The organism is Endozoicomonas sp. SCSIO W0465 (assembly GCF_023716865.1).
Lineage (GTDB): Bacteria > Pseudomonadota > Gammaproteobacteria > Pseudomonadales > Endozoicomonadaceae > Endozoicomonas.
Genome location: NZ_CP092417.1, coordinates 5,797,545 through 6,028,230, shown reverse-complemented (window position 1 = coordinate 6,028,230; position 230,686 = coordinate 5,797,545). Strand labels below are relative to the sequence as shown.

Sequence of the window (230,686 nt, the reverse complement as noted above, 5' to 3'; positions counted from 1 at the left end):
TGCATTCCCACGCAGAGCATGGGAACGAGATGTCCAGAGTGTCCGGAGAGTTTTGCGACAGCCTCCAGAGTATGGGAACGAGGGGTCTGGCTATATGAGTATTAGCGCTTTTCTGCACTGGCAGCAACGATATCCGTGTATGGCAGGAGGCGACTACCTCCCCAACTTCTGTTTTTTATGGATGATCTATGGCCGACATACACATTGACGAGTTTTATCAGGACTGCCTGAAAACACTGGTTCAGCTTTACAATAGCTTCCCCCGCTTGACCACACTGTACGTTGACGATCTGATAACGAACGCCGGCACCGATGAGTACGGCATCCCCAACCGGCGCCACAAAGCCTGTTTTGATGCTATGCTCTGGCTGGCCTCGGAAGGCTATATTCGCTATCAGGATACTATCCGGCATGACGCTCTGGATCAGGTGGTACTCACAGAAAAAAGTTTTTTACGTTTAAGCCTGCCCGCCATTTCCCCGGATAACCCGGATAATAAAAAGAACGACCTTCCAACGTCGATTGCCCGTAAGCAGGCAACAATGGCATGGTATTGTAAACAGGCACTTAATGATAAAGGCAGTGAAGCCATTGCACAGGCTGCCCTGAAATTTTTCACCCGGCACTGAGCAGAACAGGGTCAGCTATTATCAGGTGTTCAGCCCTTTTTCTGTCAATGCCATGTAAAAATAAAGCTCATTTGTTCGACATTCTTGAAAGAATAGGAGTCAGCCTTCATAGAGCTACTTAATGATAATGATGAAGATGAGGTCACTTTCATTCATGAAAAGAATCCTGTTGTTTCTGGCCACAAACATGGCAGTCCTTTTGCTGGCCAGTGTCACACTGAACATTCTTGGCGTCGGCAGTTACCTGAGCCATCAGGGACTGAACATGGGATCCCTGCTGGCTTTTTGTGCCGTATTCGGTTTTGCCGGCTCTTTTGTCTCCCTGCTGCTTTCGAAGACCATGGCCAAAATGAGCACAGGAACACAGATTATTGAGCAACCACAAACTGCCCGGGAGCAGTGGCTGGTTGAGACGGTCAGGGAACTCTCTGAAAAGGCTGGCATCGGCATGCCCGACGTGGGTATTTTCCACTCTCCGGAAGCCAATGCATTTGCCACCGGATGGAACAAAAATTCGGCTTTGGTAGCCGTCAGCCAGGGACTGCTGGATCGATTCAGCCCGAACGAAGCCCGCGCGGTTATTGGTCACGAAATCGGCCACGTTGCTAACGGCGATATGGTCACCCTGAGTCTGATCCAGGGGGTTGTAAACACCTTTGTCATGTTCTTTGCCCGGATTATCGGTTATGCCGTGGACTCCTTCCTGCGTCGTGATGACGAAGGGGAAGGTGGTGTTGGTATGGGCTTCTACATAACCAGCTTTATCGCCGAGATTATTCTTGGCTTTCTGGCCAGCGCCATCGTCATGTGGTTCTCCCGCCAACGTGAATTCAGGGCAGATGAAGCCGGTGCTGAACTGGTGAGCCGCAGAGACATGATTGCCGCACTGGAACGCCTGCGTGGTGAATATGACGCGCCCAGCGCCATGCCAGCGACCATGACAGCCTTTGGCATCCGCAGCGGTGTGCGCAGCGGTCTGGCAGCCCTGTTTACCAGTCACCCACCACTGGACCAACGCATCGAGGCCTTACGCGCTCACGGTTAAGCAATTGTCTTTTAATAAGTTCCCGATTTCCGTTCACCCTGAGCTTGTCGAAGGGTCGTGCCACCGAACTTCGACAAGCTCAGTCCGAACGGAGTCAGGCAATGAAAATAGGGAAGTTATTTCCAGACAACTCCTAAGTCTCCCCTGAGGCCGGTAATATCCGGCCTTTTTTTACCTGCCTCAGGCAGGTGAAAAGAGCGGTTTGCTATCCCCTTGGTCTATCAAGAGTTGCTATTGACTGTTTATAATGGAGTTTTTCATTAGAACCATTAGATATGCATTTTTTGTCACCCGGGCCGCTGCCACCGGAGCCAGTCTGGATCAACAACAATCAGTTACTTGAAGACTATTGCCAACGGTGGTCCCGCCTTGATGCCATCGCTCTGGATACTGAGTTCATCCGCACCGACACGTTTTATCCGCAACCGGGGCTTATTCAGGTGGGTACAGGCACAGATATTTTCCTGATTGATCCACTTGAGATCGACCAGTGGCAACCACTGGCCAGATTGTTTCAAGACAGCTCAGTGGTTAAGGTGCTTCATGCCTGCAGTGAAGACCTGGAAGTATTCAAACAGTTAACGGATACCGTCCCAAGACCACTGTTTGATACTCAGCTTGCTGCTGCATTTGCCAACCTGGGCTTTTCCCTTGGTTATCAGGCGTTGCTGAAACACATACTGAACATCGACCTGCCCAAGGATGAGACAAGATCCAACTGGCATCAGCGACCATTAACCGAGGCGCAAGTCCGTTATGCCAGTCTGGATGTAGCCCATTTACTTGAGGTTTATCAGTATCTGGATCAATTGCTGACACCATCGCCAAAAAAAGCATGGCTGGAAGATGAGTGTCTGGCCCTGACACAGAATGTACTGCCTTTTGACCCGGAAAATGCCTGGCAAGAGGTCAAAAGAAGCTGGCAGCTGCGCCCCCAGCAACTGGCGGTACTAAAAGCACTTTGCCACTTCCGGGAAGTGGCTTCCCGTCGTCAGGATGTGCCCCGAAACCGGATTATCCCCAAAGGCAGCCTCTGGTCATTAGCAAGGTTCCAGCCTAAAACGATCAATGCTTTGCGGGAAACACCAGAGATGCGTTCCAGCATTATTCGTCATCATGGCGAACAGATACTGGATATCATCCGGTCTTCCAGCCAGGTTCCGGAAGCACAACGACCTGAAAAACTGCCACCGCCACTGCCGAAAAATGCCAGGGACCAGGGTAAGCAGATCAAGACACTCCTATCTCAACGGGCCGTTGAACTGCAGTTACCAATAGAACTGCTAATGCCGGGCAAACTGACCACGCCACTGCTGCGCAGTTGGTTGGACAATGGCCAATTTATACTCCCGGATACCCTGACGGGCTGGCGCCGTGATATCATCGGCACTCCGCTGACTCAGCAATTGAATCAATTACATCAACAGGAAAAGGGCCATTGAATGAAGTCTCTGGTTTCCATCTATAAAAGCCCCAAACGGGAAGGGATGTACCTTTACCTGAACAAGGGAGCCACGCTGGAAAAGACGCTGCCAGAGGCATTATTAACAGCCTTTGGCAAGCCGGTGCATGTTTTTGACCTGTTACTGACTCCGGAGAAAAAACTGGCTCGTGTTGAAACCGCCACTGTACTTCAGCAGCTTGCTGACATTGGCTACTATCTGCAAATGCCTCCCAAAGAGCAGGATGATTACCTGATCAAACTGCCGGATGAGTTTCTTTCCTTTAACGACCCGACATGACAGTAAAACCTTTCTGGGAAACCAAAACCCTGGCAGAAATGACTTCTGATGAATGGGAAAGTCTTTGTGATCGCTGTGGTCGCTGCTGCCTGCACAAACTGGAAGATGAGGATACGGATGAAGTCTATTACACCTCAGTAGCCTGTAAACTGCTGGACACCAGCAGCTGCCAGTGCAAAGACTATACCAATCGTAAAGACATTGTTCCGGAATGTACGGTGCTGACACTGAAAGAGGTAAAGCTGTTTCACTGGCTACCCGCAACCTGCGCCTATCGGCTGCTCAGTGAAAAGAAACCGTTGTTTGACTGGCATCCCCTGGTATCCGGATCCTGTGAATCTATCCATCAAGCCGGAATCTCGGTTAAAGGATGGGTATATTCAGAAAATGATATTGCCGAAGATGACCTGGAGGACTATATCATTCCCCACACGATGATTAGTTGAGAGATTAACATGACGATTCGCTGAAAAAGGGCCGAAAAAGTTTGCAGCCAAAGTATCAGGTACCGTGGACACTATCACTCATCATTATTATTCATCATCGCTGTACTCCTCCTTAAACAGGGACTTATCCAACCCGGCTTCGATTTGCTCTCTGGTTACCCGGATGTCTGAAGTTTTATCCAGAAACTTCATAATCTGATAAGAGACAACCATTGAATAGACCCCCACAAAGCTGGCTCCAAACAGCTGAACCAGAAACTGCCCGAGTCCGGCATTGACTTTATTGACCATTTCATTGGCCAGAAGACCAATCAGAACGGTGCCTAAAAAACCACCAGCGCCGTGTACACCCCAGACGTCCAGTACATCATCCCACCCCGCCTTTCTGGGAATTTTGATGGCATAAAAGCAGAAAATACCCGCCAGAGCCCCGATCGTAACTATTCAGCACTGAGCAAAGGCATATTACAGTAATTCCGAACAGCTCTATGAAGTGATTGATATATGTCCATTCCCTGTTTTCTGGCAGACGACAAATAGCTGCGAATCCGTGCAAACATAGAACCACCGTCTGCACTCCTGAAGCAGCCTGAGATTTTCTGCTTTAACTTGGCCATTCGAACATCCCGCTCACTGCCATTGTTATCGAAGGGAATGGTAAAATCTGACATGAAGCGCAGTGTCTCAGCCTTGAACTCAGTGAGTCGTTTGAAGAGATTGTAAGCTTTAGTATTCTTGACTTTCTTGCGCTTAAGCTCCTCTCGTTGCTTCTCCATATAGACGACTTCTTTCATTAGAGCCCGCTGAAGCAACCGGTCATAAATCTTCTCGATTCGTTCACAGACAACACTTGGCATCTGTAGCATACCTATGGTCTTAAAGCCCTTGCAGTAATGCCAGGAAAGCCTCAGTAGCTTCATCAATCGCAACGCCAGTTGATTGCTGTCCCTATCAACAACACCCAAAAGCTCCCTCAGGTGATGGGCATTGCAAAGTACGTGAGTTGCCGCATATGCAAAATAGGATTTCCAATGATCATGAACCAGAACGCCTGCAAATGTTAGCAGTATGCCCATCGTGTCCATGGCCTCACGACCTCGCTTTTCAGACAAGTAGTAGAGCGTCCATTGTTCATCCCGCATAACGTGTAGCCAGTGCAAAGAGCCCTCGGCCCGCATACCCGTTTCATCGGCTCCGGCAACAGACGATTCCCGCAAGGCGTCACGAATAACCTCTTCAGTAGAAGCCAGATTTTCATAGGTTCTGGCCACAAAATTGGCGACAGTGCCTGCACTTACACTCATTTTATAGAGAGTATTAAAATACTCTGACACGCGCTTAAAAGGCAGGAAATGGTATTGGTTAAGATAGACGGCCATAGCCTGTGTGGCTGAGCCATATTGTGCGGCAGCGGTAACACCTTCCGGGAATTCAGCCTGATTCCGACAACCACAAGTGCAGATTTTTACTTCAGCTCTATGGGCCGTTACTTCAAATTCACCCGGTCTCCCTGGTTCAAACACCTGTCGTTCAATATATTTGACCGGCTCACTATCAAGAAGAGACGCCTGACATTTATTGCATTCTTTAACCGGAAGGTACTCAATATAGTCAGGGATATCGACCTGTTTAAGACAAGTGCCCTGATGCCCTTTCTTTCCACCGGCTTTATTACCAGAAGACTGTCTCAGACTTTTAGGATTGGGTTTTTCATCCGATGGATCGGTACCTTTATCTGCGGAAAGGTCGTCAGAATGATCTGGAGAATTACTGTTTTTACAAGGTTTTTGATAACCATCAGACGATGGCGGCTTGCTGCTGTTTTGACTGTTCTTGCCAACCTTTTCTTCCAATTCTCGACATCGCTCTTCCAGACAGGCAACTCTCATCCGCAGCTCTGCATTCTCTTTCAAGAGAATCTCAGCCGACATAGTTGCGGGTAGTTCTGGAATCATGCTGGCGAATATTGTGGAAAAATGGTGCTTAAGAGGATGGTATAAAAATCAGAAAATTCCAGATTTATGTGGGGGTGCTGAACAGTTACCCCCGATCAACAATGCCGACATTGGGGTAACGTAACCCGATGCCGGAGTAATGGTGGCAAGCCCGGCCACCGCTCCCACCAGGGGGTCGAAAAAGGTAAAGTAGCCATTCTCCCGGTAGGCCATCACGGACCAGGCAATCATGCCACTGGCACTGGCCATTCCCGTATTGGTAAACACAATGGCGGTAGTACCGGCTGCCGCCAGGGTGCCGCCGGCATTAAAACCAAACCAGCCAAACAACAGGATGCCAGCACCAATGGCCACCAACCCCATGTTAAAAGGGCCTTTATCGGTGATCACCTTCCGGCGCCCTAACACCCATAAGGCAGCAAGGCCTGAAAAGGCGGACGCTACGTGAATAACGGTGCCACCGGCAAAATCCACAAACCCCATTTTTGCCAGAAAGCCGTTCCCCCATACCCAATGGGCCACCGGGAAATAGACCAGAATCATCCAGATCACCAGAAACTTCAGCCAGGCCCCCATGGTGATTCGATTGACAATAGACCCGGTCATCAAAGGCAGTGTGATCCAATGGGCCACCGGGAAATAGACCAGAATCATCCAGATCACCAGAAACTTCAGCCAGGCCCCCATGGTGATTCGATTGACAATAGACCCGGTCATCAAAGGCAGTGTGATGATGGCAAACATCAGTTGATACATAAAGAACATGAGAAACGGAATGGTGAGTCCATATCGGCTATTCACATCAAACACAATATTTCTGAAGCCAATGTATTGAAACGGATTCCCGATCACGCCCAGAAGATCATTACCGAATACCAGGCTGAACCCGCCAAAAACCCACAGTAACGTGACGATGCCAATGGCAATAAAGACTTGCAGCATGATGGTCAGGGAGTGTTTCTTTTCCACTAAGCCACCATAAAAAAATGCCAGCCCCGGAGTCATAAAAAACACAAGAACAGTGGCAATGACCATGAAAGCAACATTGCCATGCACTACACCTTCAAACATGGTTTCCACCCTGATACTGAAAGACGTTGACGAATTGATTGCCAATCCATGCAGAGGAGGATTCGAAAAGCCTTATGAAATAATAGACGACATCTAATATTGTTCGAGCAAATGACACTGTTTGATATTGCCTTTTGATATTGCCGCAAATTGCAAGGCCATAAATTGCAAGATCATAAATTGCAAGACCACAGCAGTAGACTACGATTCACCCTTATAAACGACGTTTATTATTTACCTGTTGAGGTGGCTAAGTTACCGTTAATGGTTGGAAGCACCAATGTTCAGTAATTCTGCTGATCAACCGGCCAACAGTTAATTTTTTTGCTGCCGTCAGTTCTCGCCTCCAGGCCAGATAATGGGGAAGGTAACGAGTTGCAACCCCTTGGAATACGCCGCCAATCCAGCGTTTTAAATGACTGTGATAAGAATTTACAGTCTGGATGTGGTAGATGCCTTCAACAACATGTTTAGGACTTACGCATTGACAACAGGCTCTAAAATTTGATAATGCCAAAAAACAGATGTCTTCAGGGATGAAAGTGAGAACTACCACTCGACCGACCACTGCACGATGCACTCTTGCAAAATACATTGGCTTTTTGATTAGTGAGCCAAAATCATCAACATGCACAAGACTGGCCGAGGTTACCGACTTTTCTCACGATAGCGCAAACCGCTTTCTTAAGCGTGAAAACTATCAGCCCAAAGATATGTACGATGAAGCAGTCAAAAGTTTAAACCCTATTGGCGGCACCCTGAGCGTTGATGACAGCGTGCTCGACAAACCTTATAGCTACTCCGTGGCACTGGTTGGCCACTTTTGGTCGGGTAAACATCACCGAGTGGTTAAGGGAGTTAACCTCATCACCCTTTATTACACCGACGTATCCGGGCGCCATATGCCGGTGAATTACAGGATATACGACAAATCGGAAGACAAGACAAAAAACGACTACTTCCGTGAAATGTTGATTGAAGTGCTGGTATGGGGGCTGAAGCCAGCGTTCGTTACCGGTGACTCCTGGTACAGCTGCACGACTAACCTGAAGACGATTAAAAACCATCAGACTGGGTTTATGTTTGCCGTTGAGAAAAACAGGACAATATCACTGGAAAAAGGTAAATGGCAGCAGGTTCAACACCTCGACATCCCCGACAATGGTCTGGATGTATGGCTCAAAGACTTCGGTAAGATCCGGTTGTTCAGGACGATGCTAAAAGACCAGCGTCGCCACTACGTGGTTTACTTGCCAGAGGAAGTCCCTTTTGAACGCAATGACTTCAAGCAGATCCATGACCAGCACTGGCAGATCGAACAGTTTCACAGGGCGATCAAGCAGGTTTGCCATATTGAGCACTTTCAGGTTCGCAGCGAACGACCCGTCAGAAACCATATATTTGCTGCAATTTTAGCTTTTGTTTATCTCCAGAAAATGCAGATAGAGCAGGAGTTTACGAATATTTATCAGCACCAACGGGGGCTGTTTAAAGAGACAATAGGCGCTTTCATTGAGAGTTTTGCAAAGGGGAAGGATCACCTCCTACCAAAATTTATCGGTGTCATCAATGCGTAAGTCCTAATGTTGACCTGCTGATGTCACCAGCTCCTTGAAGACAAATCCAAGCTTGTCAGCAAGTTTTTCGTGAGCGAGGTGTGCATCCGCACAGACCGTGGCCTGTATCGATATGCGGCCATTTAAATGCCTGCACAATTCATTAGCACTTTCGTTTTCTAATACACCGTCAACGGTATTTCGATTACGGTCCCGAGCCACCATTACCGGGACTTTTCGGGCTTTGTTGGGATCATTACCCCGCTTTCGGGTTGGCCGTGGAAGGCCTTCTCTTTGCCCTTTGAAGGATTCACGGAAAAATGTTTCATCAAGCTCAGTAATGCCACAAAGCTCTTCTGCTTGATCATTATTAATCACTTCAAGAAAGCGGTGACGCCAGCGGAACGCAGTTTTCAAGTCAATGGCATTCTCAGCAGCAGCTGGTCGCAAGACCATAGAGTGAGTCATACCTGCGAGGTACTTGTTCCATTTTTCAGGGTGCCTGAGCCTTGCCAAAGGCGTTCCACTAAAGGCGTTAAACGTTGAGTCGCAAGTCTTGCAGTGGTAGCGCTGTTGGCCATTTCGTATGCCCCAGCGACCAACGCTATGGCTTTTGCATTTGGGGCACCTGGGGTTTTCGGCAAATTGGGCAAGTATGCTCTTTTCTACGTCAGGTGTTGCATTATCGTTATTGGGTATAGATTCACTGTAAACAGGTTCAGAGTCAGTGGTTTCTACTACCTCGGTAACCTCTATTTGAGTACTAAGGAGCGAGTTGTTAAGAATGTCTCGCTGTTCACTGGTTAATGTTGAAATGGAATCAATAAAATTCTGGAAGAGTTCAGATTGCATATCACTCCCCTACAACGTAGATTTTATGGGAGTTTAGCTGATTCAACCATTAACGGTAACTTAGCCTGTTGAGGTCATGTCTATGAGCACCAAAAAGGGAGTAAGAGGCAGTATTCTTACGTTTGTTGCAGATCCCTTTGTTGTGGATAGTGATAAGTCTTACCGCTACTACGAAGACGGTCTGGTTCTATTGGCAGACGGCAAGATCGATAAAGTCGGCCCTTACCAGGACCTGGACAGACTGTTGAATGATGACTTTGAAGTACTCGATTATTCAGGCTACCTGATCACCGCCGGTTGCATAGACACTCACGTTCACTACCCGCAAACACCCATGATCGCTGGTTATGGTGAACACTTGCTGGAATGGCTGAACGAATACACGTTCCCCACTGAACTGAAATTGAAAGATAAAGCCTTTGCTACCTCAGTGGCTAAAATGTTCCTTAAAACCACATTGAAGGCCGGAACAACAACCAGCGTTGTATACGGCACCGTTTTTAAAGACTCTGTCGATGCCTTCTTTGAAGAAAGTGAGCGCCTTGGAACCCGTATGCTCTGTGGTAAGGTGTGGATGGACAGAAACGCTCCTGATGGTCTGCTGGACACCCCACAATCCGCCTATGACGACAGCAAGGAACTGATCGAACGCTGGCACAATAACGGTCGGCAAAAATACGTCGTCACGCCCCGTTTTGCCCCTTCCTGTACCGGAGAGCAACTGCAAAAAGCCGGCGAGCTGTACCGTGAGTACCCCGATGTTTATATCCAGACTCACCTGTGTGAAAACACCGGCGAAATTGACTGGGTAAAAGAGCTGTTTCCCGAGCAGAAATCCTATACCGATGTATACGACCACTATGGACTTGTGGGTGAACGGGCGGTGTTTGGTCACTGCGTTCATTTCAATGACGACGATTTTAAAACCCTTTCAGAAAAGAAAGCGGCCATCTCCCACTGCCCGACCTCTAACCTGTTTCTGGGCTCTGGCCTGTTTGACCTGGAAAGATCAAAAACCGGTAAATACCCCTGCCTGGTGGGACTGGGCACAGATATTGGTGCCGGAACCAGTTTCTGCCAACTGCAAACCCTGAATGAAGCGTATAAAGTGTCCGAATTGCTGGATCATAAGATGACCGCCATTAAAGGCTACTATCTGGCCACCCTGGGAGGTGCCGAGTCCATTTATCTTGACGATAAAATTGGCTCCATTACTGAAGGGAAAGAAGCCGATATGGTCGCCTGGGATCTTCACTCCACCGAGTTGATCAAGTACCGCATGTCGTTCTCAAAATCATTGGAAGAAAACCTGTTTACCCAACTGGTCATGGGGGATGATCGCTCCGTTCGCGCCACGATGGTCAATGGCGAAGTGGTTTATGACCGGGACAGTGGTTTCTATAAAGAATTATAAGGAGTACAGGTCATGACTTCTGATGCTACAACGCTTGGCGGTGGCCGCGCCTGGTTCTACTGGATCATTGCCACCACCTTTGTGCTGTTTCTGTTCAATCTGCAGACCGGTTACAACATCATCAACCCCGACCTTGAAAGCAGCCTCTCGCTGACCGTTGCCCGGGTTGGCCTGGTGGCCAGTACCTATACAGTGGTGTTTGCCATCTGTCAGCTGTTTTCAGGCCCTTTGCTGGATCGTTTTGGTATCCGCTTTATCATCCCGTGCGCCATCTTAACGGTGGCGATCGGCGCTACTATTCTGGCCAGGGCAGAAAACTTTGGCATGCTGTTGACGGCCGAAGTCGTTATGGCACTGGGTTCAGTTTTCGGTTTTGTCGGTGCCGGGTTTGTCGGTGGTGAGTGGTTCGGACCGGCAAAATTTGGCCTGATGTTTGGCTTTGTACAGACCGCTTCCTGTCTGGGGTCGCTGTTTGGTGGCAACATACTCAATGCACTGCTGGCGGATTTCAGCTGGCGCGAGATCATCCAGTATTTTGCCTATTTTGGTTTCTGCCTGGCCATTATTGCCTTTATTTTTCTCAGGGATAGCCGTCCAATGACCGGTGAGTTCTCGGTCATGTCCGTTCTTTCCAAGTTGATTGATACCGCTAAAGTTGGTCAGATCTGGATCATTATGCTGATGGGGGCAGCGTTGTTTGGTACTTTGCTCTCCATGGCGGTGGTCTGGGCCAGTAAAATTGTGCAAAGTCACGGTATTGCGGTCAGCGATGCCAATACCGCATCGTTGCTGGTCTGGCTTGGAGCTGTCTCTTGATCACAAATAGCTACCTTGTTCTATCATTTCTCACTGATAAAACAGGTCATGCTTCCACTTTCTCCTAAACCATGGTCAGAACTAACTTTTGGATGTGCTGATTTGGGCGATACTCGACGTACAAAACGACTTGTCAAAGTTGCTGCCGAGCTTTCAGCTCATACCGGTAATTCTTTGTCATCTTCATGCGAAGGTTATACCGCACTGGTAACTGGAGCTTACCGGCTGATTGAGAATGAGGCCGTAAAGCCTGAAGCAATAGCTGAGGCAGGCTTTCAGGCAACTGCCAAAATAGCGAGACAGTCTCGCCTACTTCTGGCTCTCGAATACAACAACCCTGGTTATAAACATGCTGTCAGATCCGAGCTTGGTGATCTTGGAGGTCCTGAAGGCTCTAAAACCAGAGGATTCCACGTCCACTCTGTCTTCTTGGTTGATGCGGATACAGAGCGAAGCATTGGGCTTATTGATCAAGAACGATGGGTTAGAGAGGACGTTCAGCGGGGGAAAAAGAACCAACGTCGTCAGCTACCTTACGAGGGAAAGGAAAGCTTTAAGTGGCAAAGAGCCTCTGAAAACACAGAACAAAGGATGGGGGGTAAAATGCCTGACATCATCAGTGTTTTGCGACCGGGAGGCGGATATATACGAATATATGCACTACAAACTGGATAACCGACAGCGGTTTGTTGTAAGAGCTACACAAAACAGAATCCTGGTGGATGGCGAACTCTTATTATTTGATTCCTTAGCTCAGGCTGAAGTGTTGGGGAAATATACGATAGTGGTTCCTCAAAAAGGAGGTAGAAAGAAGCGAAAGGCAACGCTGCAGGTCAAAAGAAAGAAGATGACAATACAGGCGCCGCAAAGGCCAGGCGGCAGGCCGGAACCGGTAACTATGAATATTGTGTCGGCTGAAGAGATTGGCAATGACTCCGAAGACCGTTTGCACTGGGTACTATTGACAACTGAAGATATTGAAACATTCGAAGACTGTCGCTCTATCATTCGATTTTACGAGCTCCGATGGCGAATAGAAGAGTTCCATAAGGCTTGGAAATCGGGAGCAGGAGTAGAAAGGCTTCGTCTGCAATCTCCGGATAACATTGAACGACTTGCGGTCATATTAATGTTTGTCGCTGTCAGACTAATGCAAATCCGTGAAGCATTAATGTTACCGAATGACAGGCAGCACAAAGACAGAAAGCTTTGGAGTGAAAAAACACTCGCGAATGAGGTGGTCAGTGATGATGAATGGCAGGTTCTCTGGCTAACCTATGAAAAAAAAGCGTTGCCCGATAAGCCGCCAACAGTCACTTGGCTGCTTCAAACGATTGCTCGGCTTGGTGGTTGGGGTGATTCAAAGCATACAGGGCAGCCCGGCTGGTTAGTGGTATGGGAAGGCTGGGCGAAATTGCAGGATCGGGTAAAAACCTGGCAGATAGCCCGGCAGTTCAGCGCTGGAGAGATGTGATCAAGAGTCAGGGCTTGGAGCAGGTATTGCCGCAGGTTTGATGGACAAATTTTCACGGATGGCAGAGAGCAGGAAGAAGGTCATTGTTGTTTGCTCCATCATCTACATCATCAGCCTTCTGGCTCTGCTCTACCTGCCCATGGATTTTTATTTGGCCTGTTTTATTATCCTGGTTTTTGGTTTTGTCAGCTCCGCACAGATGCTGACATTTACCATGGCATCGGAAGTTGTACCGGTTGAGCTTGAAGGAACCTCTGCAGCGTTTGTCAACAGCGGTATGTTCATCACCGGTACCGTATTGATATCCCTGCCCGGCTACCTGTTACCGAATACCAGTGGCCATTTAACAACCGGGGACTTTCAGGAAGCCATGATGCCAATCTGGATCATTAATCTTGTCGTTCTTGTTCTGTGCATTCTGTTGATGAAAGATACTTATAAAAAGGCCTGAAAGTGCCCGCACCTGACGCTGATGAAGCCTTAAAGAGCGGTGGGGCAAGGGCGTGGTGGATGTGGATTATTGCCACCACCTTTTTGCTCTTCCTGTTTAATCTGCAGACAGGCTATAACATTATCAATCCTGCCCTGGCAAAGGACCTGTCACTGACCGTTTCCCAAGTCAGTATGGCGGCCAGCGTTTATACTGTGGTATTTGCTGTCTTGCAAATATTCTCAGGCCCGATTCTGGATCGCTTCGGTATCCGCTATGTCATTCCCTGCGCCATCCTGACCGTCACCCTGGGTGCCTATTTATTAGCATTGGCCCATAGCTATCCGCAGCTGATTGTGGCACAGGTCGTTATGGCGATCGGGGCTATTTTTGGCTTTGTCGGTGCCGGCTTTGCCGGTGGCGAGTGGTTTGGCAGTATTAAATTCGGATACATGTTCGGGTTGGTTCAGGCCTCTGCCGCGTTTGGGTCCTTCTTTGGTGGCAACCTGATCAATGAATTACTGGACTGGTACCACTGGCGTACGGTTATTAACGGGTTTGGCTGCTTCGGTTTGCTACTGACATTGGTTGCCCTTCTGTTTCTCCGTGACACCCGAGATGTCCATAGATATTCCCTGTCGTTTCGCACGGGTATCGTAAAAGAACTTTTTTCGGTACTTAAAATTCCTCAAATATGGTTATCGACACTAATGGGGGCAACACTTTTTGGTGGCTTGCTCTCGCTGGCCGTGGTTTGGGCCAGCAAGATTATTCAGAGTTATGGCATGGAACCGACCGAAGCCAATCGTGCATCGCTGGTGATATGGCTCGGCTGCGGTATTGGTTCAGGAACCATGGACTTTATATCCAAAAAATTACGGAGTCGTAAGACAACGTTATTATTCAACGGGGTCGGTTTTGTTATTGCCCTGTTACTGTTGCTCTATAAGCCCGGCAGCTTTTATTTCACAAGTCTTTTGACGTTTATTATTGGTTTTACCAGTGCGGCTCACATGCTGGCATTCACTATGGCCGCAGAGATGGTACCAGAAGCACTGGAAGGCACATCAGCAGCGGTGACCAATAGCGGCCTGTATCTGATCAGCGCGGTGATGATCACCCTGCCAGGCTACCTGCTACCACACGCCGAAAAGCTGAGGCCGGAAGATTTTCAGCTGGCAATAATGCCGGTAGAAATCATCACGGTCATCAGCATGATTCTATGCTTTCTCTTTTTGCAAGATACCTTTAAACCGGAAAAACAGTAAATCACTTCCATTCAGCAACAAATTGATTAACCTCCAATACCGGCACTTTCTTTTTAGTACCCGTCGGCTTACCAAGGTAGATAAAACCCATCAGCTGTTCATTGTCGGCAAGACCCAGGCCTTTGGCCATTAGCGGATGGTAACAAAGTGCTCCGGTTCGCCAAATCGCCCCTACTCCCTGTGCATAAGCAGCCAACAATAAAGACTGAACTGCCGCCGCCAGTGACATCTTCTGCTCAATCTCCGGCACCTTTGGATGCTGCTTAACCGGGCAAATAGCCAATACCAGCATCGGGGCCCTGAGCGGCATTCCCCTGAAACGTGCCAATGCATCTTCTGAAAGGTCCGGCTGGTCTTCCAGGGCTACTTTCGCCATCAGCTCCCCAAGAGCCTCTCTTGCTTCATCACGGACCGCCAAAAAGCGCCAGGGGCGCAAGCGGGCATGATCCGGCGCTCTGAGGGCTGCCTGAAACATCACGTCCAACTGCTGATCCGTTGGCGCTGGAGCCTCCAGCATCGGTGACGATACTCTTTCCAGTAAAAGCTCTATACCATCCATCAATCACTCCCCCCAATGACCCATTTTTGAAACCATAATGTGATTAGCGCAAAAAGCAAGAGACTTCCCTGGCAGACTAGTGAGCATGGCTCTTTTTGAGTTCCATACTGCCTATGTCACCAGCCAACTGACCAAGGGCTGAAGCAGGCATTCGCCTCTTCGACCAACCTTTGTCGAACTGGCGAGCTCACTTTTACAATAAGTGGTTCTCAGACAGCAAGACAAAAAAAACCGCCCCATCGTCACAATAATTGGTTTTCAGGACAGTAAGATGAAAAAAACCGCCCCATCGTTGGGCGGTTTTTATTAGCCAGGGATTTGATCAGCCCCGGAGCAGTGTCCAGTTGAACGTTATGTGTATTGTATCAGGGCAGTAAAGATGGAAAGCCCTTTTGTCCTTATGATCAGAATGCTCACATTGTCGTCAACTCAACTCCTGCATTTACTCGTAAGGTGAGCGGGAAATATACCAACAGAAGTAAAACTTATTTCAAGAGTAATTGGCACCGGGTAACCTGGCAATACGATCAACCTTGATAACAAAATAACAAATTCTTTTCTCTGCAATAGTTCTGAGCATATAGGCTGCAAAACCGTGCAAATCCATTGAGATGCCTTTATGAGCCCTATCTTTTCCTAACAGGTACCCAGGACTTCTGTGCCCCCCATATGCAGCTGAAACGGTGCATAAACAAAACATATGATTTCTTTGGCCATGTACTTACTGTCGAATAAATCGCAACAATTCAGGTTTCATGTTCACTGTACTGCGCCATGGATTAATATCCAGCCCGCCACGGCGAAGATACTGGGCATAGACCGTCAACGTTTCCAACCGGTAATGTTTTTGCAAATCAACAAACGCACGCTCAACACACTGTTCATGGAATTCCTGATGAGTCCTGAATGAACAGATATATTTCAGTAGCGAGGCATGATCAACCGGCTCTCCACGATAACTGACCACCAGCGTTCCCCAGTCCGGTTGGCCGGTAACCGGGCAGTTGGATTTTAACAGATGGGTATGCAACGTCTCACTGATCGCATTGCCAGAAGGGACTGTTTTGCTTCCAGCCGGGGACTTTGCCAGATGGGAGGAATCATATTGATAACAATCGATCGCCACATCTAACTCATCAATATTGATTCCCGGCGCACGATCAAAAGCACGGGTTTCAAATTCATTGATGGTATATAGCCGCACCACCACTGGCGCTTTAGCTGCTGCAGAAAGATCCTCAGTCAGGCGGTCTGCAACCTGTTCAGCACATTCAAAACGGGATTGATTAAATGAGTTGAGATAAAGCTTAAAAGACTTGGACTCAATCAGACAAGGCGAATGACAGGGCAGCTCAATCTGAGCCACTCGAACCACCGGTTTTCCTGATCGGTTTAACCAGGAAAGTTCATAGCCATACCAGAGATCACGACCGTAAAATGGCAAATGATCCGGGTCAATACCCAGCGCTTCACGCTTGTCTTTACGCTCAACAGGAAACAGCAGTGAAGGATTGTATTCCGCTTGGTACACGCTGTTTTTACCCAGCGGTGAAGCGTGAAGAACATCACTCATTGCCAACCACCATCAGCTTTCTATCAACTTTCTATCAACTTACCAACAACTTCCCATCAACTTCTCAGACCACGGCCAGTTTTCAGCAGGTGCAAGCTGAAGGCCCCCAATAACAGGATGGCCAGAAACATGACCACAAATGAAAATCCGGTATCAACACCACCCGCCGCGCCCAATAGTCCATAACGAAAGGTATTCACCTGATAGAGAATCGGATTCAGCATGGAGACTTTCTGCCAGAATTCGGGCAGGATGTCGATCGAGTAAAAGACACCACCAAGATAGGTCATGGGTGTCAGAACAAAGGTTGGAATAATAGACACATCATCAAACTTTCTGGCGAAGATACCGTTAATAAAGCCACCCAGCGCGAACAACGTCGCCGTCATCACCACAGCCAGCAGCGTAGCAAAAACATCATGGACTTCCAGCTCATTTTCCATGCCAAGAAAGAATAATCCCAATCCCATCACGATGGCGCCGGTAATCACCCCCCGTGCCACACCGCCCAGCACATAGCCCGCCAGAATGATCCAGTCGGGAACCGGTGATATCAGGACCTCTTCAATGCTTCGTTGAAATTTATTGCTGAAAAAGCTTGAGGCTACGTTACTGAAACTGTTGGTAATAACCGACATCATCACCAGTCCCGGTAGTACGTAAGTCATGTAACTGAAGCCCCCCATGGTACCAATACGGGAACCAATGACTGCACCAAAAATTACAAAATAAAGCACCATCGAGATCGCCGGGGGTAACAGCGTTTGTGGCCAGATTCGCATAAAGCGCCGCACTTCCTTGGCAAAGATCGTCACAAAGGCCACCCAGTGATAACGGTATTCACTGTGCTGCGGCTTTTCTGGCAAATCATGCCCTCTGGTATTTTCCAGACCTGACATCACGCTCTGCCTCCCTCTGCAGCAACACCACTCAAGCCACTCTTGGTCATATTGACGAACAGCTCTTCCAGTCGGTTGTTTTTATTTCTCATACTGGCCACGTCAATCCTAAGCTCGCTCAGCTGCCGGAACAGGTCGTTGACTCCCGTATTCTTATCCACCTCTACTTCCAGCGAATGGTTGTCAATTTTGTTCACCTTATACCCTGAAAACACCGGTATCTGCTCGATGGGATGGCGTAAATCCAGTACAAAGCTTTCCTTCTGTAACAGGCTTAACAGCCGCTTCATACTGGTATTTTCAACGATTTCCCCCTGATCGATGATGGCAATATGACGACAGAGCTGTTCTGCCTCTTCCAGATAATGGGTCGTCAGTATGATCGTGGTGCCCCGGTCATTGATCTCCTTAATAAACGCCCAGAGACTTCTGCGAAGCTCTATGTCCACGCCTGCGGTGGGTTCATCAAGAATCAGTAGCTCCGGCTCATGAACCAGAGCCCTGGCAATCATCAGGCGCCGCTTCATGCCCCCGGAGAGCATTCGGGACTGGGTAAACCGCTTATCCCATAAACCCAGCTTTTTCAGATAATGCTCAATGCGGGGCCTGGCCTGCCGGGCAGAAAGCCCATAATAGCCCGCCTGGCTGACCAGAATATCCTCTACTTTTTCAAACTGATTGAAGTTGAATTCCTGGGGCACCACTCCCAGCGCGCGCTTGGCTCTGACCAGATCACGCTCAATATCGTGGCCGAAGACAGAAACACGCCCTTCCGACTTTCGAACCAGTGATGAAATCACGCCAATGGTGGTTGATTTTCCGGCACCATTGGGACCGAGCAAGGCAAAAAAATCACCTTTGGCCACCTCCAGATCAACCCCTTTCAGAGCAACAAATCCGTCGTCGTATACTTTTTTTAAATTCTTGATGGCCAATGCCTGAGTCATGGTTCTCAGCCTTGAGATGCTTATCATCGATTAAGACATCTTATAATAAAGAAATCTTTGATATTGTTCGTTTATTTGCAACTGCCTGAAATGGCCCCGATAAGAAACGCCGCCCACCGGGTGAGAAGGGTTTATCGCAGATAAGCAAGCAGTGATGCCAACGCTTTTCTGGCATTGGGGTAGGCGAAGGTAAAGCCCGCCTCCTCAAGTCGCCTGGGTATAACAGCCTGCCCCTCCGTTAACAACTTCGCAGACTCACCGAGCATCACCGCAAGCACACTTTCAGGCGTTGTCAGGATAGCAGGTCGGCGAACGGCGCGCCCAAGCTCTTTGGCAAATGCTTTGTTGGTCAGAATCTCCGGGGAAACAGCATTATAAACACCGTTTGCTTCCGGGTGGTTTACCAGATAAACCAATGCATTGAGCATATCATCCATATGGATCCAGGACATGATCTGCCGACCGTTACCAATGGGCCCACCCAACCCCAGACGGAAAACCGGCAACATCTTCTGCAACGCTCCACCACTTGGGTGCAATACCACACCGATTCTGACAATACAGGTGCGAACCCCCAACGTCTCAACGCGCCTGGCCACCTGCTCCCAGCGATCACAGAGGGTTGCAGCGAAGTCACTACCCACTTCCGCAGACTCATCCAACTGTTGTCCGGGATTAGAGAAACCATAAAACCCGACCGCCGAAGCGCTGATGAAGCAGCCGGGTTTATTTTCCATCCGCTCAATCAGGTCGACCAGCTCTGACGTTACCCCAATACGGCTATCCAACAGGATCTTTTTGCGAGCCTGGGTCCATCTTTTATCGAGGATACCTTCACCGGCCAGATTAATCACCGCATCAAAATAAGTTGATGGATTAACAGCAGACAGGGAGGAAACCGGCTTAACCCGGTGAGACAGTAGCAGACGAACGTCTTTCGCCGGTTGGCGGCTCAACACGACAACCTGATGCCCTTCATTAAGCAGACGATGAACCAGCCGGCGCCCAATAAACCCGGTACCACCGGTAATCAGATATTGCATGAATCCATCAGCTCCATTGCTCAACCCCAATTATGCCTCTTATTGCCAACCAGGGCAGGGAAACTACGATTTATTAATAATACTCACATCCGTTAATAATCGTAACATTTTCTGAAAAGATAAAAAAAAGCCCAGGTCCCCTCAAACCTGAGCTTTATTCCCTGTCACGCTGGTGCTCCCGCTTGTTCTTATATCTCCATAAAAAAATGAACCCTGCTCTCATTGATCCTTTGCACCTTCAAATGCTACGTAAAATCCACAACAGATTAATTGATCTGCATCAATTTATTTCGGCATATACTTACAGTGCTGTTTATAACTTCTCTGACTAACCAACAGAATCTGGCAATAGCTCCTTAGCAAAGCATCCAGTTGGTCTATTATTGTGAATTATCGTTTTTCTCTTCCAATGCACTGACCGAGATTGACTCAACCGGATAGCAGCGGGATGTCTGTTACTTCAAAGCCATTCATGGCGGGCAGCAGTTCCAGTTAACCGGCTACTATCTGACCTGTTATTCCCTTTCCGGAGCCACCCTCATGATCAAAAGTACGTTCGGTACGCTGCAAAAAATTGGCAGAGCGTTAATGCTGCCAGTTGCCGTACTGCCTGTCGCCGGGATTCTTCTGGGCGTGGGCAGTGCGGGATTTTCGTTTATACCGGATCTGATCTCCAGCATTATGGCCCAGGCCGGCGGTGCGGTATTCAGCAATCTGCCGTTAATTTTTGCCATTGGTACCGCCATAGGCCTAACGGAAAACGACGGCGTGTCTTCAGTGGCTGCTGTCGTTGGCTTTGTCATCATGCTCGGCACCATGGGCATTATGGCCAGCCAACTGGGCTTTGAACCCGCCTCCGTCATGGGCATTGACACCATTGATACCGGAGTCTTTGGCGGCATTATTGTTGGTATGCTGGCGTCAGTGATGTTTAACCGCTACTACAAAATTCAGTTGCCGGAATATCTTGGTTTCTTTGCTGGCAAGCGGTTTGTCCCCATCGCTACCGGCATTGGTGCCATTTTCCTGGGCATTCTGCTCAGTTTTATCTGGCCGCCAATCCAGTCCGTGATCAATGATTTCTCCCAATGGTCAGTGAATGAAAACCCGGAAGCGGCGGGGTTTGTTTATGGCTTTGTGGAAAGATTGCTTATCCCCTTTGGCCTGCACCATATCTGGAACGTGCCGTTTCAAATGGAGATGGGTGAGTTTATTGATGAGTCTGGTACGGTATTCAATGGCGATATTGCCCGCTTCTTTGCCGGTGATCCAACAGCAGGCTTTCTGGCCGGTGGCTACCTGTTCAAAATGTTTGGCTTACCCGCTGCCGCCATTGCCATGTGGCATTGTGCAAAACCGGAGAACAGAGCAAAGGCTGGCGGTATCATGCTCTCTGCAGCACTGACCTCAGTGCTGACGGGTATCACCGAGCCGATAGAATTTTCTTTCCTGTTTGTTGCCCCCCTGCTCTATGGTATTCACGCGCTGCTCGCTGGTATGGCTTACGCCATCACCAACTATCTGGACATCAAGATGGCCATGTCCTTCTCTAATGGCATGATTGACTATGTGCTCTATTTCGGCATTGCCACCAAACCGGTCTGGATTATTATTCTCGGGGCACTCTATGCCGTTCTTTACTACGTTATTTTCCGGGTGCTGATCCTGGCACTCAACCTGAAAACGCCCGGACGCGAAGATGACATTGAGGGTGAAGCCAGTGTCGGGGAATCCAGCGATCTGGCCGTGAATCTGATTCATGCGTTCGGGGGAAAAGCCAATATTAAAAACCTGGATGCCTGTATTACCCGCCTCAGAGTCACGGTTAACAATACAGAAACCGTTGATGTTGACCGGATCAAACAGCTCGGAGTGACAGCTGTAGTGGTGGTTGGCCAGAATATGCAAGCGATCTTCGGGCCACGCTCAGACAATATTCGTACAGAGATGCAGGAAGCGATGAAAGCAATGTGATGAAGCAATGTGATGAGGCAATGTAAAGCCTCCATTACTCCCATGCACCAGAAGATATAGCGCTTCCTATCTTCTGGTTTATACTCATCAATTACCTATATGGGCCGACATTTCTTGTTACATAAATCTTGAAAGGGGGGAGACAGTAATGAACGGAGTCGGCGGCCACCAACCCATCAACCTGGCGCCAATAGCCAACAACGACAAAACTCAGGGTACCAATAAATCAGAGGGGAGCTTTGGCGGGTTTAAAGTCACGATTCCTAAAACCATAAAGGCATTCCTGTCATCCATTTTTTCTACCAGGCCCAGCAGCCCAAGTATTCAGACCCGACAGATACAGCTTCATACTCCATCGCAACCATCACAACAACACAGCTCAAACATTGAAAATAACGGCAGCAATAAACCAGCCGAAGGGAATTTAGGAGAAGCATTAGCGCTTGCCCGTGAGAATTCGAACATTAAAAGTCTATTTACCCAGCTTCACGACAAACTGGAAGAAATGCAAACCAGTAAACATATTTTACAAGGCATGAGACATCGTGATGATTCGTTCATAGCTTGCACTGTTGATGTGCAACAGTCTAAGGCCAGCTTTATAGAGGCCGTTAAAAGCTTCAATCAAAACGTAAGTGCCGATCTGCAAATTGATGCTGATGACCTTGAGATGGCAATGGCAAATAAAGACGCGCCGGAGAGTGCTAAAGACTTAGCTAAACTTGAGGTAATGAAAAAAGCTCTTTATAAAGCGTGACCAGACAACGACTAATTAACGGTTCCTGGTTTTTGCACAACACTTTCCAGGACAAACCTTGAATAAACCTGACACAAATGGCCAAACCGGCCCGGCTGGCCAATATGCAAAGCGACTCACTTCATATAGACCGTTAACAGCGTATCAGCCCCAGCCTGCACACTGCCGCTCGATTTATCCAAATGGCTGACATCATCCATATTGGAGATGACAATAGGGGTGACAACACTCCTTGCTTTCTCTTTGAGTAAGGTGAGATCCACCTCAACGACAGGGTCGCCCGTTTTAATCTGTTGTCCTTCTTTTGCTATTCGTTTAAAACCCTCCCCTTTCAGCTCCACAGTATCAATGCCAAAATGGACAAACAGCTCAACACCTGAAGGGGTTTCCATACTGAACGCGTGATTGGTTTCAAAAATCTTGCCAATAACGCCATCACAGGGCGCAACCATGACATTTCCGGTTGGATCAATGGCCAGACCATCGCCCACCACCTTATCGGCAAACACCGGATCCGGAACGTCCTCTATGGGAATAATCTTGCCCGTCAAAGGTGCCTTCAGGATCGTTCCCTCATCTGAGTTAAGACCGAGACTTTTTTTGAGAGAATCAAAGATACCCATAATTTTTACCTGCGGCTGTTACAACAATCTTCCATGAAGCCTGCTCAAAACTGAATTGAGGCAACTTCACAGATGCGGGACCGGTCGGAAAGCAATACCGGCAGGGAGGAAAGCAAAAAGCCTCATGTTCAGAGGCTTTTCCGTCTTAAAGAACTTTAGTCATCGGCTGGTCAGCATTCAACCATTAAGGGCCAGAGAATCAAACTGAAACGATTTGAGCCACTTTCATCAGGTGACTGTCAATCTGGTTGTGCTTACTGATTGCTCTTTCCAGTGGGGTTTTCACCACCTGCTGGTCACGAACGCCCACCATGATACCACTGTCGCCGTTGCGCAACGCTTCTACTGCGGCGACACCCAGGCGGCTGGCCAGAACACGGTCAAAACAGGTAGGCTTACCACCACGCTGGATATGACCCAGTACGGTTACCTTCACCTCGTATTCGGGAAACTTCTCTTCCACAGCACGGGACAGTTCAAAAACACCACCGCTGCGATCACCTTCAGCAACCACTATAATGCTGGAGGTTTTGCCCGCACGACCACTCTTTTGCAGAGACTCCATGAACAGTTCAACCGTTTTTTCCTGCTCAGGAATCAGGATATCCTCTGCACCAGAAGCAATCCCTGTGTTCAGCGCAATAAAGCCGGCATCACGGCCCATGACTTCAATGAAGAACAGGCGATTATGAGAAGTGGCGGTATCACGAATCTTATCGATGGCTTCGACAACGGTATTCAGCGCGGTGTCATAACCAATGGTAAAGTCAGTACCGTAGATATCGTTGTCGATCGTACCGGGAACACCGATACAGGGCAGGCCATGCTCCTCTTCCAGCAGCATGGCACCGGTGAATGAGCCGTCACCACCGATCACCACAAGACCATCAAGTTCCGCAGCCCGGGCATTTTCGTAGGCCTTGATACGACCCTCCTTGCTCCGAAACTCCTGACAGCGTGCAGATTTCAGGAAGGTACCACCCTGATTAATGATATTGGCAACCGTACGGGCATCCGCCACTTCCATACGATTTTCTATCAGTCCTTTGTAACCTTCCTGAATCACTACCGGCACAATACCGTAGTAAATACAGGCACGAACAGTCGCACGGATAGCCGCATTCATACCGGGAGCATCGCCCCCGGAAGTCAAAACTCCGACTCTCTTTAATTCGGTCATGCCAGGCTATTCTCCTTCCAAATGCCTAAATGCTTGGTAAAGCAATGAGAAATAATTAGTTAGGTTCTGTTGACACAATTCAGACCCTGAACACATTGCACTGTCAACAGCGTCTGAAACAGGGCTCAGCTTACGCTGATAATCTGCATGGTGTTGGTGCCGCCTTCGATTTCCTGACTTTCGCCTTTAGTCAAAATAATCTTGTCACCCACTTCCAGAAGGCCACGCTCTTTAAGGACATTAATTGCACGCCCATTGACTTCCGGGCCGTACTCGGTACCACTGTCAAAAGCCACGGCCTCCACACCGCGATACAGGGCAACCCGGCGTTCAGTGGTCTCGTAACGAGTCAGGGCAAAAATAGGAAGACGGGTATTGATCCTGGACATCCACAGCGGTGTGGCGCCACTTTTGGTCAGGCAGACAATCGCCTTAATGTCATCCTGATGGTTGGCGGCAAACATGGTCGCCTGAGCGATGGCCTCATCGACATTCACAAACTTGCCAACGCGACGCTCCGTCATATACTCAACAGTCTGCTTTTCTGCACCAAGGCAAATGCGGCTCATGGCCTTGACCACTTCATCCGGACGCTTGCCAGTGGCCGTCTCACCGGATAGCATCACCGCGTCAGTACCATCCAGCACCGCATTAGCGACGTCAAAAACTTCTGCCCGGGTAGGCTGAGTGTTGTGAATCATGGACTCCATCATCTGAGTGGCCGTAATCACCGGCTTATTCAAACGACGGGCTTCATTAATCATGTGCTTCTGGGCACCAATCAGTTCAGGGTCACCAATTTCTACGCCCAGATCGCCTCGAGCCACCATCACGGCATCCGATGCAGAAATAACTTCAGCCAGCAGTTGGTGGTCATTCACCACCTCCGCCCGCTCGATCTTCGACAGTATAGCGGCAGTTCCACCCGCTTCCCGGAGCAGACGACGGGCTTCTTCAACATCACTGGCATGACGAACGAAAGATACCGCCAGGTAGTCAACTTCCAGCTCAGCGGCCAGAAGAATGTCCTGCTTATCTTTTTCCGTTAATGCTGCAGCAGAAAGACCACCACCCTGAAGGTTAATACCCTTGTTATTGGAAAGCTCTCCACCATTGATCGCTTTGGTTTTAATGCAGGGACCATCAATAGCCATGACTTCCAGACTGATTCGTCCGTCATCAAGCAGCAGTATGTCACCCACCGTGCAGTCGTTTGGCAGATCTTTATAACCGAGCCCCACCTGCGTTTCATCGCCATCGTCAATGGGAAGACTGGCATCCAGGTTAAAGGTAGCCCCATCTGGAAGGTGAATCTTGCCATTCTGGAACCGGCCAATACGGATCTTTGGCCCCTGCAAGTCGCCCAGAATGGCAACCGAACGGTTCAGCCGCGCAGCAATTTCACGAATGGTTTTGGCACGGGCTTTGTGATCTTCCGGATCACCATGGGAGAAGTTGAGGCGAACAACGTTAACTCCCGCTTCAATCAGCTTTTGCAGTTTTTCTTCAGATTCAGTAGCGGGCCCCAGGGTTGCCACAATTTTTGTGCGTCTGAGCATGATAATCCTCTCGCTTGTGAACCCGCCGCTCTCGCAGGAGCCTTCGCCTGTTACCTGTCAGGTGTAGCCTTCAGCCTGTTCAAGGCTTATGCCATCCCACAGGGGTCATTACTGCAAGCGACTGGTCTTAATGGATTAAGGATGTGCACGACAGCCGTTCACAACCTGTACACCTCTGTTCTGCAGGACAAATGTATTGAACGGAGCGCAAACAAAAGAAGAAAGTGTCGTTTAAAGTATAGGAGTCATCTTACCCCGTAACACGGTCTTCTCTTTGTTCACCTATTGCTCAGCTATTGCTCACACAGCCTGACACCCAGTTATCAGATTTGCTTGTCTCATTTATCGTAACCAACACAGGCCCGTTAAACGAGCCTGTGTTGAGATCACCTTTCAGAATGCCTTAGGCGTTCATCAGGGCCTTGGCAGTATCCAGCATACGGTTGGAGAAGCCCCACTCGTTATCGTACCAGGACATAACCTTAACCAGGTTGCCCAGAACACGAGTCTGAGTAGCATCGAAGTTGGAAGAGAACGGACTGTGATTGAAGTCCATGGAAACCAGTTCTTCGTAATTAACAGACAGAACCGTTGCCATTGCAGGGCTGGACTTGGCAGCAGTTGCAATGATTTCGTTCACTTCTTCAACAGTGGTTTCACGGGCAGCAACGAAGCTCAGGTCAACCAGAGAAACGTTGATGGTTGGTACGCGAACCGCCATGCCATCGAACTTGCCTTTCAGCTCAGGAACCACTTCACCGACTGCAGCAGCACCGGTAGCGGTTGGAATCATGTTCATGGCAGCTGCACGGGCACGGTACAGGTCAGAGTGGTATACATCGCTCAGACGCTGGTCGTTAGTGTAAGCATGGATAGTGGTCATCAGACCCTTATCAATACCCAGAGCATCATTCAATGGCTTGGCAATAGGAGCCAGACAGTTAGTGGTGCAGGAAGCGTTAGAAATAACGGTCATGTCTGCCGTCAGAGCGTCGTGGTTCACACCGTAAACGATGGTTGCGTCAACGTTTGAACCAGGAGCAGAAATGATGACTTTCTTGGCACCCGCATCCAGATGTGGCTTGCAGGAATCCTTGGAACGGAAAACACCAGTACATTCAAAGACAACGTCAACACCCAGCTCAGCCCATGGCAGCCTGGAAGGGTCACGCTCAGAGAAAGTCTTGATTTCGTCACCGTTTACAAACAGCGCACCTTCGCCTTCTTCAACCTGCGCATTGAAACGGCCATGAACCGTGTCGTACTTGGTCAGGTGAGTATTGATTTTGGTGTCACCCAGATCATTAATGGCAACAATCTGGTATTCATCGCGACGGCCAGCTTCGTAGAGTGCACGCAGTACGTTGCGACCGATACGGCCGTAGCCATTAATAGCAATCTTGATCATGATGTCTCCAATACCGTTAATCAAAGCGGAATGTCCGCCCTGGCTCCAGGACTTGTATTCCTGAAGCACAATAACTTACAGACAAAGGTTGACTTCCCGGTGGCGTGGAGTTACATATATGCAAAAGAGAACAACATATAGCAAACAATCACACACCAAATACCATCCAGGAACAACTGATTGTCTGATCCACTGGTCAGCTTTATACGTCACCAGTGTGATATAGAGTGTGATCGAAAAACCGGAATTCAGCAAAACCGCCCTGCTTTTCAAAGAGTGTTCGGGTTAATTCCGGGTTTTGTATGTACTCTCAACGAAGCACTATATGACGCTATCCTGGCCAGCCAGTGACTTCCATTGGGAATCGCACGTTTGATCAGCACCTTTACCTACACGGATAATGCGGACTGTAAGCCCGCTAGTCAAGCCTGTTACAGGCTCGCTCCTCTCATCTTTATGCAAAATATCATGTTGCGAAATTATCAAATATGAACAACCATAAATGACCACAAAACGTTAATTACAAAACTCTCGGAAACTATTCAACAATACAAAAACGACACTAATAGCATAAAAACCGTAAGAGATAAGAGCAAAACATCTCAAAGCCATTGTAATTCAAAGGTTGATAGCAAAAAAATCAAAAATCAAACAGGATGGTATTTTAATAAGTACACAAGTACGTCAATAGAGACTGAGGTTCCGTCCCATCAAAAAACAACACCTAAGCAAACTTATTGACAGGACAGGAAGCAAGAAACGGGTAAATCCTGATGCTTTTACCACCAAAAAAATATGTAAATTTTTTGTAATTATCGCTCCGCCTTCCCCAGCCACTCAATCTGGTTATTATTATATTTGTTAGATACTTCATTATTTATAAATAAAGATTCTATTCATACGAACAGACCAAAGAACATACCCATAGTAATTCCCTCATTCTCAACATCGGGTAAACTGATAAGATCATTGTTCTCACCACTTATTAACATTGGTCTCTTTATGAAACAGCTATTGGTTGTCGCTATTCTGATTTTTTCTTCCGTGATAAGTGCCGACATTCTGAATTGCGAGCAAAGCCAAACGGTTTGCGAAGCCAAATGCAAAGCATCAAGTCTGATCAGTGAGCAGGATATCTCTACCTGTAAAGCCCAGTGTCTGGGTGAGCGAACAGCCTGCGAGCTCGAACAAGGCAAGGATTCAGCGGGTAAACTTGCCGGGCAGGCAAAAGATGCAGGCCAGTCTTTCATGGATAAAATGAAAGCCTTCTGGGAAGGATTTACAAACAGCCTGTAAAAGCTGCACTTTACCCTTTAAACGCCTGACCCGTGTCACGCACTGCAAAAGTGACAGGTACAAAAAAATGCCTCCAACCAAAGACTGATTAGAGGCATACGACATATTTCAGCCGAAAGTTATTTACCGTAATACGCTTTAGTAAGCAGTTCTTCCAGCTCAGAAATCAATGGCAGACGAGGATTGGCCGTTGTGGTCTGATCTTCAAACGCATGGTTAGCCAGCATGCTGATTTTACTCTTGAACAGAGACTCATCAATACCAATCTCTTGCAGAGAAGCAGGCATATCCAGTCGCTTCATCAAATCACGAACCGCATTGGCCAGTGATTTAACACCCTCTTCCGGAGTCTTGGCTGGCAGACCCAACATTTTGGCAATTTCAGCGTACTTCTCATGGGCAATGTAATACTGATATTTCGGGAATGATGCCACCTTGGTTGGGTTAGGGCAGCCATTATACTCAATCACATGAGGCAACAGCACAGCGTTGGCCTGTCCGTGAGAAATATGCAGTTCATTACCCAGCTTATGGGCAATGGCATGGTTTACCCCCAGGAAGGCGTTGGCAAATGCCATGCCAGCCATACAGGACGCGTTGTGCATTTTCTCCCGGGCTTTTCGGTCTGCGGTATCATAAGACTGCGGCAGATAATCAAAGACCAGCTGAATCGCTTTCATGGCCAGAGCGTCAGTGTAGTCGGAAGCCATGATGGACACATAAGCTTCTATGGCGTGAGTGAGCACATCCAGGCCAGTATCCGCTGCCACTTTCTTCGGCACCGTCAGTACCAGGTTAGGATCAATAATTGCCACATCCGGAGTCAGCTCATAGTCAGCCAGTGGATATTTGGCACCTTTTTCCTTATCAGTAATAACGGCGAACGATGTCACCTCTGAACCGGTACCGGATGTAGTAGGAATTGCAACCAGCTTGGCCTTCTTACCCAGATGCGGGAATTTATAGACACGCTTGCGAATATCCAGGAATTTCTGAGCCATACCAGCAAAGTCAGCATCCGGCTGTTCATAGAAAAGCCACATCCCCTTGGCAGCATCAATCGGTGAACCACCACCCAGGGCAATGATCACATCCGGATTAAACCGCGCCATTTCACGGGCGCCATTGCGAACAGTTTCCAGACTTGGATCAGGCTCAACCTGATTGAAAATTTCAACCTGAACCGGTGTGGCACGCTTTCTCAGATGGTAGAGGATTTTATCGACATAGCCCAGGGACTGAATAATCTCGTCAGTAACGATAAATACACGAGAAATGTCCTGCATCTTTTCGAGGTACTGAAGCGAGTTGGCCTCAAAGTAAATCTTTCTGGGAAGTTTAAACCACTGCATATTGACCCGACGCTTGGCAACACGCTTGACATTGATCAGGTTTACCGCCGATACGTTGGAAGTGGTACTGTTACCGCCATAGGTACCGCACCCCAGTGTCAGGGAAGGCATATTGGTATTGTAAATATCACCAATGGCGCCATGGGTGCTTGGTGAGTTAATGATGATACGACCGGCTTTCATGGCCAGGGAGAATTCATCAATCACCTGGTTATCCTGGGCATGCAGTACCGCAGAGTGTCCAAGGCCACCAAAGTTCAGCATCTGGTCTGCCAGCTCAATGGCATGATGGGCATCTTTAGCCTTAAGCACACCCAAAACCGGAGACAACTTCTCACGGGACAGAGGAAACTCAGGACCTACCCCCTCAATTTCTGCTGCCAGTATGCGCGTATTCTCAGGCACTTTGATACCGGCCAGTTCGGCAATGTAAAAAGGCTTCATGCCAACAATTTTACTGTTCACATGACCGTCATGAATGACCACTTCAGCCAGTCGCTGTGTTTCCGCTGGCGTAGTGAAGTAAACATTCTGAGACTTCAGCTCTTTAACAACTTCTTTATAGATCGCTTGATGAACAATCGCGGCCTGCTCAGAGGCACAGATCATGCCATTATCGAAGCTCTTGGACATTACCAGATCATTACAGGCCTGCTTGATATCTGCAGACTGGTCAATAATGCAAGGTACGTTACCTGAACCCACGCCCAGCGCAGGCTTACCGGAGGAGTAAGCGGCCCGAACCATGCCGGAGCCACCAGTCGCCAGAATGACGGCAACTTCAGGATGCGTCATCAACTTCTGAGTAGCTTCAATGGAGGGGTGCTCAACCCACAGCACACAGTCGTCAGGCGCACCGGCCGCAACCGCCGCGTCACGAACAATCCGGGCTGCCTCACTGGAACATTTCTGCGCAGAAGGATGGAAGGCAAAAATAATCGGGTTACGGGTTTTGGTGGAAATGATGGACTTGAACATGGTGGTGGATGTCGGGTTGGTCACCGGAGTAACCCCACAAACAATGCCTACAGGCTCAGCAACCAGCATGAAGTCTTCTTCAGCGTTATCTTCAATAACACCTACGGTCTTGTCGTATTTGATGGAGTGGTAAACGTACTCGGTCGCAAAGATGTTTTTGGTCACCTTATCTTCCAGGATGCCACGGCCAGTCTCCTCGACAGCCATCCGGGCCAACTCCATATGAGCTGCCTGACCTGCCAGAGCCATGGCTTTGGTAACCCTGTCGACATCTTCCTGAGTCAGGTTGAGAAACTTCTCCCTGGCAACCATTGCCCGCTCAATCAACGCATTAATCTGAGCGTCAACATCCTGAACAACCGCCTCTTTGTTTACGGTTTTTTCAGCCTGCTTCTTTCCGGCCATGACTATCGTCCTCTAGTAGTTAACCAAGATAACCTTTAAAAAACTGTCTATAATTCCGAGGCTATTCGTTTTAAAACGTCACTCGAAATAGAAATGCTGTTTAATAAGCTGGCAACCATCAGATGTCTGTCTTCTATTTCACCATTCTCAAGATAGTGCATCCTGAGTATTAATGCCTGACCATTGCCATTTATTGGGAAACTCTCCTGTTCAATAAAAATGCATGCATGAGCCGTTGCAGATTTATCGAGCATCACAAAAAAATTATTCCACAAAATTATTTAAACATATTTTTTTATTTGAATTTAGTCATATATCGCTTGCTCTTACGCATTACAACACAAGAAAACCTCAAAAAAACTGACTCAAATCAAAAAAACACTATTGATTTTTTTTACAAAAAGAGCATCAAAACTTATCAACAGCATTCATACATTGACACATTATTTTCTACAAAATAATCTTCGAAAAAGCTTATAAAAACGATACTCACAATAAAAACCAATAAATTAAAAAAACATTTTCAAAATCATGTCGTTGAAAAAATGCAAAGCAATCGAACGCAATCGAGTAACAACAGGAATAAACACCAATAAACAAGAGTTATAAGCCCCCTACGCCATCGTTTTTTATTCATTAGGAAAAAGGCTTTACCTGTTGTAACCTTTGCGTATCATTTCAAACTGAAACTCACTGTAACCCTTGATCGAGAAAGGATCAGTCACATGTCGCAAAAAATCCTGGACCTGGTAAAGCCAGGCGTAGTTACCGGTGATGACGTTCAGAAAATCTTTGCAGCTGCCAAGGCCGGTGAATTTGCACTGCCAGCAGTGAACGTTGTCGGTACCGATTCAATCAATGCCGTTCTGGAAGCAGCAGCCAAGGTCAAGTCCCCAGTCATCATTCAATTCTCGAATGGCGGCGCGAGCTTTTTCTCAGGCAAAGGTCTTAAGACTGATCCGGCCGGCGCCCTGGGCGCTATTGCTGGTGCCAAATATGTCCACGCGGTGGCAGAGGCTTATGGCATTCCCGTTCTGCTCCACACTGACCATGCTGCGCGCAAGCTGCTGCCATGGATTGATGCCCTGCTGACGGCGGGCGAAGAGTTCTATGAGCAACATGGCAAGTCACTGTTTTCATCTCATATGATCGACCTGTCCGAAGAGTCTCTGGAAGAAAACATCGCTACCTGTGCCGAATACATGAAGCGCATGGCCAAGATGGACATGACACTGGAATTCGAACTGGGCTGTACTGGCGGTGAAGAAGACGGTGTGGACAACTCGCACATGGACAGCTCCATGCTGTACACCCAGCCAGAAGACGTTGCCTACGCCTACGAAATTCTGAGCAAGATCAGCCACCGTTTCACCATTGCCGCTTCTTTCGGTAACGTTCACGGCGTATACAAGCCGGGCAACGTTCAGCTGACCCCAAAGATTCTGGACAACTCCCAGAAATACTGTTCTGAGAAATTCGGCATTCCAGCCAAGTCCCTTAACTTCGTATTCCACGGTGGTTCCGGCTCAACTCTGGAAGAGATCCGCGAGTCTGTATCCTACGGCGTAGTGAAGATGAACATCGACACCGATACTCAGTGGGCATGCTGGGAAGGCGTTCTGAACTACTACAAGAAAAACGAAGCTTACCTACAGGGCCAGCTAGGCAACCCTGAAGGTGCCGACAAGCCAAACAAGAAGTTCTATGACCCTCGCGTTTGGCTGCGCGCCGGCCAGGAGTCCATGATCTCCCGTCTCGAACAGGCTCATCGCGACCTGAACAGTATCGACGTACTGTAATGCAGACCTGACACCGGTGCTCGCCGGTGTCCTCTCACCCCGGCAACCCATCGCCTGTCACGTCACGTACCTGTCAACTGACTACTTTTCTGTTGTTGCTTCCCCTGACTAAAAGCCAAAAGCCTGGCATTATTGTCAATGGCATTCTCAAGCTCGCTGGTCTTACCACCCAGCTCCTGAGCCAACCACTGGTAAAGCAGCCCCTCTTCATTCAACTGCCCCATGTGCCGATAGAGAAGACCAAGGGCCAATCCATGCTTTAACTTGTCACACTCATGACGACTCTCGTTATAAAACAAATTCTCTAACACCGGTTTTGCCGACTCGAACATCCCCAGATGCTGGAAAGCCAGACCAAGGCACATTTGAATATTTCTATCTTCCCGCAACCAGAGAGGCAATGAAGATATAAACTGACAACTATCCCTAAAGTGGTTGAGATTATAATAGGCACGCGCTTTCAACAAACACGCATCACGCATAATTTTGGCACTCCCCCCACTCTCTCTCTGCAGCACTGATTCCGCATGTAACAAGGCTTGCTTAGGTTGTTTATGTTTCAGCGCAGTAAAACCATCGTTAATATGCTCTTGTAGCGCCAGAACCGGATCAACACCGACTTTTCGCTTTGCACCCGCACCAGAACACAATAAAGACCTGTCACTCCCCTCCCCGGAGCCTAACTGACAATTGATAAACGATGTTTTTGCCACTTGCCTCGTCCCTCGAAAGCCAGCTGTCGAGCCATCACTTTGCTTATCGCAACCAGCGCTTCCTCTTTGGTCAACAGCGTCCGGGCATCGTCCCGGGCCAGATAAACAAAAATCATAAGGCACTTTATTATTCATATGAGGCTCTTTTCCAATTCCAGACTGCTATGTAACCAGCAAGTTGACTAAGGGCTGAAGAAGACTTTTGCCTCTTCGGCCAATATTATGCAAAAACTCAAAAAAGCCAAGGTAAAGGGGTAAAGCCTCTTGGGATATTCCCCTGTGAGGCCTTAGCCACGAGCGTAGAAGTGACCAAAACCCCTCCATAGTATTAACATGCACCTCGTAAATACCGTCTTTGTCATCATCACGAGCATACTCACCTTTGCCGTGACAGACCGTTTTATGTCTGAAGCCCCAGCTTTCAAGGTCATCATAGATGTTGTATTCATCGGTATAAATCTGGCTCTGTGGGGCTACGTGTTTCTTGATAAATGGTTCAATTGTCGCCTTCTTAACGTTCGACAGCATGTTGATAATGACCTGACCTCCCCTTTGAATCATTCCCAATACCGGCGGTTTGTCTTTTTCAAGAGTCCCACGGCCCGGAGCGCCTTTAAGCCTTCTTTTTCTCGGTGGACGATCCAGATTTTTTTAATGCTTCAGGGTGTCCCTTGTGACCAGCTACAATGTAGACCTCGTCGAATTCAACTTCGCCATCAAGAATCACTTCAGGCTTTCGGTCAACAACACCATTTCGTAAGACTGTGGTCATATGGTGTGCATCACTGACACACAGATCAAGTTCCTGAGCTATCTGGCTGTTGGAGACGTTCAGCCCCATTAAATAGAGACAGGCAATCCAGACTTTGAGTGGTCGGTGGTGTCCTGCGAAAACCGTATTTGTCAGGTCATCGAAGTAGCGCTTACAGGACTTACAGTAATAGTGCTGGCACTCTACCTGCACATTGTCGTGTCCATTCTTTTTGACATTCTCAGAATCACAGTGCGGACAGAGAACAGTGCCATCTGGCCAGCGGTTCTCACGGATCATCTCAAAGCAGGTGTCATTACTGATGATATCTGAGATTCGGCCTATATTCATGGTCAATGCTGGCGATGGCTAATTATATCCACCAAGGATAGTTCAGCAGTTCGGAATTCGAAAAGAGCCTTCACTGAATGTAACGGGTGACGGCCCTGATTAACCTTTGCGAGATGCTGGATCATGATGCATGAGAATAGCCATGGTATCCCGGCATTTAAAGTCAATAACCTTGAACATGGGAGCGCCATCATGGCAGCCGCGCATAAAATGGTCTAGCCTGACCACTGATAAAATTGACTGGCTGGCTGATTATCCGGCTCATGGCCCTGCCTGCCAAGGCATCTCAAAGTCTTTAGACATGGAGTTTTATTAAATTAACCATCGATATGACGCACCTTCTGACATAACTCGTGCCATAAATTATATCTGTTCAATCAGACAAATTACTTCGTATGGCAGTACCTGACAGTGGAGTGCATAACTTCAGTTAACAGTTAACTAGTAGAGGAGCATAAGTGATGTCAGACCCTCTGGGTGCCCGTATTTCTGCTTTGAATCTTAATGATGCTCAACCGATACCCGCAACTCTATCAGATTCCAGCTCGGCAGCATTTGCCAACCACTGTGTCAGCAATACCGGTACTGAGAAAGCCGAATCGCTGGCAGGATCGAGGGATTGTCATGATGATCTGCCAAGCGCGGTTGGTAACAAAACCCTTAATGACTTACAGATTGCTACCGCCTCAGAGCCAGAAGCAACTGCACCGAATCATGATAGATGCGGTTTCAGGCACTCTGATGCCTGCTGGAATGATCACCGATGGATTGCACTTAACCAGCAGCAGCGAGCCATAAAAGAACAACGCATGCACACTGGCACCTATGAATACATCCCCTGTAAAACGGTAAAATTTCTGGATGAAAAATATCAATTGGAATCAGGTCGTTACATCAATAGCGATTGGAGCTACAGCCACGTCAAAATAACAAAATGCACTGACGGCAAAGTTCTGGTCAATCTATTGCGGGATTTCCTCGACCCATTACACCGCCACTTCCGATGCCGGGATCAGGACTGGATTTTGACCGGACACACATATTTGTCGCCAGTTCTGGTCAATCTGACCACTGGCAACACCTACGAACAAGGAGGCGACCATTACTTTTCGTGGAACTTTCTCTGGCAAGCCGCCCGGGCGAGTCTGGACGGAAATACGCTGGCCGTCCTTGGCTTGTTCTGGGGAGGCTACCCGGAAGAGATACGGTTTTATGATTTCTCCAACCCTGACCAGGGTTTCAGGCCGATTCAATCAAAGCGATACCTATGGCCAACCCGTGATGGCTATCACGGATGGCCAACCTGGCAAGCCACTGAAATCGGCGATAGCGTCGGTACCTTTTATATGCAAAAAGATAATTCAGAGGATGCCCCTGTCTACTCAGTCACAGTGCGTCGGGCAGGTGATCGTATGATCGAAGCACGTCGGGAAATGATCCTGGAAGCCGGACCGGGCTATAGAAGTGATTCAGACGATTCAGATTCCAATTATTCTGATGATGGGTACAGTTCGTCCCTGCCTGTTGATGCAGTCGCACCTGAATAAATCATGGCTCTTGTAGGATTTCAGACTGCTACTGGGTTGAACATTGCTGAAGCCCTTTATCTACAAAGGTTGTCAGCATATTGTCCGGTAATGTTGCTCAATCCTTGTTTTTCGTGACCTACAGTCAGTTTTCACTGTAGAGCAGTTCGTAATCAAAATAGAGCCTAAATCATTTGTCGACCGGCGTGACGCCAGAGAGGGGCACCGACTGATTCATAACGCACACCGCTTCCCTTTGAAGGGTGACACACTGCCCCCCAAAGATTGTGCCTGCTTAATCGGGCAAAATTCACGGAAGGACACGACGGTCAAATGTACAACATCAGTAAATCAGTAGAGGAGATTAAGTGATGTCAGACCCTCTGGGTGCCCGTATTTCTGCCTTGAACCATAATGATGCTCAACCGATACCTGCAACTCTATCAGATTCCAGCTCGGCAGCATTTGCCAGCCGCCGTGTCAGCAATACCGGTACTGAGAAAGCCAGATCGCTGGATTGTTGTGATGATCTGTCGAGTGAAGCTGGCAACAAAATCCTGAATGACTTGCAGATTAATACCATCCCTGAGTCTGCTGGTTGCAGTCAACAAGTGTACCCGCCACAATCACCGTCCCTGACCGTTGATGCACATACTCTGTTCGATACGACAGAGGTTGTTCCTTCTGTAACTCTCCCCAAAGATCAAGACCAGCCTATCCAACCGGAACCAGATACTGATAGTACCGGAAATACTGACAGTAAGGCCGAAGCATGTGCCGCATCATCGGATTCAGAATCAAAAACAAATGTTCCGAATCATGATCAATGTGATTACCGGCACACCGACGCCTGCTGGAATGATCAGCGATGGATAGCTTGGAACCAGAAGAAGCGCGCCACCTATGCACAAATTCTGCGCTCTGACACGTATGAGTACAACCCCAATAAACCGATAAAATTTTTCAATGAGAAATATCAACTGGAGACTGGTGTTTACTCAAAACGGGGCCAGTGGGGTTTGAGCAATATAAAAATAACAAGATGCTCGGATGGCGAAGTTCTGGTGGATCTATTGCGGAATTTCCTTGACCCACTGCACTTTCCCTTCCGGTGCCGGGATCAGGACTGGATTTTGACAGGACATTCGTACATGTCGCCCGTTCTGGTCAATCTGTCCACCGGAAATACCTACGAACAAAAAGGTGATCAATACTTTTCGTGGAACTTTATCTGGCAGGCCGTCAGGGCGAGCCCGGAAGGGAATACGCTGACTGTCCTTGGATTACTCTGGGGAGGCTTCCCACAAGAGATACGATTTTTTGATTTCTCTAATCCTGACCAGGGTTTCAGGGAGCTTCGATCAGCGCATTACGTAGTTCCAACCCGTGGTGAGCAGGGCGTATGGCCAACTTGGGAAACCACAGAAAACAACGACAGCATTGCTAATTTGTGCATGCAAGAACACGAATCAGATACTGCACCTGTCTACTCAGTCACAGTACGTCGTGAAGGTGATCGTATGGTCGAAATACGTCGAGAAGTGATCCCGGAAGCTGAACTGGACAATAGCGGTGAATCAGAGGATTCAGATTCCTATTTTTCTGATGATGGGTACAGCTCCTCCCTGCCTGGTGATGCAGTCGCACCTGAATAAATCATTTGTCGTCCGGCGCGCCGCCAGAAACGGGTACCGACTGATTCATAACACACACCGCTTCTCTTTGAAGGGTGACTCACTGCGCAATTAACAAGCAAAAAAGGTGCGCCATCATGGAAGCCATGCATGAAATAGTCTAGCTTCTCAATTGCCAAACCTGACTGGGTGGTAATTCGGCACAGGGTTCTGCCTGTCCGGGTACCCTGAAGCTTTTAAGAAAGATTGTTTATTTAATTAATCGCTGATGTGACGCACTGCCCGCCAAAGATTGTGCCTGTTTAACCGGACAAAATTCACAGTATGGAAGTACACGACGGTTAAATGTGCAACATCAGTAAATCAGTAAATCAGTAAATCAGTAAAGGAGATTAAGTAATGTCAGACCCTCTGGGTGTCCGTATTTCTGCTTTGAACCTTAATGATGCTCAACCGATACCTGCAACCCTATCAGATTCCAGCTCTGCGGCATTTGCCAGCCACTGTGTCAGCATTACAGCCGCTGAGAAAGCCGGATCGCTGGATTGTCGGGATAGTCTGTCACATGATGCTGGCAATAAAACCCTGGATAACTTGCAGATTGCATCCGTTTCTGAGTCGGGTTGCAGCCAACCCGTGAACCTGCCACATTCCCGGTCCGTTGGCATACAAACCCTGTTTAATACGACAGATGTTGATCCCTCCGTCGCCCTCTCTGACGATCAAGGCGAACCTCCGCAACCGATACCGGACGCTGATAGCATGGCCGGAGCATGTGCTGCAGCATCGGATGCAGAATCAGAAGCAACTGAACCGAATCACGATGAATGCAGTACCAGTCATACCGACGCCTGCAGGAATGATCACCGATGGATCGCACTGAACCAGAAAGAGCGGGCCAGTAAAGAACAGCGCCTTCGCTCTGCCAATTACGAATACTGGCCCCTTATATCGAAAAAATTTCCGGGTGGGACATATCAGGTGGAGTCAGGTGTTTACAACTTCGAACCGAGTGCATGGAATTACAGCCATGTCAAAATAACAAGATGCGATGACGGCAAAGATGTAGTGAACCTGGTGCGGGATTTCGTTCAGCCATTACACCACCACTTCCTGCGCCTGGGTCAGGAGTGGGTTTTGACCGGCCATTCATACACATCACCACTTCTGGTTAATCTGTCCACTGGCAAAGCCTATGAGGATCGGGGTGATCATTACTATGCCGGGAACTTTCTCTGGCATAAGGCCGAAGCGAGTACGGACGGGAATACACTGGTCGTCAAGGGATTGATCTGGGGGGGCTTCCCGGAAGAGATCCGGTTTTATGACTTCTCCAATCCTGACCAGGGTTTCAAACACCTGCATTCAGAGTACTACCTTTGGCCAGGCCGTGAAGAGTATGATGGATGGCCGACCTGGCAAGCCACTGAAGACAGCGGTAGCGTCGCTACTTTTTACATGCAAGACAAACCCAAGGCAGCCGCCCCTGTCTACTCAGTCACTGTACGCCGGGAAGGTGACCGAATGATCGAAGAACGCCGGGAAATAATCCAGTAAGCAAGACCGGACTACGGACTGTTAAGGTGATTCAGACGATTCGCATCATTCTGATGATGAAGACATTGCCAGTCCCTGCGGCTCATAGCATCTGCATTCACTGGAACAGCACAAGTATTGACGACTATATCAACGGATAGCAGAAAATGGAGGATAAAAATTCGGTTTTGTGAGGAGAATAGTGCGCTATTTGACGAACAAAAGTGGATTTTTAGACCAATTTTCTGCCACCGCACGACTGCATGGATGCAGGAGCTAGTGCAGCCAAGCGTTGTTATACATACACAAGCACCTCGTTCCCACGGTCCCGAGGTTGTCGCAAAACCCTGCGGACACTCCGGACATCTCGTTCCCACGCTCTGCGTGGGAATGCATACCGATCCCGCCACAAATACCAAACTGTAACTGTTCAGCACCCCCACATAAATCTGGAATTTTCTGATTTTTATACCATCCTCTTAAGCACCATTTTTCCACAATATTCGCCAGCATGATTCCAGAACTACCCGCAACTATGTCGGCTGAGATTCTCTTGAAAGAGAATGCAGAGCTGCGGATGAGAGTTGCCTGTCTGGAAGAGCGATGTCGAGAATTGGAAGAAAAGGTTGGCAAGAACAGTCAAAACAGCAGCAAGCCGCCATCGTCTGATGGTTATCAAAAACCTTGTAAAAACAGTAATTCTCCAGATCATTCTGACGACCTTTCCGCAGATAAAGGTACCGATCCATCGGATGAAAAACCCAATCCTAAAAGTCTGAGACAGTCTTCTGGTAATAAAGCCGGTGGAAAGAAAGGGCATCAGGGCACTTGTCTTAAACAGGTCGATATCCCTGACTATATTGAGTACCTTCCGGTTAAAGAATGCAATAAATGTCAGGCGTCTCTTCTTGATAGTGAGCCGGTCAAATATATTGAACGACAGGTGTTTGAACCAGGGAGACCGGGTGAATTTGAAGAAGTAACGGCCCATAGAGCTGAAGTAAAAATCTGCACTTGTGGTTGTCGGAATCAGGCTGAATTCCCGGAAGGTGTTACCGCTGCCGCACAATATGGCTCAGCCACACAGGCTATGGCCGTCTATCTTAACCAATACCATTTCCTGCCTTTTAAGCGCGTGTCAGAGTATTTTAATACTCTCTATAAAATGAGTGTAAGTGCAGGCACTGTCGCCAATTTTGTGGCCAGAACCTATGAAAATCTGGCTTCTACTGAAGAGGTTATTCGTGACGCCTTGCGGGAATCGTCTGTTGCCGGAGCCGATGAAACGGGTATGCGGGCCGAGGGCTCTTTGCACTGGCTACACGTTATGCGGGATGAACAATGGACGCTCTACTTGTCTGGTAACTATTCAGCACTGAGCAAAGGCATATTACAGTAATTCCGAACAGCTCTATGAAGTGATTGATATATGTCCATTCCCTGTTTTCTGGCAGACGACAAATAGCTGCGAATCCGTGCAAACATAGAACCACCGTCTGCACTCCTGAAGCAGCCTGAGATTTTCTGCTTTAACTTGGCCATTCGAACATCCCGCTCACTGCCATTGTTATCGAAGGGAATGGTAAAATCTGACATGAAGCGCAGTGTCTCAGCCTTGAACTCAGTGAGTCGTTTGAAGAGATTGTAAGCTTTAGTATTCTTGACTTTCTTGCGCTTAAGCTCCTCTCGTTGCTTCTCCATATAGACGACTTCTTTCATTAGAGCCCGCTGAAGCAACCGGTCATAAATCTTCTCGATTCGTTCACAGACAACACTTGGCATCTGTAGCATACCTATGGTCTTAAAGCCCTTGCAGTAATGCCAGGAAAGCCTCAGTAGCTTCATCAATCGCAACGCCAGTTGATTGCTGTCCCTATCAACAACACCCAAAAGCTCCCTCAGGTGATGGGCATTGCAAAGTACGTGAGTTGCCGCATATGCAAAATAGGATTTCCAATGATCATGAACCAGAACGCCTGCAAATGTTAGCAGTATGCCCATCGTGTCCATGGCCTCACGACCTCGCTTTTCAGACAAGTAGTAGAGCGTCCATTGTTCATCCCGCATAACGTGTAGCCAGTGCAAAGAGCCCTCGGCCCGCATACCCGTTTCATCGGCTCCGGCAACAGACGATTCCCGCAAGGCGTCACGAATAACCTCTTCAGTAGAAGCCAGATTTTCATAGGTTCTGGCCACAAAATTGGCGACAGTGCCTGCACTTACACTCATTTTATAGAGAGTATTAAAATACTCTGACACGCGCTTAAAAGGCAGGAAATGGTATTGGTTAAGATAGACGGCCATAGCCTGTGTGGCTGAGCCATATTGTGCGGCAGCGGTAACACCTTCCGGGAATTCAGCCTGATTCCGACAACCACAAGTGCAGATTTTTACTTCAGCTCTATGGGCCGTTACTTCAAATTCACCCGGTCTCCCTGGTTCAAACACCTGTCGTTCAATATATTTGACCGGCTCACTATCAAGAAGAGACGCCTGACATTTATTGCATTCTTTAACCGGAAGGTACTCAATATAGTCAGGGATATCGACCTGTTTAAGACAAGTGCCCTGATGCCCTTTCTTTCCACCGGCTTTATTACCAGAAGACTGTCTCAGACTTTTAGGATTGGGTTTTTCATCCGATGGATCGGTACCTTTATCTGCGGAAAGGTCGTCAGAATGATCTGGAGAATTACTGTTTTTACAAGGTTTTTGATAACCATCAGACGATGGCGGCTTGCTGCTGTTTTGACTGTTCTTGCCAACCTTTTCTTCCAATTCTCGACATCGCTCTTCCAGACAGGCAACTCTCATCCGCAGCTCTGCATTCTCTTTCAAGAGAATCTCAGCCGACATAGTTGCGGGTAGTTCTGGAATCATGCTGGCGAATATTGTGGAAAAATGGTGCTTAAGAGGATGGTATAAAAATCAGAAAATTCCAGATTTATGTGGGGGTGCTGAACAGTTACACCAAACGTAACTATTCAGCACTGAGCAAAGGCATATTACAGTAATTCCGAACAGCTCTATGAAGTGATTGATATATGTCCATTCCCTGTTTTCTGGCAGACGACAAATAGCTGCGAATCCGTGCAAACATAGAACCACCGTCTGCACTCCTGAAGCAGCCTGAGATTTTCTGCTTTAACTTGGCCATTCGAACATCCCGCTCACTGCCATTGTTATCGAAGGGAATGGTAAAATCTGACATGAAGCGCAGTGTCTCAGCCTTGAACTCAGTGAGTCGTTTGAAGAGATTGTAAGCTTTAGTATTCTTGACTTTCTTGCGCTTAAGCTCCTCTCGTTGCTTCTCCATATAGACGACTTCTTTCATTAGAGCCCGCTGAAGCAACCGGTCATAAATCTTCTCGATTCGTTCACAGACAACACTTGGCATCTGTAGCATACCTATGGTCTTAAAGCCCTTGCAGTAATGCCAGGAAAGCCTCAGTAGCTTCATCAATCGCAACGCCAGTTGATTGCTGTCCCTATCAACAACACCCAAAAGCTCCCTCAGGTGATGGGCATTGCAAAGTACGTGAGTTGCCGCATATGCAAAATAGGATTTCCAATGATCATGAACCAGAACGCCTGCAAATGTTAGCAGTATGCCCATCGTGTCCATGGCCTCACGACCTCGCTTTTCAGACAAGTAGTAGAGCGTCCATTGTTCATCCCGCATAACGTGTAGCCAGTGCAAAGAGCCCTCGGCCCGCATACCCGTTTCATCGGCTCCGGCAACAGACGATTCCCGCAAGGCGTCACGAATAACCTCTTCAGTAGAAGCCAGATTTTCATAGGTTCTGGCCACAAAATTGGCGACAGTGCCTGCACTTACACTCATTTTATAGAGAGTATTAAAATACTCTGACACGCGCTTAAAAGGCAGGAAATGGTATTGGTTAAGATAGACGGCCATAGCCTGTGTGGCTGAGCCATATTGTGCGGCAGCGGTAACACCTTCCGGGAATTCAGCCTGATTCCGACAACCACAAGTGCAGATTTTTACTTCAGCTCTATGGGCCGTTACTTCAAATTCACCCGGTCTCCCTGGTTCAAACACCTGTCGTTCAATATATTTGACCGGCTCACTATCAAGAAGAGACGCCTGACATTTATTGCATTCTTTAACCGGAAGGTACTCAATATAGTCAGGGATATCGACCTGTTTAAGACCTGACTCTTGATCACATCTCTCCAGCGCTGAACTGCCGGGCTATCTGCCAGGTTTTTACCCGATCCTGCAATTTCGCCCAGCCTTCCCATACCACTAACCAGCCGGGCTGCCCTGTATGCTTTGAATCACCCCAACCACCAAGCCGAGCAATCGTTTGAAGCAGCCAAGTGACTGTTGGCGGCTTATCGGGCAACGCTTTTTTTTCATAGGTTAGCCAGAGAACCTGCCATTCATCATCACTGACCACCTCATTCGCGAGTGTTTTTTCACTCCAAAGCTTTCTGTCTTTGTGCTGCCTGTCATTCGGTAACATTAATGCTTCACGGATTTGCATTAGTCTGACAGCGACAAACATTAATATGACCGCAAGTCGTTCAATGTTATCCGGAGATTGCAGACGAAGCCTTTCTACTCCTGCTCCCGATTTCCAAGCCTTATGGAACTCTTCTATTCGCCATCGGAGCTCGTAAAATCGAATGATAGAGCGACAGTCTTCGAATGTTTCAATATCTTCAGTTGTCAATAGTACCCAGTGCAAACGGTCTTCGGAGTCATTGCCAATCTCTTCAGCCGACACAATATTCATAGTTACCGGTTCCGGCCTGCCGCCTGGCCTTTGCGGCGCCTGTATTGTCATCTTCTTTCTTTTGACCTGCAGCGTTGCCTTTCGCTTCTTTCTACCTCCTTTTTGAGGAACCACTATCGTATATTTCCCCAACACTTCAGTCTGAGCTAAGGAATCAAATAATAAGAGTTCGCCATCCAGGATTCTGTTTTGTGTAGCTCTTACAACAAACCGCTGTCGGTTATCCAGTTTGTAGTGCATATATTCGTATATATCCGCCTCCCGGTCGCAAACACTGATGATGTCAGGCATTTTACCCCCCATCCTTTGTTCTGTGTTTTCAGAGGCTCTTTGCCACTTAAAGCTTTCCTTTCCCTCGTAAGGTAGCTGACGACGTTGGTTCTTTTTCCCCCGCTGAACGTCCTCTCTAACCCATCGTTCTTGATCAATAAGCCCAATGCTTCGCTCTGTATCCGCATCAACCAAGAAGACAGAGTGGACGTGGAATCCTCTGGTTTTAGAGCCTTCAGGACCTCCAAGATCACCAAGCTCGGATCTGACAGCATGTTTATAACCCAGGGTTGTTGTATCTTCGAGAGCCAGAAGTAGGCGAGACTGTCTCGCTATTTTGGCAGTTGCCTGAAAGCCTGCCTCAGCTATTGCTTCAGGCTTTACGGCCTCATTCTCAATCAGCCGGTAAGCTCCAGTTACCAGTGCGGTATAACCTTCGCATGAAGATGACAAAGAATTACCGGTATGAGCTGAAAGCTCGGCAGCAACTTTGACAAGTCGTTTTGTACGTCGAGTATCGCCCAAATCAGCACATCCAAAAGTTAGTTCTGACCATGGTTTAGGAGAAAGTGGAAGCATGACCTGTTTTATCAGTGAGAAATGATAGAACAAGGTAGCTATTTGTGATCAAGAGACAGGTTTAAGACAAGTGCCCTGATGCCCTTTCTTCCACGGCTTTATTACCAGAAGACTGTCTCAGACTTTTAGGATTGGGTTTTTCATCCGATGGATCGGTACCTTTATCTGCGGAAAGGTCGTCAGAATGATCTGGAGAATTACTGTTTTTACAAGGTTTTTGATAACCATCAGACGATGGCGGCTTGCTGCTGTTTTGACTGTTCTTGCCAACCTTTTCTTCCAATTCTCGACATCGCTCTTCCAGACAGGCAACTCTCATCCGCAGCTCTGCATTCTCTTTCAAGAGAATCTCAGCCGACATAGTTGCGGGTAGTTCTGGAATCATGCTGGCGAATATTGTGGAAAAATGGTGCTTAAGAGGATGGTATAAAAATCAGAAAATTCCAGATTTATGTGGGGGTGCTGAACAGTTACCACCAAACTTACATGGAGTCCCCGAAAACCCTACCAGGCAGCGGCTCTTTATCATGCTGCCAGATCCGTATGCATTCCCACGCGGAGCGTGGGAACGAGGGGTCTGGCTGTAAGGGTATTAGCGCTTTTCTGCACTAGGAGGCTGACCGAGAATAGCGCCCATAGCGAGAATGGCAGAAAATTGAGGATAAAATTCAGAAATTTTTGGTTAATAGTGGTTTTATTTGCTAAAAATTTTCGGATTTTTAGACCAATTTGCCGCCACCACGGTAGGGCAGACTATTCTCGGTCAGCCTCCTGGACTTCAGGAACAGCAATTCCCTCGTCGCATCTAAACTGTTTTGCCCCGCTAACGATATATCATATAACCCTAACAACAAGGATGCGGGAAAATCATGCCCAGACAGAAAGCAAAACCCAAGAGTACCGCCTCAAAAAAAGATAAGCAGCAACCCAAGTCACCAAAGGATGACTGGGTTGGACTTAGCTTCAGAGTCTCCCCCGAGTTTTCCAGGGAATTTAAGGTGTATGCAGCCAAGAATGATTACAAATTGGTTGATTTACTGAAAGAAGGCTTTAAGGCACTGAAAAAGCAGCGCTTGCGTTAGCTCCCGCCCCATCAAAGCCAAAAACAACCAAGAACTGCTCCAAATACAGAGCAGCACACACGGTTGGCGAGCAAGAGTGCATAAGAAAATTCAAGTTAAAAAAAATCAGCCTAATGGCTGATTTATTGAATTGTAACGGAAGACCGGATTCATTCTTGTCATAATTAACCGTGTCATTAACACCGGAAAATTTCACCCTAGCAACTGGGCTATTCCCACAATAAAAAATGGTGGAGCTAAGCGGGATCGAACCGCTGACCTCAACACTGCCAGTGTTGCGCTCTCCCAGCTGAGCTATAGCCCCATATTATCCTGACGCAGAATAATTGGCGTCCCCTAGGGGACTCGAACCCCTGTTACCGCCGTGAAAGGGCGGTGTCCTAGGAGGCTGTCCGAGAATAGCCTGATTAAGTATAATCAGGCATCTTCTGCCCACTTTGTTGTTGCCGAAACGGATGTCATCAATCAAATTCAAAGATAACCCTGCTGATTTTGACCAGCACCTGATGTTCCCATCGAACATCTTCGACCTGCTGCCACCAGATCATGATTGCTTCGTTTTTGAAGAGGCTCTTTTCGAATTCCGAACTGCTGAACTATCCTTGGTGGATATAATTAGCCATCGCCAGCATTGACCATGAATATAGGCCGAATCTCAGATCTCATCAGTAATGACACCTGCTTTGAGATGATCCGTGAGAACCGCTGGCCAGATGGCACTGTTCTCTGTCCGCACTGTGATTCTGAGAATGTCAAAAAGAATGGACACGACAATGTGCAGGTAGAGTGCCAGCACTATTACTGTAAGTCCTGTAAGCGCTACTTCGATGACCTGACAAATACGGTTTTCGCAGGACACCACCGACCACTCAAAGTCTGGATTGCCTGTCTCTATTTAATGGGGCTGAACGTCTCCAACAGCCAGATAGCTCAGGAACTTGATCTGTGTGTCAGTGATGCACACCATATGACCACAGTCTTACGAAATGGTGTTGTTGACCGAAAGCCTGAAGTGATTCTTGATGGCGAAGTTGAATTCGACGAGGTCTACATTGTAGCTGGTCACAAGGGACACCCTGAAGCATTAAAAAAATCTGGATCGTCCACCGAGAAAAAGAAGGCTTAAAGGCGCTCCGGGCCGTGGGACTCTTGAAAAAGACAAACCGCCGGTATTGGGAATGATTCAAAGGGGAGGTCAGGTCATTATCAACATGCTGTCGAACGTTAAGAAGGCGACAATCGAACCATTTATCAAGAAACACGTAGCCCCACAGAGCCAGATTTATACCGATGAATACAACATCTATGATGACCTTGAAAGCTGGGGCTTCAGACATAAAACGGTCTGTCACGGCAAAGGTGAGTATGCTCGTGATGATGACAAAGACGGTATTTACGAGGTGCATGTTAATACTATGGAGGGGTTTTGGTCACTTCTACGCTCGTGGCTAAGGCCTCACAGGGGAATATCCCAAGAGGCTTTACCCCTTTACCTTGGCTTTTTTGAGTTTTTGCATAATATTGGCCGAAGAGGCAAAAGTCTTCTTCAGCCCTTAGTCAACTTGCTGGTTACATAGCAGTCTGGAATTGGAAAAGAGCCTTTGAAGATATCTTCAAGCATATCGACACCTCTGAAGTGGAAAAGCAGTATCACCATCTTGGCCAGAATGCCTACCACCCACGACTGATTATATCGATCCTGATCTATGCCTATAGCCATGGTGTGTTCAGCTCCAGGGAGATTGAACGGCGCTGCAATCAGGACTTGGCTTTCATGTATATCGCCAAACAGCACTGCCCAAATTTCCGGGTGCTCAGTGACTTTCGTAAAAACCAGGCCACCTTTTTTAAAAGCAGTTTCAAACAGAGCGTGCTGCTCGCCCGGGAACTACAGATGGCCTCGCTGGGCCACATCGCTCTTGATGGTTCCAAATTCAAAGCCGACTCATCAAAGCATAAGGCCATGAGCTACGCACGACTTAAGGCCAAAGAAGCTGAATTAATGGCTGAAGTTGAGGCCCTGATTAAAAAAGCCGAAACCAGTGACAGTGAAGAGGACGATGCTTATCAGCAGGAGACTGGCTACAGCATTCCTGAAGACTTGCAATTCAAGCAGGAACGGTTAGAGAAAATCCAGGAGGCCAAAAAAGCGCTTGAAGAACGGGAACAGGCCCTGAATCCCGATAAGCCGATAGACGACAAAAAGCAAATCAGCTTTGCTGATCATGATGCCAGGATCATGGGTAAAAAAGGCAGTGGCTATCAGTACAGTTATAACGCCCAGATCAGCGTCGACAGCGATAATGGTATCATTGTTGGCCAGCACATCAGCCAGCATGCCAATGACAAGCAGGAAGTAAAGCCTGCACTTGAAGCCATTGCAGAAGCAACAGATAACGCGTCCATTGGCAAAATGAGTGAGGATAATGGCTATTACTCAGGGCCCAACCTGCAAGCGTTTGATGATGCGAACATTGACGCTTACATGGCTACGGATCGACAGGAGAAGCCTGCAACAGAGGGACTGGAAGACTCTGACAGAAAGTTTGTCAAAGCGGATTTTATTTACCATGAAGCAGACGACAGCTTTACCTGCCCTGCCGGTGAGAAGCTGATTTATAACACGGCTAGCAAAGCAAAACACAAAAGCTACCGCGTCAGTAAAGATATCTGCCGGGATTGCCCGTTACGTAAAAGGTGCAGTGGTGACAACAAAGACCCGGGGAAAGTGATTCGCACAGACCGCCACGAAGCCATACGCCAGGCGATGAACCGCAAAATGGAAACCAAAGAGGCCAAAGCGGTTTATGAGCGTCGCAAGGTGATTGCGGAACCGCCTTTTGGCCAAATCAAGAACTCAGGATTCAGAGGGTTCAGTGTCCGGGGTAAGGAAAAAGTGGCTGGAGAATTTTCACTGGTCTGCAGTGCTTATAATTTCAAAAAAATTGTCAAATCGGTTTCAACGGGATCAATCCGTCTTGAAGAAGCAAAAAGGCTTAAAATGGCAGCATAAAGGCAAGCAAAAGGGTAAAAAACGCAATTTTTACCCCAAAACAGGCTAAATTTAGGTCAATATTTGATCAGCCAAGAAAATGCTGAAGCTTTCGTTTTTTCAATAGCTAGTTCTCGGACAGCCTCCTAGGCCACTAGACGAAGGGGACATAAGACCTTCTGACCTAAACGATACAGTTATCACTTATATCATCCAAGTTCTAGATTTGGAGCGGGAAACGAGGTTCGAACTCGCGACCTCAACCTTGGCAAGGTTGCGCTCTACCAACTGAGCTATTCCCGCTATAAAAGTAATTTCAGGACTCTTCAAGCCCTGCTCTCTATCAAAGAGAATGAGTGGCGTCCCCTAGGGGACTCGAACCCCTGTTACCGCCGTGAAAGGGCGGTGTCCTAGGCCACTAGACGAAGGGGACGCAAACCTTCTGACTTAAATAATACAGTTATCACTGGTATCACTTAAGCTCTAGATTTGGAGCGGGAAACGAGGTTCGAACTCGCGACCTCAACCTTGGCAAGGTTGCGCTCTACCAACTGAGCTATTCCCGCAATAAAGCAATTTCAGGATTCTTCAGGCCCTGATCTCTCTCAAAGAGAATAATTGGCGTCCCCTAGGGGACTCGAACCCCTGTTACCGCCGTGAAAGGGCGGTGTCCTAGGCCACTAGACGAAGGGGACGCAATACCTTCTGACTTAAACGATACAGTTATCACTGATATCACTTAAGTTCTAGATTTGGAGCGGGAAACGAGGTTCGAACTCGCGACCTCAACCTTGGCAAGGTTGCGCTCTACCAACTGAGCTATTCCCGCAATGAAAACAATCTTAAGAGCTCTATATTTCTTAAGCTCTTACTCTCCACAAAGAGAAGAGAATAATGGCGTCCCCTAGGGGACTCGAACCCCTGTTACCGCCGTGAAAGGGCGGTGTCCTAGGCCACTAGACGAAGGGGACGCAAACATCAAACGATGTTTGGTGGAGCTAAGCGGGATCGAACCGCTGACCTCAACACTGCCAGTGTTGCGCTCTCCCAGCTGAGCTATAGCCCCAAAACCTCCGCAGCAACAATACATATTGTATTCAATATGCATGCAAAAACTGCTTTGCCTTGCACCTTCCGAGAAACGCTTTGTATTGCTCCCCGAAACGCAGGGCGAATGATATGGATGCCCCCCCGGTCCTGTCAAGCGTCGCTTATAAAAATTATGTTCAAATAATGGTGCTGTTATGTATGTATTGATGAGAAAGGCCGATAAGCACACGGCCTCAGGGCAAAGCAGGGGATTTATAGCGCTAAAAACTCTTTTTCCAGGCGCTTCGCCTCTTTTTTAGAAACACCACCCAACACCTCAACGGCATGACGAAGACGCGCACGGGTCATATCCGGACCAAGGATCTCCATGGACTCCATAACCGACCAGGAGTTTGGCGTACCAGCAATAGCAACAAAGATGGGATGATTAAAATCACCCAGCTTAATGTCCATAGCTTTGGAAAGTCCTTTAATTTCAGAGAAAATCTGATCACGCTGCCACTGGCGCAGCTGCTCAAGCTTCCAGAGAGTGAACTGCAGCACCTTCTTAACATCACCCGCTTCCAGCTTTTTATGAGCAAAATCTTCAGACGACAGATCCAGCATGCCGGAGAACATAAAGGCAGCGATGGGGGCGAAATCACTCAGGCGCTCAACACGTTCTTTTGCCATTGGCAGAAACTTCATCAGATAGTCACGATTCAGTAACCAGTGATGCAAGCGATCAGCAAACTGTTCCGTGGTCAGATTTTCACGAATCCAGCTGGCATTCAACCAGGACAGCTTATCCTGGTCAAAAATTGGGCCGCCCAGAGAAACCCGTTTGAGATCAAAATCCGCCAGCATTTCTTCCAGAGAGAATTTCTCCCGCTCGTCTGGCATCGACCACCCCATACGACCAAGGTAGTTCAACAGCGCCTCCGGCAAATAACCCATATCTCGATAGTAAGTAATACAGGTCGGGTTCTTCCGCTTGGACAACTTGCTTTTATCAGGGTTTCTCAACAACGGCATATGACAGAGCACAGGCATCTGCCAACCAAAGTACTCATACAACAACTGATGCTTGGGCGCAGAGTTAATCCACTCCTCACCACGAATAACATGGGTGATTTCCATCAGGTGATCATCAACAACATTGGCCAGGTGATAGGTTGGCATACCATCGGCTTTCACCAGCACCTGCATATCCACCTGGGACCAGTCAATCTCGATGGTGCCACGCAACATATCATCCACTTTGCAGACACCACCCTCGGGTACCTTCATTCGAACAACGTGAGGCGCACCCGCATTCAGTCTGGCCTGAACGTCGTCTTCAGAAAGGTGCAGGCAGTGGCCATCGTATCCGGGCGTCTGCTTGTTAGCCATTTGCTCTGCACGCAGGGCATCAAGCCGCTCAGGTGTACAAAAGCAACGGAAAGCATGTCCTTTATTCAACAGTATTTGGGCGTGCTCAGCGTAGATTTCCCGGCGCTCACTTTGCCGATAAGGGCCGTGGGGTCCGCCAACATCAGGACCTTCATCCCAATTCAACCCAAGCCAGCGCAGAGAATCGAGAATCTGCTGCTCAGACTCAGGGGTACTTCTGGTTTGGTCGGTATCTTCTATGCGGAGCAGAAACTGGCCGCCCTGACTCTTGGCAAACGCCAGATTAAACAGGGCAATATAAGCAGTGCCAACATGGGGATCACCGGTAGGGGACGGTGCAATACGGGTGCGTACAGTCATGGGATCGTTTTCTCAATAAAACCTGAACACAACAGGAGCAGGCTGACAGAATGCCAAAACGAGTATTATAAGGCTGGGATCCGGTAGCACCCAAATATTGATTTAATTCCGTGAAATCACACTTCCCTTTTTATCCCCAGACGGGACATCAACCAGCCAATGGTAGTGCCCTGAATCAGCAGTGAGAAGAGAATAACGGCAAGCGTCATTTCTATGATTATTCGCTTTTCCGGCATGGAGTCCGGGATCGACAGCATCAGGGCAACCGGCACAACCCCTCTTAGCCCTCCCCAGAACATCACCTTCATGGAATTGCCGTCCACTTTACCACTCAATGGAATCAAATTACTGAGTGGTAACAACAGGTACACCACCAGGAAGCGCGCCAATAGCACTGCCAAAATGGCAATAATCAAAGTGGGGTAGAAACTGCTGAGCTGCTCTAAATTGCGCAACAGGAAGTCCTCACTTAACCCTAACAGCAGGAAAATAAAGCTATTGGCAACAAATGCCATAAACTCCCAGTAAGGATCAAGGTGACGCAACGTCATAAAGTCCGCCATGGCCCGACGACCATAACTGCGGGTGATAATCCCGGCAGCAATAACTGACATAACGCCCGAAGTTTCAAATACATGATCAGCAATAATAAAGCTGGAAAATGCAAGAATGGTTGTCAACGCAATATGCACATAGGGCATACCCCGGGATAACCTGAGGAGTAACAGCATTCCACCCCCCATGGCTGTACCAATAAAAATCCCGCCAAAGAAAACCCTGAAGAACTCAATACAGGCCGAAAAAAATGTACTGCCAGACAACCCTGTTCCCGACTGAATAATCGAGAGCACAATACCAAACATGACTATGGCGGTTGCATCATTCAACAAACTCTCTGCATCCATCAGCAGAGACATACGCTCAGGTGCTTTAACCTCTTTAAAGAGTGCAATAACGGCAACCGGGTCCGTTGCTGAAATCAGCGCACCAAAGAGCAGCGCACCGGCCAGAGTCAAAGGCGTCAGCTCGCCCAGAATCGCCCCCACAACCAGAGTAGACAGAACCACGCCAAGAATTGCCAGCATCAACACGGGTACCAACTCTTTCATCAGTGCTGATAGCTTTATATTGATGGCTGCCTCAAACACAAGCACCGGTAGCAGAACATACATGATCAGGTCATGAGTCAGGAAAAGACGGCGAATAGGCGCCAGTATTTCACAATATTCAGCCACTATCCCCAGTGCCATGCCGATCACAACCAGCCCAATGGTGTAGGGAAAACGCAGCTTTTTAAGCAGAATCGCCGAGGCCGCTGCCAATAAGAAGAGGCCGCAGAAGATCAGCATGGGGATGGCGAGACCAGCGCCAGAATGTGTTACCGACATTTCGTGTTCCGTTTATCAATAAATGCCGAAAAAAAAGTGGGATCGTAAGTTCGACATTCCAAGCCATGGGTTCAGATTACCCATGGCCATATTGACCGGTCAGTCCATGTCTCGGCATACCTCAGGAATGGCGAGGAGAGAAATAGAACCAGAGATAGCGGAGGGCAACATAAGTTACGATCACCGTCGCCACCAAAAGTTCAAAACCGGCCAGATTATTAATGACATCACAAACTTTTTGATAACCCTGCTGATTAAGTATATCCGCCAGCTTGAACAACGCTGTAGCCCCAATCACCATTGGAAAGGTGAAAGCAGCATATCCCGGTGAAAACGGCAGACGCAGTAAACGGACAAACGCAACATAGACCAGACTCGTCATAAAAATAGCCAGTGGCAGCAGGACTGCGACCAGTAAGTAATTCGGCTGGTTAGTGATGGACAGGTAACCTGCCAGAGAAAGGCTCGCCGGAGCCGCCATAATGGCAAACGTAGGCAGTGCCGCATCAGGAATAGTTTCTCTGAAAATCAGGCGATACAGCATCACTGGCAATTTTATGAAGTAGCAACACAGCCCGAAAACGAACAGCATAAAGACCAGATTTTCATGCCCCATACCTGCGCTGGTCACAGCGGCAACAATAATGCCCACGGGCGGCACAAACCAGCTTGGCACCATATGATGCAACTGGAAGTCAATAAGCCTGTGAACCGTAAAACCGATAAACAACAGGAGATGAGCAATAACTGCCAACAGCCAGAGTCCTTTGGCAAAAACAGGCATCACCGACAACAATGATTGTGCAATCACCATACTCGCCATCGCACAGGTTGGCATTACACTGCTAGCTACCGGGTGAGCCAGATCCTCCCGAAACAGTTCAGGGTTACTGATAAATTTGGCAACAATTGCCAAAACCAGCAGGCTGGCCAGCAGCGCCGAGGACAACTTGAACCACTCGGCATAGCCGGGCAGTGCCAATGCCCAGACGGCTCCAAGACTGGCAATACCCAGTGCCAGACCACCCAGTGGAGTAGGCACATTCCTGAGACGGACACTCAAACCGGTTTTACGCATCGGTAAGCCATCTTCTAACTGACTGACAACGGTCACTTGTACTCATCTCCAGAAAATAGTTGGAATAACGATATAACCCAACAGAAAATAAGAAAAATCAAATTTATGGATAGTCAGATTCAATTTTACTTATACTCAATAAAATTCAACAAGATAGTCAGTGACCCCGGACGACATTAACGTGCATGTAACACTAAGACAACTGCAGGTCTTCAGAGCCATAGCCACTCTTGGTCAGGTTCAGCTGGCTGCACGTCAACTTTATATGTCCCAGCCAGCAACCAGCATGGCCCTGTCTGAACTGGAAAAGCACCTGAGCTGCCAGCTGTTTGACCGCACTGGCAACCGACTGGTCCTGAATGCAGAAGGAAATAAGTTACTCCCCTTTGCCTGTGAACTACTGGACCGTAGTGCAGAAATATCACGACTGTTCGATCACAGCGACCACCACAGAGGCAAAGTGACGATTGGAGCCAGCACCACCATTGGCAACTACCTTTTACCAGAAGTGCTTGCCCGATTTGAACAGGCAAAGCCGGACATCACCGTAGAGCTGGATATCCATAACACCACAACCATCATAAATAAACTGGCGACACTGGAAATTGATCTTGCCTGTGTCGAAGGTCTCTGCCAACACCCCGACATTGAAACAATCCCCTGGAGAGAGGACCACCTGGCTCTCTTTTGCAGTAGCAAACACCCTTTGGCAAAAAGCAAAACGGTAACCCTTGAAAACCTTGAGCAGACAGAGTGGATATTACGGGAGTCCGGGTCAGGCACCCGTATGCTTTTTGAGCTCCATATTGGTCAGCATTTACGACAAAGGTGCCTGAAAATGGAGCTTAATCAAACAGAAGCGATTAAAAACATGGTGCGCTCTGGCATCGGTATCAGCTGCCTTTCTGAACTTTGCATTGCTAACGAGCTGGCTCAGGGTGAGTTGGTACGACTCCCCTTCCCCAAAAAAAACATGAAACGGCAGTTATGGTTCTCGACTTTAGAGTCTGTATAAAACGATAATTCGGTCAGCTTTTTATAGTGAAGCAAGCCGAAATCAGTGAACTGTTTTTCCAAGTTCGTTATTACTTCCGTTTTTTGCCTAAAAGCCTTTAGTTATGCTGCTTCTGAATTATCCGGTATTAACTGGTCGATCAGATCGCGAAAATTGAACTCATATTTTTGCTTATATCTGTTCCAGCCCTTGCGAATAGAGAACCTCGGAATAATTCCTGAAAGAGCAATTTTCATCATGCCTGCAGTGGTTGTATCCGGGCTTCTCCAGGGTATCCGAGAAATATTCAGACATGCCTGATTTTTACAAACGGTTAATAACTGCAATAATGCATAGCCTGCCATTTTCAAATGCATCCATCGAAGCAGTGTTCGCAATTTCTGCTGCCATAAATGGCAACAGCCAAAAGCATGTTTGAGTTGGTGAAACATTGGCTCTACCGGCCATCTCCGGGAATAGGCACGAAGCACCTCCAGTCCCTCAAGTTCCGGATTGGTCGAGATGAATATTCTGCTTTCGGTCAGACCTTTGTCATTTTCAAAGCGACTCCAGACGACGCGTACTTCACGACCTTTAAGGAATCTGGCGCGACAGATCAGGGTACGATAACGTATTTTGCGAAATTTGCCGTACATCCATACTGTTGCTTTTTCTTCCGGCAGTTTCTTAACCTGTTCTGTCGTCATCTTGATGCCGTACTTTTTTGGGCGCCCTCGCTTCTTTACGGTGGGTGCTGGCGGCAAAGCATAGAGGGCCCGATTTGAAGGTATCTGACCAACAACTTCTATGTTCATTTCCAGAGCTGGCTTTATCAGTGTCCAGTTCATATACCAGCAATCGGTTAGCAGGCGTAGCACTCGATCCTTCACTTCATTGCGTACCACCCTGAGCATGGCCACGGCAATTTTCAGTTTGCTGGTGTTACCTGAAGCTGGTGTCGGAAATGAGATCACCGGTATGGCGGTAAATACTTCATCTGCAGCCCGCTCAAATATGATGGCCAGGGAAACCCAACACTGCCCCCAGATGTACGTCGGCCGATTGCGTTTCTTGCTGTGTTGATGATGTGTACGACAAGCAGGGGCTTTGTCGGAAAACCGTTCGATTACCCAGTCATCAAGCCCCAGGACCACAGGTTGATTCTCAGGAGCTTTGGAGCAGACCAGACGGATCAAGTGGCGTGCCAAGTTCTTCCATTGCCACTTGCCCTGAGATAGCCAGTGGTGGTAGCTGCTCCACACACAATGAAAATCAATTGTTAACAACGCCTGTGTAACAAAGCCGTCGGCTGAAAGCATGCAACCGAACAGCAGTTCGCAGAACGTTGGTACTGCAGTTGATGATAGCGCTCCAGCAAGAAAGGTTGTATATGAAGCGAGCTCCCTGAGGATTACTTGATGATCTGAAGTGAGCATGGCAACCATCTCGAATTTCGTCATTGGGGATGGTTGCTTTTAGCAGATTATGCGCCGGAACTATTGTGCTCTTAAAACTCTAAAGTCGAGTTATGGTTATTGCTGAATAAAAAGAAATATCGGAGTGGATTGGTCAACAGCCTGTCAGAAAGCCTTATGGATTTCAGACAATCCTGTTAAAGCTCACATCTTTACTGATTCCCTTAGAGCCCGGGGACATACCGATGCATTCTCAGCACATCAGGTGCATTATTCCCGGCTGAAAGCACCCTGGCATTTCGATTAAGGCTCTTTTCGGGTTACAGACTGCTCTGCAATGAAAATTGGCCAAAGGCCTTGATATACAATGCCTTCAGGAAACTGCTGGCTAAATATTGCCAAGCCCTGCCACAGGAGGATTCCAGCCTGATTTATGAAATCAGCAGTCTGCAATACGAAAAGAGCCTCGATTAAAAATTACCCAAACAGCTAGTCAAAGATTGAAATGTCCAAAGCCTGTTCTATTTTTACCTTTCTAACTCAACAAAAATCAGTCTGTACGACAAAAACAGGGAACCTTCCAATGCAAACTGCTGCAAAAAAAGCATTGTTCTGTAGTGCTCTGGTATTTTTTTTGTCAGGCTGCACTCACGGTGAGAGGTATAAAACAGTGGCGCTTCCCCTTCAGGCCAGCCTGCAATCCAGCATCAGCAGACAACTTGACAGTTATCAACCCGGCTCCCATTCAGCTGAGACCAACAAGAAGCTAAAACAGGCAATATCAGGCTGCTTTCAAAAGTTTTCAACTGTTGGGACTTTGAAGCTGTCTGGCGATGACAAAAAAGTACGTCCCATTGGAGTTGGTATACAAACTATTTTCGAACAGTCACTTTATGAATTACTGGAGAATAAAACCATCTCGAAGGCGGTGGCAATAATTCACACGAAAACCCCTGCAACACCGCTGGTTACCCCTGAGAAGACAGCGCCCCATGAAGCCATGTCTGCTCAAATGCAAGGTGACAGCACTCGGGAGAAAACCATCAGCGACAGAACGATCACTGTCAGGAATCTGGCCAAATCAGACCCTGAAAGAATGACACTGTACATAGCCTATCCAGAAGAAGGTCTGCACGTTCGCACCCCCGAACAACTGGAAACTTATAGAGCCGAACTGGCAAAGCCAGAAAATAAATCCCTGAAAGATCTCCCATTATCATTGACAATAATGCCCAACAATTTAGTGGGTGCTTCTTATATCTTGACCGGCGCAGATGCTAGTAAGGAGAGCGAGAGCCAACCGCTTTATTTTGGCCTCAATGCTGTCCAGGCCGTTCATGCCGGCGAAACAAAAATGGACTGGACATTCTGGCTGGGAGCACTGGACAATGCAGAGGTTGAGCCCCATTATCAAGAGGTGAAATCGTACCTTGAAAAGGGTTCACCAACCGACCTGAATTTACCTTAATCCAGAGTAAAAGATTCTCCAATCCACTGGGACTTTAGCTTCTAATACTATATTCCCAGTGTTTATCAACAAGAGATACTGCAGAATATTCAGCCCCCAACCTCTGCACTCCACTACTTTCTTACTTTCTATCCAGACAATTTTTTCACACCCTTAAGTATTTGTACCAAAATAAACCCAATCACTGACTTTGGTCTGATGACAAATACGCTCCATATCTCTACAATTTCGCCCTTTTCACCCAACAATCTGGCTTCATCATCATGGAAAAAGTGATCGAAACTCCTGACGCTCCTCCTGCTATCGGCCCATACTCTCAGGGCATGCGTTTTGGTAACCTGGTATTCACATCTGGCCAGCTGCCAATTGATCCGGAAACCGGAGAAGTTTCTGAAGACACCAAGCAGCAGGCTCATCAGTGTCTGAAAAACCTGAAAGCTGTATTGGAAGCTGCAGGCAGCGGTATGAACCGGGTTAAAAAAGTCACCGTATTTGTTCGCGATATGGATGAGTTCAGCAATATTAACGAAGTCTACAAACAATACTTCAAAGTACCTTTTCCCGCACGCAGCCTGGTTGAAGTTTCTCGTCTGCCAAAAGATGTGAAAGTAGAAATTGAAGCCCTGGCAACTGTTGGCTAAATCGTCAGGCAAAGCAGCCAAAAAAATGGTTCTCCTGCATTAAGTAACATCACGAGAACACATTGTTGAACGGGGGGTTAGCCCCCGTTACCACATCAGGTCATCAGGAATCTGATAATCCGCATACCAGTCCTCTTCTTCCTCGGTCAGATCACCAGACTTATCATTCTGCATAACAATCGCTTCAGGCTTACGCTCGGCAATCTTGCTTGCCACCGGAGCAGGGATGACCAGAAAATCGTCACCCAGTATAGCCAGAGCCAGCAAGCCCCTTTCCAACTTGGTCAACTGCTCATCTATAACATAAATTTTCTTGATTTTGTTGTCATAGACAAACTTATACTCTGCTTCACCCCCATCACGGGACAACACATTTGTCTCAATCAGTTGACGAACCTGGGCTTCCAACGCCTTACGCTGACGCTCATCCTCAAGCTGTCGATTCAGCTCGCGATCTTTCTCTGCCTGAGCCTGCCTTTCTTTTTCCAGCTCAATACGGCGTTTTTCCTGGTCGGTCATATCACCAGACTTGGCAGCCTGCTTTTTCTTTTTCTTGTTACTGCTTTTTGCCTGCAATGCCTGCTGCTTGGTCGCAAGACCGGCCTTCATCAGCTGATCACGAAGTGATTTACTCATAATCTTAAATACCAGAGGGGGATACAAAAAAATGGAATCTTAGCAATCCCTTCTGCTGACAGCCAGAGATGAAAGCGGCCATTACTTGCTTTTACCGGCTTTAAGAAACCACAAGGAGCATAAAACCCACTAAGAAAATTTTTTCCATAGTGGGTTTTATGATTCAGACCACTGATAACGGCAGAACCTGATTAGTGGACATCTTTCCAGAATTCGCGCTTCAACAGATAGGCAAACACCAGGAACAGAGCCAGGAACAGATACACATAAATACCCATCAGCTTACGCTGTTCTTGCATCGGCTCCGCAGAGTAAGCCAGAAAGTTGGTCAAATCATAGGCCATTTGATCGTATTCAACGGGCGTCATACTTCCCTTGCGCTCAGGATCAACCGTCAGGCCACAGATCTTGTCTCCAGTCAACGGGTCGCGTGCCGCTGGATCTGCATCACCACAATTATCGATTTGCACCCCCTGAAGCTCCAGAAGCACATGCGGCATACCAACATCCGGAAAGACCTTGTTATTGACCCCATAAGGCCGACTCGGGTCTTCATAGAAGGTTCTGAGGTAAGTAAACAGCCAATCCGGCCCGCCTCTAACACGGGACACCAAGGTCAAGTCTGGAGGTGCAGCACCAAACCAGACTTTTGCCTCTTCAGGATCCATGTTGTTGTGCATCAGATCACCGATCTTGGCAGACTTATCGAACACCAGGTTTTCCATCATCAAGTCATGTGGGATGCCCAGATCATCGGCTACCCGCTCATAGCGCTGATACTGGGTCGCATGACAACCTGCGCAATAGTTCTGAAAGTACTTCGCACCACGCTGCAGCGAAGCCTTGTCAGAAGGATCCACATTGGCCTCATCCAGCGGATATCCCCCACCGGCAGCCGCCGCCAACGATGAAAACAGCACCGAAACCAGAAACAGCATCGCCGGTGCTATCTTATTGGTCAGTATTATTCTTTTCATTAGCCGGTCACCCTTTCCGGTACAGGTTTGGTTTGCTCCCATCGAGTGTAGAAAGGCATCAACAGGAAGAACGCAAAGTAAATCAGCGTACAAATCTGGGCAATGAGCGTGTAGGTCTCAGTAGCCGGCTGCGTTCCAAGCCAGGTCAGCAAAATAAAGACAAAGGCAAAAACCACAATACTGGTTCTGCTGATAATACCCTTGTAACGCCATGACCTGACCGGACTGCGATCCAGCCAGGGCAGCACAAAAAGAATGGCAATCGCGCCACCCATGGCAATAACCCCCCCCAGCTTGGAGTCGATTGGCCCAATATCAAAGGTAATCGCCCTGAGGATGGAGTAGAACGCCCCAAAATACCATACCGGTGCAATATGCTCGGGCGTCTTCAAGCCGTTTGCCGGTTCAAAGTTGGCATGCTCAAGGAAGAACCCGCCCATCTCCGGGAAGAAGAAAATAATGCCACAGAACACAAACAGGAAGACCACAACACCGACAATATCCTTAACGGTGTAGTAGGGGTGGAAAGCGATACCATCCAGGGGTACACCATCGGGTCCTTTGTTCTTCTTGATATCTATACCGTCCGGATTGTTTGAACCCACTTCATGCAGCGCCAGGATGTGCAGAACCACCAGACCAAGAATAACGATCGGCAATGCAATGACATGCAGTGCAAAGAAACGGTTCAGCGTGATGCCGGAGATCAGGAAGTCACCACGAATCCACTGCTGAAGATCCGGCCCAATCACCGGAATAGCACCAAACAGGGAAATAATTACCTGCGCCCCCCAGTAGGACATCTGCCCCCAGGGCAACAGATACCCCATAAAGGCCTCACCCATCAGTGCCAGGTAGATGGCCATACCGAAGATCCAGATCAACTCCCGTGGGGCTTTGTATGACCCGTAGAGAAGACCACGAAACATGTGGCAATAAATCACTACAAAAAACATGGATGCACCGGTGGAGTGCATGTAGCGAATCAACCAGCCATATTCCACATCCCGCATGATGTACTCAACAGAAGCAAAAGCAGCTTCCGCACTGGGTACATAACTCATGGTCAGCCAGATGCCGGTCAGGAGCTGGTTAACCAGAACCAGCAGGGCCAAAGAACCAAAGAAATACCAGAAGTTGAAATTCTTGGGTGCATAGTATTTGCTGAGATGCTTCTCCCACGCCTGGGTGACGGGAAGTCGGGCATCAACCCAGGCCATTATTTTATTTCCCATCACGCATTCTCCTCATCTTTACCGATAATCAGAATATCATCGCCTTCAAAGGAGTAAGGTGGCACGACCAGATTCGTTGGGGCAGGAACTCCTTTGTAAACACGACCGGCCAGATCGAATCGGGAACCATGGCAGGGGCAGAAGTATCCACCCTTCCAGCTGGCATCAAACTCCATGGGTTTGACTTCCGGCAGATATTTTGGAGAACACCCGAGGTGAGTACATAAACCGACCAGCACAAGAACATCTTCCGTCCGCGAGCGGTACGGATTGGTGGCATACTCAGGTTGCTCTGAGTTTTCTGATTTCGGGTCGCGCAAACGCCCATCCTGTGACGGCAATTCATTCAACATATCTTTGGTACGGCGCAGCACAAAGACTGGTTTACCCCGCCATTCATAGACAACCTGCTGACCCGGTTCCAGCTTACTTAAATTGACTTTGACAGGAGCACCGGCAGCCTTTGCTTTGGCACTCGGATTCCACGACTTCAGAAAAGGCGTTGCAACCCCTACAACCCCGGCAGCCCCCACCACCGAAGTCGCTGCCACGAGAAAGCGGCGTCGGCCTTTGTTTACGCCGTTGTCACTCATTAACCTACTCTCCCCATCCGGGCTGAATGCCCAATGACTTCTTTTTGTTCATGGGTGTGATAACCGGAGTTTCCTCAGCCCCCAGCCAGGAGCTCAGTAAAACGCCCGATCAATTAGCAAATGGGCTTTCCGTTTTTGAACCCCGAACTTTATTATTGGCAGGATGCAGTCTATCACAGCCTATCCATCACAAGACCAAACAAAAGACACCAGACAGGATAACAGATTTACTTCTGAAACAGGCCTTTTGTTAAACAGCCTCGCAAAGCGAAGACTCAAAAGCTCTTTCGCAAAGCCATCTGTACCCCCAAAACCACCGGGCAGCTGTCATCATCCCCCAACAACAAAACTATATCGCATTAGGCTCTTTTCGTATTGCAGACTGCTGATTTCATAAATCAGGCTGGAATCCTCCTGTGGCAGGGCTTGGCAATATTTAGCCAGCAGTTTCCTGAAGGCATTGTATATCAAGGCCTTTGGCCAATTTTCATTGCAGAGCAGTCTGTAACCCGAAAAGAGCCTCGCATTATACCTACCTGTATAAGCAGCAGTACGCAATGATACTGGTTTTAGCGCATAAAAAAAATGCCCATACCGAAAACAGGGCATACGTTTGTTAACAAAAATTTCAGGCATAAAAAAACTTCCCGATACACTCTCCCGAAAGAGGCACAAAGGGAAGTTTCCAGTAATCCAGACCACCGGCCGGTGGTCTGGGCACAATATCAGCGCTTGGAGAACTGTGGACGCTTACGAGCTTTACGCAGACCCACTTTCTTACGCTCAACTTCACGAGCGTCACGGGTAACGTAGCCAGCCTTACGCAGCGGAGAGCGCAGAGTCTCATCGTACTGCATCAGCGCGCGGGTGATACCATGACGGATAGCACCAGCCTGACCAGAACCGCCGCCACCAGATACAGTGATCTTGATGTCAAACTTTTCAGTCAGCTCAGTCAGTTCCAGAGGCTGACGGACTACCATTCGAGCAGTTTCACGGCCGAAGTATTCATCCAGAGAACGGCCATTGACAGTGATACTGCCAGAACCAGCTCTCAGGAAAACACGTGCGGTTGAGGACTTACGACGTCCAGTTCCGTAGTATTGAGTTACAGACATAACCACCCCTGATTAAATTTCCAGTTGCTGAGGCTGCTGAGCAGCATGTGGATGCTCACTTCCGGCATAGACCTTCAGCTTGCTGTACATGGCACGACCCAAGGCATTCTTGGGCAGCATTCCCTTAACAGCCGTCTCGATTACCAGCTCAGGCTTGTGGTCGATCAGCTTGTCAAAGCTGATGGACTTCAGGCCGCCGATGTAACCGGTGTGGCGGTGGTACATCTTGTCAGTAGACTTACGTCCGGTAACACGTACTTTCTCGGCGTTTACTACAACGATGTAGTCGCCAGTGTCCACATGAGGAGTGTACTCTGGCTTATGCTTGCCGCGCAGACGCAGAGCGATTTCTGTTGCCAGACGACCCAGCGTTTTGCCTTCGGCATCAACTACGAACCAGTCACGTTTTACGGTTTCTGGCTTAGCACTAAAAGTTTTCATTAAATTCGCCTCTATGATACCGCTGACGCGATGACGCGATACCTGTTCCTACATGGCCGTTCCCTGCTGGACATAGAGCCAGGCTAATAGCCCCAGATCAGCAATACCGGCCTGTTCAAAACATTGGGCGCTCAATCGGGAAACGGGAGCGGTATTATACCCTTTGGCAAGAGGAAATAAAGCCCCCTGCAAGCCAGATCCCACTTAAAAGCTCAGAATCACACCACTGCCTTCTGTGACAGCATGTTGCGGGGGAATGGCTGGCAAAGTATTTCTGCCAGCACATTTTTTTGACAGCACATATTTTGACAGCACATAGTTCTACCTGAATCATTTACCTGCATTCGTCGTTATCGTTTCGGGAAGCCATCACTAATGAAGGACCGCCAAATCACGATCAGAAGCCCTGAGGACTTTTAAAATACGACGCCCCTGAAAGTCCTGATTAAACTGAAGACCTTCCGGAAACACCCTTCTGGCAAGCACCTCAAGTTCTGAGGAAGCGGCACGGGTTCGGATTTCAGCAGCCAGTAGAAGGGAGCTCACCAGGAAGCCTACAATGCTTCGACTCCATAAACTCACGCCATAACCACCGGCAACGGCAACGTAAGTGACAACCAAAGATATTCTATTTACAAATCCGTTATTCTGATCGCCATGATACCCGGTCACCATTCTCATGGGTGGCTGCGTCCTGTCATTATCCGCAAAACTGAACCCGACACCTTCTGAGAGGCTATTGATACTGAAAGGACCGCCAAGATCCAGAAAAAGCTCATTATCTTTCGGGAAATGGTAATATCGATAGCCATACAGACCACCACGCCCGGCCCCACTGATATAAAGCGGCTGAAGATTCAGCCACTCCAGGCTGATGATATAAAGATTTCTTTCAGGGGACAGCATCAAATCAAGTGCTGACTGATGCGTTGCCAGAATTAAAAAAATCAACAGCGGGTTTTTCTGCAAAGTGGCAGGCATTGTCCTTGAATCAATTCTTTTTACCAATCGCTGGATCTTGCTTTCCGTGGTAAATAACACCTTGTAACCAGCAACCGCTGAAGCGGATTCCGTCAATATCTCTTCAAAATCCACCAATAACGACTGTCCGGTCCTTTTAAGATAGGAAAGGTAATTGACATAACCCAAAGAATCGTCCTCTACATCCTCCATTGCATCAATTTCTTCAGCCTCTGATGGGGCTGAAATCATTATTTGACAGGACTCAGCAGCTCCCAGCAGGCAACCCGCTGTATATTTCAAACTCCCTTTAACACCGTATATATCTCTCAATTCCACAGTACCCGCATGGTCTGAGTCTGAAGTCACAACCTCGCCAGACAAACACTGATAACCTGCCACTGTCTGACCGGTGATAACAAGTGCAATACAACCACAAAAGCACCGCCCCATAGCCCACGCCAAAGCTCTGGAATACAACAAAAATATCAACTTGATCTTTACCACAAGCCCCACCAGCCAAAAAGAATGCTGCCCGTCACATGACAAGCAATAACCGGAATCCAGCCCTTGATTATAGACACGCACAAAACTTCAAACTCACCAGCAGGCATTAAAAAAACATTCAAAAAACCACACGTAAATCTGAACGATCAAGCAATCAACCTGCACTATCAATACCGTTTGCTTTTAGCCTGAAACAGCCAGTTCATCTCCGTTCGCTGTCATGACGCCAGTTGCACCTGACAGGGCCCTGACAACCCGTTACAATCGCCAGCAATCTTACTTTGGCAGATCAGAAAATCATGCGCGACTATATTATTGCCCCGAGTATCCTCTCCGCAGATTTTGCCCGTCTGGGCGATGAGGTCGACAATGTTCTGGCCGCCGGAGCGGACTGGATTCACTTTGATGTTATGGACAACCATTACGTCCCGAACCTCACCCTGGGCCCTATGGTATGCAAGGCACTGAGAAAGTTTGGCGTCACCGCGCCCATCGACGTTCACCTGATGGTGAGCCCTGTCGACCGTATCATCGGTGATTTTATTGATGCCGGTGCCAGTATGATTACCTTCCATCCCGAAGCTTCTGAACATATCGATCGTAGCTTACAACTTATTCGCGAAGGTGGTTGCCAGGCCGGGCTGGTACTCAATCCGGCAACGTCGCCCGAGGTGCTCGAGTATGTGATGGATAAACTGGATATGATTCTGTTGATGTCGGTCAACCCCGGCTTTGGCGGTCAGAAGTTTATCCCCTCGACACTGAAAAAACTGTGCCGGGTACGCAAACTGATTGACGATAGCGGGCTGAATATCCGCCTCCAGGTCGATGGGGGGGTTTCTGCCAGCAATATCCGCCAGATTGCCGAAGCCGGTGCTGATACCTTTGTTGCCGGTTCAGCCATTTTTGGTGCTGAAAACTACCAGGATGTCGTGACGCAAATGCGTTCCGAACTGGCTGCCGTAGTGGCTTTATAACCTATGAAAACATCACTCACGAACGGCCATCCGTTTCTGAACAACCTGTCTTTGGTTATGTACGACCTGGATGGCACACTGGTTGAAAGTGTGCCTGACCTTGCCGCTGCGCTGGATAAAATGCTGCTCGATCTGGGAATGCCTGCTGCAGGTGAGTCCAAAACCCGCTTATGGGTTGGCAACGGTATTCCTTCTCTGGTTAAACGGGCGCTGGCTGATGATCTGCGTGGCGATCTGCCCGGCCAGGTAGATTCCTCATTATTCCAGACAGCCCATGAGCTGTTCAAGTCTCACTATAACGAAGAGCTGGGTCATCACAGCTACCTGTACCCGGGTGTTTCTGACTTTCTGGGGACGATGAAGGATCGTGGGATCAAACAGGTCGTCATTACCAACAAGAGTGAGCAGTTCACTGACCGGCTGCTGCAGTTGATGGGTATTGATCACTGCTTTGAACTGACCATAGGTGGCGACAGCCTGACTGAAAAAAAAACCCACCCCATGCCTTTGCTGTACGCCATGCAGCGGTTTGATATTCCCTCAGAGCAGTCTCTGATGATCGGCGACTCGGTTAATGATATTCGTGCCGCCAGGGCGGCTGGTGTTCGGGTGGTTGGGTTACCTTATGGATACAATCATGGCGAACCTATCGAGCAGGCTAAACCTGACCTGGTGGTTGCATCATTAACCACTCTTCTTTAGGTGATCAGCGACTCCCGACGAAGGCTTAACCCGGTTTGGCAATAATGTCATGCAGTTACTGCCATTCCACTTTCCCAATCAGCGGCCTGCGAAGTTACCTGACACAGCGGGTTAATCGCTGCATTGCTGCCCCCTGATAGCCCCCAATACCGTTCATTTTTTCCACAAATCAATACACACCCAATACTTCGCTATGTTGAATCTGTGCCTTGGGCAGTAAATGATCAGAATGAATAACAAAAACTGCGGCAGTGTGGTCTCATTATCAGGGTAGTGGATACAAAGTCAGGAACCTTTGCAAAGGCCGGGAGTCAAATGGCAAAATTTTTATTGTTCGGATGACCATGCTATGGATACCAATACAGCAATATCGAACGGATCTCTTGCCACTGATACTCTCAGCTATTTGGCTAAGGTGATTGAATCACAACAAGGTTTGTCGTCTTCAGTATCCGCCTTTAAAAGGCACGTTCAGCAATTAACCGGGGAGCAACGCCATAACCTGTGCAAAAAGATTAAGTCATATCAGCCCCCGGGCTGGTCTGTTGAGGTAAAACCCGGTGATCGACAGTTACAAATTCATTCAATGCTTTTGAAACCCGGCATATCAAGTCTTAGTGAAATAGGTAACGTCAAGATTGATGGTTATCAGGAGTTGTCCAAATTTCTTAATAAACATGTGGTCACCCCTTATAAATACCAGGAGTCATATCAACACTTTAATCCAGCAGACCAGCCAGAAGGACTGTTACTTTTAGGCACAGATAAAAATTCTTGCCAGATGGTAATCAAGGAACTGCAGGAAACACTTGGAAGCCCTGTATACCAGCTGCCCGAAATGCATGAAAGTTCTGAAGTCAGACCGGCTATTGAACAGATGACCATGAAGATAAAAGAAGACAGTTCAAACTATGCTGTTGTCGCTATCGACACAGACCGTGTCAGGCAAAGATCGATAAAAGCATTACTGGATCAACTCCGTTGTCAGCTCAAAAAGGACAATATCAAAGAGATAGTCCTGGTCATGGCCTCCGGTGAAGAGAAAATACCTGAACTTTTACTGAATAATAAATACCGGGTTTACTCGTTTTATCCACGGAAGGACCTGAGTCATCAAGAGAAGGTTACTTTACAACTATTGATCAGTATTAATCAGTACATTAATCAACATAATTATTCTGTGGATGATGATATTAACTGGAAAAAAATTGCCGGCCAACTGAGCAACCGAATCCCTGAAGCAATGAGTGATAAAGACAGAGAAGATAAATGCACGAAAGTCGTGAATGAGTTCTTCAGGAAAGTGGGCAAAAACTGCGCCAAGGCGGGCTTGCTTAAGATAGATCAAATGATCGTTGATAAATGCGACGAACAAGCGCTCAATCAGGAGTTTGAACCGCTTGATAAAAAGCTTGAGGATTTTATCCTGCACGGTCAACCGGAGCTGACCCGGTTTTTCAGGCATCATGTCATCCAACAGCTCTTAAAGCCGGAATTATTTAAACTTTATAACCTCTACTTTCCACAATCATTTTTGCTTTATGGAGCCCCGGGAACAGGCAAGACACATGCGCTGAAAGCACTGGCAATGTTTTTGGATCTGACTTGTTATGAGATAAATCCTGAGACGGTTGGCAGTAAATGGGTAGATCAGTGCGAACAAAACATTGCCGAGGTGTTTGAACAAGCCGGTAAAGCAAAAGGGGCCATTATTATCATTGATGAAATCGATAGCATGCTGCCAAACCGGAACAACACATTGGAAATTTTTGTTAAGCGAACTAACGAATTGTTAAGGCATATTGAGAAAGCAAATGAGAGTCATATTATCGTGGCGGGAACCACTAACCGGCTGGAAGCCCTTGACCCTGCAGCTCTCAGGGAAGGGCGATTAGGCACACTGTTTGAAGTCAGCGGGTTGGACCGGGATGGAGTACAGGCGTTACTGGTTCATCAGTTGCAGAGATTTATGGATAAGGACAATGCGCTCAGTTTGGCTCCTGCTGTTGACTACCTGGGCAATGGTTGTCCGGTTGCCAATGTTTATGGTTTTTGCCGGGGTTTATGTTCTTATGCTGCAACACAGCAGGTTCACCCCCTTAATCAACAGCTTTTGGAACAGTATGTCAGTCAAGAATCCGGTAAACTGAAAGGTAAGGCTAAAAATCCTGCCACCATTCCTCCCCCCCTCCCCCCGAAACCGGGAAAACGTTACCAGGAATTAAGTGCGAATTTGCACTGGCATCCGTAACTTGCTTATATCGCAAGGAGTAAGGGAATGCTCTCAGGTCAGACATTAAGCTTCGGAAGAGAGTATTCCATGGGATAAACTCATGTTGGGCAGTCCTCCAAAGCAGATTTCAGGCACACATCAATGTCAAATCTGGTCGTAACTCATGCTCAAATCCAGATAAGCGGATAGCAATTCGGGGATGTGTTCCCATCTCCGGGAGTATCAACCCGTGCCTCACACCCACTGATTTGCAATAGCCCCTGTAGTCATATACCCTTGGCGCAGACGATAATGACACAATGCAGTACTGAAGAGCTTGGAGAAATCCTGCCCAAGTGTGCGGAGTTTTCAGTGAAACCCTGTCAAAGCCCAGATCCTCATCACCAACATAACTTTTGCCCAGGATACAGTGACCATTACGACTGTTCTGGTGCCTGCTTGCCTTCAATTTCCCTCATTTCTGCTGCCTGGCGCTGGCAAAGTTGGCCTCTGGCCTGACCCTTACTCTTAAACCGACGGCAACAGGATTGTTGCCGGACACAGTAATTTAAATCAATAACATCACTTTGCTTATTCGAGAGATCCGTTATGACGCCCGAAGTCTTTGCGCGTCTGACCAGAGAAGGATACAACCGCATCCCCGTTGTACGAGAGATTCTGGCAGACCTTGATACACCATTAACCACCTATCTCAAGCTCGCCAATGGCCGTTACTCTTACCTGCTGGAGTCTGTAGAGGGCGGTGAAAAGTGGGGCCGTTACTCGATGATTGGCTTGCCCTGCCGCACCTTGCTCCGGGTCAACGGCGATCACATCTGTATTGAAACCGATGGCCAGATTGTGGAAGAACATACCACCTGCGACCCGCTGGCGTTTATCAAGGCATTCCAGCAACGTTATCAAGTACCAGAGATAGCCGAGCTACCCAGATTCACTGGCGGCCTGGTCGGTTATTTTGGTTACGATACCATTCGCTATATTGAACCGAAACTCTCAGCAAGTGCCCCAAAGGATGAGCTGCATACACCAGATATCCTCTTAATGGTTTCTGATGAGCTGGTGGTATTCGACAACCTCAGTGGCAAACTGATATTGATAACCCATGCCAATCCCGAAGAACCAGCGGCACTGGAAAAAGCACAGTTCCGACTGGACAACCTGATCCGCCAGCTGCAAACCAGCAATATTCTGCCACCGGTCCAGGCATCTCTGAACCCTGCCAGGGAAGATGACTTCCAATCAGGGTTTGGCGAAGCGGCCTTCAAAGCATCCGTTGGTGCCATCCGGGACTACATTCTTGCTGGCGACACCATGCAAGTCGTGCTTTCACAGAGAATGTCCATCCCTTATGACAGCTCTCCCCTGAACCTTTATCGTGCGCTTCGCAGTACCAACCCATCTCCCTATATGTATTACATGGATCTGGGGGATTTTTATGTCGTCGGCTCTTCTCCGGAAATTCTGGCCCGCCTGGAAGAGGGCGAAGTGACCGTAAGGCCGATCGCAGGTACTCGCAAGCGAGGGGATACTGAAGAGAAGGACAAGGCACTTGAGCAGGAGCTGCTCAATGACCCCAAAGAGCTGGCAGAGCATCTCATGCTGATCGACCTTGGAAGAAACGACGTTGGGCGTATAGCAACAACAGGCTCGGTAAACCTTACCGACAAAATGGTCATCGAACGATACTCCCATGTCATGCACATGGTTTCCAATGTGACAGGAGCACTGAAAAGTGGACTGGACGCACTGGATGTACTCAAGGCTACGCTACCGGCCGGGACACTCAGCGGCGCTCCCAAAGTGCGGGCCATGGAAATCATTGACGAAATGGAGCCTGTAAAGCGGGGAGTATACGGTGGCGCTGTAGGGTATCTGGCATGGAATGGCAATATGGACACCGCCATCGCTATTCGGACCGCAGTCATCAAGGATCGCCAACTGCACATTCAGGCAGGCGCAGGCATCGTCGCCGATTCCAGTCCTGATCTGGAATGGCAGGAAACCATGAATAAGGGGCGCGCCATATTCCGTGCGGTAGCCATGGCCCAAACCGGGTTTATCGGTGGCGGCCACCTCACAGCTTCCTGCGAACAAAACACAAACAAGCGCTCTTCAGAGGTGAAACACTGATGCTGTTAATGATCGATAACTACGACTCGTTCACCTTTAATCTGGTTCAGTATTTTGGGGAACTGGGCGCCGATGTCGAAGTCCACAGGAACGATCACATTACCATTGAGGAGATCGGGCAACGCAAGCCAGACCATATTGTTATCTCTCCGGGACCGTGTACTCCAAACGAAGCCGGCATATCAATGGATGTGATACGACATTTTCAGGGCAAGGTTCCTATCCTGGGTGTATGCCTTGGGCATCAAAGCATTGGACAGGTTTATGGCGGTCAGATTGTTCGTGCCAGACAGGTTATGCATGGTAAGGTTTCTCCGGTTTTTCATAAAGATTTCGGCGTTTTCCGGGGCCTGAGCAACCCGGTAAATACCACTCGCTACCACTCACTGATCATTGAACGAGAGAGTCTGCCTGATTGCCTTGAAGTCACTGCATGGACCCGGTTTGCCGATGGCCGTGATGATGAAATTATGGGGGTCCGCCACAAGGCATTGCCAGTTGAGGGGGTGCAGTTTCATCCTGAATCGATCATGACCGAGCAAGGGCATGACCTTCTGGCCAACTTCCTCAAACAGTCCACATAACCATTACTCTAAAGATGCCAGGGAACGAAGCTATGCAGATAAAAACCATGCAAATAAAAGAAGCCATAAACCGGATCGTACAACACCTTGATCTGAGCAGGAATGAAATGATGGAGGTCATGCAGCAGATCATGACCGGCCAGTGCAGTGACAGCCAGATTGCCGCCTTTCTGGTTGGCATGCGCATGAAAAGCGAGAGCATTGAAGAAATCACCGGGGCCGCCCTGGTCATGCGACAGCTGGCGACCCGGGTTCAGGTCAATGCTGACCACCTGGTGGATATTGTCGGTACGGGGGGAGACGGAGCCCATTTATTCAACGTTTCTACAGCGTCGGCATTTGTCTGTGCCGCTGCCGGTGCCAATGTCGCAAAGCATGGTAATCGGGGAGTTTCCAGCTCAAGTGGCAGTGCCGATCTGCTGGAGCATGCCGGCGTCAATCTGGATATCAGTCCCAATCAGGTTGCCCGCTGTATTGAAGCGGTGGGTGTGGGCTTTATGTTTGCGCCAGCTCACCACTCAGCCATGAAAAATGTGGTCGGTGTGCGTCGGGAGCTGGGCATTCGTACGCTGTTTAACATTCTTGGACCAATGTCCAATCCGGCTAACGTGAAAAACCTGCTGATTGGTGTATTTACCCGGGAACTATGCCGCCCCATGGCCGAAGTACTCCGAGAGCTCGGTAATGAGCATGTCATGGTGGTTCACTCTGTCGATGGGCTGGATGAAATCAGTATTGCCAGTGAAACTCACGTTGCGGAGCTGAAGAGTGGCAACATCCGTGAATACACTCTGAAGCCCGAAGACTTCAATGTTGACTCGCAGAGTCTGATTGGACTGGATGTGCAAGACAGCAATGAATCACTGGCGTTGATCAAAGATGCCCTCGGTAAACAGCAGGGAAAATACGCCGAAAAAGCAGCCAGCATGATCGCCCTTAATGCCGGTGCCGCTATTTATCTTTCCGGTGTTGCCGGTCACCTTGAGGAAGGTATTCTGATGGCCCGGGACGCCATTGATAGTGGTCTGGCGCTGGAGAAAATGAAAGCGCTTGCCAGCTTCACTCGCGTTTTTTCTGAATAAGCGGTCACGCTTTAAGTATCAGGGTCACATTCATGTCACTACCGACCATTCTGAATAAAATTATCGCACGGAAGCATGAAGAAGTTGCCGTGCGCAGTCATTCAAGGCCGCTTGATCAAGTGAAAACGCTGGCCGGGCAGAATACACCAACACGTGGCTTTGCCCATAGCCTGCGTTTACGGGTTGAACAGCAACAGGCGGCCATCATTGCAGAAATCAAAAAAGCCTCTCCCAGTCAGGGCATTATTCGAGCACACTTCAAGCCCGCTGAAATCGCCAAGCGCTACGAAGCCTCAGGAGCCTGCTGCCTGTCCGTGTTGACGGATCATGATTTCTTCCAGGGTAGTGAACACTATTTACAGGCCGCCAGAGATGCCTGCTCTCTTCCGGTGTTGCGTAAAGACTTCATGGTCGATCCGTATCAGATCTATGAGGCACGGATGATCGGTGCTGATTGTATCTTACTGATTGTCTCCGCACTGTCGGACCAACAGCTCAGTGAGTTTAATGAGCTGGCACAATCACTTGGAATGGATGTTCTGGTGGAGGTACACGGAGCCGATGAGCTGGCAAGGGCGCTCCCATTACCGGGTGCCATTCTCGGCATTAACAACCGCAATCTGCATACGTTTGAAGTCAGTCTGGATAATACGTTTCAACTGCTGAACTCGATTCCTGACGATCGGCTGGTGGTAACGGAAAGTGGTATACACACCCGTGATGATGTGCAGGCCATGGTCCGGCACAATGTGAAGAGCTTCCTGGTGGGTGAGGCGTTTATGCGTCAGAAGGATCCGGGAGCAGCGCTCAGTACGTTGTTTGGCCGTTATTTATGATGAAAGGCCGCTTCGCGGCCAGTATTTATAACGTCAGCTATTGAATTATCCCACAGGCTATTCTGGCGCCACCCCCACCCAGGGGAGGGTTGTCAGAATAGTTGTCAGCACCATCATGAATCACCAGCGAGCGCCCTTTCAGTTCAGAGAGCGACAGTCGGGGGGCTTCAACAGGGCTCACCGCCTTGCCATTTTCGTCGACCTCCAATACGGGCAAATCCCCTAAATGCCCATCACCTTCAGGCCCCTCGTGATGACCGGTGCTGTTCGGGTCATAGTGACCACCTGCTGCCAGGGCAGCAACGCTCTGGCCACCTTTTTCCCCTGGCTCACAGGAGGGGTTTTCATGAACATGAAAACCATGCTTCCCGGGCGACAAGTCATGCAGAGCCGGTTGCAGTCTAACCCCTTTAGTAACCTCGTCATCGCCAGCAGGTTGGATAAACACTTTGCCGATGGTTGGCCCGGTACCGGCCGGAGTCACCTGAAACATCACAACTTCCAGTTGTTCCTCTCCCCTGTTCGCGCTCTCAACCTGACTCGCGTTATCTGAGCACCCGGATATCAAAGCAGATAGAACGATCGGCAGAGTCAGAAACCTGATGCCTCTATTAACCATGTTATTTCACCTCTTTATGTTACCTCTGAGAAAACTGCTCAGTCTCAGTATAGGTTCCAATGATTGAATGGCTGTTTTTACGCAAAGGCTTTAGAATTGCCCCTGGTAGAGGCTGGAACAGGAATTTCAAATGAAGGCACAAGTTAAGTGGGTAGATAACCAGCGTTTCCTGGGACTGACCGCCAGTGGCAATTCCATCGTAATGGATGCTGATAAAAACCAGAAAAGCGCACCAGGCCCCATGGAGATGGTATTAATGGGTTTAGGTGGATGCGCTTCGGTTGACGTGGTTAATATCCTGGAAAAAACGCGTCAAAACGTTACCGGCTGCCATGTAGATATTGAATCTGAACGGGCTGATGCCATTCCCGCCGTTTTTACCAGAATACACCTGACTTTTGTGGTTCAAGGCCGCAATATCAAGGAATCTCAGGTGGAACGTGCCGTTAATTTATCCGCCGAAAAATACTGTTCTGTTGCCCGTATGCTGGGCAAGGGCGGTGTTGAGATTACCCACAGCTATGAGATTATCGAAACCGAATAGATGATGTAAACCACACAGACACGAAGCAAAAAGGGAAGCCATTTTTGTTTGCAAAGTCCGGAAGAACTTTGCGTCTTTGTGGTTCCCTTCTTTTAATGCTGTTCACAACCCCAGCGGCTCACAATCAGCCTGGCGGCCACTGCATTTGACGGCCCGCCAGCAAATGAAGGTGTATATGGTATACCGACTGCCCCCCGTGGCTGTTGGTATTCAGGGCAAAGCGAAAACCATCCTCGCTCACCCCTTCCCTGGCAGCGATGTCTTTTGCCACCAGCATCATCTTGCCAAGCAGTAACTGGTCTTCTGCCACAGCATCATTCATGGTGGCAATATGCTTCTTGGGAATGACCAGAATATGGGTTGGGGCTGCCGGGTTAATATCCCGGAATGCCACCACCTCATCATCTTCAAACACTTTGTCTGCGGGAATATCTCCCTGCGTAATTTTGCAGAAAAGACAACTCATTGAATCCACTCCTTGCCTTTATAAAAGATCTTGTCACCCTGCCGTAACCGGCGGCTCCATTTCCCGCTCCCACAACAGGGATGCGCCAACAACAGCCGCAGGAATAATCAATAAATTGACCAACGGTATCAACATGGCCAGGTTAACAACCGCACCAAAAGGCCAGGACTTTGATAGTTGCGGCTTTAGTCGTGATAACATTTCAGAAAAAGATACACCCCGGTTATCCGCTGCATAGTCGCAATATTGGATCGCCATCATCCAGCCATTGAACAAAAACCACAACACAAACCCCAATACCGGAACAAAGGACAGTATCAGCAGCACTATTGCCCGGGGCAGGTAATATAATAACTTGCGTAGCTCTCTGCCAATACTCCTCGGCACAATCGTCACCCAATCCGACAATTTAAGATCAGGCAGCTCGGCACCTTCCATTTGCTGCACTTTTTCGGCCAACAGTGCATTAAACGGAGCAGCGATAAAATTCCCGATAATAGTAAAGGTAAAAAACATCACCGCAGCCAGTGCCAGAAAAAACAGCGGCCATAGCAGATACTTCAGAAACGCCAGCCACTCAGGCATCCAACCTGTGAGTTGAGCCATCCAGAGCGAAAAATACCCCGATACCCAATAAATAATCCCACCAAAGACCAGAATATTAATGACCAGAGGAATCAAAACAAACCATCTCAACTGTGGCAGTAAAATCATCTTCAGCCCCAGAATAAAATAACCGGGGCCTGACAGGGGGGTGTTATATGTCATCACGCTATTTTTAATGCTGGTCAGAAGCTGGAATATTACACCAGCACAAGCTATTTCTCTTGTTTTCTTCGCTTTTGCTCTTTCCTGATGCAATAGCAACAGACAATAAAACCAATAATTTTTGCCAATTGCCATGGTGGAAAGGCAATAGCTATTATAGGGCCATTTATTCATTGCCCCTACCTCAATGGAGTACATAATGAGCACAATCAGACACTCCCGCCTGCTGATTCTTGGTTCCGGGCCTGCGGGGTATACCGCCGCTGTCTATGCAGCAAGAGCCAACCTTAATCCTGTGATGATTACAGGTATACAACAGGGGGGCCAGCTGACCACCACAACGGATGTTGATAACTGGCCAGGTGGACAGGAAGGTCTTCAGGGCCCCGGGCTGATGATGGATATGGAAGCCCATGCCAAACGCTTTGGCACTGAAATTATTTTTGACCACATCGAAGCGGTAGATTTCAGTAGCAAGCCATACACCCTGAAAGGCAACCACACGTATACCTGCGACGCCCTGATTATCGCCACCGGAGCCAGCGCGCGTTATCTGGGTCTGGACAGTGAAGAAGCCTTCAAGGGCAAAGGGGTTTCCGCCTGCGCAACCTGTGATGGATTTTTTTACAAAAATAAAGATGTCGTCGTCGTCGGTGGCGGTAACACGGCGGTTGAAGAAGCGCTCTATCTCTCTAACATCGCCAGAACCGTTACGGTGATTCATCGACGCCAGGAATTTCGCTCAGAAAAAATCCTGCAGGATAAATTGATGGATCGCGTAGAAAACGGCAATATCAGACTGGTTCTTGACTCCGTTCTGGATGAAGTGCTGGGTGATGATATGGGGGTAACCGGCGTCCGCGTTAAAAACGTACTCGACGGTGCATCTGAAGAAATATCTGCAATGGGCTGTTTCATCGCCATCGGCCATACGCCAAACACTGATATTTTTGCCGGTCAACTGGACATGAAGGATGGCTATATCCGGGTGAATAGCGGTCTTACAGGCAATGCCACTCTGACATCAAAAGAAGGGGTATTTGCCGCAGGGGATGTCATGGATCATGTTTATCGCCAGGCCATTACCTCCGCCGGCACTGGCTGCATGGCCGCCCTGGATGCTGAGAAGTACCTGGATGCTCTGGACGCTTAAATAGATAGCCTTTACAGGCTTCTTGGTCAAGAAGCCTGTAAGTCACCGTTTATTTATCAGTGGTCGTTGCTTCTTTCGCTGACTCACCGAAACCGTACTCTTCGGCCAATGCGCCCTGTTCATCCGGTCTGGATTTAGGTGCGTAGTCCTTAGGCTGCTCCAATGGCGGCGTACGCTCATTACGACGTTTATGGACCTTCCCTGACAGCAGCGCATTACTGCTTAACAGGGAGTCTCCAAGCCGGTTACGGACTTCTTCATCCTTACAGAGATCTTCTGCACCATTGGCGAGGTGCTCATGGACATCCCGGTAGGTATCGGTGAGTTTATTGATCAGGTGAGCGGATGTGGTGAAGTGATCTCCCACGCGCTCCTGGTATTCTTTGAATTCCTGCTGAAGTTCATCCAGCTGACTTTCCAGCCTGCCGCTACGGGATTTTGAACCTGACAGTAAATGGTAAACGAGTGCACCACACAGAATCCCCGCCAGAAACGCCAGACTACCGACAAACCAAAGTACGTTCATGTTTTCCACAGTATCGCCTCACTCAGTGGGGCCCGCGCCCTTGTCATTTAATCACAAAGCCATGTCCTTAGGCGTTTATTGTATAGATTCCATTGAAGTTGGCCTAGTCCATAAAAGCACAAGTCAGATTCGGTCATTGCCGGGCATGCACTCAGGCACTATCCTGAAGCTGTCCATCAAGATCTATATTGACCGGACTTGGCATAAAAAGCTTTACTGCACCTGTTGATGTGGCCGAAAGAGATCACCAATACTGTTCAACAGGCAACCCTTGTCACCCACCCGCTGTCCGGTTACATTGGCAACGTTACAGGGCAAAACAAACAATTCTGCCCCCATGAAAACAATAAGCAGCAACCGTTTATCCACCAGTATATTATTATGACCCCGCAAGCTTGTTATCACAGGGATATAACCCAAAAAGGTTTTAGCAGGGATCCCGCTCAGGCTGAAGCGGTAAAACACTTGCAGAACCTCTATGAAAAGCTGATCCAGCCCTCCGGAGGATCTCTCCTCCAGAAGATAAAGGTTGCACTGGGCAAACCCCGGGAACCGGTACGTGGCCTCTATTTCTGGGGTGGCGTTGGCCGCGGGAAAACCTGGTTGATGGATACCTTTTACAATTGTCTGCCCTTTCAGGACAAGCTCCGCATGCATTTCCATCACTTTATGCGACGGGTGCATACAGAACTTAAGACACTTGAGGGGCAGAAAAACCCACTGGCAATCGTCGCTGACCGTCTTTCCGGGGAAGCCAGAGTTATCTGTTTTGACGAGTTTTTTGTGTCCGATATCACGGACGCCATGATTCTGGCCGGTTTGATGGACCAGCTGTTTCAACGGGGCGTTACGCTGGTTGCCACATCGAATGAGGAGCCTGACCTTCTCTATCAGGATGGACTGCAACGAGCCCGGTTTCTGCCTGCCATCGACCTGATTAAAAAGCATACCCTTGTCGTGAATGTGGATGGCGGTATCGACTATCGTCTGCGCCTTCTGGAGAAAGCGGAAACCTACTATTGGCCTCTCAATGATACCAGCCACGAAAAGCTGGAACAGATATTTTCCGACCTGGCTCCGGACCCGGATCATATTGAGATCGGCCGGAGCATTGAAATATCAGGACGCCCCATTAACAGCGTGAAGTTAAGCAAAGATGTGGCGTGGTTTACCTTTACCGATCTGTGTGATGGCCCCCGCAGCCAGAACGACTATATTGAACTCGCTTGCCTGTACCATTCAGTGATTCTTCAGGCTGTCCCGCAGTTGAATGCCAACCGGAATGATCAGGCTCGCCGCTTCATCAACCTGGTTGATGAGTTCTATGACCGGGGCGTAAAACTCATTTTATCCAGTGAAGTCCACCTTGAAGCGCTCTACGTCAGTGGTACGCTGTCGTTTGAGTTCAAGAGAACGCTGAGTCGCCTGCAGGAGATGCAGTCAACAGAGTACCTTGCCCGGCCTCACAAGCCATAAAAGCTTCCCAGAAACCTGGCAAAAATAGATATTGCCAACACAGAGCAATAAGCACAAAGGAGTTTCATCTTATGGATCTTGGTGTTCACAATAAAGTGTTCATGGTAGCTGGCGCCAGCTCAGGACTCGGCTATGCCGTTGCCAAGAAGCTGGCTGAAGAAGGTGCAAAAGTTTCCATCGCCAGTCGCAGCCAGGAAAGCATCGCCACAGCAGCCGCAAATATCAGCGAAGAAACGGCCGCTGAAATCCGGGGCTATGTATTTGATGCCCGTGATGGGGAGTCGATAACCCAGTGGGTGGAAGATACCCAGAATGACTTTGGCCATATTGATGGACTGGTCATCAATGCCGGAGGCCCACCACCGGGGTTCTTTGAGGAATTTGATGACCAAGCCTGGCAGGCTGCGTTCGAATTGACGCTCATGAGCGCTATACGACTGATCAGGGCTACACTGCCTGCGCTTAAAGTAAACGGCGGTAGCATTCTTACCCTGACATCCTCTGCGGTAAAGGAACCCATCGATATCCTGGTAATGAGCAATGTCATGCGTTCAGGCGTCAACAGCCTGGTAAAAACACTGGCAAGCGATCTGGCACAATACAATATCCGCATCAACAACCTGATTCCGGGTTCCATCAATACGGATCGGATCAAAGCCCTGAATATGTTTCTAGCGCAACGGTCCGACACCAGCCCGAGGAACGTTCGCAGAGCTGCCGAGTCTGCTATTCCCATGGGGCGCTACGGCCAACCTGAGGAGTTTGCCAATGCTGCCGCATTCCTGCTTTCCGATGCCGCCAGTTACATCACCGGAACCAATACGGTGGTGGATGGCGGAAAAATGAAGAGCGTCTGACTCAGGTTCTGTTGGCATAAACTTTCAAACTCACAGGCCCCAACCCGGTTTAAGGTTGAGGCCGCCTTGCCAGAAGCTGTTCATACCCTCCAGCGTTCAGTGCACGTTGATAACCAACGTTTACCAGTGCCTTTTGGGCTTTACCACTGCGGCTACCACTACGACAATACAGGACAATATCGGTCTCCCGTGGGATATTTCTCTGGGCAAGCCCCTCAACAATATCCTGGAAGGGGATATTGATTGCTCCGGTCAAATGCCCCGCTGAATATTCTGCCGGTGTCCGAACGTCTACCAGCAACGCACCATTTTGAACCCTTTCCCAGGCTTTATCATAACTATCTGCGGCTTTGGCAGAACTGATAACACCGAAGGCAACCAGAATACCCACGCAATACCGGCTAAGCAGGCTCCACATGTTAAAAGGCCCCTTTCAACTTTTTGAAACTAACTAACATTAGCACTCAGCGGTCAAGCTTACCGGCAGCCTGAATATAAAGCATATCCAATGCCACCGTGGCGGCAGCCAGTGCGGTAATGCCTGCACTGTCATAAGCTGGAGCCACCTCAACCACATCCATTCCGACGATATCAAGTCCTTGCAATCCACGAACCAGCTGCAAGGCGCGGTCTGACGTCAGGCCACCACAAACCGGCGTCCCTGTTCCCGGTGCATAGGCGGGATCCAGACAGTCGATATCAAATGTCAGGTAGACAGAACGGTGTGCTACCGTCATATGCACCCTGTCAATGATCTCAGTGACCGGCGCCTCATTGACGTAGCCTGCATCAAAGACCTGAAATGGCGTATTCTCCTGATCATAATGGGTGCGTATACCAATCTGAACCGAAGATTCAGGATAGATTAGCCCCTCTTTCACGGCATGGTAAAACATTGTGCCATGATCAAATACCCCCCCTTCATCATAATCATCCGTATGAGCATCGAAGTGAATAAGCGACAATGGACCAAACTGCCTTGCATGGGCTCGTAACAACGGCAAAGTGATGAAATGATCGCCTCCCAGAGTAAGCATCCTTTTACCCTCTGCCAGGATCACCTCAGCATGCAGCTGTAGCGACTCACATAGATCGCTGGCATTACCGGCTTCAAATACCAGATCACCACAGTCGGCTATGGACAGATAGTCTTTTAACCTGAACCCCCAAGGCCAGCGCGGGGACTCCCACGCAAGGTTAATAGATGCCTTGCGTATAGCTTCCGGGCCGAAACGGCTCCCACTCCTGCCAGTTGTTGCCAGATCGAAAGGCACACCCGTTACGATCCATTCGGCATCACTATTGATCGGGTCAAAATCCAGTGGCTGCCTTAAGAAACCAAAAGCATTGGAATAGAGGGAAAAGTCTGGTTTTTTTTCCAGGGTGGTCATTGCCTTGCTCCGTATTGTTCTTAACACATTGATTGTCAACCTACCTGAACACCTGCCAGGCAGATATAGCGTTGAAGTGATGACCTCAATTCAGCAGATGCAGCGATGCCTTGAGTCCATCGAAACCATATAAAACCTGAAAATGTCAGGGCCTCGAACCAGCATATCGATGATTTTCCTTATGGATTTTAGTGGTCTCTAAACATCCATTGCCTGTGATTTGCGCTGAATCCGGGACAATACCATTAAACGGGTAAAATAATTCACTCAGAGAATATCCGGGAATAGACAACCAAACGTGTTTCATTCAGAGACAGAATAAGCTATGCAAGACTTGGAGGAATGTCTCGAAAAGACATAACTGCTTATTCGCCTATGCTTTTTCAGAGTTCGTGAGAATTTACGGGTAATAAGGACTGATCCGTCAGGACTGAGCAGAAGGGTGGATTGCCCTCTCAACAATTGAAGTAGAGAACCCATTAATTTCTTTAAAAATGAGATATTTCTTTTTTCGCTTCAGTGCGCCTTTTACTTTCCTGCGAAGCTCTGAAAAGCAATAAACCACACGGTAGTTTGACTCAAGGCTCACCCTGGTCGCCGCTGGAACATACCAGTACATAAACTGCTTGCGCTTCGAATAGATCACAGCTCTGGCCTCCAGATGGTTAAGTGAGAGAATGCACCTGTTGATTATTTAGTCAACAAAATACCGGAAAAGTTCCCCGAATACGGTCAGAGAGCAGCCCGTATCCGGAAATATAAATGAGGATTACCGCGTATTCTCAACGACCCTAACGCCCTGAAGCCTTTCTGGCTGCCCGAACCTGATCATAAGCCCCCTGAATTTCCTGAGTCTTTTGCTTGGCAACTTCCATCATCTCCTCGGGTAACCCCTTGGCCACCAGCTTATCCGGGTGGTGTTCACTCATCAGTTTACGATAGGCCTTCTTGACTTCAGCATCTGAAGCACTTTCTGACACTCCCAGAACATCATAAGCCCGTTTCAGATCCATGGCCGATGATGGCCGACCGCCCCCCGTTCCAGAGTGATACTCTCCCTGCTGGTAGTACTCTCTCTGGGCAATGAACCGTTTGTGTATCTGATCAAACGCAAAACTGCCCACCCCGAGGATATTGCAAACCTGCCTGAATACCGCTTGTTCGGCAGAGCTCAAGCCACCATCGGCATAAGCGGCCGACAACTGAATTTCCAGAAACATGGGAATCAGCGTACTGGCTCCGGCAACCTCTCGAAATGCCCGAAGCGCACCGGCAATATCGGAAGAAGGCTTCTTGCCCTGATTAAAAAGCTCTATTGCCATCCTGCGCTGCTCTTCAGAGAGGCGCATGGTATGCATAATGGCTCGTGCAGTCTCTATCTCGTACTCACTTACCCGACCATCCGCTTTTGCTACCCGGCCCATCACCAGAAAGGTTGCCCTGAAAAAGGCAGTCTGTGCTTTTTGCCGATGCGCCGCAGAAGAGCCAAAGCCTGCGGCTCCCTGTCCGCCCAAATAGGTCCGGTTAATCCAGGAACCAACAAACGCTCCCAAAATAGCGCCAAAAGGTCCACCGGTCATGAACCCAACCAATGCGCCAATGATTATTGCGGTCATGAAGTCCTGCTCTGATTTTGTAGATTGTTTTGGTATTGAAACCGGTTCTGATCCCGAAGCTGATGGTCAATATAGTACTCAAGTGCCTTTAGCCGCTCGACAGAACCCACATCAGTCCAGAAACCGTTGTGGTACTGTCCGCTGACCCGGCCCTGTTTCATGGCGTCAATCAATAAAGGCGCCAGAGCAAAAGCACGTCCATGCTGACATCCATCGAACAACTGTGGGGACAATACGCTAACACCACTGAACGTCAGCCCGGCCTTGTCAGGCATTGTCGCTTTGTCAAAAAGCAGTCCCTCTGCGAGACAAAAATCCCCTTGTGGATGAAAGTCCGGATTATCAACCATTACCAGGTGTGCCAGCATACCATCGGGAAGTCTGAGATTTGCCAGGCAGACATCCGTATATACATCCCCGTTCACCACAATAAACGGAACTTGATTGTCACCAGCCTGATCACCGGCCAGCAAAGGTAACGCCTTGCAAATCCCGCCACCGGTTTCCAGAGGCTCTCCTTCCGCGGAGTACTGAATGTTAACCCCCCAGCCAGAACCTGAACCAAGCGCCGCCTCAATCTTTTCGCCCAACCAGCCATGATTGATGACCAGCTCCCTGAAACCCGCCTGCGCCAGACGCTCAATATGATAGGTAATCAGGGGTTTTCCTGCCACTGGGACCAGAGGTTTGGGAATTGACAGGGTAATGGGCCTGAGTCTTTTGCCATAACCGGCGGCAAGTATCATGGCCTTCATACGCTGACTTCCTCCATTACCTGTTTTATCCGGGCATTCACAAAAGGCTCCACGTTTTCCTGCAGCCACCCGGCATGATCCCGGAACTGAGGATAGCGCTGGCATACCGACACCACATAGTTCAGCGTTCTTGGTATATCGTTTAGATAACCGGATTTGCCATCACGCAGCCATAACCTGGAAAAGATACCCAGACATTTCAAATGACGCTGTAAACCCGTCAGGTCAAACCAGATTTTCAGCCGCTCCGGATCATAACCTGCCAACACGGGATGACGAGCTATGAAAGAGGAAAACCAGCGGTCAATCTTTTCTTCAGGCCAGGATACATAGCAGTCCCTCAATAAAGAGACGACATCATAAAGCAATGGCCCATAAAGCGCCCCCTGAAAATCAATAACCCCGATACGACCATCCGGTGTAAGCATCAGGTTCCGGGAGTGATAATCACGATGAACAGTACCCTTTGGCTGCTCAAGAACCGTCGGCACCAGCGCAGCGAACAGCTCCGTCAGCTGATTGAGAGTATTCGGTGCTTTTGTATCAAATCCCATAAACTCCCCAAGAAACCACTGAGGATATAGAGAGAGCTCAAACCGTATCAGCGTTTCATCATAGGGTGGCAGGTTATCAGGCAACTGTTTCTGCACGATCAACAACGTGTCAAGCAGCTCAGGATAGTACTGGTCGGCCACAGAGTTCTGCAGCAAAACCTGCATGGGAGTGTCCCCCAGATCCTCCAGAAGCATAAAACCCTGTTCATAATCGACAGCAAACACCTCCGGGACGTAAACACCGCCTGCTCGCCAACGAGTAGCTATATCAACAAAGGTTCGTGTATCTTCTGTGGCCGGAGGGGCATCCACTGCTACCAGTGTTCTGTGAGGGGTCTGAACCCGGTAATATTTGCGAAAACCTGCATCGCTGCCAATGGCCTGCATGGGCATTGAAGCATTTTCACCAAGGTTGCCATGATCATAGTCATCTGAATAATCACATGAATGGTCGCTTTCGCCCGATAAAACTGAGACAACCCATTGTGCCAGTTGTTCCCGGCGGCAAGATACTTCAGACCGGGCTTCAGGAACATTCTGAAGCTCTGAAATTGTTGAGACCAACGCTTTTGATTCCTGTTAAGCACTGTCAGATCAATCCTCAAGATTATCACAGTGCATTATTCTGGCCTATGGGTGCCCGGCCAGAGATAATGCAACATCTTCGGGTATTTGACATTTCAGGCTGTCGTGTTCAAAGTTTCCAGTGGATTAACACTGCATTTCCGGTGCAAATGGATATAGAATATTGCGATTCTGATGCAGTTTCCACGCGATGAGGATTGAACCTTCCTTCTGCATTAACGCCTACTGTGTGGCAAAATTCCGGCTTACTCCGATTTTTGATACCGGTAGTTAATTTGGCCCGCAAACGGTTTGTAGGTCGACAAACATCTGCAGGGCCTGTTTATTTTCATGAAAAGCCACCTCATTCGTTATGCTGAACCTGACCCGACTCGCCAAATAAGAATGTTGCCCCAGGATTGCTGAGCTTATGGACATGCATCTGCGCCCACTGCCGTTTAACCCAAGAACACTGACACTGGCCATTGCAACCAGTATTTTTGCCAGCCAGCCGGTTTCCGGAGTCATGGCCGCTGAACCCCAGGGCAGCCAACAGCCCGAAGGGCAATGCCAGACACTGACTAATGGCCAGTGGAGTTGTGACCCTGCTACAGCCCAATCCATAACGGCACAGCCAGTACACGAGGCTAAACGGCAGGTCAGAGAACTGAAAAAATCAGCGTCTCAGGTAAAGTCTGTGCCTACCGGGCAAAACGCCACCCTGAAACAACGTCTGGACTGGCAACCTATCCAGAACCTGTCGGCACAACGAATCGCTCAGGAACCTTTCTATAGCTGCGGTGCTTATATTGAGCCAGCCAGACCCGGCAGGGACTATCGCGGGGATAGCAATAAGGCATCTATTGTCGCTGAGTCCAATGAGTCCAGTTATGACCAGGATTCTGTTGCCACCTTCACAGGTGATGTGACTGTCCGTCAGGGCAGCCGGCAGTTTGAAAGTGACAACGCTACTTTGGACAGGCGCCGCAACTATGGCCAGTTCGAAGGCAACGTTCGCTTTCGGGAAAGCGGTGTCCTGCTGGTCGGTGACAAGGGTGATCTGCAACTCGACAGTGGCCGCGCAACCCTTGAGAACACCGCTTATGTGATGCATGAGCAGAAAGCCCGCGGCAGTGCTGAACGCATCGTCCGCAATGAAAACGCAACCCTTGAGTTGTCTGACGCCACCTACACCACCTGTCCGCCGGGTGATAAAGGCTGGCAGCTGTCCGGGCAAAACGTGACCCTGAATATGGGCAGCGGCCAGGGTCTGGCCAGAAATGCAGTAGTCCGTGTTCAAGGCCTGCCAATCCTCTACACGCCGTATCTCTCTTTCCCTATCGATGATCGCAGAAAGTCCGGTTTCCTTTACCCTACGCTATCTCAAAGCAGTGATAACGGTTTCGACTTTTCGATCCCTTACTACCTGAATATTGCACCAAACTATGATGCAACCCTGACGCCCAGATATATGAGCAAACGGGGAGTGATGGTGGAGAACGAATTCCGCTATCTCACCGGTAACACTCAGGGTGAACTGGGACTGTCAGGATTGCTGGACAAAGATCAGCTGAAAAAAGAGAACCCTTACTACAACGACCACCGCTGGTTGATCAACTATCGTCAGCAAACAGACCTGACCAGCCGCTGGAGTGCAGAAGTAGATTACGCCAAGGCCAGTGACAAAAACTATCTGGATGATTTCAGCACCAGCCTCAACCTGTCGGCCAATGCCCCGCTGAACCAGCGGATAGGTACCCGCTACCTGGGCGGCGATACCAACCACAGCTGGCAGCTGAGCCTGGATGCTCACCAATACCAGAATATGAACCAGACGGCAGATGACCCCTATAACAAATTGCCACAAATCAAACTGTCGGGTAACTGGCTGGCCAGTAGTAATCTGAGTCTCACTTATGTGGCTAACTACACGAAATTTACCCGTGATGATAACTGGCATTACGTGAATGAAACGCTGGTAAATCCCTCCGACAATGTGTACCAGAGTAATTATGACTCAGGTTATGGCATTCAAAGAGCCAATGGTGAACGTCTCTACCTGGAAACCGGGGCAGGTTACTCTTTTGACTGGAGCTATGCATTTATCCGTCCGGCGGTGAAGGTGCAGCATGTTGAATATCGGCTGACTGATCTGAATGCAACCGAGGTAGAGAAAGACCTGAATGCTGCATACGGTAACTTCACCGCTGCAGATTATACCGAGTCACCCAAAACAACAGTGCCTACTTTCAGTATTGACAGCGGACTTTATTTTGACCGCTTCACCTCTATCGGTGGCACTGAATTCACCCATACCCTTGAACCCAGAATGAAGTATCTCTACTCCCCCTATAAAGAGGGGCAGGAGATGAACCCGGTGTTTGATACGGCGTTGATGAACTTCAATTATCACTCACTCTGGCGTGACAGCCGTTTCTCCGGTCACGACCGGTTAGGCGATGCCAACCAGCTCTCCCTGGGTCTGACTACCCGGTTGATAGAAGACGATGGCTTTGAGCGGGTTCGCTTTGGCATTGGTCAGATCATCTATTTTGAAGATCGTCAGCTATGGATCAACCCCCTGGCCGGAAGCAAAACCATCTACCCGGAAAATCAGGAAGACTGGGATACCAATCTCAGCGATGATGCAAGACGCCTTTACGAAGACATGCATGAATCTGTTTCTCCACTGGCATCCGAATTCATCTATAACATCAGCAGAACCATGAACATTCGTCAGGATCTGATGTGGAATACCAGCGAGAACGAGCTGGACAGTTACAACTTATACTACCAGTATCTACCGGATAACCGTCGGGTCATCAATGCTGGTTATCGTTATCTTACCCAGGCAGACCGGTACGTAAAAAATGCTGAAAACGGGTTGATTGAAGATCCTTCCAACCCCACCGGCTACCAGACCACTGACAACAATTTAAGCCAGACTGACCTCTCCATCGCATGGCCGGTTACCAATAACTGGTCAGCCATGGGGCGCTGGCAATACGATTTAACCAACAAGCGGAACCTTGAGATCTTGTCCGGAGTCGAATATAACAGTTGCTGTTATCAGGTTCGTGTGCTGTGGCGAAAGTGGGTTGATGATGACGACAACATCGATCACCCCGACAGCAAAAGCGGTGTATTTCTCCAGTTTGTCCTGAGAGGACTCGGGGATTTGACCAGCGGTTCGACGAAAGAGTATCTCACAGGTATTAAAGGTTACGCAGCGGATGAGAAGTAAATGATGAAGGGATTGAAACGCATTGCACTGGCTTCCCTGTGCCTGCTGTCTTTCAGCAGCAGTGCAGTTTGTGCGCAGTCAAATGACGCGGCCCAAACCGCCCAGAAACGCCCTCCCCTGAGCCAGGTTGAACTGGATCGGATCGTTGCCAAAATTGATCAGGACGTGGTTATGCAGAGTGAGTTGAATGCACGTCTTGAAGCCGTGCATCGCCAGCTCTCGTCCAGAAATATCAACCTGCCTCCGGAAGATGTGTTGAAAAAGCAGGTACTGGAACAGCTAATCCTGGAAAACATCCAGATCCAGATGGGCAAGCGCGGAGGCATCCGTATTGATGACTGGGCACTCAATGATGCCATTGCCCGTATCGCCCAGCGCAACCAGATGACGCTGGACGAGTTCAAACAAAACCTGGAAGCGGATGGTCTGTCGTTCAGCCAGGCCCGGGAAGAAATTCGCCGGGAGATGATTCTTAACCGGGTTCGCCAGCGTCAGGTTGCCCAGCGTGTACAAGTCAGCGAACAGGAAATTGATAATTTCCTGAGCTCTCCTGAAGGGCTGGCTCAAATGCAGACCGAATATCGTCTGGCCCATATTCTGATTGCCACACCCGATAATGCGACACCGGACCAGATCCAGAGTGCGGAACGTCACGCTAACGACCTGGCCGGACAGCTTCGCCAGGGGGCAGACTTTCAGGCCATGGCCATTGCCAACTCCAAGGGGCAGAACGCCCTGGAAGGTGGCGACCTTGGCTGGCGAAAAGCGGATCAGCTCCCCACCCTGTTTGCTGAACAGGCGATTAAAATGTCCAAAGGACAAACCTCGGCGCCTATCCGCAGCCCTGCCGGTTTTCATCTCTTCAAATTGATGGATACCCGGGGTAATGAAAAAGTGGTTCAGAACCAGGTTCATGTCCGACATATTCTGATCAAGCCAAATGAAATTCGCAGTAACCTTGAGTCCCAGATGCAGGCGGAGAAACTGTATGAACGGGTTCAGGCGGGTGAAGCATTCAGTGAGCTTGCCAAAGCTTATTCTGACGATACCGCCTCTGCGCTCAATGGCGGTGATATGGGATGGATTTCGCCAGAGGTTCTGGTTCCTGAATTCCAGACCGTGATGAACATTATTCCGGAAAAAGTCGTCAGTGAGCCATTTCGAACCACCTACGGCTGGCATATTCTTGAAGTGCTGGGCAAACGACAGTCTGACATCAGCACCCAGGTTCGCCGCAACCAGGTAAGAGAACTGCTCAGTAACCGCAAGTTTGAAGAAGAACTGCAAGTCTGGCTGCGGGAAATCCGCGATCAGGCCTACGTTGAGATTCAGCTCTGACATGACAGGTACAACGACCTTAACCCAACCTGTTTCCCGGCTGGTGGTCACCGCCGGGGAGCCTGCCGGTATCGGCCCCGACCTTTGCCTGATGCTGGCGACTCAGGGCCATGTTTTTTCAAAACCGGTACAACTGGTGATAGCGGCTGATCCGGAGCTACTGGCACATCGCGCCAAACAGCTCGGCCTTGCCGTTGACCTGCAACGCTTTAACCCGGACATCAGAGAACCTTCCAAAGCAAACACCCTGTTGGTTGCCCCGGTCTCCATGGCTACCACCGCAACGGCCGGATCTGTTAATCCCGCTAACAGTCAATATGTTCTCAATACACTGAAGCTGGCATTGCGTGGATGCCTGGAAGGCCTTTTTGATGGGATGGTGACAGGCCCGGTTCATAAAGAAGTCATCAATAACGCCGGTATTCCCTTCAGTGGTCACACGGAGTTTCTTGCTGAACAGACCCACACTGAGAAAGTGGTGATGATGCTGGCTACCGAGGGCTTGAGAGTGGCCCTGGCAACCACCCATCTACCCCTCTCGCAGGTTTCTTCTGCCATTACCGAACACTCCCTGACTCAGGTTATTGACATTCTTCACCGTGAGTTACGGGATAAGTTTGCCATCAGCACGCCTCATATTCTGGTCTGTGGACTGAATCCTCATGCTGGTGAAGGTGGCCACCTGGGGATGGAAGAGATTGAAACCATTATTCCCGTTCTGCACCATTGCAGAGCGCAGGGGATGAACCTGACCGGCCCCTTACCCGCTGACACACTATTCAATCCAAAGCTACTGCAACAAGCTGATGCTGTGCTGGCGATGTATCATGACCAGGGATTACCGGTACTCAAATACAAAGGCTTTGGACAGGCTGTCAATATCACCCTGGGACTGCCTGTTGTCCGCACCTCTGTCGATCATGGAACCGCCCTTGATCTTGCGGCCACAGGAAACATTGACTCAGGCAGTTTATACACCGCCATTGAAACAGCGTTGGATATGGTTTCAATGAGTGTGACGGGTTGTCGTGCCTCCGCACTCCGTTCGTCCTGAGCTTGTCTCCGAGTAGAAGAGGCCGTTACCGACCTCAACCCTCTCAGACCCGGACGAGCCCAATTAAGGCATCCGGTTCCTCACAGCTATTGGTTCACTAACCGATGCCCATGGTAGTACTGATGCTGGATTCTTAGCGGTGTCAGGGGTAACCGTTTCAGGAACTGGGAGAATTGCTCCCACGGAATATAGCTTGTCCGTGATCGCCGGCCCAGCCACTTATGCCAGATTCTCTGCACACGGTGATGTACTGCTTTCAGGGCTTTGTAGTTTCCCGTTATGCCGAAGTACGCAAAGTGACCCCGTAATTTCTGGTTCAACTCGTCGTACTGTTCCTTCAATGAGTCATGTCTATATTTACGACAGTAGTCATTGAATGACTTCAGCGCTTTGGCTACTCGCCCTTTGCCAGTTTTCCGGAATATTGCAAACCCACCTTTCCGGGTTTTACCCCAGTAATGTGTGAACCCAAGGAAATCAAAGCTGACCGGAAGTCCACGACGCTTATTTTCTTTTCGGCATTGAACCCGAAAGTCGATTCTCTGCGTCTTTTCCGGGTGCAGTGTTAAACCATATACGCCAAAACGCTCAGGCAATACCCTCTCTACTCGTCGACAGTCGTCGGCATTTTGAAACACCATGACAAAGTCATCGGCATAGCGGGTTAGACTACACCTTCCCTGCATTCTTGGCTGTACGGTTTGAATAAACCAGTCATCCAGTACATAGTGCAGGTAGATATTGGCTAACAGTGGTGAAATAACACCACCCTGAGGGGTTCCCATTGTCGGGTAGCAGAGCTGCCCTGACTCAAGTATACCGGCCTTCAGCCATTTATCGATCAGTTTTCGTACCACGCCATCAGACACTCTTCTGGCAAGAAGCAGTCGTAGCTGGCTGTGGTTAATCGTATCGAAATACTTTTGTATATCCACATCCAGCACCCATTGGCCTCCACCCCGCATTATGTGACTACGTAGACTTTGCAAGGCATGGTGCGCTGACCTGCCCTTGCGAAACCCGAACGAGCAGTTATAAAAGTCCTGCTCGTAAATGGGTTCCAATAACATCGCTACCGCTCTCTGGGCAATCTTGTCCTCAGAGGTCGGAATACCCAAAGAACGTTGCTGACCTTTCCCTTTGGGAATATAAACGCGTCGTAAGGCAGGAGCCCGGTAACGACCTGATTTCATACGATCCAGCAGATTGAGGAGGTTAGCCTCCAGCTAGCCATTCATTTAATTAGTGCAAAAATGGCAAAAAGTTGATTATTCTAATGGTCAGTAGACTTCTATCATAACATTTTGTTTTGATTGATAAATTTAGCCACTTTGGAAATGATAAGAAAACCCAGCCCTTTCGATGGCGTACAAAATACAGCTTTTCAATGAAAAAACAGGCTAATTTGTACGTATTTGTACAGAATTACTTTATCTCTATGCACTACCTTATTAAGTCTGAGTCCATTATATCGCTGTAACCGCGGGTGTTTTTATCCAAGTGAAAACTGTTCCTGATTACCACTGATCGTACGTCATGACACAGGGAAAGATAATTTAAGAATATACGTGCAGCTTTTCATTCTTTATGTCTATAACCCGGTAAAGAAATAATAGAACCTCTCCAGTATTACCGGTGGAGCAGGCATCATGACGGCTTGTTCTCCAGATTATCAACTAAATTCGGTTTCATAACCGCTCCGAACAAGCAAAGACCCACATCATCATTCGAAATAATGATATTAATACGTCAACTGACTTTCAATTATCGGTTGATGGCTAACCCGGTTTCCACTGGACGTCTGGCAGTTTGAGAAGTCGATCCGGCATCGGTGCTGTATTGACTGCAGCCCGACCTAGCCTTGAGATCATTGAAGGCATATCAAAACGCCGGTTAAACCGATAGTTGAACTCTGATAGATAACGGCCCAGATGCTTGGGGTCGAGCTTATGGTAAGTACCGGTAATCGCTGTTTTCACGTTTCCCAGCATGGTATTTACCCAGGTGAACAACTCATTCTCCATGGATGCATGCCCACCACCGGTAATGATGGCTGTGTGCTGGCATCCGGCATCTTCAATACCCCGGAAACAGGACAAGCCATCGCTGACGGCCCGGACACCCTTTTTCAGGGCATGTTCTGCCCACTCCTGAATGGTTTTTCGCCGGAAGTTATCAACGGCATTGAACTTCATGTAGATAGGGTGGTTATCAGCATCTGTCTGAACTGCGGCCACGAAGGGGGCTTTGTTCTCTGAGCCTCTGCCCCGGCGGCCTCCGTGGCGCTCTCCGCCCCAATAGGCGTCATCAATCTGAACAAAACCACTCAACTGCCAGCTGTTATCTCTTTCCATCATGACCTGCATGAGTTTGTGTTTCATGCGCAATGCGGCATTGTAGGAAATGCCAAGTTGTCGATGAAGCGTCAGGCAAGAAATCCCCGCTTTATTCTGGGTGACGAGATAGATACCCAGAAACCAGGTAGCTAGAGGCAGCTTTGTTGAGTCAAAGATAGTGTTACTGGTAAGCGAGGTTTGGCAACGGCAGCAATTGCACTGGAATTCAGCTTTCCGGTGAAGCTTGCAGAAACTGCGGGAGCCACACTTCGGGCATTGGAAGCCATCTGGCCAGCGCCAAGAGGACAGCGCGTTCTCACACTGCTCTTCACTGCCGTAATTAGCCAGAAATTGCATAATGCCAAGGCCTTTTTGGAACTGAATGGTGTTTTTACACATCAGTTTTACCTCCAAAACACATGACTATCGACGTTTATTATAGCAGCTGGCTCACGACGTAGGGTCGGTGGTAATCAGGTTATTTTTTGCGTGATTCGATGCTCTTATGTGGGCAATCGCTTGCTTACCAGCGATTTTTGCTTGTTCTCGATCACCGGTATTCTTGAAAGTATCACTGTAAGCCCTATGGTAAGCTCTCCCTTTCTCGGACTGCGGCCAGACTTGCCTGGCAGCTTTTCCTTTATCGGACTGTAAGTAAGCCCTCCATTTCTCAGACTTAGTATAATTCCTATGGTAAGTCTTCAGGTAAGCCTTCCGTTTTTCGGTTTGTGCGTAAGCTTTCTGGTAAGCCTTCCGTTTCTTAGAGTGTGCATAAACTTTCTGGTAAGCCTTCTGATAAGCCTTTCGTCTCCTGGACTGCTCGGGAGTTATTGCGAGCGTGAGGGGTAGAGGTTCGTCAGAACCGGACGATTCAGGTGCAGCAGTTTCTGCAGCTGTAACTTGCGACGGTACGTCATTATTAAACGGGGTAATTATAGCAACAGGACGGTCAACGGGACGTGATGATGGCTGAGAAAAACCAACTAATGAATTAACCGGTGGTAATTTTTGGGCTGTTTGTTGGGGGGTTGTTAAGGTTGAATGACTGAATGTCAAGTCATTATCAACAGGTCCGTTGGAAAAATCACAAGATAAAATTTCATCACTGCCTTCTAGTGAATAAAAATCAGGCATAATCAATTCATCTGTAGTGGTTGGTAAATGAGAAACTGAAAAATCACTAAGCGTTCGTGGAGGATATGATGTTCCCTGATTCATTACTTCCTGATTTAAATATCCACAATGGAGTGAATTAAGCGTTTGCGCAGAATAACCAGCGATACTTGGCTGTGAACAGGAAGTGCCAGTTGGTGCTGCGTATTCTTCTGCAAAGGCCTGCAAACAGGGGTTAGCAGAAACAAAGTCTAAGTTGAGTGTGTCCATTGAACTATTGAATTATTGAACTGTTGAATTACAGCTTAAGACTGCGCCTACATTATAAAAGTTCCTTTCAGAATCAATTTTCTGACAATTTATGTCAACCAATTATGCCAACCAAGCATAAAACTCTCTGTTCCAGAGACACAGCAGGTTGTAACGTTTCCCTATCCAGAGGACAGTAATCAATACCTTTTTAGTAACTGTTCAGCACCCCCACATAAATCTGGAATTTTCTGATTTTTATACCATCCTCTTAAGCACCCCGACTCGCTTTAGAGTTTTAAGAGCACAATAGTTCCGGCGCATAATCTGCTAAAAGCAACCATCCCCAATGACGAAATTCGAGATGGTTGCCATGCTCACTTCAGATCATCAAGTAATCCTCAGGGAGCTCGCTTCATATACAACCTTTCTTGCTGGAGCGCTATCATCAACTGCAGTACCAACGTTCTGCGAACTGCTGTTCGGTTGCATGCTTTCAGCCGACGGCTTTGTTACACAGGCGTTGTTAACAATTGATTTTCATTGTGTGTGGAGCAGCTACCACCACTGGCTATCTCAGGGCAAGTGGCAATGGAAGAACTTGGCACGCCACTTGATCCGTCTGGTCTGCTCCAAAGCTCCTGAGAATCAACCTGTGGTCCTGGGGCTTGATGACTGGGTAATCGAACGGTTTTCCGACAAAGCCCCTGCTTGTCGTACACATCATCAACACAGCAAGAAACGCAATCGGCCGACGTACATCTGGGGGCAGTGTTGGGTTTCCCTGGCCATCATATTTGAGCGGGCTGCAGATGAAGTATTTACCGCCATACCGGTGATCTCATTTCCGACACCAGCTTCAGGTAACACCAGCAAACTGAAAATTGCCGTGGCCATGCTCAGGGTGGTACGCAATGAAGTGAAGGATCGAGTGCTACGCCTGCTAACCGATTGCTGGTATATGAACTGGACACTGATAAAGCCAGCTCTGGAAATGAACATAGAAGTTGTTGGTCAGATACCTTCAAATCGGGCCCTCTATGCTTTGCCGCCAGCACCCACCGTAAAGAAGCGAGGGCGCCCAAAAAAGTACGGCATCAAGATGACGACAGAACAGGTTAAGAAACTGCCGGAAGAAAAAGCAACAGTATGGATGTACGGCAAATTTCGCAAAATACGTTATCGTACCCTGATCTGTCGCGCCAGATTCCTTAAAGGTCGTGAAGTACGCGTCGTCTGGAGTCGCTTTGAAAATGACAAAGGTCTGACCGAAAGCAGAATATTCATCTCGACCAATCCGGAACTTGAGGGACTGGAGGTGCTTCGTGCCTATTCCCGGAGATGGCCGGTAGAGCCAATGTTTCACCAACTCAAACATGCTTTTGGCTGTTGCCATTTATGGCAGCAGAAATTGCGAACACTGCTTCGATGGATGCATTTGAAAATGGCAGGCTATGCATTATTGCAGTTATTAACCGTTTGTAAAAATCAGGCATGTCTGAATATTTCTCGGATACCCTGGAGAAGCCCGGATACAACCACTGCAGGCATGATGAAAATTGCTCTTTCAGGAATTATTCCGAGGTTCTCTATTCGCAAGGGCTGGAACAGATATAAGCAAAAATATGAGTTCAATTTTCGCGATCTGATCGACCAGTTAATACCGGATAATTCAGAAGCAGCATAACTAAAGGCTTTTAGGCAAAAAACGGAAGTAATAACGAACTTGGAAAAACAGTTCACTGATTTAGGCTTGCTTCACTATAAAAAGCTGACCGAATTATCGTTTTATACAGACTCTAAAGTCGAGTTAAGCACCATTTTTCCACAATATTCGCCAGCATGATTCCAGAACTACCCGCAACTATGTCGGCTGAGATTCTCTTGAAAGAGAATGCAGAGCTGCGGATGAGAGTTGCCTGTCTGGAAGAGCGATGTCGAGAATTGGAAGAAAAGGTTGGCAAGAACAGTCAAAACAGTAGCAAGCCGCCATCGTCTGATGGTTATCAAAAACCTTGTAAAAACAGTAATTCTCCAGATCATTCTGACGACCTTTCCGCAGATAAAGGTACCGATCCATCGGATGAAAAACCCAATCCTAAAAGTCTGAGACAGTCTTCTGGTAATAAAGCCGGTGGAAAGAAAGGGCATCAGGGCACTTGTCTTAAACAGGTCGATATCCCTGACTATATTGAGTACCTTCCGGTTAAAGAATGCAATAAATGTCAGGCGTCTCTTCTTGATAGTGAGCCGGTCAAATATATTGAACGACAGGTGTTTGAACCAGGGAGACCGGGTGAATTTGAAGTAACGGCCCATAGAGCTGAAGTAAAAATCTGCACTTGTGGTTGTCGGAATCAGGCTGAATTCCCGGAAGGTGTTACCGCTGCCGCACAATATGGCTCAGCCACACAGGCTATGGCCGTCTATCTTAACCAATACCATTTCCTGCCTTTTAAGCGCGTGTCAGAGTATTTTAATACTCTCTATAAAATGAGTGTAAGTGCAGGCACTGTCGCCAATTTTGTGGCCAGAACCTATGAAAATCTGGCTTCTACTGAAGAGGTTATTCGTGACGCCTTGCGGGAATCGTCTGTTGCCGGAGCCGATGAAACGGGTATGCGGGCCGAGGGCTCTTTGCACTGGCTACACGTTATGCGGGATGAACAATGGACGCTCTACTACTTGTCTGAAAAGCGAGGTCGTGAGGCCATGGACACGATGGGCATACTGCTAACATTTGCAGGCGTTCTGGTTCATGATCATTGGAAATCCTATTTTGCATATGCGGCAACTCACGTACTTTGCAATGCCCATCACCTGAGGGAGCTTTTGGGTGTTGTTGATAGGGACAGCAATCAACTGGCGTTGCGATTGATGAAGCTACTGAGGCTTTCCTGGCATTACTGCAAGGGCTTTAAGACCATAGGTATGCTACAGATGCCAAGTGTTGTCTGTGAACGAATCGAGAAGATTTATGACCGGTTGCTTCAGCGGGCTCTAATGAAAGAAGTCGTCTATATGGAGAAGCAACGAGAGGAGCTTAAGCGCAAGAAAGTCAAGAATACTAAAGCTTACAATCTCTTCAAACGACTCACTGAGTTCAAGGCTGAGACACTGCGCTTCATGTCAGATTTTACCATTCCCTTCGATAACAATGGCAGTGAGCGGGATGTTCGAATGGCCAAGTTAAAGCAGAAAATCTCAGGCTGCTTCAGGAGTGCAGACGGTGGTTCTATGTTTGCACGGATTCGCAGCTATTTGTCGTCTGCCAGAAAACAGGGAATGGACATATATCAATCACTTCATAGAGCTGTTCGGAATTACTGTAATATGCCTTTGCTCAGTGCTGAATAGTTACCCTTTTTATACAGTCTTACCCTCTGATTGCAGATCGTTCAGTCAGGATTAGATAGGTTCAACCGAGATGGGAAAAATCACTCCAGTTTGGCGACTGAGAAGCGGTGGGTGATACTAATGATAATTCTGCTCTTCTTGCATTTGCTGCTGATTCTCCTTTTTTTCTCGCTACTTCTTCAGAAAAGCCTTTTTGTAAGGCTGCTCGATAGGCATTTGATCTTGCATTAATTATGGTTCTGGCATTTTTGCCTTTATCGGATGCTTCGTATTTGGCTTTGGCCTTCTTGCGCTTATTGGATGCTTCGTATTTGGTTCTGGTCTCCTTGCCTTTATCGGATGCTTCGTATTTGGCTTTGGCCTTCTTGCGTTTTTCGGATGCTTCGTATTTGGATCTGGCCTCTTTGCGTTTATCAGATGCTTCGTATTTGGCTCTGGCCTCCTTGTTATTTTGGTCGGCTTGTTGGTATGCCTCGGGGTCCAGTGATAAATCTAATGGCTCGTTTTGATCAGGTTCTTGAGAATATATAACACTGACAGATGCGTTCTTCAAACAGGGGCCGAAGCATGGGTTATAAAAGCTTTCATCAATAAATGATAAGGTATTAACATAATTGCTTGGTACAACAGCTTCAATTGGTAGCCCGAATGCTAAACCATCTGACTGCGGCCTGTTATTTAAATTTGATCTATTACTCGAAATAAGAGCTTCCGGGGAAAGTTGAAATCTTGAATGTGGAGAGAAAATATATGGATCAGACATTGAATTATCGAATTATTGAACCCTGACTTGAGACCACTATCTTTTATGAAAGTTCCTCTCTTCAAGATGACCAATAAAACCATGACATTGATGCTTCCTAATAAAAGGCAGTTTTCTATTATTTTTGATCAGTCTAATGGAGCTTTTGTGGCGACACAGGCGATTTTAGTATTTGCCGTTTTAGAGTATTATGATCCGTAATACCTTCTTACCTTCGTTTTCTGTCTAACCAGTCAGTTTGAAAAGTGTACAGTTGGGACAATGGAGGTTGATTTAAGCTCATTATTTTTTGCTTTATTCGATTCTCTTATAAAAGCGGCAGCTTGTTTACCAGCGCTCCTTGCTTGTTCTCTATCGCCGGTACTCTTTAAAACTTCTTTGTAAGCTTTCTGGTAAGCCTTCTGGTAGGCTTTTCCTTTCTCGGACTGCGCGTAAGACTTCTGGCAAGCCTTCCCTTTTTCAGACTGTGCGTAAGCCTTCTGATAAGCCTTCACCTTCTCAGACTGAGCATAAACCTTCTGGTATGCCTTCTGGTAAGCCTTCCGTTTCTCGGACTGTGCATAAGCCTTCTGATAAGCCTTCCGTTTCTCAGACTTTAGGTAAGTCTTCCGGTATGCCTTCTGGTAAGCCTTCCGTTTCTCAGACTGTTCGTAGGCCTTTCGGGAAGCCTTCCCTTTCTCGGATTGTGCGTAAGCTTTCTGGCAAGCCTTCCCTTTCTCGGACTGCGCCCAGGCTCGTGCGGAAATCTTCCGATTCTCGGATCGAACGTAAGCCTTCCGTTGCCCGGATTGTGCCCCGGCTTGTCCGGAAGCTTTCCGTTTCGCGGGTTGAGCGTAAACCTTATCATGTGGAATGGTCAGGGATTCAACGGGGCCGGAAGCAGATGTTTTATAATCCAGTTCTTTTCCTACAGGAAGTGTATTTCGTTGAAGCAATTTATTATTTAGTTGAGGGGCAATAATAGCAGTCGGCAATGTCGGCTGCTGAAGGAAGTTTTTAGTGGTTTGATGCGTGCGCATAGCACACAGAACATTAGCTACTTCTATAACATCACGGGAGAAGGCCTGACATGATGTGCCAGGTTCTGAAAAAGTGGTATCTTGAAAATAAGAAAGGTGATTGGTATTTGCATCAAAATAAGCAGGATAGATGGATTTATCCATTGAAATATTGAAATATCGAAATATTGAATTCTAGCCTATGACCGTCCTTTCTTATAAAAGTTCCTCTCTGACACAACCCATCCACTATTTATGTCAACCGAACATAAATTTTTGCCGTTTGCCTATCCAGAGGCTAACGAGTAATCTTAAGGTAGACATTAAGCTCCACCCACTGCACAGAAGCCTAATCTTGTACGCCCTGAACAACCATCCCGTGCAGGGTGTTCTCGTTTCGCATTATTTCCCCAGAAGTCCAGTAGCTTTTTAATGCATGAGACCAATGACTTTCCTGCATTCATCAACGATGAAATCACATTACCAAACAGGTGAGTCCCACTTTTCATCACCTTGTGCGTCGAGATTTCCTCAATGCTCCCACTTTCACAGAGGTTCGCCTGTGCAGCATGGGCAAGGTACCTTTTCAACGTCACAACCACAAAGGACATCAGAATCAGGCTAAACACCAGTGTCGCTGATTTGGTGTTAAAACGATGCCACCCTGAATAGGATTTGATCTCTTTGAAAATCAGCTCTATCTGCCACCGTAGACGATAGGCCTGGAGCACATCACTCAAGGTGAACTCCACCCGGTTCAGGTTGGTCACAACGAAAACCCACTTCTGTTTTTTGTCATTCCAGCGGACAACCAAGCGGAATGGCCAGGCTTTGAATCCCGGCCATTCTACATCCAGGTCGAGGCACTGGTCTTTGGGGAAGCCAGACAGTACATCCTTCAGTTTTTGTCCTTTGTAGCGATTGAGATTCTTGCCATCCTCCCGTACCGCGCTGAGTATCGTCGGGTTGATACTCTGAGGTGCCTTGCAGATAAAAGAACCCTCCCTGTCATCAATAGCGGCAAAGAGTTCCAGCTCAAAATAACCGGCATCCATTAGCATCAGGATATAGGCCATGGATGTTGGCAGTGGTGGCAGACAGTCTCTTTCTGAACGGGTATCTTCAGTCAGCTGCACCCGCACCAGGTTGTTGGTGAGAAGATCCATTGTCGTATGAAGCTCGACGGCAGCAGGACTGACCGTTGAGAACCTGCCGGGAAATGCTTCTTTCAGGGCATCATAGACAGCTTGTGACGAACCGTCCTGAATCAGAATGTGCTCAAACTCTGAAAATGGACTGTCTTCATCAAACGCCATGACTTTGCGGGAAAATATTTCCAGACACTGCACCCATAGCCACAGGATAAGAGTAGGCAGCGCGTCCTTTTTAGCTTGATTTGCCCAAGAACGATAAGAGACATTCAGCCCCGTCAACTCGTTAAATTTACGGTGTAGATCCGCCTGGGTATCGCAGTTTCCATCACCAGCGAGGGCATCGATCAGTGAGAGGATAAAATCCAAAGGACGGATATCTCGCTGTCGTATAGTAAAACCAAGCTGTTCCGCCATACTTAGGAGTTCTGACCGGTCGAAACAGGTCAACAGTTTTTTTCAACTAATCTACTATTTGCAGTACTCATCTTGTTCAGCCATTGATAATGGTTTCGAAGCTTTATTGTGGCTGTTCAAGGTGGGTTCTGCCGCCGGAAACGAACCTTTTTTGAGCTTAATGTCTACCCTAAGAACGAGTAATACCTTATTACCCTTTTATTGCTGACTGATAAGTCAGTTTGAAAATGAACAAAACTTGCCAAGGCAGCATAAATAAGCGACCGGAAAAGTCTTGCCATATCAGGAAAAATGAAACAACAAAAAACGGAGGTAGTTGGGAGAGTTCTCTTGTATTTCGGGGCTTTATGCCCCGATTTTAAGATATTGAAACGATATAAGGGCGATCAGGAGGTTCTTTAAACAACCGAGCCCAGCTGGAAGATTGGCAAGTACATTGCAACAATCAGGCCACCAACCAGTACACCCAACACTGACATGATGATGGGCTCCATAAGGCTGGTCAGGCCATCAACCATATTATCCACTTCTTCTTCATAGAAAGTGGCGACTTTATCAAGCATCTCATCCAGAGAGCCTGATTCCTCACCGATCGATACCATCTGTACAGCCATAGCCGGGAATATCCCTGAACTTTTCATGGCAAACTGTAGTTGCTGACCGGTAGATACATCTTCTTTGATCTTCCTGGCAGCATTGGCATAAACTACATTACCGGCAGCACCGGCTACTGAGTCGAGAGCATCCACCAGAGGAACCCCTGCAGCAAAGGTTGTTGACAGGGTCCGGCCAAAGCGGGCAACGGCTGATTTATCCAGTATTTCACCAATAATTGGCAGTTTCAGTACCAGGCGATCCAGAGAGTCTCTGGCTGATTTGGATGTCTTCAGCGTCCGTTTTATCAGGAAGCCGCCAATAACCAAGGTTCCCAGGACGATGTGCCAATAATTCTGGACAATCTCTGATATGTTGATGACGATCTGTGTAAACGCGGGGAGCTCAGCACCAAAGCCCTGAAAAACCTCTTCAAATTGAGGTACTACCTTTACCAGAAGAATGACGGTAACAATGATCGCAATACAGACTACAGCAATTGGGTAGTTCATCGCTTTCTTGATTTTTGCCTTGAGGGCTTCGGTTTTTTCTTTATAGGTAGCGATTCGGTCCAGCAGTGTCTCAAGTGCTCCAGACTGCTCACCGGAGGCAACGAGATTGCAGTACAGGTCGTCAAAATAATCCGGGTGATGTCTAAGGGAATCGGCAAACGTACTGCCTGAGGCTACTTCATTCTTGATCTTGCCAACCAGATCCCTCATGCTCTCTTTTTCAATACCACCGGCCGTGATATCAAAGGCCTGAAGCAGTGGTACCCCTGCCCTCATCATGGTTGCCAACTGGCGGGTGAAAAGGGCTATGTCCATGGGCTTGATCTTGCCGCCGCCGCCAAGCCCGAGGGAAGGGCCTTTTTTGGCAACTTTGGTCGCCAGGATACCCTGTTTTCTGAGTTCAGCCTTGACCAGCGCAGCACTGGAACTCTGCATTTCCCCTTTCGTCTTTTTGCCGGCTTTATCTTTACCCTGCCAGACAAATGTGACTATTTTGGTTGGTTTTGCGGCCATTGTTTGCGCGATCCATAGCTGTTCTGCCTGATGGGCAGATTATAAGTTTACGTTGACCAAGTTTATATCACGGAGATCACAAAAACAGATAATCCCCTGAAATTGAGAACTGATTACTGTTTGTTTCGGTCAAACGCGGTTGGTCATTAATCGACGGTGTGCTTTTAATTGCAGACTTCGGTTCGTTCAAGACTGTCCACATTGATAGCTGTCAGGCTTTTGCCCCAGACGCAGCCAGTGTCAATGGCGTGTATATTGTCATGACCACTGATCCCATCAAGTGCTGCCCAGTGGCCAAAAATGATCTGCTCTTGATAGCATGGGCTTCCTGAAAAACTGAACCAGGGGGCATAGCCTTCTTTGGGAGTAGACCCTTTGCTCTCCAGATCCAGCAAGCCATGGGCATTACAGAAACGCATTTGAGTAAAGTAGGATGCGGTGAGTCTTAGCTTTTTCTTCAGCTTCAGTTCATCATCCCATGGCTGGGGTCTGGTGCTTTTGAAAATCTTTTTTAGCCATTTCACATAGTCATCAGACCGCAGAGCCTGCTCCAGCTCCTGAGCTTGCTTAATGGCCTGTGCAATGGTCCAGACAGGAGGAATGCCGGCATGAACCAGAGTGATCTTGCGCTGGGCGTCATGGTGTAGCATGGGACGAAAGCGAAGCCAGTGCAGCAACTCATCAGCATCAGGCGCTTTCAGCAGTTCAGTCAGGGTATCTTTGTCTTTCTGCTTGCGAATGCCACAGGCCACGGCCAGAAGGTGGAGATCGTGATTCCCGAGAACGGCTATACAGCCATTGCCGAGGCTTTTCAGGTAGCGCACCGTTGCCAGTGATTTTGGGCCGCGATTGACCATATCTCCGGCAACCCAGAGGATATCCTGGTTCGGGTCAAACTTGAGTTGGTCCAACAGGTGACGCAGAGTGTCATAGCAACCCTGAATGTCCCCAACTGCATAAGTGGCCATTGGCTTTTCCTGAGCGGTCCCCGGGAGGCTGTCCGAGAATAGTCTCCTGGTCATGTGGTTGTTAACTTATCTATCGATCAAATAGTCGGCAATTCGGACATAATCGGCAAGGGTCAGTATTTCTGGCCGAGCCGCAGGGTCAATGGCAAGCATTGCCAGCTCTTCTGCCTTGAGGTGCTGCTTGAGCGTATTGCGAATGGTTTTACGACGTTGACTGAAAGCGTCCCGTACCACCTGTTCCAGCTTCCGGATATCTTTGCAGGGGTGGGGCAGCTCATGATACGGGGTCATTCGCACAATGGCGGAGTCGACCTTGGGTGCAGGTTTAAAGGCGCTGGGGCCTACCGTAAACAGGTAATCTACCTTGCAGTAATACTGAGCCATGATACCCAGACGGCCATAATGTTTTTCGCCCGGTGCGCCAGCCAGACGCTGAACCACTTCTTTCTGCAGCATGAAATGCATATCCTGAATCATGCTTGCAAAGCTCAACAGGTGAAATATTAGTGGGGTTGAAATGTTGTAAGGCAGGTTGCCAATGATTCGCAGCGGTCGCTCATCGGTTTTCAGGCTGGCAAAATCAAACGTCAGGGCATCGGCTTCGTGAATATGAAAGTTAGGGTTCAGGCCAAAGCGCAGGAGCAGAGTAGGAATCAGATCCCTGTCCAGCTCGACAACATCCAGCCCACCGGCACGTTCAAGAACGTCGGCGGTCAGGGCTCCCTGGCCGGGTCCAATCTCAACCAGATGCTCACCCTGTTTTGGGTTGATCGACGCCACGATCTCACCGATGACACCATGATCGTGAAGAAAGTTCTGGCCGAAACGTTTGCGGGCCTTATGGTAAGGAACGTCAGTCTGGGGCATGAAGAGTATTGCTCATCCGGGGAGAAACGGTTGATGACCATCAGCCATGATAAATCGATCACATGGATACCGGTCAAACCCGCAATAATAACCCCCGGCTGCCGTTTTTTCCAGAAGCCTAGTACCTGGTTTCAATGAGTTTGACTTGTACAATCTCCGTTCACCCTGAGCGGAGTCGAAGGGTGCTTGGCACGATCTATCAGAGTCCGGAGTTTCCGCCCTTCTCGCGACAGGCTAAGCCTGAGAATGTGGGAGATTCTCTGAACTGAAATCATTCGTTGAAATCCAGTGGGTTCGACTCCCACCCGGTAGAGACTAACCATCAGCCGGAAGTGAGTTTTTGCATAGTCAGGGGTAATCCTGGTTGTGAAGCGTAAACAGCGGGTACTAAAGCCGCGGGATTGAGCTCCGAAATTGACACTTTGTTGGAGGCTTCATTTTGAAGGGTATGGGGTCAGCACTGAAATGTCGAATTGGTGAGACATAATCAGTCCGGCCGGAGTCCGAGTCCGAGTCCGGGGCAAAGGTACAGGATGGATTTCTCAGGAACCTGCGAGATCCAGTGCTGACCTGAGTTAACTGGCCATTGGTTCTATGGCTGAACAGGACCCAGTGTCGTTAGGCTTCGCTTCAGGCCTGATGAGACAAAACATGAAGCAACACTCAGGAGTTCGGAAGCGAATCCATAAGTGACCGGATAGTAGGTACTGGAAGTCTTAGTGTCCCATAGTACTGATGACTACGGGGAACTCCGCTCGGGAGGACCCGGACGAGGAAAGGGGGCACCATAGTTATTGACTCGTTTATGGGAAACACAAGAGGTACATTGAAACCTTATGTTTGTGTCAACGAAACAGAAACGGATAGCCACTCTGGCTAGGAGGCTGTCCGAGAACTAGCTAGTTCTCGTCCAAAAACTCTGCAGCCTATGCGTGCCAAGGCTTAGAGGGAAAAAATCAAGTTTTGTTTTGACGCCTTTTTCAACCAGTTTTCGGGGGCTACAGCGGAGTTGATGTGATTTTCCTGTAAATTCAGAGCACGTCAAATCTCTGTAGGCTACGTGGCCCAAGGGCTATAGTTTTTGGATGGGAACTAGCTAGTTCTCGTCCAAAAACACAACCAATTGAAAACTGTAGATTTTATCCTGAAAAATTAAGTGGAGCCCTACTGCTATCTGGCGACTAAACTTCCCAAGAGCAAGAAACATAAGGGATTGCCAAAAACAGAGGACTCCAAATGCGCAAAAAACGCAACCCGCAGTGTAGTATGGAACTCCATTACGTACCTCATGAAATCTGCTCCCAGCTTTCCGGTATCTCGCAATGGCTTGACGCCCATCCACAGTTCAATGACTGGATTTATGAGGACTTAAGTTCTGGTGATAAACAGAACACTGGGCGGAACGGACTATCAGCAGAATCCGTTCTTCGTGCGGCACTCCTGAAACAGTATTTGAATTGTGATTATGACTACTTGTCGTTTGTTTTGATGGACTCCATGCTCTTTCGAGACTTTTGTCGCCTCGAACCAAACCAGCGCCCCAGTCGCTCCAGTTTGCATGGGCTCATCAGCCTTCTTACTGCATCTACATGGGAACGGATTAATAACTGTCAGCTAATGACCGCTAAAGATCAGGGTATTGAAAAAGGGCGCACTGTGGCTATTGACAGCACAGTCACCGAATCGGATATCAAACCTCCTTGCGACAGTGATCTTTTAGCCAGTTCCGTTAAAGAAATTTGTCGGCTGCTGGAACGGGGACAAACACTGACAGCGACACCGCTTTATGAATATACCCATCACAACCGAGCCGTAAAAGATGCGGCCAGAAAATGCATCTACGCTGGCAAAGAAGAGCGGCATCAGCATTATAAAAAACTGCTGCAGTTGACCCGAAAATCCCGGAAGGTACTTATCGAAGCTACTGTCACGCTAGCAAACGCCCGTCAGCAGGGGCAGTGTCTCCTGGCTGATGATGCCGACAAGTGGCAGGCCGATGTGGATCACCTGTTACCCCTGGTGGATGCAATAGTCTCCCAGACAGAGCGCAGGGTCTTTAAGGGTGAAAAGGTGCCAGCCCAGGAAAAAGTGGTTAGCCTGTATGAACCCCATACGGATATCATCGTAAAAGACAGGCGGCAAGTACAGTATGGCCATAAACTGAACCTGGTTCAGGGAAAAAGTCGATTGATCCTGGACCTGGTTATTGAGGAAGGTAACCCAGCGGATTCGGACCAATTCATTCCGATGATGGAAAGACAAAAAGAAATTTATGGTCGTGTACCTCGCCAGACAAGCGGTGACGGCGGATACGCGTGTCGCGCTAATTTGGAAAAAGCCAAGGCCATGGGAATCAGCGATGTAGCTTTTAATAAGAAGCGCGGACTTGAAGTCGAAGAGATGACTAAAAGTCAGTATGTGTATAAAACGCTCTTTCGCTTCCGGGCAGGTATTGAAGCGGGAATTTCGTGGCTAAAGAGATGTTTTGGGCTATCACGTTGCCACTGCAAGGGTTCTGAGCGTTTTGATTCTCATTGCTGGTTATCGGTGGTCTGTTACAACCTGGTGATTCTGGCCAGACACCCGGCACCATCCTGATAGCCACCTCCACGCTACATGAAAGTACCTTTCCAGCATGGTGGGAGGATGTTTTCTGCCTGCTTTTCGCGTTTTTCTCCAATATCCGTCCCAGATTAGAGAAAAAAAGGGAAGAGTTTTTGCGGCTCTCTGGAATTTCAGGAAATATCAAAACGCACGTACAATCTAATTATGATTGCCTGATGCGTTTTTGGACGAGAACTAGCTATTGAAAAAACGAAAGCTTCAGCATTTTCTTGGCTGATCAAATATTGACCTAAATTTAGCCTGTTTTGGGGTAAAAATTGCGTTTTTTACCCTTTTGCTTGCCTTTATGCTGCCATTTTAAGCCTTTTTGCTTCTTCAAGACGGATTGATCCCGTTGAAACCGATTTGACAATTTTTTTGAAATTATAAGCACTGCAGACCAGTGAAAATTCTCCAGCCACTTTTTCCTTACCCCGGACACTGAACCCTCTGAATCCTGAGTTCTTGATTTGGCCAAAAGGCGGTTCCGCAATCACCTTGCGACGCTCATAAACCGCTTTGGCCTCTTTGGTTTCCATTTTGCGGTTCATCGCCTGGCGTATGGCTTCGTGGCGGTCTGTGCGAATCACTTTCCCCGGGTCTTTGTTGTCACCACTGCACCTTTTACGTAACGGGCAATCCCGGCAGATATCTTTACTGACGCGGTAGCTTTTGTGTTTTGCTTTGCTAGCCGTGTTATAAATCAGCTTCTCACCGGCAGGGCAGGTAAAGCTGTCGTCTGCTTCATGGTAAATAAAATCCGCTTTGACAAACTTTCTGTCAGAGTCTTCCAGTCCCTCTGTTGCAGGCTTCTCCTGTCGATCCGTAGCCATGTAAGCGTCAATGTTCGCATCATCAAACGCTTGCAGGTTGGGCCCTGAGTAATAGCCATTATCCTCACTCATTTTGCCAATGGACGCGTTATCTGTTGCTTCTGCAATGGCTTCAAGTGCAGGCTTTACTTCCTGCTTGTCATTGGCATGCTGGCTGATGTGCTGGCCAACAATGATACCATTATCGCTGTCGACGCTGATCTGGGCGTTATAACTGTACTGATAGCCACTGCCTTTTTTACCCATGATCCTGGCATCATGATCAGCAAAGCTGATTTGCTTTTTGTCGTCTATCGGCTTATCGGGATTCAGGGCCTGTTCCCGTTCTTCAAGCGCTTTTTTGGCCTCCTGGATTTTCTCTAACCGTTCCTGCTTGAATTGCAAGTCTTCAGGAATGCTGTAGCCAGTCTCCTGCTGATAAGCATCGTCCTCTTCACTGTCACTGGTTTCGGCTTTTTAATCAGGGCCTCAACTTCAGCCATTAATTCAGCTTCTTTGGCCTTAAGTCGTGCGTAGCTCATGGCCTTATGCTTTGATGAGTCGGCTTTGAATTTGGAACCATCAAGAGCGATGTGGCCCAGCGAGGCCATCTGTAGTTCCCGGGCGAGCAGCACGCTCTGTTTGAAACTGCTTTTAAAAAAGGTGGCCTGGTTTTTACGAAAGTCACTGAGCACCCGGAAATTTGGGCAGTGCTGTTTGGCGATATACATGAAAGCCAAGTCCTGATTGCAGCGCCGTTCAATCTCCCTGGAGCTGAACACACCATGGCTATAGGCATAGATCAGGATCGATATAATCAGTCGTGGGTGGTAGGCATTCTGGCCAAGATGGTGATACTGCTTTTCCACTTCAGAGGTGTCGATATGCTTGAAGATATCTTCAAAAACGAAGCAATCATGATCTGGTGGCAGCAGGTCGAAGATGTTCGATGGGAACATCAGGTGCTGGTCAAAATCAGCAGGGTTATCTTTGAATTTGATTGATGACATCCGTTTCGGCAACAACAAAGTGGGCAGAAGATGCCTGATTATACTTAATCAGGCTATTCTCGGACAGCCTCCTAGGGACAATCCAGCCATGGCGTTTACTTCGCTCAATCATTACATGGACTACAACTGGCTTTTACAGGCTTATCAACTGACCCGTAAGGACGGTGCTACAGGTATTGACGGTCAAACGGCCAAGATGTATGAGAGACAGCTGGAGGCTCTAGCCATTCATTTAATTAGTGCAAAAGCAAAATCTAATATACCCTGCAAGACTGAAATCAAAGGGATTTCCAGTCAGACAGGGTGTTGTTCAGTGCCTAAGAATTCTTTTGCGTATAATTTACCAAGGGTTGCGCTCCCGGAATCAGACCTACAAGTCAACTGTTGTACTAATCCGGTTTGCTCTAATTTTCTTCAGCCTACAGTAATCCCCGATCCAGAAAAAAGCAGACGTAACACCTCAGATAGCTATCGAATATCCGGGCCGCAGAAAAATCGGGTGCTTACTTGCAAAGTATGCGGCACGAGCACCACTGTGGTGTCTAACCTTGCTGCTTGGGGAGAATATCGACGAATCAAAGACGAACTGGACAGGCCGGGAAGAACTTTCTGCCCAATAGAAGCATGTGAAAACCACCATTTTGCATTTCAAACGAACCCCGAAAGATATTATCGTCGGGGAGCATCTGAACAGGGGCGCCAGCGGTTAAGTTGCAAAATCTGCGGGAAGTCCATCACTGTATCGGACCACAGTCGCAGGGAGTCCCGAACCAATACATACAAAGATTTGGGGATCTTCAGACTTCTCATTAATCAATCTCATATTCAGGCCATTGCCCGTATTAATGACATTACTCCACAAGGCGTGTACCACGCTATTGACCGGATTTATGAGCAGTGTCGGATGTTCACCGCACATCGCGAGAGACAATTAAAAAACGCCATTAGAGGGAAAAAACTCAATGTGGCGGCTGACCAGCAGCTGTACACAGTAAATTGGTCAAATCGAAAAGACCGACGTTTGACGATTATTCCAGCAACCACATCCGTGGACAACAGAAGCAGGTACTGCTTCGCGATGAATCTAAGCTTTGACAGTCGGGTGAAACAGGAAGAAATTGAACAGCTGGCTACAGAATGCGGCGATCAAGAAAAACCAAAGTGGGCTCGTGAGTATGCCCAGTACTGGCTACAAATAGATTATGACGAGGCCAGATTAGCAGCCGTTCGCCGTAGCGCAGCAAAACATCAAAGGCATTCCGGACAAGAAGCGGATGAGCCTTTTGCTGGTGAGGATATGACTTCTGATCAAAAACTGCCTGATAATGGCGTGCAGGTGCATAACCAGTATACGTTAATTGGCCATTTTCTTTACTTGAAGGATCTGTTTAAAGAGGCCAAGTTTATTCAATTTAGCCTGGATCGAGATGTCGGCATCAAACGAGCATTGGTTTCAGCCTTTGGCGACCGAATGCTGAAAGGCGATGTAATTGGATTTTTTGTGAAAATAAAGAAGGGTCTGGGTAATGATACGCGGCTTAATCTTGTGGCCGAAGCCGCACAGTTGCTCTACGATCTGGCTGGCTCTGACGATCCTCTTGGGCCGGAAGCAGCCTACAAAATTAAAGCGGCACACTTGGAAACTCTAATGGCTGATGACCTGACAATGTGGCTCGACAGTCCTTTTCATGAGATAACTCAGCCCTTTAAGTCCTCCCGGCTTATTGAAATACCCAAACCGCCCAGCAGAAAAAAATTGGCATGGCTGCACCTTTTTAGCTCTCTGCTGGCTGTAGATAGTTTGTTCAATGCTACGCGTCGCTCAGTGTCGTATTTAGAGAGGCCTATCTCAAAAGAGACCAATGAGGGCCGGGCATGGACTGGTAAAGCACCATACAATAGTGGCATGATCGAAAAACTGCTCGTCATCCACCGCACCTATTACAACTTTATCAAGCGTGGCAATGATAAAAAAAACCAGCCATGCGAATTGGTATTGCAAATGCGCCTTTGAAGGTAGAAGACGTCATGTATTTTAAACCTTTCGGCAGGTGATCTGCTTTTTCTCAGGCGTGACTATTTGCAGTACTCGCTATGTAGAAACTCAATTAGTCGGGCAGCTTCAGGACTGGCCAGCGAGTAATAAATGGTCTGAGAATCCCTGCGGGTATGCACCAATCCATCCTTCCGTAATTTGGCCAAATGCTGGGACAGTGCAGACTGGCTCAAGTCAAAACGCTCCCAGAGTTCGGTAACTGATAATTCACCCTGCCCAAGGTGACAGAGGATCAATAGGCGACTTTCGTTGCTGATGGCTTTTAGCAGGGGCATGACGTTGTGCATTTTCTTACGCATGGTTTTTATATCAACGCCAACAGGGGCAAGCTTTTTTTTAGCCATCCAACTCTCCACAAACATTTCTTATTTTAAGGTGCTCAAGCTATGACTTCTGACGTTTATTGTCCAGTTATGTCATATTTTCATCAACTATATAAGAATGTTGTAAATAAATAAAATCTAATATAGCATCTGCTCAATTATAATAACCTTATATAAGAATCATGATAAAAAACGCTGCCCTACGGTTTGCTCTTGAGCATCCTCGAAAAGTCTACGGCTTGATGCTGACATTAGTTTTAATGTGCACAGCCATGATCCCATTTCTCACCATTGATACTGATCCGGAAAATATGCTGGTGTCAGATGACCCAGCCCGCGTATTCCACAACGAAGTAAAACAACAATTCGCCATGCGGGACATGATTGTGGTAGGTGCGGTGAGTGAAACCAGCATCTATACACCATCGTCGCTAAAGGCATTAAACCAGCTATCTGAGCAGATTCTTGCACTTGATGGTGTTGTACGTCAGGACCTGATGAGTCTGAATACCGTTGATAATATCTTTCAGGAATCACCGGGCACCATCCGGTTTGAATGGTTAATGAAAGAAGCCCCTGGCACTCAGCAGGCTGCAGAGGGTATTCGTCTGGCGATTGAGCGGTTGCCGATGCTCAATAACACGGTTGTATCCGGCGACGGTAAAGCGGCGGCTATTTATGTTCCTCTGACATCCAAGGACATCAGCTATTCAACGGCAGAAGCTATTCGAGCCATTGCAGATGGGCTTGAAAGTAATGACCGCTCTTAAGGTAGACATTAAGCTCCACCCACTGCACAGAAGCCTAATCTTGTACGCCCTGAACAACCATCCCGTGCAGGGTGTTCTCGTTTCGCATTATTTCCCCAGAAGTCCAGTAGCTTTTTAATGCATGAGACCAATGACTTTCCTGCATTCATCAACGATGAAATCACATTACCAAACAGGTGAGTCCCACTTTTCATCACCTTGTGCGTCGAGATTTCCTCAATGCTCCCACTTTCACAGAGGTTCGCCTGTGCAGCATGGGCAAGGTACCTTTTCAACGTCACAACCACAAAGGACATCAGAATCAGGCTAAACACCAGTGTCGCTGATTTGGTGTTAAAACGATGCCACCCTGAATAGGATTTGATCTCTTTGAAAATCAGCTCTATCTGCCACCGTAGACGATAGGCCTGGAGCACATCACTCAAGGTGAACTCCACCCGGTTCAGGTTGGTCACAACGAAAACCCACTTCTGTTTTTTGTCATTCCAGCGGACAACCAAGCGGAATGGCCAGGCTTTGAATCCCGGCCATTCTACATCCAGGTCGAGGCACTGGTCTTTGGGGAAGCCAGACAGTACATCCTTCAGTTTTTGTCCTTTGTAGCGATTGAGATTCTTGCCATCCTCCCGTACCGCGCTGAGTATCGTCGGGTTGATACTCTGAGGTGCCTTGCAGATAAAAGAACCCTCCCTGTCATCAATAGCGGCAAAGAGTTCCAGCTCAAAATAACCGGCATCCATTAGCATCAGGATATAGGCCATGGATGTTGGCAGTGGTGGCAGACAGTCTCTTTCTGAACGGGTATCTTCAGTCAGCTGCACCCGCACCAGGTTGTTGGTGAGAAGATCCATTGTCGTATGAAGCTCGACGGCAGCAGGACTGACCGTTGAGAACCTGCCGGGAAATGCTTCTTTCAGGGCATCATAGACAGCTTGTGACGAACCGTCCTGAATCAGAATGTGCTCAAACTCTGAAAATGGACTGTCTTCATCAAACGCCATGACTTTGCGGGAAAATATTTCCAGACACTGCACCCATAGCCACAGGATAAGAGTAGGCAGCGCGTCCTTTTTAGCTTGATTTGCCCAAGAACGATAAGAGACATTCAGCCCCGTCAACTCGTTAAATTTACGGTGTAGATCCGCCTGGGTATCGCAGTTTCCATCACCAGCGAGGGCATCGATCAGTGAGAGGATAAAATCCAAAGGACGGATATCTCGCTGTCGTATAGTAAAACCAAGCTGTTCCGCCATACTTAGGAGTTCTGACCGGTCGAAACAGGTCAACAGTTTTTTTCAACTAATCTACTATTTGCAGTACTCATCTTGTTCAGCCATTGATAATGGTTTCGAAGCTTTATTGTGGCTGTTCAAGGTGGGTTCTGCCGCCGGAAACGAACCTTTTTTGAGCTTAATGTCTACCCTAAGAATGACCGCTATCTGATTACCGGCCTGCCAGTGGCGGAAGATCAGTTTGGCATCGAGATGTTTATTCAGATGGGCATTTCTGCACCACTGGCGGGATTGGCCATATTCCTGCTTATGTGGTGGTTTTTCCGTAGTATTCCCCTGGTCATTGCTCCCATGATCGTTGCCATGTCGACGGTTCTGATCGTTATGGGATTACTGATCGGGATGGGTTTTACCGTGCATATCATGTCGTCCATGATCGCTATTTTCCTGATGCCTATTGCGGTGGTGGACTCCACTCATATTTTGTCGGAATTCGCCGATCGCTTTCGTCCTGGAGAAAAGCCAAAGGCGGTAATTAAGCAGGTGGTAGGTCATCTGTTTACACCGATGTTATACACCTCCATCACATCTGCCGTTGGCTTTCTGTCGTTAATGTTAACTCCAATCCCACCCGTTCAGATTTTTGGAGCTTTCATTGGTTTTGGTATTTTTCTGGCATTCCTGCTGACCATCCTGTTTATTCCAGCCTATGTCTCCAGAATGAAACCGGATGCACTGGCTTCCATGCAAGCGGCCCTGCACCGCTCAGAGGACGGTGGGCGTATACAGCGTTGGCTACCGAAGTTGGGCAATCTGGCCGTTGGGCGATCCCGTTGGGTGCTGATCTCATTTCTGGTTCTGTTTGCAGTGAGCGTACAGGGCATTACCAAAATTCAGATCAACGACAACCCGGTTAACTGGTTCAAAGCCAATCATGAGATCCGTGTTGCCGACCGGATACTCAATGACCACTTTGCTGGCACGTACGACGCATGGCTTGTGTTGGAACCCAGTGAAGATCAGGCACCTCAGACGCAATTCGCTACTTCTTTCAACCAGATCGCTCAAGAAGCCAAAGCCGATGGTATTGAGTTACCCGCTTTTATAATGTCTGAAAGTAATGATTTTTCAGCAGCGCTTTCCGACTTGTTGATTGATCTTGATGACCGCCTCTTTGAAGCGAGTGCTCGGGAAGCTCTCTGGCTTGAACGACAGCTTTCCTTAACGGAGCAGACGCAACTATCACTGAAGTCCTTTCAGTCACCGGCTGTGTTGAATTGGATGACAGGTCTACAGAACGCACTGGTCGACAGCGGCCTGGTTGGCAAGGTTAATGGCTTACCCGACATCGTTAAAACCGTTAACCGGGAACTGCAAAGTGGCGAACCTGATGATTTTGTCATCCCTGATACATCAGCGGGCGTTGCCCAGACATTGCTACAGTACCAATCCTCTCATCGTCCACAAGACCTCTGGCATTTTGTCACCCCGGACTATCGCCGCAGTCTGATGTGGCTGCAGCTGACCAGTGGTGATAATCAGCATATGTCGCAGGTTGTGGACTTTGTGCAGCAGTACATTGCTAACAATCCGCTACCAGACGGGTTGAATTATGGCTGGGCAGGCAAAGCCTATCTGAACATTGTCTGGCAGGAAGCCATGGTGAACGGAATGCTGGACAGTCTGTTGTCGTCCTTTGCTGTGGTCTTTGTCATGATGGTCGTGCTTTTCCGATCTATTAAATACGGCATTCTGGCCATACTTCCGTTGACGTTTACTATCACCTTTATTTACGGGCTGATTGGTTGGCTGGGCAAAGATTATGACATGCCTATTGCGGTACTCTCCGCTCTGACCCTGGGGCTGTCCGTAGACTTTGCAATTCACTTCCTGGAGCGCTGCCGGGAGATTTATAAAGAGACCGGCTCTGTCACAGAAACACTGTCCGAAATGTTTCAGGAGCCCGGCCGAGCCATTACGCGCAACGCCATTGTGATTGCCGCCGGTTTCACACCGCTGCTGTTTGCACCGCTGGTGCCGTACATTACGGTGGGCGTATTCCTCGCCAGTATTATGGCGGCATCGGCACTGGTAACACTCCTGCTGTTACCCGCCTTGCTAAAAACCGGTCATGTTTTTCTATTCAATAAACCGGTAAAAGGAACTCCGAACAACGCTGAGAAACGCGAGGTTCTCTCATGAAAAATGCGATCAATAACATCAAGAAAGCACTGATTGGAGCCACCTGTGCAGCAATATTGGCTATGAGTGCATTCCCCGTCATGGCTTCAACTGCTTTAACTGATGCTAACGAGATTGTACGGCAGGCGAACCTGGTTTCGTTTTATGCCGGTAACGACGGCCGGGCTGAAGCACGAATGAAAATTACGGACAATCAGGGCAGGCAACAGCTGCGTCAGTTCACCATTTTGCGACTGAATCAGGAGCGTGGCGGTCGCCAGGATATGATGGTGTTTTTCAGTCGCCCCAGTGATGTCAGTGGCACGGTATTTCGTGTGGTGCGCCAGCCGGGAGCCGACGATGATCGCTGGCTTTACCTTCCAGCCCTTGATCTGGTGAAACGTATTTCATCCGGTGATCAGCGAACTTCCTTTGTTGGTTCTGATTTTTTCTATGAGGATGTTTCCGGTCGTGACCCTCAGGCAGATATCCATCAGTTAAAAGAGACGACAGCAAACCAGTACGTTTTGCACAGCCAGCCAAAAGATGCTGGTGCCGTTGAGTTTGCTCATTACATTAGCTGGATCGACCGAAGTACATTGTTGCCCATGAAAGTGGAGTACACCAATCAGCAGGGTAGCGTCTATCGTCGCATGGAAGTGGACAAGATAGAGGACATGCAGGGCTTTCCGACTGTGCTGCAGGCGACCATCAGCGATCTGGAACGTGGCAGCACCACTGTTATGCAAATGCGAGGCATACGATATGACCTTGGACTGCCCGCAACTATTTTCAGCGAACGCAGCCTGCGCACACCGCCAACCCGCTGGCTAAGGGGTAAATAATCATGAGGCGCCACTGGTCCGGATTATATATTCCCTTGTTGGCTGCAATATTGGCAATCTCGCCTGTGCAGGCGACGGATGAATGGTCTGACGATGGTTGGGATGATGATAGCTGGGGAGGCGAGTGGCAAGAAGCACCACCTTCTCCATGGGTATTCAGAGGCTTTGCAGAAGCCGGTTATGGTCGTCGAACCGGGGACGACCCAGCGACTAATCAATCATCAACCTTAAGTGAAATACGCGGTCGACTGTCGTTAGATTACGTCGCCGATAATTGGCGACTGGATATGCAGACTGAAACACTTTTCGATGACGTGGCGAATGATACAGAGTGGACCATTCGGGAAATGGCGCTGTCCTTTAGCCCTTTGGATCAGCTGGATATTAAAGCCGGTCGGCAGGTTGTTACCTGGGGCATCGGGGATTACTTGTTCTTGAATGATCTTTTTCCAAAAGATTGGCAATCATTTTTTTCAGGTCGTGATGATGAGTATCTCAAAGCCCCCTCTGACAGTCTCAAGGCCAGTTTGTTTGCCGAGTATTTTAGCTTTGACCTGGTGTGGACACCTGAGTTTGAGCCAGACAACAGCCTGACCGGAGAGCGTTTCTCTTTCTTCTCGCCCGGTGCAGGAACGACTGTAGCTCCTGATCCGATACTCAATCCTGATGAGCCAACAGGCAGCACACTCTCAACCCGACTGGCAACCAACCATAAAGGGGTAGAGTATGCGCTCTACGGTTACTCAGGTTACTGGCCAACACCACAGGGAATAAGCAATCAGGGGCAAATGTTTTATCCCGGATTGAACGGCTGGGGAGGCAGCGTTCGGATGCCTGTCTCCAGCGGGCTGTTTAATGCCGAATTCTCCTGGTATGACAGTGAAGATGATCGTGATGGTACCGATCCCAATATTCCGAATTCGCAGCTGCGAGGGCTGTTGGGATATGAACGGGAAATGGCTAACAACTTAACGGCAGCGGTTCAGTATTATCTGGAGTGGACTGCCGATTATGACTCACAACAGTTAAATGCCGCCTCTCCTGAGTATTCTCAGGATGAATACCGCCAACTGCTCACCCTTAGACTGACGTGGTTGACGATGCAACAGAAGCTGAACTGGTCACTGTTTTCATTCTGGTCGCCCAGTGATGAGGATGCTTATATACGACCCAGTGTGACATACCGGGTTAACGACCAATGGACCGTAGCCACCGGAGCTAATCTTTTTTGTGGCAACCGTGAATACAGTTTTTTTGGTCAGCATGAAAACAACAGTAATGCCTGGGTCAGAGCCCTGTCTCTTGATCACAAATAGCTACCTTGTTCTATCATTTCTCACTGATAAAACAGGTCATGCTTCCACTTTCTCCTAAACCATGGTCAGAACTAACTTTTGGATGTGCTGATTTGGGCGATACTCGACGTACAAAACGACTTGTCAAAGTTGCTGCCGAGCTTTCAGCTCATACCGGTAATTCTTTGTCATCTTCATGCGAAGGTTATACCGCACTGGTAACTGGAGCTTACCGGCTGATTGAGAATGAGGCCGTAAAGCCTGAAGCAATAGCTGAGGCAGGCTTTCAGGCAACTGCCAAAATAGCGAGACAGTCTCGCCTACTTCTGGCTCTCGAAGATACAACAACCCTGGGTTATAAACATGCTGTCAGATCCGAGCTTGGTGATCTTGGAGGTCCTGAAGGCTCTAAAACCAGAGGATTCCACGTCCACTCTGTCTTCTTGGTTGATGCGGATACAGAGCGAAGCATTGGGCTTATTGATCAAGAACGATGGGTTAGAGAGGACGTTCAGCGGGGGAAAAAGAACCAACGTCGTCAGCTACCTTACGAGGGAAAGGAAAGCTTTAAGTGGCAAAGAGCCTCTGAAAACACAGAACAAAGGATGGGGGGTAAAATGCCTGACATCATCAGTGTTTGCGACCGGGAGGCGGATATATACGAATATATGCACTACAAACTGGATAACCGACAGCGGTTTGTTGTAAGAGCTACACAAAACAGAATCCTGGTGGATGGCGAACTCTTATTATTTGATTCCTTAGCTCAGACTGAAGTGTTGGGGAAATATACGATAGTGGTTCCTCAAAAAGGAGGTAGAAAGAAGCGAAAGGCAACGCTGCAGGTCAAAAAAAGAAGATGACAATACAGGCGCCGCAAAGGCCAGGCGGCAGGCCGGAACCGGTAACTATGAATATTGTGTCGGCTGAAGAGATTGGCAATGACTCCGAAGACCGTTTGCACTGGGTACTATTGACAACTGAAGATATTGAAACATTCGAAGACTGTCGCTCTATCATTCGATTTTACGAGCTCCGATGACGAATAGAAGAGTTCCATAAGGCTTGGAAATCGGGAGCAGGAGTAGAAAGGCTTCGTCTGCAATCTCCGGATAACATTGAACGACTTGCGGTCATATTAATGTTTGTCGCTGTCAGACTAATGCAAATCCGTGAAGCATTAATGTTACCGAATGACAGGCAGCACAAAGACAGAAAGCTTTGGAGTGAAAAAACACTCGCGAATGAGGTGGTCAGTGATGATGAATGGCAGGTTCTCTGGCTAACCTATGAAAAAAAAGCGTTGCCCGATAAGCCGCCAACAGTCACTTGGCTGCTTCAAACGATTGCTCGGCTTGGTGGTTGGGGTGATTCAAAGCATACAGGGCAGCCCGGCTGGTTAGTGGTATGGGAAGGCTGGGCGAAATTGCAGGATCGGGTAAAAACCTGGCAGATAGCCCGGCAGTTCAGCGCTGGAGAGATGTGATCAAGAGTCAGGTCAGAGCCAGGTTCAGTTTTTGATATCAATAGTCAACAAAAATAACACAACAGGAGAACAACAATGACGGTCGAAAGAGCGGTTTATTCCTTTGCCGGATTTATGGTGCTGCTATCTCTGGCACTGACACACTGGGTGCATCCGGGTTTTGTCTGGTTCACCGTATTTATCGGTGCTAACTTGTTCCAGTTTGGTTTCAGCGGCTTTTGTCCTGCAGCCATGGTATTCAAAAAACTTGGGCTGAAAACCGAACGCCAATGTGCCGGACAAGTCTGATTCATGCCCGCTGCCTTGCAGATCTGTGTGGGGCATCTCTATGCTTTCAATCTCTGTTTCCAAATAAAATGTGAGCTGCCGCCTAACCGTTATTCTATCTGGGTAGCTATCAGTTTATTGTTCATGCCCCCGCGCTACCGATCCAGCATAACTGTTTTCGAAAAGTATAATCCCCGTAGAAGTAGGCTATGTGATGAGTCAAACAGTTTCCTGATTACCACCGACCCTACGTCGTGAGCCAGCTGCTATAATAAACGTCGATAGTCATGTGTTTTGGAGGTAAAACTGATGTGTAAAAACACCATTCAGTTCCAAAAAGGCCTTGGCATTATGCAATTTCTGGCTAATTACGGCAGTGAAGAGCAGTGTGAGAACGCGCTGTCCTCTTGGCGCTGGCCAGATGGCTTCCAATGCCCGAAGTGTGGCTCCCGCAGTTTCTGCAAGCTTCACCGGAAAGCTGAATTCCAGTGCAATTGCTGCCGTTGCCAAACCTCGCTTACCAGTAACACTATCTTTGACTCAACAAAGCTGCCTCTAGCTACCTGGTTTCTGGGTATCTATCTCGTCACCCAGAATAAAGCGGGGATTTCTTGCCTGACGCTTCATCGACAACTTGGCATTTCCTACAATGCCGCATTGCGCATGAAACACAAACTCATGCAGGTCATGATGGAAAGAGATAACAGCTGGCAGTTGAGTGGTTTTGTTCAGATTGATGACGCCTATTGGGGCGGAGAGCGCCACAGAGGCCGCCGGGGCAGAGGCTCAGAGAACAAAGCCCCCTTCGTGGCCGCAGTTCAGACAGATGCTGATAACCACCCTATCTACATGAAGTTCAATGCCGTTGATAACTTCCGGCGAAAAACCATTCAGGAGTGGGCAGAACATGCCCTGAAAAAGGGTGTCCGGGCCGTCAGCGATGGCTTGTCCTGTTTCCGGGGTATTGAAGATGCCGGATGCCAGCACACAGCCATCATTACCGGTGGTGGGCATGCATCCATGGAGAATGAGTTGTTCACCTGGGTAAATACCATGCTGGGAAACGTGAAAACAGCGATTACCGGTACTTACCATAAGCTCGACCCCAAGCATCTGGGCCGTTATCTATCAGAGTTCAACTATCGGTTTAACCGGCGTTTTGATATGCCTTCAATGATCTCAAGGCTAGGTCGGGCTGCAGTCAATACAGCACCGATGCCGGATCGACTTCTCAAACTGCCAGACGTCCAGTGGAAACCGGGTTAGCCATCAACCGATAATTGAAAGTCAGTTGACGTATTAATATCATTATTTCGAATGATGATGTGGGTCTTTGCTTGTTCGGAGCGGTTATGAAACCGAATTTAGTTGATAATCTGGAGAACAAGCCGTCATGATGCCTGCTCCACCGGTAATACTGGAGAGGTTCTATTATTTCTTTACCGGGTTATAGACATAAAGAATGAAAAGCTGCACGTATATTCTTAAATTATCTTTCCCTGTGTCATGACGTACGATCAGTGGTAATCAGGTTTACTTTTGATGCTCTGTATATTATTGCCAGCAGTGAATAGTCCGGCGAGCTGACCACCATGCTGGCCAGGGTCGCCGATAATCAGGACCGCTGATTGTTTTGATGGCCGGTGCGGTGCTGATTATCGTGATGGCGATTCTGACACTGATGCTGGATCTGAATTCGTTGATGGGAGGCGGTGCTGTTGGCTGAGATCCTTCTCTTGCCAGATGGTGTAAGATGGCTGTAAGGGCAACCTCACCGGTTACCCGGTTTTCACAAATAGAATGATGGTTATTGAGTCAGAGAGTTTGACAGCTCTTTCCAGTACCAGCCTGGTGTTAAGTCATTCTGAGCACAACCGCTGTTTCCACCATTATTTTGATTCCCCCTGGTGGCCACGGTTCCGTCCTTTCTGAGGGCTGCAAAAGCACTGGCGATAATAAAAATTGTCATGGCCGGTTTATTCAGGATTACTTAACTCAAGCTACGCTGCAGACAATCTTTTCAGTTGCCGTAAACGTAACTATTCAGCACTGAGCAAAGGCATATTACAGTAATTCCGAACAGCTCTATGAAGTGATTGATATATGTCCATTCCCTGTTTTCTGGCAGACGACAAATAGCTGCGAATCCGTGCAAACATAGAACCACCGTCTGCACTCCTGAAGCAGCCTGAGATTTTCTGCTTTAACTTGGCCATTCGAACATCCCGCTCACTGCCATTGTTATCGAAGGGAATGGTAAAATCTGACATGAAGCGCAGTGTCTCAGCCTTGAACTCAGTGAGTCGTTTGAAGAGATTGTAAGCTTTAGTATTCTTGTAACTATTCAGCACTGAGCAAAGGCATATTACAGTAATTCCGAACAGCTCTATGAAGTGATTGATATATGTCCATTCCCTGTTTTCTGGCAGACGACAAATAGCTGCGAATCCGTGCAAACATAGAACCACCGTCTGCACTCCTGAAGCAGCCTGAGATTTTCTGCTTTAACTTGGCCATTCGAACATCCCGCTCACTGCCATTGTTATCGAAGGGAATGGTAAAATCTGACATGAAGCGCAGTGTCTCAGCCTTGAACTCAGTGAGTCGTTTGAAGAGATTGTAAGCTTTAGTATTCTTGACTTTCTTGCGCTTAAGCTCCTCTCGTTGCTTCTCCATATAGACGACTTCTTTCATTAGAGCCCGCTGAAGCAACCGGTCATAAATCTTCTCGATTCGTTCACAGACAACACTTGGCATCTGTAGCATACCTATGGTCTTAAAGCCCTTGCAGTAATGCCAGGAAAGCCTCAGTAGCTTCATCAATCGCAACGCCAGTTGATTGCTGTCCCTATCAACAACACCCAAAAGCTCCCTCAGGTGATGGGCATTGCAAAGTACGTGAGTTGCCGCATATGCAAAATAGGATTTCCAATGATCATGAACCAGAACGCCTGCAAATGTTAGCAGTATGCCCATCGTGTCCATGGCCTCACGACCTCGCTTTTCAGACAAGTAGTAGAGCGTCCATTGTTCATCCCGCATAACGTGTAGCCAGTGCAAAGAGCCCTCGGCCCGCATACCCGTTTCATCGGCTCCGGCAACAGACGATTCCCGCAAGGCGTCACGAATAACCTCTTCAGTAGAAGCCAGATTTTCATAGGTTCTGGCCACAAAATTGGCGACAGTGCCTGCACTTACACTCATTTTATAGAGAGTATTAAAATACTCTGACACGCGCTTAAAAGGCAGGAAATGGTATTGGTTAAGATAGACGGCCATAGCCTGTGTGGCTGAGCCATATTGTGCGGCAGCGGTAACACCTTCCGGGAATTCAGCCTGATTCCGACAACCACAAGTGCAGATTTTTACTTCAGCTCTATGGGCCGTTACTTCAAATTCACCCGGTCTCCCTGGTTCAAACACCTGTCGTTCAATATATTTGACCGGCTCACTATCAAGAAGAGACGCCTGACATTTATTGCATTCTTTAACTGGAAGGTACTCAATATAGTCAGGGATATCGACCTGTTTAAGACAAGTGCCCTGATGCCCTTTCTTTCCACCGGCTTTATTACCAGAAGACTGTCTCAGACTTTTAGGATTGGGTTTTTCATCCGATGGATCGGTACCTTTATCTGCGGAAAGGTCGTCAGAATGATCTGGAGAATTACTGTTTTTACAAGGTTTTTGATAACCATCAGACGATGGCGGCTTGCTGCTGTTTTGACTGTTCTTGCCAACCTTTTCTTCCAATTCTCGACATCGCTCTTCCAGACAGGCAACTCTCATCCGCAGCTCTGCATTCTCTTTCAAGAGAATCTCAGCCGACATAGTTGCGGGTAGTTCTGGAATCATGCTGGCGAATATTGTGGAAAAATGGTGCTTAAGAGGATGGTATAAAAATCAGAAAATTCCAGATTTATGTGGGGGTGCTGAACAGTTACCCGTAAACACAGGGACACCTGCCTCATTTTTGGTCATTAGCTGCAACACAACCTGATTCAGGTCAGAATGGTGGTCACCGCTGTAGCCACAGTAAATATGGATGCTGCTTAAACAGGGTTTTCATTACTGTTAGAGACACCGACTGTATGAAGGCAATTTAGGTTTTTCCATTTACAATATTCTTAACCAAATCTAACTGATAAGATTGTTTAGCAAGCTCTGATTTAACATCTGAGTTTTCTTTGGTAAGACGGGAAACCTTATTTTGTGCTTCTAATAATTCATATTTTCGATCTTTTAATTCCTTCTTCATAAGATCATATTTTGCAGAGAGAACATCCAACTGATGTTTAAGTCTGCTTTTTTCCAACTTCAGCGTTTTACATTGATTAATCCATTCACTATCGGTATCGGGTTTATTTTTATAGTTTTCACTAAATCCTCTGGCAAAATTATTGGATGTATCTTGATTGAGTCTTGGATCACATGGCCCCAAAGAAGCAATCTGTTTGCCAGTCAATGTTTGTTTTGCAAAAGCCGTGTGGAAATGAGGCCGCTTAATATTATCTTCAACTACTACTATGTCTGCACGCTCTGGAATAAACGGTCTTTTAACACCGATTCTTGTTTGTTGTTTGGCATGATCGGGTATAAAACCCAAGGTGTTTCCCGGGTATCCAAGAGATTGATTACAGTTCATATATTACCCAAAATACTTTCAGTTTCGTTATATTGAGACAAAAAGTTATACAATAAGTTCAATATCGAATCATTTAGATAGTGATGAGTGATGGCAAGCCTAACGCCAAATTCAGCAATGTTCAGCAATGTTCAGCAATGAGTGTGCCGCAGGCGCAGTTCGACACTTTTCTGGAGTTTACTTTTCAGCTTTGTAATTGAACTATAGCGGGTTTATCCGGTCGATTAACATACCATGAAGACATGAACTGGCTGATGAAATAAGTATTGTCATACCTCCTATGTCGACTCCCGTATCAAACCACCCTGCTATTATCACTTCCCCAACGACCGTTGGTACTGAGCCATTACCGGACAGCAACAACAGAAAGCGCTATTTCTCCGGGCACAGGGTTCAAACCGTTGACAGGAAAAACAGGCAAATTCAAGAGGATTTTACAGAGCAGTCGTGTGAATCGAAACGGTCTCCAAAAAAACGCCGTTGTTGGCAACGTGTGAATACCCGAGTGAATGGCACGTCAGCATCGACTGGGCGGGATTCAGCTTTACCCATGATGGGGCATGAAGTCAGCGCCTCACGACCTTCTGTGGTGAATACCCATCCACAGGCAATGGTGATTGGCCCGGGTGATGATCCCTCTTCCTTTTTTTCTGTTGAACACCTGACAGAACCCCTGACAGAGCCACCTGAATCGTCAAGTGTTGATCAGGAGCCGGACCACAGCGAAATCATTGCCAGGTTTACCGCCACTCAGCAACATCAAATAACGTCATGCCTGAGTCACCCGGGCGTCAAAACGGTACTTTCCAAGGCCTGCACTCTCCTGCAAACACTTGAACAGAGAGGTATTCAGTTATCCATGGATAGAAGCGTCCCTCCCCTGCCTACTCTCTTTGCAAAACTGAAGCGATTCAATATTGTTACCGAACATCAGGATTGTTCCAGGTATTTTCAAAAAGCCAATGTATTTTTTTCGGCAGTGAGCAAAACCGTTAACAACACTGCCAGTTTAACCAGCATGCTGAAGAGTAAGAGCAGTGTAACCCAGCTTGCGGGCATGGACGATGGGGATTTGGCAGCAATTGCTGCCATTCCGTTTTTAAAGCAGATTGCCTCCATGTGTAATGGCAAAGGCTTACCGGAAAAGGCGAAAGTGGACGACTTACTGACGCTGGGCTGCCTGAAAATGCAATGGCGGGGTGATGACGAGGTAGTCATGGATAAGCCCCTCGACCCGGGACTGGTCTCCAACATTTCCTCGATGTGTAATAGCAGAGGCTTGCCGGAAAAGTCGAAAGTGGAAGCCTTCCTGAAGCTGGATTGCCTGAAAGAGGGATGGCCGGGCATGGGTGAGGCGGTTAAGGACAAGCCGCTCGACCGGCCACTGGTTACCAACATTTCTTCCATGTCTTCTGGCAAAGGCATACCGGAAAAGTCGAAAGTGGAAGCCTTTCTGCAGCTGGACTGTCTGAAAATGGGATGGCTGGGCAATGATGAGGCCGTTAAGGACAAGCCCCTCGACCGGGCTCTGATCACTAACATTTCCTCCATGTGTAATAGCAGAGGCTTACCGGAAAAGGCGAAAGTGGAAGCCTTCCTGAAACTGGGCTGCCTGAAAATGGGATGGCAGGGCAATGATGAGGCCGTTAAGGACAAGCCCCTCGACCGGGCTCTGGTCACTAACATTTCCTCCATGTGTAATGGCAAAGGCTTACCGGAAAAGGCGAAAGTGGAAGCTTTTCTGAAGCTGGATTGCCTGAAAGAGGGATGGCAGGGCATTGATGAGGCCGTCAAGGACAAGCCCCCCGACCGGGCGCTGATCACTCATATTTCCTCCATGTGTAATGGCAAAGGCTTACCGGAACAGGCGAAAGTGGAAGCTTTCCTGAAGCTGGGCTGCCTGAAACAGGGGTGGCAGGGTATTGATGAGGCCGTTAGGGACATGCCGATCGACCGGACACTGGTCACCCATATTTCTTCCATGTGTTCTGGCAAAGGCTTACCGGAAAAGGCGGACGTGGAAGCCTTCCTGAAGCTGAGCTGCCTGAAACGGGGATGGCAGGGCATTGATGAGGCCGTTAAGGATAGCCCCCTCGATCGGTCGATGGTCACCCACATTTCCTCCATGTGCTCTGGCAGAGGCTTGCCGGAACAGGCGAAAGTGGAAGCCTTCCTGAAGTTGGGCTGCCTGAAAAAGGGATGGCAGGGCATTGATGAAGCCGTTAAGGACCAGCCGCTCGACCGGGCACTGGTTACCAATATCTCCTCCATATGCCATCGCAAAGGCTTACCGGGAAAGGCGAAACTGGAAGCCTTCCTGAAGCAGGGCTGCCTGAAACAGGGATGGCAGGGCATTGATAAGGCTGTTAAGGACCAGCCGTTCGACCGGGCGCTGGTCACCCATATTTCCTCCATGTTTAATAGCAGGGGCTTACCGGAAAAGGCGGAAGTGGATGCCTTCCTGAAGCAGAGATCCGAAAAAAAACGGGATGATGAGGTGATTTTTATAAAAGAAGGGATAACCGGGTTAATTGCATTACCTCATCGTATCAACGACCAGGCTCCGTTATGGATGGCAGAAAAGTCCGTCAAAATGGAAGTCGATGAACACAGGCAAAGACAAACAACGTTCTTCAGTCAGATCGACATACCAAACGATAGATCAATCAGAAAAAGCATTAATGAGTCTATAGCAAAGTATCAGGCTCTGGATGGCGAGCAAAGAGAGCAGTATTTAAAAGAGCGAATGTCCGCTCAAAAACACGATGGATCGATTTTTAGTGAATTAAAAGGTCAGGAAGAGGTCATCGCCAGGCGGGATATTTCGCAATGGGAGCTGCTGGGGCATTATGCAGGTAAGCAATACCATAATAATACATACCAACAGGGGGCGCGTGTCATGGGCGCTACCTTGGCAAATATTGACCGCTATAGCTTCACGCCTGCCAATGATGTTTTCATCTCAGCGTACAGGGAAGGAAATATAACATCGTTGATCAATGCTTACAGCACTTACGCCAGTAAGGAAAAAAATCCCCCGGAGCAAAATGTATCATTTCTAAGGCATAGGAATCAGCAAGGACAATGGGTGGTGTTTATTATTGCGATAAAGCCCATACCTGCGAATGAAATCCTTTGGATTGATTATGGTGAGCAATACTGGCAGGCAGCACGAAAGCCTATAGAAATTTCTGACGATAACTTTTAAGGAATTGTCCCGAAATAATTGCCACATTTTGCACTCGATCCCCGTTCATCCTGAGCTTGTCGAAGGGTGATTGGCACAATACATGAGGCCGGAGTTCACGACCTTCGACAGGCTCAGGACGAACGTTGTTTTGATATTCAGAAATGTGAAAATTATTTCAGGACTGCTTCTAAGCGCTTTGATCTGTTGTGTTGGTCGTGATTTTTATCGAATATTGATTTCTGGTATGGGTGCTGAAAGACGGTTGATATTCGGTTCAGCTGTCAATTGCCCGGTTATTGCAGTATCAATAATGGTCAGGAATTCGATGATAACATTTCCTTTGATGCATCGATTAGCTTTTAATGCTGCTTCAATCGTTGATCTTTGTTTCTGTAATTCTACTGCTTCTGAATACGTTAAATGAGACAGAGTAAGACGCAAGGATGCTTGAGTAAGGCTATAAGGATAAGCGGTTTTAGCTAATACAAGACAAGCATCAGCAGGTAGTAATGTTGAGCTTGATGACGAAAACCTTTCAGCTAATTGAGCTATAACAGCATCAGAGTTCTTTCGGGCTAATGAATACAACTCTTTTTGATAGTTTTTTTTACAGCAAACACTGGTGAATAAAGGCGTAACCCTTAACGAACTGAAAGCACATAGCGTCGATTTACTCAACGGCAGGTTTCTAACGTGATAGCTCGGATCAAACCCGGTAACGATTCCGCAAAATGGGTTTTCAGTATAAAATGCTTGAAAATACTCCATAACATTGGAAAGATTAATAAAAACCACTTCAATATTGTTTTTATTAATGATTTTTGCTAACTCAAGCATATCTTTTTTGGCAAAAAAGTCTGCATGAACAGGGATTATCTTGCATAAAGAGCAGGCTTTTTGGGTTTCTTTCAATCGTTGTTCAGAAGAAAAACAGTGATATCGCCCCATACCATTCCTGTTGTCAGAGTATTGGGTATGTATTTCTTCCCCTCTTGCGGGATAAAACTCAATTACTTCATGTCCAATTTTTTTAATTGCCTGGTCTAACCAAATCGTTTCCTCACGTATACTAACTGTGGGCAGGCTGACAATTAGTTGTTGTGATAGATGCAAAAGCCTTGGGTCATGGTCAACCTGAAAAACCATACGACAAACTTGAGATAACTCTGGTAAACAAGACAGTAAACATCCCTCTCCGGTAATAATGGATACCCCCCTTGATCTTAGGTTGGTAGACAGTTTAGATAAATTGTTGATTGTGTTTTTAAAGTCAAGTGTCTCAGGGGTAGGAAATTCATTACTAAACCAGAAAGATCCTGAGTCATCGTGTATTTTTTTTAATTCCGGAAGAGGAAATTTGTCATTAATCTGTTTTTCTATATTTGAAACACTAAAATTTAAGAATACCGGTTTCTTTTCTGACCTGTCATGCAAGCAATAGGGTTGTTTAAGTGCAGATCGCACAGCGTCAGCGTATGAGTAACTTTCCAAATTATTTATCCCATTTTTCTTTACTTTTTGTTAGACAGTAAATCTTACAGCAAGTTTCAATGCATGCATTGCTGCTAACATTCGGGACAGTCAGCACAGTCCGCCAGGTTAAACCGTTGATCATAGCCGCAAATAAGTAGCTAACCATAATGAAATCATATATTTCTGACAGCCAGAAATATTCGCTTCCATATGGCCAGCTACTTATTGAGTCGGGTATTGATCAGAGATCATCAGGAATTACTCTCCCCCGGGAGTGGTATTACTTTCTGAAATTAAAAAGTGATAGAAATGAAACTTTTTAGCCAAACAAAGATCCAATCAGTAAAGCAACGTTTTATAACCAGTCAAAGCGCTACCGGAATAGTGCAGACAATCATTGATAGGAAGGCTATCAGGAAAGCATTAACATCACCAAAGGATCAGGTATATGTACTCTATCATTCAAAATAACCCCCCCGCCATGATTCACCCTTTGCCAGATCAATCGAATACCCCGGATAAAAATGAGGGCTCAGCGCTCTTGATTCCCAGAGATCAACTCAGGGAGCATCAGCGCAAGGAAATACTACTGGCAGCAAGGCAGGGAAAGTTGTGTATTCGAGTCATTAATTTAAGGGAAGAACAAGCCTATCTGAATCAGGTAAACAAAGCACCACGACCAGCCTGCCTGCTCCAGTACGGTTTACCTATTCAAACGAGATGTTTAGATACTTATCTTAAGGTAGGCATTACCAACCCGGAGATGCTTGCTGTTTATAAGAAGAATGCGGCAACCTGTCAACTGATTGATTCCAGGAAAGCAGTTCATGAACTTGGTGTGAAATGCCTGTCAGATTACGCTGAAATAGAGAAAAAAATGAGGGAGCTGGCGGAACGTCGATGGGATGTTTATCCCGGTTTTACCTCGGGGCATTTACAACCCGATGGAACATTTTCCCCCCCTAAATTAAAGCCATACGGTAAAAGACGTGATACGGGACTGATACCTTATCCTGAACTGCTCACCACGGGTTACGACAAAGCACAGATCAAGTGCTATTGCATCACAAAGCAAGAAGCCACCAGAGATATTTCCGATATCCTTCAAGAAAAACAGAGGTTGGAAAATACTTTGGGGATCGGTTCATTGCCATTGGCAGTGTATTGCCAGTCCAGTGGCTCTCTTGAGATCTATTTTGATGAGGATTTTGATGAGGATTTTGATGAGGATTTTGATGAGGAATTGAAGGGTAATCAACTGGCACATAACAATGATGCCTTTCTGGATAAATTTGCTGAATTTTATAGCATAGAGCCGGGGTTATTCAAAGAGGTGCTTAATATACTCCCAATGACGTTAAAGTTAGAGTCGTTAAAAAAAGTAGAAACATTAACATCATCTGCCAAAATCAGTATGTTGAACAAGCTGGTAAGAATGCTAAAAAAACCGGCCTGTTACAACCCTGAAGTGCTCCAGAAGATAATTGACAACAAATTTCCATTTAACGAGTATTTTTACATCGAGGGTGAGCATGTAACCCTTATGGATTTTTTTATTAGAAAACAACAAAAAAAATTTGTATATGAAAATTTCCTCACCCGAAGCCAGAGTAGATCGGCTGATGTTGCATTGGATTCAAAATCGAAAGATGAATTATTGTTTCATCACTTGATCAAGGGAGGAGCAACTAAAATCGAGAGCAAATCTTTACAAATATCGAACACTCCCCCTTATCTGTGTAATTATCTGGTAACAGTATTGACCACTTCGGAGACTTGCGGATTTTGGGATCTTATGAGTCAACCTGTTAATTTTCCCGCCATTAAGGTGGAAATTGATCGGATTTGTCAAAAATCTCATAATGCGCTGGGTCGTCTTTTAAAACAAGTACTGTGTGGACCGTTTAGTTTTGAAAAAGACATTACTTTTTTCAAGAATCATTTGTTGACTTTGTTTTATTATGGCGCTGTCCCAAATGAGGCGTTATTTGAAGATATAAGGTGCCGTCTACGTTTTGGATCAAGCCAGAAAATTCAAGAATCTTTGGGCAATAATTCCCTGGATGACTACTTCGAATGGGTTCAAAAAATATACCGGCAACGGGAGCAAGACCCTTTTTATCAATCCTGGCCAGCACAGGTTGAGGAGGCAAAACAGGCGATAGCGGAGCTGAGCGCATCCCTGGATTTGCAGACTGAGCAAGTACCTTCCCCATCGCCAGAAGTTGCGAACGAAACATCAGAGCTACAGTTTGTGGTGGACGCATTCAGTCAACCACCGGTGATTGCCAATGCGCAGGACAACGAAGAAACCATTCTGAAGATATTACAGCATTATTACCGTCGCCCCGGCCCGGAGCGGGTAATCAGCAGCCTTGGCCTTAATTCATTGCCGTCGGTATGGAAGCCTCTGCACGCCTGCAGTCATGTGTTGCGGGCCAGGAATAACGCACTCTGGTATATGGAGTTGCTGGAAAAATTCGGGTCATTGCATTGCACCAGCGATGAGAAAACCCTCCTGGCGCTGGCGGTTATATACCATGATGCGGCAGCCGAAGATGTTGGCAAAAATCGTGAAGAAACGAGGTCAGCGGAGTACTTCAAACGGGATCTGGCCGGACAATACCCACAGACTTTACTGGACGATATTGCCCTGGCCCTTGAAAGCAAGGAAAACGATGTTCATGGCAAGGATGATGACTCCCTGTCGGCAACGGTTCGTGGTTACCTGCGCGTATTGCGTTTTGCCGATCGCATGGACATTATTCGCTGCACGGGTGTCGGGGAAAATTTCCCGGGACTCACTGCCCCTGACGCCGACCTGTCGGAATTTAACGCGAGCCTGCTGGACCTCCCGCCGGAATTGAGCAAGTTCACCGCCGATCCGGAAAGAAAATCCCTGTTCCAGCGCAATCTTGAAGCCGCCATGCACGGAGCCGCCGACCTGGCAGGGGTCACCGGCCACCTGAGCCATGACCTGCGGGCTAACCCCTATGCTCACTCCTACCAGTTAACACCTGAAACCAGAGAACTCACTGCACAATTCGAGCGCACCCCGATGCCAGTGGGGAAAATGGAGGATTTCATCAACGACAACGCTCGTCGAAAAATTGCCCGTCTCGCTGGTATTCACACCTGCTCCGACCCGGATCACAAAACCTGTGGGACCGATAGCCAGCGGGGTCTCACCCGGGGCATCCATAATAGCTGGTATGACCTTCAACAGATCAAGCTTCCGGCCTGTATGACCCGTTTGGAAAAAATGCAGTGTGAATATGGTGATATGGATGTGCTGAGTGAAGAAACAGGACAGGCGATAGCAGTAGAAGTGCAACGGCTGAAATCCCGGGGAATACCCATGAATCTAGGCACATTGACTCAGAAAACGCTGGGGTCAGAGCGTGCCAAAAGGATACTGGAAGACGATAGAGGCTGTACAGTAACGACAGTGAAACGCCTCAGGGGGCATGATCAAGAGGGTAATCCACGGCTTGAGACAATGTTGGTGCCAAGTTTCAGTGTACAGCCCGAGAAGCCTCGCTAACGCCCTGGCTAATCGGACCGACCGGTTTTGCTGAGTCTGGATCAATGACCGCTGTTAAGGAATTACTTACTGAAAATAAAATTGATAGAACGGAAACTTTTAAGCCAAACAAAAGTCCAAATATGGAGTAGTTTTATAACCAGTTAAAGCGTTATCGAAATGGCGCGGACAATCATTGATAGGAAGGCTATCAGGAAAACATTAACATCACCAAAGGATCAGGTATATGGACCCTATTACTCAAAACACCCCCGCCATGATGAACCCTTTGCCAAGTCAATCGAATAATCAGGATCGTTCCGCCCAATGCTCTGAGGGCTCAGTGCCCTTGATTCCCAGAGATCAACTCAGGGAGGATCAGCGTAAGGAAATACTACTGGCGGCAAGGCAGGGAAAGTTGGGTATTCGAGCCATTTGTTCAGAGAAAGAACTAGGCTATCTGAATCAGGTAAACAAAGTACCACGACCAGTCTGCTGGGTCTGGCCCGGTGTACCTATTCAAACGAGACCATCAGGCACTGAATCCAAGGTAGGCATTACCAACCCGGAGATGCTTGCTGTTTATAAGAAAAATGCGGTAACCAGAGAATTGGTCGATTCCGAAAAAGCAGTTCATGAACTCTGTGTGAAATGCCTTTCAGATGACTCTGAATTAAAGAAAAAAATGGGGGAGCTGGCGGAACGTCGATGGGATGTTTATCCCGGTTTTACCTCAGGGCATTTACAACCCGATGGAACATTTTCCCCCCCTAAATTAACGCCGTATGGTAAAACAGGACTGATACCCTATCCTGAACTTCTCACCACGGGTTATGACAAAGCACAGATCAAATGCTATTGCATCACAAAGGAAGAGGCTACCAGAAATATTTCCGATATTCTTCAAGAAAAACACAGGTTGGAAGATGCTCTGGGGATCGGTTCATTGCCTTTGGCAGTGTATTGCCAGTCCAGCGGTTCTCTGGAGGTCTATTTTGAAGAGGAGCTTGTGGGGAATCAACTCAGGCAAAATGAGGCCTGTCTGGATAATCTTGCTCTATCCCATGGCATGGATCCGCAAATATTCAGAGGGATACTTAATATACTTCCAATGAGTTTAAAATCAGATTCGTTGAATAAAGTAGAATTAAAAGTATTTCTCAGAGCTATTGCTTTGAACAAGCTTGCAGGGATAATATCAAATCCAGCCTGCTACAACGATGAAAACCTACAGCTAATAAAAGATAATAAATCGTTATTTAACGAGCCTATTTACTTTAAAGGTCAACCTACAACACTTATTGAATTATTTATAAGAATACATCAAGAAAGATTTGAATCTGAAAGTGAACGATTATTTGTCCAGAATAGATCAGTTGACGTTGTATTGGATTCAAAAGGGATGGACGAATTAGTTTTTCATCACTTGATCAATGGAGGTACAACTAAAATCAACAAACAAGCTTTATATATATATTGTACTCCGCCTTATCTGTGTAATTATTTAGTAGCTGTTTTGGCACCTTCGGAAAGGTACGATTTTTGCGAGTTTCTGCCTCACTCTATTGATTTTCCCGCCGTTAAGGTGGAAATTGATCGGATTTGTCAAAAATCGCATAATGAGCAGCTGGGTAGATTTTTAGAACTCACACTGATGGAAGGACCGTTTAGTGAGGAGAAAAATTTTGTTTTTTTCAAGCATCATTTCCTGACTTTGTTTTATTATGGGGCTGCCCCCAATCAGACGCTATTAGAAGAAGTCAGGGAATTTATAAGTCATAAACCAAACCATGTACTACAAAAAGCTTTGGGTAAATCTTCGATAGATGATTACATCGAATGGGTTCAAAAAATATATCGCCAACGGGAGCAAGACCCTTTTTATCAATCCTGGCCAGCACAGGTTGAGGAGGCAAAACAGGCGATAGCGGAGCTGAGAGCATCCCTGGATTTGCAGAATGAGCAAGTACCTTCCCCATCGCCAGAAGTTGCGAACGAGACATCAGAGCTACAATTTGTGGTGGACGCATTCAGTCAACCACCGGTGATTGCCAATGCGCAGGACAACGAAGAAACCATTCTGAAGATATTACAGCATTATTACCGTCGCCCCGGCCCGGAGCGGGTAATCAGCAGCCTTGACCTTAATTCATTGCCGACGGTATGGAAGCCTCTGCACGCCTGCAGTCATGTGTTGCGGGCCAGGAATAACGCACTCTGGTATATGGAGTTGCTGGAAAAATTCGGGTCATTGCATTGCACCAGCGATGAGAAAACCCTCCTGGCGCTGGCGGTTATATACCATGATGCGGCAGCAGAAGATGTTGGCAAAGATCGTGAAGAAACGAGGTCAGCGGAGTACTTCAAACGGGATCTGGCCGGACAATACCCACAGACTTTACTGGACGATATTGCCCTGGCCCTTGAAAGCAAGGAAAACGATGTTCATGGCTGGGATGATGACTCCTTGTCGGCAACGGTTCGTGGTTACCTGCGCGTATTGCGTTTTGCCGACCGCATGGACATTATCCGCTGCACGGGTGTCGGGGAAAATTTCCCGGGACTCACTGCCCCTGACGCCGACCTGTCGGAATTTAACGCGAGCCTGCTGGACCTCCCGCCGGAATTGAGCAAGTTCACCGCCGACCCGGCAAGAAAATCCCTGTTCCAGCGCAATCTTGAAGCCGCCATGCACGGAGCCGCCGACCTGGCGGGGGTTACCGGCCACCTGAGCCATGACCTGCGGGCTAACCCCTATGCTCACTCCTACCAGTTAACACCTGAAACCAGAGAGCTCACTGCACAATTTGAGCGCACCCCGATGCCAGTGGGGAAAATGGAGGATTTCATCAACGACAACGCTCGTCGAAAAATTGCCCGTCTCGCCGGCATTCACACCTGCTCCGACCCGGATCACAAAACCTGTGGGACCGATAGCCAGCGGGGTGTCACCCGGGGCATCCATAATAGCTGGTATGACCTTCAACAGATCAAGCTTCCGGCCTGTATGACCCGTTTGGAAAAAATGCAGTGTGAATATGGTGATATGGATGTGCTGAGTGAAGAAACACGACAGGCGATAGCAGTAGAAGTGCAACGGCTGAAATCCCGGGGAATACCCATGAATCTGGGCACATTGACTCAGAAAACGTTGGGGTCAGAGCCTGCAAAAAGGATACTGAAAGACGATAGAGGCTGTACAGTAACGACAGTGAAACGCCTCAGGGGGCATGATCAAGAGGGTAATCCACGGCACGAGACAATGTTGGTGCCAAGTTTCAGCATACAGTCCGAGAAGCCTCGCTACCGCCTTGGCTAATTGGACCGACCGGTTTTGCTGAGTCTGGATCAATGACCGCTGTTAAGGAATTGTCCCGAAATAATTTCCACATTTTGAACTCGATTTCCGTTCATCCTGAGCTTGTCGAAGGGTGATTGGCACAATACATGAGGCCGGAGTTCACGCCCTTCGACAGGCTCAGGACGAACGTAGTTTTGATATTCAGAAATGTGGATATTATTTCAGGATAGCTCCTAAGGCCTAGTACATGGTTTCAATGAGTTTGACGTGTACAATCTCCGTTCACCCTGAGCGCCCTTCGGCTTGGCTCAGGATGCACGGACGAAGGGTGCTTGGCACAATCTATCAGAGTCCGGAGTTTCCGCCCTTCGACAGGCTCAGGACGAACGGAGCGCGGAGGCACGTCAACCCGTCAAACTCATTGAAACCATGTACTAGTGATTCGGGCATTGATCAGTGATCATCAAGAATGACTCACACCCAGGGTGTCGGTATTACTTACTGAAAATAAAATTGATAGAACGGAAACTTTTAAGCCAAACAAAAGTCCAAATATGGAGTAGTTTTATAACCAGTTAAAGCGTTATCGAAATGGCGCGGACAATCATTGATAGGAAGGCTATCAGGAAAACATTAACATCACCAAAGGATCAGGTATATGGACCCTATTACTCAAAACACCCCCGCCATGATGCACCCTTTGCCAGGTCAATCGAATAATCAGGATCGTTCCGCCCGATGCTCTGAGCGCTCAGTGCCCTTGATTCCCAGAGATCAACTCAGGGAGCATCAGCGTAATGAAATACTACTGGCGGCAAGGCAGGGAAAGTTGGGTATTCGAGCCATTTGTGCAGAGCAAGAACTAGGCTATCTGAATCAGGTAAACAAAGTACCACGACCAGTCTGCTGGGTCTGGCCCGGTGTACCTATTCAAACGAGACCATCAGGCACTGAATCCAAGGTAGGCATTACCAACCCGGAGATGCTTGCTGTTTATAAGAAAAATGCGGAAACCTGGCAACTGATTAATTCCGGAAAAGCAGTTCATGAACTCAGTGTGAAATGCCTTTCAGATGACTCTGAAATAAAGAAAAAAATGGGGGAGCTGGCGGAACGTCGATGGGATGTTTATCCCGGTTTTACCTCAGGGCATTTACAACCCGATGGAACATTTTCCCCCCCTAAATTAACGCCGTATGGTAAAACAGGACTGATACCCTATCCTGAACTTCTCACCACGGGTTATGACAAAGCACAGATCAAATGCTATTTCATCACAAAGGAAGAGGCTACCAGAAATATTTCCGATATTCTTCAAGAAAAACACAGGTTGGAAGATACTCTGGGGATCGGTTCATTGCCTTTGGCAGTGTATTGCCAGTCCAGCGGTTCTCTGGAGGTCTATTTTGAAGAGGAGCTTGTGGGGAATCAACTCAGGCAAAATGAGGCATGTCTGGATAATCTTGCTCTATCCCATGGCATGGATCCGCAAATATTCAGAGGGATACTTAATATACTTCCAATGAGTTTAAAATCAGAATCGTTGAATAAAGTAGAATTAAAAGTATTTCTCAGAGCTATTGCTTTGAACAAGCTTACAGGGATAATATTAAATTCAGCCTGCTACAACGATGAAAACCTACAGCTAATAAAAGATAATAAATCGGCTAAGTTACCGTTAATGGTTGAATCAGCTAAACTCCCATAAAATCTACGTTGTAGGGGAGTGATATGCAATCTGAACTCTTCCAGAATTTTATTGATTCCATTTCAACATTAACCAGTGAACAGCGAGACATTCTTAACAACTCGCTCCTTAGTACTCAAATAGAGGTTACCGAGGTAGTAGAAACCACTGACTCTGAACCTGTTTACAGTGAATCTATACCCAATAACGATTGTTTACAGTGAATCTATACCCAATAACGATAATGCAACACCTGACGTAGAAAAGAGCATACTTGCCCAATTTGCCGAAAACCCCAGGTGCCCCAAATGCAAAAGCCATAGCGTTGGTCGCTGGGGCATACGAAATGGCCGACAGCGCTACCACTGCAAGACTTGCGACTCAACGTTTAACGCCTTTAGTGGAACGCCTTTGGCAAGGCTCAGGCACCCTGAAAAATGGAACAAGTACCTCGCAGGTATGACTCACTCTATGGTCTTGCGACCAGCTGCTGCTGAGAATGCCATTGACTTGAAAACTGCGTTCCGCTGGCGTCACCGCTTTCTTGAAGTGATTAATAATGATCAAGCAGAAGAGCTTTGTGGCATTACTGAGCTTGATGAAACATTTTTCCGTGAATCCTTCAAAGGGCAAAGAGAAGGCCTTCCACGGCCAACCCGAAAGCGGGGTAATGATCCCAACAAAGCCCGAAAAGTCCCGGTAATGGTGGCTCGGGACCGTAATCGAAATACCGTTGACGGTGTATTAGAAAACGAAAGTGCTAATGAATTGTGCAGGCATTTAAATGGCCGCATATCGATACAGGCCACGGTCTGTGCGGATGCACACCTCGCTCACGAAAAACTTGCTGACAAGCTTGGATTTGTCTTCAAGGAGCTGGTGACATCAGCAGGTCAACATGTTGTTGAAGGCATCTACCACATCCAGACTGTAAATTCTTATCACAGTCATTTAAAACGCTGGATTGGCGGCGTATTCCAAGGGGTTGCAACTCGTTACCTTCCCCATTATCTGGCCTGGAGGCGAGAACTGACGGCAGCAAAAAAATTAACTGTTGGCCGGTTGATCAGCAGAATTACTGAACATTGGTGCTTCCAACCATTAACGGTAACTTAGCCTAATAAATCGTTATTTAACGAGCCTATTTACTTCAGAGGTGTGCGTACAACGTTTATTGAAATATTTATAAGAAGACAAAAATATGTCTTTAGCCATAGTAGATCGGCTGACGTTGTATTGGATTCAAAAGGGATGGACGAATTAGTTTTTCATCACTTGATCAATGGAGGTACAACTAAAATCAACAAACAAGCTTTAGATATATATTGTACTCCGCCTTATCTGTGTAATTATTTAGTAGCTGTTTTGGCACCTTCGGAAAGGTACGATTTTTGGGAGTTTCTGCCTCACTCTATTGATTTTCCCGCCATTAAGGTGGAAATTGATCGGATTTGTCAAAAATCACATAATGAGGAGCTGGGTAGATTTTTAGAACTCGCACTGATGGAAGGACCGTTTAGTCGGGAAAAAAAAATTTGTTTTTTTCAAGCATCATTTCCTGACTTTGTTTTATTATGGGGCTGCCCCCAATCAGACGCTATTAGAAGGAGTCAGGAAATTTATAAGTCATAAACCAAACCATGTACTACAAAAAGCTCTGGGTAAATCTTCGATAGATGATTACATCGAATGGGTTCAAAAAATATACCGCCAACGGGAGCAAGACCCTTTTTATCAATCCTGGCCAGCACAGGTTGAGGAGGCAAAACAAGCGATAGCGGAGCTGAGAGCATCCCTGGATTTGCAGACTGAGCAAGTACCTTCCCCATCGCCAGAAGTTGTGAACGAAACATCAGAGCTACAGTTTGTGGTGGACGCATTCAGTCAACCACCGGTGATTGCCAATGCGCAGGACAACGAAGAAACCATTCTGAAGATATTACAGCATTATTACCGTCGCCCCGGCCCGGAGCGGGTAATCAGCAGCCTTGACCTTAATTCATTGCCGACGGTATGGAAGCCTCTGCACGCCTGCAGTCATGTGTTGCGGGCCAGGAATAACGCACTCTGGTATATGGAGTTGCTGGAAAAATTCGGGTCATTGCATTGCACCAGCGATGAGAAAACCCTCCTGGCGCTGGCGGTTATATACCATGATGCGGCAGCCGAAGATGTTGGCAAGGATCGTGAAGAAACGAGGTCAGCCGAGTACTTCAAACGGGATCTGGCCGGACAATACCCACAGACTTTACTGGACGATATAGCCCTGGCCCTTGAAATCAAGGAAAACGATGTTCATGGCTGGGATGATGACTCCTTGTCGGCAACGGTTCGTGGTTACCTGCGCGTATTGCGTTTTGCCGACCGCATGGACATTATCCGCTGCACGGGTGTCGGGGAAAATTTCCCGGGACTCACTGCTCCTGACGTCGGCCTGTCGGAATTTAACGCGAGCCTGCTGGACCTCCCACCGGAATTGAGCAAGTTCACCGCCGATCCGGAAAGAAAATCCCTGTTCCAGCGCAATCTTGAAGCCGCCATGCACGGAGCCGCTGACCTGGCGGGGGTCACCGGCCACCTGAGCAATGACCTGCGGGGTAACCCCTATGGTAACTATTCAGCACTGAGCAAAGGCATATTACAGTAATTCCGAACAGCTCTATGAAGTGATTGATATATGTCCATTCCCTGTTTTCTGGCAGACGACAAATAGCTGCGAATCCGTGCAAACATAGAACCACCGTCTGCACTCCTGAAGCAGCCTGAGATTTTCTGCTTTAACTTGGCCATTCGAACATCCCGCTCACTGCCATTGTTATCGAAGGGAATGGTAAAATCTGACATGAAGCGCAGTGTCTCAGCCTTGAACTCAGTGAGTCGTTTGAAGAGATTGTAAGCTTTAGTATTCTTGACTTTCTTGCGCTTAAGCTCCTCTCGTTGCTTCTCCATATAGACGACTTCTTTCATTAGAGCCCGCTGAAGCAACCGGTCATAAATCTTCTCGATTCGTTCACAGACAACACTTGGCATCTGTAGCATACCTATGGTCTTAAAGCCCTTGCAGTAATGCCAGGAAAGCCTCAGTAGCTTCATCAATCGCAACGCCAGTTGATTGCTGTCCCTATCAACAACACCCAAAAGCTCCCTCAGGTGATGGGCATTGCAAAGTACGTGAGTTGCCGCATATGCAAAATAGGATTTCCAATGATCATGAACCAGAACGCCTGCAAATGTTAGCAGTATGCCCATCGTGTCCATGGCCTCACGACCTCGCTTTTCAGACAAGTAGTAGAGCGTCCATTGTTCATCCCGCATAACGTGTAGCCAGTGCAAAGAGCCCTCGGCCCGCATACCCGTTTCATCGGCTCCGGCAACAGACGATTCCCGCAAGGCGTCACGAATAACCTCTTCAGTAGAAGCCAGATTTTCATAGGTTCTGGCCACAAAATTGGCGACAGTGCCTGCACTTACACTCATTTTATAGAGAGTATTAAAATACTCTGACACGCGCTTAAAAGGCAGGAAATGGTATTGGTTAAGATAGACGGCCATAGCCTGTGTGGCTGAGCCATATTGTGCGGCAGCGGTAACACCTTCCGGGAATTCAGCCTGATTCCGACAACCACAAGTGCAGATTTTTACTTCAGCTCTATGGGCCGTTACTTCAAATTCACCCGGTCTCCCTGGTTCAAACACCTGTCGTTCAATATATTTGACCGGCTCACTATCAAGAAGAGACGCCTGACATTTATTGCATTCTTTAACCGGAAGGTACTCAATATAGTCCTGACTCTTGATCACATCTCTCCAGCGCTGAACTGCCGGGCTATCTGCCAGGTTTTTACCCGATCCTGCAATTTCGCCCAGCCTTCCCATACCACTAACCAGCCGGGCTGCCCTGTATGCTTTGAATCACCCCAACCACCAAGCCGAGCAATCGTTTGAAGCAGCCAAGTGACTGTTGGCGGCTTATCGGGCAACGCTTTTTTTTCATAGGTTAGCCAGAGAACCTGCCATTCATCATCACTGACCACCTCATTCGCGAGTGTTTTTTCACTCCAAAGCTTTCTGTCTTTGTGCTGCCTGTCATTCGGTAACATTAATGCTTCACGGATTTGCATTAGTCTGACAGCGACAAACATTAATATGACCGCAAGTCGTTCAATGTTATCCGGAGATTGCAGACGAAGCCTTTCTACTCCTGCTCCCGATTTCCAAGCCTTATGGAACTCTTCTATTCGCCATCGGAGCTCGTAAAATCGAATGATAGAGCGACAGTCTTCGAATGTTTCAATATCTTCAGTTGTCAATAGTACCCAGTGCAAACGGTCTTCGGAGTCATTGCCAATCTCTTCAGCCGACACAATATTCATAGTTACCGGTTCCGGCCTGCCGCCTGGCCTTTGCGGCGCCTGTATTGTCATCTTCTTTCTTTTGACCTGCAGCGTTGCCTTTCGCTTCTTTCTACCTCCTTTTTGAGGAACCACTATCGTATATTTCCCCAACACTTCAGTCTGAGCTAAGGAATCAAATAATAAGAGTTCGCCATCCACCAGGATTCTGTTTTGTGTAGCTCTTACAACAAACCGCTGTCGGTTATCCAGTTTGTAGTGCATATATTCGTATATATCCGCCTCCCGGTCGCAAACACTGATGATGTCAGGCATTTTACCCCCCATCCTTTGTTCTGTGTTTTCAGAGGCTCTTTGCCACTTAAAGCTTTCCTTTCCCTCGTAAGGTAGCTGACGACGTTGGTTCTTTTTCCCCCGAACGTCCTCTCTAACCCATTGTTCTTGATCAATAAGCCCAATGCTTCGCTCTGTATCCGCATCAACCAAGAAGACAGAGTGGACGTGGAATCCTCTGGTTTTAGAGCCTTCAGGACCTCCAAGATCACCAAGCTCGGATCTGACAGCATGTTTATAACCCAGGGTTGTTGTATCTTCGAGAGCCAGAAGTAGGCGAGACTGTCTCGCTATTTTGGCAGTTGCCTGAAAGCCTGCCTCAGCTATTGCTTCAGGCTTTACGGCCTCATTCTCAATCAGCCGGTAAGCTCCAGTTACCAGTGCGGTATAACCTTCGCATGAAGATGACAAAGAATTACCGGTATGAGCTGAAAGCTCGGCAGCAACTTTGACAAGTCGTTTTGTACGTCGAGTATCACCCAAATCAGCACATCCAAAAGTTAGTTCTGACCATGGTTTAGGAGAAAGTGGAAGCATGACCTGTTTTATCAGTGAGAAATGATAGAACAAGGTAGCTATTTGTGATCAAGAGACAGAATATAGTCAGGGATATCGACCTGTTTAAGACAAGTGCCCTGATGCCCTTTCTTTCCACCGGCTTTATTACCAGAAGACTGTCTCAGACTTTTAGGATTGGGTTTTTCATCCGATGGATCGGTACCTTTATCTGCGGAAAGGTCGTCAGAATGATCTGGAGAATTACTGTTTTTACAAGGTTTTTGATAACCATCAGACGATGGCGGCTTGCTGCTGTTTTGACTGTTCTTGCCAACCTTTTCTTCCAATTCTCGACATCGCTCTTCCAGACAGGCAACTCTCATCCGCAGCTCTGCATTCTCTTTCAAGAGAATCTCAGCCGACATAGTTGCGGGTAGTTCTGGAATCATGCTGGCGAATATTGTGGAAAAATGGTGCTTAAGAGGATGGTATAAAAATCAGAAAATTCCAGATTTATGTGGGGGTGCTGAACAGTTACCCCCTATGCTCACTCCTACCAGTTAACACCTGAAACCAGAGAACTCACTGAACAATTTGAGCGCACCTCGATGCCAGTGGGGAAAATGGAGGATTTCATCAACGACAACGCTCGTCGAAAAATTGCCCGTCTCGCCGGCATTCACACCTGCTCCGACCCGGATCACAAAACCTGTGGGACCGATAGCCAGCGGGGTGTCACCCGGGGCATCCATAATAGCTGGTATGACCTTCAACAGATCAAGCTTCCGGCCTGTATGACCCGTTTGGAAAAAATGCAGTGTGAATATGGTGATATGGATGTGCTGAGTGAAGAAACACGACAGGCGATAGCAGTAGAAGTGCAACGGCTGAAATCCCGGGGAATACCCATGAATCTGGGCACATTGACTCAGAAAACGTTGGGGTCAGAGCCTGCAAAAAGGATACTGAAAGACGATAGAGGCTGTACAGTAACGACAGTGAAACGCCTCAGGGGGCATGATCAAAAAGGTAATCCACGGCACGAGACAATGTTGGTGCCAAGTTTCAGCATACAGCCCGAGAAGCCTCGCTAACGCCCTGGCTAATCGGACTGACCGGTTTTGCTGAGTCTGGATCAATGACCGCTGTTAAGGAATTGCCCCGAAATAATTTCCACATTTTGAACTCGATTTCCGTTCATCCTGAGGCTGTCGAAGGGTGATTGGCACAATACATGAGGCCGGAGTTCACGCCCTTCGACAGGCTCAGGACGAACGTAGTTTTGATATTCAGAAATGTGGATATTATTTCAGGATAGCTCCTAAGGCCTAGTGATTCGGGCATTGATCGGTGATCATCAAAAATTACTCACACCCAGGTGTCGGAATTACTTACTGAAAATAAAATTGATAGAACGGAAACTTTTAAGCAAAACGAAAGTCCAAATATCAGGCAGTTATATAACCAGTCAAAGCGTTATCGAAATAGCGTGGACAATCATTGATAGGAACGCTATCAGGAAAGCATTAACATCACAAAGGATCAGGTATATGGACTCTATTACTCAAAACACCCCCGCCATGATGCACCCTTTGCCAGGTCAATCGAATAATCAGGATCGTTCGGGCCAATGCTCTGAGTACTCAGTGCCCTTGATTCCCAGAGATCAACTCAGGGAGCGTCAGCGTAATGAAATACTACTGGCAGCAGGGCAGGGAGAGTTGGGTATTCGAGTCATTAGTTTATGGGAAGAAAAAATCTATCTGAATAAGGTAAAAAAAGCACCACGACCAGTCTGCTGGGTCCAGCACGGTTGTCCTATTCAAACGAGACGATCATACACTGAGCATAAGGTGGGCATTACGAACCCGGAGATGCTTGCTGTTTATAAGAAAAATGCGGTAACCAGAGAATTGGTCGATTCCGAAAAAGCAGTTCATGAACTCTGTGTGAAATGCCTTTCAGATGACTCTGAATTAAAGAAAAAAATGGGGGAGCTGGCGGAACGTCGATGGGATGTTTATCCCGGTTTTACTTCGGGGCATTTACAACCCGATGGAACATTTTCCCCCCCTAAATTAAGGCCATATTGTAATAGACGTGATACAGGACTGATACCTTATCCTGAACTGCTCACCACGGGTTACGACAAAGCACAGATCAAATGCTATTGCATTACAAAGCAAGAGGCCAGCAGAGATATTTCCGATATCCTTCAAGAAAAACACAGGTTGGAAGATACTCTGGGGATCGGTTCATTGCCTTTGGCAGTATATTGCCAGTCCAGCGGTTCTCTGGAGATCTATTTTGAAGAGGAGCTTGTGGGGGATCAACTCAGGCAGAATGAGGCCTGTCTGGATAAATTTGCTCTATCCCATGGCATGGATCCGCAAATATTCAGAGAGATAATTAATATACTTCCAATGAGTTTAAAATCAGAATCGTTGAATAAAGTTGAATTAACTGCTTTGAAGAAGCTTGCAGGAATAATATCAAACCCAGCCTGCTACACCGCTGAAAACCTTCAGCTAGTAAAAGATAATAAGTCATTACTTAATGAGCCTGTTTACTTTAAAGGTCAACCTACAACACTTATTGAATTATTTATAAGAATACATCAAGAAAGATTTGAATCTGAAAGTGAACGATTATGTGTCCAAAATAGATCAGTTGACGTTGTATTGGATTCAAAATGGATGGATGAATTATTTTTCCATCACTTGATCATGGGTAGTACAGCTAAAATCAAGACGCTATATTTAGATATATCGTGTACTCCGCCTTTTCTGTGTAATTATTTGGAAGCATTATTGGTACCTTCTAATACTTATCAATTTTGGGATTTTCTGGATCACTCTATTGATTTTCCCGCCATTAAGGTACATATTGATCGGTTTTGTCGAAAATCTAATAATGAGCTGTTGGGTAGATCTTTAGAACTTACACTGCAGGATGGACCGACTCATCGGAAAAGACATTTTACTTTTTTCAAGCATCATTTCCTGACTTTGTTTTATTATGGGGCTTCCCCCAATGAGGCGCTATTAGAAAAAGCCAGGCAATTTATAAGTATTAAATCAAAGGATGTAATTCAAAAAGCTTTGGGTAATTCTTCGATAGATGATTACATCGAATGGTTTCAAAAAATATACCGGCAACGGGAGCAAGACCCTTTTTATCAATCCTGGCCAGCACAGGTTGAGGAGGCAAAACAGGCGATAGCGGAGCTGAGAGCATCCCTGGATTTGCAGACTGAGCAAGTACCTTCCCCTTCGCCAGAAGTTGCGAACGAAACATCAAAGCTACAGTTTGTGGTGGACGCATTCAGTCAACCACCGGTGATTACCAATGCGCAGGACAACGAAGAAACCATTCTGAAGATATTACAGCATTATTACCGTCGCCCCGGCCCGGAGCGGGTAATCAGCAGCCTTGGCCTTAATTCATTGCCGACGGTATGGAAGCCTCTGCACGCCTGCAGTCATGTGTTGCGGGCCAGGAATAACGCACTCTGGTATATGGAGTTGCTGGAAAAATTCGGGTCATTGCATTGCACCAGCGATGAGAAAACCCTCCTGTCGCTGGCGGTTATATACCATGATGCGGCAGCAGAAGATGTTGGCAAGGATCGTGAAGAAACGAGGTCAGCGGAGTACTTCAAACGGGATCTGGCCGGACAATACCCACAGACTTTACTGGACGATATAGCCCTGGCCCTTGAAAGCAAGGAAAACGATGTTCATGGCTGGGATGATGACTCCTTGTCGGCAACGGTTCGTGGTTACCTGCGCGTATTGCGTTTTGCCGACCGCATGGACATTATCCGCTGCACGGGTGTCGGGGAAAATTTCCCGGGACTCACTGCCCCTGACGTCGGCCTGTCGGAATTTAACGCGAGCCTGCTGGACCTCCCACCGGAATTGAGCAAGTTTACCGCCGACCCGGAAAGAAAATCCCTGTTCCAACGCAATCTTGAAGCCGCCATGCACGGAGCCGCCGACCTGGCAGGGGTCACCGGCCACCTGAGGCATGACCTGCGGGCTGACCCCTATGCTCACTCCTACCAGTTAACACCTGAAACCAGAGAACTCACTGAACAATTTGAGCGCACCTCGATGCCAGTGGGGAAAATGGAGGATTTCATCAACGACAACGCTCGTCGAAAAATTGCCCGTCTCGCCGGCATTCACACCTGCTCCGACCCGGATCACAAAACCTGTGGGACCGATAGCCAGCGGGGTGTCACCCGGGGCATCCATAATAGCTGGTATGACCTTCAACAGATCAAGCTTCCGGCCTGTATGACCCGTTTGGAAAAAATGCAGTGTGAATATGGTGATATGGATGTGCTGAGTGAAGAAACACGACAGGCGATAGCAGTAGAAGTGCAACGGCTGAAATCCCGGGGAATACCCATGAATCTGGGCACATTGACTCAGAAAACGTTGGGGTCAGAGCCTGCAAAAAGGATACTGAAAGACGATAGAGGCTGTACAGTAACGACAGTGAAACGCCTCAGGGGGCATGATCAAGAGGGTAATCCACGGCACGAGACAATGTTGGTGCCAAGTTTCAGCATACAGTCCGAGAAGCCTCGCTACCGCCTTGGCTAATTGGACCGACCGGTTTTGCTGAGTCTGGATCAATGACCGCTGTTAAGGAATTGTCCCGAAATAATTTCCACATTTTGAACTCGATTTCCGTTCATCCTGAGCTTGTCGAAGGGTGATTGGCACAATACATGAGGCCGGAGTTCACGCCCTTCGACAGGCTCAGGACGAACGTAGTTTTGATATTCAGAAATGTGGATATTATTTCAGGATAGCTCCTAAGGCCTAGTACATGGTTTCAATGAGTTTGACGTGTACAATCTCCGTTCACCCTGAGCGCCCTTCGGCTTGGCTCAGGATGCACGGACGAAGGGTGCTTGGCACAATCTATCAGAGTCCGGAGTTTCCGCCCTTCGACAGGCTCAGGACGAACGGAGCGCGGAGGCACGTCAACCCGTCAAACTCATTGAAACCATGTACTAGTGATTCGGGCATTGATCAGTGATCATCAAGAATGACTCACACCCAGGGTGTCGGTATTACTTACTGAAAATAAAATTGATAGAACGGAAACTTTTAAGCCAAACAAAAGTCCAAATATGGAGTAGTTTTATAACCAGTTAAAGCGTTATCGAAATGGCGCGGACAATCATTGATAGGAAGGCTATCAGGAAAACATTAACATCACCAAAGGATCAGGTATATGGACCCTATTACTCAAAACACCCCCGCCATGATGCACCCTTTGCCAGGTCAATCGAATAATCAGGATCGTTCCGCCCGATGCTCTGAGCGCTCAGTGCCCTTGATTCCCAGAGATCAACTCAGGGAGCATCAGCGTAATGAAATACTACTGGCGGCAAGGCAGGGAAAGTTGGGTATTCGAGCCATTTGTGCAGAGCAAGAACTAGGCTATCTGAATCAGGTAAACAAAGTACCACGACCAGTCTGCTGGGTCTGGCCCGGTGTACCTATTCAAACGAGACCATCAGGCACTGAATCCAAGGTAGGCATTACCAACCCGGAGATGCTTGCTGTTTATAAGAAAAATGCGGAAACCTGGCAACTGATTAATTCCGGAAAAGCAGTTCATGAACTCAGTGTGAAATGCCTTTCAGATGACTCTGAAATAAAGAAAAAAATGGGGGAGCTGGCGGAACGTCGATGGGATGTTTATCCCGGTTTTACCTCAGGGCATTTACAACCCGATGGAACATTTTCCCCCCCTAAATTAACGCCGTATGGTAAAACAGGACTGATACCCTATCCTGAACTTCTCACCACGGGTTATGACAAAGCACAGATCAAATGCTATTTCATCACAAAGGAAGAGGCTACCAGAAATATTTCCGATATTCTTCAAGAAAAACACAGGTTGGAAGATACTCTGGGGATCGGTTCATTGCCTTTGGCAGTGTATTGCCAGTCCAGCGGTTCTCTGGAGGTCTATTTTGAAGAGGAGCTTGTGGGGAATCAACTCAGGCAAAATGAGGCATGTCTGGATAATCTTGCTCTATCCCATGGCATGGATCCGCAAATATTCAGAGGGATACTTAATATACTTCCAATGAGTTTAAAATCAGAATCGTTGAATAAAGTAGAATTAAAAGTATTTCTCAGAGCTATTGCTTTGAACAAGCTTACAGGGATAATATTAAATTCAGCCTGCTACAACGATGAAAACCTACAGCTAATAAAAGATAATAAATCGTTATTTAACGAGCCTATTTACTTCAGAGGTGTGCGTACAACGTTTATTGAAATATTTATAAGAAGACAAAAATATGTCTTTAGCCATAGTAGATCGGCTGACGTTGTATTGGATTCAAAAGGGATGGACGAATTAGTTTTTCATCACTTGATCAATGGAGGTACAACTAAAATCAACAAACAAGCTTTAGATATATATTGTACTCCGCCTTATCTGTGTAATTATTTAGTAGCTGTTTTGGCACCTTCGGAAAGGTACGATTTTTGGGAGTTTCTGCCTCACTCTATTGATTTTCCCGCCATTAAGGTGGAAATTGATCGGATTTGTCAAAAATCACATAATGAGGAGCTGGGTAGATTTTTAGAACTCGCACTGATGGAAGGACCGTTTAGTCGGGAAAAAAAATTTGTTTTTTTCAAGCATCATTTCCTGACTTTGTTTTATTATGGGGCTGCCCCCAATCAGACGCTATTAGAAGGAGTCAGGAAATTTATAAGTCATAAACCAAACCATGTACTACAAAAAGCTCTGGGTAAATCTTCGATAGATGATTACATCGAATGGGTTCAAAAAATATACCGCCAACGGGAGCAAGACCCTTTTTATCAATCCTGGCCAGCACAGGTTGAGGAGGCAAAACAAGCGATAGCGGAGCTGAGAGCATCCCTGGATTTGCAGACTGAGCAAGTACCTTCCCCATCGCCAGAAGTTGTGAACGAAACATCAGAGCTACAGTTTGTGGTGGACGCATTCAGTCAACCACCGGTGATTGCCAATGCGCAGGACAACGAAGAAACCATTCTGAAGATATTACAGCATTATTACCGTCGCCCCGGCCCGGAGCGGGTAATCAGCAGCCTTGACCTTAATTCATTGCCGACGGTATGGAAGCCTCTGCACGCCTGCAGTCATGTGTTGCGGGCCAGGAATAACGCACTCTGGTATATGGAGTTGCTGGAAAAATTCGGGTCATTGCATTGCACCAGCGATGAGAAAACCCTCCTGGCGCTGGCGGTTATATACCATGATGCGGCAGCCGAAGATGTTGGCAAGGATCGTGAAGAAACGAGGTCAGCCGAGTACTTCAAACGGGATCTGGCCGGACAATACCCACAGACTTTACTGGACGATATAGCCCTGGCCCTTGAAATCAAGGAAAACGATGTTCATGGCTGGGATGATGACTCCTTGTCGGCAACGGTTCGTGGTTACCTGCGCGTATTGCGTTTTGCCGACCGCATGGACATTATCCGCTGCACGGGTGTCGGGGAAAATTTCCCGGGACTCACTGCTCCTGACGTCGGCCTGTCGGAATTTAACGCGAGCCTGCTGGACCTCCCACCGGAATTGAGCAAGTTCACCGCCGATCCGGAAAGAAAATCCCTGTTCCAACGCAATCTTGAAGCCGCCATGCACGGAGCCGCCGACCTGGCGGGGGTCACCGGCCACCTGAGCCATGACCTGCGGGCTAACCCCTATGCTCACTCCTACCAGTTAACACCTGAAACCAGAGAACTCACTGAACAATTTGAGCGCACCTCGATGCCAGTGGGGAAAATGGAGGATTTTATTAACGACAACGCTCGTCGAAAAATTGCCCGTCTCGCCGGTATTCACACCTGCTCCGACCCGGATCACAAAACCTGCGGGACCGATAGCCAGAAGGGTATTACCCGGGGCATCCATAATAGCTGGTATGACCTTCAACAGATCAAGCTTCCGGCCTGTATGACCCGTTTGGAAAAAATGCAGTGTGAATATGGTGATATGGATGTGCTGAGTGAAGAAACACGACAGGCGATAGCAGTAGAAGTGCAACGGCTGAAATCCCGGGGAATACCCATGAATCTGGGCACATTGACTCAGGAAACGTTGGGGTCAGAGCGTGCAAAAAGGATACTGAAAGACGATAGAGGCTGTACAGTAACGACAGTGAAACGCCTCAGGGGGCATGATCAAGAAGGTAATCCACGGCTTGAGACAATGTTGGTGCCAAGTTTCAGCGTACAGCCCGAGAAGCCTCGCTAACGCCCTGGCTAATCGGACTGACCGGTTTTGCTGAGTCTGGATCAATGACCGCTGTTAAGGAGTTGCCCCGAAATAATTTCCACATTTTGAACTCGATTTCCGTTCATCCTGAGGAATTGTCCCGAAATAATTTCCACATTTTGAACTCGATTTCCGTTCATCCTGAGCTTGTCGAAGGGTGATTGGCACAATACATGAGGCCGGAGTTCACGCCCTTCGACAGGCTCAGGACGAACGTAGTTTTGATATTCAGAAATGTGGATATTATTTCAGGATAGCTCCTAAGGCCTAGTACATGGTTTCAATGAGTTTGACGTGTACAATCTCCGTTCACCCTGAGCGCCCTTCGGCTTGGCTCAGGATGCACGGACGAAGGGTGCTTGGCACAATCTATCAGAGTTGGGAGTTTCCGCCCTTCGACAGGCTCAGGACGAACGGAGCGCGGAGGCACGTCAACCCGTCAAATTCATTGAAACCATGTACTAGTGATTCGTGCATTGATCGGTGATCATCAAGAATTACTCACACCCAGGGTGTCGGTATTACTTACTGAAAATAAAATTGATAGAACGGAAACTTTTAATCAAAACTAAAGTCCAAATTTCAGGCAGTTATATAACCAGTCAAAGCGTTATCGAAATAGCGTGGACAATCATTGATAGGAACGCTATCAGGAAAGCATTAACATCACAAGGGATCAGATATATGAACTCTATTACTCAAAACACCCCCGCCATGATGCACCCTTTGCCAGGTCAATCGAATAATCAGGAGCGTTCCGCCCAATGCTCTGAGGGCTCAGTGTCCTTGATTCCCAGAGATCAACTCAGGGAGCATCAGCGTAATGAAATACTACTGGCAGCATGGCAGGGAGAGTTGGGTATTCGAGTCATTAGTTTAGAGGAAGAAAACGCCTATCTGAAACAGGACAACAAAGAACCACGACCAGTCTGCTGGGTCCAGCACGGTTATCCTATTGAAACGAGAGAATCATACACTGGGCCTAAGGTGGGCATTACCAACCCGGAGATGCTTGCTGTTTATAAGAAAAATGCAGCAACCAGTCAACTGGTCGATTCCGTAAAAGCAGTTCATGAACTCAGTGTGAAATGCCTTTCAGATGACTCTGAAATAAAGAAAAAAATGAGGGAGCTGGCGGAACGTCGATGGGATGTTTATCCCGGTTTTACCTCTGGGCATTTACAACCCGATGGAACATTTTCCCCCCCTAAATTAAGGCCATATTGTAATAGACGTGATACAGGACTGATACCTTATCCTGAACTTCTCACCACGGGTTACGACAAAGCACAGATCAAATGCTATTGCATCACAAAGGAAGAAGCCACCAGAAATATTACCGATATCCTTCAAGAGAAACACATGGTGGAAAAAACTTTGGGGACCGATTCATTGCCATTGGTAGTGTATTGCCAGCGCAGCGGCTCTTTTGAGGTCTATTTTGATGAGGAGTTGAAGAGTGATCAACTGACGCATATTAATCAAGCCGATCTGAATAACTTTGCTGTATTCCATGGCATAAAACTGAGTTTATTCAGAGACATACTTAATATACTTCCAATGACATTAAAGTTAGAACTGATAAATAAAATAGACCTAAAAGAAATGTCTGCCAAGGTCAGTACTTTGAACGTGCTTGTAAGAATGGTAGAAAATCCTGACAGTTACAACCCTGAAGTGTTACAGAAAGTAATAGACAATAAATTTCCATTTAATGGTTGTTTTTACATCAATGGTGAGTATATAACGATTATGGAATTATTTATTAAAAAACAAAAAGATAAATTTGTAACTGAAGATTACCGTAACGGAAGCCGGAGTAGATCGGCTGACTTTGAATTAGATTCAGGATGGAAAGATAAATTATTATTTCATCACTTGATCAAGGGAGGTGCAACAAAAATCAAGAAAAAATACGTGAAAAAACACGTGCAAATTTCACACTTCCCCCCTTATCTGTGTAATTATTTGGTAGCAGTATTAACTCCTTCCCATGATTACGGTTTTTCCTATTTTATGAATCACTCAATTAATTTTCCTGCCATTAAGGTGGAAATTGATCGGATTTGTCGAAAAGCTCATGATGCGCTGAGTCATCTTTTAACAGATGCACTGAGTGAGCCATTTAAATTTAACAAAGACTTTACTTTTTTCAAAAATCATTTTTTGACTTTGTTTTATTATGGAGCTGTCCCAAATGAGGAAATATTCGAAGAAGTAAGGTTTTTTCTACGTTTTGGATCAAGCGAAAGAATCCAGAAAGTTTTGGGTAATAATTCCTTAAATGACTACTTCGAATGGGTTCAAAAAATATACCGCCAACGGGAGCAAGACCCTTTTTATCAATCCTGGCCAGCACAGGTTGAGGAGGCAAAACAGGCGATAGCAGAGCTGAGAGCGTCCCTGGATTTGCAGACTGAGCAAGTACCTTCCCCATCGCCAGAAGGTACGAACGAAACATCAGAGCTACAGTTTGTGGTGAACGCATTCAGTCAACCACCGGTGATTGCCAATGCGCAGGACAACGAAGAAACCATTCTGAAGATATTACAGCATTATTACCGTCGCCCCGGCCCGGAGCGGGTAATCAGCAGCCTTGGCCTTAATTCATTGCCGACGGTATGGAAGCCTCTGCACGCCTGCAGTCATGTGTTGCGGGCCAGGAATAACGCACTCTGGTATATGGAGTTGCTGGAAAAATTCGGGTCATTGCATTGCACCAACGATGAGAAAACCCTCCTGGCGCTGGCGGTTATATACCATGATGCGGCAGCAGAAGATGTTGGCAAGGATCGTGAAGAAACGAGGTCAGCGGAGTACTTCAAACGGGATCTGGCCGGACAATACCCACAGACTTTACTGGACGATATTGCCCTGGCCCTTGAAAGCAAGGAAAACGATGTTCATGGCAAGGATGATGACTCCCTGTCGGCAACGGTTCGTGGTTACCTGCGCGTATTGCGTTTTGCCGACCGCATGGACATTATCCGCTGCACGGGTGTCGGGGAAAATTTCCCGGGACTCACTGCCACTGACGCCGGCCTGTCGGCATTTAACGCGAGCCTGCTGGACCTCCCACCGGAATTGAGCAAGTTCACCGCCGACCCGGAAAGAAAATCCCTGTTCCAGCGCAGTCTTGAAGCCGCCATGCACGGAGCCGCCGACCTGGCAGGGGTCACCGGCCACCTGAGGCATGACATGCGGGCTGACCCCTATGCTCACTCCTACCAGTTAACACCTGAAACCAGAGAACTCACTGCACAATTTGAGCGCACCCCGATGCCAGTGGGGAAAATGGAGGATTTCATCAACGACAACGCTCGTCGAAAAATTGCCCGTCTCGCCGGCATTCACACCTGCTCCGACCCGGATCACAAAACCTGTGGGACCGATAGCCAGCGGGGTGTCACCCGGGGTATTCATAATAGCTGGTATGACCTTCAACAGATCAAGCTTCCGGCCTGTATGACCCGTTTGGAAAAAATGCAGTGTGAATATGGTGATATGGATGTGCTGAGTGAAGAAACACGACAGGCGATAGCAGTAGAAGTACAACGTCTGAAATCCCGGGGAATACCCATGAATCTGGGCACATTGACTCAGGAAACGTTGGGGTCAGAGCCTGCAAAAAGGGTACTGAAAGACGATAGAGGTTGTACAGTAACGACAGTGAAACGCCTCAGGGGGCATGATCAAGAAGGTAATCCACGGCTTGAGACAATGTTGGTGCCAAGTTTCAGCGTACAGCCGGAGGAGCATCGCTACCGCCCTGGCTAATCGGACCGACTGGTTTTGCTGAGTCTGGATCAATGACCGCTGTTAAGGAATTACTTACTGAAAACAAAATTGATAGAACGGAAACTTTTAAGAAAAACGAAAGTCCAAATATCAGTCAGTTGTATAACCAGTCAAAGCGTTATGGAAATGGCGCAGACAATCATTGATAGGATCGCTATCAGGAAGGCATTAACATCACCAAAGGATCAGGTATATGCACTCCATTTCTCAAAACACCTCCACCATAATGCCCCCTTCGTCAAATCAATCGGATACCCCGGATTGTTCCGGCCAATGCGCTGAAAACGAGAGCTCAGCGCCCTTTATTCCCAGAGTTCCCAGAGATCAACTCATGGAGCATCAGAGTGATGACATACTACAGTTGGCAAGGCGGGGACAGTTGGGTATTCGAGCCATTCATTTAAGGAGTGAAGAAGCCTATCTGAATCAGGACAACAGAGCACCACGACCAGTCTGCTGGGTTCAGTACGGTGTACCTATTAAAACGAGAGGTTCAGTCACAGATGGTCATAAGGTAGGCATTACGAACCCGGAGATGCTTGCTTTTTATAAGAAAAATGCGGAAACCAGTCACCTGGTCCATCCCGAGATAGCAGTTCATGAACTCGAAGAAAAATGCCTGTCAGATTACTCTGGAATAGAGAAAAAAATAAGGGAGCTGGCGGAACGTCGATGGGATGTTTATCCTGGTTTTACCTCGGGGCATTTGCAAGCCGATGGAACATTTTCCCCCCCTAAATCAAGGCCATATTGTAAAGGAAGTGATACAGGACCAATACCTTATCCTGAGCTTCTCACCACGGGTTACGACAAAGCACAGATCAAATGCTATTGCATCACAAAGGAAGAAGCCACCAGAAATATTAACGACATCCTTCAAGAGAAACACAGGTTGGAAAATACCTTGGGGACCGGTTCATTGCCATTGGTAGTGTACTGCCAGCGCAGCGGCTCTTTTGAGGTCTATTTTGATGAGGAGTTGAAGGGTAACCAACTGTCACATAATAATGATATCTATCTGAATAACTTTGCGAAATTTCATGGCATGAAACCGGAGTTGTTCAAAGAGGTACTTAATATACTTCCAATGACGTTAAAATTCGAACCGTTAAAAAATGTAGAAACAATAGCAGCATCTGCCAAAATCAGTACCTTGATTAAGGTTGTAAGAATGCTAAAAGATCCAGCTTGTTACAACCCTGAAGTGCTACAGGAGATAATAGACAGCAAATTTCCATTTAACGAGTATTTTTACATTGAGGGTGTGCGTGTAACACTGATGGAGTTTTTTATTAGAGAACAACAAGATAAATTTTTTTATGAAAATTACATGACCCTTATCCAGGGCAGATCGGCTGATGTTGCATTGGATGCAAAATGGAAAGATGAATTATTATTTCATCACTTGATCAAGGGAGGTGCAACTAACATCGAGACTAAATCTTTACAAATAACGCGTACTCCCCCTTATCTGTGGAATTATTTGGCAGCAGTATTGACACCTACGGAGACTTACAGACTTTGGGAGCTTATGATTCATCCTATTAATTTTCCCGCCATTAAGGTGGAAATTGATCGGTTTTTTCAAAAATCACATAATGCGTTGGGTGATCTTTTAAGACAAGCACTGGATGGAATGTTTCAGCTTAAGAAAGACTTTACCTATTTCAAGGACCATTTGTTGACTTTGTTTTATTATGGCGCTGTCCCGAATGCGGAAATATTCGAAGAAGTACGGGACAGTCTAAGTCGTGGAGCAAGGAAGAGAGTTCAAGCCGTTTTGGGTAATAATTCCCTGGATGACTACTTTGAATGGGTCCTAAAAATTTACCGGCAACGGGAGCAAGACCCTTTTTATCAATCCTGGCCAGCACAGGTTGAAGCGGCAAAACAGGCGATAGCGAAGTTGAGAGATACCCTGAATTTGCAGACTGAGCAAGTATCGTCTCCACCTACAGAAGTTGCAAATGGCAGGTCAGAGCTACAGTTTGTGGTGGACGCATTCAGTCAACCACCGGTGATTACCAATGCGCAGGACAACGAAGAAACCATTCTGAAGATATTACAGCATTATTACCGTCGCCCCGGGCCGGAGCGGGTAATCAGCAGCCTTCGTTTTAGTTCATTACCAACGGTATGGAAGCCTCTGCACGCCTGCAGTCATGTGCTGCGGGCCCGGAATAATGCACTCTGGTATATGGAGTTGCTGGAAAAATTCGGGTCATTGCATTGCACCAACGATGAGAAAACCCTCCTGGCGCTGGCGGTTATATACCATGATGCGGCAGCCGAAGATGTTGGCAAAAATCGTGAAGAAACGAGGTCAGCGGAGTACTTCAAACGGGATCTGGCCGGACAATACCCACAGACTTTACTGGACGATATTGCCCTGGCCCTTGAAAGCAAGGAAAACGATGTTCATGGCAAGGATGATGACTCCCTGTCGGCAACGGTTCGTGGTTACCTGCGCGTATTGCGTTTTGCCGATCGCATGGACATTATTCGCTGCACTGGTGTCGGGGAAAATTTCCCGGGACTCACTGCCCCTGACGCCGACCTGTCGGAATTTAACGCGAGCCTGCTGGACCTCCCGCCGGAATTGAGCAAGTTCACCGCCGACCCGGCAAGAAAATCCCTGTTCCAGCGCAATCTTGAAGCCGCCATGCACGGAGCCGCCGACCTGGCGGGGGTTACCGGCCACCTGAGCCATGACCTGCGGGCTAACCCCTATGCTCACTCCTACCAGTTAACACCTGAAACCAGAGAGCTCACTGCACAATTTGAGCGCACCCCGATGCCAGTGGGGAAAATGGAGGATTTCATCAACGACAACGCTCGTCGAAAAATTGCCCGTCTCGCCGGTATTCACACCTGCTCCGACCCGGATCACAAAACCTGTGAGACCGATAGCCAGCGGGGTATTACCCGGGGCATCCATAATAGCTGGTATGACCTTCAACAGATCAAGCTTCCGGCCTGTATGACCCGTTTGGAAAAAATGCAGTGTGAATATGGTGATATGGATGTGCTGAGTGAAGAAACACGACAGGCGATAGCAGTAGAAGTGCAACGGCTGAAATCCCGGGGAATACCCATGAATCTGGGCACATTGACTCAGGAAACGTTGGGGTCAGAGCCTGCAAAAAGGATACTGAAAGACGATAGAGGCTGTACAGTAACGACAGTGAAACGCCTCAGGGGGCATGGTCCAGAGGGTAATCCACTGCTTGAGACAATGTTGGTGCCAAGTTTCAGCGTACAGCCCGAGAAGCCTCGCTAACGCTTTGGCTAATCAACAAAACCGGGGGCGGGTTTTGATGGTGACAGGTTAAGCCTGAGAATTTGGGCGGCTTTATGGGTTGAAACCATTCGTTGAAATCCAGTGGGTTCGGCTCCCACCAGAGACCTCAATACCGTTCGACCTTTATACCAAACTAATGTTCCGTTGCGCTTTGAAACCAAGCTAACAGACTACGAGCAGTTGCCAGGGAGTTCAGAAGCTATTGATAATTTACCTGAGTTTCTTACTGAATTGACTGACTGGAGAAACTGGGCTTTTGCGATTTTAGCTCCCCTTGAAGCGACTTCTTTGTTGCAGGTTTCTTTTTTGATTCGATAGTAGGCATTTGCATAGGTTCTTTGTGCCTGTGCCAAGACAGGATCGGAATGGTAGCGCTCCCGTCGGCGTTTCCTTTGGCACTTTTGGCGCTTTGCGTAAGCGGGATCTTTGCGAAGCTCTCTTTGGCGCTCTATATAGGCAGGATCTTTGCGAAGCTCCCTCAAGCGCTCTCTTTCGCGCTCTGCAAAAGCGGGATCTGTCCGGTAGCGCTTCCTTCGGCGTTCCCTTCGTTGTATCTTTTGGTACTCCCTATTGCGCTTGATTTGTGAGCTGCTACTTTCAGTAGTTTCTTCTACTCTTCCCTTGGTCAGATCACCTGATAAATCACTTCCATATTCTGCAGGAATATTGTGTTGTTGAAATTCCTGAATAGTTGGTTGAGGCTTCATAATCGCAACAGGCACTGCTGTCTTGGAAGAAACATTAATACAATCTTGAATAGAATCTCCTATGGAATGAAGGTTATTATCAGCAACTGATGCGCTTTGTGAGGTTGTTTGCCCTATACCTAAAATAGACTGGATCGAAAAAGGCTTATTACTATGAAGATAAGTAGTTCGATAATGACTCATAGCACAAAGAATCCGGGCAGCTTCTACAACGTCACGGGAAAAAAAGTGTACTGACGTACTAGATTTAGCAAAAGGCGTATATTGAAGGTTAGAAAAGCTATTGGAAGCAGTATTGAATTGTGCAGAAGAAGTAGAACTATCCATTGAGAAATTGAACAAATAAATAATTAAACATCCATCTAAGACCGAGCCTTTTTATAAAAGTTCCTCCCTTTCACAACTCATTCTCTATTAGAACATTATATTTTCTTCCCCTTTGATTATTAACTTTCCAGTCAACTTGAGGAGCCGAGGAGAGGGAGAGGATGAATGGACATTGATTCAAACTCACTATTCTTGGCTTTATGCAATTCTCTTATAAAAGCGGTCGCTTGCTTACCAGCCATTTTTGCTTGTTCTCTATCACCGGTATTCTTGAAAACTTTATAAAAAGCCTTGCGGTAAGCCTTCTGGTAAGCCTTCAGGTAAGCTTTTCCTTTCTCGGATTCACGGTAAGCTTTCTGATAAGACTTCTGATAAGCCTTTGCTTTCTCGGATTCACGGTAACGCTTGTGATAAGCCTTCCGTTTCTCGGACTGTTCGTAAGCCTTCATGTAAGCCTTCCCTTTATCGGATTCAAAGTAAGCCTTGCGGGTAGCCTTCCATTTCTCGGACTTTTTGTAAGTCTTCTGGTAAGTCTTCTGATAAGCCTTATGGTAAGCTTTTCCTTTTTCGGATGCGCGGTAAGCCTTCTGATAAGCCTTCTGATAAGCCTTTGCTTTCTCGGATTCACGGTAACGCTTGCGGTAAGCTTTCTGTTTCTCGTACTGTGTGTGAGCCTTCTCTTTATCGGATTCAAGGTAAACCTTTTGGGAGGCCTTATCAGGAGAGATAGTCGGAGATTCGCCAGAAACGGAAACAGAGGCAGAAGCATTAACATCAAACTCATTTTTAGAATATGCATTTTGTTGAAGCTGTTCACTATTGAGTGGTGGAGTAATCATTGCAATCGGTGCTTCAGGCTTCGAAAATGTATCAATGTAATCCTGATCAGGAATAGGTACAGGTTGATGAAGGCTGTTATCAACAACTGATGAGATTTGCGGGATGGATTGCCCCATACCTGAAAAACCATTTCCAGCAGTGTCTTTTAATGTTGAATCAAGCGGAGGATGATTAGCATTAATAGAGTGTGACTGAGCATCCGCTTTAACGGCCATACTCCAAACGCGATCGATTCTTAAACCTGATTGACTGGTATAAAGAATATTTCCGTCGCTTTGTTGTTGTGCCTTGGTTTTATCTGATAAGTCTAACGGCTCACTTTGCTCAGGCTCTTGATGATAAACAACCCTCACTAGCACTTTTGGAAAACGATAATCGCTGAATGGGTCATGGAAGCTTATACCATAGGGACTTACGATGTTTAAATGATTATTTGGTGCAACTTGCTGAACTTCCAGCCCAAATGCCACGCTATTCCCCTGCGGACAGTCATTCAAAACTGAACCACTGCTCGACATAACTGGTTCGTATGCTCTCTGGACATCCAAATACGAAGAGTGTGGGTTAAAATACGGATTAGCCATTGAATTATTGAATTATTGAATTATTGAATTATTGAATTATTGAATTATTGAATTACGGTTTAAAAGACTACACATTTTTATAAAAGTTCCTCCCTGAAATGGTTATAGTTTTCCGGACACGCAGACTTGAGTAGTATCAAAGCCCCTTAAGGTGTGTCCAGATGTCAGAAAAGAAAGTCAAAATCTATACGGCAGAGTTCAAGGAATCTGCTGTGAAAATGGCTGTAGAATCCGATCAGCCAGTCACTGAAACAGCCAGAGATCTCGGTGTTAATGTAAATACCGCATACCTGGATTGGTAAGTATCACCGGGCTAAGGCATCTGGCAAGGCTGTAAAGCAAGATTAACATTTATACGATGAACTGAAACGTTTGCGTAAAGAGAATGCCCGACTGAAAGAGGAGCATGCCATTTTAAAAAAGGCGGCAGCCCTTGTGTCCTGTGGGTATTCTTTGCGAGAGAAAGTCTCTGAGATTCCAGTTCATCAGGGACCATCAGGAAAGCTTCAGCATAAGAGCCATGTGCCGGGTTATGTCGGTATCCAGCACGGGCTATTATGATTGGCTTTCCCGCCCTGAATCAAAACGATCTCAGGAAGACCTCGCATTGAAGGCTGATATTAAGGCAATACATGAAAAGAGTCGCCGAACTTATGGTGAACGTCGTATTAAAGATGATCTGGCCCTATTTTATGATGAGAGCGGGGAAACACATCAGTCGGCAGCGGATCAGCCGCTTGATGAAAGATGAAGGCATTGTATGTAAAACCAGGCGGAGGTTTAAAGCAACCACCAACTCCCACCATAACAAACCGGTGGCTGACAATACATTAGACCGCGATTTTCAAAGGGCACAGCCGAACCAGGCATACGTTGGCGACATTACCTACGTTCCTGCTCGTGAGGGTTGGCTGTACCTGTCTGTTTTCATCGACGTTTGCTCAAGAGCCGTTGTGGGCTGGTCTATGAGCGATAGAATGACAGCAACTTTGGTTACGGACTCGCTGGAAATGGCGCTGTGGAAGCGTAGACCGCTGGCAGGCTTGTTGGTTCATAGCGACCCGGGGAGCCAATATGTCTTGGATCGTTATCAACTGCTGCTCAGGGACAATGGTTTTATATATAGCATTAGCCGTAAAGGGAATTGCTGGGATAATGCAGTGGCCGAAAGCTTCTTCCATACTCTCAAGACAGAACTCATTCATCATGAGGACTTCCAGACACGGGAAGAGGCGCATCAGGCAATTTTTGAGTATATCGAAGTGTTTTTATTCCAGAAGGCTTTGGTGATGCGTATATAAATCAGCATACATGCCTGCTTAGATACATGCCGGATTGCCAAAGCCTATTCTTTCCTGCAATGATGCGAAGCCCATTGGCTCGATGGCAATATGATGCGCCCAGAGAGGAATTAAGAACAGTTTCAGACTGGGGGATATCGGGAAATGCTCTGCCCTGTGCTACCATCCGCAGAGCAATACCGCATCGTCACCAAAGTCGACCAACTAATGTCCCTCTGCGACCAAATCAAAACCCACCTGCAACACCAGCAGCAAACCCGCCTGCACCTGGCCGATGCCATGGTGGACCAAGCACTGAACCCCACTAACCCGAATTCACCTACCCAACCAAAGGCAGCCAACCCGTGACCATTGACGAGATTCTGGAACAGCTTTCCAGCAACCCCGAAGGCTCCTTCCCACACGCTGCCATTAACGCCGCCGTTGAACAGCAAGAGGCCATCACGCCCCATCTGCTGGCCCACCTTCAGGAGCTTATAGACCTTGGCGAAGACATTGACGACGACTTCTACGACGGCCTGACCCTGTTTGCCATTTTCCTGCTGGGCCAGTTCCGGGAAGCCAGGGCGTATCCGCTGATCATCCACCTGCTGACCTGCCGGGAAGACAGTGCCGAGTTTTACTTTGGTGATGCCATTGCCAGTGGCATGACCCGTATTCTGGCTTCCATCTGCCACGGTGACATTGCCCCGCTCAAAGCACTGGTGGAAAACGAAGCATTGGATGAGTTTGTCCGTACCGCCACCCTGGAAAGCCTGGCTACCCTGTTTACCGAACAGGCATTAAGCCGGGAAGACCTGCTGTCGTATTTTACCTGGCTGTTCCGGGAGTACCCGGTACGCAAGGACAGCTTTCTGTGGGACAGCCTGATCATCTGCTGTGCCGCTTTCCGCTTTGCTGAACTGCTGCCCGATATCCGCAAGGCCTATGAGGACGGGCTGGCCGACACAAGCGTGGTATCCCTGAAAAGCATTGAAGACGAGATCGTGTCAGAGTACGACAATCTGGACGAACTCTGGCACCTCAAACACTACATCACCGACACCACAGTCGATTTGTCCAGCTGGGCGTCGTTCCAGCCGTTAAGCAACAGCGAACCATTCCAGAACCCAAGGGGCCTGTTACTCCAGACAGAACTCTAAAGGGTACCGTATTACACGATAGTGGTACCTTCTTGAGAGCCGACCCCAAAACAGGCCGCAATGACCCATGCCCCTGCGGCAGTGGTCAAAAGTTCAAGAAGTGTTGTGGTCGTTAGCATTAATCAACAGGAATCGATGTCATGACCCTGTGGACAGAACAGGCAATCTTCTTTGGCAAGGCCATTATCTTTCAGTTTCATCAGCGCAACGAGGAAGAATCGCAGGATGATGGCGAGTACATTGCTAACTTGAAAATGGTGATCCATGGTGCGATTGCCACAGCGCCAGATCCACTGAGCAAACGACAGGTTCAACAGACCCTGCAGACTATGCCCGGGATCTTTACGTCCAGTTCTGGTGTCATGACGATAAGGCTGATGACCACGCCGGGCTGGAAGAAGCCTTGGACACTTTCGATATGCTCTACGAACACGAAGGCTGGCCAGAATAACGCCCTTATTTCTTAAAACTCTTTCCATTAAAACAGCAAGGCAGTATATCTGTGACCATTGACGAGATTTTAAGCGAGTTTTCCCAACGCCGTGGCTATTTCCCCAAAGCTGCGGTAGAAGAAGCCATTGTGCAGCAAGAAGTCATTACCCCTTATTTGCTGGCATCGCTGAAAAACGCAGCAGGTCCCCTTAAGGACGACGATGCCAACGAAGCGCTTACCCTTTTTGCACTGTACCTGCTGGCCCAGTTCCGGGAACAGAAAGCATACCCGCTGATCATCCGGATGGTATCCATTTCGGCCATGGAGTCTGAATACCGTTTTGGGAACATTGTTACCGAAGGCCTGCACCGAATTCTCGCCACCGTTTATAACGGCGACCTGACACTGTTGCAGGCGCTGATTGAGAACGACAGTGATGATATTGATGAGTTTGTCCGCGGTGCAGCGCTACGAACCATTGCCACGCTCTGTTTCACCGGACAGGTGGATCGTGATTCAGTGCGACAATATCTGACCCGGTTGTTCCGGGGCCGACTCCGACGCCGGGAAAATCATGTATGGAACGTGCTGGTGGATGTCTCAGCTGAACTGGGATTCAGGGAACTGCTGGCCGATATTCAACTGGCCTACAAACATGGACTGGCTGATAGCTTCTATCGCAAGCCCGCCAGTATTGAAAGTACACTTGAATCAGCGACTGACCAGCCCCGACGAGCCAGAGATGGCCTGCTGATTGATGATACTATTGCCGAGTTGCAGGACTGGGCAACATTTCTGCCAAAACGGGAGCCCGCAAAGCACCAACCCCCGACTCCGCAGCCTCAATTTCTTCACACCGGTGAAACCCTCAAACGGGAGATACCAAAAACAGGCCGCAATGACCCTTGCCCCTGCGACAGCGGTAAAAAGTTCAAGAAGTGCTGTGGACGATAGGCAGTAAACACCTGCCATTAACCGGAATCTGCAACAGGCATACACCATAGCCGATGTTTTTTCCGGTTTTCCCATACCCCCACACATTCAATGGCTGTGGAGCCAATGTCGGTTTCTCTGTCGGCCCTGATCGGTAAACTCAGGGCCTATGGGTTTAGCTGGTAACCAGCACGCTACGTTGCAACCAACATTGAAGGCATCTATCTGGGACAGGATCAGGGAGAATGGCTGAAGCAAAGAGCCAAGTTGGTCAGGAGCGATTTCACTCAAACTATTGGCGAGCACTGGACCAGAAAAGGCATTATTCCCAATGGGGTTTTCGGCCAGAGATAGCGATAGTCTGTCGCTCGATTCCCGGTGATTTTTGCCGCTGGAACAGCTCAAGCTACACCACTAAAAAAAAGGAGGAACTTCAGTTCATTTTTACCAGCAGAAAGTAATGAGCAAATGGCTGATTTCGACAGTGGTGGCGTTCAAGGTACACCACTAAAAAAAGGGGGCGCGTGTTATTAAACCCCAACCATCTTGAAAACCGGAGCTTTATTCCAGCTTCGGTTGTTTTCTGACTCTTAAAATTTCTTCTTCGTCAACAAGGGAATTTTTTACCCACAATCGGTCTGCAATGATCGTTGGGTTCCGATTGATTCGGGCAGTAAATTCATTAACTGCCTGCAAAAGCTCTTCTGCTGTTGCATAGCAGTGATGATAGGTTACGTCTTCACGCAACCAGCGCCAAAGAGCCTCTACCGGCATAAAGTCCGGACTGTATGAAGGCATTTGGATAATATTAATGTTCAGTCGTTTACCCGTCATTCAGCACCCGTATCAGGAATAAATTTCCTGATACGGTCGCCCAAGAATTGAAATAATAGTCAACTGCCTTTCTTGTAATCCAACCACATGCTTTTCATGTCCATCGACCAATAGCACGTTGATACCCTGAAAGCAGAAAAACACCCAACGCGCTGTCGGGTTTTGGCAGGGTTTCCGCTTCATGTCCGGGAAAAACCGACTCTGTCGTTTTAGCTCATGCCTAATTCGATGCTGAATCGCCGCATACACTAACAGACACAGCGTCATCACCATCAGCAAGGCTTCTATTCGTTCCGGTTTCTTTAAAAACAGCGAAGAAACCAGAAACTCCGGGCTCTTCAAAAACCGAAAGCCACGCTCTACTGACTGTTGTGATTTGTAAGTACTTAGCACTTCTGCTGTACTCAGCCGACTGTCGTCCAGATCATTCGTCGCCAGCACAAAGCAACCCAGAGAACACTCTGCATCTTTGCGACAGTCAACGGATACCCAAGGATATCCGCTCACATAATATTCAATACTGTCCGGTTTAGAGCCTTTCTCCGGACGACCTACCTTGGTATAGCAGGGTTTCTCAGTAATGACAGGTTCCGCCTGACAATAAATAGTTTTTGACTGCCATTCATCGAACGCACGCAATGCGTCGGTTTCACACTTGAAGGCTTTTTTGGCCAGTTTACTGGTCAGCGCTTCTGCTTCTTTCTCAGACTTCTTTAGCATTTTTTTCAGCAGTGTTTTTTGTTCGCTCTTTCGAGCCTGCTCGCTGCGGACCAGAATCCAGCGCTGGGAGACACCCGCATGATCTGACAGCATTTCATGACTCTCATAGCCCTCAGCACCCTCCACTGGTGTCATTTCACAAGAAGCGACACTGTCAATCAGTTCTCTGGCTTCTTTGATTTTTGACGGAACCCGGGTGATAAATTGCTGGCCCTGCTGATGAAGTATCTGTACGTTATCTGTTGTATAAAGTGCTGCATCACCAATCAGGTAGCGATTATTCAGGGCTTCCCGGTAGGATTTCAAATGGCTGCTGATGACTTTTTTAAAGTTTTTATTGTCGTTTACGTTGCCACTGGACGCTTTCATAAAAACGGGAATACCGGCCTGATTTTCCGTCATCATCAGCAGTATTGCCTGGTTGAGCTCGGGTCGATGATCCCTGCTGTATCCACGACAGAGTTTGATACAGTGCATATCTTCTTCGTCGACGTCAGATTCGCTGTTATAAACGCCGTCCACATGCAAGCTTGTTGAGTCAAGGTTCAGAGCCTTGCACGGCAGTTTTAAGACATTCACTGCCTTGACAGCCAGCGATAAATAGACCTCACTTACATCCAGTTCAAAAAGCTGATCCAGGGCTCTGCCGAGTACACTGTCGTTAATGTGTTCGGGTTTAATACCGGGCCTGATGAGTTTATCCAGCGGTTTATCAGCATGAAACTCCGGGAACATATGAAGCGTGCGGGCAGTGAACCCAAGGCCGTTAAGCAGCATTGATACTACGGTTTCGCCAAAGGAAATATTCCGGTGTTCAGATTGGTTAGGAACCAGGGAATCCAGATGATTAGAGATACCGAGTTCTTTGCACATACCGGCAACCAAACCCATATGATCGATACGTTGAATGTGGAACTGATGAGGATGCATTGGACATGTTCATTCTGAGAATTTTTTACATTTTAGCCGGTGTAGGGAAATTCTCAGATTGAGTGCTGAATGACGGGTTTACCCGCTTCCTGTACTAATTTGGCCGTATGCCAGGAGGCTCCGTCCCAGATAACGTCAATCTCCCCATCCGGCTTTTCCTGGCGAATACGCTCAAGAACATTCACGGTATGCTCTTTCCGGCCACTCGGATAAGGCCATATCCTGACCTGACCATCATTAAAGTAGTAAACGCCATAAAAGCTGATCTTGGCAGAAAGTCCCGGTGAGTCGGAACTTACCCAGAAGCGCTTACCTTTACGAGACCAGCCATAACCTATATCAGTATCCTGATGGATATGAGCCTCATCAATATAAACCAGAAGACGTTCCTGCCGGGTCACTTTCTCCAGCAGAGGTTTCAGCTGCTCAAGAAATGTGGATCGCAGGGCCGAGTCGGCTTTGTTCAGTAATTTTTTAGCTTTTTTCCATGAGTAACCCTGGCGTTTCAAGCCCTGTCGAAGAGTCTCACGACTGAAACGAACAGCAAACGTTTTGTAACACCAGTCTGCAAGTGTTTTCAGTGTCCATCTGACAAAGTGCTGAGGGCGATCCTGTGAAGCTGCCTGTTCAAGAGCCCGGTCTATAATCCCTGCAACTGCTCCACCAATTACTCGACAAAAGGGGGGTGCCCACCTGTGCGCCGATACACCATAGAGTCCGGGCCACTGAGGTTGTATTTGTTAATCCATCCGGTCACCGTATCATGACGACGACCCAGTTTTTTGGCGACTGCAACGGGGGAGCTGCCTGTGACTACCTGGTACAACGCAGAGAAACGTTCCCGGGTTCTGGTATGGGAGGCCTGAATAGATTGCGCCAGAAGGCATTCTGGAGTTTGGTCCCACACCGCACAATGGACTTTCAGCAAAACTTAATACCGGCAACAAAATACGTCATTCTACCGATGGATTTTTATCTGTCAGTTAGGATATGGCGAACTGAAATCAGTGAGAACCGGAAACATACGGTTTTCAAGCTGGTTGGGGTTTAAGTAGAAGATGATCGTTTAGCCCCCATTACATCCCAAACGAAAGTGGGCACAATAATGGGCACAAACAGGCAGATACAAAAAAGCCCGTAGTGCTTACTAACGCTACGGGCTTTGCTGTATATGGTGCCGGCACCAAGAGTCGAACTCGGGACCCACTGATTACAAGTTGAAAGTACGATCGTTTCATATCATCCCACCAGATTCCACTATACTGCTCACAGCCCTTGAATAACAAGGGGTTGGTAGTGGTAGACTGTTTTTTTAAATCCCATTAAATTCCGCACAAGCCCAGTAGAAAGTGGGGGCAAAAGTGGGGGCAAATTTCAGAGCAGTCAGAACAATAAAAACAGGTGGAGTTCATGGCAAAGCTGTCCGTGCTGGCGCTGAAAAGCATTAAGAAAAGGCTAACTGAAAAAGTGAGTGGTCGCGGTGATGGGGCGCTGCTGTTTGAAAAGCGCAAAAGCGGAACTATTGAGGTGTACTACCGCTATAAATATCAAGACAAAGATTCCTCGATCAAACTCGGCAATTACAAAGTCACCAACGATGGAGCTGGGTATACCCTTGCTGAATGCCGCGACAAGGCTCAGGACCTTGCCCGCTTGCGTCGCCAATGCGGCGGTGATCTGAAAGGCTACCTGGAAGCCGAGGAGCACAAGAAGGAACAGCAGAAGCTCGAAGAGCAACAGCGGCAGGAAATGGAAGCCCGTAAAGGTTCATTTGCCGACCTGATGGAATCCTACGTACTGGATCAACAGGCTCAGGGTAAAGAGAGCGCCCACCAGTCCCGTCAAGCCTTCAGACTGAATGTACTTGATGCCTATCCCATGATTGCGTCTAAAAAGGCCAAGGATGTGACACCGGACGATATTGTCACCATTTTGGCAGCGATCCACCAGCGGGGCTCTGAAGTGGAATCCGTTCGGGTTCGGGCGTTGCTTCACGCCTGCTTCAACTTTGGCATCAAGGGCGACTACGATCCAACGCGGATTGCCGAAAAGCGATTCTATATCCAGCATAACCCGGTGACAGCCACCAAGAAAAACACCAAGGCCTCTAAACCCGGCAACCGCGTATTGAGCCATGAAGAGGTCCGACTACTCTGGCACAACATTGGCGATACCCATCGCGTCGGCTTTGTCCTGGCCTGTGCAATACGCTTTATGCTGGCCACCGCTGGTCAAAGACCCAAACAGTTACTCCGGGCAACCTGGGAGGACTACGACTTTCAGCGAAACTGCGTTACCCTGATAGACCGAAAGGGACGGCAGGGAACGGAAAAGATACATGTGGTACCGCTAACCGGCAGGGCAATGGCGATCCTGCGAGCCGTAAGAGAAATCTCCGGTTCATACCCGTGGCCGTTTTGCTCGGGCGTTAAAGGCCGTAGCGGCGCCACTAAGGGTCAACTGATGCCGCTTACCCTGGAGTCGCTGAAGAACGGTTTTATCCGCTATAACAAGGCACTCTCTGAACAGGCCTCAGCTGAGGGAAAACCGGCACCAGAGCCTTTTACGGCCAGGGACATTCGCCGCACGGTTAAAAACCTGATGATTGATGCCGGGGTTAACCGGGAACAGAGAAACCTGCTTCAGTCCCACGCACAGAGCGGTGTGGACGTGAAGCATTACGACCGGCATGAGCATCTGCCAGAGAAGCGGGAAAGCATCCGCCGATACGATGCCCTGCTGGATAAAATCCTGAAAGGGGAAGAGACCACCCTGGTGGATATAGATACCTACCGCCAGCAAAAAGAACTCAGCTTTTCATAATCAACTAACAGGGAACACTGCCATGAAACCAGACAGCAGCCCCCAATACATCACCGACGATCAGGGCAACCGGGTATCCGTCGTCTTACCGGTGGACGACTACCAGGAACTACTGGACGACCTTGAAGACCTTGCCGCCGTCGCCGAGCGCCGGGATGAAGAATCCATTGCCCACGATGATGTGCTTAAGCACCTGAAGGCCAGCGGCAAGCTATGAGCCGTTATACGTTGTGCTGGAAGCGTTCCGCCCTGAAGGAGCTGGAGAAGCTGCCCGGGGCCACGGTGGGCAAGCTGGTGGCACTGGCGGAGTCGCTGGTGGATGAGCCGTTTCCCGATGGCTGTCGCAAGCTGTCCGGCACGGAACATACCTGGCGGGTCAGGGCAGGCAACTATCGTCTGGTGTACCAGATAGACAACGGACAGTTAATTATCGAAGTGATCAAAGTCGGTCACCGTAAGGCGGTTTACCGCTGATTTTTTCTTTGGCCAGTATAGGGTTGTACCCGAAAGGACAGGTTTCCCGGCTGTTTGGACTGGTTGGTTAAAGCGGGAATTAAGGTGATATTTGCGAATGAAATCGTTTGATTACCAATATAATAGCTTGATTCACAGCATAAACTTTCAGATGACCCACATTTCCGCTTGCCTTTCACATCCCAGTGATGAAGAACTTTCAGAAAAGTATTCAAGACTGACCCGTTATTTTGACAAGACCCGAGCTGATTATGCAGAAACCATAAAACTTGATTTTTCTTCCAATATGGAATGTTCAATCAGAACTGATGGTATAGCTCCTAATATTAATGACCCTGAACTGATTGAATACCTGTTGGAGTTAAAAAATAGTGGCCAAAAATTATCTACTGATGACATCCAATCTATTGGATATTCTGATGAATGGCTAGTTGGGGAAATGTCTATTGAACCTGAAGAGGATCTAAATACCATAGGCATCAATGGTGCATTAGAAGGTTATGCCCTGCTTGCCTTTAGCTACAACAAAAAAGCTTTAGACCTGTTAAGTTATGTCCAAATAATAAAATTTGATAATGAAGATGACCAGTGGCACTGCCAAGTTTTTCCATTTCATGAAGCTTGCAGGGAAGATCAGATAAAAAATCTCATGAAGGCTTTCGAGGCGATGATGAGCTCTTGGCACCATCTACATACAGCAAAAATCCTGAAAACACTTCCAAGTTTAGAATACATAAGCTCACCGATTGTTAGTTCGAGCTTTATAGAAGAACAGGCAAAACTGTTAGCAGACGATATTGCAACCAAAAAGGCTAGAGAAAGAGCTGTTTCACGGCATGCTGACAACCATAAAAAGCAAGAAAGGGTAATTGAGGTATATGAAAGCGGGGAATACAAGAAGCAGTACCAAACCCCTTATCAAAAGACAAAAACAGCAAAAAGGATTCTCAGACATGTTAACGAATGGTGCAGGTCTGAAGGTATTCCGATATACCAAGAAACTGGAACTGGTGGAATTAAGACCGTTAAGCAGATCATAGACCGATACGAAAAGAAAAAATCAGTTCCATGCAAATAGCTATCACAAGGCAGCAATCTTACAGCCCCGTGCCCGCAGAAGTCATACTTTTACCGGCAGAAGTATAACTTTTACCGGCAAACGTCCAACTACCACTCTATAACTCACTATTTTCCAGCCATATCCTGACTCCCAAGCCATTCCAGAAAATGCCTTACGGGAGTCAGGGATATGACCACCAGCAACACCCCTTTCAAAAAAAGCAAAACCTGCCCGGTTACTGCTGCTGACCAGAAACCTGCTGTCAGCCAAAGCAGTCACACCAGCACACCCACACCAATGCCTGAGCCGAAAAAGAGCTTGCCACAGGGCGTCGTCTACCTCACCAACCAGCAAGTGCGTAAACGCTACCAGATCGGCAATACCACGCTGTATCGCTGGATTGGTGATGAACAAACCAATTTTCCAAAACCACATCACTTAGGACCGCGCTGCGTCCGCTGGCTTCAATCGGAACTGGAAGCCTGGGAGTCACAACGGGCCTGATTCGGCAACCACCATCCACCGCTCAAATTCGAGCGGTGGATCAATCCGCAAAAAGTGAACCTGAAAAACACCTTTATCAAGTCCATTGGACGGAGTCTTTTACTAATGAAAGTACTACCCCCAAACGGCAGGCAGCTGGTAATTCCCCGCCCTATACGATTGGTCATGCTGTACGTTGGCAGCCCTCAATGCTGGCAGGCAGCTAATAATGCCAAACAGCTCGCTCAACAAAACCATCTTGTTTTGCCGTTGATTACTGATGCCAAAAAATATCATTGGCCCGTGAATGATTGCCCTGTTGTGGTGATTGATTTTAATGATTCAGCACTTACCGATATCGGCATCTTGATCAGTGTACTGCTTCAGGCCGGAGCCAGGTCAGTGGACGTTAAGCAGATCAATAAACCCCAAACCATACGTTATCAGCGTCCAGAGAAGGGGGACAGCTATGCCTGATAAAAATGCAAAGGCTGAGCATGGCCTTGAAGCGGCAGTCATTCAGATTGATCAGGATAACCACATTAGCAGCTTGACCTCTAAAGATGCTTCTTCCAAAGAGAAGGGTAATGAAGCACTGAAAAACATACTCTCAAGCATCAGTGAAGCTATACCCGAAACTGATCTTGAAAGGCGGGAACAAATGACCCCGAACCTTACTAATGTGGAAAGACTCCAGGCTGAAAGCCAGAACTACCAGAGCGATGATCATACCGATGTCGATTCTGAAGTTCCTCCCGAGGGGGTTGGTAGCCCTTTCTATGGAGGGAGTACCAGAAAGCTTCCAACCGAGCTGCTGGAAACAGGTTATGACAAAGAAGAAGATTGGGTGATTAAGGGTTATATTCCCCAGAACGCATTTGGCGTAATCTACGGCCCCTCAGAGTCCTTTAAGTCATTTCATGCGGTAAGCTGGGCTGCCTCTATAGCCAGTGGCAAGCCATGGAACCATATTCACTGCCAGCAGTCACCAGTCTTGTATATTGCGGCTGAAGGCGGCTTCGGTGCCGCCAAGCGAGCCCATGGTTGGAAAATGACGAATAACAATGGTGAGTCCCTGGCATTGCTGCACTCCATCAAAATGCCGGTTTTCATTGGCAGTCCAAAGACGGTGAATGAACTGATCAATACGATCATGGATCTGAATAACCAGATGGGAAAGAAAATATCCGTAGTCTTCATTGATACACTGGCCAGGTGCTTTGGTGGCGCTGATGAGAATAAGACGACCGATATGAACTTGTTTGTCTCAGGCTGCGATAAAATAAAAGCGGAAACTGGCGCAACCATCATTGTTATCCATCACACTGGCAAGAATAAAGAGCGTGATGCAAGAGGATCATCGGCTTTGCGGGCTGCGTGCGACTTTGAATACTGCATTGATCGGCCCGATAAGGGCATGTACTACCTGCTGAAATGTACCAAGTCAAAAGACTCGGAACCTATGCCAACCCAGGCCTTTGATATGACGCCACGGTTTCTCAGGTACGACTCTGATCAGGATGAAGTCACGACTCTGGTCGCCAGTTTGAATGGCCGTGAGCCTCCTGAAGGAGGTGATGCTGATGATAAACCCCTGACCCTGTCGAAAAATCAGGAAGCTTTGTATCAGGCAGTCAGATCAAGAACTGCTTCAGGGGAGCCCACGACAGTAGCTGTTATTCGGGATGATCTTAAGGCACAGAAATTGGCCATCTCCAATTTTTCCAAATGGCTTGAATCACTGGTTTCAAAAGGGCTGATACGTCTGGATGGAGATACATTGATTCCCGTCAACAAGGGCTAGGCACTCGCTCGTCGTCTCGTCACTTATATATATAAACGCACCGACGACGAGCAATCAGCAATACTTTTGGTGGAGCCTTTATGCTGTAGCAGTTTCACTTCAAGGTGCATTTTTTTATAGGGATTTAGGTTCTACAGGGAGGTGGCCATGGGAGGTTGCAACAGTGGCAGAAAGGCCAGCTGCGAAAAAAATGTCGAGGATTACTATACCCTGGACATTTGCTGGCTTTATCGGCAGGGGTTGCTGGAGCCCGGTAAAAAGACGGTTATCCGGTTTGGCAAGTCCTTCGCTATCAGGATGAAATGTAAGCCCCGGTTCTGGGGCTGGAAGCAGTGTCTGCGTGTTGAGTACCCGGTCTGGAATGATGCCGGGAAAATTGAGACAAGGGAGCAGGTGATCGGTTTTGAATGGGTCAGCACCCTGAAAGGAAAAACCCGCAGAGCCTACTTCTACTGCCCTATGTTGGAAATTCGTTCTGGCAAGCTGTTGATGGGGAGGAATGGCTTTGCCCATCGGCGCTGGTATGGGCCGATGTATTACACTCAGACACTGGGGCATTTTGATCGAGCCATACATACTTGCAGTGCAATCAGGGACAAGCTGGGCAGTGCAGCAACCGAATTGGCTACCGATCCACCTGACAGGCCCAAAGGGATGCACCAAAAGACTTACCGGAAGTACCTGAGAAAGCACCGTAGAGCCGCTTGGCCTGCTGTTGCCCGAATGGGGGAAGGCTAAGTTTGATGCAGAGCAACCACTGTGGATCCCCTCTGTTTATCCCTTCCCCAATTATGCGACAATGCCCCAAAACCCAATGCCGTGACCGGATGCACCGCCATGCCCATCGACAAATCCAGGCTTACTGAGTCCGATATCATTTCCAAGTTTATCCTCCCGGCGATCAAAGACGCAGGCTGGGATGATATGACCCAGATCCGCCAGGAAGTGAAGCTGCGCGATGGCAAGGTAGTGGTGCGTGGTCAGGCGGCTGCCCGCAAAAAGGTGAAGTCGGCGGATATTGTTCTCTACCATAAGCCCGGTTTGCCGCTGGCGGTGGTGGAAGCCAAAGCCAATCAGCATGAGATCGGCAAAGGGATGCAACAGGCGCTGGACTATGCCCGTCTGCTGGATGTGCCATTTGCCTTTGCTTCCAACGGCAATGGTTTTATCTTCCATGACAAAACCAACCCGGCCGCACTGGAAACCGAGATCCGCCTCGAAGACTTTCCCTCGCCAGAACAGCTCTGGCAAAAGCTCTGCATCTGGAAAGGCTATACCGAACAACAACTGACCATTATCACTCAGGATTATTACGACGATGGCAGCGGCAAGTCGCCCCGTTACTATCAGCTACAGGCCATCAACAAAACCGTAGAAGCAATCTCAGCAGGTCAGGATCGGGTACTGCTGGTGATGGCAACGGGCACCGGCAAAACCTACACTGCCTTCCAGATCATCTGGCGACTGTGGAAGGCCAAAAGCAAAAAGCGCATCCTGTTCCTGGCAGATCGCAATGTGCTGGTGGACCAGACTCGCATCAACGACTTCCAGCCTTTCGGCACGGCCATGACCAAAATCACCGGCCGCAAGGTAGACCCGGCTTACGAAATCCACCTGGCGCTGTACCAGGCACTCACCGGCCCGGAAGAACACCAGAAAGCCTACAAACAGGTCAACCCGGACTTCTTTGACCTGATCGTTATAGACGAATGCCACCGGGGCAGCGCCGCTGAAGACAGTGCCTGGCGGGAGATTCTCGAATACTTCAACAGCGCCACCCAGATCGGCCTTACCGCCACACCGAAAGAAACCGATGAGGTTTCCAACACCGATTACTTTGGTGAACCGGTCTACACCTACTCCCTGAAAGAAGGCATTGAAGACGGCTTCCTGGCACCCTACAAAGTGGTTCGTGTCGATCTGGATGTAGATCTGCAAGGCTGGCGCCCCACCAAAGGCCAGACTGACAAACACGGTGAGGTGATCGAAGACCGTATCTACAACCAGAAAGACTTTGACCGCACTCTGGTGATCGACGAACGTACCCAGCTGGTGGCACAGACCATCACCAGCTACCTGAAACGCACCGACCCCATGGCCAAGACCATCGTCTTCTGTAACGACATTGACCATGCCGAGCGGATGCGTCGGGCACTGATCAACCTGAACCCGGAACAGGTGGCCAAAAACGACAAGTATGTGATGAAGATTACCGGCGATGACGACCTGGGCAAGGCGCAGCTGGACAACTTCATCAACCCCAAAAAGCCCTACCCGGTGATTGCCACCACATCGGAACTGATGACCACTGGCGTCGATGCCAAAACCTGCAAACTGGTGGTGCTGGACCAGTCCATCCAGTCCATGACCAAGTTTAAACAGATCATTGGCCGTGGTACCCGGATTGATGACCGCGACAACAAGTTATGGTTCACCATTCTGGATATCAAAAAGGCGACAGAGCTGTTTGCCGATGAGCGTTTTGACGGCATCCCGGAAAAAGTCATTAATACCAGCAGCCAGACCATTAACAGTGATGACGATGAACTGGATAGCATCCTCAACAACCCTGCCGATGAGGAGTCCGATCATTCAGTAAATGAAGAGCCTGGCTCGTACAATGTCAGCAGCACTGACTCTTCATCAACCGATATAGACACCTCAGGCTTTGATGACGAGAACAAGGTCCGCAAATTCCATGTCAATGGCGTCACCGTAAAAGCCATCGCCGAACGGGTGCAGTACTATGACACCGATGGCAAACTGGTCACCGAATCGTTCCGGGATTACACCCGCAAAACCATGGCCAGGCAATTCACCTCGCTGGATGAATTTATCAAAAGGTGGCAGTCTGCCGGGCGCAAACAGGCCATTATTGATGAACTGGAAAACGAAGGTATCCTCTGGGAAGTGCTGGCGGACGAAGTGGGCAAAGATCTCGACCCCTTCGACCTGATCTGCCATGTGGTCTACGACCAGCCGCCACTGACCCGCAAAGAGCGGGCGGAGAACGTGAAGAAACGCAACTACTTCACCAAATACTCCGACACGGCACAGACGGTTCTTAATACCCTGCTGGATAAATACGCCGATGCCGGTGTGCAGGAGATCGAGAACAAGAATGTTCTGAAAGTGGCACCCTTTACTGCCATTGGCCGCCCTATCGAGATCGTCAAGAAAGGCTTTGGCAAACCGGCGGATTACGAACAGGCCATCAGCGAGCTGGAAGCGGAAATATACCGCTCTGCCTGACGGGAACCGCTTGGATACTTCACTAGTCATAGTTACTATGAATACTTTAAAGGTTGAGGAGCGACCACTGGCACAGGATGTCCGGTTTTCAGACTGCGAACTGATTGTCAGCCTGGTGGATGGGCGGACAATTTCTGTACCCGTTACCTGGTTCCCGACATTGGCCAACGCCAGCGAGGCACAGCGCAACAACTGGCAGCTGCTGGGCGGTGGTGATGGCATTCACTGGCCAGATCTTGATGAAGACCTGAGTGTGCGTGGCCTGTTGCTCGGAACCCGCTAACCTTTCTTAATCCGACTTACCCAGCCTTTCTTTGCGCCTGTTATCATACCGGCGCCGAATGACGTTTAAGAGACCCCCCATGTCCATCAGTTCCGTGATCAAATCCATCCAGGACATCATGCGCAAAGACGCCGGTGTCGATGGTGATGCCCAGCGCCTTGGCCAGATGTCCTGGCTGCTGTTCCTGAAAATCTTCGATGCCCAGGAAGAAGAGCTGGAGTTCGAGTTGGACGACTACCGCTCACCCATTCCCGAAGAATACCTCTGGCGCAACTGGGCAGCAGATAAACAAGGGATGACCGGCGATGAACTATTGTCGTTTATCAACAACGACCTGTTCCCGGACCTGAAAAACCTGATCGCCCCTGTGGATAAAAACCCCCGGGGCTTTGTGGTGAAGGAAGCCTTCAGCGACGCCTTCAACTACATGAAAAACGGCACCCTGCTGCGTCAGGTGATCAACAAGCTGAACGAGGTGGACTTTACCGACTCCAAGGAACGACACCTGTTCGGCGATATCTACGAGCAGATTCTGCGGGACCTGCAAAGTGCCGGTAATGCCGGTGAATTTTATACGCCCCGGGCCGTCACCCGCTTTATGGTCAACCGCATCAATCCGCAACTGGGCGAAAGCATTATGGACCCGGCTTGTGGCACCGGCGGCTTTCTCGCCTGCTCGGTGGATCATCTGAAAGACCAGGTAAAAACCGCCGCCGATCACCAGACCCTGCAAAAACAGATTCACGGCGTGGAAAAAAAGCAGCTGCCTCATCTGCTCTGTACTACCAATATGCTGCTCCACGGCATCGAGGTGCCGGTACAGATCAAACACGGCAACACCCTGAACAAGCCGCTCTCCAGTTGGGATGATCAGGTAGACGTCATTGTCACCAATCCTCCATTCGGCGGCACCGAGGAAGATGGCATTGAGAAAAACTTCCCAGCGGAAATGCAGACCCGGGAAACGGCTGACCTGTTCTTGCAGTTGATTATCGAGATATTGAAAGACGGTGGCCGTGCAGCCGTAGTACTGCCCGATGGCACCCTGTTTGGCGAGGGCGTCAAAACCAAAATCAAAAAACTGCTGACAGAAGCGTGCAACCTGCACACCATCGTGCGCCTGCCCAACGGCGTGTTTAACCCTTACACCGGCATCAAAACCAATATCCTGTTCTTTACTAAAGGTCAGCCAACGAAGGATATCTGGTTCTACGAACACCCTTACCCGGCAGGCGTAAAGAACTACAGCAAAACCCGCCCAATGAAGTTTGAAGAATTTCAGCAGGAGATGGACTGGTGGGGCAATGAGGCGGGCGGTTTTGCCGCACGGGTAGAAAATGAGCAAGCCTGGAAGGTCAGTATCGACGAGGTGACCGCCCGTAACTTCAATCTGGACATTAAAAACCCCCATGTGGGCGAAATCATCAGCCACGATCCGGACGAACTGCTGGCCAGCTACCAGCAACAGCAGCAGGAACTGGAAGGGCTGCTTGGACAGTTACAAACTATCCTTGGCGAAGCACTGACCAACCGGAACGGGAGATAACGTGGCCGACACCGACCTTAACATTGCCATTTATGAAGCCAGCCAGGGGAATATTCAGGTACTACTGGACCAGGAAACCATCTGGCTGTCCCAGAGGCAACTGGCAGAGCTGCTGGAAACCAGTATTGATAACATCAGCCTGCACCTGAAAAACATCTACAAAGAGGGCGAGCTCACCGCCGGGGCAACTACCGAGGATTACTCGATAGTTCAGCAGGAAGGCCAGCGGCAGGTACGCCGGAAGGTCAAACATTACAACCTGGACGCCATTATCTCCGTGGCTTACCGGGTTAACTCCCGCAAAGGCACCCAGTTTCGCCAGTGGGCCACCAGCACCCTGAAAGAGCACCTGACCCGTGGTTACACCATTAACCAGCAGCGGTTCGAGCAGAACGCCCAAGAGCTGGAAGCGGCCCTGAAGCTGGTGCGCAAAGCGGCGGCCTCCCCGGAATTGCAGGCGGATACCGGTCGTGGGCTGGTGGAGATTATCAGCCGCTATACCCAGACCTTTCTCTGGCTGCAACGCTATGACGAAGGCAAGCTGAACGAACCCCATGGCCAGCATGGCGGCACCCTGCCCACGGTGCAGGAGGCCAGTAACGATCTGGCGACCCTGAAACAGCAGCTGATGGCAAAAGGCGAAGCCACTGACCTGTTTGCCCGCCCCCGGGGCGATGGCCTGGGCGCTCTGCTCGGTAACCTGGATCAGAGTGCCTTTGGTGAACCCGCCTACCCGACCATTGAAAGCAAGGCAGCGCACCTGTTGTACTTTGTGGTTAAGAACCACCCATTTACCGATGGCAACAAGCGCAGCGGGGCTTTTCTGTTTGTGGACTTTCTGCACCGCAATGGTCGTCTGTTCAATCAAAACGGCGAGCCGGTGATTAACGACATTGGCCTTTCTGCCCTGACCCTGCTGGTGGCGGAATCCGACCCCAAACACAAAGAAACCCTGATCCGCCTGATTATGAATATGCTGGCTCCGGAAGCTGAACAATGAATGCCCTGATTACCCAAAACCTTTCTACCCTGGCGCTGGTGGTGCAGAACAAATCCGCTTCTGGCCGGGGTTCCAGTAAAAAGATTGACCTTTATGGCATTAAGAAACTGCGGGAGCTGATTCTGGAGCTGGCGGTGCGGGGGAAGTTGGTGCCGCAGTGTCCGGAGGATGAACCTGCTTCTGTTTTGCTGGAGCGGATTGAAACAGAAAGGCAAAAAATGATCATAGAGAAGAAAATCTCTAAGCCAAAACCTTTACCTGCAATATCTGATTCAGAGGAGCCATTTGCATTAGCTGATGGATGGAAGTGGGTAAGACTTGGAGAAATTTTACATATTTCATCGGGCAACGGACTGACTGCCAAGGAAATGAATAGTGAAGGTGCTATTCCAGTCTATGGTGGAAATGGCATTACCGGATATCATGACCAGGCGAATGTAAATGAAAGAACTCTTGTTATAGGAAGGGTTGGGTTTTATTGCGGATCCATTCATATCACTCCGCAAGAAGCTTGGGTTACAGACAATGCGTTCATTACAACCTTTCCAGAAAATTGCATTTTCTTGAACTATTTAGCTTGGTTATTAAAGGCCACAAATCTGAATGAAAATGATAGTGCTACAGCACAACCTGTTATCTCTGGCCGTAAAATATACCCTATCGTTGTTGCACTCCCCCCAAAAAGCGAACAACATCGCATCGTCGCCAAAGTCGATGAGCTAATGGCCCTGTGCGACCAGATTGAACAGCAGACCGAAGCCAGCCTGTCCGCCCATACGACACTGGTAGAAAACCTGCTGGCAACCCTCACCACCAGCGCCAATGCCGAAGAGCTGAAACAGAACTGGCAACGCATCGCCAGCCACTTCACCACCCTGTTCACCACCGGGGCGAGCATCGACCAGCTCAAGCAGACCATCCTGCAACTGGCCGTGATGGGCAAGCTGGTACCCCAAGACCCCAACGACGAACCCGCCGCCAAACTGCTGGAGCGTATCGCCGCCGAAAAAGCCCAGCTGGTTAAAGAAGGCAAAATCAAAAAGCAGAAGCCGTTGCCGCCGATTGTTGAGGATGAAAAGCCGTTTAAGCTTCCGAATGGTTGGAGTTTCGTCCGACTTGGAGATCTCACATCAAAAATGGGTTCAGGCAGCACACCTCGTGGCGGAAAAAGTGCTTATGTTGATAATGGCATACCATTTTTACGTTCACAGAATGTATGGAATGATGGGCTTGATTTATCAGATATCGCATATATCACTGTAGAAACACATGTGAAAATGGAGAATACAAGGGTCATACCTGGAGATGTTTTGCTCAATATCACAGGAGCATCACTCGGCCGTACCGTAGTTTTCCCGCCCGATCTGAAAGCTGTCTCTTGATCACAAATAGCTACCTTGTTCTATCATTTCTCACTGATAAAACAGGTCATGCTTCCACTTTCTCCTAAACCATGGTCAGAACTAACTTTTGGATGTGCTGATTTGGGTGATACTCGACGTACAAAACGACTTGTCAAAGTTGCTGCCGAGCTTTCAGCTCATACCGGTAATTCTTTGTCATCTTCATGCGAAGGTTATACCGCACTGGTAACTGGAGCTTACCGGCTGATTGAGAATGAGGCCGTAAAGCCTGAAGCAATAGCTGAGGCAGGCTTTCAGGCAACTGCCAAAATAGCGAGACAGTCTCGCCTACTTCTGGCTCTCGAAGATACAACAACCCTGGGTTATAAACATGCTGTCAGATCCGAGCTTGGTGATCTTGGAGGTCCTGAAGGCTCTAAAACCAGAGGATTCCACGTCCACTCTGTCTTCTTGGTTGATGCGGATACAGAGCGAAGCATTGGGCTTATTGATCAAGAACGATGGGTTAGAGAGGACGTTCAGCGGGGGAAAAAGAACCAACGTCGTCAGCTACCTTACGAGGGAAAGGAAAGCTTTAAGTGGCAAAGAGCCTCTGAAAACACAGAACAAAGGATGGGGGGTAAAATGCCTGACATCATCAGTGTTTGCGACCGGGAGGCGGATATATACGAATATATGCACTACAAACTGGATAACCGACAGCGGTTTGTTGTAAGAGCTACACAAAACAGAATCCTGGTGGATGGCGAACTCTTATTATTTGATTCCTTAGCTCAGACTGAAGTGTTGGGGAAATATACGATAGTGGTTCCTCAAAAAGGAGGTAGAAAGAAGCGAAAGGCAACGCTGCAGGTCAAAAGAAAGAAGATGACAATACAGGCGCCGCAAAGGCCAGGCGGCAGGCCGGAACCGGTAACTATGAATATTGTGTCGGCTGAAGAGATTGGCAATGACTCCGAAGACCGTTTGCACTGGGTACTATTGACAACTGAAGATATTGAAACATTCGAAGACTGTCGCTCTATCATTCGATTTTACGAGCTCCGATGGCGAATAGAAGAGTTCCATAAGGCTTGGAAATCGGGAGCAGGAGTAGAAAGGCTTCGTCTGCAATCTCCGGATAACATTGAACGACTTGCGGTCATATTAATGTTTGTCGCTGTCAGACTAATGCAAATCCGTGAAGCATTAATGTTACCGAATGACAGGCAGCACAAAGACAGAAAGCTTTGGAGTGAAAAAACACTCGCGAATGAGGTGGTCAGTGATGATGAATGGCAGGTTCTCTGGCTAACCTATGAAAAAAAAGCGTTGCCCGATAAGCCGCCAACAGTCACTTGGCTGCTTCAAACGATTGCTCGGCTTGGTGGTTGGGGTGATTCAAAGCATACAGGGCAGCCCGGCTGGTTAGTGGTATGGGAAGGCTGGGCGAAATTGCAGGATCGGGTAAAAACCTGGCAGATAGCCCGGCAGTTCAGCGCTGGAGAGATGTGATCAAGAGTCAGATCTGAAAGAGGCCAACGTCAGTCAGCACGTAACAATTATCAGGTTGCTAGAATCGGAGATGACTAGTTTTGTGCATACTGCATTACTGTCTCCAATGGTACAAAGCCTTGTTTGGGGACGCCAAGTGGGAATGGCTATAGAGGGACTGAGTAAAAAGGTGTTGGAATGTTTCGAGTTCCCTGTTCCTCCATTGGAGGAACAACATCGCATTACTGCCAAAGTGAACCAACTAATGACCCTCTGCGACCAAATCAAGACCCACCTGCAACATCAGAAGCAAACCCGCCTGCATCTGGCCGATGCCATGGTACATAAAGCACTCAGCTAAGGATTCGCCATGACTTGTTTAGAGAAGTACCAGTCACTGGCGCTGTCTGACGATTACATTTCTGACCCGTTATTACTGGCACTGGCCTGGAAGAAGAGCCAGCAATACATTCGCTCGACCAGTTGGTATGCGGACAACTTTGAGCTGGACTTATCTGCCCTGGATTTAGCGGACAAATGCAAGGAGTGGGCTAAAAATATCAAGGAAGACTCGTTAACCTTTGAAGCCATGCATCTGGTGCCTGCTCCGAAAAGCAGTCCTTGGGCGTTTAAAACCCCTGATGAACTGCGAGCAGACCCGAAACAACCTACACCGATACCCGGTTCCGGGGAAGAGTGCCTGATCTGGGTTCCTGCTCCTGCTAAAGACGCCAAAGCAGATGATAAAAAAGTTCCTCTTAGGCCTTTGGCGCACAATCGTATTCGTGAGCAGACCATGATGACGCTGGTGATGATGTGCCTGGCCAATACGGTTGAAGCTGAACAGGGCGACCCTGGTACGCCTCTTGAGCAGGTTCATGATAAAAAGGTGTTCAGCTACGGTAACCGCCTGCACTGCCAATACGCTAATGGCAAAGCCGAGCACAGCTATGGCGGAACCACGGCATACAGAAAATACTTTACGGATTACCAACAGTTTTTAGCACGGCCTGACCACTTTGCAGAGCTGGCCAGCGATGAGATAAACGATGATCAACAGGTTTATGTCGTTGAAATCGATCTGTCCAAATTTTTCGACCGGGTTGACAGATCATTACTGGTAGAAAAAATCAAAAAGCTGTCAGCGGATATTAATCCTGAATCGCAAATTATTGTTAATAAGCTGCTAAGCGCATTTGCAGACTGGGAGTGGTCGGATTCAGCAAAGAACCAGTACCAGGCACTATATGGAGAACCCGCCCCCAAGGGTTTGCCGCAAGGTCTGGTGGCATCCGGCTTTTTTTCCAATATCTACCTGCTGGGTTTTGATCAAGCCGTGGGTACAGAAATCGGTAAGCCCTTCAAGCCCAAAGGTGCCCCGTTCCCCATTGAATTAATCGACTACTGCCGCTACGTGGATGACCTGCGTCTGGTGATTTCTGCGCCTACGGTTAAGCCAGGCTCGGAGGTTACCAAGCAGTCAATCCAAAAGGCGGCTGAGGGGTTTATTAAGGCGTATCTCGAAAAGACCGGGTTGAAAAAATTAAAACTCAATGAGAGCAAAACAAAGCTTAACGCTTATCGCAAACGCAGCCATGGTATTTCCAGCGAACTCAGCAAAATGCAAAGTCGGTTAAGCGGCCCGATATCTTTTGATGACGCGATGGATAACCTGGGAGTACTGAATTCGCTGCTATCCGTTGGTGGCTCGGGTACACCTCAGGATGATGGCAGTGGCTGTCGCCTCAACAGACTGGCCCAAGTTGAAAGCGACCATCTCGACCTGCGAGAAGAAACGGTCAAGCGATTCGCTGCCAATAAGATCGCCAAGCTGCTGAAAGTTGCTCGTCATTTTAGCGCCCATGATGTCGATAGCAGTGGGCGACCTGTGCCGGGTAATTGGGCTCATCAGCAAGAGCAGTTTGCCCGACGCTTTATTGCCTGCTGGAGTTACGACCCATCGCTGGTATTGTTGCTGAAAAAAGGGCTGGAGCTGTTCCCCTGTACCCGAGTGCTTGAGCCTGTATTGGAACAACTAAGACCACGCTTAGCAGACCCTGACCTCAGTATACGGGCAGTTACCAGATACTGTCTGGCAGAAATATTTCGACATGCCGCCACGGTTATCCATCAAAAAGACCGGCATGAGATTCCGGTTCATGCCCATATCGATAGTTTCTTTGAACAGTTACAGCACGAAGCAGCAAATGTACTCAAACCCGACAGCACCAGTAAATCGGCTACTGACTTTGATCTGCTGGCGGAACAGGCCCGGTTTCTGTTGCTGATCAGGCTGGACAGCAGTTTAGAAACACCCGACAGTAAGCCAGAACACGATCTGATTTTTAAACTGGCGTCTGGCTTTCGCAATATCACAATCCCGCAAGGTATGAGCGAAGCTAGCATTGCTGCCTGCATTATTCTGGCTGAACAGTTGGTTGAAGATAATAAACCCCTGCTTCGAGCCGTGGGTAGCTTGCTGGCAACACGGGTTGATGATGTTATCGGGATTTTAAACCGACTTGCCGAGCAGCAGTTTGCTTTTTTCCAGTCGCTTATTCTGCATGCCAGAGGAGTGAAGTATGAATGGGTTAATCAGGAGGCTATCAAAGCATTTGCCAAACTGTGGGGCGTCGATAAAAGGCTATGGTCGAAGAAATTAGAGAAAATAGAGGGCGAACAATCACTGTTGAGGCTGATTCAGCGACATGACAATCCCTTTGCCAATGAAGTGATGGCATTAAAGCTGATGAAGGCGCTGCTGGATAATGAGAAATGGCAACAAGAAGTTAAGTCGGATTCACTGATTGATCTGGCCGAAACCAGAGTTACGTTTGACGATTACGCCAATCCACCCAAATTTGAGGCATTTGGTGCTGAGTCTGGGTTATCAGTCATTGTTAAGTTGTAACTGTTCAGCACCCCCACATAAATCTGGAATTTTCTGATTTTTATACCATCCTCTTAAGCACCATTTTTCCACAATATTCGCCAGCATGATTCCAGAACTACCCGCAACTATGTCGGCTGAGATTCTCTTGAAAGAGAATGCAGAGCTGCGGATGAGAGTTGCCTGTCTGGAAGAGCGATGTCGAGAATTGGAAGAAAAGGTTGGCAAGAACAGTCAAAACAGCAGCAAGCCGCCATCGTCTGATGGTTATCAAAAACCTTGTAAAAACAGTAATTCTCCAGATCATTCTGACGACCTTTCCGCAGATAAAGGTACCGATCCATCGGATGAAAAACCCAATCCTAAAAGTCTGAGACAGTCTTCTGGTAATAAAGCCGGTGGAAAGAAAGGGCATCAGGGCACTTGTCTTAAACAGGTCGATATCCCTGACTATATTGAGTACCTTCCGGTTAAAGAATGCAATAAATGTCAGGCGTCTCTTCTTGATACTCGACTTTAGAGTCTGTATAAAACGATAATTCGGTCAGCTTTTTATAGTGAAGCAAGCCGAAATCAGTGAACTGTTTTTCCAAGTTCGTTATTACTTCCGTTTTTTGCCTAAAAGCCTTTAGTTATGCTGCTTCTGAATTATCCGGTATTAACTGGTCGATCAGATCGCGAAAATTGAACTCATATTTTTGCTTATATCTGTTCCAGCCCTTGCGAATAGAGAACCTCGGAATAATTCCTGAAAGAGCAATTTTCATCATGCCTGCAGTGGTTGTATCCGGGCTTCTCCAGGGTATCCGAGAAATATTCAGACATGCCTGATTTTTACAAACGGTTAATAACTGCAATAATGCATAGCCTGCCATTTTCAAATGCATCCATCGAAGCAGTGTTCGCAATTTCTGCTGCCATAAATGGCAACAGCCAAAAGCATGTTTGAGTTGGTGAAACATTGGCTCTACCGGCCATCTCCGGGAATAGGCACGAAGCACCTCCAGTCCCTCAAGTTCCGGATTGGTCGAGATGAATATTCTGCTTTCGGTCAGACCTTTGTCATTTTCAAAGCGACTCCAGACGACGCGTACTTCACGACCTTTAAGGAATCTGGCGCGACAGATCAGGGTACGATAACGTATTTTGCGAAATTTGCCGTACATCCATACTGTTGCTTTTTCTTCCGGCAGTTTCTTAACCTGTTCTGTCGTCATCTTGATGCCGTACTTTTTTGGGCGCCCTCGCTTCTTTACGGTGGGTGCTGGCGGCAAAGCATAGAGGGCCCGATTTGAAGGTATCTGACCAACAACTTCTATGTTCATTTCCAGAGCTGGCTTTATCAGTGTCCAGTTCATATACCAGCAATCGGTTAGCAGGCGTAGCACTCGATCCTTCACTTCATTGCGTACCACCCTGAGCATGGCCACGGCAATTTTCAGTTTGCTGGTGTTACCTGAAGCTGGTGTCGGAAATGAGATCACCGGTATGGCGGTAAATACTTCATCTGCAGCCCGCTCAAATATGATGGCCAGGGAAACCCAACACTGCCCCCAGATGTACGTCGGCCGATTGCGTTTCTTGCTGTGTTGATGATGTGTACGACAAGCAGGGGCTTTGTCGGAAAACCGTTCGATTACCCAGTCATCAAGCCCCAGGACCACAGGTTGATTCTCAGGAGCTTTGGAGCAGACCAGACGGATCAAGTGGCGTGCCAAGTTCTTCCATTGCCACTTGCCCTGAGATAGCCAGTGGTGGTAGCTGCTCCACACACAATGAAAATCAATTGTTAACAACGCCTGTGTAACAAAGCCGTCGGCTGAAAGCATGCAACCGAACAGCAGTTCGCAGAACGTTGGTACTGCAGTTGATGATAGCGCTCCAGCAAGAAAGGTTGTATATGAAGCGAGCTCCCTGAGGATTACTTGATGATCTGAAGTGAGCATGGCAACCATCTCGAATTTCGTCATTGGGGATGGTTGCTTTTAGCAGATTATGCGCCGGAACTATTGTGCTCTTAAAACTCTAAAGTCGAGTTCTTGATAGTGAGCCGGTCAAATATATTGAACGACAGGTGTTTGAACCAGGGAGACCGGGTGAATTTGAAGTAACGGCCCATAGAGCTGAAGTAAAAATCTGCACTTGTGGTTGTCGGAATCAGGCTGAATTCCCGGAAGGTGTTACCGCTGCCGCACAATATGGCTCAGCCACACAGGCTATGGCCGTCTATCTTAACCAATACCATTTCCTGCCTTTTAAGCGCGTGTCAGAGTATTTTAATACTCTCTATAAAATGAGTGTAAGTGCAGGCACTGTCGCCAATTTTGTGGCCAGAACCTATGAAAATCTGGCTTCTACTGAAGAGGTTATTCGTGACGCCTTGCGGGAATCGTCTGTTGCCGGAGCCGATGAAACGGGTATGCGGGCCGAGGGCTCTTTGCACTGGCTACACGTTATGCGGGATGAACAATGGACGCTCTACTACTTGTCTGAAAAGCGAGGTCGTGAGGCCATGGACACGATGGGCATACTGCTAACATTTGCAGGCGTTCTGGTTCATGATCATTGGAAATCCTATTTTGCATATGCGGCAACTCACGTACTTTGCAATGCCCATCACCTGAGGGAGCTTTTGGGTGTTGTTGATAGGGACAGCAATCAACTGGCGTTGCGATTGATGAAGCTACTGAGGCTTTCCTGGCATTACTGCAAGGGCTTTAAGACCATAGGTATGCTACAGATGCCAAGTGTTGTCTGTGAACGAATCGAGAAGATTTATGACCGGTTGCTTCAGCGGGCTCTAATGAAAGAAGTCGTCTATATGGAGAAGCAACGAGAGGAGCTTAAGCGCAAGAAAGTCAAGAATACTAAAGCTTACAATCTCTTCAAACGACTCACTGAGTTCAAGGCTGAGACACTGCGCTTCATGTCAGATTTTACCATTCCCTTCGATAACAATGGCAGTGAGCGGGATGTTCGAATGGCCAAGTTAAAGCAGAAAATCTCAGGCTGCTTCAGGAGTGCAGACGGTGGTTCTATGTTTGCACGGATTCGCAGCTATTTGTCGTCTGCCAGAAAACAGGGAATGGACATATATCAATCACTTCATAGAGCTGTTCGGAATTACTGTAATATGCCTTTGCTCAGTGCTGAATAGTTACGTTAAGTTTATGAAGAAAAAGCCGGTTCCCAATGCAAAACTTACTGGTCTAACAATACCTTTTTTCCCTCATCCCGATCTGAACCCACACCTTACAGGGGAAGACAAGACTGCGGAAGGCAAGGAGTCTCTGACACTGCAACGTGTGGCAATGTGTATGCGCTCAGTATTGATGGGTGTAGCGGACTGGACTGCGCACAGTAAAACCTCCTCACCCAAGACTGGCTATCAGGGCATTAACAGCAATCAGTACAAGCGGATGCTGGGATTATTTACCACGCCATTTGCCGTAGGTGGTGAATCCGCACAAGTCTCTGACTGGCTGACGGCTCTGCTTTCCAAATTACTGGTTTGGCCTGGTATATCCATGAGTACACAGAACTATCCATGGCCGGAGACATTATCGCCGGTTAACGTAAAGAAATTGGTATCTGATCGTCTGAAAGAAATGGAACAGCTTTACTGCCAGCAATCACAGATTCCGGGACTGGCAGAGAAAGTTCATCTGGATTGGGATGTCTCCAAAAAGAACCTGACCGTGGCGATGGTGCAATCGAAAATGCCCACCAACAAGGATTTTACCGAGCACGGTTTTTTATTGGACGATCCTGAATACCGGGCTAAACATCGCAAGCATATCGCCGCAGTGGCCACGCTGGTATGCAAGCATATTGAAGCTCAACGCAAAGATTGCACATCGAAGGAAAAGAAAGCCCAACAGGTTGACCTGATTGTATGGCCAGAGCTGGCCGTTCATAAGGATGATATTGATATCCTGACGGCCTTATCCCGGAAAACCCATGCAATCATCTTTGCAGGGCTCACGTTTATTGAGCAGCCCGATATAAAGGGCCCTAACAACTGCGCAATCTGGATAGTACCCAGGAAGAGCAATACCAAACAGAAAGAGCTAATCAGGTATCAGGGCAAACAGCACATGACGACAGAAGAGAAAGGCAAGGTTGAGCCCTGGCGACCTTATCAACTGATGCTGGAGCTGATGCATCCTGCATTCCCTGACAAGGATGGCTTCAAGCTGACAGGCTCCATTTGCTACGACGCTACGGATATTGCCCTTAGTGCAGATTTACGGGATAAGTCGAATGCTTATGTGGTTTCGGCCTTAAACCGGGATATCAACACCTTTGAAACCATGATTGATGCACTGCACTATCACATGTACCAACCAGTGGTACTGATCAACTCTGGTGAGTTTGGTGGTTCTTGCGCCAAAGCCCCCTACAAAGACTCCTTTCATCGTCTTATTGCTCATTCTCATGGTAATGATCAAGTCTCCATCAACACCTTTGAGATGAATATGTTCGATGTAACTATTCAGCACTGAGCAAAGGCATATTACAGTAATTCCGAACAGCTCTATGAAGTGATTGATATATGTCCATTCCCTGTTTTCTGGCAGACGACAAATAGCTGCGAATCCGTGCAAACATAGAACCACCGTCTGCACTCCTGAAGCAGCCTGAGATTTTCTGCTTTAACTTGGCCGTAACTGTTCAGCACCCCCACATAAATCTGGAATTTTCTGATTTTTATACCATCCTCTTAAGCACCATTTTTCCACAATATTCGCCAGCATGATTCCAGAACTACCCGCAACTATGTCGGCTGAGATTCTCTTGAAAGAGAATGCAGAGCTGCGGATGAGAGTTGCCTGTCTGGAAGAGCGATGTCGAGAATTGGAAGAAAAGGTTGGCAAGAACAGTCAAAACAGCAGCAAGCCGCCATCGTCTGATGGTTATCAAAAACCTTGTAAAAACAGTAATTCTCCAGATCATTCTGACGACCTTTCCGCAGATAAAGGTACCGATCCATCGGATGAAAAACCCAATCCTAAAAGTCTGAGACAGTCTTCTGGTAATAAAGCCGGTGGAAAGAAAGGGCATCAGGGCACTTGTCTTAAACAGGTCGATATCCCTGACTATATTGAGTACCTTCCGGTTAAAGAATGCAATAAATGTCAGGCGTCTCTTCTTGATAGTGAGCCGGTCAAATATATTGAACGACAGGTGTTTGAACCAGGGAGACCGGGTGAATTTGAAGTAACGGCCCATAGAGCTGAAGTAAAAATCTGCACTTGTGGTTGTCGGAATCAGGCTGAATTCCCGGAAGGTGTTACCGCTGCCGCACAATATGGCTCAGCCACACAGGCTATGGCCGTCTATCTTAACCAATACCATTTCCTGCCTTTTAAGCGCGTGTCAGAGTATTTTAATACTCTCTATAAAATGAGTGTAAGTGCAGGCTCTGTCGCCAATTTTGTGGCCAGAACCTATGAAAATCTGGCTTCTACTGAAGAGGTTATTCGTGACGCCTTGCGGGAATCGTCTGTTGCCGGAGCCGATGAAACGGGTATGCGGGCCGAGGGCTCTTTGCACTGGCTACACGTTATGCGGGATGAACAATGGACGCTCTACTACTTGTCTGAAAAGCGAGGTCGTGAGGCCATGGACACGATGGGCATACTGCTAACATTTGCAGGCGTTCTGGTTCATGATCATTGGAAATCCTATTTTGCATATGCGGCAACTCACGTACTTTGCAATGCCCATCACCTGAGGGAGCTTTTGGGTGTTGTTGATAGGGACAGCAATCAACTGGCGTTGCGATTGATGAAGCTACTGAGGCTTTCCTGGCATTACTGCAAGGGCTTTAAGACCATAGGTATGCTACAGATGCCAAGTGTTGTCTGTGAACGAATCGAGAAGATTTATGACCGGTTGCTTCAGCGGGCTCTAATGAAAGAAGTCGTCTATATGGAGAAGCAACGAGAGGAGCTTAAGCGCAAGAAAGTCAAGAATACTAAAGCTTACAATCTCTTCAAACGACTCACTGAGTTCAAGGCTGAGACACTGCGCTTCATGTCAGATTTTACCATTCCCTTCGATAACAATGGCAGTGAGCGGGATGTTCGAATGGCCAAGTTAAAGCAGAAAATCTCAGGCTGCTTCAGGAGTGCAGACGGTGGTTCTATGTTTGCACGGATTCGCAGCTATTTGTCGTCTGCCAGAAAACAGGGAATGGACATATATCAATCACTTCATAGAGCTGTTCGGAATTACTGTAATATGCCTTTGCTCAGTGCTGAATAGTTACACTTGGCCATTCGAACATCCCGCTCACTGCCATTGTTATCGAAGGGAATGGTAAAATCTGACATGAAGCGCAGTGTCTTAGCCTTGAACTCAGTGAGTCGTTTGAAGAGATTGTAAGCTTTAGTATTCTTGACTTTCTTGCGCTTAAGCTCCTCTCGTTGCTTCTCCATATAGACGACTTCTTTCATTAGAGCCCGCTGAAGCAACCGGTCATAAATCTTCTCGATTCGTTCACAGACAACACTTGGCATCTGTAGCATACCTATGGTCTTAAAGCCCTTGCAGTAATGCCAGGAAAGCCTCAGTAGCTTCATCAATCGCAACGCCAGTTGATTGCTGTCCCTATCAACAACACCCAAAAGCTCCCTCAGGTGATGGGCATTGCAAAGTACGTGAGTTGCCGCATATGCAAAATAGGATTTCCAATGATCATGAACCAGAACGCCTGCAAATGTTAGCAGTATGCCCATCGTGTCCATGGCCTCACGACCTCGCTTTTCAGACAAGTAGTAGAGCGTCCATTGTTCATCCCGCATAACGTGTAGCCAGTGCAAAGAGCCCTCGGCCCGCATACCCGTTTCATCGGCTCCGGCAACAGACGATTCCCGCAAGGCGTCACGAATAACCTCTTCAGTAGAAGCCAGATTTTCATAGGTTCTGGCCACAAAATTGGCGACAGTGCCTGCACTTACACTCATTTTATAGAGAGTATTAAAATACTCTGACACGCGCTTAAAAGGCAGGAAATGGTATTGGTTAAGATAGACGGCCATAGCCTGTGTGGCTGAGCCATATTGTGCGGCAGCGGTAACACCTTCCGGGAATTCAGCCTGATTCCGACAACCACAAGTGCAGATTTTTACTTCAGCTCTATGGGCCGTTACTTCAAATTCACCCGGTCTCCCTGGTTCAAACACCTGTCGTTCAATATATTTGACCGGCTCACTATCAAGAAGAGACGCCTGACATTTATTGCATTCTTTAACCGGAAGGTACTCAATATAGTCAGGGATATCGACCTGTTTAAGACAAGTGCCCTGATGCCCTTTCTTTCCACCGGCTTTATTACCAGAAGACTGTCTCAGACTTTTAGGATTGGGTTTTTCATCCGATGGATCGGTACCTTTATCTGCGGAAAGGTCGTCAGAATGATCTGGAGAATTACTGTTTTTACAAGGTTTTTGATAACCATCAGACGATGGCGGCTTGCTGCTGTTTTGACTGTTCTTGCCAACCTTTTCTTCCAATTCTCGACATCGCTCTTCCAGACAGGCAACTCTCATCCGCAGCTCTGCATTCTCTTTCAAGAGAATCTCAGCCGACATAGTTGCGGGTAGTTCTGGAATCATGCTGGCGAATATTGTGGAAAAATGGTGCTTAAGAGGATGGTATAAAAATCAGAAAATTCCAGATTTATGTGGGGGTGCTGAACAGTTACTGTTCGATTTTAGAAAAGACAATTTTGGAAATAGTCTCAGGTCTGGCAAGGCTCTAAAAACAGCACCCGCTGGTTGGCGTCGTGATGTAACTGGTACTTCAACTTTATAGGTAACAAGGTTAATGACGTGTTTTCAGACTGGCTGGGCAGCTTTGCTCAATGTTGATCTGTGGGTTAAGTGGTCAACGATTGCAACAGCGGCTGCAACGATTTTCATGGCGGGTATTGCAGTTCTCGCTGCCTGTTTTGGCAGAAAGCAGATTATTACCGCCCGCAAAGAAAGTAAGCGTGCCATTGCTCACGCTGCTTATGATCGCTACCTCGACCTTTGTCTTGAGAAAACAGAGTTCAGCTTTGGTAGTGATAACCCAAGAAGCTCATTCGATGAAGCCCAGTTCAAAGAGTACCGCTGGTTTGTTTCAAAAATGCTGTTTGCCTTCGAGCAGATACTGGATATTTACCCTAATGATGATGCCTGGAAGGCAACCATAAGCAGCCAATTAAAGCGGCATAAATACCATCTGGATCAATCGGGCACCGTCAAAAGAAAGGAGTGGAGTGAACGATTGCTAATGTTGATCAATGAGGTTATTGCTGCCTGATAAAGATAAGGGGCAATGGGAAGCCGTTGCCTCTAATTGGCGGTTCAAGGACACTATCTTTCTGCCAATGCAAGGACTCAAGCTACACCACTAAAAAAAGGGGGCGGTATATCTTCATATCCGCACAACAAAAGCCCCCTCAGATAATGACTTTTTTCCCCAGAATGCAGCTCAAGGTATACCACTAAAAAAAGGGAGAGCTTCAGTTCATTTTTCCAGCAGAAAGTGATGAGCAAATGGCTGATTTCGTCGGTTCTGCCGTTCAAGGTACACCACTTAAAAAAAGGGGGGGAAATCTACTTCAGGTTTTTCGACGACTGATCACGCACAAAGAAAAAGATATCCGGCCAGTCTTTGATCACTGAAGACCGGAAGAAGTATTTGTTTAGTGAGTGACAGAAGGCTGTCATTGGAGATCAGAGCCTGATACCGATTAGTACCGCTACAGTCCAATCGAAAGTGGGGGCAATAGTGGGGGCAAACAGACAGATACAAAAAAGCCCGTAGTGCTTACTAACGCTACGGGCTTTGCTGTATATGGTGCCGGCACCAAGAGTCGAACTCGGGACCCACTGATTACAAGTCAGTTGCTCTACCAACTGAGCTATACCGGCAAGGAACGAGATGAATATTATTTATGCCGTGTGTGTTTGTCAACTTCCTTGTGCGCCCTGATCCTTATTTTGTATCGAACAATTTCCAATCTCATTGCTCTGCAGGGCTATTAAGAATGCATAACCCTGATGTCCACCAGCAACTCCTGCAACCATAAACCAGTCTTCCCCGCTTATTCATTCTGAATATCCAGTTTTAGTGCTTATTCCCGTGACAGGGCGTGGCTTCTGACTTCAGGTTTTTTATGGGAACCGGATAGTCAACCCAATCCAGGGGGGCGTTAGGCAGTACTAACCCTGGACACCACATATTATCGACGTGCGCTGAATACCATTGACGCGTAGCTAACCGGACAATGTAGCAGCAATGCCAGGGTGCTGGCCGGTAATGTTAAGCATCTCAAGCAGTTGATTTACTGACTTTTCCAGGCGGGCAACAAATTTCAGTGCTTTTCCTCTGTTATCTTTTTGCCAACTAACGGTCACGTTCAGACTGCTTTTTGCGGGGGAGTAAGCAACCCCTAGACCTTCACTCACAACAGGCCCAAAGACGAAACGCCCGATATTTGGATCTGCAACAGATGATGTGGACAAAGTACTTCTTTTTACCAAATCCAGAAACACAGGATCGGTAAAGATCCTTAAGTCCCGCTTAATGATTTGAAAATGAAAGGCTGTGTCGGCTGGAAGGAGCGCCCTCTGTGCTGTTCAGGTAAAATATCTGTGCAAACAACGAAGCACCTGCGAGGTGCAACACAGGGACGCAGTACGATGATAATTCCCAAGCCTGAAAAAATCGAGATCGAATTCACTGACGCTAAACTAACCGGTATGGCTGGGGCTCTTTTTATCGCCCGCCTTGCCCGTCGTTTCAAATTGCCTGAGCAGTTATCAACCCATATCCAGCTCAAAAAACGTAACCGAGGTTGTGATGATAAAGACAGCCTGCTGGGACTGATTTACAACTTCTGTGCGGGTAACGGACACCTTTCTGATATGGATATTCTGCAAAAAGACAGGCCAACCGTCAGTCTGCTTGGCCTCGAAGATGTCAGAGGCTCAAGGCGAATGGGAGAGTACCTTTCCCGGTTCAAGGCCGATTCTGTGAAGGCGTTGTACGGCGTTATTCGTGATCTCTGCCGACAGGTAGCCCCCGATGTTATTGAACACGTCGTTAAGGAGAAAAGTTACCTTCCGATCTTTCTTGATGGAACGGAGATTGAGGTGGATGGCCATCTGTTTCAGGAAGCTAAAGTCGGCTACAGCGGCAGTCGGCAGTACTGGCTCCACAGTATTTTTATCGGGCACCTGTGGGCCAGTGCCCGCCTCAACCCGGGGGCTTCTGACGTTTGTTATGGCTGGCAAGAGCAGCTTGAGAATGATGTCGTGCCTTTGGTGAGTGACGACATCCCCGTTTGGGCCAGAATGGACAATGCCTACTACAGAAAACAGATTGTGGAATGGTTTGAAGCCCGTCCGTGGGACTTCTCTATCAGCGTCACCAATGACAACTACTGCCGTCCAGTACTCGATTGTATTGAGGGTTTACCCAAAAGTGCCTGGACGCCTATCCGCAGTGACAACACAGAAGAGGCGATCCTGTCTTATCACCAGCCTGCCGGGTGGAACCGTCAGCAGACGTATGTCGTGACCCGCCGCTGGCATGACGGAAAACAGTGGCTGGCAGTGCCCCGCTACTCAGTGATACTGGTCAGCCGCTCTGATCTGCCGTTGGCAGAACTGGTGCGTCGCCACCGGGAGAAGCAGGGGCAGGAGAATGCCCAGAAAGGTCCACTGATTGATCTGGATTTGCACCATCCACCCTGTCGCTCATTTCACGCCAATCAGGCTTTTTACGCCTGTGGTCAAATGGCACAGATTTTACTGAGAGCTTTGCAGTACAAGGCTTTGCCAGAGAAAGAGAGAAGACATGGTATTCGCCCGCTGATCAGGAAAGTGATCCGGTCAGTGGGCCGGTTAACCTATAGCGGTAAAAAGTGGACATTGTGGTTCGTCAAAACGGCTGCAGATCTTGGATGGCTGTTGGAGATCAGCAACAGGCTGGACATGAAGCCTCCGCCGATTTGCAGCTGATCAGTCCAAGATTGCCGACTTGACGAATAACACAGAGTGCTGTGGAGCCCTGCTTTACCTAAAGGGTGATAATTGAACGCAAAACACACAGGTTGCACCATGAATACGAGCTGATTTGGATAGCATTTTATCGACCCTGTATGAAAACTGTACAAATTTGCTTCTGGTACAGAGTATCCGATCAGCTATCCATTCTTAAGCGGGAATTAAGGTTGTGGTAAAGGTCTAGCTTCCAAATATGGTAATGGTATATAGCTTTGTCTCCCTCCCAAACAAATGGACCGAAAGAGGCTGACCACGCATAAATCAGGTCACCATTATCAATGTATTTTTCGGGTTCAAGATCAAGGTCAGAGTAATACCACTCGTTAGAGGTAAATAAGTTACCTACACGTAGGAGTGGGGTCCCTTCCTGAAGCATTTCATGTTTTTTGTATGCTCTACCATTAAGAACATTCATTACATCGCCAAGCCTTGCCCATGCCCATCCTGCCGGTAACTCAGACGAACTCTCCTCATTAGATAGTTCTCGTCCAAAAACGCATCAGGCAATCATAATTAGATTGTACGTGCGTTTTGATATTTCCTGAAATTCCAGAGAGCCGCAAAAACTCTTCCCTTTTTTTCTCTAATCTGGGACGGATATTGGAGAAAAACGCGAAAAGCAGGCAGAAAACATCCTCCCACCATGCTGGAAAGGTACTTTCATGTAGCGTGGAGGTGGCTATCAGGATGGTGCCGGGTGTCTGGCCAGAATCACCAGGTTGTAACAGACCACCGATAACCAGCAATGAGAATCAAAACGCTCAGAACCTCAGAACCCTTGCAGTGGCAACGTGATAGCCCAAAACATCTCTTTAGCCACGAAATTCCCGCTTCAATACCTGCCCGGAAGCGAAAGAGCGTTTTATACACATACTGACTTTTAGTCATCTCTTCGACTTCAAGTCCGCGCTTCTTATTAAAAGCTACATCGCTGATTCCCATGGCCTTGGCTTTTTCCAAATTAGCGCGACACGCGTATCCGCCGTCACCGCTTGTCTGGCGAGGTACACGACCATAAATTTCTTTTTGTCTTTCCATCATCGGAATGAATTGGTCCGAATCCGCTGGGTTACCTTCCTCAATAACCAGGTCCAGGATCAATCGACTTTTTCCCTGAACCAGGTTCAGTTTATGGCCATACTGTACTTGCCGCCTGTCTTTTACGATGATATCCGTATGGGGTTCATACAGGCTAACCACTTTTTCCTGGGCTGGCACCTTTTCACCCTTAAAGACCCTGCGCTCTGTCTGGGAGACTATTGCATCCACCAGGGGTAACAGGTGATCCACATCGGCCTGCCACTTGTCGGCATCATCAGCCAGGAGACACTGCCCCTGCTGACGGGCTGACTCTTGATCACATCTCTCCAGCGCTGAACTGCCGGGCTATCTGCCAGGTTTTTACCCGATCCTGCAATTTCGCCCAGCCTTCCCATACCACTAACCAGCCGGGCTGCCCTGTATGCTTTGAATCACCCCAACCACCAAGCCGAGCAATCGTTTGAAGCAGCCAAGTGACTGTTGGCGGCTTATCGGGCAACGCTTTTTTTTCATAGGTTAGCCAGAGAACCTGCCATTCATCATCACTGACCACCTCATTCGCGAGTGTTTTTTCACTCCAAAGCTTTCTGTCTTTGTGCTGCCTGTCATTCGGTAACATTAATGCTTCACGGATTTGCATTAGTCTGACAGCGACAAACATTAATATGACCGCAAGTCGTTCAATGTTATCCGGAGATTGCAGACGAAGCCTTTCTACTCCTGCTCCCGATTTCCAAGCCTTATGGAACTCTTCTATTCGCCATCGGAGCTCGTAAAATCGAATGATAGAGCGACAGTCTTCGAATGTTTCAATATCTTCAGTTGTCAATAGTACCCAGTGCAAACGGTCTTCGGAGTCATTGCCAATCTCTTCAGCCGACACAATATTCATAGTTACCGGTTCCGGCCTGCCGCCTGGCCTTTGCGGCGCCTGTATTGTCATCTTCTTTCTTTTGACCTGCAGCGTTGCCTTTCGCTTCTTTCTACCTCCTTTTTGAGGAACCACTATCGTATATTTCCCCAACACTTCAGTCTGAGCTAAGGAATCAAATAATAAGAGTTCGCCATCCACCAGGATTCTGTTTTGTGTAGCTCTTACAACAAACCGCTGTCGGTTATCCAGTTTGTAGTGCATATATTCGTATATATCCGCCTCCCGGTCGCAAACACTGATGATGTCAGGCATTTTACCCCCCATCCTTTGTTCTGTCTCTTGATCACAAATAGCTACCTTGGTACGCCCGGCATGGGCATGAACTGATGGGGTGAAAGTCCCCTGTGGGAGAACCTACATCTGACTGGCGGTAAAGACGCCTGCTGATGACAACCACTAGCTTAAGGCAAGTGCAGTCCCGCGAGGGGCTGTGCGGAGGCAGTCTGAGTGCAAAGGTGCGAGCCGACGTACAGAAATCGCATATAAGGCTGAGTCTCTGGGCGAGTGAGCCAAGGATCACAAAGCCCTATGGTTCGTGAGACACGGTAAATGCGGCGGTTGTGCACTGAAAGTTCATGTCCTTATCCGGGGAGATCTGTTCAACATGCGATTGGTAATTCCCAGTTCTCAGCCACTGGTTACAACAGGCTCGGCGAACAGGTCTCATCATCCTGTTCGAGCAAACCCGATGGCAACCAATAGCGCCAGCAGAGGTAACTCCGCGTGGTGATTGGACAGAAGTCAGCAGAGGCCATAGTAGCTGTACGACAGAAGCCATTAACGGATGGGAAGTCGTTAGCGAAGGGCCGAACATCGACGACAAAGAGGAGACTGATTCCCTCAAGGCGATGCAGCCGTCCGGCGACTCACCGTACTTGGCGACAGAATCTTTAACCAGCTTTGAACCATGATCTACTAAATTGCGTACTTGAACCGGCTAATCTGGCAAGTGCATGGAAACAGGTCAAAAGCAACAAGGGTGCTCCGGGTATTGATGGAGTCACTATTGAAGCTTATCCAGACTTTGCCAAACAGCATTGGCCTTCAGTGCGTCAAGCCTTATTGGACGGAACCTACCAGCCATCACCCGTGCGCCGACATGTTATAGAAAAGCCGGACGGCGGTGAGCGTTTGCTGGGAATCCCTACCGTGATGGATAGGGTCATACAGCAGGCCATTGTGCAGGTGCTGACCCCTGTCTTTGATCCGGGTTTCTCTCCAAACAGCTTCGGCTACCGACCGGGACGGTCAGCACACGACGGAGTCCGTCAGGTTAAGCAGTTGATCAACCGGGGGCTTCATTACGCTGTTGACGTTGATCTGAGTAAATTCTTTGATACGGTTAATCACGACGTTTTGATGTCGAGGGTCTCCCGTAAGGTCCGCGACAAACGCCTTCTGAAACTGATTGGTAGCTACCTGCGCTCCGGTGTCATGATTGAGGGCAATGTCTACCCGACCAGGGTTGGCATGCCACAGGGTGGGCCTTTATCACCCTTGCTGTCTAATGTGGTCCTCGACGAACTCGACAAGGAGCTTGAATATCGGGGTCATTGCTTTGCAAGATACTGTGATGATTTTGTGATTCTCGTCAAAAGTCAGCGTGCAGGGGATCGGGTGATGCACAGCATTACCCAATTCATTGAACGCAAATTGAAACTGAAGATTAACTCCCGGAAAAGTAAAGTTGTGAAAGCAACAGAAAGCGAATTCCTGAGTTTCACCTTCACAGGGAAGAAAGTTCGCTGGGCCCAGAAGTGTCTGGACCGATTCAAATACCGGATACTCAAGTTGACCAGTCGTCGCTGGGGTGTCTCAATGCAACATCGGTTACGCAAATTGGCACAATATATCCGGGGTTGGATGGGGTATTTCCGGTTATCGGAATATCACCGACCAATTCCCCTGCTGGATCAATGGATACGTCGGCGAATCCGTTGCTGCTTTCTGAAGCAATGGCGCAAGCCGAAAACCCGTTTTAAGAATCTGGTCAGGTTAGGCGTTGATAAAATTAACGCCGCCAAGATCGCAGCCAGCAGCAAAGGGTATTACCGTCTGAGTAAAACCTATGCGGTACAACAGGCACTGAATAACAGTTACCTCGCGAAAATTGGGCTTGTTTCATTGAAAGACTTATGGATCAGGTTTCACCATCATCGTTGAACCGCCCGGTGCGGACCCGCATGCCGGGTGCTGTGGGGAGGGCTGGAGAAAGACCGGCCCTTACCCGATTTCTATCATTTCTCACTGATAAAACAGGTCATGCTTCCACTTTCTCCTAAACCATGGTCAGAACTAACTTTTGGATGTGCTGATTTCCCCCTGTGTCAGCATAGTTGTCGCCTCTCCTGAAATTAGAAATCTCAACAGGGGGCGGTCTATGAGTAATCAATGGCCCGCTATTCAGAAGAGTTCAAAGAGTCCATGTAACTATTCAGCACTGAGCAAAGGCATATTACAGTAATTCCGAACAGCTCTATGAAGTGATTGATATATGTCCATTCCCTGTTTTCTGGCAGACGACAAATAGCTGCGAATCCGTGCAAACATAGAACCACCGTCTGCACTCCTGAAGCAGCCTGAGATTTTCTGCTTTAACTTGGCCATTCGAACATCCCGCTCACTGCCATTGTTATCGAAGGGAATGGTAAAATCTGACATGAAGCGCAGTGTCTCAGCCTTGAACTCAGTGAGTCGTTTGAAGAGATTGTAAGCTTTAGTATTCTTGACTTTCTTGCGCTGTAACTGTTCAGCACCCCCACATAAATCTGGAATTTTCTGATTTTTATACCATCCTCTTAAGCACCATTTTTCCACAATATTCGCCAGCATGATTCCAGAACTACCCGCAACTATGTCGGCTGAGATTCTCTTGAAAGAGAATGCAGAGCTGCGGATGAGAGTTGCCTGTCTGGAAGAGCGATGTCGAGAATTGGAAGAAAAGGTTGGCAAGAACAGTCAAAACAGCAGCAAGCCGCCATCGTCTGATGGTTATCAAAAACCTTGTAAAAACAGTAATTCTCCAGATCATTCTGACGACCTTTCCGCAGATAAAGGTACCGATCCATCGGATGAAAAACCCAATCCTAAAAGTCTGAGACAGTCTTCTGGTAATAAAGCCGGTGGAAAGAAAGGGCATCAGGGCACTTGTCTTAAACAGGTCGATATCCCTGACTATATTGAGTACCTTCCGGTTAAAGAATGCAATAAATGTCAGGCGTCTCTTCTTGATAGTGAGCCGGTCAAATATATTGAACGACAGGTGTTTGAACCAGGGAGACCGGGTGAATTTGAAGTAACGGCCCATAGAGCTGAAGTAAAAATCTGCACTTGTGGTTGTCGGAATCAGGCTGAATTCCCGGAAGGTGTTACCGCTGCTGCCGCACAATATGGCTCAGCCACACAGGCTATGGCCGTCTATCTTAACCAATACCATTTCCTGCCTTTTAAGCGCGTGTCAGAGTATTTTAATACTCTCTATAAAATGAGTGTAAGTGCAGGCACTGTCGCCAATTTTGTGGCCAGAACCTATGAAAATCTGGCTTCTACTGAAGAGGTTATTCGTGACGCCTTGCGGGAATCGTCTGTTGCCGGAGCCGATGAAACGGGTATGCGGGCCGAGGGCTCTTTGCACTGGCTACACGTTATGCGGGATGAACAATGGACGCTCTACTACTTGTCTGAAAAGCGAGGTCGTGAGGCCATGGACACGATGGGCATACTGCTAACATTTGCAGGCGTTCTGGTTCATGATCATTGGAAATCCTATTTTGCATATGCGGCAACTCACGTACTTTGCAATGCCCATCACCTGAGGGAGCTTTTGGGTGTTGTTGATAGGGACAGCAATCAACTGGCGTTGCGATTGATGAAGCTACTGAGGCTTTCCTGGCATTACTGCAAGGGCTTTAAGACCATAGGTATGCTACAGATGCCAAGTGTTGTCTGTGAACGAATCGAGAAGATTTATGACCGGTTGCTTCAGCGGGCTCTAATGAAAGAAGTCGTCTATATGGAGAAGCAACGAGAGGAGCTTAAGCGCAAGAAAGTCAAGAATACTAAAGCTTACAATCTCTTCAAACGACTCACTGAGTTCAAGGCTGAGACACTGCGCTTCATGTCAGATTTTACCATTCCCTTCGATAACAATGGCAGTGAGCGGGATGTTCGAATGGCCAAGTTAAAGCAGAAAATCTCAGGCTGCTTCAGGAGTGCAGACGGTGGTTCTATGTTTGCACGGATTCGCAGCTATTTGTCGTCGTGCCAGAAAACAGGGAATGGACATATATCAATCACTTCATAGAGCTGTTCGGAATTACTGTAATATGCCTTTGCTCAGTGCTGAATAGTTACCTTGCGCTTAAGCTCCTCTCGTTGCTTCTCCATATAGACGACTTCTTTCATTAGAGCCCGCTGAAGCAACCGGTCATAAATCTTCTCGATTCGTTCACAGACAACACTTGGCATCTGTAGCATACCTATGGTCTTAAAGCCCTTGCAGTAATGCCAGGAAAGCCTCAGTAGCTTCATCAATCGCAACGCCAGTTGATTGCTGTCCCTATCAACAACACCCAAAAGCTCCCTCAGGTGATGGGCATTGCAAAGTACGTGAGTTGCCGCATATGCAAAATAGGATTTCCAATGATCATGAACCAGAACGCCTGCAAATGTTAGCAGTATGCCCATCGTGTCCATGGCCTCACGACCTCGCTTTTCAGACAAGTAGTAGAGCGTCCATTGTTCATCCCGCATAACGTGTAGCCAGTGCAAAGAGCCCTCGGCCCGCATACCCGTTTCATCGGCTCCGGCAACAGACGATTCCCGCAAGGCGTCACGAATAACCTCTTCAGTAGAAGCCAGATTTTCATAGGTTCTGGCCACAAAATTGGCGACAGTGCCTGCACTTACACTCATTTTATAGAGAGTATTAAAATACTCTGACACGCGCTTAAAAGGCAGGAAATGGTATTGGTTAAGATAGACGGCCATAGCCTGTGTGGCTGAGCCATATTGTGCGGCAGCGGTAACACCTTCCGGGAATTCAGCCTGATTCCGACAACCACAAGTGCAGATTTTTACTTCAGCTCTATGGGCCGTTACTTCAAATTCACCCGGTCTCCCTGGTTCAAACACCTGTCGTTCAATATATTTGACCGGCTCACTATCAAGAAGAGACGCCTGACATTTATTGCATTCTTTAACCGGAAGGTACTCAATATAGTCAGGGATATCGACCTGTTTAAGACAAGTGCCCTGATGCCCTTTCTTTCCACCGGCTTTATTACCAGAAGACTGTCTCAGACTTTTAGGATTGGGTTTTTCATCCGATGGATCGGTACCTTTATCTGCGGAAAGGTCGTCAGAATGATCTGGAGAATTACTGTTTTTACAAGGTTTTTGATAACCATCAGACGATGGCGGCTTGCTGCTGTTTTGACTGTTCTTGCCAACCTTTTCTTCCAATTCTCGACATCGCTCTTCCAGACAGGCAACTCTCATCCGCAGCTCTGCATTCTCTTTCAAGAGAATCTCAGCCGACATAGTTGCGGGTAGTTCTGGAATCATGCTGGCGAATATTGTGGAAAAATGGTGCTTAAGAGGATGGTATAAAAATCAGAAAATTCCAGATTTATGTGGGGGTGCTGAACAGTTACCATTCATCTATCACGTAGACAGCACCATCCCGGTTTCGGGAACTGGACTGCAGCAAAGTCCTCAAAGCATCGTGACAACTCAAGCCGGGCCTGAATCCGTATGAGCACGGTAGAAACAGCGGTTCGTATATCTTGCCAGGGATTTGACTGGCTGCAAGTTGCACCAGTTTGTCTTCAAAGCAGGATATGACCAGTGGCCGTTTGCTCCCATCCTCTTTCGGGATTTCAGTGACCCTCGCGGGTTTTGGCCTGTAAGTCCCACGGCGAATGCGCTGGAGAAGGTGTTTCAGATTTTCATCCAGTTTTACGCCGTAAGTCTCCTTTGTCTCACGGTCAATACCTACGGCTTTATTCCCGTCCAACCGATGGAATTGCTCCTTCAGCATGTCAACATTTAGCAGGTGACCAAGGTTATTGAACACTATTTGTCTGTCGTATGCTGATTTCTCACCTATGCGCTCAAGTTTCGTTAACCATGCTTGTCCGTCGTTGCTGAGTACGGTCATTGTTTCTCTCTCACGCTCGATCTATCTGCCAGCCCTTCGCTCCACGGTCGTTACCCGCTTCATCACTACTATGACTGACTCCGACTTCCTAGAGCCATCTGTAAAGCCTCGTGTTTTGCACTTGTACTTAACATACTCAATCCTTTGAGAGCCCTATGGATCTCCTGGGTTCAGTCGTATATCTCTATAAACTCGCCGACGCCTGCGACTCCGGTGGGTAGTGCTGCTCGGATTCCCAGACTGACCTTACACAGCACTCTTGGGCCTGCTGCCTGCATAAGAGCATCGGCACCCACAACAAGTGGTATTTCGGAGCTGTCACGTTCACCATTTGGTTTCGGCTCGGATATTTCGCTGTCTACGCTTCATCACTTTCGTTACCTTCAGCAACGCAAGACTCGCTATACGGTGGAGCTGGTTCTCCTTCCGCAACGGGACTTTCACCCGCAAGATATACGCCGCTTATCCCAGCGCACTATGCATTCCCACGCGGGACCCACAGGGCCTAAAAGCGTGGGAACGAGGGTTTTGCGACACCCTCTCCCCCGTGGGAATGCAGACCCTCACTAATCGATCAGTGGTTGGTTGGCCCTCTCTGTTGAAAATGACGCATTCATTATTACTTGGCTGTGCTGATTCGGGTGGTTTTTTCATCGCATCATCCCATCCATGGTTACTCACATGCAGATCCAGATTCCCTGAGCCGTGGCCGGTGGTGATGGCAAGGTTCTTCAGGTGTTCGTTGCACCTGACAAAATAGTAACTGGTTTGATTACCGTCGGGCAGGCATACGGTCCGGCCGATCAGTAGTCTCGAACCATTTTTTGGCGCGAGAGTGATTGAGTAAAAACTGTCGCAAGGTATGGCCATGAACACTACCCTTTTTCATGCATATGGTTTTACCCGGTTTGAGTGTGACCATGTCAACAGCATGATGATCCGAACAAGCATTCGGTGAGGGCAGGGTCATTCGATTCGGGAAACCGGGGTTAGAGTTACCGATGAATTGGAAGGTGTGCCTCAGATGATCTGGCCGGGCTCCTGCTATTGGCCGGGACAGGTGAGTCAGCACGGACTCTGCAGCCAGTGCTGGGATGCTGGCTCAGTGTAATCGTTAAAATCAGGCCATTCCCTTTAAGAAAAGGAGTGACTAAAGATAATTATCGTTATTTTGACAGCATGAAACACTTGCCTGAATTCAAGAGTTCAGATGATGGAAAACGTTTCCTTGCAATGCAGAGCGGACCATTTACCCCATCTTGTTGATTGAACTTCATTGCCGCCAGGTGGTCTATAGAACAGGTTACTTCGGAATGAAGGTTAAAATACGATGCACGCTCTCCCTGAACTGTCATCAGCCTTATCCCATGTGCACAAGGTTGGCGTAAAAAAAGATGCCGCTTCCCAAACCGAATATTGTTGCCAGGCGCCAACGACCAATGGCAGGACTGTCAGCTATGCACAACCGAGCCTGTCGGTCCCGGATAACGGTACTACGGCAGAAAAATCTTTGTCTGATTACGGCGTACAGTTTGCCAGAGAGGTCTTACAGGCTGGTCTGCAGGGTAGCAACAAGCTGATGCGCAATGTCGCAGGTTTCGCCTACAGGCAAGCGATGGAATCGGAGCAACTCTCCCTCGTTTGTCCGGGCATAAAAGAGAGTCTGGCGCTGTTGGCGGCGATGCCCTCTCTGGCGGGTGCATACCCGGTCAGTACCAGGCCAGCATGTCCTGATGGGGCGTTTGGCTGCAGCATGACCTATACAAACAATAATGGGTCAAAGGCAGCTACCTCGTACACGCTATCCTCCGCCTATCCAACAACAAACCTGACCACGACTGCTGAACCCACCGCTTTTTACAACACCTCCGGTTTTTTCGTACTGCTAAGTGTGTGCGGACTAATTGGCGTCCCTATTTGCTCAATGATCGGTTACAGTTACTGCAGCGACGTCTATAACAGCTATAAGTTACTCAAACGTGAAAACCCCGAAGCGTCAAACTGCCAGGCTATTCGTGCAGCATTCAATCACCGGGATTATTACGGGCAATCTCTGTCTTTGTTTCGCTCACCGGATGATAGGATTCGATTACCCGTTCGTCCCGCTCCAAGTGCCCCTGTGCCGACCGCACCAACGACCTGTGAACAGGCTACGCAAACCACCTGCGAGCAGGGAACACAAACAGAACACATGGTTAATGAAACGGCACTGCACGGGCAGCAACCACCCACCTATGCAGAAGCAACAGCCCAGGCCCGGGCTGGTGAATGTTAGCAAGCAGGCTGAATGTAAAAATAAGCAATACAGAGAACCTGAACCAATCCTGAAGTTAATGGTCAAAATAATTATCAAAGTGTTTCACTAAGTATTGTTAACAAAGAAAGGGAGTTGATAATGAAAGCTTATAATGATAATTATTTTCCACTCAATATTGCCGAAAGCTACGAAAGCCTTGATAGCAATCACTCTGTCACTCCCTCTTTTGACTACCGAAAGGTATCAGAAGCCAGCAACCAATCAAGCAACAGTTTGATACCCGCTTCACAAACCACCTGGCCAACAGCAACGCAAAATGCTAAGTCTGTTACCACCCGATGTGCAAGAAAAAACACCCATGAGGAAAATCTACAAATAATGGAAGCAATTAAAAAGGGTAATTTTGAAGAACTGGAGAAATTTCATGAGGCTGGCCTGACTATTACCGCAACGATTAATATAACCTTCCCTTTTCTGTTTGATCCATTCTTCCATGCTGCGATGAATAATAATAAAGAGCTATTTAAATTTATGATTGAAAAAGCCGGAACACCAGAGGCAATTGATGATTTTGGTCAACTTGTATTAATGCTTATAGAAAACGATCAACTGGAATTTATTGAACTACTTGAACAGTTTAACTGGTTAAGTGATAGCTATGCTATTGACATTCATGACCGTCTTCGCTGTATCCCCATGATCAATATTGCCATAATCACAGATTCCCCAAAAACAATAGCATGGTTGCTGGATAAAAAAATTGATCCCACTATAAAAGCTCGACTTTAGAGTCTGTATAAAACGATAATTCGGTCAGCTTTTTATAGTGAAGCAAGCCGAAATCAGTGAACTGTTTTTCCAAGTTCGTTATTACTTCCGTTTTTTGCCTAAAAGCCTTTAGTTATGCTGCTTCTGAATTATCCGGTATTAACTGGTCGATCAGATCGCGAAAATTGAACTCATATTTTTGCTTATATCTGTTCCAGCCCTTGCGAATAGAGAACCTCGGAATAATTCCTGAAAGAGCAATTTTCATCATGCCTGCAGTGGTTGTATCCGGGCTTCTCCAGGGTATCCGAGAAATATTCAGACATGCCTGATTTTTACAAACGGTTAATAACTGCAATAATGCATAGCCTGCCATTTTCAAATGCATCCATCGAAGCAGTGTTCGCAATTTCTGCTGCCATAAATGGCAACAGCCAAAAGCATGTTTGAGTTGGTGAAACATTGGCTCTACCGGCCATCTCCGGGAATAGGCACGAAGCACCTCCAGTCCCTCAAGTTCCGGATTGGTCGAGATGAATATTCTGCTTTCGGTCAGACCTTTGTCATTTTCAAAGCGACTCCAGACGACGCGTACTTCACGACCTTTAAGGAATCTGGCGCGACAGATCAGGGTACGATAACGTATTTTGCGAAATTTGCCGTACATCCATACTGTTGCTTTTTCTTCCGGCAGTTTCTTAACCTGTTCTGTCGTCATCTTGATGCCGTACTTTTTTGGGCGCCCTCGCTTCTTTACGGTGGGTGCTGGCGGCAAAGCATAGAGGGCCCGATTTGAAGGTATCTGACCAACAACTTCTATGTTCATTTCCAGAGCTGGCTTTATCAGTGTCCAGTTCATATACCAGCAATCGGTTAGCAGGCGTAGCACTCGATCCTTCACTTCATTGCGTACCACCCTGAGCATGGCCACGGCAATTTTCAGTTTGCTGGTGTTACCTGAAGCTGGTGTCGGAAATGAGATCACCGGTATGGCGGTAAATACTTCATCTGCAGCCCGCTCAAATATGATGGCCAGGGAAACCCAACACTGCCCCCAGATGTACGTCGGCCGATTGCGTTTCTTGCTGTGTTGATGATGTGTACGACAAGCAGGGGCTTTGTCGGAAAACCGTTCGATTACCCAGTCATCAAGCCCCAGGACCACAGGTTGATTCTCAGGAGCTTTGGAGCAGACCAGACGGATCAAGTGGCGTGCCAAGTTCTTCCATTGCCACTTGCCCTGAGATAGCCAGTGGTGGTAGCTGCTCCACACACAATGAAAATCAATTGTTAACAACGCCTGTGTAACAAAGCCGTCGGCTGAAAGCATGCAACCGAACAGCAGTTCGCAGAACGTTGGTACTGCAGTTGATGATAGCGCTCCAGCAAGAAAGGTTGTATATGAAGCGAGCTCCCTGAGGATTACTTGATGATCTGAAGTGAGCATGGCAACCATCTCGAATTTCGTCATTGGGGATGGTTGCTTTTAGCAGATTATGCGCCGGAACTATTGTGCTCTTAAAACTCTAAAGTCGAGTATAAAAGCCAAGCATCTCTATGAGCGTGATTATCCTTCATGGTGGACGCATAATGCCTTTGATCTGGCAATTGATAAAAAAGACTTGATATTGCTACATGAGTTAATGATCAAATTTGCCAAGGCCAATGGCAATTATATACCGCTTAAGGAGACATTATGGCTTAAAAAAATTATGATTTGTAGTAAGATGGACAGTATCGAATTGATTCTCAATGGGTTGAAAAAAATTCAGAATTTCTCCGAGATAGCAAAATTTCTGGCAGAAGAAGCATACAAAAAGAATAAAATTGATTTTGTGGAGCTGCTGATCTGTCAATATGGTAATGAACTTTTGTAACTGTTCAGCACCCCCACATAAATCTGGAATTTTCTGATTTTTATACCATCCTCTTAAGCACCATTTTTCCACAATATTCGCCAGCATGATTCCAGAACTACCCGCAACTATGTCGGCTGAGATTCTCTTGAAAGAGAATGCAGAGCTGCGGATGAGAGTTGCCTGTCTGGAAGAGCGATGTCGAGAATTGGAAGAAAAGGTTGGCAAGAACAGTCAAAACAGCAGCAAGCCGCCATCGTCTGATGGTTATCAAAAACCTTGTAAAAACAGTAATTCTCCAGATCATTCTGACGACCTTTCCGCAGATAAAGGTACCGATCCATCGGATGAAAACCCAATCCTAAAAGTCTGAGACAGTCTTCTGGTAATAAAGCCGGTGGAAAGAAAGGGCATCAGGGCACTTGTCTTAAACAGGTCGATATCCCTGACTATATTGAGTACCTTCCGGTTAAAGAATGCAATAAATGTCAGGCGTCTCTTCTTGATAGTGAGCCGGTCAAATATATTGAACGACAGGTGTTTGAACCAGGGAGACCGGGTGAATTTGAAGTAACGGCCCATAGAGCTGAAGTAAAAATCTGCACTTGTGGTTGTCGGAATCAGGCTGAATTCCCGGAAGGTGTTACCGCTGCCGCACAATATGGCTCAGCCACACAGGCTATGGCCGTCTATCTTAACCAATACCATTTCCTGCCTTTTAAGCGCGTGTCAGAGTATTTTAATACTCTCTATAAAATGAGTGTAAGTGCAGGCACTGTCGCCAATTTTGTGGCCAGAACCTATGAAAATCTGGCTTCTACTGAAGAGGTTATTCGTGACGCCTTGCGGGAATCGTCTGTTGCCGGAGCCGATGAAACGGGTATGCGGGCCGAGGGCTCTTTGCACTGGCTACACGTTATGCGGGATGAACAATGGACGCTCTACTACTTGTCTGAAAAGCGAGGTCGTGAGGCCATGGACACGATGGGCATACTGCTAACATTTGCAGGCGTTCTGGTTCATGATCATTGGAAATCCTATTTTGCATATGCGGCAACTCACGTACTTTGCAATGCCCATCACCTGAGGGAGCTTTTGGGTGTTGTTGATAGGGACAGCAATCAACTGGCGTTGCGATTGATGAAGCTACTGAGGCTTTCCTGGCATTACTGCAAGGGCTTTAAGACCATAGGTATGCTACAGATGCCAAGTGTTGTCTGTGAACGAATCGAGAAGATTTATGACCGGTTGCTTCAGCGGGCTCTAATGAAAGAAGTCGTCTATATGGAGAAGCAACGAGAGGAGCTTAAGCGCAAGAAAGTCAAGAATACTAAAGCTTACAATCTCTTCAAACGACTCACTGAGTTCAAGGCTGAGACACTGCGCTTCATGTCAGATTTTACCATTCCCTTCGATAACAATGGCAGTGAGCGGGATGTTCGAATGGCCAAGTTAAAGCAGAAAATCTCAGGCTGCTTCAGGAGTGCAGACGGTGGTTCTATGTTTGCACGGATTCGCAGCTATTTGTCGTCTGCCAGAAAACAGGGAATGGACATATATCAATCACTTCATAGAGCTGTTCGGAATTACTGTAATATGCCTTTGCTCAGTGCTGAATAGTTACCAGACAAGTAGTAGAGCGTCCATTGTTCATCCCGCATAACGTGTAGCCAGTGCAAAGAGCCCTCGGCCCGCATACCCGTTTCATCGGCTCCGGCAACAGACGATTCCCGCAAGGCGTCACGAATAACCTCTTCAGTAGAAGCCAGATTTTCATAGGTTCTGGCCACAAAATTGGCGACAGTGCCTGCACTTACACTCATTTTATAGAGAGTATTAAAATACTCTGACACGCGCTTAAAAGGCAGGAAATGGTATTGGTTAAGATAGACGGCCATAGCCTGTGTGGCTGAGCCATATTGTGCGGCAGCGGTAACACCTTCCGGGAATTCAGCCTGATTCCGACAACCACAAGTGCAGATTTTTACTTCACTCTATGGGCCGTTACTTCAAATTCACCCGGTCTCCCTGGTTCAAACACCTGTCGTTCAATATATTTGACCGGCTCACTATCAAGAAGAGACGCCTGACATTTATTGCATTCTTTAACCGGAAGGTACTCAATATAGTCAGGGATATCGACCTGTTTAAGACAAGTGCCCTGATGCCCTTTCTTTCCACCGGCTTTATTACCAGAAGACTGTCTCAGACTTTTAGGATTGGGTTTTTCATCCGATGGATCGGTACCTTTATCTGCGGAAAGGTCGTCAGAATGATCTGGAGAATTACTGTTTTTACAAGGTTTTTGATAACCATCAGACGATGGCGGCTTGCTGCTGTTTTGACTGTTCTTGCCAACCTTTTCTTCCAATTCTCGACATCGCTCTTCCAGACAGGCAACTCTCATCCGCAGCTCTGCATTCTCTTTCAAGAGAATCTCAGCCGACATAGTTGCGGGTAGTTCTGGAATCATGCTGGCGAATATTGTGGAAAAATGGTGCTTAAGAGGATGGTATAAAAATCAGAAAATTCCAGATTTATGTGGGGGTGCTGAACAGTTACGAACTTTTTAAAAATTGGAATATCTGGCAGCAACCACAAGAGAAGGTGTTTCAGTTTCTAGTAAAAATTTCTTCTTCATCTGAATCAAAAATCAGTGTTGACCATTTGCAAATACTGATCAAGGACAATGTGCCTGACTTGAAAATGATTTCCTGGTTGTTAGAAAATAGCTTCCAGCATCTGCAAAATGAACCATCATGTCTGGCATCGTCTAAGGTACGGGCTTCTGTTTTGCCGCTGATCAAAGCCTGTGTTAACCTCGGTGCTACTGCCAATGCTGAGTACATGCTTGCCTTTGCCATGGGTCAAGGTAATTTGGCATTGTTCGACAAATCATTAACCACTGTTATAGAGTCAGCACAAAGAGCAGATGCCTTAAAAAGATCTAAGGGACTGCTTCGGAGTGTTATGGGGCTTGTCAATTCACGGCGTGAAAAAGAAAAAACACCTTCCGCTGGCATACACAACAAGTCTTTTCAAGATTTAATCACCAGATTATGCAGTCGAGCCATAACATTTGAGTTTTCAGAGAATACATTAACAATGATCTTGTCCCTTGTTGATAGAGGAGCAGATGCTTACTGGGCTAAGTTCCCTTTAATGGTTGGTGGTAGTTTTAATAGCTGTAGATATTCAGGTATTAAACAGAAATACTGAAACGCTATTAAAATTAAATATCAGCCATTGCCAGCTAAGAAATCCACTGAGCAAGGTCTTTCACTGCTCTTCCCAAGCCCTATGCTCTGTTGGTTTTTCTCAAGTACCTATAATAAATCTAAGTACTTATTACTCCAAGGTATGAAGAAAAAAACAACGCCAACCACTAAAGGGAACATAGCCTGCTTACTGTATTTTAGACAGATTAATTGAAAAGAGATGTTTTGCTAAAAAAGTTTAGGCTCTTTTCGTATTGCAGACTGCTGATTTCATAAATCAGGCTGGAATCCTCCTGTGGCAGGGCTTGGCAATATTTAGCCAGCAGTTTCCTGAAGGCATTGTATATCAAGGCCTTTGGCCAATTTTCATTGCAGAGCAGTCTGTAACCCCCCCTGTGTCAGCATAGTTGTCGCCTCTCCTGAAATTAGAAATCTCAACAGGGGGCGGTCTATGAGTAATCAATGGCCCGCTATTCAGAAGAGTTCAAAGAGTCCATCATTCAGAAGATGATGCCACCCAATAATGTGCCAGTTTCGCAGTTGGTACGTGAGACTGGTATCTCTGATGTGACCCTGTACACTTGGCGAAAGAAAGCAGTATCTAAAGGAGTGCCTGTGCCGGGCGACGGAAAGAATCCAGATCAATGGACAACTGAAAACAAGTTAGCCGTAATCATTGAAACGGCTGCGTTAAATGAAGCAGAAATGGCTGAATACTGTCGTAAAAAAGGTCTGTTTGCTGAACAAATTCAGCAGTGGAAGGCTGCCTTTATTAACAGTGTTTCTGTCCAGCCTGAAAGTCAGTCAAAACAGCGTAAGGCGCTGTCTGACGAACACAAAAAAGATAAGAAAACCATCAAAAAGCTTGAGCGTGAACTCAATCGCAAGGACAAGGCGTTAGCAGAAACTGCTGCCTTGCTGGTACTCACAAAAAAGGCCCAAGAGATCTGGGGGGCGCCAGAGGACGATTAGTCTCTCTCCCGGATCGACAAAATGCTGTTAGCCTGATTAAACAGGCAGTTAAAGATGGGGCTCGTCAGTCAAAAGCCTGCAAAGCCCTTGGTCTTACAGAAAGAACTGTACAACGCTGGATGCAGGGTGATGACGTGCGCGCAGATAATCGCAAAAATGCTGACAGGCCAGAACCGGTTAACAAGTTTTCTGAAGCTGAGCGACAGGCGATTGTTGACGTCTGTAACAGCGAGCGGTTCAAAAGCCTTCCGCCCAGCCAGATTGTGCCCACATTGTTAGATGAAGGTCTCTATATGGGGTCTGAAAGGACATTTTACCGGGTGTTGGAGGAAACAGGGCCAACAGCATCATCGGGGCAGTGCTGCCAAGCCAAACAGGTATAAGCCAACGTCCTGGTGTGCTACCGGACCCAACCAGGTCTGGTCCTGGGATATTACCTATCTGCGCTCTCCGATACGGGGGCAGTTTTATTACCTGTACCTGGTGATAGACATCTTTAGTCGTATGATTGTTACATGGGAAATTCATGAAACCGAATCAGCTGAGCATGCATCAGAAATGATCACTAAAGCCTGTATCAAACAGGGAATTGCAGCCTTGGAGTGGCCACTGGTTCTGCACTCAGATAATGGTAGTCCCATGAAGGGTGGCACTATGCTGTCAACACTGCAGCGTCTTGGGGTCGTGAGCTCATTCAGTCGTCCCCGGGTCAGTGATGATAACCCCTTTTCCGAGGCCATATTCAGAACCCTGAAATACCGCCCTGGTTATCCGCGCACGCCATTTGCTGATCTTGAAGCAGCACGTAGCTGGGTGCATGGTTTTGCCCAATGGTACAACGAAGAGCACAAGCACAGTGGGCTGAAATTTCTGACACCCGGGCAAAGGCATCGTGGTGAAACCAAGGTGCTTATGGCTAACCGCAGAAAGGTTTATGAACAAGCCAAAGAACGTCACCCAGAGCGCTGGGGAAAGAGGTCAACAAGGAACTGGGATCTGGCTGATGAAGTCTGGTTGAATCCCGACAGACCTGCTGATGATCAACTAAGCAAAGCCGCTTAAGTTGAGGCGACAACTATGTTGACAAACACCGAACCCGAAAAGAGCCAAAGTTTATAGCAACGATTTAGTGTTAGCAGAAAGATTAATACAGAAAATCAATGAATCAGAAAACAGCCAGTATAAAGAAAATTTCCCATCGATACTTTCAAAAACTGTTCGAGCCAACTTAGGTGAATTAGGCAAACTGCTTACTCTATATGGTACAGATGTAACATCTATGGCAAAGGCATGAAGTGGCCTAAGTATTAAACACGTCGAGTTTTTGGAAAAAAAGCAGTACAAGATGACATAATACGGTTAGCTGGCTCAGGTGCAACAACAGAACTGGTTTTTTGTTGACAGGAATCAAACCACTGCCTCTTTTCTGAATTCAGAGATTATCACGACTAAAGGTCCAGTGCCGACAGAACGGTGTCAAACCCTCACAGCCTGGTTGTAGAAAAAAAAGTTATGAACCGGTAATTTTCAACATCAGCATCAGACCCGTTAAGCTATGGTTGTATCCAATCTATGGGCACTGTTGATCAATTCGACCGGTACACTCACCAAGGTGGCTAAGTTACCGTTAATGGTTGAATCAGCTAAACTCCCATAAAATCTACGTTGTAGGGGAGTGATATGCAATCTGAACTCTTCCAGAATTTTATTGATTCCATTTCAACATTAACCAGTGAACAGCGAGACATTCTTAACAACTCGCTCCTTAGTACTCAAATAGAGGTTACCGAGGTAGTAGAAACCACTGACTCTGAACCTGTTTACAGTGAATCTATACCCAATAACGATTGTTTACAGTGAATCTATACCCAATAACGATAATGCAACACCTGACGTAGAAAAGAGCATACTTGCCCAATTTGCCGAAAACCCCAGGTGCCCCAAATGCAAAAGCCATAGCGTTGGTCGCTGGGGCATACGAAATGGCCGACAGCGCTACCACTGCAAGACTTGCGACTCAACGTTTAACGCCTTTAGTGGAACGCCTTTGGCAAGGCTCAGGCACCCTGAAAAATGGAACAAGTACCTCGCAGGTATGACTCACTCTATGGTCTTGCGACCAGCTGCTGCTGAGAATGCCATTGACTTGAAAACTGCGTTCCGCTGGCGTCACCGCTTTCTTGAAGTGATTAATAATGATCAAGCAGAAGAGCTTTGTGGCATTACTGAGCTTGATGAAACATTTTTCCGTGAATCCTTCAAAGGGCAAAGAGAAGGCCTTCCACGGCCAACCCGAAAGCGGGTAATGATCCCAACAAAGCCCGAAAAGTCCCGGTAATGGTGGCTCGGGACCGTAATCGAAATACCGTTGACGGTGTATTAGAAAACGAAAGTGCTAATGAATTGTGCAGGCATTTAAATGGCCGCATATCGATACAGGCCACGGTCTGTGCGGATGCACACCTCGCTCACGAAAAACTTGCTGACAAGCTTGGATTTGTCTTCAAGGAGCTGGTGACATCAGCAGGTCAACATGTTGTTGAAGGCATCTACCACATCCAGACTGTAAATTCTTATCACAGTCATTTAAAACGCTGGATTGGCGGCGTATTCCAAGGGGTTGCAACTCGTTACCTTCCCCATTATCTGGCCTGGAGGCGAGAACTGACGGCAGCAAAAAAATTAACTGTTGGCCGGTTGATCAGCAGAATTACTGAACATTGGTGCTTCCAACCATTAACGGTAACTTAGCCCACCAAGGTTGTATTGATCCTTTTGCACGTGAGCAGGACGACCTGATAATTTGCCTTGATTAAACTCAACATTCCTGAATTTGACTAAGTAGTTGATAATTTGCTTTCGGATAAATTGACTGAACGATTATTTAGTATTTGCAAACGAAATCATATGACTCTCTCCAAATGAAGCGAACACTCGTTCAACTTCCTTTTCAAATTCCGTGAAACTCTTGATTGACAATAGATTGAGCCATTCATACTTTACTTTCCTCCACAGGATCTCAATCAGATTGAGTTCAGGTGAATATGTTGGAAGAAAGCAGATCAGTAACTTTTTCTCAAGAGTCCAGTCAGCGATTCTGTCACGAAACTTTTTGCTGGTATGAATACTGGCATTGTCCACCATAACTACGGTGTAGCGGTCATTTGAACTGTATTTTTCATCCTCCATTTTCTCTGCGAAGTCGTCAAAGGCTGCAATCACTGTATCACTATTCACAGAGCCCACAACAGGGTAATGAAACAGCTCACAGCTCCGATTCATAAAGCCCAGCACGTTGATGCGCTTACTTTTGACTGATGGAATTCTGAGCTGCTTTCCTTTTTCCTGCCAGCCATATGGCACACAAGGTTCTTGAGTAAATCCGGACTCATCAAAATAAAACAAGTTTATTAACCCTTTGCGCTCAGCTTCCTGGGCGTCTTTCAGTGCAGTTTTACAACGCTGGAAATGCTCTTCGTCCCGTTTATGTTTGCACGATTTACGGAGTCTTTTGTAAACCAGTCCTAACTTTTTTACGATGTTGGCCAGAGTAAGTTTTGATGAGGATTTACCGGTCTCATCCTCAATTTTGGATTTTACATACGATAAACGACGAGGCTCTTCTGCTACTAACTCTTTTATGCGTTGCACTTCAGATTCATCATATATGCAAGATCTTCCACCACCATGTTTCTTATACAATGCACGAATACCATAGTCCTCCCAATCATCAATCCATTGGGAAACGGTCTGATATTTAATCTCAAGGATTTCTGCAATTTGCTCAAGGGTAAAGCCTCGATTACTCAATAGAAGACCATGAGCTCTTTCCCTGATACACCTCAGAGGGCCGTAGTGCTTGGCGTATTTCAAAGTTAATACAACAGCTTCATCAGTGATATTGACATACTTCATAGGTTGGGGACGTTTTAGTTCAAGACCCACTTATAATAGATTAAGGATCTCTTTCTTTGTCTGCCTGATAGTACGATCAAAATATCCATAAGCAAACTTTTAACTACTTATTACCGGTGTCCGGGAGCTCATGTCACTAATCCCAAACGTGGCAAAATACTGGCCGCCACCACGTTCCGGACGGTTATTTGCACCGATATAAATAGAGGCATTTACCACATTCCTATCATCGATCCATACCTTCACCTGCCCCTTGGTTGCCGCTGGGCCTGAATAGTTACTAACTCAAGTTACGCACCTTGCTGAAAATCAGCCATTATTGGTGGCATGAAAAATGATCTCATAGAACTTTATTCTGACTACCTGTTGTCGTCGTCTGGGAAGACCACTGCAACGGGAGTGTCAGAGCTTTTGGATAATGTCTACAGTCATGACCAATTCACCCGATTGCTTTCAAACAATGAGTTTACCAGTCGTGACTTATGGCTTTACGTTAAACCCGTCGTGCGACAGGTTGAGTGCAGTGATGGGGTTTTGATCTTTGACGATACGATTCAGGAAAAGCAGTTCAGCAAAGAGAATGCCCTGAACACCTGGCATTTTGATCATACAAAAAATCGCACCGTGAAAGGTATAAATCTGCTCAATGCACACTACCATGCCGGAGATGCGTCGATTCCTGTCGCCTATAAATTGATCGAGAAAACCATCCTGTACACCGACTTGAAGACAAAAAAGGTAAGACGATATGCAGAGCAAACCAAAAATGAAATGATGCGGGAGATGCTGATGATTTGCTGCCATAACCAGCTTATGTTCCGCTATGTCCTTGCAGATAGCTGGTTTTGCTCAAACGACAATATGATGTTTATTCGACACGACTGTAATAAACATTTCCTGATGGCGATGAAGTCAAACCGCAAGGTATCCCTCAGTCTGGACGACAAATTACAAGGCCGTTCACAGCGTATAGATACTGTTGATTTTTCAGAAGATAAGCCTGTACAAGGGTGGATAGCAGGTGTCGATTTCCCTGTTCTGCTATACCGTCAGGTCTTTAAAAACAAAGACGGAAGCACAGGCATTCTCTATCTGGTTTGCAGCGATCTTGACTGTGATGCCGAGACTCTCAAGGCAATCTACGAGAAACGGTGGAAAGTCGAGGTCTTCCATAAAACGCTGAAATCGAATGCGTCAATGGCCAAGTCACCGGCGCATACTGTGAGAACACAGAGTAATCATATCTTTCTTTCAATTTACTCAGCCTTCAGGTTGGAAGTATTGTCATTGAAAGTAAATCTGAATCACTTTCAGCTCAGAGCCAAAATCTATATGGCAGGGCTGAAAGCTTCGTTGGGGCAGCTGAGAGAGCTGTTAGCTGCGTAACTTCAGTTACTAAAATCAATCTCATATTTCACATTGGCAAAGTCTGGCTGATAATTTGGGTCATGAAAATTGGAGAGCGGCATATGGTAAAGGTAAGCTGCACTGCTCTTGTCATCACAGCACCTGACCATTCGAAACGCCAACTCCTCGCTCCTGCCCCCCCTAAAACTGGGTAAGTCACATTCTGTGTCTGCAAACCTGGCAAAATCAGACCGCCCTGTAATCGTTAAATAAGGGAGGTTATCTTTTTGCGCAATAGCGATGGAAAAAGGTGGTTTGCCTTCCTGCTCAAATTGCATTCTGTCGTCTATTAAATGCTCATAGGTTTCTTTACTGGCTTGCTGCGATAATGTGTGAATGGCGTCGGTATTGTCGCGATACAACAAACGGTCAGGTGTACTGTGGATTTGAAAAATAGTTGCCGGACCTGGCTTCTTGATATGGATGTCCATTGAGCCGGAAATGGTTTCACCCGCAGGAACTGCTTTTGGACAACTATCGAGAAACAGGCCGTTGGCAATCTTTGCCCGTGTGTTCACCAAATTACTCCGTCCCAGAGAGTCTTCCGTATGAAAACAAGTGGTCAGTTCAGCACTGGGGGGAGGGGGTGCTTCCGGACACCATACTGGCTGCCTACTGTTACTATGGCTATTGACGGTTGCTTTCGAGTTGTCAGAACTGGATATACAACCTTTCGGTGTAGGCAAGCCATTCACATTATTATGTGTTACGCCACCCAGATGAAATCGAAAACTCGTGGTCGGTTCTGAATGACGCGGAAAGGTTAGCCGCTCTTGCACTGCATTGAGCTGTTTCCCGGTACCTTTGCCCGGGGTTCTGGCAAATTCCCCGCTTTTTGTTGTTTCATTTTGATTCAATGCCCGGTTAAAGTCATCAGGGACAGGCACCGGCTCCCAACCAGTCCCGGTTGGCCTGGTCTTCGACCCGGCGGCGTCTGCATTTGCCATATCAAAGGCGAAGGCGCTGGAATTACTCGATTTTAACGAACTGACAAGTTGTCGGTGTGCCGCCTCACCGTCATCCCGGGCAATTTCTTCAAGCATCTGTGCTTTGGCAGAATCAGTCGCTGCTAGAGTCGGGCCTACAGAGCCTGTTGTTGGCCTGACTCTTGATCACATCTCTCCAGCGCTGAACTGCCGGGCTATCTGCCAGGTTTTTACCCGATCCTGCAATTTCGCCCAGCCTTCCCATACCACTAACCAGCCGGGCTGCCCTGTATGCTTTGAATCACCCCAACCACCAAGCCGAGCAATCGTTTGAAGCAGCCAAGTGACTGTTGGCGGCTTATCGGGCAACGCTTTTTTTTCATAGGTTAGCCAGAGAACCTGCCATTCATCATCACTGACCACCTCATTCGCGAGTGTTTTTTCACTCCAAAGCTTTCTGTCTTTGTGCTGCCTGTCATTCGGTAACATTAATGCTTCACGGATTTGCATTAGTCTGACAGCGACAAACATTAATATGACCGCAAGTCGTTCAATGTTATCCGGAGATTGCAGACGAAGCCTTTCTATCCTGCTCCCGATTTCCAAGCCTTATGGAACTCTTCTATTCGCCATCGGAGCTCGTAAAATCGAATGATAGAGCGACAGTCTTCGAATGTTTCAATATCTTCAGTTGTCAATAGTACCCAGTGCAAACGGTCTTCGGAGTCATTGCCAATCTCTTCAGCCGACACAATATTCATAGTTACCGATTCCGGCCTGCCGCCTGGCCTTTGCGGCGCCTGTATTGTCATCTTCTTTCTTTTGACCTGCAGCGTTGCCTTTCGCTTCTTTCTACCTCCTTTTTGAGGAACCACTATCGTATATTTCCCCAACACTTCAGTCTGAAGTCTGAGCTAAGGAATCAAATAAGGCTCTATTTGATTTCCGAACTGCTCTGCAGTGAAAATTGGATGTGGACCACGCAATGTAAGGCTTGAGGGCAAATTGCCGAGCAAAGCTCTGAGAGCCTTTAATGATAAGTGCTTCAGCCAGGTTCAATCTGGGAACAGTCTGTAATCCAATAAGAGCCTCAAATAATAAGAGTTCGCCATCCACCAGGATTCTGTTTTGTGTAGCTCTTACAACAAACCGCTGTCGGTTATCCAGTTTGTAGTGCATATATTCGTATATATCCGCCTCCCGGTCGCAAACACTGATGATGTCAGGCATTTTACCCCCCATCCTTTGTTCTGTGTTTTCAGAGGCTCTTTGCCACTTAAAGCTTTCCTTTCCCTCGTAAGGTAGCTGACGACGTTGGTTCTTTTTCCCCCGCTGAACGTCCTCTCTAACCCATCGTTCTTGATCAATAAGCCCAATGCTTCGCTCTGTATCCGCATCAACCAAGAAGACAGAGTGGACGTGGAATCCTCTGGTTTTAGAGCCTTCAGGACCTCCAAGATCACCAAGCTCGGATCTGACAGCATGTTTATAACCCAGGGTTGTTGTATCTTCGAGAGCCAGAAGTAGGCGAGACTGTCTCGCTATTTTGGCAGTTGCCTGAAAGCCTGCCTCAGCTATTGCTTCAGGCTTTACGGCCTCATTCTCAATCAGCCGGTAAGCTCCAGTTACCAGTGCGGTATAACCTTCGCATGAAGATGACAAAGAATTACCGGTATGAGCTGAAAGCTCGGCAGCAACTTTGACAAGTCGTTTTGTACGTCGAGTATCGCCCAAATCAGCACATCCAAAAGTTAGTTCTGACCATGGTTTAGGAGAAAGTGGAAGCATGACCTGTTTTATCAGTGAGAAATGATAGAACAAGGTAGCTATTTGTGATCAAGAGACAGGCTTTGGGCAGGATACGGGTGAAGGCTTTTTGTGCCTGCAGCAGTATCTCTTCCCGATGTGCCACAAACAGAATCCTTTTGGCCTTGAACTGTCGGATATCAAAGGCGGCCAGCCAGGTCTTGCCCAGCCCTGTGGCCAGTACCACCAGTCCACGCTGATAGCCGGACAGTCGACTGTTATGAAGGGCTTGCAGGGCTTCGATCTGAATATTGCTGGGTGTTGGGGCTTCGATGAATGCCTCAGGATCAACGGCTATCAGCTGTTGTTTCTTGCGCCTGCTAATGTAACTGTCGATCCATGTATGGCTAAGCGGGCTAACCTGTGGGTGGTGAAAGATATCATGGAACTGCTGGCGGATATTGGAAAACTGTCGTACATAAATATCGTCGTTTGTTCCACGGCAGCTAAGCTTCAGGTTCCACTCATGGCCGGTTACCAGGGCCGCTTTGCTGATATTGCTGGAGCCAACAAAGGCAGATCCCTCAAGCCATTGTCCGTTATCCATATGAACGAAGATATAGGACTTCATATGGAAGCTTTGCTGACCATCGCACTGGTAGATTCGTATATCCGCATTTCGTTCCCGGAGTAACATCAGTTCCCGCAGAGCCTGTGGGTCAGTTTCATCCAGATAGTCCGATGTGAGCACTTTCAGGGTTGCTCCCCGTTCAACGGCATCAAACAGTGCACCGAAAAGCAGCTTCAAACCACTTACCCGGATAAACGCTACTGTGATGGCTATTTCCCTGGCGCGGTTTATGGCGTCAATCAGCTTGGGGAGCAGAGGGTCATTAATGCCACCAGTGGTTAGAAAGACTGAGCCGTTATCGTCGGGCGTTTTTGCATGAGGGGGTGTATGGTGATATAACGGCGTTGCTTCCATGTTTACTTAAATCCTGATTAGCAGGGCATTAAGCCATTGTTCATTGGCTCTGCCTGGCCGAAGGTCGGATGTTTGCCAGTGATGGCTCTTAGGGTAGACATTAAGCTCAAAAAAGGTTCGTTTCCGGCGGCAGAACCCACCTTGAACAGCCACAATAAAGCTTCGAAACCATTATCAATGGCTGAACAAGATGAGTACTGCAAATAGTAGATTAGTTGAAAAAAACTGTTGACCTGTTTCGACCGGTCAGAACTCCTAAGTATGGCGGAACAGCTTGGTTTTACTATACGACAGCGAGATATCCGTCCTTTGGATTTTATCCTCTCACTGATCGATGCCCTCGCTGGTGATGGAAACTGCGATACCCAGGCGGATCTACACCGTAAATTTAAGGGGCTTTTACAGGTTGGCGGATGAAAAGTGAGGGGTTGCAACAGAAATAGCCTTCAGAGGAAGATTGATTTGTAAGGATCAAAACTTCTGAAGGATCAGACATGTCTGCAACCCCATCACTTCGTCCTATGTTCGCATTTCCTGGCTGGGTAATCGAGCGAATTGATATTGACTGGAATATCAAACATGCCTTTGTCCATCTCCGTCGGGATGGCCGTATACAACACGTCAGATGTAGTAAGTGCGAAACACCTATGGGGCAGATGAAGACAAACGATCGAAGCGTTCAGGATCTGCCACTGGGGACTCTTCAGGTAAATCTTCTCTTCACTGCATTTCAAGGGCGTTGCTCTCGTTGCGGTAATATAGAAACAGTCACGCCTCCGGGGCTTGCACCTAAAGCTCAAGCAACAGAGCGACTTAAAAGGCATGTCAGCCATCTATGCCGCTATATGCCATGTGACAAGGTTCCTGAATTCATTGCTATCTCTGGCGGCACCGCTCGTCGCTGGGATAAAGAGATGCTCATGAAGATGCTGCCTGCACCCAAGCGGGATGGTATTCGCGCTCTTCTTATCGATGAAAAATCCATTGGTAAGGGGCATCATTTTTTAACCGTTGCTCTGAATGCTGATACCGGTGAAACGCTGTTCCTTGGTGAAGGAAAAAAGAAAGAAGTTCTGGATCGGTTCCTTTCCAGTCTGACAGAAGAACAAAAAGCAAGCATTGAATGCGTTGGTATTGACCGTGGTGGAAGCTATCAGGCTTCAGTGAGAGAGCATCTGCCAAACGCCGATATTGTATACGACAAGTTTCATATTATTGCCAATTACAACGATGTGATTGACCAAATCAGGCGCAGGGAGTGGCGACAGGCAGAAGAAGAGGACAAGCCGTTTATCAAAGGGCAACGCTTTAACCTGTTCAGAAATCCTGAGAATTTAACACCAAAAGGGCAAAGTAATCTGAAGGAGTTGTTAGCCATGAATGAGGATCTCAATCAGGCATATATCCTGAAAGATATGCTAAAACAGCTATGGACGTACAAATATAAAGCCTGTGCCAGAAAGTGCCTGGACAACTGGATAGCACTTGCCAAAGAAACAGGGATATCCGAGTTAAAGAAGTTCGCCAAGGGGTTAGACAGAGCTAGAGAAGGGTTACTGTCATACTGCCAGCATCGTATAACCAGCGCGAAAATCGAAGCCTTCAATGGGGTTATCAAACGGATCATCTATAAAGCATGCGGTTACAATGACCTTGATTACCTATATTTGAAAATTAGACAGGAGGCTCTGAAATGATCAGCCAACCTGTAAAAGCCCCAAATTTAACGAGTTGACGGGGCTGAATGTCTCTTATCGTTCTTGGGCAAATCAAGCTAAAAAGGACGCGCTGCCTACTCTTATCCTGTGGCTATGGGTGCAGTGTCTGGAAATATTTTCCCGCAAAGTCATGGCGTTTGATGAAGACAGTCCATTTTCAGAGTTTGAGCACATTCTGATTCAGGACGGTTCGTCACAAGCTGTCTATGATGCCCTGAAAGAAGCATTTCCCGGCAGGTTCTCAACGGTCAGTCCTGCTGCCGTCGAGCTTCATACGACAATGGATCTTCTCACCAACAACCTGGTGCGGGTGCAGCTGACTGAAGATACCCGTTCAGAAAGAGACTGTCTGCCACCACTGCCAACATCCATGGCCTATATCCTGATGCTAATGGATGCCGGTTATTTTGAGCTGGAACTCTTTGCCGCTATTGATGACAGGGAGGGTTCTTTTATCTGCAAGGCACCTCAGAGTATCAACCCGACGATACTCAGCGCGGTACGGGAGGATGGCAAGAATCTCAATCGCTACAAAGGACAAAAACTGAAGGATGTACTGTCTGGCTTCCCCAAAGACCAGTGCCTCGACCTGGATGTAGAATGGCCGGGATTCAAAGCCTGGCCATTCCGCTTGGTTGTCCGCTGGAATGACAAAAAACAGAAGTGGGTTTTCGTTGTGACCAACCTGAACCGGGTGGAGTTCACCTTGAGTGATGTGCTCCAGGCCTATCGTCTACGGTGGCAGATAGAGCTGATTTTCAAAGAGATCAAATCCTATTCAGGGTGGCATCGTTTTAACACCAAATCAGCGACACTGGTGTTTAGCCTGATTCTGATGTCCTTTGTGGTTGTGACGTTGAAAAGGTACCTTGCCCATGCTGCACAGGCGAACCTCTGTGAAAGTGGGAGCATTGAGGAAATCTCGACGCACAAGGTGATGAAAAGTGGGACTCACCTGTTTGGTAATGTGATTTCATCGTTGATAAATGCAGGAAAGTCATTGGTCTCATGCATTAAAAAGCTACTGGACTTCTGGGGAAATAATGCGAAACGAGAACACCCTGCACGGGATGGTTGTTCAGGGCGTACAAGATTAGGCTTCTGTGCAGTGGGTGGAGCTTAATGTCTACCTTAAGAGTGATGGCTTATCTTCAGTGGCGTATTGCTGAGAATATCTATAAGACCATAGTAGTTTAAATCAGTGAAACTCCGGCCATTACGGGTTAGCTGGTTATTTTCGCCCAGCTTAAACGAACAGTAGAAGATGCCATCCATTTTCAGGAACGAGGCCAGATGGGTGAAGGTATCGGAGAGTTCTGTGTAAGGAACATGCAGGAGCGAGGCACAGGCCCAGATACCATCAAACTGCTGTTCTGACCGGAAGTCTTTAAATAATGGTAACTATTCAGCACTGAGCAAAGGCATATTACAGTAATTCCGAACAGCTCTATGAAGTGATTGATATATGTCCATTCCCTGTTTTCTGGCAGACGACAAATAGCTGCGAATCCGTGCAAACATAGAACCACCGTCTGCACTCCTGAAGCAGCCTGAGATTTTCTGCTTTAACTTGGCCATTCGAACATCCCGCTCACTGCCATTGTTATCGAAGGGAATGGTAAAATCTGACATGAAGCGCAGTGTCTCAGCCTTGAACTCAGTGAGTCGTTTGAAGAGATTGTAAGCTTTAGTATTCTTGACTTTCTTGCGCTTAAGCTCCTCTCGTTGCTTCTCCATATAGACGACTTCTTTCATTAGAGCCCGCTGAAGCAACCGGTCATAAATCTTCTCGATTCGTTCACAGACAACACTTGGCATCTGTAGCATACCTATGGTCTTAAAGCCCTTGCAGTAATGCCAGGAAAGCCTCAGTAGCTTCATCAATCGCAACGCCAGTTGATTGCTGTCCCTATCAACAACACCCAAAAGCTCCCTCAGGTGATGGGCATTGCAAAGTACGTGAGTTGCCGCATATGCAAAATAGGATTTCCAATGATCATGAACCAGAACGCCTGCAAATGTTAGCAGTATGCCCATCGTGTCCATGGCCTCACGACCTCGCTTTTCAGACAAGTAGTAGAGCGTCCATTGTTCATCCCGCATAACGTGTAGCCAGTGCAAAGAGCCCTCGGCCCGCATACCCGTTTCATCGGCTCCGGCAACAGACGATTCCCGCAAGGCGTCACGAATAACCTCTTCAGTAGAAGCCAGATTTTCATAGGTTCTGGCCACAAAATTGGCGACAGTGCCTGCACTTACACTCATTTTATAGAGAGTATTAAAATACTCTGACACGCGCTTAAAAGGCAGGAAATGGTATTGGTTAAGATAGACGGCCATAGCCTGTGTGGCTGAGCCATATTGTGCGGCAGCGGTAACACCTTCCGGGAATTCAGCCTGATTCCGACAACCACAAGTGCAGATTTTTACTTCAGCTCTATGGGCCGTTACTTCAAATTCACCCGGTCTCCCTGGTTCAAACACCTGTCGTTCAATATATTTGACCGGCTCACTATCAAGAAGAGACGCCTGACATTTATTGCATTCTTTAACCGGAAGGTACTCAATATAGTCAGGGATATCGACCTGTTTAAGACAAGTGCCCTGATGCCCTTTCTTTCCACCGGCTTTATTACCAGAAGACTGTCTCAGACTTTTAGGATTGGGTTTTTCATCCGATGGATCGGTACCTTTATCTGCGGAAAGGTCGTCAGAATGATCTGGAGAATTACTGTTTTTACAAGGTTTTTGATAACCATCAGACGATGGCGGCTTGCTGCTGTTTTGACTGTTCTTGCCAACCTTTTCTTCCAATTCTCGACATCGCTCTTCCAGACAGGCAACTCTCATCCGCAGCTCTGCATTCGCAGCTCTGCATTCTCTTTCAAGAGAATCTCAGCCGACATAGTTGCGGGTAGTTCTGGAATCATGCTGGCGAATATTGTGGAAAAATGGTGCTTAAGAGGATGGTATAAAAATCAGAAAATTCCAGATTTATGTGGGGGTGCTGAACAGTTACGATGAAATAAACTAAGAGGTATCAATGGCTCATTACTGTAGGATTTGTGCCTGTAGCAAGCCAAATGAACAGTTTTCTGGTAAAGGGCATAAGAGCCATATCTGCAAAGAGTGCTCTAAGAAACCCAAAGACGAAAGATGTGCAATTGATCAGGAAAATGAAATATTTGTTTTTATGCGTCAGTCTACTATTTCTAGGAAGAATATAGCGCGTCTGCATAAACTGAAACTGTCGGCTAACCAGCGTGTCGCCGAGTTGGCTGCCATTACTTTAGCGGTTGCACTGGTTAAACCACACAAAAAGTGCAGGCTGAAGGTGTTGGCCAAAGAGCATAGAGAGCTGTTTATTAAAGCCAGTGAGTCTGGTCTTATTTATGCCCACCATTACTGATCATCCAGCAAGCTCTCTGGCATTATTGACCAAAGGCGCTTGAGGTTTGCTGAAGATCGTCGTTTTATCATGGATTTTCGCCCGGCTTGTCGTGTAGCCCTGGCTGAGCGACTTCTGATAGGCATCCCTTTTTTTTGAATCCCACTGGTCATGGTCTCTGTATCGTCGTGCTTTTACAGGTTATGAATATGATCCACCATCCCAAGATTTCAGTTCATATGCCCAACGATGCAATGATTACCCCTGGAATCCGGAGCCTTCATGATCAGTAAAGCAGACCAGGCAAAATCGGGGAAGATAACGACAGCTCACCGTGATAAGGTGAAAGTCAGGTCTATTACCCAAGCGGCAAAGTGGGGCTAATAACAACCGCAGTCAGAGCCGGGAGCGATTCCTATGATATCTCTGGTGATTCATGAGCCTGTTGGTGGGGCAGGCCGCTGTTGGATGGTCGGATGTATCAACAATAAAAACGACCCCGGTGATCTGGCCGACTGGCCTCCGTAAGAGGCCATTACCTGCAAAAAAAGTGATCCCGAAACACAATAACTATCTGGGGATAATATTGCCTCTTACCGGAAGTAATATGTTGATTGGTATGAGCTTTTTTAAGGCCTGAAGTTTTCATTTAGCAAGGATATCCGGTTACTTTGAATTAAATTTTCCGCTCATTAACATATGCCGTGGAATCCTTACCTTCCCAACGAGGCTTATGGAGTCTGAATCGGGTATCACGCTCCTCAAATGGTTTTGAGGAGTCTCCAAACTCCTCAACGAGGTTTGTGGAGCCTGAATCAGCGGTTCCACTCCTTAAAAGGCGTGAGAATTCAGAGCTATCCGCGTTGGAATACACTCTGACCTTCAGTAATTTATAACAGCTCTGCAAAACAAAGTACCGCAGGACGCCTTCCCCAAGCCGGTTTGATCTCCAATAAAATCCCGGCATCACGCAGTTGACGAAGTAAAGCCGGTGTGGTTTTGGGATGAATGCCGTACTTTTCTTCAAACTGTTGAATAATATCCGTGGTGCGAAAGATGGGGCGACTGAACAGTGCATCCAGTAAATGAACAGAATACTGGGAACGGGTAATGTGTTGAATTTGATGCTTCATATGTTCATACAGCCCCATGATGTTTCTCACCCGCGCACTGTTTTCCCTGGCCTGAAGGGTGATTGCTCGCAAAAAGAAAGCAATCCACCCATTCCAGTCTCCTTCTGAAGAGATCGCCTGGAGACGCTGGTAATATTCGTCACGCTGGGCTTCCAGGTATTCGCTCAGGTAGAACATAGGCTCGGAGAGAATTTTTTTCTGGTACAGGAATAGTGGGATCAGGATGCGTCCAATCCGGCCATTACCATCCTTGAATGGATGCAACAGTTCGAATTGCCCGTGTACCACGGCGACCTGAAGAAGAAAGTCGCAGTCATCATAATCGATATAACGTTCCCAGGACTCAAGGTGCTCCATTAATCGCAGCGGTGAGGGAGGCACAAATGTCGCCTGTTCCATGGAGCAACCCGCCCGGCCAATCCAGTTCTGATCGTTGCGAAATTCACCGGGAGATTTATTCTGACCCCGAACGCTGTTGAGCAGTATGCTGTGCAACTCACGAATCAGGCTTAAACGGATGGGATAAGCTTTCAGGTGTTCACTGGCCTGAAACAGGGCAGAGCGGTAGTTTGAAATTTCCTGGATATCCTTGAATTTCTCGCCTTCTTTCTCCAGCCCTGCCTCCTGCTCCAGTACCTCATCAATGGTGGCCTGAGTACCCTCAATCTTGGAAGAGAGTACGGCCTCTTGAGTGGTCAGTGGCGAGAGCATCACCGCAGGGTTTGGTATCCCTTGTAGCAAACCATCGTACCGGGCAAGCTCAGCGTTTGCCTCGCCGACCAGGCTAAACAAGGCGCGAAAGTCAATATTCTCCAGGGGCAGCGTATCTGGCTGATCAGGGGGCATCCTGTTGGTATCCTGAGCCAATATTATAGGTTTGATTGTAGCGCGGCATGGGTGTGTATGATACGGGGTGACGTACGGGTACCCGGATAGCATATCTGGCCATGTCGACGGATTAAGCGTTCTATAAATTTCAGAACGATTAGAGGATTGCCGCAGGAAAAAATTTGCCTACCCCTTCTTGTTGGTTACGAGTTGTGCACTGGGTGGATTGTAAAATGCGATTTGTAATGCCAGGAAGCATGAAGCAAACGCTTCGCAGGTATGGGCGATGATCAGAGAAAATATCTTTCAGTGTTGAACACTGTCGTTTAGATGACCACTTTCGCTGGGTAACCAGAAGGTATTTTCATTAAGGCTCTTTTCGAATTCCGAACTGCTGAACTATCCTTGGTGGATATAATTAGCCATCGCCAGCTGTAGTGGTCAAGTAAAAATGGACACCTGATTAAGCCGCTTTCCTGAGTTCTTGTTGTTCAAAGTCCACAGGGCTCATGTAACCAAGATAAGAGTGAAGTCTGCGGTTGTTGTAGAACAAAATATAATCAACAACTGTCGCCTCAACATCTGCCCTTGTTTCGAAAATATAATGGTCAGTCCTTTCTCGTTTCATACTGCCAAAAAATCGCTCCGTTACCGCATTATCCCAGCAATTTCCCTTACGACTCATACTGCATATCATGCCGTATTCCCTGAGCTGAGCCTGATAGTCCAGCGAGGCGTACTGGCTTCCCTGATCTGAGTGGTGAAGCACTCCCGAACCAGGCTTACGACTCCACCACGCCATTCTCAAGGCTTCCAGCGGCAGCTCTGTGGTCATACGCTTGTCCATTGACCAGCCTACTATCTTCCGGGAATAGAGATCCATAACCACTGCCAGATACAGCCAGCCTTCGCGAGTCCATAGATAAGTGATATCAGTCGTATAGACCCTGTTTGCCTCTGTGACAGCAAACTCCCTGTTCAGAAGATTTTCTGCTACCGGAAGCTTATGCTTGCTATTCGTCGTCACCTTGAATTTTTTTGCATACTTCACAACCAGTCCCAAGCGCTTCATCAGTGTTGCTGCTTG

203 protein-coding genes, 9 tRNA genes and 9 pseudogenes (1 of these 221 running past the window's edge) are annotated in these 230,686 nt (G+C 47.7%); 117 read left to right on the top strand and 104 right to left on the bottom strand.

The window, feature by feature from the left end; translation table 11 throughout:
- Window positions 1-188: 188 nt before the first annotated feature.
- The 5 genes from MJO57_RS27060 (at window position 189) to MJO57_RS27040 (ending at window position 3,862) form a co-directional block, all read left to right on the top strand.
- Window positions 189-629 (top strand): hypothetical protein, encoded by a 441-nt coding sequence (locus tag MJO57_RS27060; protein ID WP_252020154.1) that lies wholly within the window; start codon window positions 189-191, stop codon window positions 627-629.
- Between the two features lie 154 nt (window positions 630-783).
- On the top strand, window positions 784-1,674 hold the full coding sequence (gene htpX, locus MJO57_RS27055; RefSeq protein WP_252020153.1) for a protease HtpX: 891 nt from the start codon (window positions 784-786) through the stop codon (window positions 1,672-1,674).
- 275 nt (window positions 1,675-1,949) lie between these two features.
- Complete coding sequence (rnd, locus tag MJO57_RS27050) at window positions 1,950-3,116, top strand: ribonuclease D (RefSeq protein ID WP_252020152.1); 1,167 nt, start codon at window positions 1,950-1,952, stop codon at window positions 3,114-3,116.
- A complete protein-coding gene (locus MJO57_RS27045; protein WP_252020151.1) occupies window positions 3,117-3,416 on the top strand; it encodes a YcgL domain-containing protein in 300 nt (99 codons plus the stop codon).
- Window positions 3,413-3,862 carry a YcgN family cysteine cluster protein gene (locus MJO57_RS27040; RefSeq protein WP_252020150.1) on the top strand — a complete coding sequence of 150 codons (450 nt, stop codon included), beginning with the start codon at window positions 3,413-3,415 and terminating at the stop codon, window positions 3,860-3,862. The genes MJO57_RS27045 and MJO57_RS27040 overlap by 4 nt, the downstream gene beginning before the upstream one ends.
- An 87-nt stretch (window positions 3,863-3,949) precedes the next feature.
- On the opposite strand, the gene MJO57_RS27035 is transcribed toward MJO57_RS27040, so the two are convergent.
- The 4 genes and pseudogenes from MJO57_RS27035 to MJO57_RS27020 all read right to left on the bottom strand — a co-directional run.
- Window positions 3,950-4,288, bottom strand: coding sequence for a hypothetical protein (locus tag MJO57_RS27035; RefSeq protein ID WP_256493389.1), 339 nt, complete (start codon window positions 4,286-4,288; stop codon window positions 3,950-3,952).
- 14 nt (window positions 4,289-4,302) lie between these two features.
- Window positions 4,303-5,817 (bottom strand): IS66 family transposase, encoded by a 1,515-nt coding sequence (locus tag MJO57_RS27030; RefSeq protein WP_252017330.1) that lies wholly within the window; start codon window positions 5,815-5,817, stop codon window positions 4,303-4,305.
- A 48-nt stretch (window positions 5,818-5,865) separates the two neighbouring features.
- The gene (locus MJO57_RS27025; protein ID WP_252020149.1) at window positions 5,866-6,888 is read right to left on the bottom strand and encodes an ammonium transporter; all 1,023 of its coding nucleotides are present in this window, start codon (window positions 6,886-6,888) and stop codon (window positions 5,866-5,868) included.
- A gap of 250 nt (window positions 6,889-7,138) precedes the next feature.
- Window positions 7,139-7,360: pseudogene (locus MJO57_RS27020) on the bottom strand (IS1595 family transposase); the annotation flags it as partial.
- Window positions 7,361-7,430: 70 nt separating this feature from the next.
- Here MJO57_RS27020 and MJO57_RS27015 point away from each other — a divergent pair.
- On the top strand, window positions 7,431-8,465 hold the full coding sequence (locus MJO57_RS27015) for a transposase (protein WP_252027127.1): 1,035 nt from the start codon (window positions 7,431-7,433) through the stop codon (window positions 8,463-8,465).
- 9 nt (window positions 8,466-8,474) lie between these two features.
- Here MJO57_RS27015 and MJO57_RS27010 read toward each other — a convergent pair.
- Window positions 8,475-9,296, bottom strand: a pseudogene (locus tag MJO57_RS27010) (IS1595 family transposase); the annotation flags it as partial.
- An 82-nt stretch (window positions 9,297-9,378) separates the two neighbouring features.
- Here MJO57_RS27010 and guaD point away from each other — a divergent pair.
- The 6 genes from guaD to MJO57_RS26980 are packed head-to-tail and all read left to right on the top strand — an operon-like array spanning window position 9,379 to window position 14,698.
- Window positions 9,379-10,710 carry a guanine deaminase gene (guaD, locus tag MJO57_RS27005; protein WP_252020148.1) on the top strand — a complete coding sequence of 444 codons (1,332 nt, stop codon included), beginning with the start codon at window positions 9,379-9,381 and terminating at the stop codon, window positions 10,708-10,710.
- Window positions 10,711-10,722: 12 nt separating this feature from the next.
- Window positions 10,723-11,526: a nitrate/nitrite transporter gene (locus MJO57_RS27000; RefSeq protein WP_252020147.1), complete on the top strand. Its 804-nt coding sequence runs from the start codon at window positions 10,723-10,725 to the stop codon at window positions 11,524-11,526.
- Between the two features lie 48 nt (window positions 11,527-11,574).
- The gene (locus MJO57_RS26995; RefSeq protein WP_252020146.1) at window positions 11,575-12,201 is read left to right on the top strand and encodes a transposase DNA-binding-containing protein; all 627 of its coding nucleotides are present in this window, start codon (window positions 11,575-11,577) and stop codon (window positions 12,199-12,201) included.
- Complete coding sequence (locus tag MJO57_RS26990; RefSeq protein WP_252020145.1) at window positions 12,182-13,000, top strand: IS4 family transposase; 819 nt, start codon at window positions 12,182-12,184, stop codon at window positions 12,998-13,000. Before MJO57_RS26995 ends, MJO57_RS26990 begins: the two co-directional genes overlap by 20 nt.
- A gap of 40 nt (window positions 13,001-13,040) precedes the next feature.
- Entirely contained in the window at window positions 13,041-13,451 is a 411-nt protein-coding gene (locus MJO57_RS26985) for an MFS transporter (RefSeq protein WP_252020144.1), read from the top strand.
- A gap of 2 nt (window positions 13,452-13,453) precedes the next feature.
- Complete coding sequence (locus tag MJO57_RS26980) at window positions 13,454-14,698, top strand: MFS transporter (RefSeq protein WP_252020142.1); 1,245 nt, start codon at window positions 13,454-13,456, stop codon at window positions 14,696-14,698.
- Window position 14,699: 1 nt separating this feature from the next.
- Here MJO57_RS26980 and MJO57_RS26975 read toward each other — a convergent pair whose 3' ends face one another.
- The 5 genes from MJO57_RS26975 to MJO57_RS26955 all read right to left on the bottom strand — a co-directional run bounded on the left by MJO57_RS26975 (window position 14,700) and on the right by MJO57_RS26955 (window position 19,719).
- The gene (locus tag MJO57_RS26975) at window positions 14,700-15,257 is read right to left on the bottom strand and encodes a nitroreductase (RefSeq protein ID WP_252020140.1); all 558 of its coding nucleotides are present in this window, start codon (window positions 15,255-15,257) and stop codon (window positions 14,700-14,702) included.
- 721 nt (window positions 15,258-15,978) lie between these two features.
- Window positions 15,979-16,830, bottom strand: a complete 852-nt coding sequence (gene queF, locus MJO57_RS26970; protein ID WP_252020139.1) for an NADPH-dependent 7-cyano-7-deazaguanine reductase QueF — start codon at window positions 16,828-16,830, stop codon at window positions 15,979-15,981.
- 56 nt (window positions 16,831-16,886) lie between these two features.
- On the bottom strand, window positions 16,887-17,612 hold the full coding sequence (locus MJO57_RS26965; protein WP_371924925.1) for an ABC transporter permease: 726 nt from the start codon (window positions 17,610-17,612) through the stop codon (window positions 16,887-16,889).
- A gap of 116 nt (window positions 17,613-17,728) precedes the next feature.
- The gene (locus MJO57_RS26960; RefSeq protein ID WP_252027126.1) at window positions 17,729-18,676 is read right to left on the bottom strand and encodes an ABC transporter ATP-binding protein; all 948 of its coding nucleotides are present in this window, start codon (window positions 18,674-18,676) and stop codon (window positions 17,729-17,731) included.
- Between the two features lie 131 nt (window positions 18,677-18,807).
- Window positions 18,808-19,719 carry a TIGR01777 family oxidoreductase gene (locus tag MJO57_RS26955; RefSeq protein WP_252020137.1) on the bottom strand — a complete coding sequence of 304 codons (912 nt, stop codon included), beginning with the start codon at window positions 19,717-19,719 and terminating at the stop codon, window positions 18,808-18,810.
- 540 nt (window positions 19,720-20,259) lie between these two features.
- Between MJO57_RS26955 and ptsG the strand changes: the two genes are divergently transcribed.
- Both ptsG and MJO57_RS26945 read left to right on the top strand, forming a co-directional pair.
- Entirely contained in the window at window positions 20,260-21,693 is a 1,434-nt protein-coding gene (gene ptsG, locus MJO57_RS26950; protein ID WP_252020136.1) for a PTS glucose transporter subunit IIBC, read from the top strand.
- Window positions 21,694-21,841: 148 nt separating this feature from the next.
- Entirely contained in the window at window positions 21,842-22,450 is a 609-nt protein-coding gene (locus MJO57_RS26945) for a hypothetical protein (protein ID WP_252020135.1), read from the top strand.
- A gap of 116 nt (window positions 22,451-22,566) precedes the next feature.
- Here the strand turns inward: MJO57_RS26945 and crr are convergent, their stop codons facing one another.
- The 4 genes from crr to gap all read right to left on the bottom strand — a co-directional run bounded on the left by crr (window position 22,567) and on the right by gap (window position 27,223).
- Window positions 22,567-23,073, bottom strand: a complete 507-nt coding sequence (gene crr, locus MJO57_RS26940; protein WP_252020134.1) for a PTS glucose transporter subunit IIA — start codon at window positions 23,071-23,073, stop codon at window positions 22,567-22,569.
- Window positions 23,074-23,272: 199 nt separating this feature from the next.
- Entirely contained in the window at window positions 23,273-24,253 is a 981-nt protein-coding gene (gene pfkA, locus MJO57_RS26935; protein ID WP_252020133.1) for a 6-phosphofructokinase, read from the bottom strand.
- 125 nt (window positions 24,254-24,378) lie between these two features.
- Window positions 24,379-25,812, bottom strand: coding sequence for a pyruvate kinase (pyk, locus tag MJO57_RS26930; protein ID WP_252020132.1), 1,434 nt, complete (start codon window positions 25,810-25,812; stop codon window positions 24,379-24,381).
- Between the two features lie 403 nt (window positions 25,813-26,215).
- The gene (gene gap / locus MJO57_RS26925) at window positions 26,216-27,223 is read right to left on the bottom strand and encodes a type I glyceraldehyde-3-phosphate dehydrogenase (RefSeq protein ID WP_252027125.1); all 1,008 of its coding nucleotides are present in this window, start codon (window positions 27,221-27,223) and stop codon (window positions 26,216-26,218) included.
- Between the two features lie 999 nt (window positions 27,224-28,222).
- Here gap and MJO57_RS26920 point away from each other — a divergent pair.
- A complete protein-coding gene (locus tag MJO57_RS26920) occupies window positions 28,223-28,516 on the top strand; it encodes a hypothetical protein (protein WP_252020131.1) in 294 nt (97 codons plus the stop codon).
- A gap of 119 nt (window positions 28,517-28,635) precedes the next feature.
- Here the strand turns inward: MJO57_RS26920 and adhE are convergent, their stop codons facing one another.
- Window positions 28,636-31,251, bottom strand: coding sequence for a bifunctional acetaldehyde-CoA/alcohol dehydrogenase (gene adhE, locus MJO57_RS26915; protein WP_256492460.1), 2,616 nt, complete (start codon window positions 31,249-31,251; stop codon window positions 28,636-28,638).
- Between the two features lie 725 nt (window positions 31,252-31,976).
- Between adhE and fbaA the strand changes: the two genes are divergently transcribed.
- Window positions 31,977-33,050: a class II fructose-bisphosphate aldolase gene (fbaA, locus tag MJO57_RS26910; protein ID WP_252020129.1), complete on the top strand. Its 1,074-nt coding sequence runs from the start codon at window positions 31,977-31,979 to the stop codon at window positions 33,048-33,050.
- 62 nt (window positions 33,051-33,112) lie between these two features.
- Here the strand turns inward: fbaA and MJO57_RS26905 are convergent, their stop codons facing one another.
- Genes MJO57_RS26905 through MJO57_RS26890 form a run of 4 tightly spaced genes read right to left on the bottom strand, consistent with a single transcriptional unit; the run spans window position 33,113 to window position 34,865 of the window.
- On the bottom strand, window positions 33,113-33,700 hold the full coding sequence (locus MJO57_RS26905; RefSeq protein WP_252020127.1) for a hypothetical protein: 588 nt from the start codon (window positions 33,698-33,700) through the stop codon (window positions 33,113-33,115).
- Between the two features lie 29 nt (window positions 33,701-33,729).
- Window positions 33,730-33,879, bottom strand: a complete 150-nt coding sequence (locus tag MJO57_RS26900) for a hypothetical protein (RefSeq protein WP_252020125.1) — start codon at window positions 33,877-33,879, stop codon at window positions 33,730-33,732.
- 46 nt (window positions 33,880-33,925) lie between these two features.
- Window positions 33,926-34,408, bottom strand: a complete 483-nt coding sequence (locus tag MJO57_RS26895; RefSeq protein ID WP_252026893.1) for an IS1595 family transposase — start codon at window positions 34,406-34,408, stop codon at window positions 33,926-33,928.
- Window positions 34,377-34,865, bottom strand: coding sequence for a transposase (locus MJO57_RS26890; protein ID WP_252018524.1), 489 nt, complete (start codon window positions 34,863-34,865; stop codon window positions 34,377-34,379). Before MJO57_RS26890 ends, MJO57_RS26895 begins: the two co-directional genes overlap by 32 nt.
- A 461-nt stretch (window positions 34,866-35,326) precedes the next feature.
- Here MJO57_RS26890 and MJO57_RS26885 point away from each other — a divergent pair, with 461 nt between their 5' ends.
- The 3 genes from MJO57_RS26885 to MJO57_RS26875 all read left to right on the top strand — a co-directional run bounded on the left by MJO57_RS26885 (window position 35,327) and on the right by MJO57_RS26875 (window position 39,582).
- The gene (locus MJO57_RS26885) at window positions 35,327-36,412 is read left to right on the top strand and encodes a hypothetical protein (protein WP_252020123.1); all 1,086 of its coding nucleotides are present in this window, start codon (window positions 35,327-35,329) and stop codon (window positions 36,410-36,412) included.
- A 350-nt stretch (window positions 36,413-36,762) separates the two neighbouring features.
- Window positions 36,763-38,046, top strand: coding sequence for a hypothetical protein (locus MJO57_RS26880; protein ID WP_252020121.1), 1,284 nt, complete (start codon window positions 36,763-36,765; stop codon window positions 38,044-38,046).
- A 378-nt stretch (window positions 38,047-38,424) separates the two neighbouring features.
- On the top strand, window positions 38,425-39,582 hold the full coding sequence (locus tag MJO57_RS26875) for a hypothetical protein (RefSeq protein ID WP_252020119.1): 1,158 nt from the start codon (window positions 38,425-38,427) through the stop codon (window positions 39,580-39,582).
- A 255-nt stretch (window positions 39,583-39,837) separates the two neighbouring features.
- Here the strand turns inward: MJO57_RS26875 and MJO57_RS26870 are convergent, their stop codons facing one another.
- Window positions 39,838-40,074: a hypothetical protein gene (locus MJO57_RS26870; RefSeq protein WP_252020117.1), complete on the bottom strand. Its 237-nt coding sequence runs from the start codon at window positions 40,072-40,074 to the stop codon at window positions 39,838-39,840.
- Between MJO57_RS26870 and MJO57_RS26865 the strand changes: the two genes are divergently transcribed.
- Complete coding sequence (locus tag MJO57_RS26865; protein WP_252020115.1) at window positions 40,073-40,960, top strand: transposase; 888 nt, start codon at window positions 40,073-40,075, stop codon at window positions 40,958-40,960. The genes MJO57_RS26870 and MJO57_RS26865 overlap by 2 nt on opposite strands.
- Here the strand turns inward: MJO57_RS26865 and MJO57_RS26860 are convergent.
- The 4 genes from MJO57_RS26860 to MJO57_RS26845 all read right to left on the bottom strand — a co-directional run bounded on the left by MJO57_RS26860 (window position 40,927) and on the right by MJO57_RS26845 (window position 45,558).
- Entirely contained in the window at window positions 40,927-42,441 is a 1,515-nt protein-coding gene (locus MJO57_RS26860; protein ID WP_252017330.1) for an IS66 family transposase, read from the bottom strand. The two genes, MJO57_RS26865 and MJO57_RS26860, sit on opposite strands and share 34 nt — an antisense overlap.
- A gap of 100 nt (window positions 42,442-42,541) precedes the next feature.
- A complete protein-coding gene (locus MJO57_RS26855) occupies window positions 42,542-43,708 on the bottom strand; it encodes an IS66 family transposase (protein ID WP_252026941.1) in 1,167 nt (388 codons plus the stop codon).
- Between the two features lie 40 nt (window positions 43,709-43,748).
- The gene (locus MJO57_RS26850) at window positions 43,749-45,173 is read right to left on the bottom strand and encodes an IS4 family transposase (protein WP_252020113.1); all 1,425 of its coding nucleotides are present in this window, start codon (window positions 45,171-45,173) and stop codon (window positions 43,749-43,751) included.
- Between the two features lie 61 nt (window positions 45,174-45,234).
- A complete protein-coding gene (locus MJO57_RS26845) occupies window positions 45,235-45,558 on the bottom strand; it encodes a DUF6444 domain-containing protein (RefSeq protein ID WP_252020111.1) in 324 nt (107 codons plus the stop codon).
- On the opposite strand from MJO57_RS26845, the gene MJO57_RS26840 reads away from it, so the two are divergent.
- Both MJO57_RS26840 and MJO57_RS26835 read left to right on the top strand, forming a co-directional pair.
- On the top strand, window positions 45,557-45,760 hold the full coding sequence (locus MJO57_RS26840; protein ID WP_252020109.1) for a hypothetical protein: 204 nt from the start codon (window positions 45,557-45,559) through the stop codon (window positions 45,758-45,760). The genes MJO57_RS26845 and MJO57_RS26840 overlap by 2 nt on opposite strands.
- Before the next feature lie 282 nt (window positions 45,761-46,042).
- On the top strand, window positions 46,043-46,255 hold the full coding sequence (locus tag MJO57_RS26835; protein WP_252020107.1) for a hypothetical protein: 213 nt from the start codon (window positions 46,043-46,045) through the stop codon (window positions 46,253-46,255).
- Between the two features lie 228 nt (window positions 46,256-46,483).
- Here MJO57_RS26835 and MJO57_RS26830 read toward each other — a convergent pair.
- A tRNA-Ala gene (locus MJO57_RS26830) sits at window positions 46,484-46,559 on the bottom strand.
- Window positions 46,560-46,710: 151 nt separating this feature from the next.
- Here MJO57_RS26830 and MJO57_RS26825 point away from each other — a divergent pair.
- From MJO57_RS26825 to MJO57_RS26810, 4 genes are read left to right on the top strand one after another with little or no spacing between them, the layout of a single operon-like run.
- Entirely contained in the window at window positions 46,711-46,890 is a 180-nt protein-coding gene (locus MJO57_RS26825; protein ID WP_252020106.1) for a hypothetical protein, read from the top strand.
- A 2-nt stretch (window positions 46,891-46,892) separates the two neighbouring features.
- Entirely contained in the window at window positions 46,893-47,381 is a 489-nt protein-coding gene (locus MJO57_RS26820; RefSeq protein WP_252018121.1) for a transposase, read from the top strand.
- Window positions 47,350-47,832, top strand: a complete 483-nt coding sequence (locus tag MJO57_RS26815) for an IS1595 family transposase (protein ID WP_252026893.1) — start codon at window positions 47,350-47,352, stop codon at window positions 47,830-47,832. The genes MJO57_RS26820 and MJO57_RS26815 overlap by 32 nt, the downstream gene beginning before the upstream one ends.
- Window positions 47,829-49,268 (top strand): IS1182 family transposase, encoded by a 1,440-nt coding sequence (locus tag MJO57_RS26810; protein WP_256493388.1) that lies wholly within the window; start codon window positions 47,829-47,831, stop codon window positions 49,266-49,268. Before MJO57_RS26815 ends, MJO57_RS26810 begins: the two co-directional genes overlap by 4 nt.
- A gap of 206 nt (window positions 49,269-49,474) precedes the next feature.
- On the opposite strand, the gene MJO57_RS26805 is transcribed toward MJO57_RS26810, so the two are convergent.
- From MJO57_RS26805 to MJO57_RS26760, 10 genes are all read right to left on the bottom strand, one after another.
- Window positions 49,475-49,550 (bottom strand) — tRNA-Gly (locus MJO57_RS26805).
- Window positions 49,551-49,604: 54 nt separating this feature from the next.
- Window positions 49,605-49,680: transfer RNA gene (locus MJO57_RS26800), tRNA-Glu, on the bottom strand.
- A gap of 57 nt (window positions 49,681-49,737) precedes the next feature.
- Window positions 49,738-49,813, bottom strand: a tRNA-Gly gene (locus MJO57_RS26795).
- 53 nt (window positions 49,814-49,866) lie between these two features.
- Window positions 49,867-49,942 (bottom strand) — tRNA-Glu (locus MJO57_RS26790).
- A 58-nt stretch (window positions 49,943-50,000) separates the two neighbouring features.
- Window positions 50,001-50,076: transfer RNA gene (locus MJO57_RS26785), tRNA-Gly, on the bottom strand.
- 66 nt (window positions 50,077-50,142) lie between these two features.
- Window positions 50,143-50,218, bottom strand: a tRNA-Glu gene (locus tag MJO57_RS26780).
- 19 nt (window positions 50,219-50,237) lie between these two features.
- Window positions 50,238-50,313, bottom strand: a tRNA-Ala gene (locus tag MJO57_RS26775).
- A 236-nt stretch (window positions 50,314-50,549) separates the two neighbouring features.
- A complete protein-coding gene (gene gltX / locus MJO57_RS26770; protein WP_252020104.1) occupies window positions 50,550-52,028 on the bottom strand; it encodes a glutamate--tRNA ligase in 1,479 nt (492 codons plus the stop codon).
- Window positions 52,029-52,144: 116 nt separating this feature from the next.
- Entirely contained in the window at window positions 52,145-53,377 is a 1,233-nt protein-coding gene (locus tag MJO57_RS26765) for a sodium:proton antiporter (protein ID WP_252020103.1), read from the bottom strand.
- Window positions 53,378-53,537: 160 nt separating this feature from the next.
- A complete protein-coding gene (locus tag MJO57_RS26760; protein WP_252020102.1) occupies window positions 53,538-54,530 on the bottom strand; it encodes a TDT family transporter in 993 nt (330 codons plus the stop codon).
- Between the two features lie 145 nt (window positions 54,531-54,675).
- Here MJO57_RS26760 and MJO57_RS26755 point away from each other — a divergent pair, with 145 nt between their 5' ends.
- Complete coding sequence (locus MJO57_RS26755; protein ID WP_252020101.1) at window positions 54,676-55,509, top strand: LysR substrate-binding domain-containing protein; 834 nt, start codon at window positions 54,676-54,678, stop codon at window positions 55,507-55,509.
- 101 nt (window positions 55,510-55,610) lie between these two features.
- Here the strand turns inward: MJO57_RS26755 and MJO57_RS26750 are convergent, their stop codons facing one another.
- Entirely contained in the window at window positions 55,611-56,948 is a 1,338-nt protein-coding gene (locus MJO57_RS26750) for a transposase (RefSeq protein ID WP_252017304.1), read from the bottom strand.
- Window positions 56,949-57,048: 100 nt separating this feature from the next.
- Between MJO57_RS26750 and MJO57_RS26745 the strand changes: the two genes are divergently transcribed.
- From MJO57_RS26745 to MJO57_RS26735, 3 genes are all read left to right on the top strand, one after another.
- Complete coding sequence (locus MJO57_RS26745; RefSeq protein ID WP_252020100.1) at window positions 57,049-57,210, top strand: hypothetical protein; 162 nt, start codon at window positions 57,049-57,051, stop codon at window positions 57,208-57,210.
- A gap of 276 nt (window positions 57,211-57,486) precedes the next feature.
- A complete protein-coding gene (locus tag MJO57_RS26740) occupies window positions 57,487-58,371 on the top strand; it encodes a hypothetical protein (RefSeq protein WP_252020099.1) in 885 nt (294 codons plus the stop codon).
- Between the two features lie 263 nt (window positions 58,372-58,634).
- Window positions 58,635-59,012 (top strand): RidA family protein, encoded by a 378-nt coding sequence (locus MJO57_RS26735; protein ID WP_252020098.1) that lies wholly within the window; start codon window positions 58,635-58,637, stop codon window positions 59,010-59,012.
- Window positions 59,013-59,099: 87 nt separating this feature from the next.
- On the opposite strand, the gene MJO57_RS26730 is transcribed toward MJO57_RS26735, so the two are convergent.
- The 9 genes from MJO57_RS26730 to MJO57_RS26690 all read right to left on the bottom strand — a co-directional run bounded on the left by MJO57_RS26730 (window position 59,100) and on the right by MJO57_RS26690 (window position 65,560).
- Window positions 59,100-59,648 carry a DUF2058 domain-containing protein gene (locus MJO57_RS26730; protein WP_252020096.1) on the bottom strand — a complete coding sequence of 183 codons (549 nt, stop codon included), beginning with the start codon at window positions 59,646-59,648 and terminating at the stop codon, window positions 59,100-59,102.
- A 191-nt stretch (window positions 59,649-59,839) separates the two neighbouring features.
- Window positions 59,840-60,586, bottom strand: coding sequence for a cytochrome c1 (locus MJO57_RS26725; protein WP_252020094.1), 747 nt, complete (start codon window positions 60,584-60,586; stop codon window positions 59,840-59,842).
- 38 nt (window positions 60,587-60,624) lie between these two features.
- Complete coding sequence (locus tag MJO57_RS26720; protein WP_252027123.1) at window positions 60,625-61,860, bottom strand: cytochrome b N-terminal domain-containing protein; 1,236 nt, start codon at window positions 61,858-61,860, stop codon at window positions 60,625-60,627.
- On the bottom strand, window positions 61,860-62,453 hold the full coding sequence (gene petA, locus MJO57_RS26715) for a ubiquinol-cytochrome c reductase iron-sulfur subunit (protein ID WP_252020093.1): 594 nt from the start codon (window positions 62,451-62,453) through the stop codon (window positions 61,860-61,862). The genes MJO57_RS26720 and petA overlap by 1 nt, the downstream gene beginning before the upstream one ends.
- 330 nt (window positions 62,454-62,783) lie before the next feature.
- Window positions 62,784-63,089 carry a hypothetical protein gene (locus tag MJO57_RS26710; protein ID WP_252020092.1) on the bottom strand — a complete coding sequence of 102 codons (306 nt, stop codon included), beginning with the start codon at window positions 63,087-63,089 and terminating at the stop codon, window positions 62,784-62,786.
- A gap of 89 nt (window positions 63,090-63,178) precedes the next feature.
- Entirely contained in the window at window positions 63,179-63,571 is a 393-nt protein-coding gene (rpsI, locus tag MJO57_RS26705; protein WP_101745147.1) for a 30S ribosomal protein S9, read from the bottom strand.
- Window positions 63,572-63,583: 12 nt separating this feature from the next.
- The gene (gene rplM, locus MJO57_RS26700; protein WP_252020091.1) at window positions 63,584-64,012 is read right to left on the bottom strand and encodes a 50S ribosomal protein L13; all 429 of its coding nucleotides are present in this window, start codon (window positions 64,010-64,012) and stop codon (window positions 63,584-63,586) included.
- 48 nt (window positions 64,013-64,060) lie between these two features.
- The gene (locus tag MJO57_RS26695; RefSeq protein WP_252020090.1) at window positions 64,061-64,204 is read right to left on the bottom strand and encodes a hypothetical protein; all 144 of its coding nucleotides are present in this window, start codon (window positions 64,202-64,204) and stop codon (window positions 64,061-64,063) included.
- A gap of 180 nt (window positions 64,205-64,384) precedes the next feature.
- The gene (locus MJO57_RS26690; protein WP_252020089.1) at window positions 64,385-65,560 is read right to left on the bottom strand and encodes a hypothetical protein; all 1,176 of its coding nucleotides are present in this window, start codon (window positions 65,558-65,560) and stop codon (window positions 64,385-64,387) included.
- A gap of 218 nt (window positions 65,561-65,778) precedes the next feature.
- Here MJO57_RS26690 and rpe point away from each other — a divergent pair, with 218 nt between their 5' ends.
- From rpe to trpC, 7 genes are all read left to right on the top strand, one after another.
- Window positions 65,779-66,456, top strand: a complete 678-nt coding sequence (gene rpe / locus MJO57_RS26685) for a ribulose-phosphate 3-epimerase (protein ID WP_252020088.1) — start codon at window positions 65,779-65,781, stop codon at window positions 66,454-66,456.
- Window positions 66,457-66,459: 3 nt separating this feature from the next.
- A complete protein-coding gene (locus MJO57_RS26680) occupies window positions 66,460-67,158 on the top strand; it encodes a phosphoglycolate phosphatase (protein WP_252020087.1) in 699 nt (232 codons plus the stop codon).
- A gap of 883 nt (window positions 67,159-68,041) precedes the next feature.
- Window positions 68,042-69,409 (top strand): ATP-binding protein, encoded by a 1,368-nt coding sequence (locus MJO57_RS26675; protein WP_252020086.1) that lies wholly within the window; start codon window positions 68,042-68,044, stop codon window positions 69,407-69,409.
- 570 nt (window positions 69,410-69,979) lie between these two features.
- A complete protein-coding gene (gene trpE / locus MJO57_RS26670; protein WP_252020085.1) occupies window positions 69,980-71,521 on the top strand; it encodes an anthranilate synthase component I in 1,542 nt (513 codons plus the stop codon).
- Entirely contained in the window at window positions 71,521-72,105 is a 585-nt protein-coding gene (locus tag MJO57_RS26665) for an aminodeoxychorismate/anthranilate synthase component II (RefSeq protein ID WP_252020084.1), read from the top strand. The genes trpE and MJO57_RS26665 overlap by 1 nt, the downstream gene beginning before the upstream one ends.
- Before the next feature lie 47 nt (window positions 72,106-72,152).
- On the top strand, window positions 72,153-73,187 hold the full coding sequence (gene trpD / locus MJO57_RS26660; RefSeq protein ID WP_252020083.1) for an anthranilate phosphoribosyltransferase: 1,035 nt from the start codon (window positions 72,153-72,155) through the stop codon (window positions 73,185-73,187).
- Between the two features lie 32 nt (window positions 73,188-73,219).
- Entirely contained in the window at window positions 73,220-74,023 is an 804-nt protein-coding gene (trpC, locus tag MJO57_RS26655) for an indole-3-glycerol phosphate synthase TrpC (RefSeq protein ID WP_252020082.1), read from the top strand.
- A 37-nt stretch (window positions 74,024-74,060) separates the two neighbouring features.
- Here the strand turns inward: trpC and sodC are convergent, their stop codons facing one another.
- Window positions 74,061-74,516 (bottom strand): superoxide dismutase [Cu-Zn] SodC, encoded by a 456-nt coding sequence (gene sodC, locus MJO57_RS26650; RefSeq protein ID WP_371924694.1) that lies wholly within the window; start codon window positions 74,514-74,516, stop codon window positions 74,061-74,063.
- A gap of 256 nt (window positions 74,517-74,772) precedes the next feature.
- Between sodC and MJO57_RS26645 the strand changes: the two genes are divergently transcribed.
- Entirely contained in the window at window positions 74,773-75,186 is a 414-nt protein-coding gene (locus MJO57_RS26645; protein ID WP_252020081.1) for an OsmC family protein, read from the top strand.
- Window positions 75,187-75,310: 124 nt separating this feature from the next.
- Here MJO57_RS26645 and MJO57_RS26640 read toward each other — a convergent pair whose 3' ends face one another.
- Window positions 75,311-75,652 (bottom strand): histidine triad nucleotide-binding protein, encoded by a 342-nt coding sequence (locus MJO57_RS26640; protein WP_252020080.1) that lies wholly within the window; start codon window positions 75,650-75,652, stop codon window positions 75,311-75,313.
- Window positions 75,653-75,685: 33 nt separating this feature from the next.
- The gene (gene cysZ / locus MJO57_RS26635; RefSeq protein WP_252020079.1) at window positions 75,686-76,594 is read right to left on the bottom strand and encodes a sulfate transporter CysZ; all 909 of its coding nucleotides are present in this window, start codon (window positions 76,592-76,594) and stop codon (window positions 75,686-75,688) included.
- A gap of 25 nt (window positions 76,595-76,619) precedes the next feature.
- Between cysZ and trxB the strand changes: the two genes are divergently transcribed.
- Window positions 76,620-77,573: a thioredoxin-disulfide reductase gene (trxB, locus tag MJO57_RS26630; protein ID WP_252020078.1), complete on the top strand. Its 954-nt coding sequence runs from the start codon at window positions 76,620-76,622 to the stop codon at window positions 77,571-77,573.
- 49 nt (window positions 77,574-77,622) lie between these two features.
- Here trxB and MJO57_RS26625 read toward each other — a convergent pair whose 3' ends face one another.
- Entirely contained in the window at window positions 77,623-78,099 is a 477-nt protein-coding gene (locus MJO57_RS26625) for a YhcB family protein (protein ID WP_252027121.1), read from the bottom strand.
- A gap of 381 nt (window positions 78,100-78,480) precedes the next feature.
- Here MJO57_RS26625 and zapE point away from each other — a divergent pair, with 381 nt between their 5' ends.
- Window positions 78,481-79,575 carry a cell division protein ZapE gene (zapE, locus tag MJO57_RS26620; RefSeq protein WP_252027120.1) on the top strand — a complete coding sequence of 365 codons (1,095 nt, stop codon included), beginning with the start codon at window positions 78,481-78,483 and terminating at the stop codon, window positions 79,573-79,575.
- 71 nt (window positions 79,576-79,646) lie between these two features.
- The gene (locus MJO57_RS26615; protein WP_252020077.1) at window positions 79,647-80,432 is read left to right on the top strand and encodes an SDR family oxidoreductase; all 786 of its coding nucleotides are present in this window, start codon (window positions 79,647-79,649) and stop codon (window positions 80,430-80,432) included.
- A gap of 49 nt (window positions 80,433-80,481) precedes the next feature.
- Here the strand turns inward: MJO57_RS26615 and MJO57_RS26610 are convergent, their stop codons facing one another.
- From MJO57_RS26610 to MJO57_RS26585, 6 genes are all read right to left on the bottom strand, one after another.
- Window positions 80,482-80,823 carry a rhodanese-like domain-containing protein gene (locus MJO57_RS26610; RefSeq protein ID WP_252020076.1) on the bottom strand — a complete coding sequence of 114 codons (342 nt, stop codon included), beginning with the start codon at window positions 80,821-80,823 and terminating at the stop codon, window positions 80,482-80,484.
- Between the two features lie 73 nt (window positions 80,824-80,896).
- A complete protein-coding gene (speB, locus tag MJO57_RS26605; RefSeq protein WP_252020075.1) occupies window positions 80,897-81,823 on the bottom strand; it encodes an agmatinase in 927 nt (308 codons plus the stop codon).
- A 424-nt stretch (window positions 81,824-82,247) separates the two neighbouring features.
- A complete protein-coding gene (locus tag MJO57_RS26600; RefSeq protein ID WP_252020074.1) occupies window positions 82,248-82,469 on the bottom strand; it encodes a hypothetical protein in 222 nt (73 codons plus the stop codon).
- Between the two features lie 145 nt (window positions 82,470-82,614).
- Window positions 82,615-83,439 carry a co-chaperone DjlA gene (gene djlA, locus MJO57_RS26595; protein ID WP_252020069.1) on the bottom strand — a complete coding sequence of 275 codons (825 nt, stop codon included), beginning with the start codon at window positions 83,437-83,439 and terminating at the stop codon, window positions 82,615-82,617.
- Entirely contained in the window at window positions 83,436-84,194 is a 759-nt protein-coding gene (gene murU / locus MJO57_RS26590) for an N-acetylmuramate alpha-1-phosphate uridylyltransferase MurU (RefSeq protein ID WP_252020067.1), read from the bottom strand. Before murU ends, djlA begins: the two co-directional genes overlap by 4 nt.
- The gene (locus MJO57_RS26585) at window positions 84,191-85,312 is read right to left on the bottom strand and encodes an aminoglycoside phosphotransferase family protein (RefSeq protein WP_252020065.1); all 1,122 of its coding nucleotides are present in this window, start codon (window positions 85,310-85,312) and stop codon (window positions 84,191-84,193) included. Before MJO57_RS26585 ends, murU begins: the two co-directional genes overlap by 4 nt.
- A 436-nt stretch (window positions 85,313-85,748) precedes the next feature.
- Here MJO57_RS26585 and MJO57_RS26580 point away from each other — a divergent pair, with 436 nt between their 5' ends.
- From MJO57_RS26580 to pdxA, 3 genes are read left to right on the top strand one after another with little or no spacing between them, the layout of a single operon-like run.
- On the top strand, window positions 85,749-88,556 hold the full coding sequence (locus MJO57_RS26580) for an LPS-assembly protein LptD (RefSeq protein WP_252020063.1): 2,808 nt from the start codon (window positions 85,749-85,751) through the stop codon (window positions 88,554-88,556).
- Between the two features lie 3 nt (window positions 88,557-88,559).
- Window positions 88,560-89,894, top strand: coding sequence for a peptidylprolyl isomerase (locus MJO57_RS26575; protein WP_252027119.1), 1,335 nt, complete (start codon window positions 88,560-88,562; stop codon window positions 89,892-89,894).
- A gap of 1 nt (window position 89,895) precedes the next feature.
- Entirely contained in the window at window positions 89,896-90,948 is a 1,053-nt protein-coding gene (pdxA, locus tag MJO57_RS26570; RefSeq protein WP_252020061.1) for a 4-hydroxythreonine-4-phosphate dehydrogenase PdxA, read from the top strand.
- Window positions 90,949-91,034: 86 nt separating this feature from the next.
- On the opposite strand, the gene ltrA (MJO57_RS26565) is transcribed toward pdxA, so the two are convergent.
- The 3 genes from ltrA (MJO57_RS26565) to MJO57_RS26555 form a co-directional block, all read right to left on the bottom strand.
- Complete coding sequence (ltrA, locus tag MJO57_RS26565) at window positions 91,035-92,174, bottom strand: group II intron reverse transcriptase/maturase (protein ID WP_256493387.1); 1,140 nt, start codon at window positions 92,172-92,174, stop codon at window positions 91,035-91,037.
- A gap of 552 nt (window positions 92,175-92,726) precedes the next feature.
- Window positions 92,727-93,683, bottom strand: coding sequence for an IS1595 family transposase (locus tag MJO57_RS26560; protein ID WP_252017306.1), 957 nt, complete (start codon window positions 93,681-93,683; stop codon window positions 92,727-92,729).
- A 51-nt stretch (window positions 93,684-93,734) separates the two neighbouring features.
- Window positions 93,735-94,667 (bottom strand): hypothetical protein, encoded by a 933-nt coding sequence (locus MJO57_RS26555; RefSeq protein ID WP_252017305.1) that lies wholly within the window; start codon window positions 94,665-94,667, stop codon window positions 93,735-93,737.
- A 328-nt stretch (window positions 94,668-94,995) separates the two neighbouring features.
- Between MJO57_RS26555 and MJO57_RS26550 the strand changes: the two genes are divergently transcribed.
- Window positions 94,996-96,333 carry a transposase gene (locus MJO57_RS26550; RefSeq protein ID WP_252017304.1) on the top strand — a complete coding sequence of 446 codons (1,338 nt, stop codon included), beginning with the start codon at window positions 94,996-94,998 and terminating at the stop codon, window positions 96,331-96,333.
- A gap of 155 nt (window positions 96,334-96,488) precedes the next feature.
- Window positions 96,489-98,003 (top strand): IS66 family transposase, encoded by a 1,515-nt coding sequence (locus MJO57_RS26545; protein WP_252017330.1) that lies wholly within the window; start codon window positions 96,489-96,491, stop codon window positions 98,001-98,003.
- Between the two features lie 61 nt (window positions 98,004-98,064).
- On the opposite strand, the gene MJO57_RS26540 is transcribed toward MJO57_RS26545, so the two are convergent.
- On the bottom strand, window positions 98,065-98,766 hold the full coding sequence (locus MJO57_RS26540; RefSeq protein ID WP_252020057.1) for a hypothetical protein: 702 nt from the start codon (window positions 98,764-98,766) through the stop codon (window positions 98,065-98,067).
- 45 nt (window positions 98,767-98,811) lie between these two features.
- Here MJO57_RS26540 and MJO57_RS26535 point away from each other — a divergent pair, with 45 nt between their 5' ends.
- Window positions 98,812-98,967 carry a hypothetical protein gene (locus tag MJO57_RS26535; RefSeq protein WP_252020055.1) on the top strand — a complete coding sequence of 52 codons (156 nt, stop codon included), beginning with the start codon at window positions 98,812-98,814 and terminating at the stop codon, window positions 98,965-98,967.
- A gap of 32 nt (window positions 98,968-98,999) precedes the next feature.
- On the opposite strand, the gene MJO57_RS26530 is transcribed toward MJO57_RS26535, so the two are convergent.
- The 5 genes from MJO57_RS26530 to rsmA all read right to left on the bottom strand — a co-directional run bounded on the left by MJO57_RS26530 (window position 99,000) and on the right by rsmA (window position 104,786).
- On the bottom strand, window positions 99,000-99,929 hold the full coding sequence (locus tag MJO57_RS26530) for a hypothetical protein (RefSeq protein ID WP_252020054.1): 930 nt from the start codon (window positions 99,927-99,929) through the stop codon (window positions 99,000-99,002).
- Between the two features lie 158 nt (window positions 99,930-100,087).
- Window positions 100,088-101,365 (bottom strand): IS4 family transposase, encoded by a 1,278-nt coding sequence (locus MJO57_RS26525; RefSeq protein ID WP_256491761.1) that lies wholly within the window; start codon window positions 101,363-101,365, stop codon window positions 100,088-100,090.
- A gap of 365 nt (window positions 101,366-101,730) precedes the next feature.
- Window positions 101,731-102,951 (bottom strand): type II secretion system F family protein, encoded by a 1,221-nt coding sequence (locus MJO57_RS26520; protein WP_252020053.1) that lies wholly within the window; start codon window positions 102,949-102,951, stop codon window positions 101,731-101,733.
- 164 nt (window positions 102,952-103,115) lie between these two features.
- Window positions 103,116-103,919: a symmetrical bis(5'-nucleosyl)-tetraphosphatase gene (locus tag MJO57_RS26515; RefSeq protein ID WP_252020052.1), complete on the bottom strand. Its 804-nt coding sequence runs from the start codon at window positions 103,917-103,919 to the stop codon at window positions 103,116-103,118.
- A 66-nt stretch (window positions 103,920-103,985) separates the two neighbouring features.
- Window positions 103,986-104,786, bottom strand: coding sequence for a 16S rRNA (adenine(1518)-N(6)/adenine(1519)-N(6))-dimethyltransferase RsmA (gene rsmA, locus MJO57_RS26510; RefSeq protein ID WP_252020051.1), 801 nt, complete (start codon window positions 104,784-104,786; stop codon window positions 103,986-103,988).
- A gap of 1,236 nt (window positions 104,787-106,022) precedes the next feature.
- On the opposite strand from rsmA, the gene MJO57_RS26505 reads away from it, so the two are divergent.
- A complete protein-coding gene (locus MJO57_RS26505; protein ID WP_252017318.1) occupies window positions 106,023-107,384 on the top strand; it encodes an ISNCY family transposase in 1,362 nt (453 codons plus the stop codon).
- Between the two features lie 311 nt (window positions 107,385-107,695).
- Here MJO57_RS26505 and MJO57_RS26500 read toward each other — a convergent pair whose 3' ends face one another.
- Complete coding sequence (locus tag MJO57_RS26500) at window positions 107,696-108,607, bottom strand: transposase (RefSeq protein WP_252020050.1); 912 nt, start codon at window positions 108,605-108,607, stop codon at window positions 107,696-107,698.
- Window positions 108,583-109,212, bottom strand: coding sequence for a transposase (locus tag MJO57_RS26495; RefSeq protein ID WP_252020049.1), 630 nt, complete (start codon window positions 109,210-109,212; stop codon window positions 108,583-108,585). The genes MJO57_RS26500 and MJO57_RS26495 overlap by 25 nt, the downstream gene beginning before the upstream one ends.
- On the opposite strand from MJO57_RS26495, the gene MJO57_RS26490 reads away from it, so the two are divergent.
- Window positions 109,199-111,226 (top strand): hypothetical protein, encoded by a 2,028-nt coding sequence (locus MJO57_RS26490; protein ID WP_252020048.1) that lies wholly within the window; start codon window positions 109,199-109,201, stop codon window positions 111,224-111,226. The genes MJO57_RS26495 and MJO57_RS26490 overlap by 14 nt on opposite strands.
- A gap of 62 nt (window positions 111,227-111,288) precedes the next feature.
- On the opposite strand, the gene MJO57_RS26485 is transcribed toward MJO57_RS26490, so the two are convergent.
- Complete coding sequence (locus MJO57_RS26485; protein ID WP_371924693.1) at window positions 111,289-111,612, bottom strand: ArsR/SmtB family transcription factor; 324 nt, start codon at window positions 111,610-111,612, stop codon at window positions 111,289-111,291.
- 161 nt (window positions 111,613-111,773) lie between these two features.
- On the opposite strand from MJO57_RS26485, the gene MJO57_RS26480 reads away from it, so the two are divergent.
- Window positions 111,774-112,361: a hypothetical protein gene (locus MJO57_RS26480; protein WP_252020047.1), complete on the top strand. Its 588-nt coding sequence runs from the start codon at window positions 111,774-111,776 to the stop codon at window positions 112,359-112,361.
- A gap of 8 nt (window positions 112,362-112,369) precedes the next feature.
- Here the strand turns inward: MJO57_RS26480 and MJO57_RS26475 are convergent, their stop codons facing one another.
- Entirely contained in the window at window positions 112,370-113,647 is a 1,278-nt protein-coding gene (locus MJO57_RS26475; protein ID WP_256491761.1) for an IS4 family transposase, read from the bottom strand.
- Window positions 113,648-113,722: 75 nt separating this feature from the next.
- Here MJO57_RS26475 and MJO57_RS26470 point away from each other — a divergent pair, with 75 nt between their 5' ends.
- From MJO57_RS26470 to MJO57_RS26435, 6 genes and pseudogenes are all read left to right on the top strand, one after another.
- Entirely contained in the window at window positions 113,723-115,795 is a 2,073-nt protein-coding gene (locus MJO57_RS26470) for an RND family transporter (RefSeq protein WP_252020046.1), read from the top strand.
- Window positions 115,792-116,619, top strand: coding sequence for an outer membrane lipoprotein-sorting protein (locus MJO57_RS26465; protein ID WP_252020044.1), 828 nt, complete (start codon window positions 115,792-115,794; stop codon window positions 116,617-116,619). Before MJO57_RS26470 ends, MJO57_RS26465 begins: the two co-directional genes overlap by 4 nt.
- Window positions 116,620-116,684: 65 nt before the next feature.
- Entirely contained in the window at window positions 116,685-117,935 is a 1,251-nt protein-coding gene (locus MJO57_RS26460; RefSeq protein WP_252020043.1) for a hypothetical protein, read from the top strand.
- A 38-nt stretch (window positions 117,936-117,973) separates the two neighbouring features.
- Window positions 117,974-119,400 (top strand): annotated as a pseudogene (locus MJO57_RS33500) (IS4 family transposase).
- A 75-nt stretch (window positions 119,401-119,475) separates the two neighbouring features.
- Window positions 119,476-119,688 carry a DUF2892 domain-containing protein gene (locus MJO57_RS26440; RefSeq protein ID WP_252020035.1) on the top strand — a complete coding sequence of 71 codons (213 nt, stop codon included), beginning with the start codon at window positions 119,476-119,478 and terminating at the stop codon, window positions 119,686-119,688.
- A gap of 288 nt (window positions 119,689-119,976) precedes the next feature.
- Window positions 119,977-120,933, top strand: coding sequence for an IS1595 family transposase (locus MJO57_RS26435; protein WP_252018141.1), 957 nt, complete (start codon window positions 119,977-119,979; stop codon window positions 120,931-120,933).
- A 773-nt stretch (window positions 120,934-121,706) separates the two neighbouring features.
- Here MJO57_RS26435 and MJO57_RS26430 read toward each other — a convergent pair.
- Window positions 121,707-122,018: a transposase gene (locus MJO57_RS26430; RefSeq protein ID WP_252019089.1), complete on the bottom strand. Its 312-nt coding sequence runs from the start codon at window positions 122,016-122,018 to the stop codon at window positions 121,707-121,709.
- Complete coding sequence (locus MJO57_RS26425) at window positions 122,008-123,522, bottom strand: IS66 family transposase (protein ID WP_252017330.1); 1,515 nt, start codon at window positions 123,520-123,522, stop codon at window positions 122,008-122,010. Before MJO57_RS26425 ends, MJO57_RS26430 begins: the two co-directional genes overlap by 11 nt.
- Between MJO57_RS26425 and MJO57_RS26420 the strand changes: the two genes are divergently transcribed.
- Complete coding sequence (locus MJO57_RS26420) at window positions 123,521-123,667, top strand: hypothetical protein (protein ID WP_252020033.1); 147 nt, start codon at window positions 123,521-123,523, stop codon at window positions 123,665-123,667. The two genes, MJO57_RS26425 and MJO57_RS26420, sit on opposite strands and share 2 nt — an antisense overlap.
- A gap of 102 nt (window positions 123,668-123,769) precedes the next feature.
- Here the strand turns inward: MJO57_RS26420 and MJO57_RS26415 are convergent, their stop codons facing one another.
- Complete coding sequence (locus tag MJO57_RS26415; protein ID WP_252020031.1) at window positions 123,770-124,312, bottom strand: hypothetical protein; 543 nt, start codon at window positions 124,310-124,312, stop codon at window positions 123,770-123,772.
- A 550-nt stretch (window positions 124,313-124,862) separates the two neighbouring features.
- Between MJO57_RS26415 and MJO57_RS26410 the strand changes: the two genes are divergently transcribed.
- On the top strand, window positions 124,863-127,520 hold the full coding sequence (locus MJO57_RS26410; protein ID WP_252020029.1) for a hypothetical protein: 2,658 nt from the start codon (window positions 124,863-124,865) through the stop codon (window positions 127,518-127,520).
- A gap of 204 nt (window positions 127,521-127,724) precedes the next feature.
- On the opposite strand, the gene MJO57_RS26405 is transcribed toward MJO57_RS26410, so the two are convergent.
- Window positions 127,725-128,993: a hypothetical protein gene (locus MJO57_RS26405; RefSeq protein ID WP_252020027.1), complete on the bottom strand. Its 1,269-nt coding sequence runs from the start codon at window positions 128,991-128,993 to the stop codon at window positions 127,725-127,727.
- A gap of 523 nt (window positions 128,994-129,516) precedes the next feature.
- Here MJO57_RS26405 and MJO57_RS26400 point away from each other — a divergent pair.
- The 7 genes from MJO57_RS26400 (at window position 129,517) to MJO57_RS26370 (ending at window position 140,133) form a co-directional block, all read left to right on the top strand.
- Window positions 129,517-132,519: a hypothetical protein gene (locus MJO57_RS26400; protein WP_252020026.1), complete on the top strand. Its 3,003-nt coding sequence runs from the start codon at window positions 129,517-129,519 to the stop codon at window positions 132,517-132,519.
- A 226-nt stretch (window positions 132,520-132,745) separates the two neighbouring features.
- Window positions 132,746-135,817 carry a hypothetical protein gene (locus MJO57_RS26395; protein WP_252020024.1) on the top strand — a complete coding sequence of 1,024 codons (3,072 nt, stop codon included), beginning with the start codon at window positions 132,746-132,748 and terminating at the stop codon, window positions 135,815-135,817.
- 640 nt (window positions 135,818-136,457) lie between these two features.
- On the top strand, window positions 136,458-137,507 hold the full coding sequence (locus MJO57_RS26390) for a hypothetical protein (RefSeq protein WP_252020022.1): 1,050 nt from the start codon (window positions 136,458-136,460) through the stop codon (window positions 137,505-137,507).
- A gap of 23 nt (window positions 137,508-137,530) precedes the next feature.
- On the top strand, window positions 137,531-137,710 hold the full coding sequence (locus MJO57_RS26385; RefSeq protein WP_252019921.1) for a hypothetical protein: 180 nt from the start codon (window positions 137,531-137,533) through the stop codon (window positions 137,708-137,710).
- Window positions 137,676-138,602, top strand: coding sequence for an IS1595 family transposase (locus MJO57_RS26380; RefSeq protein WP_252020020.1), 927 nt, complete (start codon window positions 137,676-137,678; stop codon window positions 138,600-138,602). The genes MJO57_RS26385 and MJO57_RS26380 overlap by 35 nt, the downstream gene beginning before the upstream one ends.
- Window positions 138,603-138,644: 42 nt before the next feature.
- The gene (locus MJO57_RS26375; RefSeq protein WP_252020018.1) at window positions 138,645-139,118 is read left to right on the top strand and encodes a hypothetical protein; all 474 of its coding nucleotides are present in this window, start codon (window positions 138,645-138,647) and stop codon (window positions 139,116-139,118) included.
- A gap of 208 nt (window positions 139,119-139,326) precedes the next feature.
- The gene (locus MJO57_RS26370; protein WP_252020016.1) at window positions 139,327-140,133 is read left to right on the top strand and encodes a hypothetical protein; all 807 of its coding nucleotides are present in this window, start codon (window positions 139,327-139,329) and stop codon (window positions 140,131-140,133) included.
- On the opposite strand, the gene MJO57_RS26365 is transcribed toward MJO57_RS26370, so the two are convergent.
- Genes MJO57_RS26365 through MJO57_RS26355 form a run of 3 tightly spaced genes read right to left on the bottom strand, consistent with a single transcriptional unit; the run spans window position 140,100 to window position 143,118 of the window.
- Window positions 140,100-141,287: an IS66 family transposase gene (locus MJO57_RS26365; RefSeq protein ID WP_252020014.1), complete on the bottom strand. Its 1,188-nt coding sequence runs from the start codon at window positions 141,285-141,287 to the stop codon at window positions 140,100-140,102. The genes MJO57_RS26370 and MJO57_RS26365 overlap by 34 nt on opposite strands.
- Window positions 141,284-142,708: an IS4 family transposase gene (locus MJO57_RS26360; RefSeq protein WP_252020013.1), complete on the bottom strand. Its 1,425-nt coding sequence runs from the start codon at window positions 142,706-142,708 to the stop codon at window positions 141,284-141,286. Before MJO57_RS26360 ends, MJO57_RS26365 begins: the two co-directional genes overlap by 4 nt.
- 38 nt (window positions 142,709-142,746) lie before the next feature.
- Complete coding sequence (locus MJO57_RS26355; RefSeq protein ID WP_252020011.1) at window positions 142,747-143,118, bottom strand: DUF6444 domain-containing protein; 372 nt, start codon at window positions 143,116-143,118, stop codon at window positions 142,747-142,749.
- 174 nt (window positions 143,119-143,292) lie between these two features.
- Here MJO57_RS26355 and MJO57_RS26350 point away from each other — a divergent pair, with 174 nt between their 5' ends.
- The 5 genes from MJO57_RS26350 to MJO57_RS26330 all read left to right on the top strand — a co-directional run bounded on the left by MJO57_RS26350 (window position 143,293) and on the right by MJO57_RS26330 (window position 158,057).
- The gene (locus tag MJO57_RS26350; RefSeq protein WP_252020009.1) at window positions 143,293-143,763 is read left to right on the top strand and encodes a hypothetical protein; all 471 of its coding nucleotides are present in this window, start codon (window positions 143,293-143,295) and stop codon (window positions 143,761-143,763) included.
- Window positions 143,764-144,219: 456 nt separating this feature from the next.
- Window positions 144,220-147,282 carry a hypothetical protein gene (locus MJO57_RS26345; RefSeq protein ID WP_252020007.1) on the top strand — a complete coding sequence of 1,021 codons (3,063 nt, stop codon included), beginning with the start codon at window positions 144,220-144,222 and terminating at the stop codon, window positions 147,280-147,282.
- A gap of 742 nt (window positions 147,283-148,024) precedes the next feature.
- On the top strand, window positions 148,025-150,958 hold the full coding sequence (locus MJO57_RS26340) for a hypothetical protein (RefSeq protein WP_252020005.1): 2,934 nt from the start codon (window positions 148,025-148,027) through the stop codon (window positions 150,956-150,958).
- Window positions 150,959-151,663: 705 nt separating this feature from the next.
- Window positions 151,664-154,756 carry a hypothetical protein gene (locus MJO57_RS26335; protein ID WP_252020003.1) on the top strand — a complete coding sequence of 1,031 codons (3,093 nt, stop codon included), beginning with the start codon at window positions 151,664-151,666 and terminating at the stop codon, window positions 154,754-154,756.
- A gap of 214 nt (window positions 154,757-154,970) precedes the next feature.
- Entirely contained in the window at window positions 154,971-158,057 is a 3,087-nt protein-coding gene (locus MJO57_RS26330) for a hypothetical protein (protein WP_252020001.1), read from the top strand.
- Between the two features lie 191 nt (window positions 158,058-158,248).
- Here the strand turns inward: MJO57_RS26330 and MJO57_RS26325 are convergent, their stop codons facing one another.
- Both MJO57_RS26325 and MJO57_RS26320 read right to left on the bottom strand, forming a co-directional pair.
- Window positions 158,249-159,112, bottom strand: a complete 864-nt coding sequence (locus tag MJO57_RS26325; RefSeq protein ID WP_252019999.1) for a hypothetical protein — start codon at window positions 159,110-159,112, stop codon at window positions 158,249-158,251.
- Window positions 159,113-159,243: 131 nt separating this feature from the next.
- The gene (locus MJO57_RS26320; protein ID WP_252019998.1) at window positions 159,244-160,422 is read right to left on the bottom strand and encodes a hypothetical protein; all 1,179 of its coding nucleotides are present in this window, start codon (window positions 160,420-160,422) and stop codon (window positions 159,244-159,246) included.
- Window positions 160,423-160,697: 275 nt separating this feature from the next.
- Here MJO57_RS26320 and MJO57_RS26315 point away from each other — a divergent pair, with 275 nt between their 5' ends.
- The 9 genes and pseudogenes from MJO57_RS26315 (at window position 160,698) to MJO57_RS26285 (ending at window position 164,879) form a co-directional block, all read left to right on the top strand.
- On the top strand, window positions 160,698-160,838 hold the full coding sequence (locus MJO57_RS26315) for a transposase (protein WP_252019996.1): 141 nt from the start codon (window positions 160,698-160,700) through the stop codon (window positions 160,836-160,838).
- Window positions 160,839-161,143: 305 nt separating this feature from the next.
- Entirely contained in the window at window positions 161,144-161,287 is a 144-nt protein-coding gene (locus tag MJO57_RS26310) for a transposase (protein ID WP_252027162.1), read from the top strand.
- Window positions 161,229-161,837: an IS3 family transposase gene (locus MJO57_RS26305; protein WP_371924924.1), complete on the top strand. Its 609-nt coding sequence runs from the start codon at window positions 161,229-161,231 to the stop codon at window positions 161,835-161,837. Before MJO57_RS26310 ends, MJO57_RS26305 begins: the two co-directional genes overlap by 59 nt.
- A 344-nt stretch (window positions 161,838-162,181) precedes the next feature.
- Window positions 162,182-162,979, top strand: a complete 798-nt coding sequence (locus MJO57_RS26300; RefSeq protein WP_252019994.1) for a DUF1186 domain-containing protein — start codon at window positions 162,182-162,184, stop codon at window positions 162,977-162,979.
- A gap of 32 nt (window positions 162,980-163,011) precedes the next feature.
- Entirely contained in the window at window positions 163,012-163,095 is an 84-nt protein-coding gene (locus MJO57_RS33495) for an SEC-C metal-binding domain-containing protein (protein WP_371924923.1), read from the top strand.
- Window positions 163,096-163,119: 24 nt separating this feature from the next.
- Window positions 163,120-163,446, top strand: coding sequence for a hypothetical protein (locus MJO57_RS26295; RefSeq protein WP_252019993.1), 327 nt, complete (start codon window positions 163,120-163,122; stop codon window positions 163,444-163,446).
- Between the two features lie 35 nt (window positions 163,447-163,481).
- A pseudogene (locus MJO57_RS26290) lies at window positions 163,482-164,195 on the top strand (DUF1186 domain-containing protein); the annotation flags it as partial.
- 81 nt (window positions 164,196-164,276) lie between these two features.
- Window positions 164,277-164,366, top strand: a pseudogene (locus MJO57_RS33490) (SEC-C metal-binding domain-containing protein); the annotation flags it as partial.
- A gap of 357 nt (window positions 164,367-164,723) precedes the next feature.
- Window positions 164,724-164,879 (top strand): hypothetical protein, encoded by a 156-nt coding sequence (locus MJO57_RS26285; protein WP_252019989.1) that lies wholly within the window; start codon window positions 164,724-164,726, stop codon window positions 164,877-164,879.
- A 27-nt stretch (window positions 164,880-164,906) separates the two neighbouring features.
- Here MJO57_RS26285 and MJO57_RS26280 read toward each other — a convergent pair whose 3' ends face one another.
- From MJO57_RS26280 to MJO57_RS33485, 4 genes are read right to left on the bottom strand one after another with little or no spacing between them, the layout of a single operon-like run.
- Complete coding sequence (locus tag MJO57_RS26280) at window positions 164,907-165,179, bottom strand: hypothetical protein (RefSeq protein ID WP_252019987.1); 273 nt, start codon at window positions 165,177-165,179, stop codon at window positions 164,907-164,909.
- Between the two features lie 12 nt (window positions 165,180-165,191).
- Window positions 165,192-166,829 carry an IS1634 family transposase gene (locus tag MJO57_RS26275; RefSeq protein ID WP_252019985.1) on the bottom strand — a complete coding sequence of 546 codons (1,638 nt, stop codon included), beginning with the start codon at window positions 166,827-166,829 and terminating at the stop codon, window positions 165,192-165,194.
- Window positions 166,830-166,882: 53 nt separating this feature from the next.
- On the bottom strand, window positions 166,883-167,473 hold the full coding sequence (locus tag MJO57_RS26270; RefSeq protein ID WP_256493386.1) for an IS630 family transposase: 591 nt from the start codon (window positions 167,471-167,473) through the stop codon (window positions 166,883-166,885).
- Window positions 167,474-167,496: 23 nt separating this feature from the next.
- A complete protein-coding gene (locus tag MJO57_RS33485; protein ID WP_371924922.1) occupies window positions 167,497-167,736 on the bottom strand; it encodes a helix-turn-helix domain-containing protein in 240 nt (79 codons plus the stop codon).
- A gap of 503 nt (window positions 167,737-168,239) precedes the next feature.
- Between MJO57_RS33485 and MJO57_RS26265 the strand changes: the two genes are divergently transcribed.
- From MJO57_RS26265 to MJO57_RS26185, 17 genes are all read left to right on the top strand, one after another.
- Complete coding sequence (locus MJO57_RS26265) at window positions 168,240-169,652, top strand: tyrosine-type recombinase/integrase (RefSeq protein ID WP_252019983.1); 1,413 nt, start codon at window positions 168,240-168,242, stop codon at window positions 169,650-169,652.
- Window positions 169,653-169,674: 22 nt separating this feature from the next.
- Window positions 169,675-169,869, top strand: a complete 195-nt coding sequence (locus tag MJO57_RS26260; protein WP_252019982.1) for a hypothetical protein — start codon at window positions 169,675-169,677, stop codon at window positions 169,867-169,869.
- Window positions 169,866-170,126: a type II toxin-antitoxin system RelE/ParE family toxin gene (locus MJO57_RS26255; RefSeq protein WP_252019980.1), complete on the top strand. Its 261-nt coding sequence runs from the start codon at window positions 169,866-169,868 to the stop codon at window positions 170,124-170,126. The genes MJO57_RS26260 and MJO57_RS26255 overlap by 4 nt, the downstream gene beginning before the upstream one ends.
- Before the next feature lie 151 nt (window positions 170,127-170,277).
- A complete protein-coding gene (locus MJO57_RS26250; RefSeq protein ID WP_252019978.1) occupies window positions 170,278-171,204 on the top strand; it encodes a hypothetical protein in 927 nt (308 codons plus the stop codon).
- 171 nt (window positions 171,205-171,375) lie between these two features.
- Window positions 171,376-171,690 (top strand): AlpA family transcriptional regulator, encoded by a 315-nt coding sequence (locus MJO57_RS26245; RefSeq protein WP_252019976.1) that lies wholly within the window; start codon window positions 171,376-171,378, stop codon window positions 171,688-171,690.
- Between the two features lie 105 nt (window positions 171,691-171,795).
- A complete protein-coding gene (locus MJO57_RS26240; RefSeq protein WP_252019974.1) occupies window positions 171,796-172,146 on the top strand; it encodes a hypothetical protein in 351 nt (116 codons plus the stop codon).
- Entirely contained in the window at window positions 172,139-173,473 is a 1,335-nt protein-coding gene (locus MJO57_RS26235; RefSeq protein WP_252019972.1) for a helicase RepA family protein, read from the top strand. Before MJO57_RS26240 ends, MJO57_RS26235 begins: the two co-directional genes overlap by 8 nt.
- A gap of 147 nt (window positions 173,474-173,620) precedes the next feature.
- Window positions 173,621-174,211, top strand: coding sequence for a hypothetical protein (locus tag MJO57_RS26230; RefSeq protein WP_252019970.1), 591 nt, complete (start codon window positions 173,621-173,623; stop codon window positions 174,209-174,211).
- 99 nt (window positions 174,212-174,310) lie between these two features.
- Window positions 174,311-176,725: an EcoAI/FtnUII family type I restriction enzme subunit R gene (gene hsdR, locus MJO57_RS26225; protein ID WP_252019968.1), complete on the top strand. Its 2,415-nt coding sequence runs from the start codon at window positions 174,311-174,313 to the stop codon at window positions 176,723-176,725.
- Between the two features lie 37 nt (window positions 176,726-176,762).
- Window positions 176,763-177,008: a DUF2442 domain-containing protein gene (locus MJO57_RS26220; protein WP_252019966.1), complete on the top strand. Its 246-nt coding sequence runs from the start codon at window positions 176,763-176,765 to the stop codon at window positions 177,006-177,008.
- Window positions 177,009-177,066: 58 nt separating this feature from the next.
- A complete protein-coding gene (locus MJO57_RS26215; protein ID WP_371924689.1) occupies window positions 177,067-178,554 on the top strand; it encodes an N-6 DNA methylase in 1,488 nt (495 codons plus the stop codon).
- A gap of 1 nt (window position 178,555) precedes the next feature.
- Entirely contained in the window at window positions 178,556-179,554 is a 999-nt protein-coding gene (rhuM, locus tag MJO57_RS26210) for a RhuM family protein (protein WP_252019962.1), read from the top strand.
- Window positions 179,551-180,936, top strand: coding sequence for a restriction endonuclease subunit S (locus tag MJO57_RS26205; RefSeq protein ID WP_252019961.1), 1,386 nt, complete (start codon window positions 179,551-179,553; stop codon window positions 180,934-180,936). Before rhuM ends, MJO57_RS26205 begins: the two co-directional genes overlap by 4 nt.
- Before the next feature lie 48 nt (window positions 180,937-180,984).
- Entirely contained in the window at window positions 180,985-182,412 is a 1,428-nt protein-coding gene (locus tag MJO57_RS26200; protein ID WP_252017676.1) for an IS4 family transposase, read from the top strand.
- On the top strand, window positions 182,399-182,752 hold the full coding sequence (locus tag MJO57_RS26195) for a restriction endonuclease subunit S (protein ID WP_371924921.1): 354 nt from the start codon (window positions 182,399-182,401) through the stop codon (window positions 182,750-182,752). The genes MJO57_RS26200 and MJO57_RS26195 overlap by 14 nt, the downstream gene beginning before the upstream one ends.
- A gap of 9 nt (window positions 182,753-182,761) precedes the next feature.
- Window positions 182,762-185,302 carry an RNA-directed DNA polymerase gene (locus tag MJO57_RS26190; RefSeq protein ID WP_252019957.1) on the top strand — a complete coding sequence of 847 codons (2,541 nt, stop codon included), beginning with the start codon at window positions 182,762-182,764 and terminating at the stop codon, window positions 185,300-185,302.
- An 85-nt stretch (window positions 185,303-185,387) separates the two neighbouring features.
- A complete protein-coding gene (locus tag MJO57_RS26185) occupies window positions 185,388-185,801 on the top strand; it encodes a DUF6444 domain-containing protein (RefSeq protein ID WP_252017959.1) in 414 nt (137 codons plus the stop codon).
- 112 nt (window positions 185,802-185,913) lie between these two features.
- On the opposite strand, the gene MJO57_RS26180 is transcribed toward MJO57_RS26185, so the two are convergent.
- Window positions 185,914-187,251: a transposase gene (locus MJO57_RS26180; protein WP_252017304.1), complete on the bottom strand. Its 1,338-nt coding sequence runs from the start codon at window positions 187,249-187,251 to the stop codon at window positions 185,914-185,916.
- A 104-nt stretch (window positions 187,252-187,355) separates the two neighbouring features.
- Between MJO57_RS26180 and MJO57_RS26175 the strand changes: the two genes are divergently transcribed.
- Together MJO57_RS26175 and MJO57_RS26170 are read left to right on the top strand one after the other, a co-directional pair.
- The gene (locus MJO57_RS26175; RefSeq protein ID WP_252019955.1) at window positions 187,356-188,438 is read left to right on the top strand and encodes an IS66 family transposase; all 1,083 of its coding nucleotides are present in this window, start codon (window positions 187,356-187,358) and stop codon (window positions 188,436-188,438) included.
- Between the two features lie 1,598 nt (window positions 188,439-190,036).
- Entirely contained in the window at window positions 190,037-191,551 is a 1,515-nt protein-coding gene (locus MJO57_RS26170) for an IS66 family transposase (RefSeq protein WP_252018111.1), read from the top strand.
- Here MJO57_RS26170 and MJO57_RS26165 read toward each other — a convergent pair.
- Window positions 191,518-192,903, bottom strand: coding sequence for an IS66 family transposase (locus MJO57_RS26165; RefSeq protein ID WP_252019953.1), 1,386 nt, complete (start codon window positions 192,901-192,903; stop codon window positions 191,518-191,520). The genes MJO57_RS26170 and MJO57_RS26165 overlap by 34 nt on opposite strands.
- On the opposite strand from MJO57_RS26165, the gene MJO57_RS26160 reads away from it, so the two are divergent.
- Entirely contained in the window at window positions 192,902-193,102 is a 201-nt protein-coding gene (locus tag MJO57_RS26160; protein WP_252019951.1) for a hypothetical protein, read from the top strand. The genes MJO57_RS26165 and MJO57_RS26160 overlap by 2 nt on opposite strands.
- A 12-nt stretch (window positions 193,103-193,114) precedes the next feature.
- Window positions 193,115-193,594: a hypothetical protein gene (locus tag MJO57_RS26155; RefSeq protein ID WP_252019949.1), complete on the top strand. Its 480-nt coding sequence runs from the start codon at window positions 193,115-193,117 to the stop codon at window positions 193,592-193,594.
- A 538-nt stretch (window positions 193,595-194,132) separates the two neighbouring features.
- On the opposite strand, the gene MJO57_RS26150 is transcribed toward MJO57_RS26155, so the two are convergent.
- Window positions 194,133-194,208: transfer RNA gene (locus MJO57_RS26150), tRNA-Thr, on the bottom strand.
- A gap of 345 nt (window positions 194,209-194,553) precedes the next feature.
- Complete coding sequence (locus MJO57_RS26145) at window positions 194,554-194,847, bottom strand: choline/carnitine O-acyltransferase (RefSeq protein WP_256493384.1); 294 nt, start codon at window positions 194,845-194,847, stop codon at window positions 194,554-194,556.
- A gap of 132 nt (window positions 194,848-194,979) precedes the next feature.
- Here MJO57_RS26145 and MJO57_RS26140 point away from each other — a divergent pair, with 132 nt between their 5' ends.
- Window positions 194,980-196,302 carry a transposase gene (locus tag MJO57_RS26140; RefSeq protein ID WP_252019946.1) on the top strand — a complete coding sequence of 441 codons (1,323 nt, stop codon included), beginning with the start codon at window positions 194,980-194,982 and terminating at the stop codon, window positions 196,300-196,302.
- Window positions 196,303-196,483: 181 nt separating this feature from the next.
- Here MJO57_RS26140 and MJO57_RS33480 read toward each other — a convergent pair.
- From MJO57_RS33480 to MJO57_RS26130, 3 genes and pseudogenes are all read right to left on the bottom strand, one after another.
- Window positions 196,484-196,786: pseudogene (locus MJO57_RS33480) on the bottom strand (restriction endonuclease subunit S); the annotation flags it as partial.
- Between the two features lie 272 nt (window positions 196,787-197,058).
- Window positions 197,059-197,637, bottom strand: a complete 579-nt coding sequence (locus MJO57_RS26135) for a transposase (protein WP_371924688.1) — start codon at window positions 197,635-197,637, stop codon at window positions 197,059-197,061.
- A gap of 67 nt (window positions 197,638-197,704) precedes the next feature.
- The gene (locus tag MJO57_RS26130) at window positions 197,705-198,613 is read right to left on the bottom strand and encodes an IS4 family transposase (protein ID WP_256493383.1); all 909 of its coding nucleotides are present in this window, start codon (window positions 198,611-198,613) and stop codon (window positions 197,705-197,707) included.
- Window positions 198,614-199,222: 609 nt separating this feature from the next.
- Between MJO57_RS26130 and ltrA (MJO57_RS26125) the strand changes: the two genes are divergently transcribed.
- Window positions 199,223-200,485, top strand: a complete 1,263-nt coding sequence (gene ltrA / locus MJO57_RS26125; RefSeq protein ID WP_252017357.1) for a group II intron reverse transcriptase/maturase — start codon at window positions 199,223-199,225, stop codon at window positions 200,483-200,485.
- Between the two features lie 267 nt (window positions 200,486-200,752).
- On the opposite strand, the gene MJO57_RS26120 is transcribed toward ltrA (MJO57_RS26125), so the two are convergent.
- A complete protein-coding gene (locus tag MJO57_RS26120) occupies window positions 200,753-201,154 on the bottom strand; it encodes a transposase (RefSeq protein WP_252019942.1) in 402 nt (133 codons plus the stop codon).
- On the opposite strand from MJO57_RS26120, the gene MJO57_RS26115 reads away from it, so the two are divergent.
- Window positions 201,153-202,625, top strand: a complete 1,473-nt coding sequence (locus MJO57_RS26115) for an IS66 family transposase (RefSeq protein ID WP_252019940.1) — start codon at window positions 201,153-201,155, stop codon at window positions 202,623-202,625. The two genes, MJO57_RS26120 and MJO57_RS26115, sit on opposite strands and share 2 nt — an antisense overlap.
- 32 nt (window positions 202,626-202,657) lie before the next feature.
- On the opposite strand, the gene MJO57_RS26110 is transcribed toward MJO57_RS26115, so the two are convergent.
- A complete protein-coding gene (locus MJO57_RS26110; protein WP_252019938.1) occupies window positions 202,658-203,887 on the bottom strand; it encodes an IS66 family transposase in 1,230 nt (409 codons plus the stop codon).
- Here MJO57_RS26110 and MJO57_RS26105 point away from each other — a divergent pair.
- From MJO57_RS26105 to MJO57_RS26095, 3 genes are all read left to right on the top strand, one after another.
- A complete protein-coding gene (locus MJO57_RS26105) occupies window positions 203,886-204,080 on the top strand; it encodes a hypothetical protein (protein WP_252019936.1) in 195 nt (64 codons plus the stop codon). The genes MJO57_RS26110 and MJO57_RS26105 overlap by 2 nt on opposite strands.
- 1,732 nt (window positions 204,081-205,812) lie before the next feature.
- Complete coding sequence (locus tag MJO57_RS26100; RefSeq protein ID WP_252019934.1) at window positions 205,813-206,757, top strand: hypothetical protein; 945 nt, start codon at window positions 205,813-205,815, stop codon at window positions 206,755-206,757.
- 120 nt (window positions 206,758-206,877) lie between these two features.
- Window positions 206,878-207,528 (top strand): ankyrin repeat domain-containing protein, encoded by a 651-nt coding sequence (locus MJO57_RS26095; protein WP_252019932.1) that lies wholly within the window; start codon window positions 206,878-206,880, stop codon window positions 207,526-207,528.
- A gap of 112 nt (window positions 207,529-207,640) precedes the next feature.
- Here MJO57_RS26095 and MJO57_RS26090 read toward each other — a convergent pair whose 3' ends face one another.
- Window positions 207,641-208,978: a transposase gene (locus MJO57_RS26090; RefSeq protein ID WP_252017304.1), complete on the bottom strand. Its 1,338-nt coding sequence runs from the start codon at window positions 208,976-208,978 to the stop codon at window positions 207,641-207,643.
- 223 nt (window positions 208,979-209,201) lie between these two features.
- A complete protein-coding gene (locus tag MJO57_RS26085; RefSeq protein WP_252019930.1) occupies window positions 209,202-209,471 on the bottom strand; it encodes a hypothetical protein in 270 nt (89 codons plus the stop codon).
- Here MJO57_RS26085 and MJO57_RS26080 point away from each other — a divergent pair.
- Together MJO57_RS26080 and MJO57_RS26075 are read left to right on the top strand one after the other, a co-directional pair.
- Window positions 209,470-209,736: a DUF6444 domain-containing protein gene (locus MJO57_RS26080; RefSeq protein WP_252019928.1), complete on the top strand. Its 267-nt coding sequence runs from the start codon at window positions 209,470-209,472 to the stop codon at window positions 209,734-209,736. The two genes, MJO57_RS26085 and MJO57_RS26080, sit on opposite strands and share 2 nt — an antisense overlap.
- Window positions 209,733-210,983 carry an IS66 family transposase gene (locus MJO57_RS26075; protein ID WP_256493353.1) on the top strand — a complete coding sequence of 417 codons (1,251 nt, stop codon included), beginning with the start codon at window positions 209,733-209,735 and terminating at the stop codon, window positions 210,981-210,983. Before MJO57_RS26080 ends, MJO57_RS26075 begins: the two co-directional genes overlap by 4 nt.
- On the opposite strand, the gene MJO57_RS26070 is transcribed toward MJO57_RS26075, so the two are convergent.
- Both MJO57_RS26070 and MJO57_RS26065 read right to left on the bottom strand, forming a co-directional pair.
- Window positions 210,950-211,345 carry a transposase gene (locus MJO57_RS26070; RefSeq protein WP_256493382.1) on the bottom strand — a complete coding sequence of 132 codons (396 nt, stop codon included), beginning with the start codon at window positions 211,343-211,345 and terminating at the stop codon, window positions 210,950-210,952. The genes MJO57_RS26075 and MJO57_RS26070 overlap by 34 nt on opposite strands.
- 2 nt (window positions 211,346-211,347) lie before the next feature.
- The gene (locus MJO57_RS26065) at window positions 211,348-211,836 is read right to left on the bottom strand and encodes a DUF6444 domain-containing protein (RefSeq protein WP_252019924.1); all 489 of its coding nucleotides are present in this window, start codon (window positions 211,834-211,836) and stop codon (window positions 211,348-211,350) included.
- A gap of 74 nt (window positions 211,837-211,910) precedes the next feature.
- Between MJO57_RS26065 and MJO57_RS26060 the strand changes: the two genes are divergently transcribed.
- From MJO57_RS26060 to MJO57_RS26045, 4 genes and pseudogenes are all read left to right on the top strand, one after another.
- Window positions 211,911-212,582 carry a hypothetical protein gene (locus tag MJO57_RS26060; protein ID WP_252019922.1) on the top strand — a complete coding sequence of 224 codons (672 nt, stop codon included), beginning with the start codon at window positions 211,911-211,913 and terminating at the stop codon, window positions 212,580-212,582.
- 461 nt (window positions 212,583-213,043) lie between these two features.
- Window positions 213,044-214,615 (top strand): annotated as a pseudogene (locus MJO57_RS26055) (IS3 family transposase).
- 618 nt (window positions 214,616-215,233) lie between these two features.
- Window positions 215,234-215,413 (top strand): hypothetical protein, encoded by a 180-nt coding sequence (locus MJO57_RS26050; RefSeq protein WP_252019921.1) that lies wholly within the window; start codon window positions 215,234-215,236, stop codon window positions 215,411-215,413.
- 13 nt (window positions 215,414-215,426) lie between these two features.
- A pseudogene (locus MJO57_RS26045) lies at window positions 215,427-216,304 on the top strand (IS1595 family transposase); the annotation flags it as partial.
- Window positions 216,305-216,433: 129 nt separating this feature from the next.
- Here MJO57_RS26045 and MJO57_RS26040 read toward each other — a convergent pair.
- Complete coding sequence (locus MJO57_RS26040) at window positions 216,434-217,498, bottom strand: IS630 family transposase (protein WP_252018707.1); 1,065 nt, start codon at window positions 217,496-217,498, stop codon at window positions 216,434-216,436.
- A gap of 297 nt (window positions 217,499-217,795) precedes the next feature.
- On the opposite strand from MJO57_RS26040, the gene MJO57_RS26035 reads away from it, so the two are divergent.
- Entirely contained in the window at window positions 217,796-218,854 is a 1,059-nt protein-coding gene (locus MJO57_RS26035) for a transposase (protein ID WP_252017920.1), read from the top strand.
- A 2-nt stretch (window positions 218,855-218,856) separates the two neighbouring features.
- Here MJO57_RS26035 and MJO57_RS26030 read toward each other — a convergent pair whose 3' ends face one another.
- From MJO57_RS26030 to MJO57_RS26010, 5 genes are all read right to left on the bottom strand, one after another.
- Window positions 218,857-219,918: a hypothetical protein gene (locus tag MJO57_RS26030; RefSeq protein ID WP_252019919.1), complete on the bottom strand. Its 1,062-nt coding sequence runs from the start codon at window positions 219,916-219,918 to the stop codon at window positions 218,857-218,859.
- Window positions 219,919-219,987: 69 nt separating this feature from the next.
- On the bottom strand, window positions 219,988-220,407 hold the full coding sequence (locus MJO57_RS26025; protein WP_252019917.1) for an IS4 family transposase: 420 nt from the start codon (window positions 220,405-220,407) through the stop codon (window positions 219,988-219,990).
- Window positions 220,386-220,694 carry a transposase gene (locus MJO57_RS26020; RefSeq protein WP_252019915.1) on the bottom strand — a complete coding sequence of 103 codons (309 nt, stop codon included), beginning with the start codon at window positions 220,692-220,694 and terminating at the stop codon, window positions 220,386-220,388. The genes MJO57_RS26025 and MJO57_RS26020 overlap by 22 nt, the downstream gene beginning before the upstream one ends.
- A gap of 4 nt (window positions 220,695-220,698) precedes the next feature.
- Window positions 220,699-221,589 (bottom strand): IS4 family transposase, encoded by an 891-nt coding sequence (locus tag MJO57_RS26015; protein WP_252019913.1) that lies wholly within the window; start codon window positions 221,587-221,589, stop codon window positions 220,699-220,701.
- Complete coding sequence (locus MJO57_RS26010) at window positions 221,570-222,532, bottom strand: DEAD/DEAH box helicase family protein (protein WP_252019911.1); 963 nt, start codon at window positions 222,530-222,532, stop codon at window positions 221,570-221,572. The genes MJO57_RS26015 and MJO57_RS26010 overlap by 20 nt, the downstream gene beginning before the upstream one ends.
- Window positions 222,533-222,793: 261 nt before the next feature.
- Here MJO57_RS26010 and MJO57_RS26005 point away from each other — a divergent pair, with 261 nt between their 5' ends.
- The 3 genes from MJO57_RS26005 to MJO57_RS25995 all read left to right on the top strand — a co-directional run bounded on the left by MJO57_RS26005 (window position 222,794) and on the right by MJO57_RS25995 (window position 225,373).
- Window positions 222,794-222,949 (top strand): hypothetical protein, encoded by a 156-nt coding sequence (locus MJO57_RS26005; protein WP_252019909.1) that lies wholly within the window; start codon window positions 222,794-222,796, stop codon window positions 222,947-222,949.
- Window positions 222,950-223,026: 77 nt separating this feature from the next.
- Window positions 223,027-224,229: an ISL3 family transposase gene (locus tag MJO57_RS26000; protein WP_252017687.1), complete on the top strand. Its 1,203-nt coding sequence runs from the start codon at window positions 223,027-223,029 to the stop codon at window positions 224,227-224,229.
- 34 nt (window positions 224,230-224,263) lie between these two features.
- The gene (locus MJO57_RS25995; protein WP_252019907.1) at window positions 224,264-225,373 is read left to right on the top strand and encodes an IS4 family transposase; all 1,110 of its coding nucleotides are present in this window, start codon (window positions 224,264-224,266) and stop codon (window positions 225,371-225,373) included.
- A 278-nt stretch (window positions 225,374-225,651) separates the two neighbouring features.
- Here the strand turns inward: MJO57_RS25995 and MJO57_RS25990 are convergent, their stop codons facing one another.
- Both MJO57_RS25990 and MJO57_RS32920 read right to left on the bottom strand, forming a co-directional pair.
- A complete protein-coding gene (locus MJO57_RS25990) occupies window positions 225,652-226,902 on the bottom strand; it encodes an IS66 family transposase (RefSeq protein ID WP_256493353.1) in 1,251 nt (416 codons plus the stop codon).
- 42 nt (window positions 226,903-226,944) lie between these two features.
- Window positions 226,945-227,121, bottom strand: a pseudogene (locus tag MJO57_RS32920) (DUF6444 domain-containing protein); the annotation flags it as partial.
- Window positions 227,122-227,293: 172 nt separating this feature from the next.
- On the opposite strand from MJO57_RS32920, the gene MJO57_RS25985 reads away from it, so the two are divergent.
- Window positions 227,294-227,659: a hypothetical protein gene (locus MJO57_RS25985; protein WP_252019903.1), complete on the top strand. Its 366-nt coding sequence runs from the start codon at window positions 227,294-227,296 to the stop codon at window positions 227,657-227,659.
- An 869-nt stretch (window positions 227,660-228,528) separates the two neighbouring features.
- Here the strand turns inward: MJO57_RS25985 and MJO57_RS25980 are convergent.
- Complete coding sequence (locus MJO57_RS25980; RefSeq protein ID WP_252019901.1) at window positions 228,529-229,710, bottom strand: Fic family protein; 1,182 nt, start codon at window positions 229,708-229,710, stop codon at window positions 228,529-228,531.
- A 352-nt stretch (window positions 229,711-230,062) separates the two neighbouring features.
- Window positions 230,063-230,686, bottom strand: a protein-coding gene (locus MJO57_RS25975; RefSeq protein ID WP_252026963.1) for an IS3 family transposase; it runs 494 nt beyond the window's last position. Within the gene, window positions 230,063-230,686 belong to an annotated coding region that runs on past the window's edge; the region does not span the whole gene.

What these genes read in the sequence shown, in the direction of transcription:
- MJO57_RS26275 (WP_252019985.1), bottom strand. Translation starts at nt 166,829, where the DNA reads ATGCATCCTCATCAGTTCCACATTCAACGTATCGATCATATGGGTTTG.
- MJO57_RS26740 (WP_252020099.1), top strand. Translation starts at nt 57,487, where the DNA reads ATGCAAACTGCTGCAAAAAAAGCATTGTTCTGTAGTGCTCTGGTATTT.
- MJO57_RS26990 (WP_252020145.1), top strand. Translation starts at nt 12,182, where the DNA reads ATGCACTACAAACTGGATAACCGACAGCGGTTTGTTGTAAGAGCTACA.
- queF (WP_252020139.1), bottom strand. Translation starts at nt 16,830, where the DNA reads ATGAGTGATGTTCTTCACGCTTCACCGCTGGGTAAAAACAGCGTGTAC.
- gltX (WP_252020104.1), bottom strand. Translation starts at nt 52,028, where the DNA reads ATGACTGTACGCACCCGTATTGCACCGTCCCCTACCGGTGATCCCCAT.
- MJO57_RS26140 (WP_252019946.1), top strand. Translation starts at nt 194,980, where the DNA reads ATGATAATTCCCAAGCCTGAAAAAATCGAGATCGAATTCACTGACGCT.
- trpE (WP_252020085.1), top strand. Translation starts at nt 69,980, where the DNA reads ATGACGCCCGAAGTCTTTGCGCGTCTGACCAGAGAAGGATACAACCGC.
- MJO57_RS26005 (WP_252019909.1), top strand. Translation starts at nt 222,794, where the DNA reads ATGGCGGAACAGCTTGGTTTTACTATACGACAGCGAGATATCCGTCCT.
- MJO57_RS26015 (WP_252019913.1), bottom strand. Translation starts at nt 221,589, where the DNA reads ATGCTTCCACTTTCTCCTAAACCATGGTCAGAACTAACTTTTGGATGT.
- rsmA (WP_252020051.1), bottom strand. Translation starts at nt 104,786, where the DNA reads ATGCCCCAGACTGACGTTCCTTACCATAAGGCCCGCAAACGTTTCGGC.
- MJO57_RS26530 (WP_252020054.1), bottom strand. Translation starts at nt 99,929, where the DNA reads ATGGATAAATCCATCTATCCTGCTTATTTTGATGCAAATACCAATCAC.
- MJO57_RS26425 (WP_252017330.1), bottom strand. Translation starts at nt 123,522, where the DNA reads ATGATTCCAGAACTACCCGCAACTATGTCGGCTGAGATTCTCTTGAAA.
- MJO57_RS26165 (WP_252019953.1), bottom strand. Translation starts at nt 192,903, where the DNA reads ATGATTCCAGAACTACCCGCAACTATGTCGGCTGAGATTCTCTTGAAA.
- pyk (WP_252020132.1), bottom strand. Translation starts at nt 25,812, where the DNA reads ATGCTCAGACGCACAAAAATTGTGGCAACCCTGGGGCCCGCTACTGAA.
- ptsG (WP_252020136.1), top strand. Translation starts at nt 20,260, where the DNA reads ATGATCAAAAGTACGTTCGGTACGCTGCAAAAAATTGGCAGAGCGTTA.
- MJO57_RS26995 (WP_252020146.1), top strand. Translation starts at nt 11,575, where the DNA reads ATGCTTCCACTTTCTCCTAAACCATGGTCAGAACTAACTTTTGGATGT.
- MJO57_RS26885 (WP_252020123.1), top strand. Translation starts at nt 35,327, where the DNA reads ATGTCAGACCCTCTGGGTGCCCGTATTTCTGCTTTGAATCTTAATGAT.
- MJO57_RS26680 (WP_252020087.1), top strand. Translation starts at nt 66,460, where the DNA reads ATGAAAACATCACTCACGAACGGCCATCCGTTTCTGAACAACCTGTCT.
- MJO57_RS26155 (WP_252019949.1), top strand. Translation starts at nt 193,115, where the DNA reads ATGACGTGTTTTCAGACTGGCTGGGCAGCTTTGCTCAATGTTGATCTG.
- MJO57_RS26215 (WP_371924689.1), top strand. Translation starts at nt 177,067, where the DNA reads ATGACGTTTAAGAGACCCCCCATGTCCATCAGTTCCGTGATCAAATCC.
- djlA (WP_252020069.1), bottom strand. Translation starts at nt 83,439, where the DNA reads ATGACCGCAATAATCATTGGCGCATTGGTTGGGTTCATGACCGGTGGA.
- crr (WP_252020134.1), bottom strand. Translation starts at nt 23,073, where the DNA reads ATGGGTATCTTTGATTCTCTCAAAAAAAGTCTCGGTCTTAACTCAGAT.
- MJO57_RS26220 (WP_252019966.1), top strand. Translation starts at nt 176,763, where the DNA reads ATGAATACTTTAAAGGTTGAGGAGCGACCACTGGCACAGGATGTCCGG.
- MJO57_RS26640 (WP_252020080.1), bottom strand. Translation starts at nt 75,652, where the DNA reads ATGAGTTGTCTTTTCTGCAAAATTACGCAGGGAGATATTCCCGCAGAC.
- fbaA (WP_252020129.1), top strand. Translation starts at nt 31,977, where the DNA reads ATGTCGCAAAAAATCCTGGACCTGGTAAAGCCAGGCGTAGTTACCGGT.
- MJO57_RS26180 (WP_252017304.1), bottom strand. Translation starts at nt 187,251, where the DNA reads ATGACGAAATTCGAGATGGTTGCCATGCTCACTTCAGATCATCAAGTA.
- MJO57_RS26080 (WP_252019928.1), top strand. Translation starts at nt 209,470, where the DNA reads ATGATTCCAGAACTACCCGCAACTATGTCGGCTGAGATTCTCTTGAAA.
- MJO57_RS26840 (WP_252020109.1), top strand. Translation starts at nt 45,557, where the DNA reads ATGCTGGCGAATATTGTGGAAAAATGGTGCTTAAGAGGATGGTATAAA.
- MJO57_RS26975 (WP_252020140.1), bottom strand. Translation starts at nt 15,257, where the DNA reads ATGGATGGTATAGAGCTTTTACTGGAAAGAGTATCGTCACCGATGCTG.
- petA (WP_252020093.1), bottom strand. Translation starts at nt 62,453, where the DNA reads ATGAGTGACAACGGCGTAAACAAAGGCCGACGCCGCTTTCTCGTGGCA.
- MJO57_RS26260 (WP_252019982.1), top strand. Translation starts at nt 169,675, where the DNA reads ATGAAACCAGACAGCAGCCCCCAATACATCACCGACGATCAGGGCAAC.
- MJO57_RS26515 (WP_252020052.1), bottom strand. Translation starts at nt 103,919, where the DNA reads ATGGCCACTTATGCAGTTGGGGACATTCAGGGTTGCTATGACACTCTG.
- trpD (WP_252020083.1), top strand. Translation starts at nt 72,153, where the DNA reads ATGCAAATAAAAGAAGCCATAAACCGGATCGTACAACACCTTGATCTG.
- pfkA (WP_252020133.1), bottom strand. Translation starts at nt 24,253, where the DNA reads ATGACCGAATTAAAGAGAGTCGGAGTTTTGACTTCCGGGGGCGATGCT.
- MJO57_RS26240 (WP_252019974.1), top strand. Translation starts at nt 171,796, where the DNA reads ATGAAAGTACTACCCCCAAACGGCAGGCAGCTGGTAATTCCCCGCCCT.
- MJO57_RS26120 (WP_252019942.1), bottom strand. Translation starts at nt 201,154, where the DNA reads ATGCTGGCGAATATTGTGGAAAAATGGTGCTTAAGAGGATGGTATAAA.
- MJO57_RS26440 (WP_252020035.1), top strand. Translation starts at nt 119,476, where the DNA reads ATGACGGTCGAAAGAGCGGTTTATTCCTTTGCCGGATTTATGGTGCTG.
- MJO57_RS26560 (WP_252017306.1), bottom strand. Translation starts at nt 93,683, where the DNA reads ATGTGTAAAAACACCATTCAGTTCCAAAAAGGCCTTGGCATTATGCAA.
- MJO57_RS26665 (WP_252020084.1), top strand. Translation starts at nt 71,521, where the DNA reads ATGCTGTTAATGATCGATAACTACGACTCGTTCACCTTTAATCTGGTT.
- MJO57_RS26410 (WP_252020029.1), top strand. Translation starts at nt 124,863, where the DNA reads ATGATGGGGCATGAAGTCAGCGCCTCACGACCTTCTGTGGTGAATACC.
- MJO57_RS26160 (WP_252019951.1), top strand. Translation starts at nt 192,902, where the DNA reads ATGCTGGCGAATATTGTGGAAAAATGGTGCTTAAGAGGATGGTATAAA.
- MJO57_RS26575 (WP_252027119.1), top strand. Translation starts at nt 88,560, where the DNA reads ATGAAGGGATTGAAACGCATTGCACTGGCTTCCCTGTGCCTGCTGTCT.
- MJO57_RS26010 (WP_252019911.1), bottom strand. Translation starts at nt 222,532, where the DNA reads ATGGAAGCAACGCCGTTATATCACCATACACCCCCTCATGCAAAAACG.
- MJO57_RS26985 (WP_252020144.1), top strand. Translation starts at nt 13,041, where the DNA reads ATGGACAAATTTTCACGGATGGCAGAGAGCAGGAAGAAGGTCATTGTT.
- MJO57_RS26035 (WP_252017920.1), top strand. Translation starts at nt 217,796, where the DNA reads ATGAAAAATGATCTCATAGAACTTTATTCTGACTACCTGTTGTCGTCG.
- MJO57_RS26315 (WP_252019996.1), top strand. Translation starts at nt 160,698, where the DNA reads ATGTCAGAAAAGAAAGTCAAAATCTATACGGCAGAGTTCAAGGAATCT.
- rpsI (WP_101745147.1), bottom strand. Translation starts at nt 63,571, where the DNA reads ATGTCTGTAACTCAATACTACGGAACTGGACGTCGTAAGTCCTCAACC.
- MJO57_RS26255 (WP_252019980.1), top strand. Translation starts at nt 169,866, where the DNA reads ATGAGCCGTTATACGTTGTGCTGGAAGCGTTCCGCCCTGAAGGAGCTG.
- MJO57_RS26000 (WP_252017687.1), top strand. Translation starts at nt 223,027, where the DNA reads ATGTCTGCAACCCCATCACTTCGTCCTATGTTCGCATTTCCTGGCTGG.
- MJO57_RS26325 (WP_252019999.1), bottom strand. Translation starts at nt 159,112, where the DNA reads ATGGATAGTTCTACTTCTTCTGCACAATTCAATACTGCTTCCAATAGC.
- sodC (WP_371924694.1), bottom strand. Translation starts at nt 74,516, where the DNA reads ATGTTTCAGGTGACTCCGGCCGGTACCGGGCCAACCATCGGCAAAGTG.
- MJO57_RS26465 (WP_252020044.1), top strand. Translation starts at nt 115,792, where the DNA reads ATGAAAAATGCGATCAATAACATCAAGAAAGCACTGATTGGAGCCACC.
- MJO57_RS26485 (WP_371924693.1), bottom strand. Translation starts at nt 111,612, where the DNA reads ATGGCTAAAAAAAAGCTTGCCCCTGTTGGCGTTGATATAAAAACCATG.
- MJO57_RS26480 (WP_252020047.1), top strand. Translation starts at nt 111,774, where the DNA reads ATGATAAAAAACGCTGCCCTACGGTTTGCTCTTGAGCATCCTCGAAAA.
- MJO57_RS26235 (WP_252019972.1), top strand. Translation starts at nt 172,139, where the DNA reads ATGCCTGATAAAAATGCAAAGGCTGAGCATGGCCTTGAAGCGGCAGTC.
- MJO57_RS26415 (WP_252020031.1), bottom strand. Translation starts at nt 124,312, where the DNA reads ATGAACTGTAATCAATCTCTTGGATACCCGGGAAACACCTTGGGTTTT.
- MJO57_RS25980 (WP_252019901.1), bottom strand. Translation starts at nt 229,710, where the DNA reads ATGCTATCCGGGTACCCGTACGTCACCCCGTATCATACACACCCATGC.
- MJO57_RS26050 (WP_252019921.1), top strand. Translation starts at nt 215,234, where the DNA reads ATGCAATCTGAACTCTTCCAGAATTTTATTGATTCCATTTCAACATTA.
- MJO57_RS25985 (WP_252019903.1), top strand. Translation starts at nt 227,294, where the DNA reads ATGGCTCATTACTGTAGGATTTGTGCCTGTAGCAAGCCAAATGAACAG.
- MJO57_RS26335 (WP_252020003.1), top strand. Translation starts at nt 151,664, where the DNA reads ATGAACTCTATTACTCAAAACACCCCCGCCATGATGCACCCTTTGCCA.
- MJO57_RS26345 (WP_252020007.1), top strand. Translation starts at nt 144,220, where the DNA reads ATGGACTCTATTACTCAAAACACCCCCGCCATGATGCACCCTTTGCCA.
- MJO57_RS26305 (WP_371924924.1), top strand. Translation starts at nt 161,229, where the DNA reads ATGATGAGAGCGGGGAAACACATCAGTCGGCAGCGGATCAGCCGCTTG.
- MJO57_RS26845 (WP_252020111.1), bottom strand. Translation starts at nt 45,558, where the DNA reads ATGATTCCAGAACTACCCGCAACTATGTCGGCTGAGATTCTCTTGAAA.
- murU (WP_252020067.1), bottom strand. Translation starts at nt 84,194, where the DNA reads ATGAAGGCCATGATACTTGCCGCCGGTTATGGCAAAAGACTCAGGCCC.
- MJO57_RS26505 (WP_252017318.1), top strand. Translation starts at nt 106,023, where the DNA reads ATGCGCAAAAAACGCAACCCGCAGTGTAGTATGGAACTCCATTACGTA.
- MJO57_RS26065 (WP_252019924.1), bottom strand. Translation starts at nt 211,836, where the DNA reads ATGATTCCAGAACTACCCGCAACTATGTCGGCTGAGATTCTCTTGAAA.
- MJO57_RS26615 (WP_252020077.1), top strand. Translation starts at nt 79,647, where the DNA reads ATGGATCTTGGTGTTCACAATAAAGTGTTCATGGTAGCTGGCGCCAGC.
- MJO57_RS26185 (WP_252017959.1), top strand. Translation starts at nt 185,388, where the DNA reads ATGATTCCAGAACTACCCGCAACTATGTCGGCTGAGATTCTCTTGAAA.
- MJO57_RS26330 (WP_252020001.1), top strand. Translation starts at nt 154,971, where the DNA reads ATGCACTCCATTTCTCAAAACACCTCCACCATAATGCCCCCTTCGTCA.
- MJO57_RS26880 (WP_252020121.1), top strand. Translation starts at nt 36,763, where the DNA reads ATGTCAGACCCTCTGGGTGCCCGTATTTCTGCCTTGAACCATAATGAT.
- MJO57_RS26495 (WP_252020049.1), bottom strand. Translation starts at nt 109,212, where the DNA reads ATGTCATCAATCAAATTCAAAGATAACCCTGCTGATTTTGACCAGCAC.
- MJO57_RS26295 (WP_252019993.1), top strand. Translation starts at nt 163,120, where the DNA reads ATGACCCTGTGGACAGAACAGGCAATCTTCTTTGGCAAGGCCATTATC.
- MJO57_RS27040 (WP_252020150.1), top strand. Translation starts at nt 3,413, where the DNA reads ATGACAGTAAAACCTTTCTGGGAAACCAAAACCCTGGCAGAAATGACT.
- MJO57_RS26920 (WP_252020131.1), top strand. Translation starts at nt 28,223, where the DNA reads ATGAAACAGCTATTGGTTGTCGCTATTCTGATTTTTTCTTCCGTGATA.
- MJO57_RS26960 (WP_252027126.1), bottom strand. Translation starts at nt 18,676, where the DNA reads ATGACTCAGGCATTGGCCATCAAGAATTTAAAAAAAGTATACGACGAC.
- MJO57_RS26355 (WP_252020011.1), bottom strand. Translation starts at nt 143,118, where the DNA reads ATGATTCCAGAACTACCCGCAACTATGTCGGCTGAGATTCTCTTGAAA.
- MJO57_RS26710 (WP_252020092.1), bottom strand. Translation starts at nt 63,089, where the DNA reads ATGCCTGAAATTTTTGTTAACAAACGTATGCCCTGTTTTCGGTATGGG.
- rpe (WP_252020088.1), top strand. Translation starts at nt 65,779, where the DNA reads ATGCGCGACTATATTATTGCCCCGAGTATCCTCTCCGCAGATTTTGCC.
- MJO57_RS26555 (WP_252017305.1), bottom strand. Translation starts at nt 94,667, where the DNA reads ATGGACACACTCAACTTAGACTTTGTTTCTGCTAACCCCTGTTTGCAG.
- MJO57_RS26280 (WP_252019987.1), bottom strand. Translation starts at nt 165,179, where the DNA reads ATGACGGGTAAACGACTGAACATTAATATTATCCAAATGCCTTCATAC.
- MJO57_RS26095 (WP_252019932.1), top strand. Translation starts at nt 206,878, where the DNA reads ATGAAAGCTTATAATGATAATTATTTTCCACTCAATATTGCCGAAAGC.
- MJO57_RS26030 (WP_252019919.1), bottom strand. Translation starts at nt 219,918, where the DNA reads ATGCTTGAAGAAATTGCCCGGGATGACGGTGAGGCGGCACACCGACAA.
- MJO57_RS26350 (WP_252020009.1), top strand. Translation starts at nt 143,293, where the DNA reads ATGGAGGATTTCATCAACGACAACGCTCGTCGAAAAATTGCCCGTCTC.
- MJO57_RS26390 (WP_252020022.1), top strand. Translation starts at nt 136,458, where the DNA reads ATGGACCCTATTACTCAAAACACCCCCGCCATGATGCACCCTTTGCCA.
- MJO57_RS26720 (WP_252027123.1), bottom strand. Translation starts at nt 61,860, where the DNA reads ATGGGAAATAAAATAATGGCCTGGGTTGATGCCCGACTTCCCGTCACC.
- MJO57_RS26865 (WP_252020115.1), top strand. Translation starts at nt 40,073, where the DNA reads ATGATTCCAGAACTACCCGCAACTATGTCGGCTGAGATTCTCTTGAAA.
- MJO57_RS26520 (WP_252020053.1), bottom strand. Translation starts at nt 102,951, where the DNA reads ATGGCCGCAAAACCAACCAAAATAGTCACATTTGTCTGGCAGGGTAAA.
- MJO57_RS26190 (WP_252019957.1), top strand. Translation starts at nt 182,762, where the DNA reads ATGACTTGTTTAGAGAAGTACCAGTCACTGGCGCTGTCTGACGATTAC.
- guaD (WP_252020148.1), top strand. Translation starts at nt 9,379, where the DNA reads ATGAGCACCAAAAAGGGAGTAAGAGGCAGTATTCTTACGTTTGTTGCA.
- rnd (WP_252020152.1), top strand. Translation starts at nt 1,950, where the DNA reads ATGCATTTTTTGTCACCCGGGCCGCTGCCACCGGAGCCAGTCTGGATC.
- MJO57_RS26870 (WP_252020117.1), bottom strand. Translation starts at nt 40,074, where the DNA reads ATGCTGGCGAATATTGTGGAAAAATGGTGCTTAAGAGGATGGTATAAA.
- trpC (WP_252020082.1), top strand. Translation starts at nt 73,220, where the DNA reads ATGTCACTACCGACCATTCTGAATAAAATTATCGCACGGAAGCATGAA.
- cysZ (WP_252020079.1), bottom strand. Translation starts at nt 76,594, where the DNA reads ATGAATAAATGGCCCTATAATAGCTATTGCCTTTCCACCATGGCAATT.
- adhE (WP_256492460.1), bottom strand. Translation starts at nt 31,251, where the DNA reads ATGGCCGGAAAGAAGCAGGCTGAAAAAACCGTAAACAAAGAGGCGGTT.
- MJO57_RS26860 (WP_252017330.1), bottom strand. Translation starts at nt 42,441, where the DNA reads ATGATTCCAGAACTACCCGCAACTATGTCGGCTGAGATTCTCTTGAAA.
- MJO57_RS26110 (WP_252019938.1), bottom strand. Translation starts at nt 203,887, where the DNA reads ATGATTCCAGAACTACCCGCAACTATGTCGGCTGAGATTCTCTTGAAA.
- rplM (WP_252020091.1), bottom strand. Translation starts at nt 64,012, where the DNA reads ATGAAAACTTTTAGTGCTAAGCCAGAAACCGTAAAACGTGACTGGTTC.
- MJO57_RS26825 (WP_252020106.1), top strand. Translation starts at nt 46,711, where the DNA reads ATGTCATCAATCAAATTCAAAGATAACCCTGCTGATTTTGACCAGCAC.
- MJO57_RS26420 (WP_252020033.1), top strand. Translation starts at nt 123,521, where the DNA reads ATGCTGGCGAATATTGTGGAAAAATGGTGCTTAAGAGGATGGTATAAA.
- zapE (WP_252027120.1), top strand. Translation starts at nt 78,481, where the DNA reads ATGACCCCGCAAGCTTGTTATCACAGGGATATAACCCAAAAAGGTTTT.
- MJO57_RS26730 (WP_252020096.1), bottom strand. Translation starts at nt 59,648, where the DNA reads ATGAGTAAATCACTTCGTGATCAGCTGATGAAGGCCGGTCTTGCGACC.
- htpX (WP_252020153.1), top strand. Translation starts at nt 784, where the DNA reads ATGAAAAGAATCCTGTTGTTTCTGGCCACAAACATGGCAGTCCTTTTG.
- MJO57_RS26100 (WP_252019934.1), top strand. Translation starts at nt 205,813, where the DNA reads ATGCACGCTCTCCCTGAACTGTCATCAGCCTTATCCCATGTGCACAAG.
- MJO57_RS26735 (WP_252020098.1), top strand. Translation starts at nt 58,635, where the DNA reads ATGGAAAAAGTGATCGAAACTCCTGACGCTCCTCCTGCTATCGGCCCA.
- MJO57_RS26835 (WP_252020107.1), top strand. Translation starts at nt 46,043, where the DNA reads ATGCCCAGACAGAAAGCAAAACCCAAGAGTACCGCCTCAAAAAAAGAT.
- speB (WP_252020075.1), bottom strand. Translation starts at nt 81,823, where the DNA reads ATGACCACCCTGGAAAAAAAACCAGACTTTTCCCTCTATTCCAATGCT.
- MJO57_RS26675 (WP_252020086.1), top strand. Translation starts at nt 68,042, where the DNA reads ATGAAGATAAAAGAAGACAGTTCAAACTATGCTGTTGTCGCTATCGAC.
- MJO57_RS27025 (WP_252020149.1), bottom strand. Translation starts at nt 6,888, where the DNA reads ATGTTTGAAGGTGTAGTGCATGGCAATGTTGCTTTCATGGTCATTGCC.
- MJO57_RS26545 (WP_252017330.1), top strand. Translation starts at nt 96,489, where the DNA reads ATGATTCCAGAACTACCCGCAACTATGTCGGCTGAGATTCTCTTGAAA.
- MJO57_RS26820 (WP_252018121.1), top strand. Translation starts at nt 46,893, where the DNA reads ATGAATATAGGCCGAATCTCAGATCTCATCAGTAATGACACCTGCTTT.
- MJO57_RS26085 (WP_252019930.1), bottom strand. Translation starts at nt 209,471, where the DNA reads ATGCTGGCGAATATTGTGGAAAAATGGTGCTTAAGAGGATGGTATAAA.
- MJO57_RS26540 (WP_252020057.1), bottom strand. Translation starts at nt 98,766, where the DNA reads ATGTCTGATCCATATATTTTCTCTCCACATTCAAGATTTCAACTTTCC.
- MJO57_RS26435 (WP_252018141.1), top strand. Translation starts at nt 119,977, where the DNA reads ATGTGTAAAAACACCATTCAGTTCCAAAAAGGCCTTGGCATTATGCAA.
- MJO57_RS26395 (WP_252020024.1), top strand. Translation starts at nt 132,746, where the DNA reads ATGGACCCTATTACTCAAAACACCCCCGCCATGATGAACCCTTTGCCA.
- MJO57_RS26205 (WP_252019961.1), top strand. Translation starts at nt 179,551, where the DNA reads ATGAATGCCCTGATTACCCAAAACCTTTCTACCCTGGCGCTGGTGGTG.
- MJO57_RS26765 (WP_252020103.1), bottom strand. Translation starts at nt 53,377, where the DNA reads ATGCTGATCTTCTGCGGCCTCTTCTTATTGGCAGCGGCCTCGGCGATT.
- MJO57_RS26550 (WP_252017304.1), top strand. Translation starts at nt 94,996, where the DNA reads ATGACGAAATTCGAGATGGTTGCCATGCTCACTTCAGATCATCAAGTA.
- MJO57_RS26360 (WP_252020013.1), bottom strand. Translation starts at nt 142,708, where the DNA reads ATGCTTCCACTTTCTCCTAAACCATGGTCAGAACTAACTTTTGGATGT.
- MJO57_RS26625 (WP_252027121.1), bottom strand. Translation starts at nt 78,099, where the DNA reads ATGAACGTACTTTGGTTTGTCGGTAGTCTGGCGTTTCTGGCGGGGATT.
- MJO57_RS26850 (WP_252020113.1), bottom strand. Translation starts at nt 45,173, where the DNA reads ATGCTTCCACTTTCTCCTAAACCATGGTCAGAACTAACTTTTGGATGT.
- MJO57_RS27045 (WP_252020151.1), top strand. Translation starts at nt 3,117, where the DNA reads ATGAAGTCTCTGGTTTCCATCTATAAAAGCCCCAAACGGGAAGGGATG.
- MJO57_RS26890 (WP_252018524.1), bottom strand. Translation starts at nt 34,865, where the DNA reads ATGAATATAGGCCGAATCTCAGATATCATCAGTAATGACACCTGCTTT.
- MJO57_RS26535 (WP_252020055.1), top strand. Translation starts at nt 98,812, where the DNA reads ATGAAAGTTCCTCTCTTCAAGATGACCAATAAAACCATGACATTGATG.
- MJO57_RS26105 (WP_252019936.1), top strand. Translation starts at nt 203,886, where the DNA reads ATGCTGGCGAATATTGTGGAAAAATGGTGCTTAAGAGGATGGTATAAA.
- MJO57_RS26955 (WP_252020137.1), bottom strand. Translation starts at nt 19,719, where the DNA reads ATGCAATATCTGATTACCGGTGGTACCGGGTTTATTGGGCGCCGGCTG.
- MJO57_RS26875 (WP_252020119.1), top strand. Translation starts at nt 38,425, where the DNA reads ATGTCAGACCCTCTGGGTGTCCGTATTTCTGCTTTGAACCTTAATGAT.
- MJO57_RS26945 (WP_252020135.1), top strand. Translation starts at nt 21,842, where the DNA reads ATGAACGGAGTCGGCGGCCACCAACCCATCAACCTGGCGCCAATAGCC.
- MJO57_RS26580 (WP_252020063.1), top strand. Translation starts at nt 85,749, where the DNA reads ATGCATCTGCGCCCACTGCCGTTTAACCCAAGAACACTGACACTGGCC.
- MJO57_RS26090 (WP_252017304.1), bottom strand. Translation starts at nt 208,978, where the DNA reads ATGACGAAATTCGAGATGGTTGCCATGCTCACTTCAGATCATCAAGTA.
- MJO57_RS26645 (WP_252020081.1), top strand. Translation starts at nt 74,773, where the DNA reads ATGAAGGCACAAGTTAAGTGGGTAGATAACCAGCGTTTCCTGGGACTG.
- MJO57_RS26200 (WP_252017676.1), top strand. Translation starts at nt 180,985, where the DNA reads ATGCTTCCACTTTCTCCTAAACCATGGTCAGAACTAACTTTTGGATGT.
- MJO57_RS26900 (WP_252020125.1), bottom strand. Translation starts at nt 33,879, where the DNA reads ATGATTTTTGTTTATCTGGCCCGGGACGATGCCCGGACGCTGTTGACC.
- MJO57_RS26265 (WP_252019983.1), top strand. Translation starts at nt 168,240, where the DNA reads ATGGCAAAGCTGTCCGTGCTGGCGCTGAAAAGCATTAAGAAAAGGCTA.
- MJO57_RS26725 (WP_252020094.1), bottom strand. Translation starts at nt 60,586, where the DNA reads ATGCTGTTTCTGGTTTCGGTGCTGTTTTCATCGTTGGCGGCGGCTGCC.
- MJO57_RS27030 (WP_252017330.1), bottom strand. Translation starts at nt 5,817, where the DNA reads ATGATTCCAGAACTACCCGCAACTATGTCGGCTGAGATTCTCTTGAAA.
- MJO57_RS27000 (WP_252020147.1), top strand. Translation starts at nt 10,723, where the DNA reads ATGACTTCTGATGCTACAACGCTTGGCGGTGGCCGCGCCTGGTTCTAC.
- pdxA (WP_252020061.1), top strand. Translation starts at nt 89,896, where the DNA reads ATGACAGGTACAACGACCTTAACCCAACCTGTTTCCCGGCTGGTGGTC.
- MJO57_RS26750 (WP_252017304.1), bottom strand. Translation starts at nt 56,948, where the DNA reads ATGACGAAATTCGAGATGGTTGCCATGCTCACTTCAGATCATCAAGTA.
- MJO57_RS26230 (WP_252019970.1), top strand. Translation starts at nt 173,621, where the DNA reads ATGGGAGGTTGCAACAGTGGCAGAAAGGCCAGCTGCGAAAAAAATGTC.
- MJO57_RS26385 (WP_252019921.1), top strand. Translation starts at nt 137,531, where the DNA reads ATGCAATCTGAACTCTTCCAGAATTTTATTGATTCCATTTCAACATTA.
- MJO57_RS26170 (WP_252018111.1), top strand. Translation starts at nt 190,037, where the DNA reads ATGATTCCAGAACTACCCGCAACTATGTCGGCTGAGATTCTCTTGAAA.
- MJO57_RS26115 (WP_252019940.1), top strand. Translation starts at nt 201,153, where the DNA reads ATGATTCCAGAACTACCCGCAACTATGTCGGCTGAGATTCTCTTGAAA.
- hsdR (WP_252019968.1), top strand. Translation starts at nt 174,311, where the DNA reads ATGCCCATCGACAAATCCAGGCTTACTGAGTCCGATATCATTTCCAAG.
- MJO57_RS26965 (WP_371924925.1), bottom strand. Translation starts at nt 17,612, where the DNA reads ATGCGAATCTGGCCACAAACGCTGTTACCCCCGGCGATCTCGATGGTG.
- MJO57_RS27060 (WP_252020154.1), top strand. Translation starts at nt 189, where the DNA reads ATGGCCGACATACACATTGACGAGTTTTATCAGGACTGCCTGAAAACA.
- trxB (WP_252020078.1), top strand. Translation starts at nt 76,620, where the DNA reads ATGAGCACAATCAGACACTCCCGCCTGCTGATTCTTGGTTCCGGGCCT.
- MJO57_RS26245 (WP_252019976.1), top strand. Translation starts at nt 171,376, where the DNA reads ATGACCACCAGCAACACCCCTTTCAAAAAAAGCAAAACCTGCCCGGTT.
- MJO57_RS26250 (WP_252019978.1), top strand. Translation starts at nt 170,278, where the DNA reads ATGACCCACATTTCCGCTTGCCTTTCACATCCCAGTGATGAAGAACTT.